Genomic DNA, 230686 nt, shown 5'->3' with positions numbered 1-230686 from the left:
CGTGCAGCACCCGCGTCGTCGAGGGGTCCGGCTGGTACGCCGGAAGGGTGGAGGCCGCGTCGTAGAGCTTGGTGACGTTGGTGACCAGGCGGGCCAGCTCCTTCTGGTAGACGTCGAACTCGGTGGCGATGCTGCGGGCGTTGCCGACCACCGAGGGCGCGCTCGCCAGCAGTCCGGAGAACTTCGGTTCCAGCACCGACTTCGGGTTCCAGGTCGCCGCCGCGGTCGCGCCGCAGGCCACCAGCAGCGAGAGGGACAGCCCGCCCGCGGCGAGCGCCTGGCGCGGGCGGCGGTAGACGGCGAGGGCGAGCGCGCAGGAGCCGGTCAGTACCGCGACGGCCGAGCGCAGCCCGAGGTCGAGCGCGCCCGAACGGACGTCACCCGAGATCTCGCCCTCCAGGCCCTCGATGCGCTCCGGGTGGTCCACGAGTGCTGCGGCGCGCTCCTGGACGAGCTGGTCGACGTCGACGTCCAGCCGCAGCGGCGCGGTGTGGCTGTGCAGCTCCAGCGCGCCCAGCGGCGAGACATTGATCTTGGTGCCCCCGGTGAGGGAGGGGCGCAGCGTCATCGTGGTGTCGACGGGTCCGACGGGCGTACGGACGTTGCCCACCACCAGCAGTCCCAGCCAGGCGCCGAGCAGCGTGACGACGACCAGCCCGGCGGCCCGCCGGTAGGGGCGGAGCCGTGGGCGGGGGCGGGGCCGGGGACGGGGACGGGAGCGGCGGAGGCGGGCGACGGACCGGTCGGCGAACTGTCTGAACCAGCCCCACGCGGCACGCGACGGCTTGGAGACAACGCTGGCCATGTGGGCCCCTATGCCCCTTGTGCGCCGTCTGTATGCCCGGACGCACCCGCGCCGAGGCGGGGAGACGCGGGGGAGACGTGGGGGAGACGCGGGGGAGACGCACCCGCGCCGAGGCGGTGAGGGGTGATGCCCCGGCCCTGATACTGGTCGACAATGGGCGCGTGCTGGAGATGACGCGTGAGGAGTTCGAGGAGCTGGTCGCCGAAGCCCTCGACCGGATACCGCCCGAACTGACCAGGCTCATGGACAACGTCGCGGTGTTCGTGGAGGACGAGCCTCCGGCGAGCGACCCCGAGCTGCTCGGGCTCTATGAGGGCACTCCGCTGACCGAGCGCGGCGAGTGGTACGCGGGCGTCCTGCCGGACCGCATCACGATCTACCGCGGGCCGACCCTGCGCATGGTCGAACGGGAGAGCGACCAGGACGGCGAGGCCAGGGAAGGGGTCGTGGAAGAGGTCGAGATCACCGTCGTCCACGAGATCGCACACCACTTCGGCATCGACGACGAGCGGCTGCACGCGCTCGGCTACGGGTGAGCCGGTCGGCTCCCCCTGCGCGGACGGCTCCCTCTGCGCACACGGCTCCCGTGCGCGCTTGGGAGGTCTGCGCCCTCGGGGCGGCGGCCCCTCTGGGGGTACGCGACGAGTGTGAGCGCCGTATCGCGCGCCGTGCGCGCCGCGCGGCGTGACCTGTTGGGGTGACGGGGAGTTGGGCATGGCACTCGCCTGATGTCCCGCGCAGGAGGTCCCGCCGTGCGCCGATCCCGTACCGCCGCACCCGCCGCCACCGTTGTCACGCGGACGACCGCCGGTGCTCTGATACTCGCGGCTGTCTCCACCCTCAGCGGCTGTATGACGGTGCAGGGCACCGGCGACGCCGGGGAGGGCGCGGCCCCGGTCGGCAGCAGGGCCGACGACGACGCCGGGGCGGCCGACCCCGAGGGCGGTCTCGACGGCACCGCGTACCGCAAGGGCCGCGCCGGGAGCGAGAGCGGAGGCCGCGCCGACGGGCGCAAGGACCGCGACCGGGAGCGTGACGGCAAGGACGAGGACGGCGAGCGCGGCGACGGCGAGAGCTCGGGTGAACGGGACCGTACGGACGGCGACGACCCGGGCGGCGAGACCGCGTCCTCCACGACCGGCTCGTCCGGCTCCTCGCCCGGCAGCGACCGGAACCGGCCCAGGCCCCAGCCGACCGGTGACGGCGGCGGCTCGGGCGGCTCCGGCGGCGGGGACGACGGCGGCTCGGGCTCGCCCACCAGTTCGCCCAGCCCGACCCCGACCAAGCCCGCGCCGGACCCCTCACCCACCCGGACCACGGCCTCGCCCAGCGGGACCGACACCTTCGTCCGCCGCAGCGAGCCCAGCCCGGCCTGAGCGGGCGGGGTCCTCAAGGGGCTGGGGCGGGCCCGCCGGGGAGGCGGCGCCCGCGGGTGGCCACCGGCGGGAAGCGGCACCCGGGCGTGGCCACCGGCTCGGTGGCACACTGGCCTGGAGGCCAGCGGTCCTCTGGAGCCCTGCCGCTCTCAGGGCCCCTGCCGCCCTCAGGGGCCCTGCCCCTCACAGGGCCCGACCGCGATCTCCCGGCCCCGTTTGCGCGTAGCTCCCAGGGCCGCGTATGCTGGTAGATCGTTTGATCCCATTTGCCCGGCGCCGTCATCACAGCGCGCCGTGTGGCGCGTTCTCTCTGACCGTGGCTGACCGCATCGAGGCGGTTCTTTGCGAATTTCACGGAGTTATGGGCGCGTGCCGAATGACTCCGGAAGGTTGTCGCAACTCGCATGACTGTCACCACCCCTGCCGCCGTACGGCCTGAGGACTTCCCTGAGCCGACCGCTGAGACGGCCCCCGAAACCACCGAAACGGTCTCCGAAATCACCGAAACAGCACCCCAGATGACGGAAGCGGCCGCGATGACGGCCGACCAGATCAGCGTCGCCGTGACCACCGCGGAGCCGGTCGTCGAAGCGGTCGACGAGACCTCCGAGCCGGCCGCCGTCGACACGACCGAAGAGACGACCGAGGAGACAAAGGTCACGTTCGGCGACCTCGGTCTCCCCGACTCCGTCGTACGCAAGCTCGCCCAGAACGGCGTCACAGCCCCGTTCCCCATCCAGGCCGCCACCATCCCGGACGCGCTGGCCGGCAAGGACGTGCTCGGCCGTGGCCGCACCGGCTCCGGCAAGACCCTCTCCTTCGGTCTGCCGCTGCTGGCCCGCCTCAGCGGTGGCCGCACCCAGCGCAAGCGCCCGCGCGGCGTGATCCTCACCCCGACCCGTGAGTTGGCGATGCAGGTCTCCGACGCGCTGCAGCCGTACGGGGACACGCTCGGCCTCAAGCTGAAGGTCGTGTGCGGCGGTACGTCGATGGCCAACCAGATCTCCGCGCTGGAGCGCGGTGTCGACATCCTCGTCGCCACCCCGGGCCGGCTGCGCGACCTGATCAACCGCGGCTCCTGCTCCCTCGAGGACGTCGAGACGGCGATCCTGGACGAGGCCGACCAGATGTCCGACCTGGGCTTCCTGCCCGAGGTCACCGAGATCCTCGACCTGGTGCCCGAGGGCGGCCAGCGGATGCTCTTCTCCGCCACCATGGAGAAGGAGATCGACTCGCTGGTGCGCCGCTACCTCGTCGACCCGGTATCGCACGAGGTGGACGCGGCGCAGGGCGCGGTGACGACCATGACGCACCACGTGCTGGTCGTGAAGCCGCGCGACAAGGCGCCGGTCACCACCGCCATCGCAGCCCGCAAGGGCCGCACCATCATCTTCGTCCGCACCCAGCTGGGCGCCGACCGGGTCGCCGAGCAGCTGCGTGAGGCGGGCGTACGCGCCGACGCGCTGCACGGCGGTATGACCCAGGGCGCCCGCACCCGCACGCTGGCCGACTTCAAGGACGGCAAGGTCAACGTCCTGGTCGCCACCGACGTCGCTGCCCGTGGCATCCACGTCGACGGCATCGACCTGGTGCTCAACGTCGACCCGGCCGGCGACCACAAGGACTACCTGCACCGCTCGGGCCGTACGGCACGCGCGGGCGAGTCCGGCACGGTCGTCTCGCTGGCGCTGCCCCACCAGCGGCGGCAGATCTTCCGGCTGATGGAGGACGCGGGCGTCGACGCCTCGCGGCACATCATCGGCCGCGGTGACGTCTTCGACGAGGACGTGGCACGTATCACAGGCGCCCGTTCGCTGACCGAGGTCCAGGCGGAGTCCGCCGCCAACTCGGCCCGCCAGGCCGAGCGCGAGGCCAAGAAGCTCAGCCGCCAGCTGGAGAAGCTCCAGCAGCGCGCGGCCGAACTGCGCGAGGAAGCCACCCTGCTGACCGCGCGTGCGGCCCGTGAGCGCGGCGAGGACCCCGAGGCGGCCGTCGCTGCCGCAGCCGAGGCGGAGGCCGCCCAGGCCGCCGAGGAGGCGCGTGCCGAGGCCCGCCGCGAGGCCAAGGCCGAGGCGGAGCGCCGCGAGCGCGCGGAGCGCGAGCGCTCCGACCGTGACCGCGGCGACCGCGGTGGACGCTCGTCGTACGACCGGCGTGACCGCGACCGCGGCGACCGCCGCCCGTACGGCGGCGGCAACGACCGCGGCGACCGTGGCGGCTTCCGCCGCGACCGCGACCGGGACGAGCGCCCCTACGGCCGCGACCGCGACGACCGCCCGTACGGCCGGGACCGGGACCGGGACCGGGACCGGGACCGTCGTGACGGTGGCCGGGACGGCGGCAGGGACGGTGGCCGTGGCGGCTCCGGCGCGGCGGGCTACCGCCGCGACGACGTCCGCCGTGACGACCGCCGCGAGGGTGGCGACCGCGGCTTTCGCCGCGAGGGCTTCCGCGGCGGCGACCGCCCCCACCACCGCGACCGCCGTGACGACCGCCGCCCGTACGGCCGCGCCGGCGAGCACCGCTCCGGCTCCCACGCCCCCGGCCGCAACGGTGCCCGCACCCCGGACCGCCGCGCGGACAAGCCCCGCTGGAAGCGCAACGGCTGACACTCGGTGAGGGCCCCGGCCCTCCCGAACACGTGCCCGACCGCAGCCTCGAAGGCGTTCAACCCGGAATGCCTTCGAGGCTCGCGCGAGCCCCGGGCTATGCTGCTCGGTGCGGGCCGTTAGCTCAATTGGCAGAGCAGTGGACTTTTAATCCATTGGTTGTGGGTTCGAGTCCCACACGGCCTACCGAGAGGGAGGAGGGCCCAGCCCTCTGACCTGCAAGGGAGCGCCCGGACCGAGGTGATCGGTCCGGGCGCTTCGTCGTTTCGGGGTGGTGGGCGTGAGCGATGCGTGAGCGGACGGTCCCTGAATGGGTGGCACGAACGCGCATGCGCAGGGGGCTGGAGAGCCAGCGGCTATGCCGCGAGGTCGAACTGGCGAAGCCAGTCAGGGTCTCCGCCTCCGACGGTGGCAACCAAGCCGCCGCTCAGCAGCAGCATGTAGAGAACGAAGGTTAGCCCGTCGTTGTCGCCGTAGTGCTCCACGGCCTCGTTGAGGGTCACGTCAGGCGAAGCATCCGGGTGTCCGATGAGACCTGCTGCGTACATGAGATCGTCGTGCGCGATCCCGAGGGAGTCATGGACCCAGTCGACGGCCTCGCATGCCTGCTCTTCGGTGATCGCCTCGCGGGCTGCGACTAGCCAGCCCATCAGGACGGCGAAGACGGCTGTCGGGTCAGACGGATGGTCTCCCTCGATGAAGGAGCCTCCGGGGCCCTTTGAGGGGTTCTCCAGCCAGGTGGCGATGTCGGCCCGTAAGCGCTTGGCTGTGCGGGCACGGGAAATCTCGGACACATCCGGCTGGGGAACGTTCTTACGTCCTGTGCGGGTGCTTCGTCGGCGTTGGCTGTTTCGTCCCATGGAGCGAGCGTGGCACTCCGAGTGCCTGCGCGGAGGGAATTCGACAAGACAGGCCACAGTGCACGTTGATTGCAATCTCTGTACGGCTGGGACCAGGTTGTGGGTCTTTGAGATCACGGCTCCCCTCGTTCGTTGCTGCCGCTCTTGCCACGACGGGATCGGGGGATCAATCGCACGCCCGCCTCGGCGGCGCTGCGATCGACCTCCGGGAGAAGGCTGGTGTACGTATCCGAGGCCAGCACGATGGTGGAATGGCGCAGGGTCTCCTTGATCGTGTGGAGGTCGCCGCCGCCCGCATGGACGAGCGCACTTCCGCGGTTCTGCTCAGCGTGCGCAGGGCACAGTCAAACCCCGGCTGGGCGGGCCCGCGATACCTTCCGGAAGGCGTGCATGAACAAGTTCCGGCCCACAACCCGTCTTGCCCCCAGCACGCCGCCTGCACGCCCTGGCCGGAGGCATTTGCGGCGCCTACGTGACCGCCGCTCACGCCGATGCCCTCTTTGAGCAGGTCTGGTCCCTGCTGGGCCTACATGCGCTGCCCCTACTTCGCCTTCCCGGCGGCCCGCAGCAGGGGCGGGCTGAGTAGCCAGGCGCTTCCTCGACGGTAGAGAGCGGCCGGGCGCCCGGTCGCGGGGAGCCGCTGGTCTCCCGTCGGCTGGACGAATCCCGCCGTGTTGAGCACTTTGCGGCGGAAGTTGCTCGGATCGAGGTGCTCCCCCCAGACGACCTCGTACACCGTGCGGAGTTCGCTCAATGTGAAGGATTCGCCGCAGAAAGCCGTGGCAACGGCGGTGTACTCCAGCTTTCTGCGGATTTGCTCCAGCGCGTCCGTGAGGATGTCCATATGGTCGAACGCCAGGGCGTGTGGGTCGTCGGCCAGTTCTGACACCGGGAACCAGTAGGCACGCCTGGCATCGGTGCCGCCCACGGGAGCGGGGAGGTCCGGCCCCAGCGCGAGGTAGGCGATCGTGACGACGCGGCCCCTGGGGTCGCGCCGGGGATCGCCGTAGGCGCCCAGCTGTTCCAGATGCAGGCGGCTCCCGTCGATGCCCGCCTCCTCCCAGAGCTCACGCAGCGCCCCCTCGCGCAGGGTCTCGGTCTTCTGCACATATCCGCCCGGTAGCGCGGGGTGGCCCCGGTAGGGCTTCACGCCGCGCTCGATCAGGAGGACCATCAGTCGGCCGCCCCTGACGGTGAAGATCGCCAGATCCGCCGTCACCCAAGACGCTTCCACCTCCGTGGAGTCGATGAGCCAGTCATCCACAGGGGAACTCCTTAAAGGTCACATTGACTAAAACATGGTGGAGCGCTTAAGGTCATTGCAACCATAACCTGACCGGGGGGACGGGCTTGATCTCTTCCCACGCGTCGCCAGCCAAGGAAACGCCCGGCGAACCCACCACGGCCACCCGTCACTTATGCGCTGGCGTCTACGTGGACGAGCGGTTCCGTGACCTCGTGGTCGACGAGGTGTGCACTGCTCCTCATCGCCGCGTCGCTCCCTCGTACGGGTTCGACATTGTTCCGGTCATGCACCACGCCTGGCGTGCCGCGGCGCTGAGCGCACTGCTCCGCGTGACCGTCGTGGGGGCGGTGGTCGGCCCGGCTCTCGCGGGCGCCGCACCCGCTGCCACCGTGGTCACCTGCGGTGTCGCCCTCTTGTGGCTGGTGCGTCTCGCGAGATTGCTCTGCGGCACGGATCCGGATCGACGATTCGGGCGGAGGACCAGGCGCCGTGTTCCAGGGCAGCAACGAGGGCAGCGGGGACGGAGACAGAGGGGGTGGCGGGGCCTACTCGCGCTGATCTTCACCGAGAGCGATCCCGAGAGGAGGCGCAAGCTCAAGCGCATCGGCTGGGCCGCGCTTGCGGTGGCTTCCACCGCCCTGGTCGTCGCGGCGCTGCACCCGGCCGATGGCGCCGTGGGCCTGTTGTTGCTCGGGGTGATCGTGGTCGTGTGTCTTCTCGTCGGGGCTCTCCGTCAGGTGATGCTGAACCGCATCCTGCGGGCGGGCAGCCTCAGGCCGCGGAAGCTGTCCCGTCGGCAACGGGCTGCGGACGCACAGCAGCAGCACGTCTGTGTCGTGTACCGCCGCCCCCGCCATACCGAGGACGAGGACGACGAGGACGACCTCACCATGTTCACGCTCTTCGGCGACCAGTCACCGTTCGTCGGGGCCGGGGAGTTGGTCTATCAGTGGAACCCTCCGATGAGCATCCAACTGCTGCGCCCTGGCGACGACGAGGCGCCCTTGCACGAGCGAGAGCACCCGGCACCTCCCTTCCAGGCGCATGAGCTGGTCGATCATCTGCGGGAGGCGGTCGGACAGTTGGCATCGGACAACCTGGACGTCCGACTTCCCGCGCAGGTGCGCGACCGTGTCTACGTGGCGGAAACCGATGTCGCGGCTCAACGTGCTCTTCTGCCCCGGTGGATCGGCGAGCGCGACATGCGGGAAATCATCGACACGCCTGGAGCCAGACAGCACCACTTCCTTGAGGTCACCACGCCCACTGGCGGCGGGGAGTTCGTCGCCACTGTGCTTCTGCACGTCAACGTGCAGGGACGCACCCTGAGCATCTCAACGGCAGCGTGCGTGCTTGCCCACACACCCAGGTCCTTCCAGCGCATCACCGAGTTCGGGCAGCACGGAGCGCCAGCCGTCGTATGGGCCGCATTCCGGGAACTCGCCACGCTGCCGACGGAGATTCCGCGACTGTGGCGGATCATCCGCTACGTCTACACCCTGGGAAAAGCCGCGCTGCTCCCTCGTGATCTGACGAGGACGCGGATTCGCAACGTGCTGATCGGAACCCGGGTCAGCATCCGGGAGGAGATGTCGCAGGCATGGCCCAAGATCCAGCTGGAGAAGAGCTACATCCTTGGTCAAATGAAGACGATCGAGTGGCGCCTGCTCCGGGCGGCCAGCGACTTCCTGCGCTCCAGAGACGTGGAAATCTCAGAGTTCAACGACCGAGCACTCAAGATCATCAACAGTGGCATCGTCAACATCGGTGACAACAACACCTTCACGAACAACGCGGTAGGTAGCGGAGCTCAAGCCGGGAGCCCGGCGGGCGCGCCGTCCGGTGCGAACGCCCAGAGCAGCGGAGGGGATTCATGAGCGTCAATCGCGGCATCGTCAGCCGTGGCAACAACAATGTCTTCACCAACAATGCCATCGGGGAGCACGCCCAAGTTGCCGCGGGCGCCCCTTCGCACGGGCCCGGCACCCGTCCGGCCGAGAGCGGCGGGGGAGCCGCCCCCTGGGACATCGGAGTGGTCGCGATCCTCAGCGAGGAACTCCGGGCTGTGGTGGACGAGCTGAAGCTGGAACGCCACAGGGTTCCCGGTGGCCTTTTCTTCTACCAGGGGCGCTGTGCTACGCCGGACGCCGACATCCGAGTCGTGGCCACCCAGAGCCAGAGCCAGGGACAGCGGTCGGCGATGGCCGCCTTCGAGAATCTGCGCCGCCATTACAGCCCGCGACTGTGGGCCTTGGTCGGTGTCGGCGGAGGAATCCACAAAGGGCATGCCCGTATCGGCAACGTCATCGTCGCGACCGACATCGTCTACTACGAGAATCGCAAGCTCAATCCCGGTGGAGGTATCCGGCGTCGCGGAGAGCATCGCCAGGCTCCAGCGTCAGTCGTCCATGGCGTGAACGCCTATTTCGCCGACCACGGAACCCCAGCGCGGATCAACGGTCAGGCGCTTTCGCATGCGTCGGAAGAGTACGAGGTCTATCCCGGAGTCATCGGATCGGGCGAGGCCGTGATCGCCGACCGGGAGAGCGACATCCGCAGCTATCTCAGCACCTACCACGAGAAGGTGCTGGCGGTGGACATGGAGGCCGGCGGGCTGAGTCAGTACTGGCAGGAGAACTCCGTCCACGGCGAGCACAACCCGGGGTGGGTGGTCGTCCGTGGTGTGTCCGACAACGCCGACGAGCACAAGGGCCACGGATACCACGAACTCGCGGCGCGTAACGCGGCGCACGTTCTGGGCCAGCTCCTGCAATACCTGTGCTGAATCCGTGCCGATCGAATCTGCGGGGCCAGGAAACTACGCAAGCAGGGAAGATTTCGGATGACTGCTTTTCTGTTCGGGGTTCTCAGCTCTTTAGCTGCCAGTGTGATCGTTCTCGTTCTCGGCCTGCTGCGCGGCTCGCGGCCACTGTGGTGGCTTGTCGCCCTCGGCTCCCGGTGCACGGGCACCGGCCTCGGCCGTGTGTACCGTCTCCAGTCCGCCGCCGAGCCGGACTTGGCGCGGGACTTGAGCCGGGCCCGCTGGATCAAGGTGCTGGCAGGGCGTGGGAATGTGCTCACACGTGAGGCGTTCTCCCCGGTGTGGTCGGGTGTGCTGCCAATGGATTCCGTGCAGGTCCTCCTCCCCGACCCGCACACCGGGACCGGCTCATGGCTGGAGCGGCGCTCGCGCGACGTGGGAAGGTTCGACGCGGGTTTCACTCCCGCTCTCCTCAGAAGCCAGATCGAGTCGAACATCAGCTATCTCTCCCGGGCTGCACGAACCCAGCGCAACTTCGAGCTTCGTGGTTTCGATCTGCCACACACCTGCCGAGTGATCGCAACGGACCGGGTCGCCTACCTCACCTTCTACAGCAGCTCCGAGCACGGCAGGAACTCTCCCTGCCTGTACGTACGAGCACCGGGACTTCTGTACGCCGTCGCGCTGCAGCTATTCGAAGCGGCCTGGACGGGCAGTTCGCCGGTCGCCTCCGCGGCGTAAGTCCTCGCTCACCGGGCTGGGCCCGGTTTGCGAGTGTCCGCGCCGGGGCGGCCGCTGTCAGCAGTGCGGCGAGCACGAGCGGGGCGGCTGACTGATGGCCGGATTCATACCTCACCTTCGAGGGCGCTGCCCCACCACGCCACCAGCACGCTCCAATCACCGTATTGCTGGGCCGCAGTTCAGAGAGCCTCGATGCGTGGGCGAACGTGCCCGAACCTTCCGGATGACGCGGCAGTGATCACCTTCCGCACCACTCCTGACCTGGTGTGGAAGGATCTCGCAGATGAGCCCGGCACCGCGCGGCATGCTCTGACCGAGACGTGCGGCTGCCCGCGGCGGGCGATCTCCGGAGTGATGTTCCGTTCGCGCAGCCGTCGCCGGTAGATGTCGTGGTCTACTCGCGGTCGGCGTACAGCGCGCGAGGTCTGCGGCGGGGCCGGCCCCGCTTGCCCCGAACCAGTGGCAGGCCATCGACCAGCGGCATCAGTTGGGTGACATCGTTGCGGTGGGCGCCGGTCAACGACACCCGCAGCGGGATACCGTTCCCCTCGGTCAGCACGTGGTGTTTCGAGCCCGGCCGTGCGCGGTCAACCGGGCTCGGACCGACTATTGGGCGGCTTCGCCCCCGCTTGGCCTGCACATGAGACGTATCGATGGTGGCACGGGAGAAGTCCAGGCGCTCCGCCGCCCGCAGCCGGTCCAGCAACAACGGCACCCTTGCCATGCCGTTTGTGATCGCGGCTTTGGCCGATCACTGCAGCGTTCTCGCATGCCCGCAGCGCGCGCGGCACGGCCACGGGGAGGACGCTCGCTCGTGTCTGGCTCACTCACCCACCGCATGGCCGATCCGCTGCCGCCTGGTCAGACCAGATGAAAGTATGAGCGGGTTGGGGTGGGGGAAACGGGGGTCAGATGGAAGATCGCGGACGCATAGCCTTGCTCATCGGCGTGGGTGAGAACCCGGGAGCCGATCACATCCTTCCCTCCCTGGCAGCTACGGTCGACGCCGATCTGCGGGTCCTGGGCGACGCCCTGCAAGGCAGCGACTACGCGGTGGAGACCCTGCTGAATCCCACCCGCAACGAGATCACCGAGCGCCTCTCCGACCTCTCCGCGAGCGCGCCGCCTGGCAGCACACTGCTTCTCTACTTCACCGGGCACGGTGTCCGGATCGGTACGACCGACTACTTGGTGCCTTCTGACGCCCGAGCCCCTGCCAACAACGGCAACAAAGCTGCCGGGTGGGAGCAACCCCACGTACAGGAGTCGCTCCTGCCAGCCGACATCAGTCCGTATCTGGCCAATTGTTCGGCTGGCACCGTGCTGTGGCTGATCGACGCATGCCGCTGGGCAGAGGGCGAGCACACTCCTGCCTTCGGCAGCAACGTCGTCAAGGGACCGCCGCACAGTGGCTTCGCCATGATCACCAGCTGCGGCCCCGGTGAGCTCAGTGGCTTCGCGGAGACCGGTAGCTTCTTCACTTCGTCGCTCGCCCTGGCCTTCGACCCGCTGACCGAGGCCACGACGGTGGAGCAGGTGTATGAGAAGACCAGACGCGACACCCATGCGCTCGCGGTACGGGCGCAGGCCGGGTCCCAGGGAGTACTGATTCGCTACGGGAACGACCTGGCCGAAAAGACCAGATCCTTGGAAATCGCCACGGGCAGACGGCTGCTACAGGCATGGCAGGACGCGGTGCGCACACCGGCCCTTTGGGAAAGGGCCTCGGCCTCCGACTCAGAAACCGTGGCTCATCTGCAGGACTGCCTGTCCACCTTGGCCACGCAGTCCGCCCGCCACGTCCACCAGGCTCAGAAACGTCTGCCCGATCCGTGGGCCGACGACGAGTATCCAGTACGGCTGCTGGCCGACCGCCTCCCGCTGCTCCTGCCCAAGGACACAGAACTGTCCGCCCTGGAGGTCACCGCGCTGATCGCCGGCGTCCTGCTGCACGAGACTGCCTGGGCCGAGCGGCTGAGCCAGGCCGCCGAGTTCCATCCGCAACTCGTGAGGCGCAGGAACAAGGCCGACGACCAACGGCGGCACTACGAGCAGATCACCGAGCACTACCCCCAGATCACCGAGAAGCTCTCAGACGCATACCTGTGGCTGCTGGATCCCGAGGACGACCGGCACGCCGTCGCGCTGTGGCTGGTCCACCGCTGGATCGAGGAACGCTTCGCGACCGACGAGGAGGCCGTGCCCGCGGTTCTGGCCGACGGCTTCGTTGCCCGGCTCCTCGACGTGCCACTGCCGGCGTCGGGCGAGCGGCTCGGCGGCCGGGCGGGGGCACTGTCCACCGCGCTGTGTGCGATCGCCGCGGGCCTCGTCCTCGGTGCACCGCCGGACGACCAGCGGCTGCCGCCGAACCGTCATGTCGTGCACAGAACACCGTCGCGCCTGCGCGTACGGCCGCTTGCGGCGCTGCTGCGGCTCGCGGGGCTGCTCGCCTTCGACGCCCGGTGTCTGCCGGAGGTTCTCGCGGAGCATCTCGCCGTCTCCGATCCGGTGGTGCCCCGCGAGGTGATCACGGTGCTCCGGGACGCCCTCTGGGACCTCGACCAGGAGGGTAGCGCTCCCTCGTATCTGCGTCTGGACGCAGTCTGCCCGCATCCCTCGATCCACGCGGCACTCGCCTCCGTGGTCGAGGGCGCCGACGACCTCGGGTACCAGCTCAGGGAGACGGCCCGTCGCCTCCCGCAGGATGAGGCCGCGCTGCTCCGGGGACTCCCCGCACGGCTGTCCGACCACCAGCTCCGGCCGGACCGTGAGCACGGCACGGACGCGTACGACGTACCACTCGCACGTTTCTCGCTGGCACAGACGGAGATCCGCCGCCTGCTGATGGGCGAGAAGCTGTACGACGGTGAGCCGGAACTCGCACTGCGGGAGCTGTACCAGAACGCCATGGATGCCTGCCGCTACCGGGAGATGCGCGTCCGGTATCTGCGGGGTCTCGGCCGAGAGCCGGCTGGGTGGGCGGGCCGGATCCGCATCGAGGCTGGCGAGGACAGCCGCGGACCGTACCTTGAGTGTGTGGACAACGGGGTCGGTATGACCGCTGACCAGCTGAAGAGCACCTTCACCCGGGCCGGCCGCCGCTTCGACCAGTCGCACTCCTTCCGCAGGGAGCAGGCGGCGTGGCTGCGCCACGACAGTTCGCTGCGGCTCTATCCCAACAGCCGTTTCGGCATCGGCGTCTTCAGCTACTTCATGCTCGCCGACGAGATGACGATCGTGACCCGGCCGGTCGGCCCGGACGGCCGCCCGGCCGAGAAGGCGTTGCGCGTCGAGATCCCGGTCAGCGGCAGTCTATTCCGGGTCCGGGAAGACGACGAGCGCGGCGGCACTGCGTTGCCGGGCGGTGGCACGCGCGTCCGACTGCACCTGCGTCGCGCGGGGGCGCTGCCCGGGAACTCCGCCGTGTCGGTGCTGCACTCTCTCGTCCTGTTCAGCGAGTTCCGGCTCGAGGTGCGCGACCAGGACGGCACGGAAGAGACCTGGCTGCCCGGGCGGCTCAAGTTTGGTGAGGAGCCGGGATCGTTCTCCACCCGTTTCGCCGTCGAAGCGGTGCCCGGCACACTGTGGTGGGTCTCGGGCGACGGGGCGATCGTGTGCGATGGAATCGGCACAGACAAAAGGACGTTCGGGTACGTGCTCAATCTGTCGGGCGCGCACGCCGGTGAACTCAGTGTCAACCGCAAGAAGCTCGAGCGATACGACGTCCGCTGGGCCGAGGAGCAGTTCCAGCAGGGCGCCCAAGTGCTCGCCGCCGACTCGGGGTTGAGTCTGAAGTGGTTGTGGAGGCTGGAGGAACGCGAGCCCTCGATCGCCCGTACTCTGTGGGAGAAGCTGCGTGGCCGCGGGGTGCTCGCGTCGGATGGCCTCGGCCGGCAGGTGAACCTCGATGAGGTCGGCTACTTCAGCCTGGATGCCTCCTTGGACAGCCGACCCCGGCGGAGCGAGGAGGAGAAGCTCTCCGAGGCGATCCGGCCTTGGCGACTGGCCGCCCTCCGGCCCGGCTTCCGGAGCCGGAAGGAAACGATGCCCTTGTCCCTCTCGGGCCACCCCGTGCCGCAGGCGGGATGGTCGGCCATCGCGGCGAAGGCCGAAAGCGACTGGCGTACGGCAGTCCTGCTGGCCTACGAGCAGGAGACGACGGTGGCGGAGGTACTCCGCGCGATGCGGGGCATGCGCATCGCGCATCCGCGGCTGGCGGGGCCGGCCGTAGTCGGTGACGGCGACCTGGACTGGCAACCGGACTTCACCGACTGGTCCGTCGTGAGAGGGCTCCTGGGCAGCGAACCCGATCGACTGGGCAACAGCTCCAACATCAGCGTCTGGGGACGCCGCCTGCCGCGCAAGAAGCGGGCCGCCAACGAGATCTACTTCCGGCACTCGCCCGAGGATCTCTCGGGTATCGCCCGCGCCTCCGCCACATTCCACGAGCCGCTGGGCAAGCTGGCAGAGGCATGCTCCCGGTACGCGCCGTTCGTAGGCGAGCCGCTGCGCGCCGTCCCGGACCACCATCGCGACCATGTCTGCACGGACGCCGAATTGAAACTTCTCTACCTGCAGGAGGACAAGTATCACTGGCGGCCCGCCGTCCACCCCTGGGACGTACCGGTGGTGGCCGTCGCGACCGGCGTCGACGCGGGCGAAGTGAACCGGCGCCTGGCTGAGTTCGCCTGGCTGGGCCGCCCCGTGCCTGACGCGGTTCTTGCCGCCCGGTGGGACAAGGTGTCGGCCGAGGTACTTCCCGTTCTGCGCCGCTTCATCGGGCACGGTGCCGACGGCCGACCCGTACTGCCATGGGCCGCCACGATCGAGCTGGCCGCGGAGTACGAGATCTCCGTATGGGAGGCCGAACGCATCCTCGCCCGCGAGACGGAAGTCCTCGGCGTGCTCCACCGCCGGCGCTACACCAGGCGCTCGCCCGGAAGAGATGTGGTCCCCTCCCTCGACACGGGCAACCTTGTCGGCTGGCTGCACGAGACGGATATTCGCCTGGAGGACGGCATTTCGATCGGGGATCTCGCGTTCGTCCGTTCCCACGACACGTCGTGGGAAGAACTGTCCTGGTGTGTGGATGAGCTGAGAGAGGCCGGAGTGGCTCTCCCGGACGCGGCGAGGCTGCTGTGGGCCTGGGACGAACTGCCCATGCCCAGCAGGTACGCGTTCTCCGGGGAGGACCCCAGCTGGGAGGGTGCCGACTATCCCGTCCCGGCGACCTCGGCAGTTCTGTTCACCGGCAGTCAGCGGCTCCAGCAGCAGTTGTCGGTCCTGTGGGACACCGCGCACCAGGAAGCCCAGCGCCTGGGGCTGAGCGCCGGCCTCGTGGCCCCGCCCCTGCCCAGGGAGCTAAGGACGTTTGCCCCGACATGGCATGAGACATCGGCGTTGATCGCCGACGGGATGCACGAGGATGTGGACTACGTGTGGTTCGAGACCCCTCGCTGGGTCCCGCTCACCGCGCAGCAACTCGTCACCTACGCCCGTAACCGCGACGTCAGTTCGCGTGAGGCGTACCAGGCCCTGGCTCCTCTGCGGGCCATCGGTGCGCTCGTACCGGAGCTGTCCGCCGACGCGGAGTCCGCTCTGCCTGACGAAGTGCCCACTGCTCACGACGCCGTGGCGGTCGATCCGGCGTACCGCCTCTCCGCGCCAGGCTCCCCGCTGCAGCCTCTCGATCTGGTCAGTGTCGCCGGCCGCCTCGGCGAGTCGGTGCAGCAGACCTGGCAGAGGCGCATCACGCCGTACCTCGTTCTGGAGGGAACACCGCCGTCGATCACCGACGTGCCCGACGTCGTGCCCGGTTGGCAGGATCTGGCGATCCTCTCCGAGGGACTGGACGGGGAACTTCCCGCTCTGACCGGCCCGGTCCGACAGGGCCGGATAGAGCACTGCGCCCGGGCGGTGGGTGAGACGCCTGCGTGGGTGCAGCAGCGCCTGGAGACATACGCGGGCCTGTTCGGACTCCGGTTGGACCACGCCGCCGAGCTGGGCGAGAAACCCGACGAGTTGGAGGAGAAACCATGACAGGGACCGACCGGCACGATCACTCCATGCCGTACGCCGATGAGGATGCCGGCGAGATCAGTGCCTCCCTGTTCACCCAACAACTCGCGCCGGACGGACGGGGAATGATCGTCGCGGGGGCATGTCCACGCTGCCACGGCGAGACCAGCACCCTGTTCCCGTGGGCCCGGCCGGGCACAGGGACGAAGGGCGGCCTCAGCCTACTCTTCGGGAGGGGGGAGACGCGGAGAGCGGATGGAGGGCCGGAGCCGCTGCTGGCGGAGGTGCACCTGTGCGAGTGCGGTCACGCCCATCCGCAGTGTCCGCCGGACACGTCGTTCGTCGGGTGCGGCGCGAGCTGGCGGATTCGGCGATGAGTACCCGTTCCGACCGTCGCTGGGCCGAGCTGGCCCGGGAAATGGAGTTCACCAGGCTTCCCGAACTGCGCAGGCAAGCAGAGGGCTGGCGCACCGGCCTCACCGGGCTGACCGCTCTGCTCGCGGTCCTCGTACTACTCAAGGGCCGGGACAACCTCGCCGACCTGCCTGACATCGCACGCGCGATAGCCACTGGGCTGCTGGTCACCGCCTTTGTACTCATGACCGCGGGCTCGCTCCTGGCCGTACGAGCGGCGCACGGGGCCCCGGAACGCGAGATCCTCCTGGGCGGGCAGGCTCTGCGGCGCTGGACAGAGCAGGAAGCGGCACGAGTGACTCGGGCACTCGCCTGGGCCTCCCTGTGCTGTGTCTTGGGGGTGATCCTGGTGGCCGGTGCACTTGTCGTCGCATGGGTGATGACGCAGGCTTCCGGCACCCATGAGGTCATGGTGAGGACCGACACGGGTGTGGTATGCGGAAAGTTGATCCTCGCTGACCGGAAACACGTGGAAATCAGCTCGCAGACGAGTGGCAAGGTCTCGTTGCCTTGGCCGTCCATCGTGAACATGACTCGGGCCAAGATGTGCAGCTGAGGGATGTATTCGAATCGCATCGCGTCCCTGAGCTGATGCCAAGCGCGAACAACGGCACCCAAGTCCAGCAGCAGGAGTTCTTTTACCTAGCGCAGAAGCACACGCGCTTCAGCCACCCCTACGACGGTCATGTGCGACCGCAACGGCTACATTCCCCGATGCCTTGCGCGTTGCCGAGATCCAAATGCCGAGGAAGCTGCTCAACGCGACAAGCGTTCCTCTTTCATTCCGAGCCCGTAGCGTGTACTTCAGAGCGGATAACCAGAGTCAGCAGCGGTGCCACCAGGTCTAGGAACCTTCCGCAGTAAATGAAATCCTCGCTGGTCAGAAACCGTGAGTCTGTGAAAGCGCCGTCGCTTCCCAGGCTCAGCTTCTGACCGCTGTAAGACGCGACCTCTACTGCCGACTACCTTGTCTTGAACTCAACCTTGCCAGTGCTCATTCGGAAGTTCCCATTCGAGTACAGCGTGGGACGAGATTCGACGTGGTTGCCGCTGTACTTCTCGACATGCCGAATCTGGACACCGTCAGGAACGGTGAAGTCGATCAATGCGATGGCGACCCAGTAGGACAAATTCCGATTGTTGAACAGTGGCACCGTTACGGTAGAGCCGCGCCCATCAGTGACGACCGCTCGGGCACCGTAGGACTTGAACGAACCGGTCCCGTTCTCCACCGCGCTGTAGGCACACAGCAGCAGGACGTAGCCCTGGAGGTCTGGACGACGGATGGTGATCGTCTCGCTTCCTGGCGTCTTGGAGTCGCCATCCAAAGCGATGTAGGGCGGTGCAACGGAGGATCCTAGTTCTCGGTAGTAGACGACTTGATCTGTTTTGGTCGGGGGCTTGCCAGGCGGGGTGACAAGACTTCCAGGCATATAGAGCGCGTACAGGTCGAGGTCGGCCCCGGCCTGCCTTCTGGCCGCACTTCCGCCGTCCCATTCGAGTGTGGCCGTCACGACCAGACTCAGGTCGTCCTTACGCATGTCGATCGTTGCTCGACCGGCCTTGGAGAGGGCGACTTTGCCCAGTGGGACGGGCTGGCGAGCTGGTGCCGTCGATGGGGCCGCCGACAGCACTGCGGAGACGTGTGATGCGGGATTGGGGGGGCGGCACAGGGGGAGTGTGTCGGCCCTGCGTGGGCGTCCTCGGCGAAGCCTGTGTACCGGTCGGCCCTGGATCATCCACATCAATGCCGAAGCCCGAGGCAAGGCCCGCCAGCCCTGTGTCCCATCCTTGGCCTACTGCTCTTGCCTTCCAAGCGCCTGCGTGTCGATACAACTCGATGAGGATGGCCACCGTCTCCCGATGCATGAGCGGTGGCGGCACAAAGGTGATCCGCGCGTTTCCGCATTCGATAATCGCATGGGGTGTGTTGATCGCATCGAAGTGCGTGACTTGCAGTTCGGGATCGATGCTGGCTACAACCGCAATGCGGTCGACTGTCGAGGGGACCGCAGCCAATTCCGCCACGACGGTCTGCCCATTCAATTCAACCCCGTCTTGCGATGTGTGGTTGTAGAAGACTAGATCGTCATCGCTCCGTACCTTGCTGTCCTCTCCGAGCAGCACAGAAGCCACATCGATGCCCGTGGTCGCGGAGCTGAGGGTGACGCGGCAAATCGCCGCAGACAATGCGACATTGCCACCCTTGGTGAGAACAGTAGTCATGTGCGACCTTTCGCGATGACTCACGTAGCGATTCCGCTGGCTGAATCGCACCCAAGTCTCTCCGCTCCACCAGGACAGTCGGAGAGCGTGTTGGCAGTTGCTCTTCTGTCACGACACGGAGAGTGCCGTCCAGACCGGAAGCCCTGCGGGACGAAGGGATTGTTGGTCCAACGGTCGCATCGACCACCGACCATGGCAGTCGAAACCGCAGGTTGTGGTGCTCGGGTGCCTGATCGATGCGTGATCGGATGTGCTGCGAAGCGTCCGGACTGCGTAGCAGCGGTCACCTTCCGCACCTGTTCTGACCTGGTGCGGAAGGATTTCTTGGACGCGGTCGACACCATCCAGCATGGTCTGGCCAGGACTTTTAATCCATTGGTTGTGGGTTCGAGTCCCACACGGCCTACCGCTGGACCCCAGGTCAGACCCGTCTGACCTGGGGTTTTTCTTTGTGCTGGGGCGGCGGCGCTGCCCGGAGCCCGGTGACGAGGGGGAGGGGAGCGCCAGAGGGGCGCATCCGCGCAGAGAGGCTGGCCGGCCTCGCGGCAACGTCAGATCGCCCCTCCCGTGGGCATGAGCCGCCCCGCACCGGTGACGACCGGGAGCCCCGCTCCCTCAGCCGATGCCGTGCTGAGGAGCCGCACCGTCTGTGGTGCGTCGGGCCGGAAGTCCGTGGCAATCCCCCGTCGGGGTGACCCGGCACCGTTCGAATGACGCCGGGGTCCGGTCGCGGCCTCGCGGCGGGCCGAGGCCTCGTATCAGAACTCCTGTTCACCAAATACCCGTTACGGCGCCCTGCTTGGAGCTGTTTCTAGAGCACGTGTACCCCTCGTCCATCCGTATGGAGGATGCCGTGGCGCCTGCCTCTGCTCATGTGTCCGCGCAACCCGGAATCGAACGACCCCCTGGCGAGGTCCTGAGGGACATGCTGGGGCGGCGTCGCGTTGACGTTGCCGGAAGCCCCGTACGTGTCGGGGTGTGGTGGGTATGACGAAGAAGCCGCAGGAGCCCGGCGCGGGCAGCAGCAGTGGTGAGTCCGTCGGCGATTCGAGTCCGCCCGTCCAGGGGCCCGGGCACCACCGCGCAACGAGCACAAAGACCTTCCCCCCGGAGGGTTCGGCGCAGGCATCGGTGGTGCCCCGGCAGGCCGAAGGCGGTGCTGCGGGGGAACAGGAGGCCGCCGAGCCGGAGATGCGGTACGTGGACCTGACCGGGAGCCGGGAGGCGGCCGGACGGTCGATCCGGTTGATCGACATGGCGCGGCGTCTGCCCCGGCTGGTGCGCCGGTCGCTGGTGCTGGCCTGGCAGGTGGACCGGCCGGCGACCGCGGGGCTTCTGGCCTGCCAGACCGTCTCGGGCATCATGCAGGCGACGGGCCTGATCGCGATCAGCGGCACGCTGACCGCGCTGCTGGCCAGCGGGGACGTCTTCCACCGGCTGCTGCAGGCATGGCCGTCGGTCGCGTTGCTGGCGGGCGCCGCCGCGGCGCGTGCGGTGATGGGCATCACGGTCAACTGGCTCTCCTCGCGCCTCGGGCCGCTGATGACACGCGAGGCCGAGCAGATGTTGCTCGACGGCTGCACAGAGGTGGAGCTGGCCGCCTACGACGAGCCGGACTTCAACCGCGACCGGGAGGCGGCCGACCGCGGCGCACAGGTCACCGGCGACCTGATCAACGAGGGCCAGGACCTGATCGCCTCGGCCGCCAGCTTCCTTGCCGGCGCCGTCGTGCTGGCGGGCGTTCACCCGATCCTGCTGCCGCTGCTGGTGATCGCGAGTCTCCCGCAGGCCGTCTCCCAGGTCAGCGCCGCCCGCGTGCGCTATCTGGCGAACCTGCGCAGCAACGGCGACAACCGGATGCTCGCGGTGCTGCGCTGGCACATCTACACCCGCGACGCGGCCGACCAGATCCGCGCCGGCACCATGGCCGCCTTCCTCTCCGGCCGGTACCGGCGCACCGCCGCCCGGATCAACCGCGAAGACCGGGCCGCCGCCGACCAGGGAGCCCGCTTCTCGCTGATCGGCGCTGTCTGCGGAGGGGTGGGCTCGACGATCGTGTGGGCGGCCGTGATCTGGCTGCTGGCGACCGGTCAGATCAGCGTCGGCCGGGCGGGCGCGGCAGTCTTCGCACTCCAGATGGCCGGACAGTCCGTACGCGGCCTGGTGTCCGTCGGCTCCCGGGCCGTGCGCACCGGGCTGTACATGGACGACTGGACTCGCTTCCTGGAGCGGGCGGGCGGTTTCCGTATGCGCCGCGGCACCCACCGCCCCGGGCCGCCGAAGACGATCGAGATCGCATCCCTCTCCCACCGCTACGCGGGCAAAGAGGTGGACGCGCTGTCCGAGGTCTCCCTCACGCTCAAGCGCGGCGAAGTGACCGCACTGGTGGGCTTCAACGGCTCCGGCAAGACGACGCTCTCGAAGCTCGTCGGAGGCCTGTATCTCCCGACCCGGGGTCGGGTGTTGTGGGACGGGGTCGCCACGCGGGACGCCGATCCGCAAGCGCTGTGGAAGCAGGTGGCGCTGGTTCCGCAGGACTATGCGCGCTGGCCGCTGACGGTGCGGGAGAATGTCACCCTCGGGCAGCCTTCGCCGCGTGGAGACGCCGCCGTGCATGAGGCCTGCGAGGCGGCCGGCGCCGACGAGGTCCTCGCCGAGCTCGGCTCCGGCCTGGACACCCTTCTCGCCCGGGAATGGCTCAATGGGGAGGAGCTCAGCGGCGGCCAGTGGCAACGCATCGCTCTGGCCCGGGCGTTCATGCGCGAGGCGGGTCTGCTGGTCCTCGACGAGCCGACCGCCAACCTCGACCCGCGAGCCGAGTACCGGATCTTCCAGCGGCTGCGCGGTCTCGCCCGGGACCGGGTGGTGCTGCTGGTGACCCACCGGATCACCAACCTGGCTGTCGCCGACCGGATCGTCGTGCTCGACCAAGGACGAGTCGTCCAGGACGGCACCTACCAGGAGCTCGCCGAACAGCCGGGCCTCTTCCAGGAACTGCTGTCCTACCAGGTCACCACCGAGACAGCCCGCAACGACCGCGAGCAACCCGGAGCACGTCCATGACCCGTTCCGGGAGCCCGACAAGTGCACCGGCTGGCGCGTCTGGGATCCCGGCGAGCTCCCCGAGCAGGTTGTTCCGTACGCCCGGGTCGCCATCGACGGCATCCGTGCCGGGCGCCTGTACACAGAAATGGGCTGGGCATGACCACCGGGGCTACCGGGCCAAGGGGACGAGGGCGACCCGGCGTGTGAGGTGAGGGCTGCCCGAAAGGCCATGGTCGCCGGGCTGGAGGCAGACGGCGACCTCGGCCCGGACAGTCACCACCAGCGGCCCGCGCTACACCTCGCTACCATCCGCCGACCTGCTGCGACTCCACCCTCATCAACCAGCGCGCCGGTGAGTCCGGCTTCGACAACGAGACGACCCAGGAGACGACATGAGCGGTACCTGGCTCCCGCCCGAGCAGTACATCGCCACCCTGCCCAAAGCCACCATCTACGGCTGCTTCTTCGTCACTGACCGGGACGAGCGCCCGATCCAACTACGCTCCGCCCACGACCCGGCGGTCTGGCAGTGGCCCGGCGGCAACCTGGACGACCCGGACGAGACACCGTGGGGTTGCGCGGTACGCGAGTGCCTGGAGGAGACCGGCCTGCGCGTCGCGGAGACACCGCGGCTGCTGGCCGTGCACTTCCTGCCTCCGCTCGGCGACTGGACCACCCACAAGATCGGCTTCGTGTTCGACGGCGGGCAGCTCGACCACGGCCAGATCGACCGCATCGTCCTGGACCCGGATGAGCACACCGAAGTCGCCGTCCGGACGGTGGAGGAGTGGCGCACGGAGATGAGCGCCTTCTCCTTCCGCCTGCTCGCCGCGGTCGCCGAGGCCCGCCGCAGCGGATCGGCCTGCTACCTGGAGCAGACCCCCGCCTGACCCTCCACAGGTCCCGGAGCGGCCGAGGGTGAGTCAGGAGGGGTACGGAAGAGGCGCCGACGTGTCCTCTCCGCGGCGTCGAGGTGGACGGCGGCGAGACCGGGTTCCTCGCGGGCCAGGTCGTGGTAGACGGCGAGGGCTTCTGTGATGTCCTCCCGTGCCGCCTGTTCCGGCTCGGCGTTGGCCAGGAGCCGTATGGTGGCGGACGCGTAAAGGGCGAAACCCAGCTGTGGCTGGTGCGCCGCGCGGCGGGCGACGGTGACGGCCTCCACGGCGGCTCGCATCGCCTCGTCGTGCCGGCTGGCCTCGGCGAGGCGCAGGCCGTGCAGGGCCAGCGCCCACGCCAGTAGAGGCTCATGCAGGGCCGGATCGGCCGGCGCGAGGCGGCGGGCGAGGGTGACCGCCTCCTCGGTGGTATCCAGAGCGTCCGGAAGCGGGGCCTCGTCGTCCGCCGGGTAGTGGCCGAGAGACGCCAGCGTCCAGGCCAGAACGAAGTCGTACGCGGTGTCCACCGCGACCAGTCGGCGGGCGAGGTCCGTGGCGCGGACGAGGAGGGCCCGCCCCTCCTCGTATCGCCGGCGCTCGACGAGGTACGTGCCCAGGCCGTGCACCGCCCTCTGGAGCACCACTTCGTACGTCGGCTCGGTACGGGGCAGATCCTCGGCCACCTCCACACCCCGCCGCAGGGTGTGATCCGCCTCCTCCTCCGACCCGGCGCCGTGCTGGAGAACGCCGAGAACGGGCAGCAACTGCCCGAGCATCCCCTGCCGGGCGGGCGCGTCCCGCAGCGGCCCGTCCAGCAGGCCGACGGCCTCGTCCGCGAGCGGCAGAGCCTGACTGCGGCGCCCGACCGCCACCAGGAACTCAACGGTCGCAGCCAGGAGGGCGACGAGCTCGGTGAGTTGGCTCGTGGGCTCGTTCCGCGCCGTCCTGCGACGGAGCGGCACAGCTTCCAGGAACGCATCGGCTGCCTCTTCGTAGCGGCGCGCCGCGGACAGCAGCTTTCCGAGCTCCGTGAGGGCGGCGCACAACTGCGGGGTGTGGAGCGCCGTGTCCTCCTGACTGTCCTCGACCAGACGGCGGAAGAGGCCGGCGCTCTCGGCCAACGCCTCAAGGGCCTCATCCTGCAGGCCCACTTGCGGGAGGACGACGCCCAGCAGCAACAGCGCCTTCCCCAACTGCGGTACGTGCGGCGCCGCGTCCTCTTCCTGTACGAGCCCCCGGAACAGGGCCTCCGCCTCCCGCGCGTCCTGTACGGCCTCGGCCGGCCGGCCCGCCGCATACAGCCGGGTCGCCCTGGTCGCGAGCATGATCGCGGCGGTGGACAGCGCTGGTGGCGTCTCGTCCACCGCGCAGAGGCGGCGGGCGAAGACGACACCCTCCTCAGCCGTCGCGAGGGCTTCCTCGTCCCCGCCCGCACTGCTCAGCCGTTGGGTGAGGGTGTTGAGCCCCATGACGAGTCCTTGGAGGAAGGCCTCCGGCCGCTCCTCGGCCGCGCGCCGGTAGAGGGCGACGGTCTCACGGGCGGCGTCCAGCGCTTCCTGAACCTGTCCTGCGCCCTCCAGTTGGCTGGCGTACGTGTTCAAGCTGAGCGCGAGATCCCCTGTGAACATCCCGGGGCTCGCCTGCTCCAGGAAACGGTGCAGGTCGACAGACTCGCGGGCGGCGTTCACCGCCTCCTCCTGGGCGCCGACGTCGTGCAGTTGGTTGGCGTACGTGTTCAGGCTCATGGCCAGCTCTTCCGCGAACGCGGCCGGTTCCCGTTCGTACAGCCTCCGGTAGAGGGACACGGACTCGGCGCTCGCCTCGACGGCTTCGCGCCTCCGTCCCGTCTCGCCCGCGTCGATGGCGAAGGAGTTCAGGTCGGACGCCAGGTCGGAAAGGTATGCGTCGGGCCGCGCTTTGGCCAGGTGGCGACGGATGTCGAGCGCCTCCTCGGCCGCGTGCACGGCTTCCGCGTACCGGCCCGTGTTCCGCAGGCAGTGGGAGTACGTGTGCAGACTCCTGGCGAAGCCCTCCCGGAAGGCGTCGGGGTGCTCCTCGGCCAGGGACCGGTAGTGCTCCACGGATTGGCGGCTCGAAGCCAGAGCTTTCGTGTGCCGGCCGCACTCCTTCTGCCAGATGGCCAGGTTGTTCAGGCCGTCGGCCAGTTCCGCCCGTTCGCGCCGCTCCCCGACCCGCTCGCGCCGGATGCCCACGGTCTCCTCGATGGCGGTGAGGGCCTTGCCGGGGCGGCCGAGTTCCCCCTCGCAGTTGGCGACGGCGTTGAGGGCGTGTGCCAGTTCCGAGCGGTATGCCCGCCGGTCGGAGGGTGAGGTGGACTCGGCGAGGAGTTCGCGGTAGAGCCCGACGGCCTCGTAGGCGGGTCCTACGGCGTCGGCTCGCCGCCCCACGCCGTCGAGGCTGATCGACAGATTGTGCAGGGACGCGGCGAGATGGGGCCGGAACGTCGGGGGGTCCGTCTCCGCCAGTGGTCTCAGCCAGCTGACGGCTTCCTCCGCCACCTCGTAGGCGCGCTGCCGGTGGCGCATGTCGAGGTGTCGTCCGCAGAGCTTGCGCAGGAGCCTGGCCAGGGCCGGTGCATACGAGGAGTCCGTCTCGGCGCGCTCGCGGTGGATGTCGGTCAGCCGCTCGGTGAGGTGCAACGCCCAGTCGGCCAGGTTGTGGGAGGAGGAGGGCAGGCGGTCCAGCAGCCGCATGAGATGCGCGAGGTCCGTGCCGGGGTCGTCGGTGAGCCGGTACAGGGCCTTCACCAGCGGCTCCGGTCGCTCCACCCGGGTGGCGACGTCGACGGCGAGGGCGCCGAGCACCTCGGGGTTCCGGCAGCACAGATCGGTGAGCTGTGCGTCGAGTCGCTCGCGGTGCGCAGGATGCGCTGCCGCCCTGGTGTGGAGGGTCAGCAGTTGGGTGGCCTGGGCCTCTGACGCCCCGGTGAGGAGACGATCGGCCAGCCGCGGATCGGCACACAGGTGGTCGCCCAAGAAGTATTCGACGAGGCGGTCCGGGCGCAGGATCCCCCATAACTGTGCGGGGGCGGTCGGGGGGTAGAGGTCGCTGATCCAGTCGCAGACAGCCCAGCGGACGTCCGCGGTCTGGCCCTGGAGCACGGGTACACGGTCCAGGAGCGCGTCGGCCTCCTCGCGGTCGGCGGCACCGCACAGGAACGCTGCGGCGACGACGGCGTCGATGCCCCTGCGCTTCTTCAGGCCCAGGTCGGCCTCGACGGCGATCCAGTAGTGACGCTCGTAGGCAAGCAGCCGTTTCTCCATGGGCCAGGAGCGGCTCGCGCCTCTCCCGGGCTTGTGGGCCGCGTCCAACGGGTCGGCTCTCCGGGGCTTGTGCGCCGCGTCCAGCAGGTCGACGAGCGCGGTCATGTGCAGCGTGAGTGCCACGCCCATGTCCGGCGTCCGGGTACGGTACGCGGCGGAGCCCGTGAGGCGCTGGGCATGGCGCCCCCAGTGGATGAGCCGCTGATCGGGAACCTGGGGCAGGGCGCGGGCCAAGCCCTCCACGGCGTCACGGTACGCCTCGGCGTGCCGGTCCGGGTCGCGCTCCAGCGGGTCCAGGGGCGTGACAGGAGCGTCGTACAGCTCTTCCAGTTCGGTGGCCGCGGGCAGGTCGTACCACCAGTCGCCGTCGCTGCGTGCCAGCAGCAGGACTTTGACGCGCACGGTTCTGGGCGCGGCGGCTGCCGCCCTGAGCAGCGTGGGCAACTGGCCCGTGCGGGACTCGGCGTTGTCGACCACCACCAGCAGCGGCGACTGCGTGTACTGGAGGACCGGCAGCTCACCTGCCGGGGCCTTGTCGCTCAGCCACAGGACGCTCCAGGGCTCGTCGCCCTGCGTCTCACCGAGCCGGTCGACGAGGCGGCGCGCGAGGCGGGTCTTGCCCTGCCCGCCCGGCCCGTACAGCAGTTGGATCCCCAGCCCCGGCGCCTCGCACCACGCCCGCAGCTCCGCCAGTTCCTCGGCACGCCCCCTGAAGGGCACCACCGCGTGGTGTGCGTCCAGCAGAGCGGCCGGGCTTGTCGGTGCCGACTGGGCCCTTGTGGCGAGGTCGTCCCACTCCCGCAGCTTCCGCCGCAACACCGCCGTGCGGTGCTCCGGAGGCAGGTTGTTGACGATGGTGTTGTCGTTCCCGATCTGCACGGAGACCGGGACAACGCCCTCGGTCATGAAGGCGACCCGAAGTTGTTCACCATGTAGTTGTGGTCACCGTTCTGGACCTGGGCGTCGCCTGACACGTTCACGGTCGTGTCACCGTGCTGGGCCGACGGCCGCTGACCGACCAGCGCTCGCAGCTCGGCCACCGCCTTTTCGCGCTCCTCCGGAGGCAGCAGCCCCAGAAGCGTCTCGAAGCGGCCGGTCCAATACCCCGCTCGGTTCGCCGCTTCAGGTTCAGAGGCGGCGGGCAAGGTCGTTCCGTCGGCGTCGAGGCGCTCCAGCTCCTCGCGTTGCAGTTCCTCGCGATGCAGCATTTCGCCCACACGCCCCCACCACCGGCTCCACCATGCGTGTATCCCGGCCCAGGCATCGGTCCCCGCCGCCTGCACCACAGCCGCCCCCGCCGCCGCGGTGAGCGCCCCCAACTCCTCCGGCCCCATCAGCGTCCCCCTTCGCGCCGTACCGACGGGGGGACTTTAACCCGCACCGGCGGCCAACGTGCCCGAATAGACGGAAATACGCTGGAAATCAAACACCTACCGCGATCAGGGCGGGCTCACCCGGCTGACCTGCGAGGGAGCGCCCGGACCGAGATCACCGGTCCGGGCGCTCGGGCGTTTCGGGGGGCTCTGCGCGGGTGGGCCGTCTTTGGGGGGAGGTGGGGTGTAAGGGGTGCGTCAGGGAGGTGCTCGTTGCCGTATGGAAGGTGCTAACGGGGGGCCGGGAGGGCTGGGAGGGGTGGTGTGCTCGCAGGGTCCTGACCCTGAGGTGATTCCGAGGAGCATTTGATGGCCGATGTGGCCTTCGTCGTCGTCACGGTCGCGGTGTTCGCGCTGTTGGCGCTCGCCGCCAAGGCGGTGCAGAAGCTGTGACGGGCGAGAACGTTGCCGGGCTGGTCGTGGCCGTGGCCCTGCTGGGCTATCTGATCGCGGCGCTCCTCTTCCCGGAGAGGTTCTGACGCTGCGATGAGTGATGTCCTTGCCGATGTGGCGCAGGTGTCGGCGCTGATCGTGGCGCTGGCGCTGGTCCACCGGCCGCTCGGTGACTACATGGCCAGGGTCTACAGCTCGAAGCGGCATCTGCGCGTCGAGCGGTGGATGTACCGGGCTGTGGGTGCCGATCCGGACGCGGAGATGCGCTGGCCCGCCTATCTGCGCGGAGTGCTGGCCTTCTCACTGGTCAGCGTGTTGCTGCTGTATCTGCTTCAGCGGGTGCAGGACAAGCTGCCGCTGTCGTTGGGTTTCGCGCCCATCGATCCGGACCAGGCGTTCAACACGGCCGCTTCGTTCGTGTCGAACACGAACTGGCAGTCGTACTCGGGTGAGACGGCGATGAGCCATGTCACCCAGACCGCCGGTCTGGCCGTGCAGAACTTCGTTTCGGCGGCTGTGGGGATGGCGGTGGCCATCGCCCTGGTGCGCGGTTTCGCCCGGTCACGTACCGGGGAGCTGGGCAACTTCTGGGCCGACCTGGTGCGTGGAGTGGTGCGCATCCTGCTGCCCATCTCGGTCGTGGCGGCTGTGGTGCTGGTGTCGCTGGGGGCGATCCAGAACTTCGCGGACATCCACACCGTCACCACTCCGACCGGTGACCATCAGCAGCTGACCGGGGGAGCCGTCGCCTCCCAGGAGGCAGTCAAGGACCTGGGCACCAACGGCGGCGGCTTCTACAACGCCAACTCCGCCCACCCCTTCGAGAACCCGAACGGGATCTCCAATCTGCTGGAGATCTTCCTGCTGCTGGTCATCCCGTTCTCGCTGCCGCGCACCTTCGGGACGCTGGTGGGCAGCGTGCGGCAGGGGTACGCGATCGTGGCGGCCATGGCCGGGATCTGGCTGGCCGGCGTCATCGCGGTGACGTGGCTGGAGTTCGCCCACCCGGGGACGGCCTCGCAGCTGGCCGGCGGCTCGATGGAGGGCAAGGAGCAGCGGTTCGGTGAGGGCGGCTCCTCGCTGTTCGCGGTGTCCACGACGATGACCTCGACCGGGTCCGTGGACTCCTTCCACGACTCGTTCCAGGGGCTCTCGGGCGGGGTGCTGCTGTTCGGGATGATGATCGGTGAGATCGCGCCCGGCGGTGTCGGCTCCGGCCTGTACGGGATGCTGGTCATGGCGGTCGTGGCGGTGTTCCTCGCCGGGCTGATGGTGGGGCGCACCCCCGAGTACCTGGGCAAGAAGCTCGGCAGCCGTCAGATCAAGCTCGCCGCCTGCTTCATCCTGATCACTCCCGCGCTGGTGCTGATCGGTACGGCCGCGGCGATGGCCACGGGCGAGGGCGAGTCGTCGATGACGAACACCGGCGCACACGGCTTCTCCGAGGTGCTCTACGCCTACACCTCGGCCTCCAACAACAACGGCAGCGCGTTCGCCGGTTTCGGCGCCGACACCGTCTACCACAACACCGCGCTGGGGCTCTGCATGCTGCTGGGCCGCTTCCTGCCGATGGTGTTCGTGCTGGCGCTGGCCGGCTCTCTGGCCGGGCAGACACCGGTTCCCGCCACCGCGGGAACGCTGCGCAGCGACAAACCCCTGTTCACCGGCGTGCTGATGGCGACCATCGTCATCGTGGCCGGACTGACGTTCTTCCCGGCTCTGGCACTTGGGCCGCTCGCTGAAGGGCTGGCCGTATGACCTCCGATCTGAAGCGCACGATGGACAACACGTCGACCGCCACCTCCTCGTCCGACTCCACCTCCACCTCCACGTCGGACTCGACGTCTCCGACGGCCACCCCCACGGCCACGGGGAGCGGCGCGCTCGTCCCGCACCAGGACTCCCCTGCCGGGCACGGTTCCGAGCCCGCGGCCGGCCGGGTCGGCGGAGGGCTGTTCGACCCGAAGCAGCTGCTCACCTCGCTGCCGGAAGCGTTCCGGAAACTGGACCCACGGGTGATGGTGAAGTCGCCGGTGATGTTCGTGGTGGAGATCGGCTCCGTCCTCACCACGGCACTGGCCGTCACCGATCCCGGTGACTGGTTCGGCTGGGCGATCACCGTATGGCTGTGGCTGACGGTGCTCTTCGCCAACCTCGCCGAGGCCGTCGCCGAGGGGCGCGGCAAGGCGCAGGCCGACTCGCTGCGCAGGACCAAGACCGGCACGGTGGCCCGGCGGCTGGTCGGCAGGGACACCCGGGGCGCGGAGGAGCGGGTGCCCGGCACCGAGCTGCGGACGGGTGACCTGGTGGTGTGCGAGGCGGGCGAGGTGATCCCAGGCGACGGCGATGTGATCGAGGGTGTCGCGTCGGTGGACGAGTCGGCCATCACCGGTGAGTCCGCTCCGGTCATCCGCGAGTCGGGCGGCGACCGTTCGGCGGTGACCGGCGGTACGAAGGTGCTCTCGGACCGGATCGTCGTCAAGATCACCGCGAAGCCCGGTGAGACGTTCATCGACCGGATGATCGGCCTGGTGGAGGGCGCCGCGCGGCAGAAGACGCCGAACGAGACAGCGCTGAACATCCTGCTGGCCTCGCTGTCGGTGATCTTCCTGCTGGCGGTGGTCACCCTGCAGCCGTTCGCGGTCTACGCGGGCGCCGAGCAGTCGCTGATCGTGCTGACGGCGCTGCTGGTGTGCCTGATCCCGACCACCATCGGCGCCCTGCTGTCCGCGATCGGTATTGCGGGCATGGACCGGCTGGTGCAGCGCAATGTGCTGGCGATGTCCGGGCGGGCCGTCGAGGCGGCGGGGGATGTGTCCACGCTGCTGCTGGACAAGACCGGCACCATCACCTACGGCAACCGTCAGGCGGCGGAGTTCCTCCCCGTCCAGGGCGCGTCCGAGGAGGAGTTGGCCGACGCCGCGCAGCTCTCCTCGCTGGCCGACGAGACGCCCGAGGGCCGCTCGGCCGTCGTCCTGGCCAAGGAGCGGTACGGGCTGCGGGAGCGGCACGAGGGCGAACTCGCCCACGCGGAATGGGTTCCCTTCACCGCACAGACCCGGATGTCTGGTGTGGACGTGGACGGGACGAAGGTACGCAAGGGCGCCGCGCAGGCCGTGCTCGCCTGGGTGACCGAACGGGGCGGGCACGCGCCCGAGGGCGCCCGGCGGCTCGCGGAGGAGGTGTCCGAGGCCGGTGGTACGCCGCTGCTGGTGGCCGTCGAGGCGGACGGCGGTGCCGCCCGGGTGCTGGGCGTGATCCACCTCAAGGACGTGGTCAAGTCGGGCATGCGGGAGCGCTTCGGCCAGCTGCGCGAGATGGGCATCAGAACAGTCATGATCACCGGGGACAATCCGCTGACGGCCAAGGCCATCGCCGACGAAGCCGGAGTGGACGACTTCCTCGCCGAGGCCACACCCGAGGACAAGATGGCCCTCATCCGGCACGAGCAGGCCGACGGCAAGCTCGTCGCCATGACCGGCGACGGCACCAACGACGCCCCCGCGCTCGCCCAGGCCGACGTCGGCGTCGCCATGAACACCGGTACCTCCGCAGCCAAGGAGGCCGGGAACATGGTGGACCTGGACTCCGACCCGACGAAGCTGATCGAGGTCGTGGAGATCGGCAAGCAGTTGCTGATCACCCGCGGTGCGCTGACCACGTTCTCCATCGCCAACGACGTGGCGAAGTACTTCGCGATCATCCCGGCGATGTTCGCCGTCGCGTACCCGAGCCTGGACGACCTCAACTTCATGCGGCTGGCCAGTCCCGAGTCCGCGATCCTGGCCGCGGTGATCTTCAACGCGCTGATCATCGTGGCGCTGGTGCCGCTCGCCCTGCGCGGCGTGCGGTACCGGCCGCTCAGCGCCGACCGGATGCTCCGCCGCAACCTCGGCCTCTACGGCGTGGGCGGGCTGATCGCGCCGTTCATCGGCATCAAACTCATCGACCTGCTCATCTCCCTGATCCCCGGAGTCGGCTGACCGTCATGAACACCTCCGTACGCAACACCATCCGGCTGCTGTGGGGCGCCCTGCGGGCCCTGCTGGTGCTCACGGTGGTCACCGGCATCCTCTATCCGCTGGGGGTCACCGGCATCGCGCAGGCCGCCTTCCACGACAAGGCCAACGGCTCCAAGGTGCGGGCCGACGGGCGCGAGGTCGGGTCCAGGCTCATCGGCCAGAAGTGGAACGTCCCCGGCACCGACCGGCCCGACCCCAAGTGGTTCCAGCCGCGCCCCTCCCACGGCGGCTACGACCCGCTCTCCACCGGCTCCAGCCAACTCGGGGCCTCCGACGAGAGGTTGCTGAGGGCCGTGCGGAAAGCGAGGGAGCAGGTCGCCGCGTTCAACGACGTACCTGCCGCCAAGGTGCCCGCGGACGCCGTCACCGGCTCGGCCTCCGCCATCGACCCGGACATCTCACCGGCGTACGCCGACATCCAGATCACCCGGGTCGCCCGCGCGAACCACCTCGTTCCGGCTCAGGTGAAGAAGCTGGTGCACCAGCACACCGAAGGGCGCGACGCGGGCTTCCTCGGCGAGCCCCGCGTCAATGTGCTGGAACTCAACGTGGCCCTGCGCCGGCTCGCCGAGCACTGAACCCCCCCGCCGGGCCCGGCCACGCAGAGGCAGGCCGCTCCATCGGTTTGTCACGGGGCCGTCCCGGAGGTGGGGTCCCGAGGGCCTGGGGGATGGGGGTGGGAGGGGGCGTGTGTAACAGGCAGGTAAGAGCGGCCGGTGGGCGTGAACATTCCTCGGGCGGGGTGGATCGAAGGGGTCAGTAACGCTCACCGTGCCGGGCAGCCGGCACCGACCGCTGAGGAAGAAAACGATGCGCGCTCGCAAGCTGACTCTCACCGCCCTGGCCCTGGCCGCCGGTCTCTCGCTCACCGCCTGCCAGGGGAACGGGGACGCCGACGCCAACGCCAACACACATGCCTCCGGCGGCTCCTCCTCGTCCTCGAACGGCTCCTCGGGCGGCTCCTCGAAGGGCTCCTCGGACAGCTCCTCGGGCGGCGGCTCCTCCTCGTCCTCCTCGTCGTCCTCCTCGGGCGGGAGCTCCGGTGGCAGCGCGTCCAAGGAGAACGCGGCCGACTCCGCCCCCGGCAGCGGCGGCGGGCAGATCACCACCGGCCCCTGCAAGACGTCGGACCTTACCTTCGGCACGTCGCACGGTATGGGCGAGGGCGATCTCATCGTCAGGATGAAGAACACCGGCAGCGACGCCTGCTCGCTCAAGGGATTCCCCGGTGTGGACCTCATGTCCCAGGACGCCGGCAGGCCGCTCAGCGCCAAGCGCAGCGAGACCCCCACCCGGGCCGTCGCCCTCACACCCGGCGAGACGACCCGCTTCACCCTGCACTACCCGCCGAACAACACCGGCGGCACCGGCGCGTACGTCAGCGCCATCCGCGTCACCCCGCCCGGCGAGACCCACTACAAGAGCCTGTCGGTCAGCTTCAGCCTTCCGGTCCGGGCCGGGGCCGACCAGGAGGTCACGGTGGACCCCGTCGGCACCGGCAAGCAGTAGCCGTGCAGCAGCCGAGTAGAGCCTCACGGGGATCGGTCGGTGTTGAGCCGGGCGGCCTGGCGGGTCAGGTGATCGCGCTCGGCGAGGTTGGTCGCCTTGTGGGCCGCCTCGGCGTACAGCCGTGCCGCCGTCGACAGGTCGCCGTCGCGCTCGTGGAGATGGGCGGCCGCCGCGGTGTAGCGGGGCAGCGAGGGGTCGAGTTCGGCGAGCGCCGTCAGACCGGCGCGCGGTCCGTCGGCCTCACCGACGGCCACCGCGCGGTTGAGCCTGACGACGGGGTTGTCGGTCAGTCGGGCGAGTTCGTCGTACCACTCGACGATCTGCACCCAGTCGGTCTCCTCGGCGGTGGGCGCGTCCGCGTGGAGCGCTGCGATGGCGGCCTGGGCCTGGAACTCGCCCAGCCGGTCGCGGGCGAGGGCCGCCTGCAGGATCCCGATGCCCTCGGCGATCAGGCGCGTGTCCCACCGGGCGCGGTCCTGCTCGGCGAGCGGCACCAGGCTGCCGTCGGGCGCGGTACGCGCGTCGCGCCTGGCGTGGTGGAGCAGCATGAGGGCCAGCAGCCCGGCCACCTCGGGGTGGTCGATGGCGGCGGCGAGCTGCCGGGTGAGCCGGATGGCCTCGGCGGCGAGGTCGACGTCGCCGGAGTAGCCCTCGTTGAAGACCAGGTACAGAACGCGCAGCACGGTGGCGACGTCGCCTGGCTGGTCGAACCTTCCCCGATCTCTCGGCTTCTCCCCCGGCCTTCGGCCGGGAGGGGCCCCCGGAGCAGGGGATGCCCCGACGCCGGAGACGGTGCGCTTCGCCCGGCTGATCCGCTGTGCCATGGTGGCCTCGGGCACCAGATAGGCCTGGGCGATCTGGCGGGTGGTCAGCCCGCCGACGGCGCGCAGTGTGAGCGCCACGGCGGACGACGGTGTCAGCGACGGGTGCGCGCACAGGAAGTAGAGCTGGAGCGTGTCGTCCGCGGACGGCGCCGGACCTGGCGGCGGCTCCTCGTCGACGAGGTCCTCCCGCCGGCGGCGGGCCGCCTCCGCCCTGGTGTGGTCGAGGTACCGGCGCCAGGCGACGGTGATCAGCCAGCCCTTGGCGTCCTGTGGGGGATTGTCCGGCCAGACGCGTACCGCCTCGATCAGCGCCTCCTGGACGGCGTCCTCGGCCGCCGCGAAGTCGGCTCCGCGGCGGACGAGGATTGCCAGCACGCTCGGCATCAGGCTGCGAAGCAGTGCCTCGTCGATCGGCGCTGTCACTGGGTGATGGTGGGCGGCTCGGTCAGGAACGGGCGCAGCTCCAGCCACTCGTGGATCGGCTTGCCGTCCTTGCCCGGTGCGGCCGACAGCTCCCCGGCCAGCTGGACGGCCCGCTCGTGGCTGTCGACGTCGATCACCATCCAGCCGGCGATGAGGTCCTTGGTCTCGGCGAACGGGCCGTCGGTGACCGGCGGGCGCCCCTCACCGTCGTAGCGGACCCACTCACCCTCGGGGGCGAGCGCCTGGCCGTCGACGAACTCGCCGGTCTCCTGGAGCCGGGCCGCGAAGTCGTTCATGTACTGCACGTGCGCCGTGATCTCCTCCGGCTCCCACTGGTCCATCGGCACGCAGTTGACCGCGTCCGGAGCGCCTCGGTAGTGCTTGAGCAGCAGGTACTTGGCCATGGTGGTTCTCTCCTCGGGGCTGGTGCGACCCATCTTGGCCGCGTTCACACCCAGGACGGAGCAGGTCGGCGGTTCTCGACATGCTCGCCGGGATTTTTTTCCGGGAATTCTCCGCCGCATCCAGGAGGCCGGGACAGGGCCCGGTCCGTATTACCCATATGGATATATGGTTGCGCAAAGTGGCTGGCGTGCCGTGGGGTGCGTGACCGGATCGAGACCAAGGCTCTCAAGAGAAGAGGGACGGTAGGCGCCCTCGGCACGTTGACCCTTTGACGATCGGCATGTTGCCCCCCTCTAGCAAGAAGGACGACCCACGCATGATCACGCTGACGAAGGACGACGGTCCCGCGGACCTGGACGGAGTGACGCACCTGTCCATCGGTGTGTCCTGGGACCCCACTGCCGGTACCAGCGGCGGGGTGGTCGGCAAACTCCTCCGGAAGAAGGGCACCGACCTCGATCTGATCGCCATAGCCATGAACGGTGGCGACCCGGTGCGGCTGGCCGGTCTCGACTCCCTCGACCCCCTGGGCAACGGCTCCCTGGTGCACAGCGGCGACAACCAGACCGGGCACGGGGACGGTGACGACGAGACGGTGACGGTCGACTTCGCCCAGGTCCCGAGCGTCATCACCTCGATCGTCTTCGTGGCCGCCGCCTTCAAGAAGGGCAGTTCCCTCCAGAAGGCGCGCAACGTCAGCTTCAAGGTGTACGACGCGACCGGGGGCACCTCGCAGCAGGTGGCCGACATCTGGCCCAGCCTGCTCACCCAGGACAACGGCTGCGCCGTGGCCAAGGCCATACGGTCGGGCGGCGGTTGGAAGCTCCAAGTGATCAATGAGACGGGGAAGATCAAACAGGGCGACGAGCACGCCCTGATGCGTTTCGCGGCCAGCAAGTAGCACGTGGACCGAGCAGAAGAGGCGAAGTCTTCGAGGGCCCGGGGCCGGCCTCCGTCCGTAGGGGAGTCGGCCTCCGGGCAACCGGAGCCGCCTGCCCGGCGTCCTTTCCAGCGCCAGTACACGAACAGTTGAGCAACTGAGCACTGAGCAACTGGGCAACGGCACAACTTGGCAACTGTGCACGTACCGTCCGTACCGCCGGGTCCTCCCGCGCAGGACTTGGCCCGGCACGAGGAGAGCACGCCATGGGCATCGTCAGCTGGATCGTTCTGGGTCTCCTTGCCGGGGCCATCGCGAAGATGATCCTTCCCGGGCGGGACCCGGGCGGTCTGATCGGGACCACCCTCATCGGGGTCGCCGGGGCCTTCATCGGCGGCTGGATATCCGCCACGTTCCTCGACCGCCCGATCGCGAAGGAGTTCTTCGACCTCGCCACCTGGGCCGCGGCCATCGGCGGCTCCCTGGTGCTGCTGGTCGGCTACCGGCTCCTGCTGGGCAACTCGCGGGACTGAACCGCGCCCGCTCCGCTCCTGGCTCGGTGGGCCCGCACGGCTTCCTTGACCTGGCGGGCCGGGACGAGCGGTCCGGGCGTATGCGGGAGCGAGGTGACCGGCCTCGCCGAACGAGTGGGCGGAGCACTTCGGCGGCGGGGCTGCCCCGCGGCTGGGCGGGGATTCCGGTCGGGCCGGTTGAGCCGGGAAGGCGAGGGAAACCCGCTCAGGGCAAGTGGACCGAGCTTTTCTCGATCTTCCCGTGGAGGTTTCAGTGAGTAGTGCCGAGCAGGAGCGTGCCGAGGCCGCGAGCATGCCCGCCGAGGACGTGGTGGGCGTGCTGCTCGAGCAGCACGCCAGGATTCGCGACCTGTTCCAGGCCGTGCGCAGCGGTCCCGCCGAGGAGCGGGAGGACCGCTTCCACGAGCTGCGGGCTCTGCTGGCCGTGCACGAGACCGCCGAGGAGATGATCGTGCGTCCCGCGGCGAAGAAGACCGCCGGCGAGCAGGAGGTCGAGGCGCGCAACTCGGAGGAGAAGGAAGCCAACGAGGTGCTGGCCGAACTCGACAAGCTGGAGTTCGGCAGCGAGAGGTTCACCAGCATGCTGGCCGACTTCGAGCAGTCCGTCAGCGAGCACGCGGAGCACGAGGAGCGGGACGAGTTCCCCGCGCTGCGCACCCGGCTCAGCGAGGAGGACCGCACCAAGATGGGCAAGCGCATCCTGGCCGTGGAGAAGGCCGCGCCCACCCGTCCCCACCCGGCGGCGGCCGGCTCCCCGGCGCTTCAGTGGACGATGGGCCCGTTCGCCGCTGTCCTCGACCGGGCCCGCGACGCGGTGAGCTCCACCGGAAAGTGACGGCCCGTCGGGGACGAGGTCGCGTACAACGGTTCGGTATCCGAGAGGTCACATTCGGCTGCGGCCCGTTTGCCGCCCGGAGTGTGTGGCAACGCACCGGAAGACGCGAATGTGACGTCCTTCGCGCAGGCACCGGCAGGTTGGTCCGACAGCCGCCGGTGCCGCCCCCTCTCTGCGGCCTTTGGGGCCTGTGGGGCCTCTACGGCCTTTGGGGCCTCTACGGCCTCTACGCCCTTCGCGGCCCCCGAAAAGAGGGCTTCGTTCCCCGGCACCGGCTCTTGCAGGCCACCAGCCGCGCGTGTCTCCGCCCGATATACGACGAAAACCGCCGATGTGAACCGTAGGCTCTTGTTCGGGCGAGCGAGAGTGTGACGATGATGAGACCTGTCCTTGCACGGGGTGGCTGGCGCCTGGCAGGGCAGCTGCTGCTGTTCCAGGTCGGGGTGCTGGTGCTCGTCGTCGGTATCGGCGCCGCGGTGAGTATCGGGTTCTCGCTGCGGGCGGCCAACGCGGAGAGCCGCAACAAGATGCTGGCGATCAGCCGGACGCTCGCGCAGGCCCCCGGCGTGATCAGCGCCGTGCAGTCCTCCGATCCCACGCGCAGGCTGCAACCCGTGGCCAAGGCTGTGCAGCGGGACACCGGCGCCAGCTTCGTGGTCTTCATGAGCCCGGCCGGAATCCGCTTCACGCACCCCAACCCCGACCGGATCGGGGAACACTTCGTCGGCACCATCGCACCGGCGCAGCGCGGGAAGGCGCTCACCGAGACCTACCGCGGCACCCTCGGCCAGTCCGTACGCGCCGTGGTGCCCATCAAGGACGACGGCCGGGTGGTGGGCCTGGTCTCGGTCGGGGTCCTGCTCCGGCAGATCAGCACGGAGGCCTCGCGGCAGATCCCGGTGCTGGTGGGGCTGGCGGTACTGGCGCTGGCGGTGGGCACCATCGGCTCGGTGCTGCTGGCGCGCCGGGTACGGCGTCAGACGCTGGGCCTGGACCCGGCCGAGATCGCACGCCAGTACCAGCACCACGACGCGGTGTTGCACGCGGTACGCGAGGGCATCCTGCTGGTGGACGACGACCGGCGGCTGACGCTGGCCAACGACGAGGCCCGCCGGCTGCTGGAGCTGCCGCCGGACGCCGAGGGCCGGGGCGTGGACGAACTCGGCCTGCCCCCGCGCAGCTCCGCGCTGCTGGCCTCGGGGCGCGAGGCCACCGACGAGATGCTCACCGTCGGCGACCGGCTGCTCGCCGCCAACCTACGCCGCACCGACGGATACGGCGTACCGGGCGGCATCGTGGCGACCCTGCGCGACTCCACCGAGCTGCGCGCACTGACCGGCAAGGCGGAGACGGCCCGCAGACAGCTGAAGCTGCTCTACGACGCGGCTTCCGAGATCGCGACCACCTTGGATGTGACCCGGACGGCGGAGGAGGTGGTGCGGGTCGTGGTGCCGCGGCTCGCCGACTTCGCCAGCGTCGACCTGGCGGAGCCCGTGCTGCGCGGCGAGGAGCCGGCGCCGGCTCACGGCCTGGTGCCGGTGCGCCGTATCGCGGTGCACGGCATCCGCGACGACCATCCCCTCATCCCCGTGGGCACCGAGCTGACGCTGCCGCCCACCACCCCGCAGGCCGCCGTGCTGGGCGGGGCGCCGGGCGTCCTGATGGCGGATCTGCGTACGGCCTCCAGGTCGTGGATGGCGGTGGACCAGGAACATGCGCAGCGAGTCGTCGATTACGGCATCCACTCCCTGATCCTCGTCCCGCTGCGCGCCCGCGGGGTGCTGCTGGGCATGGTCAACTTCTGGCGCGGCAGCGGCTCGGAACCGTTCGGGGAAGAGGACCTCTTCCTCGCCCAGGAAGTCGTCGCCCGGGCGGCCCTGGGGGTGGACAACGCCCGCCGCTACGCCCGTGAGCACGCCACGGCGATGACGCTCCAGGAGAACCTGCTCCCCGCAGCGCACGTGACCCACAGCGCCCTGGAGGTGGCGCACCGGTATCTCCCCGCCAAGGCCCTGGTCGGCGGCGACTGGTTCGACGTGCTGCCGCTGACCGGTTTCCGCGTCGCGCTGGTGGTGGGGGACGTCGTGGGCCACGGGCTGCAGGCCGCGGCCACCATGGGGCGCTTGCGCGCGGCCATCCACACCCTCTCCGATCTTGACCTGCCCCCCGACGAACTGCTCGCCCGGGTGGATGAATTGGTCACCCGTATCGACCAGGAGGAGACGGCACCCGCGAGGACCCCCGTCGCCGGGGCCACCTGTCTGTACGCGGTCTACGACCCGGTCGGCGGCTGCTGCACGGTGGCCCGCGCCGGACATCTGCCGCCCGCGCTGGTCACCCCGGACGGCGAGGTGGAATTCCTGGAGCTGCCTCCCGGCCCGCCGCTGGGGGTGGGCGGCATGCGCTTCGAGGCCGTCGAGCGGCGGCTCCCCGAGGGCAGCCGACTGGTCCTGTACACCAACGGTCTGGTCGAGGACCGCAGCCGGGACGTCGACGTCGGCATCGAGCTGCTGGGCCAGGCGCTGGCCGGCAGCAGCCCGGGCCCCGAACAGACCTGCACCGAGGTGCTCAGAACGGTCCTCCCCGAGCACCCCGCCGACGACGTGGCCCTGCTGGTCGCCCGTACCCGGCTCTTCGGCGCCGACCAGATCGCCCAGTGGGACGTGGAGCCCGATCCGACCTCGGTCGGACGGGTGCGCACCGCGGCCACCCGCCAACTCGCTCAGTGGGGCCTGGAGGAGACGGCGTTCACCACCGAACTGCTGCTGAGCGAACTCCTCACCAACGCCATCCGCTACGGCACCCCGCCCATCCGCGTCCGCCTGATCCGCAACGAGAGCCTCTTCTGCGAGGTCTGGGACCACAGCAGCACCTCACCCCACCTGCGGTACGCGGCCGAGACGGACGAGGGCGGCCGCGGCCTCTTCCTCGTCGCCCAACTCGCCGAACGCTGGGGCACCCGCTACACCCCCACCGGCAAAATCATCTGGGCGGAGCAGTCCTTCACTTGACCGGGGGCCGAGGAGCCAGGAATTACACGCACAACAGATGCCCGTACTCGGCCAGCACCTCGCGCGCCTCCGGTACGTCCTCGAACTCCTTCAGTCGGTGCAGGACCGTCCTGGCTCGCCCCGCCGTACGCTCCGAGGAGAGATCCCCGGACGTGTCGATGACGCGCCGGGCCTCTTCGGCGGCCTGCTCGGGTTCGTTCGCGTCGGCCAGCGCCACGGCCAGCCACGACCGGTACAGGGCGACCTCCCGGGCGTGTGTGGCGTCGTAGCGCCCCAGCACGTCCTGGAGCAGCGGCACCGCGCGTAGTGGGCGGCGCAGCTCGGTGAACACGCGGGCGTCCATGACCTCCAGTTCCTCGCGGTTCACCCAGTACGCCCACGTCGGCGCCGGAGGGCCGTCCGTGGCGTCCAGGGCCGTGTGCGCCTCCCCGAGCGCACGCAGGGCTGGTTGCGTCTCCCCGGCGCGAGTGTGGGCCCACGCCAGGCGGTCCAGGAACAGGGCGCGCGTCGCGGCCGGGGCGTTCGGTCCGGCCTCGGCCACAGCAGCCTTCGCCCACTCCAGGCCCTCCCGCTCCCGGCCGCTGTTCGTCAGGTGATAGCCGAGGCTGCCCGCGAGCTGTGCCACCAGCGGCGCGTCCCCGGCCTGCCGTGCGGCCGAGAGGCCGAGCCGGTAGGCGTGCTCCGCGTCCTCACCGCGACCGGCGTCCGAGGCGATCCACCCGGCGATCTGACCCAACTCCCCGATCTGCACCAGCAGGCCGCGCCCCGTCTCCTCGGAGTGTTCGGATTCGCGGTAAAGCCTGACGGCGGCGCGCAGTTCACGGAAGGCGGGGGCGATCAGGTCCCCGCCGGACAGTACGTCGTCCGCGAGCCGGAGGCCGTGCACGCGAGCCGCCAGACCGTCCACGGTGGTGGTGCCGACCCGACGGCCGCACGGGGCCGCCGAGGGCCCCAGCCCTTCCCCGTCCGGCAGCAGGTCCGCGAGGGTGGCCGCGACCCCGGGGAGGGAGGCTTGTGCGTCCCCCCGGGCATACGCGGCAGCCTGCTCCAGCTCACGCAGCGGCACTCCGAGCACCTGGGCGAAGGTGGGCAGCCACACGTCCGGGACGCGCTCCCCGCGCTCCCACCGGGAGACCTCGTTCCGGGTGATCGAGTGGGCGCCGGCCGCAGCGCACAGCGCGGCGGCGAACTGCCGCTGGGAGCGGCCGGAGTGCCGCCGCAGACCGGCGAGGTAGACGCCGAACTCGCGGCGCCGCTCGGTGGTGTCGCTCATACCGGCCCCCTTCCATGACCAGTGTGGCCCCTCCCTGGCCCCCTGGGTGGCTCCTCCGCGCGATCACGCGGCCCGGTTACCTGAACGTACAGCGCCCCGGCGACCGTGCGACCGGCCCCGGGGCTCGGCCGATCTGAGGAAGCAGACCGACATGCCGCAACCTACAACGCGGGCCCGCCGGACCGGGCACCTCGGCTACAGCGAGACCCTGCCCCGCGAGCCCCAGAGTGCCGCCACCGCACGCGAACTGGTGCGTGACGCACTCACCGCATGGGGCCTGAACGACTTGGCCGAGGACGGCGCCCTGGCCGTATCCGAGCTGGTGTCCAACGCCGTCCAGCACGCCTGCCGGGAGTCCATCCGCGTGGTGGTGGAGCGCACCGCCGCTCGGGCGGTACGCGTGGCCGTCGCGGACTTCTCACGGGCGAAGCCCGCAGTGCGCGAGGCGGGCGACGGTGACGAGGACGGGCGCGGTCTGTTCCTCGTGGCGGCGCTGGCGGCCGACTGGGGCACCGACGAGCGACGCTGGGGGAAGGTCGTGTGGGCGGACCTGGAGGCATGCGGATGACCAGGGGAGAACCTCCCACGCACAGCCTTGCCCGAGCCCACCTGTCGCAGCTGATCGAGATGTTCGGCGCAGACGGGTGCCTGCGGATCAGCACCATTTACGAGCCCGATGCCACCAACGACGGCGAGGCAGAGGACGGCGAGCCGGCCTGAGCGCCCGAGGGGTGGCCGAAGTGCTGGTCGGTGGTCACTACGGAGCCGGGATTACGTCGTCCCACGTTGCTCAAGTGGCGTACGAGGTCATCCGGAGCGCAGGTAGCGTCTTCGTATGCGATGGCTGCGGTTCGGGATCTTTGCTGATGGCGACGGAGTGGCGTTCGTCGAGGACGTCGTTCGGCGGGAGGTGGCGGGCCGGTGTGCGACGGTGGTCGGTTGGCGGGTGGTCGGTGGGGACCTCGGTGGTGGGGTCACGGCTGAGGAGATGTACGGCGATCTGCGTGAGCAGTGGGTGGTCGAACACCCGGGCGAGGACCCGGGGGACCGGCGGCCGGTCGAGGTGGCGGTGGGGGTGAAGTGCTCGCTGCGGGTCTGGCGCGCGCTGCGCAAGGGGATTCTCCGCGAACTGTGCCCGGAGGGCGACGCCCCGCATGTCTGCCGGGTGCCGTGGATGGCGCGCTAGGGACACCGCGCTGCCGACCCTCCCGCCGTGGGACATCAACCGACGGGCTGACGACGGGCCCCGTCGGCGGTCCGGCTGGCAGTCCGCTCGGCTGACAGCCCGTCGGCCCGTCAGCTCTCGGGCAGCGCCGAGCCGCTCAGCCAGGCCGGGAGGGGCCGGTAGACCGTCAGTGTGGTGGCGGGTTTGTCGATGAGCAGGGCCGGTGGCGAGGGTGCCGTCTCGCCGTCGTAGGAGCACAGGGTGCCCTCGGGGATGCCCGCCAGGTGCAGTCGGCGGCCGCGCGCGGCGGCGTGCACGGGGGAGCGGTGCAGTACGCCGGCGAGGGCCGAGGCGATCAGCCGGGTGCGGGCCCAGCGCCCGGCCCGGATGAGGTGGATGTCGAGCATGCCGTCGGAGAGGTTGAAGCGCCGCGCTCCGCCGGGCCCGCCGCCGACGGTGTGGTACGAGCAGTTGCCGACGAACAGCAGCCACAGCGACCGCGGCCGCCCGTTGACCCGCACCTCGAACGGGCGCGAATGGCGCAGCACATGGACCGCCGCGATCAGTCCGGCCGCCCACGGTCCGATCCGGTTGCGCCAGCGGTCCCGCACCTCCACCAGGTCGCCGTACGCGCCCAGGCTGAAGGTGTTGACGAAGTAGCCCGGCTCCGGGGCGGCGGCGACCGCCTGCCCCGCCTGCCCCGCCTGCGGCGTCGGCGGGAGTCCCGTGCCGTGGCGCGGCGCGAAGCGGGCCATGTCCACCGCGATGGCGTGCCCGGAGGCGATCGCGTCGGCCAGGTCGGCGGAGCGGCCGATGCCCAGGTCGAGGGCGAGGTGGTTGTGGGTGCCCCCGGGCAGCACGGCGAGCGGCACGCCGTGGCGCAGTGCGGCCCGGGCCGCCGCGTTGACCGTGCCGTCACCGCCGTACACACCCAGCGCGCCGCCCTCCTCGGCCGCACGCCGCGCCTCCTGATCGAGCAGCTGCTCCAGTTGTCCCGCGTCCGGCTCCCAGTGCACCACCCGGGCCGCGGGCAGCGCCTCGCCGATCTCGCGTACGGAGGCCGCCGAGCCCGCGCCAGGGTTGGCCACCACGGACAGCCCCCGCCCCTCAGCCAGCGCAGGGGCCTCGACCAGGGGTTGCGCGGGCGGAACGGCGCGCCGTGCGTCCAGCGCTGCGCGCACCCCGAAGGCGGCCGCCGTGCCGAGCGCGGCACCGACCAGCACGTCACTCGGGTAGTGGACCCCGGTGTAGATACGGGAGAACGCCACCGAAGCGGCCACCGGCACCACGGCGGCGCCCAGGCCGCGCGACTCCAGCGTCACCCCGGTGGCGAACGCAGCGGCCGACGCCGCGTGTCCGGAGGGGAAGGAGGTGCTGGTCGGCAGCCGTTTGAGGCGGCGTATCACCGGTACGTCGTCCAGCAGCGGACGGGCGCGGCCGAAGGCACCCTTGCCGACGGTGTTGACGACGGCGGAGGTCACCGCGACCGAGGCCAGTCCGCGCAGCACACCCCGCCGGGCGCGCGGGCCGCCCACCCCGGAAAGCGCGACGGCCGCCGCCGTGCCCATCCACAGTTTGCTGTGGTCGGCGGTACGGCTCAGGCGTGGCAGCACGCCCTCGGCGCGTGGCCAGTGGCGCAGGGCGACGGCGCGGAAGAGGGCGCGGTCCCAGGAGCCGAGGGTCCTGCTGACGGTGGCGCGTACGCCCTCCGCGCCGGCGCGCGTACTCCCGCTCCCTCCGCGGTGGCTCTCCATCGGTGCCCCCTCGCTTCCGTCGGGTCCGTCGTACGTCACAGGCGGAGTGCCCAATGCCGTACGGGACACACCGGACTCAGCGCGCGAGGTGGCGGCGGCGTGGGGTGCACAACACGTGCACCACGACGACCAGCAGCATGACGGCAGTGCCCAGGGTCAGCCCCGCGAGCACGTCGGTGGGCCAGTGCACCCCGAGATAGACGCGGCCGGCCCCGGCCAGCAGGCTGAGCACGGCGGCACCCGTCCACAGCGCTGTCCGCGCCGCGCGGGACGCGAACCGGACGGCGAGGACGTAGGCCAGTCCGAGCAGCACGGCGGTGGCGATCACCGTATGCCGGGAGGGGTAGCCGAAGCCGGCCTCGTGGATCTCCCACAGCTCGGCGGGCGGCCGGGCCCGGTCGGACAGCTCCTTGGCGACGGTCGCCACCGCGATGGCCAGTGCACCGGCGCCGCCGACCAGCAGCAGGGGCCGCCACGACGCGTCCCGCCACGACAGCCACAGGGCCAGCAGCACAGCGCAGACGAGCAGCGGCCCCGACGAGGCGTACGAGGCGTAGGTCACCGGCCCGTCCAGCGCTGCCTGCCGGTGCTGGACCGCCGCGTTCAGCACCGGCCGGTCGACGAAGCCCGCGCCGGTCACGCACACCGTGTAGGAGATGGCGGCGAACAGCAGCAGACTGGCCAGCAGAGCCGCTCCCCACGGCAGCGGCCCCGTCCGCGCGGACCGCTCCAGTGGCCCGTCCGGTGCGCGCCGCGGCCGCGTCTCGCTCCCCGGGGGTACCGGCACCGGGACCGGCGCCAGGCGCTTCAGCAGCCCCCTGGCGTCGACGGTTTCGGCTGCCGCGGGGGACCCACCGGCTGCTTCGGTGCGGACTGCTTCGGCGGCTTCGGCGGGTTCGCCGACCACGGCTTCGGCCGGCTCCAGGGGCGACTGCCCGCTCATCGATGAGCTCCTTACGGCTGCACGGGACTCGTGCCCTCAGTAGAGCCGCGACCGGTGGGGTGCGCGAGCCGGGCGCCGCCGGGCGGGTGGCGGTGAGTCGGCTGTGGGCCGCCGTCAGCAGGCTGGGGAGGCGCCCGCCGTCAGCAGGCCGTGGGGAACGCCGCCGTCAGCAGGAAGCCGTCGTCCTCGGTCGGCCCCGCGTGGCAGGCGCCGCCGAGCAGCAGCGCCCGTTCGCGCAGCCCCAGCAGGCCATGGCCGCCCTCCGGATACTCCCGCGGCTCGGGCGGCGCCGCGGGCGGGCCGTTGCGCACCTCGACGGCCAGCCGCTCGTCGGCCGTACCCGTGTCGCGCACGCCTACCGTCACCAGGACGCGGGCGCCGGGCGCGTGCTTGCGTACGTTCGTCAGCGCCTCTTGGACCGTGCGGTACGCGGCGCGTTCGACGGCCTCCGGCAGCGCGGAGGGGAGCCCCGGGCCGCGGGCTGCGTCCGGGCCCGCGTCCGGGCCCGCGTCCGGCGCCGCGTCCGGGGCCGGTTCGGGGGCCAGGTCGAGCGTGACGTCCAGCCCGCTCTGCTGGACGAGCGCGGGCAGATCGGCCAGCCGGGGCTGCGGGGCCGGCCCTACGCCGGGGCCGCTGCCGGAGCGCAGGGTGCCGACCATGTGCCGCAGCTCCGTCAGCGTCTTGACGGCGAGTTCGCGCACGGTCCGCGCCAGGTCCCGGGTGCTGTCCTGGCGGCACGTCATCTGCAGGGCGCCGGCCTGCACGCTTATCAGACTGACCTGGTGCGCCACCACGTCGTGCATCTCGCGGGCCAGCCGCGCCCGTTCGGTGCTCAACGCCCGCTCGGCCAGCAGCTCCGCCTCCCGGTGGCGGCTCTCGGTGAGTTCCCGTACGCGCTCGGCCAGTTGTCGCCTGGTGCGGGTCCAGCGTCCGAACACCACAGGTGTCACGCTCTGGACGCAGGAGTCCAGCAGGTCGAGAAGGTCCGAGCGGTCGGCGGACGGTGCGAAGCCGTCGAGGGGGTAGGGGACGTAGTGCGCCACGGCCAGGGCTACCGCGCCCGCCACCGCGAGCGCCTTGCTGGGGCGGCGGGAGGCGAGCGAGTAGAGGGCGATCATCGGCGCGAACCATATGTAGCCGATGTACATCCCCAGCAGCGTCACCACGAGTGCGACGACCGGCAGGCGCCGCCGTACCAGCAGCGCGAGCGCCGCGGCGACCGAGACGGCCAGCTCCAGACCGGGGCTGACGCCGTTGACGAGGAACGCGTCGGTGAGACCGAGCGCCACCGGAAGGACGAGCATGAGCGCCTGCCGACGACCCGCGGCGGTTCCCGGCAGCTTGCGCAGCGCTTCCGCGCCCGGCACCCCGCGCAACCTCGCGGTGCCCGGCATTCCGCGGAGCTTTGCGGTGCCCCGCGCCCCGCGCAGCCTCGCGGCGCCCGGCAGCTGTCGGTGCGCCGTGGCCGGGTCGGTCGTGGGGTTCACGGCGCGGTGTCGGGGGAGTGGCGGCGCCGCACCAGCCCGGCCCGGTCGGCGACGACGGCCGCCTGTACCCGGTTGAGGCCGCCCAGCTTCGCCAGCAGCGCGCTGACGTGGTCCTTGACCGTGCCGTGTGCCAGGCGCAGCCGGCCCGCGATGTCCACGTTGGACAGTCCCTCGCCCACCAGGGCGAGCACCTGCCGCTCGCGCTCTGTCAGCGAGGCCACCCGGCGCTCGGCGTCCCCGTCCGGCCTGCCGCCCAGATAGCCGCCGATCACGGTGGGCGTCACGCCGGGCGCCAGCACCCGGCCGCCGTCCGCCAGTACCCGTACGGCGTGCACCAGTTGTTCGGGAGCGGTGTCCTTGAGGAGGAAGCCCGCGGCGCCCGCGTGCAGCGCGGCGCCCAGATACTCCTCCGCGTCGAACGTCGTCAGCATCGCCGTGCGCGGCGCGTCCGGCACCGAGCCCAGCTCGCGCAGCACGGTCAGCCCGTCCACGTCCGGCATCCGGATGTCCAGGAGCAGCACGTCCGGCCGGTGCGCCCGTACGGTGTCGACGGCCGCGCCGCCGCCGCAGTCGGCGACCACCTCGATGTCCGGTGCCGTCCCCAGGATCAGCCGCAGCCCTGAGCGCACCAGCTCCTCGTCGTCCACGACCACGACTCGGATCACCGTCGCGCTCCTTGCCTGCTGTGCCTGCTGCTCCCTCCCGGACCAACTCCTCCCCGCCCCTCCGGAGAGGCTACGGCAGTGTGGGGGGCGAGCCGCTGCGACCTGGAGAGGAGATCGCGTCCGGGGCCACCCCGCCGGTCGGCGGGGGCGTCACTCCTTGGTCGCGAGACCGATCACATGGGCGAGGGGCGGCATGAGGGCGACGGGTGCGAAGCCGAAGCGGTCGGACCGGTCCACCGTGAATCCGGCCGACCGGATCGTCGCCACGGTGTCCCGGTTGGGGTGACAGCCGCCGCCCGCCAGCGCCCACAGCGGCGTGACGGCGTCCTGCAGCAGTCCGCCGAGCCGACGCTGCGACCGTACGTGCTCGTAGAAGCGCAGTTGCCCGCCGGGGCGCAGCACCCGGGCCGCTTCCGCGAGCGCGGCATCCGGCTTCGAGACGCTGCACAGCACGAGCGAGAAGACGACGGCGTCCAGCGTCCCGTCCCCGGCGGGCAGCTCGCCGGCCTGTCCCGCGACGACCGTGACCTGCACCGGCGCTTCGGCGGCCGCACGCCGCGCCGCGGCCCGCAGGGTGTCCTCGGGTTCGAGGGCGACGAGGTCGGTGACCGTCCTCGGGTAGTGCCCGAAGTTGCGCCCCTGACCGGCCCCCACTTCCAGGACGCGCCCGCTCACCCCTTCGAGCAGCCGCCGCCGGTGCGCGGCGCCACCGCGGCGGTCCATCTCGGCCGCGATGCCGAGGTACTGGCGGGCGAAGCGCGGGTGCTGCAGTTCCCGCGGGCCGGGCGGTGCGGTCTCGGGGTCCATGGGGCCGCCTCCTGGTGCGTCGGTGTACGCCTGCGTACGTCGGTGCGTCCGCGTACGTCGGTCATTGGCGTACGCGGGCGGAGCGCGGGGCGCCGTCCGGCGGTCCCGCGGCTACGTAGTCGAGCACCGGCGCGCGCCCCGGGCAAGGACGGCGTTCCATCTCCCGTGTCCCGTGTCTCCCGTGTCCTGGCTGGGGGCCGGGGCCGGGGCCGGGGCTGGGACGGCGGGTCGGTCCGCGGTCAGGTGACTGCCGGGCTGCGGCGTTCGATCAGGACGACGTCGCGCCAGCGGTCGTGGTGGCGGCCGATACGCTCGCGGACGCCGATGGTCCTGAATCCGGCGCGCCGATGGACGGCGAGGCTGGCGGTGTTCTCGGGGAAGACGCCGGACTGGATGGTCCAGATCCCGGCCGCCTCCGTGGAATCGATGAGTGCTGCCAGCAGGGCGGAGGCGAGGCCGCGCCCTCGGGCGCGTGGGTGGACGTAGACGGAGTGCTCGACCACTCCCGCGTAGGCGCACCGGTCGGAGACCCGGGACGCCGCGATCCAGCCGGTCACCGTCCGGTCGTCGTCCAGCGCGACGAAGCGGTGCTCGGGCAGCTTGGCGGCGTCGAAGGCTTCCCAGCTCGGTGCCTCGGTCTCGAAGGTGGCGTTCCCCTCGTCGATGCCTGCCTGGTAGATCGCCAGGACCTGCCCGGCGTGCTCGGGCCGCAGCGGAACGACCACCGTGTCGGTCGTTCTTGTCGCACTGGTCACGGTGCCCCCTGGCCGTCGCGTGGTAGGTGGTCGACGTGTGGTCGTGTCAGCTCGTGTGCGGTGGGGCGAGCAAGCGGCCCATGGCGGCGAGCACGGAGGGCTCCACGCGGTAGTAGACCCAGGTGCCGCGCCGCTCGGAGGTCAGCAGTCCCGCTTCCCTGAGCTTCTTGAGGTGGTGCGAGACGGTGGGCTGGGAGACGCCGACGTCGGCGATGTCGCATACGCAAGCCTCCCCGCCCTCGTGGGAGGCGACGGCGGAGAACAGCCGCAGGCGCACCGGATCGCCCAGCGCCTTGAACATCGGCGCCGCGGTCTCCGCCTCCTCGGCGGTGAAGGGCCGCTCGGTCAGGGGCGGGCAGCACGGCGCCACGTCCGGATCGTCGGGCCCGGCCATCGGCAGCAGCTCGATGTTCGACATACATCTATGTTGACATACGTCGAACCAGTGCGGCCAGCGCTGCGGCGCGCGCGGTCGGGCCGCCGGGCCACGGACGACGAGGGCCCCACCGCCGAGGCGGTGGGGCCCTCATGGACGGAGCTCGCGCTCAGGCGAGGTCGAACTCAGGCGAGGTCGAACTCAGGCGACGTCGAACCGGTCGAGGTTCATCACCTTGTCCCACGCCGCGACGAAGTCGCTGACGAACTTCCCCTTCGCGTCGTCGGAGGCGTAGACCTCGGCCAGCGCGCGCAGCTCGGAGTTCGAGCCGAAGACCAGGTCCGCGCGGGTGCCGGTCCACTTGATCTCACCGGTGGCTGCGTCGCGGCCCTCGAACGCGCTGGCGTCCTCGGCGGTCGCCTTCCACGTCGTGCCCAGGTCGAGCAGGTTGACGAAGAAGTCGTTGGTCAGCCGGCCCGGCGTCTCGGTGAGGACACCGTGCTTCGACTTGTCGTGGTTGGCGCCCAGGACGCGCAGCCCGCCGACGAGGACCGTCATCTCCGGGGCGCTCAGCGTGAGCAGGTTCGCCTTGTCGAGCAGCAGGTACTCGCCCGGCAGCCGGTTGCCCTTGCCGATGTAGTTGCGGAACCCGTCGGCGGTCGGCTCCAGCGCGGCGAACGACTCCGCGTCGGTGTGCTCGTCACCCGCGTCGACCCGGCCCGGCGTGAACGGCACCTCGATGTCGTGGCCGGCGTCCTTGGCCGCCTTCTCGACGGCCGCGCAGCCGCCGAGCACGATCAGGTCGGCCAGCGAGACCTTCTTGCCGGAGGCGCCGGAGTTGAACTCCTGCTGGACGCCCTCCAGCGTGCGCAGCACCGTCGCCAGCTCGTCCGGGTTGTTGACCTCCCAGCCCCACTGCGGCTCCAGGCGGATGCGGGCACCGTTGGCGCCGCCGCGCTTGTCGCTGCCGCGGAAGGTGGAGGCGGAGGCCCACGCGGTGGTGACCAGCTGCGAGACGGACAGCTCCGTCTCCAGGAGCTTGGCCTTGAGGGCCGCGATGTCCGCGGCGTCGATGACCTCGCCCTCGGCCTCGGGCAGCGGGTCCTGCCACAGCAGGGTCTCCTCGGGGACCTCCGGGCCGAGGTAGAGCGACTTGGGGCCCATGTCGCGGTGGGTGAGCTTGTACCAGGCCCGGGCGAACGCGTCGGCGAATTCCTCCGGGTTCTCGTAGAAGCGGCGCGAGATCGGCTCGTACACCGGGTCGAAGCGCAGCGCGAGGTCGGTGGTGAGCATCGTCGGGCGGTGCTTCTTTTCCGGGTCGAAGGCGTCCGGGACGGTCTCCGGCGCGTCCTTGGCGACCCACTGGTGGGCACCGGCCGGGCTCTTGGTGAGCTCGTACTCGTACTCGAACAGGTTCTTGAAGAACCCGTTGCTCCACCGGGTCGGGGTGTTGGTCCAGGTGACCTCGAGACCCGAGGTGATGGCGTCCTTGCCGACGCCCGTGCCGTGCGTGCTCTTCCAGCCGAGGCCCAGCTGCTCCATCGGGGCCGCCTCGGGGTCCGGGCCGACGTTGTCCGCCGGGCCGGCGCCGTGGGTCTTGCCGAAGGTGTGGCCGCCGGCGATGAGGGCGACTGTCTCCTCGTCGTTCATCGCCATACGGCGGAACGTCTCCCGGATGTCGCGCGCGGCGGCGATCGGGTCAGGGTTGCCGTTGGGGCCCTCGGGGTTGACGTAGATGAGACCCATCTGGACCGCGCCGAGCGGGTTCTCCAGCTCGCGGTCGCCGCTGTAGCGCTCGTCGCCCAGCCACTCGGTCTCGGGGCCCCAGTACACGTCCTCCTCGGGCTCCCACACGTCCTCACGGCCGCCCGCGAAGCCGAAGGGCTCGAAGCCCATCGTCTCCAGCGCGACGTTGCCGGTGAGGACCATCAGGTCGGCCCAGGAGATGTTCTGGCCGTACTTCTTCTTGACCGGCCACAGCAGACGGCGCGCCTTGTCCAGGCTCGCGTTGTCCGGCCAGCTGTTGAGCGGCGCGAACCGCTGCTGACCGGCGCCCGCGCCACCGCGGCCGTCGCTGATGCGGTACGTACCGGCGCTGTGCCAGGCCATCCGGATCATGAGCGGGCCGTAGTGGCCGAAGTCGGCCGGCCACCAGTCCTGCGAGGTGGTCAGCACCTCGGCGATGTCCCGCTTCACGGCCGCCAGGTCGAGGGACTTGAACGCCTCGGCGTAGTCGAAGTCCTCGCCGAGCGGGTTGGCCACGGCCGGGTTCTTGGCGAGGATCTTCAGATTGAGCCGCTCCGGCCACCACTGGCGGTTTCCGCCACCCTGGGTCGGGTGCAGGGCACGTCCGTGCGCGACCGGGCAGCCGCCCTCGGTGTCCTCCGTCTTTGCGTCTACGACGATCGCCTCATGGTTCTCAGTCATGGGAATCCTTCCGGACTGGGCGGATCACGGTGGTCAGGAATATGCCAGCGGTGGAAACAGCCGGGGCGCAGGCTCCGGCGAAGGCGACCGCCTTGCCGACCGGATTGGGGATTCGTCGTGAACAGGCCCGCCTGCTGAACCGCCACATGCTTTTCCTGCCGTGTCCTGCCCCTTGGCTGCCGCTGGAACCGATCCTACGATGGACTAAGTCCAAGTCAATAAGGGAACCAGACTCGTAAGATTTTTCTCCCGCAGACGATGGTTAGGCTGGTGGTCATGAGTGACCTGCTGGAACGGCTTCGCGGACGCGGCTGGCGGATGACCGCCCAGCGGCGCGTCGTCGCCGAGGTGCTCGACGGCGAACACGTCCACCTCACCGCCGACGAGGTGTTCACCCGCGCCAGCGCCAAGCTGCCCGAGATCTCCCGCGCGACCGTCTACAACGCCCTCGGCGAACTCGTCTCGCTCGGCGAGGTGCTGGAGGTGGCCACCGACGACCGCGCCAAGCGCTACGACCCCAACGCGCACCGGCCCCACCACCACCTGCTCTGCTCGCGCTGCGGCACCATCCGTGACGTCCACCCTCTCGGCGACCCGCTGGCCGATCTGCCCGCCACCGAGCGGTTCGGCTTCACCGTCTCCGACGTCGAGGTCACCTACCGGGGCCTGTGCCCCGACTGCGCCTCCGCCTGAACCGGCCTCACCCGGGAGCGGGCCACCATCGTTCATGAGGCCACCGCTTTCGGGAAGAGCGCCTCTTGCGGAGAGGGGCGCCTCTTCCGGGAGGGGGGCCGAGGGCACCATGGCGCCTGGGGGCTCTCGGCGGGGTTCCATCTATCTGCGGCGAGCGCACATGCGCGGGGCGGGCAGCGCCAGGGCCAGGGCTGCGACACCCGCGCACGCGGCCGCGATGGCTGCGAACGCCGTCCGGTACGAGGCGGCCGTACTGCCCGCAGAGGCGGACAGGCCGACCAGGACGGCGAGGCCGAGGACGCCGCCGGTCTGCCGGGTGGTGTTCATCAGCCCCGAGGCCGCTCCGGCGTCCCGCTCGGGGACGCCGGAGGTGACGGTTGTGGTGAGGGGCGTGATCAGCAGGCCCATCCCGGCCGACATCACGACCGCGGGACCGAGCAGCCCGTCCAGGTAGCCGCTCTCCGCGCCGATCCGGCTCTGCCACAGAAAGCCGAGTGCCGACAGCAGCGCGCTGCCCACGATGAGGTTCCGTGAGCCGGTACGGCGCATGACGGCGGGCGCCAGGCGCGCTGCCGCGATGCCGACCAGGGTGTGGGGCAGAAACCCCACTCCGGTGGCCAGCGCGCCGTAGTCCAGAAGGTCCTGCATACAGAGCGACAGGAAGTACCACATGGGGATGAAGCAGGCCCCGGCCAGCAGCATCACCGCGTTCCCCGCCCACACCGGCCGCATCCGTACCAGCCGTGGCGGCAGCAACGGGTCGGCGGCGTACCGGGCTTCGGTCACGGCGAAGGCCGACAGCGCCACAAGTCCGAGCACCAGTCCCGAAGCGGCGGCCGGCCCGCTCCAGCCGTGCTTCTCCACCTGGGTGACGCCGTGGACGAGCGCGCTCACACCCACCGTCGCCAGCACCGCGCCCGGCAGATCGAGCCGCGTCCTCGGCGCCGCCTCGGGGGAGCAGTCGGCGGGCAGCAGCCGGACGGCGAAGAGTACGGCCGCCGCGCCGACGGGGACGTTGAGCAGCAGAATCCACCGCCAGGACAGCGACTCGGTGAGCACTCCGCCGATCACATTGCCCGCGGCGCCCCCTGCGGAGCTCACAGCGGTCCAGACCGCCAACGCCCGGGTGCGCGCGTGCCCTTCGGCGAACGTGGTGGTCAGCACCGTGAGTGTGGCCGGAGCCAGCACGGCGGCACCCAGCCCCTGCACGGCCCGCATCGCGACCAACAGCCCCGGAACGGTGGCGAGTCCGCCCACGAGGCTGGAGGCGCTGAACAGCACCAGCCCCCATATGAATACCTTGCGGCGCCCGTACAGATCGGCGAGCCGGCCGCCCAGCAGCAGAAACCCGGCGAAGACCAGCGCGTATCCGCCGACCACCCACTGCAGCCCCGCCGCGTCGAAGCCCAGCGCCGCCTTGATGGAGGGCAGCGCGACGTTCACCACGGAGACGTCGAGTACGACCATGAACTGCGCCGCGCAGGCCAGCCACAAGACGGCGGGTGCCGCCCGGCGCTGTCCCGGTGTGCCGTCCGCCGGCTGAGCGCTTGGCCGGGTGTCGTCGGCTGCATCGCTGTGTTCCATGCCTCACCTGCTGTCCTGCGGCTAGTAGCTGCGGTTTTTATCGTACAGCGGTACCATGAAAATCCATCGCCGAAGATGAGAGAGGCAGAGAGGAAGGAGGGGCCGTGCCGAAGCGGGTCGATCACGGACAGCGGCGGGTGCACATCATCGAGGCGCTGGTCCGGGTGGCCGCGGCCGAGGGGCTGCACGCGGTGACGATGCGCGCTGTCGCCGCCGAGGCGGGCATGTCCCTCAACCTGGTGCAGTACTACTTCGACACCAAGGCGCAGCTGATGCACGCCGCGCTGGAACGGCTGGAGCAGCAGAGCCACGCCCGCTGGTCGGCGCGCCTGGCCCAGCTGCCGCAACCGGTGACCCCGCAGGCCTTCGTCGAGACCTTCCTCGCCGAGGCCCTCCCCACCGACGAGGAGAGCCGGGCCTTCCATCTGGTGTGGACCTCGTACGCCGTCCTCGCCATGACCGACCCCGAACTCGCCGCCCAGCCCTTCGTGGAGGGACCCGACCGCCTGGAGCGGCAACTGACCGCCGTACTCCAGCAGGCCAAGGAAGAGAGCGCCGTCGACCGGTCATGGGACGCCGCGACGGAAGCCGCACACCTGCTGACCCTCGCCCATGGCCTGGGGACCAGCGTCCTGGTCGGCCAGCGCGGTGCGGAGGCCGCCACCCGCGTTCTGCGCGCACACCTCGACCGCCTCTTCGACGCCGGTGAGTGAACGGGTCCGGGCCGCCCCGAGCCGATCCGCCTCAGGCGCCGGCAGGCCCCCGCAGGCTCAGACGGCAGCGTCGCGCGGAAGGCGCTCCCGCAGCGTGGCCGCGAACTCCTCGGCGCGCGCCAGCTGGGTCCGCAGATCCGCCACCCGCTGCTGCGCGGCCGTCTCGAAACCCCGGATGCGCTCCAGCAGTTCCGCGCGCTCGGACGCGGACAGCTCGTCGACGGAGTCGAGGCGGTCTGTTGCGGTGAGCAGCTCCCGCATCTCGTCCAGGCTGAAACCGAGGGGCTTCATACGGCGGATGACCATCAGCCGGGCGACATCGGCCTCGGTGTAGAGGCGGAAGCCGCCCTGGGAGCGGGCGGACGGGGTGACCAGGCCGGTCTCCTCGTAGTGCCGGATCGTGCGCAGCGACAGCTCGGTCCGCGCCGCGACCTCGCCGATCTGCATGTGCTCGCCGCCCACGCGCCCGCCTTCCTCTCCTCTACGGCCGCCGATCTCTACCGTAACGTTAGGGTAGAGTTGCTGAGTGCCGGGGTACGGCCTGTGTGCCGTGGCCTCCATTGTGCGGGACATCTCCCGTGCTTCTCTGCCGTACCGGGGCCGACGACGCCCCCGGCGAATGACGAACCCGCAGGAGAGAGAGCGTGCGCATGCCCCTGGCGTCCGGCGCCGCCGCCTGCCCACCGTGACCGTCCGCCCCTGAGCGGTTCGCGGGCTCCGCCCGTGGCCTCCGCTGCCACCCCGCCGAAGGCCGCCCGGCTGCCTGGCCGCCCGGCCCTCAGCCCTCTCGCCTGCCCCTCGTCCATCCCCATCCGCACCCCTGTAAACCCCCGCACGCCCGAGGCCCGAGGCCCGAGCCCCCGCCCCGAATGTGCCGGGCGTGCACGAACGCGACAGGTACGTCACCCTCTTGTCCCTCACTCCCTCTTCTTCCGCCCCGTCCTCCGCCACCGCCCGGCTGCGCGGCCTCAAGCCCGACTGGCTGTCCGCTCCCCGGGTCTGGCGCACCGAGATCCTCGGCGGACTCGTCGTGGCGCTGGCCCTGATACCCGAGGCCATCTCCTTCTCGATCATCGCCGGTGTCGACCCGGCCATCGGCCTGTTCGCCTCCTTCACGATGGCCGTGACCATCGCGTTCGTCGGCGGCCGTCCGGCGATGATCTCGGCGGCGACCGGCGCCGTCGCCCTGGTGATCGCCCCGCTCAACCGCGAGCACGGGCTGGGCTATCTGATCGCCGCTGTCATCCTCGCCGGGGCGTTCCAGATCGTGCTCGGCGCCCTGGGCGTGGCCAAGCTGATGCGGTTCGTGCCGCGTTCGGTGATGGTCGGCTTCGTCAACGCGCTCGCCATTCTGATCTTCCTGGCCCAGGTGCCGGAGATGCACGACGTGCCCTGGCCCGTCTATCCGCTGATCGCGGGGGGCCTCGCCCTCATGGTGCTCTTTCCGAGGGTCACCAAGGTGATCCCGGCGCCGCTGGTCTCCATCGTCGTCCTCACGGTGATCACGGTCGCCGCCGGGATCGCGGTGCCGACCGTCGGCGACAAGGGCGAGCTGCCCTCGTCCCTCCCCGTCCCCGGCCTCCCCGACGTGCCGTTCACCCTGGACACGCTGACCACCGTCGCGCCGTACGCGTTCGCCATGGCGCTCGTCGGCCTGATGGAGTCCCTGATGACCGCGAAGCTCGTCGACGACATCACCGACACCCGCTCGTCCAAGACCCGTGAGTCCATCGGCCAGGGCGTCGCCAACATCGTCACCGGGTTCTTCGGCGGCATGGGCGGCTGCGCCATGATCGGTCAGACGATGATCAACGTACGGGTGTCCGGCGCCCGCACCCGGCTGTCCACCTTCCTGGCCGGTGCGTTCCTGATGGCGCTGTGCATCGTCTTCGGCCCGGTCGTCTCCGACATCCCGATGGCGGCGCTGGTCGCCGTCATGGTCATGGTGTCGTTCGCGACGTTCGACTGGCACTCCGTCGCACCCAAGACACTGCGGCGGATGCCCGCCGGGGAGATCACGGTCATGGTCGTCACCGTCGCGGTCGTGGTCGCCACCCACAACCTCGCCATCGGCGTGGTCGTCGGCACCCTCACCGCCGTGGTCGTCTTCGCCAAGCGCGTCGCCCACCTCGCGGAGGTCACCTCGGTGACCGATCCCGACGGCAGCAGTGTGGTCTACTCCGTCACCGGGGAACTCTTCTTCGCGTCCTCCAACGACCTTGTGACCCGGTTCGATTACGCGGGCGACCCGGACAAGGTCGTCATCGACCTGACCGCGGCCCACATCTGGGACGCCTCCTCCGTCGCTGCCCTCGACGCGATCGAGACCAAGTACGCCCAGCGCGGCAAGACCGTCGAGATCACCGGCCTCAACCAGCCCAGCGCCCAGATCCACCGGAAGCTCAGCGGTGAGCTGACCGCTGGCAACTGACCGCTGGCAACTGGCCACCACCGTCCGCCAGTTGGTCGAAGTGCGGTCGGCGGTGGCCGCCGTCGATTCGGGGTGACGGAGGCGAAACCTTCCGGCACGAGGTGGCGTCCTGGCCACTGTGGGCGTGATCAACTGACCCGGCGCTCAGCGCGCGAGCCCGGACGCGAGGACACGCCAAGGCACACCCTGAAGGGCTGCTCTGCGCCCTTGCAGGCACATCCAGGGATCTCCCGAACGGCCAGGAGGCTCACCGTGACGCACGCGCCCCGCCAAGACCCCGACCAGGACCGGGACCAAGTGCACGACCCACTCCATGACTCGCTCCCTGACGGGGTCCATGACCAGACCCCTGACCCACTCCATGCCCAAGCCCATGCCCAGGCCCAAGCCCAAGCCCATGACCAGGCCCAGGTCCACGACCTGGCCCACGGCCACGACCGGCGGGTGGCCGCTGTCTCCAGGCGTGGGCTGGGGCGGATCGCCGCCCTCGCCCTCGCCGCCGGCGCCGGCTCGCTGCCTCTCGTCTCGTCGAGCGCGGCGGCGGCCACCACAGGACGGCCGATCGGACGAGGCGCGGCCCGAGAGGGCGGGCAGGTGCACTACGACCGTGCCCGCCGGCTGGCCGGGGACGACAAGGTGCTGCGCACCCTCGTCAAGGCGCTGACGCCCGGCGCCACCGTGCCCCGCCCACCCGCGCCGGAGCCGCTGAAGCTCTTCGACAACCTGGCCATGTTCAGCGTGGGCTGGGTCTCCGCCATGGCGGTGCTGACCGACGACGGCATCGTCCTGCTCGACGCGCTCACCTCCGCGAAGGAGGCCGAGACCGTGCTCGTCCCCGGTCTGCGCTCGCTGGGAGCCGATCCCGCGGCGATCAAGTACGTCGTCGTCACCCATGGCCACGACGACCACTACGGCGGCGCGCGGTACCTCGCCGAGCAGTACGGGACGCGCGTACTGATGGCACCGGCCGACTGGGACCTCGTCGCCCGCAAGGATCCGGAGCATGCCCCTGCGCGGGACCTGGAGATCAGGGACGGACAGCGGCTCACGCTCGGCGGCACGACGATCCGGCTGCACCACACCCCGGGGCACACTCCGGGCACCGTCTCCCCGATCTTCCCGGTGTGGTCGGGCCGCGAACGCCGTACGGCCATGCTGTGGGGCGGCCTCAATCCCCCGTCCGCACCCTCCGACCTGCGCACCTATCTGGCCTCGATCCGCTCCTTCCGGGCCCGGATGTGGCAGGCCGATGTGGAGGTCGAGCTGTCCAACCACCCCAACGACAACGGCCTCGAACGTGCCGAGCAGCTACGGAACAACCCGGACGGACCGAACCCGTTCGTGCTGGGCCGCCCGCGAACCCAGCGGTTCATGACGGTGATGCACCACATGCTGCGCGGAAGGCTCGCCGACGCGGAAGCGTCGAGTGAGGCCGCGCGAGCACACGGAACCGGCCTCCGGGCGGAGTGACGTACCCCGCCCGGCGAACAAGGACCGTGGGGTCCCACCGCCTCGGAGCCGGTGGGACCCCCGCCCGCTCAGGAGACCTGTATCGAGCGGTTGACGGCAGCCACCAGCGCGCGAACCGATGCCGTCGGAACAGCTCTCCGAAACGTCGTCCTGCCGTTTCTCGACGGTTTCCCACTGCCTCGTGCGGCTGAGCACTACAGTCCTCTTGTGTCGTGCATCACACCAAGGTGTGCGGTTGGTGGCCGAATGGGTGAGGGCCACCTGTTCCCATCATGGGGAGATTTGGGGGGCGCCGTGTACGAGATGGTCAAGGGGTCGAATGTCGCACTGACGGCTCTGAGTGCGAACGCCGATGCGGTGATCGTCGGCTTGAGCTGGGTCAGCCCGACCGGAGCGGGCGACGCCGACGTGTCAGTCCTGCTGCTGGACGCGAACGGCAAGGTACGGAGCGACGCTGACTTCTACTTCTACAACAACCCGGTCGCCGCCGACGGGAGCGTACGGCTGCTGGGCAAGACTCCGACGGAGAACGGTGACGAGGACCGCATCAGCGTCGATCTGACCGCGGTCCCGCCTGCTGTCGACCGGATCGTCGTGGGGGCGAGCCGGTACGACGGGAGCGGCTGCGGGGACCTCGAGGATCTGAGGCTCACGTTGGCCGACAGGGGAGGCGAGAACCTCCTCACGTTCGCCGTCGACAACGCCGACACGATGAGCGCCGTCATCTTCGGCGAGCTCTACCGGCGCGGGGACGAGTGGAAGTTCCGTGCCGTCGGGCAGGGGTACGACACCGGGCTGGCCGGACTGGCGGCGGACTTCGGTGTCGACATCGAGGACGACGCGAGCGCGGAGGAAGAAGCGCTGGAGGAGACGGACGGCGAGGCGGTCATCGGAGCAGAGGCGAGCTCGCGTGAACAGGCAGCCAGGACCGGGGAGACAGGCAGCAGCGAAGAGAACGGCCATACGGTCCCGGCTCTGGTGGGCGGGCCGACATCGCAAGGTCCGTCGGTTCCCGCCCCGGCTTCCCCGGCTTCCCCGGCTCCCCCCGCCCCCGGCCTCTCCGGCCACACCGCTGTCGGCGCCCCCAGGACTCAGCCAGCACGGCCCCGCACTGCGAAGAAGAAGGTCACCCTGCCCCGGGTGGCCAAGAAGACGCTCGCGGAGAACGAATCATGGAGCCCCGCCAGGCTCGTTCCGGTCCCAGCTCTCAAGAGCGACCGTGACCGAGAGGTACGTGCCACCTCGGTGCTGCTGACCGTGATGGCACAGGTGCCGGAGTTCGGCAGGAGACTCACCGCGGCGTTCGGCGCACCGGCGGGCCGCATGGAGACGTTCACCGAAGTCACCCTTCCGCACGGGGACACGCCTCGGCGCCCGGACGGCGTGATCCGTGTCGAGCGGGCAGGCAAGCTGTGGACCGCACTGGTCGAGACCAAGACCAACGGAAGTGCCCTCAGGCCCGAACAGGTGCAGGCGTATATGGACATCGCCGCGCGCCGCGGCTACGAAGCCGTGATCACGTTGTCCAACGATGTCGCGCTGGAGGGCAGCCCACTCGTCGACGTCAAGATCGACGGACGGCGGAGGCACAAGGTGGCTCTGTGGCACCTTTCGTGGGCCGAAGTCACCTACCAGGCCCAGATGCTGATACGGCACGAGGGCGTCGCCGACAGAGCGCACGCATGGCTGCTCCAGGAACTGCTCCACTACCTGCAACACGAGAACTCGGGCTGCCACGGCTTCCAGAACATGGGATCGGGTTGGGTTCCCGTGCGCAACGGAATCAACGACGAAACCCTGTGCAAGGGAGACGCACGCGCTCTGGATGTGGTCGAGAGCTGGGAACGACTCGTGCGCCAGATCTGCCTCAGCCTCGGCGGAGAACTGGGACAGAAAGTTCTGCCCGTCCAACGCGCCAAGCGCGGAGCCGATCCGAAGGAACGCCGGAGCCGTCTGGCCGATCAACTCTGCCTGGACGGAAGGCTCCAAGCGGAGTTCCGGATCGAGGGCGCGCCGGGCATTCTGGCGATCAACGCCGACCTGCGGACCAGCAAGCTGCGCACCTCCATCGAAATACCGGCGCCCGAGAAGGGTTACCCACTGACCTGGGCCAAACGCCTCATCCGCCGCCTGGCCGAAGCACCGGCCGACCTCCACATCGAAACCCTCGTCGAAGGAGAGGCGGGAGGCCCGCGCGGCACACTGGAACGGCTCCGCCCGGAACCGGCGGACCTGCTCCCCAAGAGCAGCGCTGCCCAGATCACCGGATTCCGCCTGTCCCTCTTCAAAGGGATGGGAAGCGGCCGCGGCAACACCGAGTCCGGCTTCATCCGCAGCGTCGACGATGCCGTCCACCGCTTCTACACCACAGTGGTGGTCCACCTGGACCGCCCGGCCGGCCGACGAGCAGTGCCGAAGGAACCCGTCGGCACCCGATGAAAGCTCCCGGCTGTCGAAACCACCGGCGCTTGCGGGGAGTAAGGGCCTGTCCGGCGGATCTGGCGAGCCGGACAGGCCCCAGGGACCCCCTGACCCCGAGGAGGGTTCAGCGTTTGAGCGTGAAGGTGAAGTCGGCGGAGAGCTTGGTGTGCAGCCGGACGGCTGAGACGAGTCTGCCCTCCTTGAGGAGTCTCTCGACCTCGGCCCGTGAAAGGGCGCAGCCTTCAGCGATCAGCCGTACCGGTCGGACGGGTATTCGCGCCGTGAAGCGGACCGAGATGTCGAGCACCTCGCGGTCCAGGTGATCCGATCCGCCGGTGTCGAGGCGCCAGGCGTTGTCCCAGTCGAGGGCGATGCGATTGCGGCGCCGTACGGCCGGGTCCTGGAGCAACTCGGCCGCCAGGCCGAGGTCGTTGCTGTGCAGCCGGTCCAGCAGCTCGGGCCGTATGGAGCGCACATTCCTCCGCTCCAGAACCGTGAGCTTTGTGGTTTCCCCGCAAGTGGTACAGAGCGCGAGGAGCCAGGCGTCGAGGAGCTTGTGGTTCGCGTTGACGCGAAACTTTCCGTTTGTCCGGAAGCGCTCGGACCCGCATATATGGCAGCGACGGAGAACGAGCGGCAGGCAGGTGGGCATGACGACCCAGGTGTTGAGCACAGAAGTACACCGGTTTCAGTGAGAAATCCGCAGCAAGAAGCAGCGCGGCGCACTTGTGCGACGCGCGACCAATCAGCGCTCGGGAAAACTCACAGGGTGTACAACGGCACGTCCTCGAGTAGACGACTCGGTCCGGCAGCACGGTAATGGCGCTCAGCGGCGCTGTGCCACTGGTTTCCGAGCGCACCTCACCGCCGCACCGCCGCACTGCCGGGCTCGGTCCTGCGGACGCTCGGGAGTGGTGGACGGTGTCCTTGGCGTGGCGTCCGGCGTCACCGGCCAGGCGGCCGGATGGTTGCGCCGTCAGCCCGTCGACGCGGCAGGGGTGCGGAATCCACATCACCGTGGACCGGTCGATGCGGTCTGCCGCGTCGGCGTGGCCTGGTCCCTGGCCGCTGCCGGCTGCTAGCCGCCAGTTGCCTCGGGGCGCCCCGCACGCGCGTCCGAAACGGACCCCTGCTCATCCGCGTGCGGGAAGTTCTCGTTCTCCCCGAAGTCGGGTGCCTGGAAGGGGTTTGTCGTCGGAGGCGCCAATGCCGCAGCGGAGTAGCGGGAGTGCTCTTCCCGGGCGGAGAACAGCGAGGTCGTGTCGATGAGTGGGGCTTCCTTCCGGTACAGGCCCCCGAAGGGGCCCGGCGTGCCGTGACCGGGCACGTTCGGTCCTACAGCTTGGTCATCTTGGTGTAGGGGCTCGAGATCCGCATTTGCGCGGGGCCGAAATCCACGAGTGCCGCGACGCCGTCCTCGACGCCGATCACCCGGCCGAGGCCGTGGGTGTCGTGTGTGACCTGGTCGCCAACGGCGAAGTGCTTGGGAGCCGGCGTGACCGGAGCCTTGAAGGGGCTGCTGGGCAGATGACGCTTCGGTGCAAAGGGCTTTGTCATTGCGCCCAGTATGCGCCCGCACCGGCTCGTCCGCTGCGCTGTCCATGTCACCCGCTGACGGACTGGCGTGCCGGCCATGCCGATGGCCCGGTCCGAGTCAGGTGCCGGGGCTGCTGTGCGGGTGCTCGTGGTGCTCATGCTGCCCGTGGTGCTCGCGGTGCTCATGGTGCTCGTGGGGATGCGGCACGTAGGGGACGCTGGTGACCATGACGCCGGGGGTGAACAGCAGCCGGGCCTTGAGCCGGAGGGCGCTCTGGTTGTGGAGGAGCTGGCCCCACCAGTGGTCGGGTACGTACTCGGGGATGAAGACGGTGATCACGTCGCGGGGGCTCTCCTTGCGGAGACCGCGGACATAGCTCAGTGCCGGGCGGCTGATCTCGCGATACGGCGATTCCAGCTCGACCAGCGGCACACCCATTTCGTGGCGCTCCCACGCGTCCCGCAGGGCGGCGGTCTCCTGCGGCTCCTCGGCGACGGTCAGAGCCACCACACTCTGCGGGTGGATGGACTGGGCGTAGCCGATGGCTCGCATCGTGGGCGCGTCGATCTTGGAGACCAGGACGATCGCGTGGTTGCGGGAAGGGCGCTCGGGCCGGGCGTCGGGCGGCACGGCAAGCTCGGCCGCCACGGTGTCGTAGTGCCTGCGTACGCCCTTCATGGCGAGGAAGAGCAGCGGCATGGCGAGGATGACGATGTAGGCGCCGTGGGTGAATTTGGTGATCAGCACGATCACCAGCACGATGCCGGTGAAGGTCGCCCCGGTGGCGTTGATGAGGCGTGAACGGTGCATACGTACGCGCTCCGCCCTGTCCGAGGTCTGCGGCAGCAGCTTGTTCCAGTGCTTGACCATGCCGGCCTGGGAGAGGGTGAAGGAGACGAAGACGCCGATGATGTAGAGCTGGATGAGCGCGGTGACGCTGGCGTTGAAGGCGACGATGAGTCCGACGGCGGCCAGCGACAGCAGGATGATGCCGTTGGAGAACACCAGCCGGTCGCCGCGGTGGTGCAACTGCCGGGGCAGATAGCGGTCCTGGGCGAGGATCGAGGCGAGGGTGGGGAAGCCGCTGAAGGCGGTGTTGGCGGCCAGGATGAGGATGCCCGCGGTCGCCGCCTGCAGGTAGTAGAAGAGGAAGTGGACGTCGCCGAAGGTGGCCCTCGCGATCTGGGCCAGGGCCGTGGGCGGGGAGGCGTCGGCCGGCAGCCCGAGCGCGGTGGGGTCGTCGGCGACATGCACCTGGTAGACCAGCGCCAGGACCGTGATGCCGACGAACATGCTCACGGAGATCAGTCCCATGATCGCCAGCGTGGCTGCCGCGTTGTGGGATTTCGGCTTGGCGAAGGCCGGCACGCCGTTGCTGATCGCTTCCACCCCGGTCAGCGCCGTACAGCCGGAGGCGAACGCCCGCATGACCAGGAACACCAGCGCCACTCCGGCGAAACTGCTGGTGGCGTGGATGGGCAGATCAGCGGACTCGGCGCGAATGGTGGCACCCTTCGCCATCCGTACAGCGGCGAACGCGAACATCACGAAGACGCCGAGCACGAACCCGTAGGTGGGCATCGCGAAAGCCCGCCCGGTTTCTCTGACTCCCCGCAGGTTCACCAGCGCCAGCAGCACCACGAAGCCGACCGACATTCCGACCGCGTGGCCCGCCAGAGCAGGGGCGGCCGAGGTGACGGCGGCGACGCCCGCCACCACGGAGACGGCCACGGTCAGCACATAGTCGACCAGCAGCGCGCTGGCCGCGGTCAGCGCTGCGGTGGCGCCGAGGTTGTCGGCGCTGACGGCGTACGCGCCACCGCCGTGCGGATAGGCGTGGCACGTCTGCCGGTACGAGGCGATCACCACGGTCAGCAGCAGCACGATGACGAGGCCGATGTACCAGGCCAGATCCAGAAACGCGGTACCGCCGAGCGCCAGGATCAGCAGCGTCTCCTCGGTGGCGTACGCGACCGAGGAGAGCGGGTCGCTGCAGAACACCGGCAGGGCCAGCCGCTTGGGCAGCAGCGTTTCCCGCAGTTGCTCCGTACGCAGCGGTCGGCCGAGAAGCACCGTTTTTGGGAGCCATGTCACACGACCGGATGGTAGAGACGGGCAGCCGGAAGACGCCCTCTGCCACACGGTGATGTCGCGCCGAAATGCACGATGTCCCGGTGCGCGCTATTCGAGCGCGGGCTTTCCGGGGTCACTGGCGCTGCCACGCACCGCGGCTTGTGTTGTCAGCCGTTGGTATGCGCCTGCTGCGTCTGCGGCGCGCGCAACGCTGGTACCCAGCAAAGAAAGGCCGAGGAAAAGGCCCAGCCGGGCGACCTCCATGGAACCGTTCCAGCTCAGTTCCCCCTGCGGCGCCACCGCGAAACTGTTGTGGAACAGCCAGCACAGCCCGGCCGTACCCGGCGCCGCCCCTGCCCGACCGCTCAGCCCCAGAACGGTTGTGAGCACACCGAACGTCGTCAGGGCGACCAGCGGACTTCCCAGCCCGACAGTGGCTCGCAGCACGGCCACGACCACCAGAGAGCCGGCGAACGCTCCTGCCCACACCACAGGCGTGGGCAGGGGTTCGGGAACCGGACGCAAGCTGCCGTGCCGCTGCCAGAGAGAAACGATCACGTTCCCGCCTCAAAAGAATCCGGGCCGCCCGGACCTCGGGACGTTCTTTATACGCGTGCGTCCGGCCACGCGGAGACAAAGAGGCCGCGACACTCCACTGATTCACCCACGAGCCCTGGGAGCTCCCGCCTCAGGAATACGCAGGAATACGCAGGAATGCGCTGGAACGCGCAGGAATACGCTGGAATGCGCTGGTGGGTACGGGACTTTGGAAGACCGAATGCTTCCACGGGAATGGGCGCGCCGGCCATCAGCGGCACCCCGCCGGTGGCGGGAAGCGGCATCAGGGCCGGCGCGATGCCGAATTCGGCAGGCAGGAACGGATCGGACCCATTGCGGTCAGGCGGGTCCAGGAAGGGAACGGGTTCAGCGCACGGTGAGCGGGGTCTCGGATGTGACGTGGGACAGCTTCTCCGGGTTTCGGACGTAGTAGAGGCCGGTGATGAGGGCGTCCTCGACGCGGAGGGCCATGACACCGTCGATCTCGCCGTCCAGGCGGACCAGGAGCGCGGGGCTGCCGTTGACCACGGTCGGTTCGGCGGTGATCTTGCCGGCGAACTTGCCTATGCCACCGGCGAACATCCGGGCCACCTGCTCGGCGCCGGTGACCGGCCGCAGCGCGGCGTGCTTGATGCCGCCGCCGTCGCTCATCAGGACGACTTCGGGGGCGAGCACCTCGAGGAGCGCCTGCGGGTCCCCGGTGTCGACCGCGCGCCGGAACGACTCCAGGACCGCCTGGCCCTCCCGGGAGGAGACCACCCGGCGCGGGCGGCGGGAATCGACGTGCCGACGGGCGCGGTGGGCGATCTGGCGGACAGCCGCGGGGCTCTTGTCGACGGCGGCCGCGATCTCGTCGTAGCCGATGTCGAAGACCTCGCGCAGCACGAAGACGGCGCGCTCGGTCGGCGAGAGCGTCTCCAGGACGAGCATGAGCGCCATCGACACGCTCTCGGCGAGCTCGATGTCCTGCGCCACGTCCGGCGTGGTGAGCAGCGGCTCGGGCAGCCAGGGGCCGACGTACGCCTCCCGGCGGCGCTTCACGGTGCGCAGCCGGTTGAGCGCCTGGCGGGTGGTGATCCGTACCAGGTAGGCGCGCTGGTCGTGCACCTGCCGCCGGTCGGCCTTGACCCAGCGCAGCCAGGTCTCCTGGAGGACGTCTTCGGCGTCGGCGGCCGATCCGAGTATCTCGTAGGCGACGGTGAAGAGCAGGTTGCGGTGGGCGAGGAACGTCTCGGTCGCCGGGCCGGTGGCCTCGTCGCTCATCTCTCGTCCCTTCTCCTCGTCCTCCGTGGCCGGCCCCGGCGGCCGACCACGTTCGTGTGCGTCCACGGCAAGAGCCTCGCAGCAGGCACCGGTCAGGCAGCCCGGTCGGCCGCGGCCGGCGCCTCGACGCCGTGGGTGCGCAGCAGTTGCCGGCGCTTGGCGACACCTCCCGGCGACCGGTGCAGACGGAACGAGCCGGGCTTCTTCGCCTCCGTGGCCAGGTGTTCGAGGGTGGCCGTGCAGACCTTTTCCTTGATCTTGGCGCCCAGGCCGCCGTCGATGTGCACCCCGATCGCGACATCGGACCTGTTGGCGAACTGGTAGATGCCCGCGCTCCGGCCCAGGCTGATGCACTGGGCGTAGAACGACAGGTGGAGGCTGTCCGGCTGCTCACCCGCGAGTCGGCTGAACACGGTCTCGACGGCCCGGGCGGCCAGCGGCGACGCGTTCAGGCAGCTCATCCGCAGCGGAAGCCCGGAAGGTGACGCCGAGTCCCCGGCCGCGAGGATGCGTGCGTCATCCACGCTGGTCAGCGTCTCGTCCGTGAGCAGGCGGCCCTCGGTGTCGGTGCTCAGCCCGCTGCGCGCTGCCAGGTCGGGGACGCCGAAGCCGGCGGCCCAGACGGTGATCTCGCTCGTCACGTCACGGCCGTTCGCGAGCCGTACGGCCTCGCGGGTCACTGCCGTCACCTTCGTGTCGGAGCCGTCGACGACCGTCACACCGAGCTTGGCGAGCCGCTTCGCGACCGAGCGCCGGCCCCGGGTGTGCAGATACGGGCCGAGCACGCCACCGCAGACCAGGGTCACCCTGCGGCCCTGCTCCGCCAGCTCGGCGGCGGTCTCGATGCCGGCGGGACCGGCGCCGACCACCGTCACCTCGGCCGTGGCGGGCACGGCGTCGAGGACCGAGCGCAACCGCTGTGCCTCCTCCAGGGTGGCGACCGGGTAGGCGAACTCGGCCACCCCTGGCACGTTCGCTTCGGAGCTGCCACTGCCCACGGCGTAGACCAGGTAGTCGTAGTCGAGGGTGCCACCGCCCGCCTGCGTCACGACGTGGCGCTCGGCCGCGTTGATACGGGTCACCGTGTCGACCACCAGCCGCACGCGCTCGGCCAGTACGTCCCGGTAGGCGACGACCGCGTCGTCGGTCCCGCCCACCAGCTGGTGCAGGCGGAGCCGGTGGACGAAGTCCGGGCGCGGGTTGATCAGCGTCACGCTCACATCGTCGCGCAGCGTCAGCCGGTTCGCGGCCATCACGCCCGCGTATCCGCCACCGATCACGACCACATGCGTGTTCCCAGCCATGGTGCCTCCTCCGATTTCAGGTGCTCGGCCTCAAGACACCGCGCCCTAGGTCGCTGTGACAGCTTGTGGCTCAGATCACTTCATGGGGGGCTCGGCCGGCGAGGCGATGGGCCAGCGACTCGATGGTGGCCAGTCGGGGGCTTGCATCGCGTTCTGCTCCACCTGCCGGAAGCGGTCCAGCAGTTGCGGCGTCCGAGACCCCTCCGGAGGTATACAGGTGGCCGGCTCGCTCGCCCGTCCGACAGCCGGCCTGCGCCCCGCGACGTGGCATACCGCGGCCCCGTTCCGGCTGACGGCACGTCGCCGGTGGGGGAGGGCTACCCGCAGCGCCGCAGTCGGCCTTTCCACTCCCTCTACACTGGCGTAGAAAATTCTGCTCCGGCACGCAGAACGGGGAAGTGCGCCGCCTGGAACCGAGCGTGGCCGGGCGAGTCGGCGAGGAGATCAGAACAGAGCCATGGCGAGTCCGAGCGCCGTCCGCTGTAGTTGGCGAGCCCGTTGCGCAGCTCGTTGCAGGGAGATCACGGAGGACCGCCGGTTCTCCGTGGTGGTCTTCGGGATGATCGCTGCGAACGCGGCGGTGCTCGGTGCCGAGACGTATGCCGGAGTGGTGCAGCACTGGGAGGGTGCGTTACGGGCAGTCGAGCACATCTTCCTCGGCCTCTTCACCGTCGAGATCCTGCTGCGTGCGGGTGCACACGCGGACCGGCCGAAGGATTTCTTGCGCGATCCGTGGAACCTCTTCGACTTCGCGGTGGTGCTGTGCGGTTACCTCCCCGTCGTCCGGGAGAACGCAACCATCCTCCGGTTGCTCCGGCTCTCCCGGGTGCTGCGGGCCGCTCGTTTTCTGCCGCAGTTGCGCATCGTGCTGGTGGCGGTTGGGCGGAGCTTGCCGGGAACGGTGAGCTTTTTGCTGGTCGGCACCTTGCTGCTGTACCTCTACGCGATGCTGGGCTGGGTCTTCTTCGCTGACGAGGACCCCGAGCACTTCGGCTCACTCGGACGAGCTGTCCTCACACTCTTCTTGCTGATGACGCTGGACGGGCTGGGAGACGCCGTTCGCGGCGGTCTGGAAGTATCGCGCTGGGCGCTCGGCTATTACGCCTCGTTCGTTCTGCTGGGCTCCTTCGTCTTGGTCAATGTGCTGGTCGGAGTGGTGATCAAGTCCCTCGACGAGGCGAGCGAGATGGAGGGCGGGGAAGGTGAAGCCTCCTCCTCGGTGTCACCAACAGGGGGCCACCACGTGGACGTGTCGCAGGCCGACGAGGTGGCCACGGGGGAGGTGGTGCGGCTGCGGGCGGAGATCGCGGAGATGCGACGTTCGCTGGATTCGTTGGAGAGCGGCTTGGCACGGCTTTCGTCAGCCGGGGACAGCCAGGAGCGGGTATAGAGGTGCAGTCGTTTCCAGGACGGTGGCCACCAACCCGCACGTCAGAGCGGTGTGGCTGCCTGGAGGATCAGCGCCAGGGTGATGGCGGCGTTTGCGGATGACAGGGCGGAGGCCGCGGCGCCGGCCGCTGCCAGCCAGGTGGCGAACGCGGAAGCGGTGACGGGAGGTCGCCACAAGCGAGTGGTGGGTGCGGGCGCGAGCAGGGCCTGAACGCGGCGGGGCACCTGGCCGGCGGCCGCGAAGGCGAGGACACCACTCGGTGAGCCTGATGTGGCGATGAGCGCGGCCTTGCCCACGGCGCGGGCTGTCAGGCGCCGGTCGCCCACGTGCTGTGCCGCCGCTTCGTCGGCCCAGCGTTCGACGCCGAATTCGACGGCCGTTCGCAGCGGCCGCAGGAACGGGTGGGCGTTGGCGGACAGCCGCGCGAGCAGCAGAAGGCGATGGTGGCGGGCGGCCAGATGTGCCCGCTCGTGAGCGAAGAGCGCGCGCCGTTCGGCGGGTTCCAGGGCGTCGAGCATGCCGGTGGAGACGACGATCCGTTTCCGGCTGCGTCGCGTGCCAGGCAGGGCGAAGGCGTACGGAGCCTTGTCGGGAAGGACCGCGACAGAGGAGTTCCGCACCCCCTCAAGCGCCAGTAAAGCCCTTCGATGGACGCGCCTGTGGCGGACGATGGTGCTGCCGCAGGTGGCGAGGAGGGCGGCGAGCGCCGGAATGGAGGCTTGGCCCAGGACCTCGTCGTAGGGGACGGCCTGCCGCACTTCCGGGTCCGACCAGCCGTCGGGCAGCGGGTTGCCGGGCAGCTGCGCGGTGCCGACGACGACCAGGAGCACGAGGCACAGGGTGCTGCACGCCGCGAGAACCGCGCCGACCGCCGCCAGCAGGAGCGTCGCCGTACGGGGGTGCAGACGGCGCTCCGCGAGCCGGGCGACCGGCCAGGACGTCAGGGGCAGCACGAGGGGGAGGAGGACGAACAAGCCCACGGCTCAGTCGCGCTTCCTTCGGGTGCCGCCTGCTTGCGGGCCGGTGCCGCTTTCCTGGGCGCCTTCTGCCGCAGACCTGTCGTGGCTCTTCGCCAGCAGGTCCCGCAGCAGTTGCTCGTCCTCGCCGGTCAGTCCGGAGACGAAGCGGGTCAGCACGGTTCCCCGGTCGCTCTCTTTGTCGAGCATCTGACGCATGCGGTTCGCTGCGAGACCGGCCGCATCAGCGGCGGGTGTCCATACGAAGGAGCGTCCGGCCTTCTTCCGCGTCACCGCACCCTTGGCGAGCAGGCGGGAGAGGATGGTGATCACGGTGGTGTAGGCGAGGCCGCCGCCCATCCGATCCCGTACCCATGCAGCGGTCACCGGTTCCTCTGCTTCGTGCAGCGCTGTGAGCACCATGGCTTCGAGCTGCCCCTGCCCGCGCCGCCGCCCCGGTTCCTGCCCTGCTTTGTCCATGGCTCCTCCCTTGCTGCCCGGTGACCTACGTTAGCCAATCTGCTGCGTGAGCCGATCTCCTTGCATCTCCATGCAGTTGTGGTTGGCACGAAGCGCCTCCAGTATCTTCTACATGTTTGTAGAAAACTGCTGTTGGCGTGCGCCCGGAAGGGAAGAGTCGTGGGAGCTTTGCCGGTCGGGGACGAGAACGAGCCGTCCTCCCGATCCATTTCTCCGCAAGACCTACGGGAGGTCGAGGAGCTGGCCGAGGAGGCCCTCCGCAGCGAGCCGTTCCGTGAAGCTCTCCGGAACTCGCCAGCGGGGACGGCGGAACGTCTGCGGAAGGCAGCGCGTGACTCTGCCGCCGACCTGGTTCACGTGGTGGCTGAGGAGTACCGGGCACTGGAGCGGGCCCGGGAGGTGGCTCACTCCGGCAGAGAACCGACCCAGTCGGCGTCGGGGGCGGCTCACGAGCATGGCGGAGGACTGCTTGCTGCCCTTGCGGTCCTCGTTCCGTTGATCTCCGGGGCGGCATCTGTGATCTTCCTGCTGCTCGGCTACCTGCTGATCCTCATCGATTCCCAGCAGGATGTCGGTACCTCCCTGGTGCTGACTGGCTGGTCGGGCGCCGGCATCGCAGCGGTTACGGGGGCTCTCGGCCTCGGCAGACTCTTCGTCGCCGCGCGCAGCCATTCGCGGCCCAGCTCACGCTTCCGGGGCGGTTCGCGGCCGGAGCCGATGGGGGAGCGCAGCGTGGAGGAGGCGCACGCCGCCTGGCGGACGGCGCTTCTGGAGCGCGCCGTGCTGCCCTATCTGCGTACTCGGCTGCTTGAGGCCGGCGGTGAACGGCCGGACCGGTCGAATGCGCGGACGGCAGAGCCGAACTCGTCATCGGGTTTCAGCCCGGGATACCAGGCGCCCGGCTTCGGAAGCGCTGAGCTCGGGGATTCGGCGGAACCAAGTTCGGAGTGAACCTGTGGAGCCGTCTGGGAGACGTATCTGCGGGACTTGCTAAAGCGCACGGCGCTCATCCATAGGAGAGGTCGTCGCAGGGATTGTCCGCTGCTGAGCGTCCCTTGTGGTTGTGCTCCTTGCCACCTGCTCCATCGTTGTCCTGGGCACGGTGAGGCTCGTAGTCAGTTCCCAGGGTCACCCTCAGGCCCTGCGCTGTGCCCGGCTCGGTTGTCGCGCCTGGGAAGAGCTTGGCAAGTTTGGTCGCCTCGGAGTGCTCGCCCGGCCCATATGAGATGACGGTTGCCGTGTGGTCCTGTGTGGCGGCATTCCCACTGTCGGCCACTGAGAAGTGGTGCTCCCGCAGCGCATCGGCTGCGGCTGCGGCGAGACCGGATGTAGTGGTGCCGTTGTAGACAGAGACGCTGATGCCGTCGCCTTGCACCGAGTCGGAGTTCGGCGAGGGGCGCGCGGAGTCCTTCTGTCCTTCGGACGGTCCGCCACTGGCGTCGGCTCCGCTCAGCGTGCGATCCGCTTTGATGTCCGCCCACAGTTCATTCGCGTCCGGCTGCACGATGGCGACTCTGTTGCCCTGGTAGCGCCATGGCACGGTGACGAATCGGGTGTTGTCCAGATCGATCCCCTTGAGCGACATGGCGAAGTCGACCATCTTCTTCGGCGTACCCAGGGCTTCATCGACCGTCATGGACTTCGTGGCGGCGTTTGCGAGGGGCAGCAGAGTTGTCGGGCTGAAGCCCTGCTGCTTGATCTTCTTTATCAGGGAGCCGACGAAAGCCTGCTGGCGCTTGATGCGGCCTATATCGGAACCGTCCCCTATGCCGTGCCGGATACGTACGTAGTCCAGCGCCCGCTGGCCGGAGACTGTCTGCTCTCCGGCGTGGAAGAGGAGCTTGCCGCGGGAGCGCCGGTTGGGGTTCAGGTCGTTCTGATAGATGTCCTTGGGCACGCAGACCGGCACGCCGCCGACGGCTTCGGTCACCGCGGAGAAGCCTTTGAAGTCGACGACGACGGTGTGGTCCACCCGCAGCCCGGTCAGCTTCTCGACCGTGTTCTGAGTGCAAGCGGGGTTGCCCTCCTCGGTCTGTCCGACCGAGAAGGCCGCGTTGAACATCGCGTTGTGCCGGGTGCGGCTCCAGGTGCCGTCGGGCAGCTTGCAGGGCGGAATATCCACCAGCGCGTCCCGGGGAAAGGAGACGGCGACAGCGTGCTCGCTGTCGCCGTATACGTGGAGCAGGAAGGCTGTGTCGGAGCGCCCTATGTCGTCTTTGCGGCCACCGCCCAGCCGGTCGTTGCCGTCGGTGCGCGCGTCAGAACCGATGACCAGGACGTTCTGTCCGCCTGCACCCGCATCCGGGCGGTTCTTGCTCAGCCCATCGGACCCGAAGGTGCTGATGTTGCCGTTCAGTCGCACGTAGAGCCACGCAGCACCCGATGTCACAAGCACCAGGAGGGAAAGCACTATGACGCCTGCTATTCGCGTCTCTTTGCGCACGGCGTGCTGTCGGCCAGCCGTTCTCCCCTTCCCTTCGGGGGCGTCCTCGCCCCTCATGCTGTGTTTCGGCATGCGGGCTCCTGGTCTTGCGCGACGGGGTGAGGGAGGAGACGGAAAGGAAGGCAGAAGGCGGTACGCGGCTTGGCGCGCACCGCCCATCGGTCTCCTGCCGACTGCCGCGATCACCTCGACTTTTCCGAGAGATGGCGAGCGGTGGGGGCAGCCGGGACCGCCGTGTGCGTGCTTGCGGTCAGGTGTGCGTGCGCGCGGTCAGAGGTCGAACTCGTGGGGCGGCAACCCGAGTGCGTAGCATGCCTCGCGGACGATGGCCTGTTCGTCCTTGTCGAAGTGGCCGTCGGCGCCGCCGATGACGATGCCGATCTGGATGACGGCGCGCGCCTCGGCAGGCTTCTTCTTGGCCTTGCCGACCTCCTGCATCACGCTGACCTTGCCGAAGTCGAAGTCGGCGGTCAGCTTGTCGCAGTTGGCCTCGAACCGGGCCTGCAGGTCTTCGGCGGGGAAGTTCTGCAGTACCTCGTTGGTCGCGATGAGCTGGGCGACCTTGCGCCTCTCGTCCGGGTCGATGCTGCCGTCGGCTGCGGCGACCAGGGCGCACATCGCCATGCTCGCGTCCCGGAAGGCTCCGCTCTTGAGGTCGTTCTTCTTCGCCTCCAGCTGGCTCTGCATCGTCTGCGCCGATTCCTTGATGCGGTCCCAGAGGGCCATGCGAACTCCGTTCTCCCTTGTCGGCCCGGTCGTCCACACATACCGGGACAGAGAACTCTACAGGCTGTAGAAGTTACCAGACGGAGTTCGCCTCCTTCTTCCGAGGTATTGGGGGCAGGGGCTGCTGAGCCTTGTACATGTAGCTGAACGCAAGAGGGACGGCAGGGCGGACGCTTTGCGGCGATGGTCGGCAAGGCGGAGCGCCTTGCCGACCACCGTTCATCTGCTGACCGCCTCCTGCTTGCGGGGGCGGCCTCCGGTACGGGGGCGCACCGAGTCCCCGCTGGTGCTCAGTCCTCCTCTTCCTCCTCGTCATCGTCGTCGAAGACCTCGTCGATGACCTCGGCGGCCACGAACCCCCCGGCCACGCCGACAGCGACACCGGCCGCCGCGCCGGCGACGACGGCACCGGTGCTCGGACCGGAGCGGTGATGACTGTGAGGGGAGTCGTCGTGGTGGAACCCGTGGCCCTGATGGGGCGGGTACGGGCCGGCGTGGTCTGCGGCGTAGCCGCCGTGGTGCTCGGCCATCCGCCGTACCCAGGAGTCGACTTCGGTGTTCCAGTCGACGTGCTCGACGCCCTCGTGGCTGGCGGTGAAGCGGTTGACGGCGTCGTGCCCGCCGGAGAAGAGTCCGCCGCGCTTGTCCGCCTCCAGGACGACCTCCATGCCTCCCGGGGTGGCGAGGAAGGTCACCTCCACCTCGTTGACGGCGTGTGCGTACTGCGGGGCCGGAGAGAGCTCGATCTCCTGGTAGAAGGGCAGTGTCTGCCCCGTGCCGTGAATGTGGCCCAGCTCCAGGTCCGCGGATTTGAAGCCGAATCCGAGCTGTCCCAGAGCCTCCAGTACGGCTTCCTGCGCGGGAAGCGGCGCCACCCGCAGGGGGTCGAGGTCGCCTTTGTCCTTGGCTCCCGCCACGGCCAGCTCCGTGCGGACGCCGAGGATCACGCCGAGGGACTGGCCGTGCAGCTCCGTGATCGGCGTCTCCCACGGAAGAGTGACCGTGAACGGAACGTCGCGCCGCTCACCTTCGGCGAGACGAAATCCGCCGCCGACCGTGAGCCGGTCGAAGGCGATCACGCCCTCGTGCTCCTCGTCACCGTGCTCCGCCTCCACCCGGGCGACGAGTTCGAGAGTGATCTGTTCGATCTCGCAGTCGGCGGAGCCTCCTTCGAGATGCACCTGGCCGGAGAGCGGGCCGCCCGGCCGCACCGGTCCGTCGTCGAGGACCGTGTCCACCGAGGGGCCGCCCACCCCGAGAGCCCCGAGAAGCCGTTTGAACACCATCGTGGGCGTTCTCCTTCACTTGTCTTCCAGCGCTTGAGTGCGTGCAGTCCCGCCCCGGTCACGAGGCGTACTTGCCGCAGGATCTACGCTACGCCAGGCTTCTACAGCACTGTAGTTTTCAAGTCGCCACCGCTGTCGGCGTTTTCGCCGCCCGGCCCAGGGAGTGGACCACATGTTCGGGTTGAGTGAACTGGCCCTGCTGCTCATCGTCGTCCTCGTAGTTGTGGGGGCCAAGAAGCTGCCGGAGCTCGCCCGCTCGGCAGGTAAGGCGGCGCGCATCTTCAAAAGCGAGAGGAAGGCGCTGAAGGACGACGACAAACGGCAGGGCGGAGAGGAGCCCGGAGCCTCACTGGTGGTCCCCGGCGAGGTCGTTGAGCGCGGTGCGACCCCGCACGAGCGCTCCTGACCCCTGCCGTTCCTGTCCTGATGCGCTCGGCCGCTCAGGAGGCCGCAGGGTGCAGAAGGCGGGCGAGCAGGTCGTCAAGGCTGACCATCCCCGTGAGGCGGCCGGACTCGTCCCGCACGAGGGCCAACGAGGCACGCTTCTGCCGTAGGCGTTCGACGGCGTCGGCTACCGTGTCGCCTTCGTTGAGCTCAGGAGTGGGCCTGGCCAGGTCGCGTGCCAGGGCCGGACGGTCGCCCGCCCGAGCGACCAGGGCATCCCGGGCGTGGAGGGAGCCCAGAACGGTTTCGCCGTCGCGGACGAGCAGACGTGTGCGGTCGCTGTCGGTTGCGGCTCGCAGGATGTCATTCAGCCCCGCGTCGGCTGGTACGGAAGCGATGCGCTCGGCTGGAACCTGCAGTCCCGCGACCGGGCTCTGCGGCTCGGTCAGTGACCGGGTGATCAGCCCGGAATCCGTCTTGTCGATGAGCCCCAGTCGCTCGGACTCGGCCACAAGGTGTGTGAGCTGTTCCCGGTTGTGTACGGAGGCCAGCTCGTCCCGCGGTGTCACCCGGCACATCCGAACCAAGCCGTTGCTCATCTTGTTGAACAGCCAGATGAGGGGACGCACGAGCTTGACCAGGTTGCGGAAGGAGGGAGCGAGAAGCATCGCTGAGCGCTCGGGGTGCGCGATGGCCCAGGACTTGGGCGCCATCTCGCCCGCCACCATGTGCAGAAAGACCACCACGGCCATGGCGATGGCGAAGGAGACGCCGTAGCTGATGCCGCTGGGCAGCCCCAGTTGGTGCAGCACCGGGTCGAGCTCGTGGGAGATGGCCGGTTTGGAGACCGAGCCCAGACCCAGGGTGCATACGGTGATGCCGAGCTGCGCACCGGCGAGCATCAGCGAGAGCTCGCGCATGCCTGCGAGGGCGGCTTTGGCGCCACGTCGGCCTTCAGCTATGGCCTTCTCGACGCGGTGCCGCTTGGCGGCGACGAGGGCGAACTCGGCGGCTACGAAAAAGCCGCTGCCGGTCAGCAGCAAAAGCGTGACGAGCACGGCCACAGGGAAGCTCATGCGGACTTCTCCTTGCTGAGGTGCCCGTCTGCGGGCGGCCGACTCACGGTGCGTTCCAGCCGGACACGTTCCGGGACGTGCCGGTCGAGGGCCTTGACGTCGATGACCACGTGGCTCTTGTCCGGCAGCTCCAGGGTGAGACGGTCACCAATGGTGGGGAACCGGCCGAGGCGGTCGATGACCAGCCCGGCGATGGTGGAGTAGTCGCTGTCCTCCGGAAGCTCGACCCCTGTGGCATCAGCAACCTCGTCGAGACGCAGGCCCCCGTCGACCAGCCACCCGTTTCCGTCCGCGAGCACGGAGGCTGCAACGGTGTCGCTCTCGTCGGCGATATCGCCGACCAACTCCTCCGCGATGTCCTCGTAGGTGACCAGCCCTGCCACGCCACCGTGTTCATCCAGTACAACAGCGAACTCGTCTTCGCGGTCGCGCATCTGACTGACGGCCGCAGGCAGGGGCAGGGAGTCCGGCAGAAGCTGCGGGGAACGTGCCAGAGCACCAGCGGTTGTGTGCTCCAGTTGGTCGGCGGACAGCCGCATCAGCTCGCGTACTCCCACCACGCCGACGATGTCGTCGGGGTGGTCGCCCAGGACCGGGTAGTTGGAATGGCCGTGCTCGGCGATCAGTGCCACCACCTCGGCAGCGTCGGCATCCCGGCGTACGAACACGGCATCCGCCCGCGGTACGAGAACCTCGCCCAGGGACCGGTCGGAGAATTCCAGCGCATGGTCCAGCAGCTCCGCCGTCTGTGCGGGCAGCTCTCCGTGCTGGTGCGCTTCGCCGATGAGGTGCCCGAGCTCCTCCAGAGTGGCGCCGTGGTGCAGTTCTTCGACCGGCTGAATGCCGACTCTGCGCAGCAGCGCGTTCGCCGCGCTGTCGAAGACGCGTACGAGGGGTCCGACAATCCTGAGGTAACTCAGCGTGGATGCCGCCAGCGACTTGGCGAGCCGCTCGGGCACAGCGATGGCGAGGTTCTTCGGCGCCAGCTCGCCCAGCACCATCTGCAACACGGTGGCCAGAACGAAGGCGAGTACCAGCGAGATACCCGTCACCACTTCACCGGACAGGCCCATGCCCTGCAGCACAGGCTTGAGAAGCGCTGAAACCGAAGGCTCGGCAAGGAAGCCGACGACGAGACCGGTCACGGTGATCCCGAGCTGTGCCCCGGAGAGCATGAACGACAGGCGCTCCAGCACCTTCAGCGCTCTGGCAGCTCGCTTGTCGCCTGCCTGGGCCTCACGGGAAAGAGCGAGCCGGTCAGCCGAGACGTAGGCGAACTCCTGGGCGACGAAGTAGCCGGTGCCGGCCGTCAGCACGACGACGGCCAACAGGCCCAGCGCGGCGTTCACCGACCACCGCCCGGCCGAGCGAGATCGTCACATGCGGGAAGGCGTTGAGACCGGGATCTGTGTCCCGGACGGTCCGTCGGTGTGCCGGACAACGGGCTGGCTCCTCTGCGGAAAGGGATGTCCGGGGAACGACCGTGTCGGACACCGGGTTCCCGGGCGGCTCAAACGCGGTAGGCCGCGGCTGACTACCGCTCCGGACGTCACAGGTGACGGGCGATGGCGGGCATCAGGTCCTGGAAGGTACGTCCTTGTGCCGGCTCGCCGATGGCGGCCATCTGCCATCCTCCACCCGACCGATAGACCTTGGCCATGATCTGCGCCGTGTGCGGCCCGCCTCCTGTGAGGGTGTAGCGCGCGAGCTCCTGGCCGGAGCTCTCGTCGATGAGGCGGCAGTAGGCGTTCTGTACTTCCTCGAAGGTCTGACCGGTGAAGGAGTTCACCGTGAAGATGATCTGGTCCACGCGGGACGGAACACGTTCAAGTGCCACGCCGATGGACTCGTCGTCGCCCAGCCCGGTGCCGCCGACCAGGTTGTCACCGCTGTGCTGGACCGAGCCGTCGTCGCTGACCAGATGCTGGAAGAACACGACGTCCACTGGCTCACCGGCCGCGAACAGTACGGCGGACGCGTCGAGATCGATTTCGCGGGCTCCGGCGAGCTTGGCAAGGAATCCCTTGCGCGGTGCGGCCTGCCAGCCCAGCCCCATCCGCACGTTGGTGAGCGAGCCACCGCCGGACTTGGTCAGACTGATCTGCTGGCCTTTGGACAGGTTCACGGACATCTCAGGGTCCTCGGTTCTAGTGGCAGTGGGTCGAACGGATCAGGGATGCGCCCCGACACACGGATGCGGAGCAGCGATCCTGGGCGCCGGTCTCAGACGTTGACGCCGAAGTCGGCCGCGATCCCGGCCAGCCCAGAGGCGTATCCCTGGCCGACGGCACGGAACTTCCACTCGGCGCCGTGCCGGTACAGCTCACCGAAGACCATCGCCGTCTCCGTTGCGGCGTCCTCGGTCAGGTCGTAGCGGGCGATCTCCTGGTTGTCCGCCTGGTTGACGACCCTGATGAAGGCGCCCCGTACCTGCCCGAAGTTCTGTGAGCGGGCCTCGGCATCGTGGATGGAGACCGGAAAGACAATCTTGGAGACCTCGGCGGGAACAGCGGCCAGGTTCACCTTGATGACTTCGTCGTCACCCTCTCCCTCGCCGGTGAGGTTGTCGCCGGTGTGCTCGACGGAACCGTCCGGGCTCTTGAGGTTGTTGTAGAAGACGAAGTGCTGGTCGGAGACGACCTTGCCCGCCTCGTCGCACAGCAGGGCCGAGGCGTCGAGGTCGTAGTCGGTGCCGGTGGTGGTCCGCACGTCCCAGCCCAGGCCGACCAGAACCGCGCTCAGCCCCGGTGCCTCCTTGCTGAGCGAGACGTTGCCACCCTTGGCCAGGGAAACTCCCACGTTCTTCTCCTTCCGTGCCGTTGGCGGACCCGAGGACCTCGGTGTGAAGCCCTGACGAAAAAACTACAGCACTGTAGAAAGAGATGTCCGGGTGATCGGGCAACCACGTTCTGACGAGCGGGTGGCAGTTCAGTCGTCGGCATGCCGTGGGCGGCAAAGCGAGCCGATCAGCGCTCCGAGAGGTTCCGCTTCGGCCGCTTCCCGTGAGCCGCGCCTCCTGCCTGCTGGCCGTCCCGGAAGAACCAGGGCATGGCCGGTTCCATCAGGGGCCGGAACAGCTTGCGTACGGGAGACGTGCACAGGAGCGTCATCATCGCTGCGACGAGCACTGTCAGGGCGACGCGGCTCGCCGGGTGGTCCACCCAGTCCAGGCTGTACCAGTCCAGCTCGCGGGAGAGCTTGATCGGATACACATGCAGCAGGTAGGCGTACAGGGTGCCCGCGCCCAGGGTGGTGAACCACATGTGCCGGCGGGGAACCCAGGCCAGGAAGCACGCGGTCAGCACCAGGCCGCAGCCGAAGACGGCCAGCACCATCGTCGCGTCGACCCAGGCAGGGACCCCCATCTCCGCCGCGGACTTCTCCCGCAGGAACCAGTCGGAAGACATCCGGGGCACCGCCCAATAGGCCAGCAGCAGCGCACAGGCCACCACCGGCACCGCGAGCCAGCGAGCCGCACGACGCTGCACGAGTTCGAAGTGCTCCGGTCGCAGTTGCAGCCCCAGCACGAAGAAGGGCAGGAACTGCGCGATGCGCATCAGGTCCAGGTCGTTGCTGATGCTCGGCGTGACACTCGCACCGACGGCGATTGCCAGAGCTACAGGCATCGGCCAGCGCAGGTTCTTCCACACCGGCGTGGTCAGTCGCCACACGAACAGAGCGACGAGGAACCAGAGCGCGAACCCCGGCTCCTGATAGTGGAACTCCCGGTGCGGGTCGTCGAGCCACCGCATGAACAGCGTGTAGACCGTCTGGAACGCCAGATACGGCACAAGGACGCCCGTGACGAGCCGCTTGATCTGGCGCGGGGTGCCCTCGTAACTCCGGGAGAGATAGCCGGAGATGATGATGAAGGCGGGCATGTGGAAGGCGTAGAGCGTGGCGTACAGGGCGCTGACGGTGCGGCTGTCGCCCTGCATGGGTGCCCACAGGTGCCCGACCCCGACCAGCACGATGGTGAGGTACTTCGCGTTGTCGAGGAACGGATCGCGTCGGCCGGGCGGCCGGGCGGCCTTCTCGGGTGCAGGTGGCGCTGACGGCCTCTCCGCCAGCGGTGCGGGGGATACCGGGCGGGCGGAGGGCAGCGGCGCTCGCGTATAACCAGCCTGCAACATTAAGAGCACGATAGCGGTCAACCCTGTGTAAGAACATACGCGAGCGGGCACCAGGCGGGATTCGGCGGATAGGCCTGTGCCTTCGCGCTTCCGCTCGGCTGCGACTGCGGTTGCTCCACCGGGACCTGTCCGGGCCCTGTGCCGCTGCCTCCGCCCATCGCGGAGCATCTGGCGACGCCTGCTCCGCCGAGGTGGATCTTGTGGGCGCAACTGAGACCAGAACTGAGACCAGCCAACGACAAGGGCCCCGGCCGCTGAGCGGTCGGGGCCCTTGTTCAGCCCGGTGAGGCTGGGCGGAGGATACGAGATTCGAACTCGTGAGGGGTTGCCCCCAACACGCTTTCCAAGCGTGCGCCCTAGGCCACTAGGCGAATCCTCCGCCGCAAACTGTACAAGACCTTGGGGAGTGCTCGCGAACTCGTATCCGGGGGCGGATGGGGGGCCGGGGTGGAGGTCGAACGGGGGGCGGGGGATCGGGTAGGCTGGCGACAGCCCCTCACGTGGCGCTAACTGACTGAACTCCCCCAGGGCCGGAAGGCAGCAAGGGTAGGTCGGCTCTGGCGGGTGCGTGGGGGGCGTTTGCGTGGGCCCCCGGGAGTGGGCCGCTTCGGGGGTGGGCCGCTTGTCGGTGGCGGCCTATATCGTCGGGGGTGTGTCGTCCCTCGCCCTGTATCGCCGCTATCGCCCCGAGACCTTCGCCGAGGTCATCGGGCAACAGCATGTGACCGACCCGCTCCAGCAGGCGCTGCGCAACAACCGGGTCAACCACGCGTACCTCTTCAGTGGCCCGCGCGGCTGTGGGAAGACGACCAGCGCGCGCATTCTGGCCCGGTGCCTCAACTGCGAGCAGGGGCCCACCCCCGCGCCCTGCGGGGAGTGCCAGTCGTGCCGTGATCTCGCGCGGAACGGGCCCGGTTCGATCGACGTGATCGAGATCGACGCCGCCTCGCACGGCGGTGTGGACGACGCCCGGGAGCTGCGGGAGAAGGCGTTCTTCGGGCCCGCCTCGAGCCGGTACAAGATCTATATCGTCGACGAGGCGCACATGGTGACCCCGGCCGGGTTCAACGCGCTGCTGAAGGTCGTCGAGGAGCCGCCCGAGCACCTGAAGTTCATCTTCGCGACGACGGAGCCCGAGAAGGTCATCGGGACCATCCGGTCGCGTACGCACCACTACCCGTTCCGCCTCGTACCGCCGGGTACGTTGCGTGACTACCTGGCCGAGGTGTGCGAGCGGGAGCAGATCCCGGTCGAGGACACGGTCCTGCCGCTGGCCGTACGGGCCGGCGCCGGCTCGGTACGGGACTCGATGTCGGTGATGGACCAGTTGCTCGCCGGGGCCGGTGAGGACGGTGTGACTTATGCCATGGCGACCTCGCTGCTCGGCTACACCGACAGCGCTCTGCTGGACGACATCGTCGACGCGTTCGCCGCGGGGGACGGGGCGCGGGCCTTCGAGATCGTCGACCGCGTCATCGAGGGCGGACACGATCCCCGCCGGTTCGTCACCGACCTGCTGGAACGGCTGCGGGATCTGGTGATCCTCGCCGCCGTGCCGGACGCCGTAGAGAAGACGCTGATCGACGCGCCGGGAGATGTGGTCGAGCGGATGCGGGCCCAGGCTTCGGTCTTCGGAGCCGCCGAGCTGAGCCGCGCCGCCGACATCGTCAATACCGGGTTGACGGAGATGCGGGGGGCCACCGCCCCCAGATTGCAGCTCGAGCTGATCTGCGCCCGCGTACTGCTGCCCGCCACGTACGGGGACGAGCGCTCCGTGCAGGCCCGGCTGGACCGCTTGGAGCGGGGCGTCGCGGGGGCCGCGTTGGGCGGGGGCGGGGCGGTTCCCGCCGCTGCACCTGGGCCCGCTCCTGGGGCCGGGCCTGGGCTTGGGGCTGCCCCCGCCCCTGGGGCCGGTGACGGTGCGCTTGGTGGCCCGGGCGGTGGCGGTCCCGGGGGTGGCGTCGGTGCCGTGCCTGCGGGGGTGCCGTCCGAGGGCGGTGCCGAGCCCATCGCCGAGCCCTCAGCCGGGCCGGCGCGAGGCAACGCGCAGGCGCCCGTACCGCCTGCTTCGGCTCCGTCCGCCGTTCCCGACGCTGAGTCCGGGCGACGGCCCGGCGCCTGGCCGGGTGGCACTGGGCCCGGCGGTGCAGGTTCGGGGGACTCCGGGCGGCGGCCCGGGGCCTGGCCTGCCACGGCCGGTCCGGCGAGCGGTGGCGGCCCCGCCACGCCCGCGTCCGCTCCTGCGGCGTCCACCGGCCCCTCGCCGACCGGCCCCGCACCCGCCGCCTCGGCACCGTCCGCTCCGGCACCGTCCGCTCCGGGCGCCCCTCCCGCGAACGGGGCACCCCCGGCCGGTGCTCCCGCCGGCGGCGGCGATCCCGCGCAGGTGCGGCAGATGTGGCCGCAGATTCTGGAGGCCGTCAAGAACAGGCGGCGCTTCACCTGGATTCTGCTCAGCCAGAACGCGCAGATCGTCGGCTTCGACGGCAAGACGCTCCAGATCGCCTTCCCCAACGCGGGCGCGCGCGACAGCTTCGCCAACGGCGGCAGCGACGAGGTGCTGCGGCAGGCGCTCGGAGACGCGCTGGGAGTGCAGTGGCAGGTCGAGGCCATCGTCGATCCGTCCGGTGGCGGCGGGGGCGGGGGCGGTGGCGGCGGCCAGGGCGGTGGTGCCGGGGGCCCTAGCGGGCCGGGCTCCGGGTACGGCGCGGGGTCCGGGGCAGGGTCCGGTGCCGGTGCCGCGGGAGGCGGCGTAGGAGGCGGTGCGGCAGGCGCGCGGAGCGCGATGACGGCGCCCGCTCCCGCACAGACGCCGCCGCAGCAGTGGTCGGCGCCCGCAGCCGCGCCGGAGGCGCCCGCCTCCGGACCCGGTTCGTCGGGTGCGCCCGGTGCACCCGGTGGGACGGGGCGCGCCGCCGATCCCTCGGCGGCTCCCTCCCGGTCGTCGGTGCCCGCGCAGCCCCCGGGACCAGAAGCCTCCCGCCCGTCCTCTCAGCCGTCGAGCTTCGGCGGGCCGGAGGACGACATGCCCGCCGAGGACGACCCCGACCTCGACGAATCGGCTCTCTCCGGCCACGACCTCATCGTCCGGGAGCTCGGTGCGACCGTGATCGAGGAGTTCCAGCACGACTGATGGTCGCCCGCCGTCTCCCGCCCGCTGGAGCGGAAGTGCCGGACGGAGGGTGAGGAGGGGCAGCCCGCCAAGGGCTGAGCACGTAGGCTCGGGGCGGTGAAGAGGCGTCTAGTGAGCCAGGAGCAATCGTGATTCCCGGTGGTGGGCAGCCTGACATGCAGCAGTTGCTGCAGCAGGCGCAGAAGATGCAGCAGGATCTGGCGACGGCGCAGCAGGAGCTGGCCGAGGCTTCCGTCGAGGGCACGGCGGGCGGCGGCCTGGTGAAGGCGACCGTCAATGGTTCCGGTGAGCTCCAGGGGCTGGTCATCGACCCGAAGGCGGTGGACCCGGAGGACACCGAGACCCTCGCCGACATGGTGCTCGCGGCGGTCCGCGACGCGAACAGCGCGGCCGCCTCGCTCCAGCAGGAGAAGCTGGGCCCGCTCGCGCAGGGCATGGGCGGCATGCCCGGCCTGTCGCTCTGACAGGGCGGTCGCTCCGACGCGGCGGCCGCTCTCCAGGGCGGCCGCCCGGGCAGCGGGCGGCCCCGGCCGCCCGCGCTTCCGGCCCCACGGCCCGGCGCACAACCGGGCGCCGTAACCGGGTGCCGTAACCGGGCGTACGACGGGCCCACGCCCGGCGCACGCCGCCCAGCGGCCGGCGCATGGCGTACGGCGCCCGCCCCCTGGGCGCGGCTGCGCCACCACGCCCCTCGCCCCTCGGTACCGGGGCAGGCCCGCGACCCGCAGGCCCCGAGCCCGCAGGCCCCAGGCCGCAGCAGCCCGCGAGCGCCGCAGCCCGGGGGAGACCGTCCGGCCTCCCGGTGCGGTGGGCAAGGGCTGGTCGGCGGCTAGTGGTGGCCCCAACGGGCCACTAACGTACTCAGAGGACGAACAGAGAAGCAGGCGGGAGCCATCCGTGTACGAAGGCGTGGTCCAGGACCTCATCGACGAGTTGGGCAGGCTGCCCGGCGTCGGTCCCAAGAGCGCGCAGCGGATCGCTTTCCACATCCTGCAGGCCGAGCCCGCCGACGTACGCCGGCTCGCCAGCGCGCTGACCGAGGTCAAGGAGAAGGTCAGATTCTGTGCGGTGTGCGGCAACGTCGCCCAGGAGGAGCAGTGCCGGGTCTGTCTCGATCCGCGCCGTGACCCTTCGATCATCTGTGTGGTCGAGGAGCCCAAGGATGTCGTGGCGATCGAACGGACCCGCGAGTTCCGGGGCCGGTACCACGTGCTGGGCGGGGCGATCAGCCCCATCGAGGGCGTCGGCCCCGACGATCTGCGGATAAGGGAGCTGCTCTCCCGTCTCGCCGACGGGACGGTCACCGAGCTGATCCTCGCCACGGACCCCAACCTCGAGGGTGAGGCAACGGCCACGTATCTCGCGCGGATGGTCTCCGCGATGGGGCTGAAGGTGACGCGGCTGGCGAGCGGACTTCCCGTCGGGGGAGACCTGGAGTACGCGGACGAGGTCACTCTGGGGCGGGCCTTCGAGGGAAGGCGGCTTCTCGATGTGTGAGCCCGTATCCGTGACGCACGAGCCCGTGCGAGCCTGTGCGAGCCGAGGGCCGCAGGAGCCCACAGGGGAGCAGGAGCCCACAGGGCCGCAGGAGCCCACAGGGGAGAGGTTGGCCGATGTCTGACGCGACGCTGAACTCCATCAAGAACAACCCCGACGACTTCGCCGTCCAGATCAGCGACCAGATCGAGAGCTTCATCGTCTCGGTCACCGAGGTCGCCAAGGGCGACGACCCGGACAGCGCCGTTCCCTACCTCCTGCTGGAGGTCTCGCAGCTCCTCCTCGCGGGCGGCCGGCTGGGCGCCCACGAGGACATCGTCCCGGACGAGCGGTACGAACCTGATGTCGGTCCCGAGCCCGACGTGGACGAGCTGCGCGAGCGGCTCGCCGCGCTGCTGGACCCGGTCGACGTCTACTCGGAGGTCTTCGACCCGTACGTGCCGCGCTCGGCGCCCGTCGCGTGCCGGATCTCCGACGATCTCTCGGACGTGCTGACCGACCTGCGGCACGGTATGGCCCACTACCGCGCGGGCCGGGTGAGCGAAGCGCTGTGGTGGTGGCAGTTCTCCTACCTCTCCAACTGGGGCCCGACCGCCTCGGCCGCGCTGCGTGCACTCCAGTCGCTGGTGGCGCACGTCCGGCTGGACAAGCCGCTCGACGAGCTCGACGGCCTGGACACCGACAGCAACGCGGCCGAGGAGGACGGCTCCCTGGAGGCGGAGGCGGGCGCCGTGATGGCCGCCGAGATCGCCGAACCACTGGGGCTCAAGAACGCCTGAGGCCGCCCTCAGTCGCGCAGGATGCCCGCTCGGCGCGCGTCGGACAGCCAGGAGGGGAACTCGCTCATCAGGTTCCGGTAGAGGGCGTCGTCGGAGAGGCTGCGGGGCGAGGGGCCCGCGGGGAAGAAGCCGGCGTTGTCCACCGGGCGCCGGTCCGGGGCGGGGAGTTCGTCGAGCCTGCGCAGGAAGTCGAACTGTTTGCTGTCCGGGTCGCCGAAGCCGACGAACTGCCAGAACAGCGGCAGCCGCGCGGCTGTGCACAGTACGTGTTCGGCCGCGGTACGGGACGAGGGGCCGCCGTCCGTCTGGAAGATCACCAGGCCGGGGTCGGTGGCGCCGGAGGCGGTGTAGTGGTCGATGACTGCCTGCATGGCCAGGTGGTAGTTGGTCCTGCCCATGTGTCCGAGGCTCTCGTGCAGCGCGCCGATGCGGTTCTCGTAGGCGTCCAGGCCGACCTCGGCTATGCCGTCCACCTCGGTGGAGAAGAAGACGACGGGGACGGTGCCGTCGTCGTCGAGGTTGGCGGAGAGCCCGAGTGTCTGCTCGGCGAGGTGCTGGACCGTGCCGTCCTTGTAGTAGCGGCGCATGCTTCCCGAGCGGTCCAGGACCAGATAGACGGCGGCGCGCTGGTCACCCAGCCCGGCGTTCTCCAGGGAGTGGCGGGCGGTCTTGTAGAGGTCGACCAGTCCGGGTGCCCGGGAGGCGACCTTCTGCAGATCGACGGCGGGACCCCGTCCAGCCGTCCGTTTCACGTAGTCGATGGCCATTCCGGCAGAGTACGGAATCCCGCGCCGTGGAGTGACGCCGATCACAGCTTTGCTCGCATCGTGAACAGAGTCACGTTTCCGTGTCATTTCGGCCCTGGTGGGCAGGGGCTTCCGCGGACGGGACCGGGTTCCGTCCGGTCGTTAGACTGAGCCGACCAGTGGATCCCATCCTTCCGGGCAGCGTCGCACGGAGCGCCGGGGTCCCGGGAAATGATTCGAGGAGCGAGCACACGTGGGCCTTGTCGTGCAGAAGTACGGCGGCTCCTCCGTTGCCGATGCCGAGGGCATCAAGCGCGTTGCCAAGCGGATCGTCGAAGCCAAGAAGAACGGCAACCAGGTTGTCGTCGTGGTTTCGGCGATGGGTGACACGACGGACGAGCTGATCGATCTTGCCTCAGAGGTGTCTCCGGTCGCCTCCGGCCGCGAGTTCGACATGCTGCTGACCGCCGGAGAGCGGATCTCCATGGCCCTGCTGGCGATGGCGATCAAATCCCTCGGCCATGAGGCGCAGTCGTTCACCGGCAGCCAGGCGGGTCTGATCACCGACTCCGCGCACAACAAGGCGCGGATCATCGATGTGACCCCGGGGCGGATCCAGGACTCGGTCGACGAGGGCAATATCGCGATCGTCGCCGGCTTCCAGGGCGTCTCCCAGGACAGCAAGGACATCACCACCCTGGGCCGGGGCGGTTCGGACACCACGGCGGTGGCGCTGGCCGCGGCGCTGGGCGCCGAGGTCTGCGAGATCTACACCGACGTCGACGGTGTCTTCACCGCGGACCCGCGGGTGGTGAAGAAGGCGCGGAAGATCGACCGGATCTCCTTCGAGGACATGCTGGAGCTGGCATCGTCCGGCTCCAAGGTGCTGCTGCACCGCTGCGTCGAATACGCGCGCCGCTACAACATCCCGATCCACGTGCGGTCTTCCTTCTCCGGCCTGAAGGGTACGTGGGTCACGAACGAGCAGCCGGACGGGCAAGGGGAAGAGTCGATGGAGCAGGCGATCATCTCGGGTGTGGCACACGACACGTCCGAGGCCAAGGTCACGGTCGTCGGGGTGCCGGACAAGCCGGGCGAGGCCGCGGCCCTCTTCCGCGCCGTCGCGGAGGCCGAGATCAACCTCGACATGGTGGTCCAGAACGTCTCCGCCGCCTCCACGGGCCTGACCGACATCTCCTTCACGCTGCCCAAGACCGAGGGCAAGAAGGCCATCTCGGCGCTGGAGAAGGTGCAGGGCACCGTCGGCTTCGACTCGCTGCGCTACGACGACCAGATCGCGAAGATCTCTCTCGTCGGCGCGGGGATGAAGACCAACCCGGGCGTGACCGCCACCTTCTTCGAGGCGCTGTCGAACGCCGGGGTCAACATCGAGCTGATCTCCACCTCGGAGATCCGGATCTCGGTCGTCACCCGCGAGGAGGCCGTGGGCGACGCGGTGCGCGCGGTCCACTCGGCTTTCGGCCTGGACAGCGAGTCGGACGAAGCTGTCGTCTACGGCGGCACGGGGCGCTGATCGCCGGGTCGGCCGCGTCGGCCGGGTCGGCCGGGTAGGGCCTGCCTCTTTCCGTGACCCTTCGGGGCGCCGACCCCCTCTGGCCACCGTGGCACTCGCTGACGGACAATGGCGCTCCCCGCCCCTGCAACCGGCAGGCAGGCGGGGAGCGTCTTTGTGCCTCCAGGGCCTGACGCGCAGGGGGAGCGCGGCCGACGGTCTGGGCGACACGGGGACGTTCACGAAGACTGAGAGATGTGTGTATGACGGCATGTGGTGTGTTTTCGCGCACAGTGCCTGTCGCGTACAACCCTGACGGGGGGAAACGTGTCAAACAGGCGTGGCAGAGGTACTCGGAATCGCAACGGCCCCTGGTCGCCCTGGCCCCGGTGTGGGAGGGCTGCCTGCGGCCGGAGGCATGCCTGTGATCGCGCCGTGGCCGGCCCCGCGCCCCTCGCGTCCGCTCACCCAGCATGGGGACGCTGACGAGGCGATGGCACATGGCACCACAGTCGACCATCTGACCGAGACCTACCGCGCCCACTACAAGTCCCTGCTCGGGCTCGCGGCGCTCCTGCTCGACGACACCGCCTCGTGCGAGGACGTCGTCCAGGAGGCGTTCATCCGCGTCCACTCGGCGCGCAAGCGCGTCCGCGATCCCGAGAAGACCCTCGCCTACCTCAGGCAGACGGTCGTGAATCTGTCCCGCTCCGCACTGCGCCGCCGCATTCTCGGGCTCAAGCTGCTCTCCAAGCCGATGCCCGACATGGCGAGCGCGGAGGAGGGGGCCTACGAGCAGCTCGAACGGGATCAGTTGATACAGGCGATGCGCGGCTTGCAGCGGCGCCAGCGCGAAGTGCTGGTGCTGCGGTACTTCGCGGACATGACCGAGGCTCAGGTGGCCGAGGTGCTCGGGCTCTCCCTCGGCTCCGTGAAGGCGTACGGGTCGCGCGGTATTGCAGCGCTGCGCACCGCCATGGAGACGGCGTCATGAGTGAGGGACTGGGTCTCCCCGGCGGCGAGGAGCCGCGTGAGCAGCACACGCCGCGTGCTGGGACGGACGGGACGGACGGGCACGACGGGAAGGACGGGCACGACGGGAAGGGCGGGAAGGACCGGCCGGAGGAGGGCGCCGAGGCCGCCGAGGCCGCCGAGGCCCAGGAGCGCCCCGCGGTGGACGACGAGGCGGCAGCCGCCTCCGGGGAGAAGGACGCCGCCCGGGAAGCGGCGCCCGGTGAGATGTCGCTGGACCTCTTCGACGAGTCCGAGCTCAGCTCCGAGGAGGAGGTCCTGCGCGGACTGCTGCACAACAGCGTCCGCGGCATCGAGCCGCCCGCCGACAGCCTCGACCGCACGCTCGACCATCTGCGCCGCGCGGTGCCGGCCCGGCGCGCGCACCGCCGTCAGGCCCTGGTCGGCGGGGTGGCAGCGGCGCTCGTCGCGGTCGTCGGAGTGCCCGCGCTCTTCTACGGCGGCGTGCCCGGCGTCGGCGGCGACGACCACCCGTTGAGCGCGGCCAGCACCCACGGCCAGACGCGCGGGCCCGACGCGGGCTCGGGCGGGAACGGCGGCAAGGACGAGGGCGAGCACAACGGCGGCAAGGAGAAGGGCAAGGACAAGGGCGGCAAGGGCGGCTCGGACGCCCGGCCCTCGCCGTCCGGCGGCCCGGGGGACAGCGTCGATCCCAACCAGAGCCTCAGCGCCAGCGCACCCACCTGCGGCAGCGAGCAGCTCGGTGGCGGCTCGGCGCAGTCGGGAGTGCCCGACAGCAACGGCACCGTCTACGGCAGCTTCCGGGTGGCGAACGTCTCCGGTGACGCCTGCACGGTCCAGGGCGAGGGCGTCGTCGGCGCCTCCGTGGAGGGCGGCGGCTCCGGCCAGGTGGTGGTCGTCGACCACACGCCGGGCGACCCGGCACCCGGCCTCGGTGACCCGGCGGCGGCGCGGGACGAGCTGGTGCTGCGGCCGGGCCAGTCGTATGTGGTGAAGTTCGCCTTCGTGCCCAGCGGAAGCTGCAGCTCGCCCACGCCGCAGGGCGGCAGGTACGAGGGCGACACCTCGGGTTCCACGGGAGCCGGTCCCGATGACGGGTCCGGGGACGCCGGTGGCAGCGACGGCTCGGGCGGCGGCACCGGGACGCCCGGCGAGAGCGACGGCGGCAGCGGTGACCCCGGTGGCGGCGACCCCCAGGTCGTGGTCTCGCACACCCCGGAGGGCGGCGCTCCGGCAGCCGACACCCGCGTCCCGGTCGCCTGCGGGAGCGGCACCGTCTACCGCACGGGAGTCATCCCGCAGGGCTGACGAAGGGGCGCCCGTCGGCGGCGAGGGGGTGCCCCTTGGCGGGGCCGGCACCGCGTGGTCGTACTGTGGTGGCGTGTACCGGTTTCTGCTGACCCCGCGATGGTGGGGGATCAACATCTTCGCCGTGTTGGCGATTCCGGTCTGCGTGCTGATGGGCAGCTGGCAGCTCAGCCGGTTCGACGACCGGGTGGACCGGCACCAGGAGCAGCAGGAGCAGTCGGGCACCGGCGCGCACGGCGCGGCGCGGCCGCTGGAGAAGCTGCTGCCGGTCACCCAGGACACGGTGGGCCGCACGGCCGAGGTGACGGGCCGGTTCGATACGGCGCACCCGCTCCTCGTCCCGGACCGCACGGTCAAGGGGAAGCGCGGGTTCTATGTGCTGTCCCTGTTGCGCACCGGCCAGACGAACGGCGGCCAGACGAACGGCGGCAAGGCCCTTCCCGTCGTACGCGGTTGGCTGCCGGGCGAGCCGGACCCGGAGCGGGTACCGGCGGCGCCGAAGGGGAAGGTCACGGTGCGGGGCGTGCTCCAGGCGCCGGAGTCGCACAGCGACGCCGGCGAGGGCGCCTCGGGCGGCCTGCCCGACGGGCAGCTCGGCTACGTCAGTGCGGCCACGCTCGTCAACGTCGTCCCGTACGACGTCGAGGAGGCCTGGATCACCGAGCAGCGGACCGAGCGGCCGCTGAGGCCGGTGCCGCCGGTCGCGCCCGACAACACCGGCCTCGATATGAAGGCGTTCCAGAACCTGGGCTACACGGCACAGTGGTTCGTGTTCGCCGGGTTCGTGGTCTTCATGTGGTTCCGCTTCTTCCGCCGGGAGGCGGAGCTGGCCAAGGACGCGGCGCTGGGCCTCATCCCCGGGGACCGGCCGGACGGTCCGGAAGCGGATGCCCGCCCTCCCGGTCCGTCGTCGGAAGATGCCGCAGCGCGAAATCGATCTCCAGCCTGACCTGCTTGATCCGCTCCTCCACGACGAGCGAGCCGTGGCCCGCGTCGTAGCGGTACACCTCGTGCGGGTGGCCGCGCTCCGCCAGCTTGTCGACGTAGTTCTCCACCTGCCGGATCGGGCAGCGCGGGTCGTTGACGCCGGCTGAGATGTAGACGGGGGCGCGTACCTTGTCGACGTACGTCAACGGCGAGGACGCCGCGAAGCGCTCGGGCACCTCTTCGGGGGTGCCGCCCAGCAGCGTGCGGTCCATCGACTTCAGCGCCTCCATCTCGTCGTGGTAGGCGGTGACGTAGTCCGCGACCGGGACGGCGGCCAGCCCGAGCGCCCACGCCTCCGGCTGGGTGCCCAGGCCGAGGAGGGTGAGGTAGCCGCCCCAGGAGCCGCCGGCCAGCACCAGTCGGTCGGGGTCGGCCAGGCCGGAGTCGACGGCCCAGGCGCGGACGGCGTCGATGTCCTCCAGTTCGATCAGGCCGACGCGGTGCTTGAGCGCGTCGGTCCAGGCGCGGCCGTATCCGGTGGAGCCCCGGTAGTTGACCCGTACGACGGCGAAGCCGTGGTCGACCCAGGCGGCGGGCTGCGCGGCGAAGGAGTCGCTGTCGTGGTGGGTGGGGCCGCCGTGCACCTCGAAGACGGTCGGGAAGGGCCCGTCCCCGGCCGGCTTCTGCACCAGCGCGTGCACGGCGCCGCCGGGCCCCTCGACCCAGGTGTCCTCGACCGGCACGGAGCGCGGGGCCTTCATCCCGGGAGGGTCGAGCACGGCCGAGCCGGAGGTGGATCGGACCTGCGGCGGTTCGGCGGCCGACGACCACAGGTACTCGACCGTGCCGTCGGGCCGGGCCGTGGCGCCCATGACGGACCCGGGGGGCGTCTCGATACGGGTCCGCTTGCCGTCGGCCAGGTCGTAGCGGAACAGCTCGTCGCGGGCCTGGTGGCTGTGCGCGATCAGCAGCGCTGAGGCGTCCGGATACCACTCGGCGGCGACGTCACCCGGCAGGTCCAGGTCCAGCTCGGTTGTGGTGCCGGCGACCGGGTCCCAGACCATCGGCTCCCACCGGCCGCGCCGCTGGTGGCCGACGAGCAGCCGAGGGTCGCCGTCGACGGGTGCGAAGCCCAGCACGGTCAGGCCCAGCTCCTTGGTGCCGCCCTCGCTGTCGTCCAGCTCGGCGACGGTGGAGCCGTCGGGACGCACCACGCGCAGCGCCGAGTGCATGGCGTCACCGTGCTCGGTGTGTTCGATCACCAGCAGCGTGCCGTCGTGTGAGAGATCGCCCACACCGGCCGACTCGCTGTGCCGGTAGATCTCCACGGGCGGTTTGGGCGCTCCGGAGACGGGGCGCAGTACATGGATGGTGGAGCCGTCCTCGTCGGTGGAGCGGCCGACGACGACGGTGCCGTCCCGGCCGATCGCCAGCCCCGCCGGGTAGGCGGGGTCCAGGCCCTCGACGGCGACCGTGTCGGGGCCGCCCCCGAAGGGCTGGCGCATCCAGGTGCCGAACTCGTCGCCGTCGGTGTCGGAGAACCACCAGATCCACTCGCCGTCGGGCGAGAGGGTGCCGTCCGTCGTCCCATTGGGACGGTCGGTCACCTGTCGCTGTTCGCCGGTCGTACGGTCCCAGGCGTACAGCTCGAACGTGCCCGTCGCGTTCGATACGAACAGCGACCGGGCGGGTGCGTCCTCGGCCCACTCGGGCAGTGAGACGCGCGGCGCCCGGAACCGCTTCTCCCAGTCGGGCATGGCGTGGTCGGGCAGTGCGTTCTGATCCATGCGCCCCATTGTGGACCGGGACCGGTGGTCGGGGCGCGGGGTCGTGAACAGTACAGTTCGAGCGTCCGTGTTCGAGAGCCAGCGCGTGCCGTGAGGTGTCCGTGATGTCCCCCTCCGCCGCCGACCCGTCCCAGGCGGCGGCGCCGGTGACCGTCGTCGGCGTCGGGGCCGACGGCTGGCCCGGCCTCACCGAGCCGGCGCGTGAGGCGCTGCGCGCGGCCGAGGTGCTCATCGGGGGCCGCCGCCAGCTCGACCTGCTGCCGCCCCTGGAGTGCGCGGGGGAGCGGGTGGCCTGGCCGTCCCCGCTGCGGCCCGCCGTCCCCGGGCTGTTCGCCGAGCACGCCGGGCGCCGGATCGCGGTCCTGGCCAGCGGCGACCCGTACTTCTACGGCATCGGCCGCACACTGACCGAAGCGCTCCCGCACCTCTCCCTCCGGGTGCTGCCGCACCCCTCGTCGGTCAGCCACGCGTGCGCCCGGCTGGGCTGGGCGCTGGAGGAGTGCGAGGTCGTCAGCGCCGTCGGCCGGCCGCTCGCCCGGCTCGCTGCCACGCTGCACCCCGGGCGGCGGCTGCTGATCCTCAGCGCCGGGCCCGGCACCGCAGGCGAGGTCGCGGCGCTGCTGCGGGAACACGGTTTCGGGCCGAGCCGGATGCGGGTGCTGGAACAGCTCGGTGGCGCGGCCGAGCGCTCCTTCGAGGGGACGGCCGGCGACTGGGCGCATCCGGCGGGCGACCCGCTCAACATCGTCGCGGTGGAATGCGCGGCGGCACCTGACCGGTTGCGGCTCGGCGCCGTGCCGGGCCTGCCGGACGCCGCCTACGAACACGACGGGCAGCTCACCAAGCGGTACGTACGCGCCGCGACGCTCGCCGCGCTGGCGCCAGCGCCCGGTGAACTGCTGTGGGACGTGGGCGGCGGCGCCGGTTCGATCGCGGTGGAGTGGCTGCGTACGCACCCTGCCTGCCGGGCGCTCACCGTGGAGCGCGACCCCGGGCGGGCCGCGCGCATCGCCCGCAACGCGGACCGGCTGGGGGTGCCCTCGCTCCGCGTCGTCACGGGCAGGGCGCCGGATGCGCTCGCGGGACTGCCCACGCCCGACGCCGTGTTCATCGGCGGCGGCCTGACCGCGCCCGGACTGCTGGACGTCTGCTGGGCGGCGCTGCCGGTGGGCGGCCGGCTGGTGGCCAACACCGTCACCCTGGAGTCGGAGGCGCTGTTGGTCGAGTGGTACCGGCGGTACGGAGGCGAGTTGGTGCGGCTCTCGGTGGCGCACGGGGTGCCGGTGGGCGGCTTCACGGGCTGGCGTCAGGCGATGCCGGTGACGCAATGGGCGGTGCGCAAGGGCGCCGGCCCGGAAGTGGGAGGGGACGTATGACGGTCTATTTCATCGGTGCCGGGCCCGGTGCCGCCGACCTGATCACGGTGCGGGGCGCCCGTACGCTCGCCGCCTGCCAGGTGTGCCTGTACGCGGGCAGCCTGGTGCCCCGCGAACTGCTCGCCGAGTGCCCGCCCGGGGCGCGCCTGGTCGATACGGCCCAGCTCGATCTGGACGCCATCACGGACGAGCTGGTGCGCGCGGACGGCGAGGGGCTGGACGTGGCGCGGCTGCACTCCGGAGACCCGTCCGTCTTCAGCGCCGTCGCCGAGCAGATGCGGCGGCTGGACGCGGCGGGGGTGCCGTACGAGGTGGTACCGGGCGTGCCGGCCTTCGCGGCTGCCGCCGCCGCGCTGAAGCGGGAGTTGACGGTGCCGACCGTGGGGCAGACCGTCGTGCTGACGCGCATCGCCCGGCAGGCGACGCCGATGCCGGAGGGCGAGGACCTCGCCACGCTGGGGCGCAGCGGCGCGCTGCTGGTGCTGCACCTGGCGGTGCGGTACGTCGATGAGTTGGTGGCCGAACTCGTCCCGCACTATGGCGCCGACTGCCCTGCGGCGGTTGTCGCCTTCGCCAGCCGACCGGAGGAGGTTGTTCTTCGGGGGACGTTGGCCGACATCGCGGAGCAGGTGCGGGCCGCCGGCATCAGCAAGACCGCCGTCATCCTGGTGGGCCGCACGCTTGCGGCTTCGCACTTCCCGGACAGCCATTTGTACTCGGCGGAGCGCGACCGGTGCCCTGCGAAGCTTGGGCAGTCTGCGCCAGGGGCGCAGGGTGGGCAAGCGCAGCCCCATGGTGCCTAGCGCACCCTGCTGCGGCCCACAACGGCGCCCGCGCGGTCGATGCAGAGGACATCAACGGCGACGGGCGCCCCCCGCAGCACCGTGAGGGCTTCATCGCGCGCGGCAGCGGCAACGAGATCGCCGAGCGGCACACCTGCGGCGGCACACAATTGCAGGGCCGCAAGGCCCGTGTTGGCCTCAGCAACGCGCGCCGCCAGCACTTGGTCCGCCCCTCCCGCAACGGCCAGCTCGGCGAGGAACCCCTTGTCGACCTGCGAGCGCTTCGAGTGCAGATCCATGTGCCCGGCCGCCAGCTTCGACAGCTTGGCGAACCCCCCGCACAGGGTGAGCCGCTCAACAGGGTGTCGGCGTACATACTTGAGCACGGCGCCCGCGAAGTCCCCCATGTCCAGCAGCGCGTCCTCCGGCAGCCCGTACTCGGCGACGACCGTCCGCTCCGAGGTCGACCCGGTGCACCCGGCCACATGGGTGCGCCCCGCCGCGCGGGCCACGTCCACTCCGCGTCGGATCGAGTCGATCCACGCGGAGCACGAGTAGGGGACGACGATCCCGGTCGTCCCGAGGATGGACAGCCCTCCGAGGATGCCGAGCCGGGGGTTCCACGTGGAGCGGGCGATCTCCTCGCCGTTGTCGACCGACAGGGTGATCTCCACATCGCCGCTGCCGCCGTGCTCCTCCGCGACGCGCGCGATGTGCTCGCGCATCATCTGGCGCGGTACGGGGTTGACGGCGGGCTCGCCCACGTCGAGAGGGAGTCCGGGGCGGGTGACGGTGCCCACGCCGGGCCCGGCGCGGAAGACGACGCCCGCGCCCGGCGCGAGGGCGCGCACGGTGGCGCGTACGAGGGCGCCGTGCGTGACATCGGGGTCGTCACCGGCGTCCTTGACCACGGCGGCGGTGGCGTACCCGGGCCGCGACTCCTCGTAGGCGAGCGCGAAGGCGGGGGTCTGCCCCTTGGGCAGGGTGATCGTCACCGGGTCGGGGAAGTCGCCGGTCAGCAGCGCGGTGTAGGCGGCGGTCGTCGCCGCCGTCGCACAGGCGCCGGTCGTCCAGCCGGGCCGCAGCCCGGTGTGCTTGAGTTGGGCGTCCCGCCCGCCCTGGGCCTCGCGCCCGCCCTGGGCCTCGCCGCCTCCCGCCGCGTCACTCATGCGCGTCACTCATGAAGGGAACCGAACGCTGTGCACGTGCTGATTCTCGGCGGTACGACGGAGGGCCGCCGCCTGGCGGAGCTGCTGTACGCCGACCCCGCCGTGCGGGTCACCAGCTCGCTGGCCGGGCGGGTCGCCAGCCCCCGGCTGCCCGCGGGCGAGGTGCGGATCGGCGGCTTCGGAGGCGTCCAGGGGCTGACGGAATGGCTCCGTGCACACCGTGTGGACGTACTCATCGACGCCACCCATCCCTTCGCCGAGACGATCAGTTTCCACGCCGCGGAGGCCGCGGCCAGTGCCCATGTTCCCCTGCTCGCTCTCCGCCGTCCCGGGTGGGTGCCGAGTGCGGGCGACAATTGGCACATCGCGGATTCGCTGGGCGAGGCCGCGCGGCTGCTGCCCCGGCTGGGGCGGCGCGTCTTCCTGACGACAGGGCGGCTGGGGCTGAGCACCTTCGCGGGCCCGGGGAGCGACGACCTGTGGTTCCTGGCCCGCTCCGTCGACCCGCCGGAGCCCGGCACACCGACCCCAGCGCGTATGGAACTCCTCCTGGACCGGGGGCCGTTCACGCTGGAGGGTGAACGCGCGCTGCTGCGCGGCCACCGTATCGACGTCCTGGTCACGAAGGACAGCGGCGGCGAGGCCACCGCGCCCAAGCTGGCGGCGGCGCGGGAGGCGGGGTTGCCCGTCGTGGTCGTACGCCGTCCACCGGTCCCGGCCGGGGTCCGGGTGGTGACGAGCCCGGAGGAGGCGGCGGAGGCGGTCCGTCGCCGCTAGGCCGGATTGTTATACGTCATCAAAGGTGCGTTGCGGTAGGAAATCGGACTGCTGGTCCCATATCCGGCTTGACCGGGAACGGTGACCGGACGACGCTGAGCGACCCACCCCCCGCTCGGCTCTCTCAAGAAGTTGGTATGCCCATGCGCACCTTCTCTTCGGCTTGCACGGTGGTGGCGGGAGTGGCGGTTTCGCTGCTCGTTGCTCCGGTGGCGCAGGCCACCCCGCCCGGTGACAACGGCACCGTGAAGATCCACGACGCCAAGACCGGCGAGATGCTCCGCAAGAACCAGCCCCACGTCTGCACCTTCTACCTCGACGCGTTCGGCTTCGACGGCCGGCAGCAGGTGGACTGGCGGATCGTCGAGATGCCGCCCACCGGAACGAAGGGCACCGTGGCCAAGAGCGACTCCTTGGACCTCGACGGCGAAGGCCACGGCCGCAGCGCGGACCTGACCCTGCCGAACGGTCACTACAAGCTGATCTGGAACTTCGACGGCGAACACGGCCGCGCCAAGCACAAGGTTTTCTGGACCGATTGTGAGGGCGACAAGGAGCCGGGCGGCGACCCGAGTGGTACGCCGAGCGGTTCGCCGAGCGACAAGCCCAGTGAGAAGCCCTCCGCGGAGCCTTCGAAGCCAGCGGCGTCGACTTCGGCCTCGCCCTCGGCTTCCACCCCTGCCGGCTCGGACCAGGACCCGTCCCCGGCCCCGTCGCCGAACGGTGGCGAGGGTGATCTCGCCGAGACGGGCACCTCGGTGGCCGTCGTCTCCGCGGCCGCGGCGCTGCTGCTGGGTGCCGGCGGCACGCTGCTGGTGCGGCGCCGCCGCCGGAGCTGACCGCCTTCCGATGAGGGGCCCTGTCCGTTCGTTGCGGGCTGCGGCTGAATTGTGGTTCCTCGCGCAGTTCCCCGCGCCCCTGACGGGGCGCACCCGTGAGAGGGCAACCCCTCAGCGGACCGGCAGGTGGCGCGGGCCGCGGACCAGGAGACCCGGGCGGTAAGGGAGGGAGTCCGCGGGGGCTGCGAGGCCCACCGCATCGGGCAGCGCGGCGAACAGGCGGGGGAGGGCGACGGCCGCCTCGAGCCGGGCCAGCCGCGCCCCGGGGCAGATGTGCGGCCCGTGGCCGAAGCCCAGATGCGGGGCAGGGCGCCGGCCCTCCGCCAGATAGCGGTCGGGCCGGAAGCTGTCGGGCTCGGCAAAGTGCTCCGGGTCCCGGTTGGCGGCGGCCAGCACGACCAGTACCGCCGCCTGGTCCGGCAGCACTGTCCCGGCCAGCTCCACCTGCTGCGTGGTGCGCCGCCATGTCGCCCCCTCCAGCGGGCTGTCGAAGCGGAGCGTCTCCTCCGTCACAGCCGCCCAGTACCGCGGGCCGCCGTCGCGAGCGGCGGCCCGCTGGCCGGGGTGGGTGAGCAGCAGCAGCGTGGCGGAGGCGAGCAGGTTCATCGTCGTCTCGTATCCGGCGAACAGCAGCAGGAACGCCATGGCGACCAGTTCGCCCTCGTCGAGACCGGGCACCAGAGCGCTGAACAGATCGTCGCCGGGGCGGCGCCGCTTGGCGGCGATCAGCTCCGTGAAGTACGCGTACAGCTCCCGCCACGCCTCCTCGACGGCGCCGGGCGGCAGCGCGTCGGCGGGGGAGCCCACCCGGTAGGTCCACTCGCGCAGCTGGGTGCGGTCGGCCTCCGGGACGCCCAGCAGGTCGGCGATCACCAGCACCGGCAGCGGGAACGCGAACGCGTCCACCAGGTCGGCGGTCTTGCCGTCCGCCAGCTGCCGGGTGACCCGGGCCACCAGCCCGTCCGCCAGCTCCTCGATACGCGGGCGCAGCGCGTCGACGCGGCGTGGCGCGAAAGCCCCGGTGACCAGGCGGCGCAGCCGTCGGTGGTCGGGCGCGTCCTGGTTGAGCATGTGCCGGGCCAGACACGCCTGCGCGCGCCGGGCCGGGGAGTCGGGGCGCGGCCGTCCGGAGGCGGGGAGCGGCACGTTGGAGAAGCGGGGATCGGCCAGCGCGGCGCGGGCGGCCTCGTAGCCGGTGACGAGCCAGGCGTGCGTCCCGTTGGCGAGAGCCACCCGCGTGACGGCCCCTTTTGTGCGGAGTCGAGCGTAGTAGGGGTAGGGGTCACGGGCGAAAGCCGGATCGGCCGGGTCCAGGACAGCGGGCATACGCTCCATCTTTGCCGGGCGGCCGACATCTGAGGACGGCTGCCCTGGACCATCTGTGCCCTGCGTGGTTTGTAGGGTTCTGACAATGCCGATATGGAGCGCGGCTCCAACTCGCGTCCCTGCCAGGGCAGTTCGGATATCATCGCTCCGCTCAGCAGCCGGAGGGGGTGGCGGGTGCGACCGTTGGAGACCTCCGACCCGCGCAGGGTCGGGCCGTACAGGATGCTCGCCGAACTCGGCAGCGGCGGCATGGGGCGGGTGCTGCTGGGCGATACGCCCGGCGGCCGGCTGGTCGCGCTCAAGCGCGTACGCGCGCAGTTCGTGGAGGACGACGGTTTCCGCGCCCGGTTCACCCGCGAGGTGGCGGCCTCCCGCAGGGTGTCCGGCGACTACACGGCGGCCGTGGTCGACGACGGCGCGGACGAGCCGGTGCCATGGCTGGCCTCGGACTTCGTGGCGGGACCTTCGCTGCACACGGCGGTGGAGGCCGTCGGCGGGCTGCCCGAGGAGGCGGTGCTGTGGCTGGCCGCCGACCTCGCCTCTGCACTGCTCGACGTCCACAGGGCCGGACTGGTGCACCGCGATCTGAAGCCCTCCAACGTGCTGCTCGCGGAGCGGCACGCCAAGGTCATCGACTTCGGCATCGCGCGGGCCACCGACAGCGACGACGGCACCTGGGTCACGCACACCGGCTGGGTGGTCGGCGCCCCCGGCTTCATGTCGCCGGAGCAGGTCGAGCCCAACGGCCGCACCCTGACGTCGGCCAGCGATGTGTTCTCGCTGGGCGCCACACTGGTCATGGCGTGCACGGGTGAGGGCCCGTTCAGCGGGACCTCGGCCCCGCAGATGATGTACAACGTCGTGCACACCGAACCCGACCTCGGCCGGGTCCCGGACCGGTTGCGCGGATTCATCCAGCCGTGCCTCGCCAAGGAGCCGGCCGACCGGCCGAAACCGGCCCAGCTCCGCGAGCGGGCCCACAATCTGCTCTCACAGGCCGCGCGGCCCGAGCAGGTCTGGCCGCGCGAGGTGCATCAGCTGATCGCGGCCCAGCGGGACGATGTGCTCCGGTTCCGTATGGCGGCGGACGAACGGCACGTCCCTCCCGACTCCGAGGAGCCCACCGTCGTCGTACCGCCCCGTACGGAGGGTGGCGCGGCGTGGGCCCGGCGGGTGTTCGGCTGGGTACGTGACTTCAGCCGCGAGGCCGCCCGGACGGTACGGAGCGCATCGCCGGGAGGTGCGGGGGCGGGCGCGGGGGCGGCGCGCGGACGCGGGGCCTCCCGCGGGACGGACGACCCTTCGGCCACCACCGTGGACCCGAATCCGCCCGACCGCCCTTCCCTGCGGGGCCGCCCTCCCCTGCGGGCCCGCCTGACGGCTGCCGTCTCAGGACCGAGGGCCCGCCGCGCGCTCGGACGGTCGCGGGACACCGCCTTCGTCGTACTCGGCGTACTCGCGGGCCTGATCGCCGCCACCAAGGCCAACAGCGGCGATCTCGCCACCATGTCCCAGGAGTCCTTCCACGCCGGCCTGCTGGAGATGGACGCCCCCGACATCCCCGCCGGGCTGCTTCACCCCAGTTATCTGGGCGCGGTGGCCGGTGCCTGGCTCGGTGGGCTGGCCGGTGTCGTGGCGTGGATCGTCGCCGGTCTGCGGTCCGCGCGCACCGGCTTTCTCGTCCTCGTGGCGCTGAGTGTGAGCGGCTTTCTCCTCGGCTGGCTCGGGGACGACGGCGGACTGGACGTCGGTGTGATCTCCCTGGGCCAGCTCGAAGAGGGCGGCGCCTGGGTCGGCGCGCTGGTGGGTCTCGCGCCGCTGGCCGTCGCCAGTGCCATGTCCAAGAGGGGCGGCGTGGCCCACTCCAGCGAACAGGGCTGCGGCGTCGTGGCCGCCCTCGTGGTCGCCACCGCGTTCACCGCGGGCCTGGGCGCCGTCTGCGGTTACCACGGGTGGATGGGTCTCACCATCGGCGACTCCACCACGGTCGGACTCTTCACAGCCGTCGGCGCGGCCTTCGGCGGTAGCGTCGCCTTCCGGATCGTCGCCGCTGCGCGCGCACGACGGTCCGGGTAGGAGGAGTTCACCGGTCCGTCGGCCCTGGGTCGTGGTTCTCTCGGCCGCGGGACTTCGGGACGCAGGTGATCTCGGCCTCGCCGGAGTTGTCCGGCAGCCGGGCGCCCCTGCTGTCGGCGACGCGGAGTACGTTGCTGAGGGCGACGGCGGTCTCCTCGGCGGCCCGCGTCGCCTCGTCGTCGGCGCGCCTCTTCTCCTCGTCGCCGTAGACGAAGAGGAAGCGCTTCAACGCCCGGTCGCCGTCCGCCAGCTGGGCCTCTTCCAGTTCGTCGGCGTAGCAGGAGACGGTGGAGTCCAGGTCGCCGCTGAGGTAGCAGGGTTTGCCGGACTCCGTTGTCCACGGCAGCAGTCGAAGCCCCGGCGCCGGCATCGGCGTCTGCTCCCGGTCGTAGATCCACATACGGATTGCCTCCAGCCCTCGGTGGCAGACACAACCGCACGCCTCATACGTCACCGGGACACCCGGGGGCGCCTGCCTCGGCGTGGCATGACGGCACTCCGCGTGCCTGCCGAGGCCGCATGCCGCAGATCGGTAACTCGTCACGGAACCCTTTTCCTTTCCGTTCGCGTCCGCTCGGCGCTCCTCTGTGAGCGCTCTGTGAGAAAGCGCCTACAGAATGGCACCGTCCCGGCTACCGTTGGAACGGAGTTGAGGAGTTTGCGCGGACAACTTTCCGTGCCAATTCCTGCTGCTCGGAGGCGGTGTTCACGCTTCACCGCAATGTTCTGCAAATTCGCAGAACGTTTCACGCGCTGGCGGAGGAAGGAAGCGCGCGGATGATCACAGACATCGAGTCGGCAACGCCCGCCCTGTGCCGCTTGCAGCTCGGCAGCGAGCTGCGGCAGTTGCGGCAAGCCGCGGGGTTGAACGGGCGCCAAGTCGTCCGGAAGCTCCTGTGGAGCTCGTCCAAGCTGACCCGTCTGGAGACGGGCGACAACGCGTCGGTGGAGCCGTCGGACGTGATAGCTCTCTGCGAGATTTATGGGGCCTCGAAGGAGAAGCGGGCCCTCTTGCAGGGGTATGCGGCGGTGACCAAGACGCGGCGGGACTGGTGGCAGTCGCCGGAGTATCGGCCGGTGATCCGGCCAGGTTTCAAGGCGTACCTGGGACTGGAGGCAACAGCTCACACCTTTCAGAACTACGCATCGGAGTTCGTGCCGGGCCTGTTGCAGACTGAGGCGTACGTCCGTGCGATCTACGAGTACGGACAGCCGGGGCTGGGAGCCGAAGAACTCGACAGCCTGGTGACGGTGCGAATGACTCGTCAGGAAGCGGTGCTGCGCGAGGAGTCGCCGCTCAAACTGACAGCCATCATCAACGAGGCCGTGCTGCGGCGTGCCGTAGGCGGGACACGAGTGATGCGCGACCAGCTCAGCCACATCGTCGATGTGGTCACAGCTCGGCCAAACGTGCGCGTGCAGGTGGTGCCCTTCAGGCTCGGGCTTCATCCTGCAATGAGCGGTCCCTTCGTCGTCCTGCAGTTCTCCGACCGCGCCGCACCGCAGCGCATCGTCTACCTGGAGAACCTCGCCGGGGCGTGGGTCTATCGCCGGGAAGGAGATGTTGAACGGTACGCCGAAGCGTTCACCGATCTTCAAGCGTTGTCCCCGGGCCCGCACGAGTCTCTGAATCTCATCAAGGAAGCAATCAAGGAGCATTGATACCCATGAAGAGCATGGCCAACGTCCCGCGTGACGCTGCCTGGTTCAAGTCGAGTTACAGCGACAACCAGGGCGGAGAGTGCGTTGAGGGGGCCCGTCTCGGCGGTGGTGTGATGGCCGTGCGCGACTCCAAACAACCCGACGGCCCCGCGTTCGTCTTCGGGGCCGAGGCGTGGTCTGCCTTCGTGGAGTCGGTGAGGGGCGGGGCCCTCGATGGCTGACGCCGACTGGTTCAAGTCGAGCTACAGCAATGACCAGGGCGGCGCCTGCGTTGAGGGTGCCCGCCTCGGCAACGGCCTCATGGCGATCCGCGACTCCAAGCGGCAGCCCGACGGCCCCGTGTTCGTCGTCCGGGCGGCAGCCTGGTCCGCGTTTGTCGGAGGGCTGAAGCGCAGGACTCTCGGATAGGAGAAGGCGGCTGATTGGATGGGGGCCATGGAAATACTCGCCTGGGTCCTCGTGGTCCCCCTTCTGTACGGAGCCGTCCGCAGTATCGAGGTCCGGATCGCGCGTTCCGACCGGCAGGTGGCGCGGGTCGAACGCAAGCTGGACCTCGTGCTGGAGCACCTGGGGCTCCAGGAGCACGATCCGCGCCTGGGCGACGTGGTCGAACTGCTGCGCAGCGGTAAGAAGCTGCACGCGATCAAGCGGTATCGGGAGCTGACGGGTGACGGGCTGAAGGAGGCCAAGGAGGCCGTGGAGCGCCTTGGTTAGGCTGGCCCCGTGACCAATGGGGACCTGCGCCGCGGGCGCTGTGGCGTATGCGGCGGCGGTGAGGTGTACCGGGGCGAGTACGTGGCCCAGGGCGGGCTCCGCCCGACGGGTGCGGGCACGTTCGGGGCGAAGCAGGCGGTGTTCGACGCCTTCGTCTGCGCGGTCTGCGGCCATACCCAGCTGCACGTGCGGCTCGATGCGAGGATGTCGTCGCACATCCGGCGCAAGCTCACCTGGGTACCGCCGCATCAGGGCAACACCTGAACCGTGCGGTGGCGTGCGGCAACAGCTGTGCTGCCGCACGCCACTTGGCAGGGCTACGGCCGTCGCGCAGTCAGCCCGCAGCGGGGCGTACTCACCGTTCCGGATACCGCCGCGGCGTCCACACCCACTCTGTACCGTCCGGTCGGTAAGCCGCCTGGGTCTGCGAGGAGCCGACGATCAGCAGCGTCCGCATGTCCACCTGGGCCGGGTCCAACTCCGCCAGGGGGACGGTCCGTACGCGTTCGCCGTCCCCGCCCACATCGCGGGCCAGCACCACCGGGGTGTCCGGCGCGCGGTGCTCCAGCAGGACCTCGCGGGCCTTGCCGACCTGCCAGGTGCGGCTGCGTGAGCCGGGGTTGTAGAGGGCGAGCACCAGGTCGGCAGCTGCGGCGGCGCGCAGCCGCTCGGCGATGACCTCCCACGGCTTGAGGCGGTCGGAGAGGGAGAGCACCGCGTAGTCGTGGCCCAGCGGAGCACCCGCACGGGCGGCTGCCGCGTTGGCGGCCGTCACACCGGGCAGTACCCGTACGGGAACGTCCGCGTACGTGTCCTGCGCGGCGGCTTCCAGCACGGCGGTCGCCATGGCGAACACGCCCGGGTCGCCGCCGGAGACGACGGCCACCCGCCGCCCGCGCCGCGCCAGCTCCAGGGCGAACTCGGCGCGTTCGGCCTCGACCCGGTTGTCGGAGCCGTGCCGCCGCTGCCCGTCCCGTGCGGGCACCCGGTCCAGATAGGTGGTGTAGCCGACCAGATCGTCCGCGGCGGCCAGCGCGCCCCGTGTCTCGGGGGTGAGCCACAGCGGCCCGGCGGGACCGGTGCCGACGACCACGACTTCGCCGGGGGAGCTGCCTTCCTTCCCGGGGGCCGCCGCCTCCGCCTTGCCCACCTTGCTCGGCAGCACGGCCACCGAGAAGTACGGCACCGAGTCCGGCTCGATGTCCGCGACCCGGCCGGTGCGCTCGCCCTCCATGGTGGCTCGCTCGACGTAGCGGGCCTCGGCCAGCCGTCCGGACCGCTCCAGCGCGCGGCGCACCTTGGGGAACGTCCGTCCCAGCTTCATCACGGCCACCGCGTCGCTGGAGGCGAGGCGGGCGGTCAGCTCCTCCTCGGGGAGCGTGCCGGGCAGTACGGTCAGCGCCTCCTCGGCCTCGGACAGCGGGGTGCCCAGCCGGGCGGCGGCGGCGCTCACCGACGTCACACCGGGGATGACCTCGGTCGGATACCGGTGCGCGAGCCGCTTGTGCATATGCATGTAGGAGCCGTAGAAGAGCGGGTCGCCCTCGGCGAGTACGGCCACCGTCCGCCCCGCGTCCAGATGCGCGGCCAGTCGTGCCGCCGCGTCGGCGTAGAACTCCTCCAGCGCGCCCCGGTAGCCGCCGGGGTGGTCGGTGGACTCCGTGGTGACGGGGTAGACCAGCGCCTCCTCGATGTGGTCGGCGCGCAGGTGGCGGGCCGCGATGGAGCGCGCGATCGAACGGCCGTGTCGCGCACTGTGATACGCCACGACGTCCGCCTCCCCGATCGCCTCCACGGCCCGCACCGTCATCAGCGACGGATCGCCCGGCCCCAGTCCCACGCCGAGCAGCCGGCCCGCCCCTGCTCGGTCGGCGTTCTTGCCTGCTCCCTCGCTGCCGGTCACCTGGCTCACTCCTCCTCACTCGCGATGGCGTTGAGCGCGGAGACGGCCAGTGCGCTGCCGCCCCGACGCCCGTGCACGACCAGGTGCTCGAGACCCGACGGGTGCTCGGCCAGCGCCTGCTTGGACTCCACAGCGCCGACGAACCCGACCGGCACCCCGATGACGGCAGCCGGCCTCGGCGCACCCTCCTCCACCATCTCCAGCAGCCGGAAGAGCGCGGTGGGCGCGTTGCCGATCGCGACGACCGCCCCCTCCATGCGGTCGCGCCACAGTTCGAGTGCGGCTGCGGTACGGGTCGTCCCCAGCTCGGCGGCGAGCCGGGGCACGGCCGGGTCGGCGAGGGTGCAGATCACCTCGTTGTCGGCCGGGAGCCGCTTGCGGGTGACACCGCTGGCGATCATGGCGACGTCGCAGAGGATGGGAGCGCCCGCGCGCAGTGCAGCCCGGGCCTTCTCGACGACTCGCGGCGTGTGGGCGAGGTCGCGTACGAGATCGACCATGCCGCAGGCGTGGATCATCCGCACCGCGACCTGGCCGACATCGGCGGGCAGCCCCGCCAGGTCCGCCTCGGCGCGGATGGTGGCAAAGGACTGCCGGTAGATGGCAGCGCCGTCCTTCTCGTACTCGAACACTGTGCTCTCGCTCATCGTCATGGGGTCGTCGGCAGGGGACGCGTGGGGTCGGGGGAGCGTGGGTCGCGGGCTGCCGCCACGGTGGCGGCCAGATCGCCTGAGTGCTGGGCGCTGTGTACGGCACTGTGTACGGCGCTGTGTACGGGGAGCGTTTCGCCGGTGGCCCGTACGACGGAGATCCGGTAGCCGTCCGCGCCCGCGACGACCTCGACCCGCTCCCCGCGCGGATGCCCGCACCGGCGCTCACAGCCGGACCAGTACACGGGCAGCGCCCTCCCGGCGTTCGTTTCGGGTACGCGCAGCCCGCCACCGGAGGTCAACGCCGCTGCGGCGTCCGCGCGTACGTCCGTCAGCGACTTGGCGCAGCCCGGCCGCCCGGCGCAGGCGCCCACTCCGCGCCAGGGCGAGGAGGGGTCCGTCACGAGCCCGGCGTCACCGAGCGCGGCGAGCGCTCCCGGCGCGCTTCCGGGCGCGAGTCCGGGCACGACGACGCCGCGCCACGGGGTCAGCCGCAGCTCACTGCCGCCCTCCTGCTCGGCGGTACGGGTGAGCAACTGCCACTGTCCGCCGGTCAACCGCCCCAGCGGAGCCAGTACGGAGAGTGCGACCGGCCCGGAAGGCCGGGGGTCGCGGACCAGTCCGGGTTCGGGTCCGTCGTCCGCCGTCGGCGGGAGTGATGGAAAGGGCACGATCGGGACATCGCCGACACCGCAGACATCGCTGCCGTCGCCCCGCAGCCGCTCCGCGATTCTGCGGGCCAAGTCGCCGCTCGTCACCGGCAGCTCGGCCACCCGCCACGCGCGTACGTCGCACTCCCGCGCCGTCTCCAGGAACACCTCGGCGGCGGTCACCGCGGCGGCAGCCGCGCGCCCGCTCTCCACCCGGAGCGCCGGAGCGGTACCGTCCGCCCCCACTCGCAACAGTGCGCGCCCCTCCCGCTCGGCGAGCAAGGTCACATCCGCACCGAGCGAGGCGACATCGCCCCGGCCGTCGTCCACCGCGAACAGGAACCGCCCCGAAAGGTCGCGCAACTCTTCGCTCGCGCACACCAATCGGTCCAACTCGGTGAGCCAGGCCCCGATGGCCCGCCTTCCGCGCCCGTCCAGACCGGACAGCGGCGAGGCCACGATGTTGCGTACCCGCTCGTGCGCGGCGGAGGGCAGCAGCCCCGCGTCGTCCAGTATCCGGGCCAGTTCGGCGCCCGAATCGTCGCGCAGTCCGCGTAGTTGGACGTTTCCGCGCGAGGTCAGATGCAGGTCGCCGTCCCCGAGGCGGGCGGCGGCCAGCTGCAGTGCGGCGGCCTGCGCGGTGTCGAGCACCCCGCCGGGTACCCGTACCCGGGCCAGCCCTCCATCGTCCGCCTGGTGCAGCCGCAGCGCACCCGGGCAGGCGTCGTCCCGCGCGCGGGAAACCGCGCAACTGGTTGCGGAAGCAACCGGCGCGGCGCTGTGCGCGGACGAACGAGCGGAGGGCATGACCATGTCGGCGAGCATACCGACCCCCCGTCGGCCCCTCGCCGGAGCGGGAGGCAGGGATGAGTGGGCGCCCTCCCGCCGCCGAGGGGACCCCCGTACGATGCTGTGGGCGGACCACCCGGTCCGCCTTATCGCCGGCGACGGCGACAGGGGGAGGAAGCCGGTGCGAATCCGGCGCGGTCCCGCCACTGTGAGCCCGGCCACCAACGGCCGGGTGAGCCAGGAACTCCCTCACCCCCGCCCTTGGCTGCTGCCTGGGCAGGGGACCTCACTACGACACCGCCCGGGGCGCGGACACCCCGAGGAAGGGCCGACCGCACCATGCCGCTTTCGTCACGCGACAACGCCGACGTCGACGCCGTCACCCCCGACGACACCGCCAGGGTGATCCTCCTCCTGTCGACGTCCGACACGGACCTCCTCAGCGCCCGCGCGGCGAATACGGCAAATGCGGCGAACACAGAGGGCGCAGCCAACGCAGCACCCCTCACCTACCGCTACGCCAACCCCAGCCGCCTCCCCGAGGACAGCCTCGAGGCCGAGCTCGGCACCCTCCTGGAGGGCGTCGACCTCGTCGTCGTACGGCTGCTCGGCGGGGTACGGGCCTGGCAGCAGGGCATCGATCTGCTCCGCGACACCGGCCTCCCGCTCGTCGTGCTGACCGGCGAACAGGCGCCGGACGCCCAGCTCATGGCGGCTTCCACGGTCCCGATCGGGGTGGCTGCCGAAGCGCACGCCTACCTCGCGCACGGCGGCCCGGCCAACCTCGTCCAGCTGGCCCGCTTCCTCTCCGACACGGTGCTGCTCACCGGGCACGGCTTCGACCCCCCGGCCACGGCACCCTCCTGGGGCCCGCTGGACCGCGAGCCCTCGTCCAAGGCTCCAGCGCCGACGGACACGGCGGCCCCCACCGTCGCCGTCCTCTACTACCGCGCGCACCACATGAGCGGCAACACCGCGTTCGCCGCCGCGCTCTGCGACGCGATCGAGGCGGCGGGCGGCAAGGCGCTGCCCCTCTATGTGGCCTCCCTGCGCGCGCCCGAGCCCGAGCTCATCGAGGAACTCCGCGCCGCCGATGTCATCGTGACGACGGTGCTGGCGGCGGGCGGCGCAGGCGGCGCGAAGCCGGCCGAAGCGGGCGCGGGCGGCGACGACGAGGCGTGGGACGCGGGCGCGCTCACCACGCTGGACGTCCCCATCATTCAGGCGCTGTGCCTGACCGCGCCCCGCTCCGACTGGGAGCAGAACGACGAGGGCGTCTCGCCCCTGGACGCGGCGAGCCAGATCGCCGTACCGGAGTTCGACGGCCGTCTGATCACCGTCCCGTTCTCCTTCAAGGAGATCGACGCGGACGGACTGCCGTCCTACGTGGCCGACCCGGAGCGCGCGTCGCGCGTCGCGGGCATCGCCGTACGCCACGCCCGGCTGCGCCGTATCCCCGCATCGGAGAAGCGGCTGGCGCTCGTGCTGTCGGCGTACCCGACGAAGCACTCGCGTATCGGCAACGCGGTCGGCCTCGACACCCCGGCCAGCGCGGTGGCGCTGCTGCACCGCCTCCGGGAAGAGGGCTACGACTTCGGCGACACCCCCATTCCCGGCGTCACCTCCCAAGGCAGTGACGATTCGGAAGGGCGTGACGACTCCGAAGAGGGTGACGACTCCGAAAGGTCCGACGAGGACGTCCACACCGGTGACCCCCTCATCCGGGCCCTCATCGACGCCGGCGGCCACGACCAGGACTGGCTCACCGAGGAGCAGCTCGCCAAGAACCCGGTCCGCATCCCGGCCGCCGACTACCGCCGCTGGTACGCCACCCTTCCCACCGAACTCCGCGAGGCGGTCGAGGAGCACTGGGGGCCGCCGCCCGGCGAGATGTTCGTGGACCGTACGCACAACCCGGAAGGCGACATCGTCCTGGCGGCCCTGCGCCACGGCAACCTGCTCATCCTCATCCAGCCGCCCCGCGGCTTCGGCGAGAACCCCATCGCCATCTACCACGACCCGGACCTGCCGCCCTCGCACCACTACCTGGCGGCGTACCGCTGGATCGCCGCCCGGCGCCAGGACGGTGGCTTCGGCGCGGACGCGATGATCCACCTGGGCAAGCACGGCAACCTGGAGTGGCTGCCCGGCAAGAACGCCGGCCTGTCGGCCGCCTGCGCCCCGGACGCCGCGCTGGGCGACCTCCCGCTCGTCTACCCGTTCCTGGTCAACGACCCGGGCGAGGGCACCCAGGCCAAGCGCCGGGTGCACGCCACGCTCGTCGACCACCTGGTGCCGCCGATGGCCCGCGCCGACTCCTACGGCGACATCGCCCGCCTGGAACAACTCCTGGACGAGTACGCGCAGATCAGCTCCATGGACCCGGCCAAGCTGCCCGCCATCCGCGCGCAGATCTGGACGCTGATCCAGGCGGCCAGGCTCGACCACGACCTGGGCCTGGAGGAGCGCCCGGACGACGACGGCTTCGACGACTTCCTGCTCCATGTCGACGGCTGGCTGTGCGAGGTCAAGGACGCGCAGATCCGCGACGGCCTCCACGTCCTCGGCACGGCACCGGCCGGCGCCGACCGCGTCAACCTGGTGCTGGCCATCCTCCGCGCCCGGCAGATCTGGGGCGGCACCAACACCCTGCCCGGCCTGCGCGAAGCCCTCGGTCTGGACGAGTCGGCCGCCACCCGCACCGCCTCCGACGAGGCGGAGGCCGAGGCCCGCGCGCTCGTCGAGGCGATGGAGGCGGCCGACTGGGACCCCCAGGCGGTATCCCGTATCGCCGCCGGTCACCCGCGACAGGTCGCCGACATCCTCGACTTCGCGGCCCGCGAGGTCGTGCCCCGGCTCGCCGCCACCACCGCCGAGCTGGACCACACGGTCCACGCGCTGAACGGCGGCTTCGTACCGGCAGGCCCCTCCGGATCGCCGCTCCGCGGCCTGGTCAACGTCCTGCCGACGGGGCGCAACTTCTACTCCGTCGACCCCAAGGCCGTCCCCTCCCGCCTGGCGTGGGAGACGGGCCAGGCCCTCGCCGACTCCCTCCTGGAGCGCTACCGCACCGACAACGGGAGTTGGCCCACCTCCGTCGGCCTCTCCCTGTGGGGCACCAGCGCCATGCGCACCGCGGGCGACGACATCGCCGAGGCCCTCGCGCTGCTGGGCGTCCGCCCGGTGTGGGACGACGCCTCACGCCGCGTCACCGGTCTCGAACCGATCCCGGCCGATGAGCTGGGCCGTCCGCGTATCGACGTCACCCTGCGCATCTCCGGGTTCTTCCGCGACGCGTTCCCGCACGCCGTCGCGCTGCTGGACGACGCGGTACGCCTGGCCGCCTCGCTCGACGAGCCGGACGAGATCAACCACATCCGCGCCCACGCCCAGCAGGACCTGCGCGAACACGGTGACGAACGCCGCGCCACCACCCGTATCTTCGGCTCCCGCCCCGGCACCTACGGCGCGGGCCTGCTCCAGCTGATCGACTCCCGCGACTGGCGCACCGACGCCGATCTCGCCGAGGTCTACACCGTCTGGGGCGGCTACGCCTACGGCCGCGACCTGGACGGCCGTCCGGCGCGGGACGAGATGGAGACGGCGTACAAGCGCATCGCGGTGGCCGCCAAGAACACCGACACCCGTGAACACGACATCGCCGACTCCGACGACTACTTCCAGTACCACGGCGGAATGGTCGCCACCGTACGCGCGCTGCGCGGCACGGCCCCCGAGGCGTACATCGGCGACTCCACCCGCCCCGAGACGGTACGCACCCGCACCCTGGTGGAGGAGACCTCCCGCGTCTTCCGTGCCCGCGTGGTCAACCCCAAGTGGATCGAGGCGATGCGCCGCCACGGCTACAAGGGCGCCTTCGAGCTGGCCGCCACCGTCGACTACCTCTTCGGCTACGACGCCACCACCGGCGTGGTGGCCGACTGGATGTACGACAAACTCACCGAGACCTACGTCCTGGACGAGACCAACCGCTCCTTCCTCCAAGAGGCCAACCCCTGGGCCCTGCACGGCATCGCCGAGCGCCTGCTGGAGGCCGAGTCCCGCGGCATGTGGGCCAAGCCCGACCCGGCCACGCTGGACGCGCTGCGCCAGATCTACCTGGAGACGGAAGGCGAACTGGAACAGGACGAGTGACTTCTCCGTCCCTCAACTCCTCCCTCAACTCTCTCCCCAACTCCCTTCCCTGGCAGGCGAGTTACTTGTGTGAAAGGAGTGCGTCAGGCGGGCGTCGGCGGCATACTCTCCGCCCATGAGACGGAAACTCGGGTACAAGGCCGTCACCGCGGTGGCGGCCGCCCTCGCCTGCGTATGGATGGCGGCCGGATCGGCACCGGCCGACGAGACGCCCTCGGAAGACGCATGCCGGGTGACGGACAACACCATGCCGACCGGGGACTGCGGAGACTTCCGTCAGGTGTTCGCGGAGAACTTCAACGGCGACACCGTGCCGGTCGGCTCGTTCTCCGACTGCGACCACAACGTCGACACGTCCGACGCCTACTGCGGCGGCCTCAGCGGTGCATACCGCGCTGACTGGTGGGCGTACCCGGCCGGGTGGTACGACACGGCCCACCCGAACAACCACAGCAACGGCAACGACCGCGAGAGGGGCGGCGAGTACCGCGCCGACAAGACCGTCTCCGTCTCCCCCTCCGGCTACGACGGCACCGGCACCATGAAGGTCGACATGTACCGGCCGCAGACCGGCGACGACAACTACGTCGCCACCGTCGTCCCCCGCAAGTGCATGGACCGCGCGTACGGCAAGTACACCGAGCGCTTCAAGGTCACCCGGATGGACCCCGGCTTCAAGGCGGCGCACCTCTTCTACGAGGACCCCCACGAGATGGACTTCCCGGAGGCGGGCGGCAACTTCAACGACGACACCATCTCCGCCTTCACCCATCCCAGCGAGGAGAACGTCGACACCGGCGCCTCCTGGACCACCCCGCACACCACCTCCATCGAGTGGACCCCGGGCAAGGTCAAGTACTTCCTCGACGGCAAGCTGGTCAAAACCGCCACCCGCGAGATCTCCTCCTCCCCCATGGACTGGGCCCTCCAGAACGAGTCAGCCCTCTCCGGCCCTTACGCGGCCCCAGGCGCCCACGCCACGATCGAGACGACGTGGGTGACCTGCTACACGTACAACCCGTAGCAGCGGCCCGGCTACCTATCCGCCGATCAGCTCGCGCACCCGCGCGGCCGACCAACTCCCGGCCGCCCCCGGCGCCCCGGCGAGGTACGCGGCCACCGTGCCGGTGCTCCATGCGCCGGTCTCGCACAGCCCGGTGGCCAGGTACCGGAGATACCTGGCCACCGGCGCCACATGGTTCACCCCCGCCACCGCCCACGGCGCGGTGAACGTCACCACCGGACACCCCTCCAGCTCCCCGGGGCTCACCAGCGTCTCGTACCGGCCCTCTCCCAGCACCGCCCGCCCGTGGCCGAGTGCCTCGGCGAGGTCCAGGTCGGCACCCGGCTCGCGGCCCATCTCCTGGGCCGCGACATCGGAGAACTGGGCGGGCGTCAGCAGATGGGCGACCGCGAGTGTCGTTCCCTGCGCCTCGGGATCGTGGAAAGCCCGCCCACCACCCCACACAGGAGAGGTGGTCGCGAAATACAGCACCCCCGGCAGCTCGACAGGCACCGACCGCGCCGGCATCCGCCCGTCCCGGCACCCCGGATAACTCCGCGCAGCCCCCTCCGGCCGCCCCCCACAGATATACGCCCGCAACCGCTCCCGATGCGTATTGGACCCGTAGGCGGCATACCAGATCTTCTCCGGCGCCTCCGCCGCCCGAGTCTCCGCGGGCCGCCCGACCCGCATCACCCGCACCGCGCTCACTTCGGAGCCGTCACCTCCTCCGCGCTCTTGTAGTAGTCGCGGCAGAACTCCACCAGGTCATCGGCGTGAATGGCGCCGTACTCCAGCGGCGACGAACTCTCGACGGCCTCGATGATCTGATGCGCCGAGGCCGACCGGTACCCCATCGCGCTGGTGCCCTCGGTGACGGTCACTCCCCAGTACTTCACCAGAACCGGCGACCGCTGAAAGGAACGATAGGTCTTCGTATCCCGCAGATCCCGATCGGTGATCTCCACATTCAGCCCCTCGGCGAGGGCTTTTCTGGCATAGGCCACAGCCGCGTCGAGATCCAGCGAGTAGAAGGTCAACGGCCGCCCGTTGGACTGGCGAGGGATCGACATGCGGGCACCCTACGAACGCCGGCCCGCCTCGAGACCTCTTCGAGTCAACCCCGACCCGACTCCGGGCCCCCACCCTCCCCCGCAACCAGGCCACTCTGCCCACAACCCTCACCGAAATACCCGCCCGACCCGGTGTCTCAATGACGCCGCCGCTTGGGGAGCGGGTGATAAAGCCTCTCCTCCTACGGCCGGGCCCAGGGGCGCGTGGCCTGCCTGCCAACTGAGGGCAGGCAGGCCACAGGTCATACTCCGAACGCACCAGAAACAATCGGCAGACGGACAGAACTCCGTCTCACCGGGTACCGCTCAACGAGCGCCCCCCGGCACGCAATCTGCTGCCGACTCCTAGTGGTCGTTGAAGTAGATGTAGTACCCCGGGTTCGGGTTGTTCGATGGCTCGTACGAGACCGTGAAGCCGATGTCGTGGTGCTCCGGGAGGTTGTACTTGCCGCCGTCCGACGCGTGCCGGTAGCTGCACTTCCCGTCGTTCTTGGTGTCGGTGAGGCTGTACAGGAACTCGTCGGTCATCTCGTCGTAGACGTTGACCCACGCCTTCTTGCCGTCAGTGTCGATGTCGCAGACCTTCACATGGTCGCCGTGCTCCTCGAAGTACGCCGACGCGGCCTTGTCGCCCTTGTCCCCCGAGTACATCGGCCCGTGGTCCCAGTTGATCGCCTGGGCAGAGCCCGGCGACAAGGCCACAACGAACGCCCCCATGGCCAGTGCGGATACCCCGCCCTGAACGATTCGCTTGATGCGCAACCCAATCTCCTAGCTTCGCGGTTACAGCCGCCTGAGGCTAACCGCGGGAACCGCACCGGAACCCCTCGCCGGACGAGCGCACCGAGAAGTCGTGACACTGCGGTGACACTCGCCCCCTCCGTCGACAGCAGCCCTCAATGGCAGCCGTACCGAGCGAGGGACCCCACACGGCTCACGGCCGGTCCCCCCTCGGAAAGCGGGCCTCTCCGTCGGGATGGCGGGATTCGAACGCACGCCCCGCGTATGCCCCGCGCGTCGGCCCCCGGCTGGGGAGACACTCCGAACAGAGACGCTGGTGTACGCCTCGGTCCAGTGTTGTTGATGTCAGCCGCGGATCGGATGTCAGAAACCTCTGCTCCATAGCTGTAGAGGGACTGGGGCGGTTGCGGTCGTTGCTCGTCGCCCCCCCCCGTGCCCCTTCGTACGCTACGGCCATTTGTTGCCGTTCTCATCGGCGACCTTCACCAGGATGTCTTTCTTGCCCGTCGGCCATTTGACGGCAAGGCGTGTGGCTTCGATACCAGTGCCGGTGGCCTTTGTGTAGTTCTTGTCGCCGTCCGAACATGTGAAGTCGAAGGTCGTCCGGCCGCCCTTGGCGATGCGGTACGTGCCGGAGCAGTCGGCCTTGCCGGCGAGTACGGCTTTGTTGCCGTTCTTGGCGACAGCCAGGAATATCGCGTCTTTGCCCTTCTTCGTGGCTCCTGCGTCCTTGACGACTTCCTCGGGGCTGTCGGAATCGTCGCTCTTCAATTTCCCTTTGTCGAAGTGTGCTTTATCCGCCTCCAGGGATTTTCCGTCCACGGGTGCGAATGCCCCGCGAAGGAAGCTCTTCATGTTTTCCTGTTCGTCGGCGCCCCGCAGCTTCGGTTTCGATGAGACCTTCTTTTCGGGCTTGTTTGATTTGCTCGCTGCCTTGTCGTGGTGCATGTCCCCGCTGCAGCCGCTCACAAGCAGCGTTGCCGCTGCCACTGTGACCGTCCCGGCCAGTCGTATCGATCGGCGCATGTGATGAACTCCCTATTGCCGTACATGAGTTGACCGCTCGCAGCGGTCAGCCTGCGAACGGGCGGTCAACCTAGCATCCAGCTACGGGCCTTGGGGCGGCCTTGCCTTCACTCCGCCGGGAGGGGATCCCTGAGGTCCTCGATAAAGCGTGCATGACTGTCTGACAAGGGGCCCCGGCGCATGGCTTACGGAGGCTCTGGAGATTCCAGAAGGTCGGACCTCTACGAGCAATTTGCTCCGCACTTGAACGAGCGGCGCTGGTAACTCAGGCGCCCCGCGAAAGTCCCGGTCGGCCACCTTGCGACGGTGGCACCGGCTCGCAGACCGCGACGAGACCGGGCGCCGTGCCACAGGTCGCCTTGAAGTCGTAGAAAGTTGTCACGCAGGATTCGCTGTGATGCACCAGAGCGGGGCATCGTATTGCTCCGACCGTTGTTGGAGCAGCAGTTCGCGGAGTTGGAGGCGTTGGGAGCCGTCGTAGCCCATGGCTTCAGTGATGCGGCGGAATGTGGTGTGGGTGGCGCCCCGTGCGCCGGCTTCGAACCGGGCGAGCTGTGCCAGTAGGGCGGGCGTGCTCTCGATGGGTTTGGCCTTCCGGCTGTCGAGCCGAGCGGCCTTGTTGCGTTCGTAGTCGATCTCCGAGTATCCGCAGATCTCCCGGCTGTGCTGCTCAGCTTCCTCAAGTGAGGTGCTGGAGAGGACGGCTCGGGCGAGTTCGTTGCGGTGCAGGGCGTCGTCCAGGTCGCACTGGTGGAGCGTGGGGCCCTCGTCTGTGAGGGGAACCGACAGGCCGGCGTCCCGTACTTCGCAGTGCCCGCGGATACCTCGTGCGGTGGCGGCGAGCATGGCTGTGGCTTCGGAGGGGTGCCATTCCAGAACAGTGCTGACGGGCTCGGTGTGCTCAGCGGTGAGGCTGAGGAGTTGGCGGCCGAGTCGTTCGCGGAGTTGGTCAGCCGGCAGTTCGCCGTCGAGTCCGGGGCCCGCAATGAGAAGGCGCACCGGGATGGACAGTTGGGAGCACGCCGCGAGGGTGAGTGCATCACCGAGCGGGCTGCGGAGGGTGGGTTCGTCGCCCCTGGCGAGGATGTCTCCGCCGACGTCCAGGAGATCGATCGAGCTGAGGCCGAGGTGCTCGGTGAGCTCCTGCAACTGCTGCGTCATTCCCTGTACGCCTGCATGCGGGTCGATCAGTGCGAAGGTGTGGGGAAGCTCCGCCGCGAGCCTGGGCAGTGTCGAGCCTGCGGGAGCCACCGGCCGCGCGTCTCCCGGCACGGCGTAGACGTTGGGCGTGATCGCCTTGAGGCCGGTGAAATTGGCGGGACCTCGGGGGCCGGGCACGGGGTCTATCAGCAGGCGGTCCCATGCGTAGGTGAGGACGACCGCCGGTTCGCCGTCTCGGTTCAGGGCGGTGTCGACCATGGCGGCGGTCACGGCGTCGCCCCCTCCTCCTGCTGCCACGATCAAGCGCGTCACCGCGCCAGGGTACGGGCCCCCGGGCGGGGCCCGCCTCTTTCATAGTGGCTAGCCGGTCTCGTGCGCCGAACGAGCTTCTGCGCGCTCACTAGGTACGCCATCAGCCGGTGGCAGCGCCGTCGCGCACGACCCCAGGGCACACGCGTCCAATTGTGGACGGCGCTTCGGCGGTACGGGCCCGGGCGTGACGGCAAGGCCGATGTGCGCTTTGAACGGCTGTACGAGATTGGCCCCGCCGAGCACCTCCGGGCGGCTGTCCGACCTCGCCACTGACCGCGCGGCCTCCCTGGCTTTCCCCAGACCTGCATGACCGCCGAAGCGGAACCCTCGCAGTGTTCCGTACCCGTCCGAGGGCGTCAGCAAGTAGCTGGGTGACTGCGCATGGGCATCGGCGGCCCTGGACCGATCCTGGAATCCGACTTCGAGCTCGGCTGCCAGCCAGGCCGAAAACCACTCAGGGGCCCGACCCGCAATCGCGGATCAGGCCCCTGACCTGGTGTTTCCTCTGTCGGGGTGGCGGGATTTGAACCCACGACCTCTTCGTCCCGAACGAAGCGCGCTGCCAAGCTGCGCTACACCCCGAAGCAACGACGACTACTTTAGCCCAGGGGAGCGCTGAGGCGAAATCGGGTTTCGGAGGGGGGTCAGTCCGCGCGGGGGGTGAGGGTGAGGAGGGTGGCCTCAGGGGGGCAGGCGAAGCGGACGGGGGTGTAGCGGTTGGTGCCGCAGCCCGCGCTGACGTGCAGGTACGACTCGCGGCCGCCCGCGCGGTGGGTGGAGAGGCCCTTCACGCGGTCGGTGTCGATGTCGCAGTTGGTGACCAGGGCGCCGTAGAAGGGGAGGCACAGTTGGCCGCCGTGCGTGTGGCCGGCCAGGATCAGCGGGTAGCGGTCGGCGGTGAACGCGTCGAGTACGCGCAGGTACGGAGCGTGTACGACGGCGAGGGAGAGGTCCGCGTCGGTCTCAGCGCCGCCCGCCACCTCGCCGTAGCGGTCGCGCTTGATGTGGGGGTCGTCCAGCCCGGTCAGGGCGATCTCCTGGCCGCCGTCCAGCTTGAGGCGGCCCCTTGTGTTGGAGAGGCCGACCCAGCCCGCGGCGTCGAAGGCGTCCCGCAGCTCTTCCCACGGGTTGTGGACGACGCCGACAGCGGGAGGGTTGCCGTTGAGGCCGTGCCGTCCCGTGGCCTTCTCCATCAGGTACTTGGCCGGGTTGCGGAGCTTGGGCCCGTAGTAGTCGTTCGAGCCGAAGACGTAGGCGCCGGGGTACTCCATCAACGGGCCGAGCGCGTCGAGGACTTCGGGGACACCCTCGGTGTCGGAGAGGTTGTCACCGGTGTTGATCACGAAGTCCGGCCGCAGTCCGGCCAGCTCGCGCAGCCACCGCTGCTTCTTTCGCTGGCCGCGGACCATATGGATGTCGGAGACCTGCAGGACGCGCAGCGGGTGCATGCCGCGTGGCAGTACGGGCACGGAGACCCGCCGCAGACGGAACGAGCGGGCTTCGATGCCTGCCGCATACCCGACGCAGGCCGCGCCGAGCGCCGTGATGCCGACAGCTGTTTTCAGGGGGATCCGGTATCGCGCGCGCATCACCCTATGGTCGCAGACCCGCAAGGCCCGTCGCAGGCCATGTGGAGGAGCCGGTTCCTCCTGTGGAGCCCGCGGCCGTGGGAGGCGTGGTCGCCGTGGGAGGCGTGGTCGCCGTGGGAGCCCGCGGTCGCCGTGGGAGCCCGCGGTTGCGGGGAGCCCACGGCCGTGGAAGCCCGCAGCACGGGATATTGCGGGGCGGGTCTTCGCCCGGCCCTGGCACACTGGGCCCCATGACCACGCTCAAGTCCCGGCTGCAGGACGACCTGACCGCAGCGATCAAGGAGCGCGACGAGCTCCGCTCCGCCACTCTCCGGATGACCCTTGCCGCGATCACGAAGGAGGAGGTCGCGGGCGCCAGCGCACGCGAGCTCTCCGACGACGAGGTGCAGAAAGTGATCACCCGCGAGGCCAAGAAGCGGCGTGAGGCGGCAGAGGCGTTCGCGAGCGGAGGCCGGGCCGAGCAGGCGGAGCGCGAGCGGGCCGAGGGCGAGGTGCTCGCGGACTATCTGCCCAAGCAGCTCACCGACGAGGAGCTGGACACGCTGGTCGCCGAGGCCGTCGAGGAGGCCCGCGCCGCAGGCGCCGAGGGGCCGAAGGCGATGGGCGCCGTGATGAAGCTCGTGAACCCGAAGGTCGCGGGCCGTGCTGAGGGCGGCCGGGTCGCAGCCGCGGTCAAGAAGCGACTGGCCGGGTAGCCCCCAGGCCATACGGCCCCAGGTAGAGCGGCTCAGCTCTTGGCGGCGAGACCTGTATGTGTCGAGACCTGTATGTGTAAGGGGCGCCCTCCCAAGGAGGGCGCCCCTTACACATAGCCCGTCTTACACATAGCCCGTCTTACACATAGCCCGTCAGCCCGGTGCGCTCACACCGCTACCCGAGCGCCAAGAGCCGAGCGCCGAGAACCAGGCTCCGGGACGCGAGCTACGGGAAGCCCCCGGCTCCCGCGTCCCAGCCGCCTCCGCCGTCCGCCGTGCCGCCGCCGCCATCTGCGCCGCCGCCTCCGTTGCCGTTGCCGCCGGGCCAGCCGCCGCCTCCCGTGCCGCCGGTGTCACCGGTGCCGCCCGGGCTGCCGCCGTTGCCGCCTCCGATGGCGTCACCGCCGCCGATGATGTCCGGCGGTACGGTCACGTCCGGCCACGGGTCGCGGGGGCGGTCGTTGTTGGCGTTGTCGTCCGGCTTCGGCGGGGCTGATGGCTTGCGCGAGGGCGAGCGAGGCTTCTTGCCGCCGTCCCGGATCGGTACGTGATGGAAGTCGGGTGCCGGTTCCCCGGCCAGCGCGCCCGCCATCGCGTCCCGCCAGATCGGGCCGGGCACCTCGCCACCGAAGACCTTGTCGTAGGGGACGCCGCCGATGCTTATGTCGACCATCCGCGTACGGTGCGCCGGGTCGCCGACCCAGACGGCGCCGGACATGTTCGGGGTGTAGCCCACGAACCAGGCGGCGTACCGCTGGTCGGTGGTGCCCGTCTTGCCCGCGCTGTCGCGGCCGCTGAGGCCCGCCTTCTTGCCGGTGCCGTCCTCGACCACGCCGCGCAGCAGTGCGTTGACCGTGTCGGCGGTCTTGGTCTTCATCGCGCGCTTGCACGTGCTCTTGGGCACGTCCAGCTTCTTGCCCTGCGCGTCAGTGATCGACTCGATGGCGACGGGGGTGCAGTGCACGCCGCGGTTGGCGAAGGTGGCGTAGCCCTCGGCCATCGTCAGCGGCGACACCTCCTGGGTGCCGAGCGAGATCGACGGCACCTGGTCGATCTTCTTGCCGTCGGCACGCTCGATGCCCATCTTCTTCGCCATCTTCGTCACCGGGCAGATGCCGATGTCGCTTATCAGCTGGACGAAGTAGGTGTTGACCGACTTCGCGGTCGCCTCCTTCATCCGGTAAGGCCCGACCTCGGTGCTGTTCTCGTTCTCGACCGGGGCCTTGCCGCGCCACTGGCCCTTGCACCTGTCGACGGGCGAGGGGTACTGCATGCGGTACGGCGAGGAGTACGACTTGTAGGGGCTCATCCCCTTGTCCAGCGCGGCGGCGGCGATCACGGGCTTGAACGTCGAGCCCGGCTGGTAGCCGGCGCCGCCGCGCATGGACTTGTCCACGGAGAGATTTATCTGCGTCTCATGCTCTTTCGGGCGGAATCCGTACGGGCGCGACTGGCCCATCCCCAGGATCTTGCCCGTGCCCGGCTGCACTATCGTCGCGGCGGTCGCCACCTTGTCCGACTTGTTCACATGGGAGCGGATCGACTTCTGCACCGACCGCTGCGCCTTCGGGTCGAGCGTGGTCTTGATGGTGAGACCACCGCGGTTCCACCGCTTGGCACGCTCCTTGCGGGTCTTGCCGAACGTCTCGTCGTTCAGGAAGACCTCGCGTACGTAGTCGCAGAAGAAGCCCGCACCCATGGTGGCGGTGATACAGCCGTTCTTGGGGCGGCTGACGTCCAGCCCGAGGGGCTTCTTCTTGGCGGCCTCGGCCTGCTCGCGGGTGATGTCGTGGTGCGAGGCCATCTTGGTGAGGACGACGTTGCGCCGCTTGAGCGCCGTCTCCTTGTGGATGACGGGGTCGTACCGGCTCGGCGACTGGACGATGCCCGCGAGCAGCGCGGACTGCTCCAGGTTCAGCTCCTTGGCCGACTTGGAGAAGTAGCGCTGCGCCGCCGCCTCGACGCCGTAGGCCTGCTGGCCGAAGAAGGTGATGTTGAGGTAGTTCTCCAGGATCTTCTTCTTGCCCAGCTCCTCCTCGACCTGGATCGCGTATTTCAACTCCTTGATCTTGCGACCGATGGTCTGCTGGGTGGCCTGCGCGACCTTCTCCGCGTCGTTGCCGGCCTCCTCCACGAAGACGTTCTTGACGTACTGCTGGGTGAGCGTGGAGGCGCCCTGGGAGACCTGGCCCGACTGCGCGTTGCGGTTCAGCGCCCGCAGCACGCCCTTGAGGTCGACGGCGCCGTGCTTGTAGAAGCGCGCGTCCTCGATGGCGACGATGGCCTTGCGCATGTACGGGGAGATGTCCTTGAGGTCGACGACCGTGCGGTCGCGGGAGTAGACCTTGGCGATCTCGCCGCCCTCGTTGTCCAGTATCGTCGTGCGCTGGCTGAGCGGCGGGCGCTTGAGGTTGACCGGCAGCTCGTCGAAGCCCTCGACGGTGCCCTTGGTGGCCAGCCCGAGCGTCCCGACGGCGGGCAGCGCGAGCCCGGCCATCACCGTCCCCGCCAGCACACTGACGCCGACGAACTTGGCGATCTGCTGGGGCTTGCTGACTCCGCTGCCCGCGCGCTTCTTGGCCATGGGTAAGAGCGTACGACGCGTCGGTGTCAGCGCGGCGGCGGGTAAGCGTGGCAAACGCCGGACAGCGCTGTGAGGGTCGCCTAAGCTGGGGCCGTTGTCACTCTGACACCTCGCTTCACCCTCTCCCTGCTCCTCATGGCCCCCTCCTCCCTGCTGCCCCGTCTTCTGCTCTCCTCGTAGCCTCCTCTTTCTCTTCACAGCCCCCTCACCTCGGAATCTCCGCAGCGCTTCCGGGTCACTCCGTTGGGTGATGTCCTGCGCACGCATAGTCCGTTCGGGCCATTCAAGATTGGGCCCGAAGGGGGTGTTGCGTGCTGTCTGCTCTTCCGTAACGTCCTCAACTGGCAACGGTGAATATGCCGTTCGCCGCCGTGGGGGAGCCTCGATTCGGGAGAGGACGGCACCGGCAATGAGCTGGGTAACAGACTGGAGCGCGCAGGCTGCCTGCCGCTCTACGGATCCGGACGAACTGTTCGTGCAGGGCGCCGCGCAGAACCGCGCGAAGGCCGTGTGCACAGGCTGCCCGGTCCGCACGGAATGTCTCGCCGACGCTCTGGACAACCGCGTGGAGTTCGGAGTCTGGGGAGGAATGACCGAGCGGGAGCGGAGAGCCTTGCTGCGCCGCCGGCCGACGGTCACCTCGTGGCGGCGCCTGCTGGAGACGGCGCGCACGGAGTACGAGCGCAGCACCGGAGTGGTGCTGCCGGTCGATGTGGAGCTCGAAACGGAAGAGAACGAACGGTACGCAGCGGTGGGCTGACCGCCCGGCGGAACGGTACTGCGGAGCATGTGAGGGCGCCGCCCCGGTCTGTGGCCGGCCCTCTGGTCAGCCCTGTGGTCAGTGGGGTCCGGGCCGGTGTCAGCGGGACCCGGCGCTTCGAGGCTGGTCGGCGAGCCGCTCGCCGATGGCGCGCAGGCCGTCGAGGTCGTGTACGTCACCGGGCAGCGCGGCCACCTCGGCCAGCGGGACGTCCGGGTGCAGCGCCATGAAGCGGTCACGTGTGCGCCGCTCACGGGCCAGCAGCCGCATACGGTCGGCATGCAGCCGCAGCAGCCCGGCCGCCAGCACGGAGACCTCCGCCGAGCCCTCACGGCTGTCACGGCTCTCAAGCAGGCTGTCCCGGCTCTCATCGCCGTCACGGCCGCCGTCGCTGCCCTGCGTGTCGCCGTCGCCGTCCGGTGTGCCGCCGTGCGTGGACGCGCGGTCGGTGGCCGACCGCGCGTCAGGGACCGTTCGCTCCGCGATCGTTCGCTCTGCGGTCTCGGTCGTCGTCTCGGTCTTCTCGTTCCCCCCAAGCGTGGTGACGGACCGGGTGTGGCCGGGGTTCTCGACGGCGGGGGAGCCGTCCTCGGGATCCGCTGGACCGGCCGATGGAGCGTCGCGATCCAGAACCTTCCCGCCCTCGCGATCCACAATGCCGCCGTCCTCAAGATTTTCGGCCGCAGCGAGGGCCCGCTCGGCGCTCAGCCCGGCCGCCTCACTGCCGTGCACCCGGTTGAGCACCAGCCCGGCCAACGGCATCCGGTCGGCGGCCAGCCGTTCCACGAAGTACGCGGCCTCGCGCAGCGCGTCCCGTTCCGGAGCCGCGACGACGAGGAAGGCGGTTCCCGGCGCCTGGAGCAGCCGGTAGGTGGCGTCCGCGCGGGTGCGGAAGCCGCCGAACATGGTGTCCATGGCCGCGATGAACGTCTGCACATCGCGCAGCAGACCCGCACCCAGCAGCTTGTTGAGGGCGCCGGTGAAGAGGGAGAGCCCGGCCATGCCGAGGTTCACGACCTTCATCCCGGCCCGGCCGCCGACCCGGGCCGGCGCCATCATCAGCTTGATGAACTTCCCGTCCAGGAAGGAGCCGAGGCGCCCCGGCGCGTCCAGGAAGTCCAGCGCGGAGCGGGAGGGCGGGGTGTCGACGACGATCAGGTCCCACTCGTCGCCCGCGCGCAGCTGGCCGAGCTTCTCCATCGCCATGTACTCCTGCGTGCCGGCGAAGCCGGTGGAGAGCGACTGGTAGAAGGGGTTCTCCAGGATCGCTTTGGCGCGGTCGGTGTCGGCGTGCGTTTCGACGATCTCGTCGAACGTGCGCTTCATGTCGAGCATCATGGCGTGCAGTTCGCCACCGGCCGCCTTGTCGATCCCCGGGACTTCGCGCGGAGTGTTGTCCAGCTCGGACAGGCCCATGGACTGGGCAAGACGCCGTGCGGGGTCGATGGTCAGTACGACGGTCCTGCGGCCGCGCTCGGCGGCGCGTACGCCCAGCGCTGCGGCCGTGGTGGTCTTGCCGACGCCTCCGGAGCCGCAGCAGACGACGATCCGGGTGGCCGGATCGTCCAGCAGGGGGTCGATGTCCAGCGCGTCGGCGTCCAGCGGCGTGGCCATGGATGCCTCTCCTTCCCCGGATATCGCGTTCGGCCCGGCGGTCTGTGGTGTCCCGGGAGCGGTCTCTCGTGCCCCGGGAGCGGCCTCTGGCAGTGTCCCGGGAACGGTCTCTGGCGGTGTCCCGGGCGCGGTCTGTGGTGCCTCGGGAGCAAGCGGCGGTGACGGCGAGGCCGGCCGGGCCGCTGAAAGGGGCGGCTCCGGTGCCTCGGTGTGCCCTGGGCTCACGGGTGCTTGCCGTCCGTCCCGGCGGCGTCCGCGCCACTGTTCTGCCACTGGCCGCGCAGCTCACGGGCGAGCCCGTACAGGCCGGCCAGTTCGACGCCCTCGCTGAGCAGACCGAGCTCCCGTACCGGCAGGTCCTGCGCGGACAGCTCGGCGCGCAGTGCGCGCTCCAGCTGCACCCGCTGCGCGTGCTCTCTGCCCTGTTCCAGCAGGGGTGCGACGAGCCGTTCCGCGTGACCTCCACGGCGCGCGCCTCCGAGCCCGGCGCGTGCGAAGGCGTGCGCGATCTCGTCCGTGCGCCCCGGAGCCGTCAGCAGCTGCTCCTCACCGGGCAGCTCAGGGCGCACCATGTTCACCACCACGGAGGTGGCGGGCAGTCCGGCGGCCCGTAGCTCGGCGATGCCGTCGATCGTCTCCTGCACCGGCATCTCCTCCAGGAGCGTCACCAGATGCACCGCTGTCTCCGGCGACTTGAGGACGCGCATGACGGCCTGCGCCTGGTTGTGCACGGGGCCGACCTTGGCGAGCCCCGCCACCTCCTCGTTGACGCCGAGGAAGCGCGCGATGCGGCCGGTGGGCGGCGCGTCCATCACCACGGCGTCGTAGACCGGGCGCTGGCGCTTGTCGCGGCGGCGTACCGCCTCGCACGCCTTTCCGGTCAGCAGGACGTCGCGCAGGCCGGGCGCGATGGTCGTCGCGAAGTCGATGGCGCCCAGTCGCTTGAGAGCGCGGCCGGCGCTGCCCAGCTTGTAGAACGTCTGGAGGTAGTCCAGCAGTGCCCGCTCGGCGTCGATGGCCAGCGCGTACACCTCGCCGTTGCCGTGCGAGACGGCGATCTTGCGCTCCTCGTACGGCAGCGGTTCCGTCTCGAATAGCTGTGCGATGCCCTGGCGGCCCTCCACCTCGACGAGCAGCGTGCGCCGGCCGCCGTGTGCCAGGGCCAGCGCGAGTGCGGCGGCGACCGTCGTCTTGCCGGTCCCGCCCTTGCCGGTCACTACGTGAAGCCTGCTCACGGCTGGGAGCCTAATTCGTCGCTCCGGGCTCCGGCGAGACCGGCCACCGTCGGCCGCTCGGCAGACGCTCGGCAGCCGCCCGGCAGGCGCTCTCGGCGACTGGGAACGCGGCTGTGTTGGTTAGGGTCTTCCCCATGACGAAGTGGGAATACGCAACCGTGCCGCTGCTCGTGCACGCGACCAAGCAGATCCTCGACACCTGGGGCGAGGACGGCTGGGAACTGGTCCAGGTCGTGCCGGGCCCCAACAACCCCGAACAGCTCGTCGCCTACCTGAAGCGGGAGAAGCAGGCGTGAGCGCGGTCGAGGACAAGCTCGCAGAGCTCGGGCTGGAGCTGCCCGAGACGGCCACCCCGGCCGGTGCGTACGTACCGGCGGTGCAGACCGGCCGGTACATCTACACCGCGGGCCAGGTGCCGCTGGTGAAGGGCACCCTGCCGATGACCGGGAAGGTCGGGGCCGAGGTCACGCCCGAGGAGGCGAAGGACCTGGCGCGTACGGCGGCGCTGAACGCGCTCGCCGCGGTCAAGTCCGTTGCCGGGGACCTCGACCGGATCGCCCGTGTCGTCAAGGTCACCGGTTTCGTCGCCTCCGCGCCGGACTTCACCGGACAGCCCGGCGTCATCAACGGCGCCAGCGAGCTGCTGGGTCAGGTGCTGGGCGCCGCGGGCACGCACGCCCGCAGCGCGGTCGGCGTCGCGGTGCTGCCCCTGGACGCGCCGGTGGAGGTCGAGATGCAGGTCGAGCTGGCCGACTGAGACCGGGCGAGGCGAAGGGGCTCTCGAACATCGGGGCTGTGGGTCGTAGCATCCGGCCATGTCGTCCTCGTCGTCCTCGTCCGGCACCTCCGCCTCATCCGGCACCTCCGCCTCGTCCGGCTCAGCCACCCACACCCCGCCCGCCGGAAACGCCGGGGGCGGTCAGTGGTATCCGCCGGAGTGGCCGGAGCGCATCCGCGCGCTGGCCGCCGGCGAGCTGACCCCGGTCGCGCCCCGGCACGCGGCCACCGTGATGCTCCTGCGGGACACGGCTGACGGGCCCGCCGTCCACATGCTGCGCCGCCGGGCCTCCATGGCGTTCGCCGGCGGCGCGTACGCGTATCCGGGCGGCTCCGTCGATCCCCGGGACGCGCGGGTCGTCGACGCGGCGGGCCCGACGGCCGCGTGGTGGGGTGAGCGGCTGGGCACCGACGAGGCCACCGCGCGCTCGACGGTGTGCGCGGCCGTACGGGAGACCTTCGAGGAGTCGGGCGTCCTGCTGGCCGGACCCGACCCGGACACCGTCGTCGCCGACACCACCGGCGCGGACTGGGAGACGGACCGCGCCGCGCTGGTCGACCGGGAGCTGTCCTTCGCCGACTTCCTCGACCGCAGAGGGCTCGTACTCCGTGACGACCTGCTGGGGGCCTGGGCCCGCTGGATCACGCCGGAGTTCGAGGCCCGGCGCTACGACACGTACTTCTTCGTCGCCGCGCTCCCGGAGGGCCAGCGCACCCGCAACGCCTCGACCGAGGCCGACCGCACCGTGTGGGTCCGCCCGGAGGAGGCGGCGGCAGGCTACGACCGGGGCGAGCTGCTGATGATGCCGCCCACCATCGCCACGCTGCGCCAGCTCGCTCCGTACGGAACGGCGGCGGAGGCCCTCGCGGCTGCCGGACAGCGCGACCTGTCGCCTGTTGTCGCGCGCGCTCGCCTGGAGGACGGCGAGATCGTGCTGAGCTGGCCAGGCCACGACGAGTTCACCAAGAGGATCGATCCCGCATGACCGACGCCGCAGCACTCCCCGGCCAGCCGCGCGGCGGCACCCTCGACGGCCAGGCCACCCCGCGCGCCCACTGCGTGCTGGCCCCCAATCCGTCGCCCATGACACTGGACGGCACCAACACCTGGATCGTCGCGGAACCGGGCTCCCGCCTGGCCGTCGTCATCGACCCGGGTCCGTTGGACGACGCGCACCTGCGCAACGTCATCGCCACCGCGGAGCAGCAGGGCAGGCGGGTCGCGCTCACTCTGCTCACCCACGGTCACCCTGATCACGCCGAGGGTGCGGCCCGGTTCGCCGAGCTGACCGGCTCACCGGTCCGCGCTCTCGACCCGGCGCTGCGCCTGGGCGACGAGGGCCTGGCCGCCGGGGACGTGGTGACCACGGGCGGCCTGGAACTGCGCGTCGTGCCCACCCCCGGGCACACTGCGGACTCGCTCTCCTTCCACATCCCCGCGGACGCCGCCGTGCTCACGGGGGACACGGTGCTGGGGCGCGGCACCACGGTTGTCGCGCACCCGGACGGCAGGCTCGGCGACTACCTCGACTCCCTGCGCGCACTGCGCTCCCTGACGGTGGACGACGGCGTCAGCCGCGTACTGCCGGGCCACGGGCCGGTGCTCGACGACGCACAGGGCGCCATCGACTACTACCTGGCCCACCGCGCCAAACGGCTCGCCCAGGTCGAGACGGCGGTCGAGCAGGGGCACCGGACGGCCGCCGAGGTGGTGGCGCACGTCTACGCGGACGTGGACCGGACCCTGTGGCCCGCGGCGGAGCTGTCGGTACGGGCCCAGCTCGACTATCTGGTCGAGCACGGGCTGGTGTGACGGGCGTACGTACGTGTAAGGGGCGCCCTCCCTCAGAGGGCGCCCCTTACACGTACGTATTGCCAGGTCAGCGCGAGCGCTTCGCCAGTCGCTCGATGTCCAGCAGGATGACCGCGCGGGCCTCCAGCCGCAGCCAGCCGCGCCCGGCGAAGTCGGCCAGCGCCTTGTTCACCGTCTCGCGGGAGGCGCCCACCAGCTGGGCCAGCTCCTCCTGGGTCAGGTCGTGGACGACGTGGATGCCCTCCTCGGACTGCACGCCGAAGCGGCGGGAGAGGTCCAGCAGCTGCTTGGCCACCCGCCCGGGCACATCGGAGAAGACCAGGTCGGACATGGAGTCGTTGGTGCGGCGCAGCCGTCGCGCGATGGCGCGCAGCAGCGCCGAGGCCACCTCGGGCCGGGCGTTCAGCCACGGCTGGAGGTCGCCGTGGCCCAGCCCCAGCAGCCTGACCTCGGTCAGCGCGGAGGCCGTGGCCGTACGCGGGCCCGGGTCGAACAGGGAGAGCTCGCCGATCAGCTCGCCGGGGCCCAGCACCGCCAGCATGTTCTCCCGGCCGTCCGGCGAAGTGCGGTGCAGCTTCACCTTGCCTTCGGTCACCACATAGAGGCGGTCACCCGGGTCACCCTCGTGGAAGAGGGCCTCGCCGCGAGCGAGCGTCGTCTCCGTCATGGAGGCGCGCAGCTCAGCGGCCTGCTCCTCATCGAGCGCCGCGAAGAGCGGGGCGCGCCGCAGAACGTCGTCCACGAGTTCTCTCCTTGTCGACCTGCCCATGGGGTCCGTGGAACCCATGATGCCGGACGGTGAAACCATGCGATCAGTCACAGCAATCAGTCACAAGTTTGACGCACGCATGCTGTCGCTCCCAACGCGGGGCGCGCTAGGGCCCCGGATCCGCCGCGTGTGCCACGAATGTCGGTGGCCCCCCTTACGCTGGCCGAGTGTCCAATACCCCGGGCAGCGCACGGAGAGAGAGGGGGCTGGGCGGGTGACGGCAACAGAGGATTCCGCTGTGAGCGAACACGAGGCGGCCGACGCGGCCGCGTCGGCCGCGGCGCCGAGGAAGCGGGCCGCCGCGAAGAAGGTGACTGCCACGGCGAAGAAGGCCGCCACGGGAAAGAAGGCCGCCGCCAAGAAGGCCCCCGCGAAGAAGGCCCCGGCAAAGAAGACGGCCGCCCCCGCGAAGAAGGCCGCCCCTGCGAAGAAGGCCGCCGCCACGAAGGCCGCGGCCTCGGCAGCGAAGAAGGCCCCCGCCAAGAAGGCCCCCGCCAAGAAGGCGCCCGGGGGCAAGCCGGAGTCGCGGGAGTCGAAGGCGAAGCGGGCCGCGCAGCTCAACGAGGCGCTGGCGGAGGTCTACTACTACGCACACCCCGAGCTCGATTTCGAGAACCCGTTCGAGCTGCTGGTGGCCACCGTCCTCTCCGCGCAGACCACCGACCTGCGCGTCAACCAGACGACGCCCGCCCTCTTCGCCGCGTACCCCACCCCGGAGGACATGGCGGCCGCCAACCCCGAGGAGCTGGAGGAGCTGATCCGCCCCACCGGCTTCTTCCGCTCCAAGGCCAAATCGCTGCTCGGCCTCTCGGCGGCTCTGCGGGACGACCACGGCGGCAAGGTCCCCGGGACGATAGACGAGCTGGTGAAGCTGCCGGGCGTGGGCCGGAAGACGGCGTTCGTCGTGCTCGGCAACGCCTTCGGAGTCCCCGGGCTGACCGTCGACACGCACTTCGGCCGACTGGTGCGCCGCTGGAAGCTCACCGAGCAGACGGACGCCGTCAAGGTCGAGCAGGAGATCGACGACCTGCTGCCGGAGAGCGAGTGGACGATGTTCTCGCACCGCACGATCTTCCACGGCCGTCGCATCTGCCACTCCCGCAAGCCCGCCTGCGGCGCCTGCCCGATCGCCGAGCTGTGCCCCTCCTACGGCGAGGGCGAGACGGACCCGGAGAAGGCGAAGAAGCTCCTCAAGTACGAGATGGGCGGTCAGCCGGGGCAGCGCCTCAAGCCCCCGGCCGACTACCCGGGCCGCCCCGCTCCGCCCCTGCCCTCCCGTGACCCGGCCACCGAGCCACCGGCCGGGCAGTCAGCAGACGCCGCCGGAGCCCAGCTGTGACGGGAGCCGGACAGTCCTCCGACCAGGCGGCTGAGCACGGGGCGGCAGGCCGCCGCGCGGTCGCGATGCCGATCGAGGTCGACGGACGCGGGCTCCCTCGGTGGCTCGTTCCCGTACGGGACGCGGCGGAGAGCGTCGAGGCGAGGCAGCTCAGCCGCTTCCTGCCGCCGGCGGACGGCCGGGGCCGCCCCTCCGCCGTGCTGGTGCTCTTCGGTGAGGGCGCACAGGGCCCGGAGCTGTTGCTGATGGAGCGGGCCTCCAGCCTGCGCTCGCACGCCGGGCAGCCCTCTTTCCCGGGTGGGGCGCTCGATCCGGAGGACGGCGATCCGCAAGGGGACGGACGGCTGCGGGCCGCGCTGCGCGAAGCCGAGGAGGAGACGGGGCTGGACCCCACGGGCGTACAGGTGTTCGGCGTGCTGCCCAGCCTCTACATCCCCGTCAGCGGCTTCGTCGTCACACCGGTGCTCGGCTGGTGGCGCCGTCCCACTCCGGTGGCGCCGGTCGACCCGGCGGAGACGGCGCGGGTCTTCACCGTTCCCGTCTCGGACCTCACCGACCCCGCGAACCGGGCCATGGCCGTGCACCCTGCGGGTCACGTCGGGCCCGCCTTCATGGTCGGCTCCGCGCTGGTGTGGGGGTTCACGGCCGGCCTCATCGACCGGATCCTGCACTACGCGGGCTGGGAGCGCCCCTGGGACCGCGACCGCAGGGTTCCGCTCGACTGGCATGCGTGACCCTTACCGGCTGGTACGGGTGGCCGTCGCACCCGCGCGCACATGAGACGGTGTCTCTTCCGCTCTCCTGGGCCCCGGCCGCCCGGCGCGGCCGAGAGCGGGGGTAGGACTGCCGAGATGGACCCGAGGCGAGGCTGATTCGGTGAATGTGCTGGACGTACTGCTGGTCGTGGCTGCCGTTTGGTTCGCGATCGTCGGCTATCGCCAGGGCTTCGTCGTCGGCATCCTGTCGGTCCTCGGGTTTCTCGGGGGTGGCCTGGCCGCGCTGTTCGTGCTTCCGCTGCTGTGGGACGAGCTGACGGCGGGCGACCGGCCGGGTACGGGACCGGCGCTCGCCGCCGTGATCATCGTGATCATCTGTGCCTCCGTCGGCCAGGCCCTCACCACGCACCTGGGCAACAAGCTGCGGCAGTACATCACCTGGTCGCCGGCGCGGGCCCTGGACGCGACCGGGGGTGCGCTCGTCAATGTGCTCGCGATGCTGGTCGTCGCCTGGCTGATCGGCTCAGCGCTGGCCGGTACGGCGCTGCCGACCGTGGGCAGGGAGGTGCGCGACTCCAATGTGCTGCTCGGTGTCTCCCGGGTGATGCCCCAGCAGGTCAACACGTGGTTCACCGACTTTTCCTCCGTTCTGGCCAAGAACGGGTACCCGCAGGTCTTCTCCCCCTTCTCCCGGGAGCCGATCCGTGAGGTCCGGCCGCCCGACCCGAAGCTGGCGGGCAGCCCCGTCGCCGAGCGCGCCAAGCGCAGCATCGTCAAGGTCGTCGGTACGGCACCCAGCTGTCGGAAGGAGCTGGAGGGCAGCGGCTTCGTCTTCTCGCCGGGCAAGGTGATGACGAACGCGCACGTCGTCGGCGGGGTCCGGCATCCGACCGTGCAGGTCGGCGGCGAAGGGAAGCGCTACAGCGCCCGGGTGGTGCTCTACGACTGGAAGCGCGACATCGCCGTGCTGGACGTTCCCGAACTGAAGGCGCCCGCGCTGCGCTTCGCCAAGCAGGACGCGGAGAGCGGTGACGGCGCGATCGTGGCGGGCTTCCCGGAGAACGGCGGCTACGACGTCCGCTCGGCCCGGGTGCGCGGCCGCGTCCAGGCCGACGGCCCCGACATCTACCACCGGGGCACCGTCAGGCGGGACGTGTACTCGCTCTACACCATGATCCGGGAGGGCAACTCCGGTGGCCCGCTGCTCACCACGGACGGCCGGGTCTACGGCGTGATCTTCGCCAAGTCCCTGGACGACGACCGCACCGGATACGCCCTCAGCGTCGACGAGATCCGTAAGGACATCACGCGGGGACGCACCGCCGTGCGGCCGGTCAACAGCCAGGGCTGCGCGATCTGAGGAACTCCGTCGGCGGCCCGCCGTCCGGCACTCGGGAGGGAGCGGCCGGGCGGGTGCTCAGGAGCTGCCCGCCGGTGCTCAGGAGCTGCGGCCGGGCTCAGGAGCGGGTGTGCCGGAGTCTCGCGCCCACCCAGCGTGCACGGCGACGCAGAATGCGGGGAATTCCCAGCTCGGCGCCGGTGGGATGCAGCCGACCCGTCGCGCGCGGGGAAGCCTCGCCGCGCAGGTCCCTGGAATGGCTGCGGTTACGTGCCACGTCACGGAAGTCGTGCGTCAACCCCATACCGAGGTCCCTGCCCCTGCCTCATGGTCAGTAATCGCCCGCCGGGCGCTCAATCGGCCTATGCGCCGGGCACATGTACGAGCCTGCGCGCCGCCCGTGCCGACCTCTGCGCTCGCCGGGCCTGTGACGTCGGGCTCAGCGGTCCGGTTCCGGGTCGCTGAGCCAGTGCACCAGCTCGGAGGTGAAGGTCTCCGGGTCCTCCTCGTGCGGCCAGTGCCCCAGCCCGTCGAAGAGCCGCCAGCGGTACGGGGCCTCCACGTACTCTCCCGAACCGGCCGCGCTCCGGGTCCGCATCACCGGATCGAGTGAACCGTGCAGATGCAACGTCGGCACCCGTACCGGCCGCTTCATCCGGCGGTAGAACTGCATCCCGTCCGGCCGTGCCAGCGACCGCACCAGCCACCGGTACGGCTCCACCGAGCAGTGCGCCGTGGAGGGCACGCACATCGCGCGCCGATAGTCGTCCACCGCCAGCACGCCCGCGTGCCCCGCGGGACCGGTCGGGCTGCCGACGGGACCGGGCGGGGAGTCGCTGGGGACGGGTGGCTTGGGGCCTGCCCACTCCCGGACCAGCCGCTCCACCAGCGCGCCGCCGTCCGCGACGAGCTGACGCTCCGGCAGCCATGGACGCTGGAACCCCCAGATGTAGGAGCTGGCCGCCGTCTGCCGTGCGTCACCCAGCATGGCGGCCCGCCAGCGGCGGGGGTGCGGCATCGAGGCGACGACGAGGCGGCGGATCAGCTTGGGCCGCATCACCGCGGCCGTCCACGCCAGGTAGCCGCCCAGGTCGTGTCCGACCAGTGCCGCGTCGGGCTCGCCCAGTGAGCGGATGACACCGGTCACATCGAGCGCGAGGTTGGCCGGGTCGTAGCCGCGCGGCGTACGGTCACTGCCGCCCACTCCGCGCAGATCCATCGCCACCGCCCGGTAGCCGGCGTCCGCGAGCGCCGGCAACTGGTGGCGCCACGCCCACCAGAACTGCGGAAAGCCGTGCAGCAGCAGCACCAACGGGCCTTCGCCCATCTCGGCGATGTGGAACCGTGCGCCGTTGGCCGCCACATCCCGGTGTGTCCAGGGGCCTTCGGGACGGATCACGGCCGCGGGACTGTCTGCGAACGTCATACGGACGAGCGTGTCACACCCTGCAGCTGCGGGCGTTCCTTCCCGCCGTTCTCCGCCGCACGGGGGTGCGGCCTGGCGTGCGAGAGGACGGCCGCGCTCTGCTTGGCGGAGGCCACCGACTTCTGCGGGCTCTTGCTCTTGGAGACCTTCTTGAACTTGGCCAGCGCCAGCAGCAGCAACAGCAGCGCGAGCGCGATGAAGGCGCCGCCCACGATCAGGAACGACCAGGCCAGACCGAGCCCCAGATTGTGGATGCCGAAGGCGGCGGCGAAGCTCAGCACGGGGAGCGCGAAGAGCACCAGGACTCCGGCGGCCAGGGCCGCGCCGCTGCCCAGCACACCGCGCTTGACGTCCTGCCGCAACTCGGCCTTGGCCAGCGCGATCTCGTCGTGCACCAGTGCGGACATCTCCGCAGTGGCCGCTGCGACCAACTGGCCCAGGCTGCGGCCGTCGTCGGCTGCGCTCATCGCTGTCTCTCCCTTGTCGTCGTGCGGGCCCGGCGCGGTGCGGGCCCGGTACTTCCCTGGCTGTGGCGGCGGGCTCGGTGCGGGCTTTCCCTGCCGGTAGCCGGTCAGGCTCAGATCATGCCGGACCATCGTCCGTCACGTCGTGGCGAGTGGCCACCTCGGCGAGCCTGCGGTGCTCGGCAGCCTTCGCCTCGTAGAGCGCCGCCATGCGCAGATGGAAGTCGGGGTTGTCCTCCTCGTAGATGTCGGGGACGCCGTCGCCGTCCTCGTCCCGGTTCTCGGCGTCCACCAGCGAACGGTACTCACGGGCCCGCAGTTTGAGCACGATTCCGGCGAACACGGCGGCCAGCAGCGAGCCTATGAGTACGGCTGCCTTGGCCTCGTCGGCGAGCACCGGGTTGTCGGTGAAGGCCAGTTCGCCGATCAGCAGCGAGACGGTGAAGCCGATACCGGACAGCGCCGCGATGGCCAGCACATCCGCCCAGCCCAGCTCCCGGTTGAGCTCCGCCTTGGTGAAGCGCACCGCCGCCCAGGCGCCGCCGAAGACGCCGAGTGTCTTGCCCGCCAGCAGGCCGAACACCACGCCGAGGGTCTCCGGCTTGGTGAACACATCGGCCAGCGCCCCGCCCGAGATCGTCACACCCGCCGCGAACAGCGCGAAGAGGGGCACCGCGAGCCCCGCCGAGAGCGGCCTGACCAGGTGCTCGATGTGTGCGGCCGGTGAGGTCTCCTCTCCGGGCCGGAGCGTGCAGCGCAGTATCAGCCCCATCGCCACCCCGGCGACCGTCGCGTGCACCCCGCTGGCGTGCATCAGCCCCCACACGACCAGGCCGAGTGGTACGTACACGTACCAGCCGCGCACGCCCTTGTGGTGCAGGAACCAGAACAGCGCCAGCCCGGCTATCGCGCCCGCCAGCGCGCCGAGGCTGATGCCCGCCGAGTAGAAGACGGCGATGATGACGATGGCGCCCAGGTCGTCGACGACGGCCAGCGTCAGCAGGAAGGCGCGCAGCGCGGAGGGCAGCCCCGTGCCGAGCACGGCCAGCACCCCCAGCGCGAACGCGATGTCCGTCGCCATCGGAATCGCCCAGCCGCGCAGGTCACCGCCGCCGCCCGCCGCGAAGGCCACATAGACCAGCGCCGGGACGGCCATCCCGCACACCGCCGAGATGATCGGCAGCGCGGCCGCCCGCGGATCGCGCAGCTCGCCGGCGACCAGCTCCCGCTTGAGCTCGATCCCCGCGACGAAGAAGAACAGGGTGAGCAGGCCGTCCTTGGCCCAGTCGGCGACCGAAAGGTTCAGATGGAGCGCCCCGGGACCGAAGTGGAAGTCCTTGATGTCGTCGTAGAAGCCGCTCGCGCCGGTGTTGGCGAGCAGCAGGGCGACGACCGCCGCGGCCAGCAGCAGGGTGCCGCCGACGGTCTCGGTGCGCAGTGCGTCCGCGAGGAACCTGCGCTCGCCGAGCGGGAGCCTGCCGAGGAACACGGAACGGCGGTTGTTGTCGTCGTTGCTGTGGTTGTCGTCGCTGGGGTCGTCGGGGCGGTGCGGCGGGGCGTGCGGGGTAGCCAAGGGTGGGCCTCCGGAAGGTCGCATGGACACACCTGTGGTGTGTGCCGACCAGACTTCCCGGCTCGCCCTCGGTTCTTGGTATTTTCTTTACTCGACTCCCCAAGGGTAACCAACCCCACTGACACGACCGAGGGGGCACCCGGCGCGCTGCCGGATGCCCCCTCGCCGGGTGCCGGGCTCGGCCCTCGCTGAGGTGCGGGGCCCAGTCCTCGCTCGGTGCCGTGTTCAGTCCTCGCTGGGTGCGCTCGGCAGCTTGGACTGGATGAGTTCCATCACCGAGGAGTCGGTGAGGGTCTGGGTGTCACCCAGCGTCCGGTTCTCCGCCACGTCCCGCAGCAGCCGGCGCATGATCTTGCCCGAGCGGGTCTTGGGCAGCTCCGCGACCGGCAGGATGCGCCTCGGCTTGGCGATCGGGCCGAGGTGCTTGGCGACGTGCGCGCGCAGTTCCTCGACCAGCGCCTCGTCCTCGTCGGCACCGCCGCGCAGGATGACGAAAGCGCAGATGGCCTGCGTCGTCTGCGGGTCGGTCGCACCCACCACGGCCGCCTCGGCGACCTTCGGGTGGGAGACCAGCGCCGACTCGACCTCGGTGGTGGAGATGTTGTGCCCGGAGACGAGCATCACATCGTCCACCCGGCCGAGCAGCCACACATCACCGTCGTCGTCCTTCTTGGCGCCGTCGCCCGCGAAGTACTTGCCCTCGAACCGCGACCAGTAGGTGTCCAGGAACCGCTGGTCGTCGCCCCAGATGGTGCGCAGCATCGACGGCCACGGTTCGGTCAGCACCAGGTAGCCGCCGGCTCCGTCGGGCACCTCGTTGGCCTCGTCGTCCACGACCGTCGCCGAGATTCCCGGCAGCGGAACCTGCGCCGAGCCCGGCTTGGCCTCGGTGACGCCGGGCAGCGGGCTGATCATGATGCCGCCCGTCTCCGTCTGCCACCAGGTGTCGACCACCGGGGTGCGGTCACCGCCGATGTGGTGCCGATACCACACCCACGCCTCCGGGTTGATGGGCTCGCCCACCGAGCCGAGGATGCGCAGCGAGGACAGGTCGAACTTCGCGGGGATGTCGTCGCCCCACTTCATGCTCGCGCGGATCGCGGTCGGCGCGGTGTAGAGGATGGTGACGCCGTACTTCTGCACGATCTCCCACCAGCGGCCCTTGTGCGGCGAGTCGGGGGTCCCCTCGTACAGCACCTCCGTCGCGCCGTTGGCGAGCGGACCGTAGACGATGTACGAGTGCCCGGTCACCCAGCCGACGTCGGCGGTGCACCAGAACACATCGGTCTCCGGCTTGAGGTCGAAGACCGCGTGGTGGGTGTAGGCGACCTGCGTGAGGTAGCCGCCGGTGGTGTGCAGGATGCCCTTCGGCTTACCCGTGGTGCCGGAGGTGTACAGGATGAACAGCGGGTGCTCGGCGTCGAAGTCCTGCGGCGTGTGCTGCTCGGACTGGCGGCCGACCACCTCGTGCCACCACAGGTCGCGCTCCTCGTTCCAGGAGATGTCCTCCTGGCCTGTGCGCTTGACCACCAGGACGTTGCGGACCTTCTCGGTGCCCGGCCGGGTGAGCGCCTCGTCGACGGCGGGCTTGAGCGCGGACGGCGCGCCCTTGCGGTAGCCGCCGTCGGCCGTGATGACGACACGGGCGTCGGCGTCCTCGATCCGGGTCGCCAGCGCGTCGGCCGAGAAGCCGCCGAAGACCACCGAGTGCGGTGCGCCGATACGCGCGCAGGCCAGCATGGCGACGACCGTCTCCGGGATCATCGGCATGTAGACGGCGACCCGGTCGCCTGCCTGTACGCCCAGCTCGGTCAGCGCGTTGGCGGCCTGGGAGACCTCGCGCTGGAGGTCGGCGTAGGTGAGCGTGCGGGTGTCGCCGGGCTCGCCCTCGAAGTTGATGGCGACGCGGTCGCCACGGCCGGCCTCCACATGCCGGTCGACGCAGTTGTAGGCGACGTTGAGCTTGCCGTCCTTGAACCACTTGGCGAACGGCGGATTCGACCAGTCGAGCGTCTCCGTCGGCTCGGTTCCCCAGCTCAGCCTTCGCGCCTGCTCGGCCCAGAAACCCAGCCGGTCGGCCTTGGCCTGCGCGTACGCCGCGGCGGTGACATTGGCGTTCGCGGCCAGCTCGGCGGGCGGCGCGAACCTCCGCTCCTCCTTGAGCAGGTTGGAGAGGGAAGGACTCTCGTTCATGTCGGCTCCCGTCGGCAAGTGGTGTAGACCAATCTTTGATAACTGGCATGCTTAGTGATCGCGGGAGCCCGGTCAACCCCCAGCCGATCCTGGCACCTCGGACCCTGCCGGGTACAGCGGCAATCAGGGAGTCGTTGCGTGTCGTCCCGCGCCACACCGGAGTGTTGCGCTTCGCCCTGCTCCACGGTTCGCCTCCGCAGGTGAATTCCCACGGAGACGAACTCGGTTGTCCCCCTCGTCGGCGGGCGCCGGCGGCTTGCGCACAGCCACAGGAAGGTCTTGACGTCCTTGCCGGTCCGGCTCCTGACGGCGCCGGTCAGGAGGCGACGGGGTCGGGTCTGACGGCGGCGAACACCGGCTCGGACCCCCGGACGCCGGCGGCCGTGTTGTCGAGGGCTGCGGTGCCGGTGGCCGTGGCGTCGAGGACGTAGGTCTGTGCCTCACCGACGTGGAAGTACATGCCGTGCAGTTCCAGCGTCCCCTCGCGCAGCCGCCGGGCCACGCACGCGTGTGCCGCGAGGTGTTCCAGCTGCTGGACGACGTTGGTCAGACACAGCGCCTCCAGCTCGTCGGCCGTCTCCCGGTCGGCCAGCCGCGGCTCGGACCAAGGCGAGGTACGGGCCACGCTACGGAACCGCTCCAGGCTGGGCCGCCCGTGCCGCAGCCAGCGGCCGAGCGGGGTGTCGTCGGAGCCCTGAGCCGAGGTCGCTCCGCTGTGCAGCGCCTGCATCGCGCCGCAGCCCGAGTGGCCGCAGACGGTCACCGATTCGACGCGCAGCACGTCCACCGCGTACTCGATCGCGGCCGCGACCGACTGGTCACCGCGCTCCTCGCCAGGTGGCGGGACAAGGTTGCCCACGTTGCGCACGGTGAACAGATCCCCCGGTCCGCTAGAGGTGATCATGCTGGTGACCAGGCGGGAGTCGGCGCAGGCGAGGAACAGCTGAGAGGGCTGCTGCCCCTCACGGGCCAGCCTCGCCAGCTCGTCCCGCACCAGGGGTGCCGTGGTGCGCTGGAAGTTGCGTACGCCGCCGAGGAGTTGCCCTCGCCGCGAAGGGGCGTGGGATTCCGTGCGGTTTGAACCGGCTGAGAGGGCTGAGCGGTCGGCATGGCCCGAGGGGTCGGCACCGGCGGGGCCGGCTGAGCGGCCTGACCTGCCCGAACTATCCGACCCGGCAGAGCTGTTCGAGCTTTCCGTGATTTCCGAGCTCCTCGAGCCGCCCGGGCTGTCGGTTCCGTCGGCCCGGGGGCGCGTGCACTGATGGTTGCGCCAGGGCGTCCACGGGGTGCAGGCGTGCATCGTCGTCGGCTCTCCGATCTTTTGCCCCGCGCGGCCCCTGACCTCGGTCTCACCGCCCGTCGCCGTATGGGCGGCCTTCCAGTCCTCCAGCGCCTCGAACGCCGCGTGGTCCATGAACGACCCCTCCAGTTCCACCACTGCCTTGGCCCCGTCCGGCACCTGGGCCAGCGCCCGGCTCAGCCGGGGCACCGCCAGAAACGTCAACTGCCCCCGTACGACGACCCGGTAGCTGTCGGGTGGACAGGAAGCCGAGTCGCCGTCCGCCTCGCGCTCCACGCAGATCCGGGCCCAGGCCAGCCGGTGCAGGGCCACCACCACCGCCACCGCGATGCCCAGACCGACCCCCTCCAGCACCCCCAGCAGCACCACGGCGACTGCCGCTGTGCCGAACACCAGGGCCTCGCCGTGGTGTGCCACCGTTCTGATGTGGCCGGGGTTGATCATCCGCACGCCCACCACCATCACCAGAGCGCCCAGCGCCGAGAGCGGGATGAGCTCCAGCACGCCGACCAGCAATGCGGCGGCCAACACCACCCAGATTCCCTGCAGCAGTGCCGAGTTCCGGCTGACGGCCCCGGCGGCGATGTTGGCCGAGCTGCGCACCGCTACCCCGGTCACCGGCAGCCCGCCCAGGGAGCCCGACACCGCGTTGGCCACGCCGTGTGCGCGCAGCTCCCGGTCCAGGTCGCTGCGCGGCACCCGGTTCGCGGCTCCGCGCGCGGCCGTGAGCTTGTCGGCGGCCACCGCGGACAGGAGGGCCTGCACGCCGGCCACCAGAGTGAGCGTCAGCACCGCCGCGCCCAGCCCCAGCACCGGCCCATCCGGCAGCTGGGGCAGCGCGTGCGAGCGCCAGGAGGGGAGGTCGACGCGGGGCAGCCTCGCATCGGCCAGCACCGTGGCGAGCGTCGCCAGGCCGACCGCGGCGAGCGCGGCCGGCACTCTTCCGGTGACGGCGCCGAGCCATCCGCCCTGCTCCTTGAGCCGGGGCCAGGCCAGCAGCACCGCGACGGTCAGCACGCTGACGGAGAGGGCGGCGGGCTGTACCGAGGTGATCCGCCCCGGCAGCTCCAGTGCGTTGGTGAGCGGTGAGCTGTCGGGGTCGCCGCCGAGCATCACATGGAGCTGGGCGAGCGCGATGGTGGCTCCGATTCCCGCGAGCATCCCGTGCACGACCGCGGGGCTCACGGCGAGGGCGGAGCGCGCCACCCGCAGAAAGCCGAGCCCGATCTGGGCGAGCCCGGCCAGAACGGTGATCGCGCAGGTGGTCTGCCAGCCGTATGTCTGGATCAGCTCCGCTGTGATCACCGTCAGGCCCGCGGCGGGCCCGGTGATCTGGAGCGGAGCTCCGCCGAGCCGGCCGCAGACCAGCCCGCCGACCGCTGCGGCCACCAGCCCCGACTGGAGCGGGGCGCCCGCGGCCAGCGCGATACCGAGGGAGAGCGGGAGGGCGATCAGGAAGACCGTGACGGAGGCGCTGAGGTCCGCTGACCAGTGCTGTTGGCCGGGGGAACGGTTCGGGCGGGCGGTCGGACCGCTGCACACAGGGGTGCGGTGGGACATCGCGGCTCCTCCCCAGGTCGACACCTTGCGTGATCGTCTGATTACTCCCGGCTGGAAGTAAAAGAACAGTAATGCCAAGTAAAGCCTTGGTGAAGCACGGAGTGGTGTCTGGCTGCCCGTGTTCCACCCATCGAGTGAACGGCGCCTGAAAAGCCGCTTGTCCTATTTGTCTTATTAACGTCTCATGCCACTTTTATCCGCGTGGCAACGCGGTCCCGGCCGGTGACCGACGAGACAAGGCGTAAGGACGAGGTGAGCCGATGGCAGCCACGCGAAGAAGACCCGCTCTGACCACCGTGCTCCCGGCGGCACTGGCGCTTGCGCTGGCCGCCGGCGGCTGCTCCGGCGGCGACGGTGCGCACGAGCCGGAGGAGTCGCCCGGCGGGGCGCCGCAGGCCAGACCCGGGGTCAAGGAGCAGCTGCTGGGCGACGGTTCCACCTCGCTGACGGGACGCCAGCCCTTCCAGCCCACCCCGCGCAAGCTCGCGCCCGGCAAGAAGCCGCCGCAGTTCGTGGTCTTCTCCTGGGACGGCGCCGGCGAGGACGGCAAGAGGCTCTTCTCCCGCTTCCGCAAGGCGGGCAAGAAGTACGGCGCGGCGCAGACCTACTTCCTCAGCGGTGTCTACACGCTGCCGGAGGACGAGGCGAAACGTTACTCCCCGCCGGGGCACGAGCCCGGCGCCTCGGACATCGGCTACCTCAAGGACGAGAACGTGCGTGCCACCCTCCGGCAGGTCCGCAAGGCGTGGCTGGACGGCAGCGAGATCGGGACCCACTTCAACGGCCACTTCTGCGGCCCCGACGGCGTGGACACCTGGTCCGTCGAGCAGTGGAAGAGCGAGATCGAGCAGGCCCGTTGGTTCGTCCAGCACTGGAAGACGACCACCGGCTGGGAGAAGGCCAAGGCGCTCCCGTTCGACTACGAGCGGGAGCTGGTCGGCGGTCGTACACCCTGTCTGGAGGGCCAGGAGAACCTGCTGAAGGCTGCAAAGCAGATGGGCTTCCGCTACGACTCCAGCGGAAACGGCACCCAGGTGTGGCCGGGCAAGCGGCAGGGTCTGTGGGACCTGCCGTTGCAACAGGTTCCCGTACCCGGACGGGGGTTCGAGACCCTGTCGATGGACTACAACTTCCTCGTCAACCAGTCAGGCACCGTCGACGGCGACGTCGAGAAGCGGCCGTACTGGCAGCGCCAGATGCGCGACGGCCTGCTGCAGGGCTTCGAGCGTGCCTACAAGGGCAACCGGGCACCGATGATCATCGGTAACCACTTCGAGGACTGGAACGGCGGCATCTACATGGACGCCGTCGAGGACGTCATGAAGACGGTCTGTCGCAAGGACGGTGTCCGCTGCGTCTCGTTCCGTCAACTGGTCGACTGGCTCGACGCGCAGGACCCGCGCATGCTCGCCAAGCTGCGCACCCTCGAGGTGGGGGAGAAGCCGTCCGGCGGCTGGCGCTCCTTCCTCAGGGGGACGGGCAAGCCCGAGAACCTTCCGGGAGAGGCCAAGGCGGCGAAGGCCGGCTGAGCCGGGCCCCGGTTCCGGGCCGGACGGCCCGGAACCGGGAGCTCCGCGTGATCCCCGGCAGGCGGGGTCGGCCGGGGATCAAGCGGAGGGCGGCGGGGATCGGACGGGGACCGGACCGGGGTCGGACGGAAGGCGGACGGGGGCAGGCGAGGTCAGGCCGGCTGAGGAGCGGCGGCAGTGGCCTCCTGCCGGTCCTCGCTCAGGGTGAACGAGGGGTCCACCTGGGCCGCGAGGTCCGCGCCGGTCTTCGCGTTGCCCCAGCTCTCCGCGTTGCGCAGATGGAAGTGGACCATCTGCCGGGTGTAGCGCTCCCAGTCGCGCAGCTCGTAGGAGGCATCAGCCGTCTCGTACAGCGCGGCGAGTGAGCGGGAGTTGTCCTCTTCCAGTTCGGCGAAGGGAAGCGGCCGGCCCTTCTCCATGGCGCGCACCCAGTCCGAGTGGCCGAAGGTCACCAGCAGGTCGTCGCCCACTTCCTGACGCAGGAAGTCGACGTCGTCGGCGCTCTGCACCTTGTTGCCGACGACACGCAGCGGAACCCCGAAGTCGCGGGCATAGTCCTTGTACTGGCGGTACACGGAGACACCCTTGCGGGTCGGCTCGGCCACCAGGAACGTCATATCGAAGCGGGTGAACATTCCGGAGGCGAAGGAGTCGCTGCCCGCCGTCATATCGACGACCATGTACTCCTCGCGGCCGTCCACGAGGTGGTTCAGCAGCAGCTCCACCGCGCCTGTCTTGGAGTGGTAGCAGGCAACGCCCAGGTCCGACTCGGTGAACGGCCCCGTGGCCAGTAGCCGGATATCCCCGCCGTCCAGTGCGACCGGGCGCGCACAGGCGTCGTAAACCGGGTTGTCCTCCTGCAGGCGCAACAGCCGGGACCCCTCGCCGGGCGGTGTCGTCTTGATCATCTTCTCTGCGGAGGCGATCCGGGGGTTGCTGCCCCGCAGGTACTCCTTGATGAGCGGCAGGTGGGCGCCCATAGCCGGCAGTGCGGCGGCCTCGGCATCGTCCAGCCCGAGTGCCGCGCCCAGGTGCTGATTGATGTCCGCGTCGACAGCGACCACGGGAGTGCCGCGGGCGGTGAGGTGGCGAATGAACAGCGAGGACAGCGTGGTCTTCCCGCTGCCGCCCTTCCCTACGAAAGCGATCTTCATGTTCAACAGCGTAAGCCGCCGCGAGTACCGGGTCGGCCGAGGTGAGTGAAGAAGACCACTCGATCGAGGGGTTGGGCCGCCCGGCCGGGTGCGTAGGGTCGTACGCATGAGTAGCACCGCTCGCCCCGACCACGGCGGCCCTTCGAAGCGCACGGCTCCCGGCGTCTCCGCGGCGGACCCGCTGGCGCCACTCGCCGCGCTGCCGGGTGTGCCGGAGGCAGTCGAATCCGTGCGCAAGTCGGTCGACCGGGTCTACGGGCACCGCGTCATGCGCCGCCGCAGCAGTGAGGTCAGCGCGGAGGCGGCGCTGCGTGGGGCCCGTGCCACCGCGGCTGTGGAGGGCGTCGACTGGGTGCTCGAAGAGGTGCGCCGCCGTAGCGACTTCAGCGTCGACGAAGAGGCACGCACGGTGGGTGCCGCGCTGCGGGTGACGGCCGAGGCCGGCCAGCTGCTCGACATCTGGCCGCAGTCACCGTTGCGCGTGCTGGCCAGGCTGCACCTGGTGGCCGCCGGCGGCGTGTCCGTGGAGGACACCGTCGGTCGCCCGCGGCGCCCTGGGGAGCCGGTCCAGGGTCCGGACATCGGCTTGGACCTGCCGGGAGCCGATGAGGTCGCGGCCAGGCTGGACGGCCTGGCGCAGCTCATCAGCGGCAGCACCTCGGCCCCCGCACTGGTTGCCTCCTCGGTGGTACACGGCGAACTGCAGGTGCTGCGCCCGTTCGGCTCGTTCAACGGGCAGGTGGCGCGCGCCGCCGAGCGTGTCGTACTGATCGGCAGCGGCCTCGACCCGAAGGCCATCTGTCCGGCCGAGGTGGGCCACGCGGAGCTCGGGCGCGAGGCGTACACGGCTGCCCTGGCGGGCTATGCCTCGGGAACCCCCGAAGGGATGAGCGAGTGGATCGCGCACTGCGGCCGTGCGGTTGAGCTCGGCGTGCGGGAGAGCACCGCGGTCTGTGAGGCGATGCAGCGGGGAGCGGCCTGAGCGAGCCCTCGGACGAGTCCTGAGCGAGCCCTGAGGCGGGCTCTGCGGCGGGCCTGGTGCCGGCAACCGTCGGGAAGCGTCGCGGCGGGGGCGTCATGGCGGAGGGCGTCATGGGAATGCGACGGCCTCGCCACCAAGGGCGAGGCCGTCACTGGCATGTCCACCGGGTTACCAGTGCGTGCTTCACATTCCGTCCGGACATCAGGGTGGGATCGTTGCCCTTCCCTGAAGGGACCTACCCGATCGCGGGCTGTGCGTCGCGTGGGTACCCGGTATTCATGCTTCCGGTCCGTGGGGCCATCTGCGTGATACGGAATCCTTTCGGATGCCGTTGGTCTCGCGGGCCGTGATTCCTTTGTACTCCGCGCGGGAGCCGAGCGGAAGTCCTCTCCCCGGCACGAACCCAGATCTTTACTATTGCCTGCAACTACCGCCGTACGCCCAGAAACCGCATGATACCCCCAAAAGGGACATGTCGCGCCCCGCCCGGGGTGCGGGCGGAGGCGTCAGCTCGGGCGGCGCCGGTTGTTGAACCAGACGAACCCCGCCGTCGCCGCCGCGGCTCCCACCGCCACGGCGGTCAGCGCCAGCGTCGGCCGGGACGGCATGGACAGCGAGGGGATGCGCTGCTTGAGCCGCACCGGCCGGGAGAACGTCAGTACGGGCCAGTCGCGCGCCAGCGCCTCCTTGCGCAGCGCACGGTCCGGGTTGACGGCATGCGGCTGGCCGACCGCCTCCAGCATCGGCAGGTCCGTGACCGAGTCGCTGTAGGCGAAGCAGCGCGCCAGGTCGTAGCCCTCGGACCGGGCCAGCTCCCGGATGGCCTCCGCCTTGGTGGGACCGTAGGCGTAGTACTCGATCTCGCCGGTGAAGCGGCCGTTCTCGACGACCATCCGCGTGGCCACCACCCGGTCGGCGCCGATCATCCGTCCGATCGGCTCGACCACCTCGGCGCCCGACGACGAGACGATCACCACGTCCCGGCCCGCCAGGTGGTGCTTCTCGATGAGCGAGGCGGCCTCGTCGTAGATGATCGGGTCGATCAGGTCGTGAATGGTCTCCGCGACGATCTCCCTGACCTGTTCGACATCCCAGCCGCGCGCCAGTCCGGAGAGGTACTCGCGCATCCGCTCCATCTGATCGTGATCGGCGCCACCGAGGAGATATACGAACTGCGCGTAGGCGGTCCGCAGCACTGCACGGCGATTGATCAGGCCACCCTGGTAGAAGGACTTGCCGAAGGTGAGCGTGCTCGACTTCGCAATGACCGTCTTGTCCAGATCGAAGAAGGCGGCTGTCCGAGGCATCGCGAGATTTTCCACGTCCATGAGCATAGGCGCCCACCATTCGGCGTAAGCTGGGGCGCGTGGGTTTGCCTGAGAAGGCTCTCGGGTACACCATGGAAGTCACGGATCGTTCGCGACCGTGCTAACCCGGCCCGACTCCTCCCCCCCCGAGTCGGCCGTGGGGACGACCCCCGCTCTCCCCCCCGGCGGGGGTCGTCGCATGTCCGGGGGGCTTTTCCCGCCTCGGCCCGCAGTGGTCGGGGCTTTTTCGATCTCTCAGGACCGGACTCCCGGATTCCTCCGAACTGTAACTGAGAGTAATCGAAGCGCTGCTCTCCGATAGTCACTGGTTTGGGTGAGCGAGTTATTCACAGTCTCGGGGTTGTCCACAGTTTTCGACCATGATCCACAAGTTTTTCCGGTTCGCTGCACCGTGAATCCCGTCGGCGTCCGCAGCCGTTTGCGGACGCGAGTGCCCAACTGACGGGGAGCGCCCAGAGCATGGCCGAAAACATTCTGATTGTCACCGAGGACGAGGAACTCCTTGATGACCTACTGCGACTGTGCGCAGCCGCCGGAACCGAGCCGCAGGTCGCGCACGGCGGCCCGACGAGCGGGACCGGGTGGGCGTCCTGGAGTGGTGCCACCGCATGGGAACGGGCGCCCCTGGTGCTCGTCGGCGACGACTGCGCAAGCGCCTCCGGCTTCGGCGGTGGCCCGGAGCCCGACGTGGGGCTCGACCGCCAGGGCCCACCGGGCGCGGGCGGGACGGCGACACGGCGGCCCGGAGTGCTGCTGGTCGGGCGGGACTGGGACGACCCCGGCGTGTGGGAGCGCGGAGTCCGGATCGGGGCCGAGAGCGTTGTCCTGCTGCCCGACGCGGAGGGCTGGCTGACCGGCCGTATCGCCGACGCGCTGGAAGGAGTCGGCCAGGCCGCACTGACCGTCGGCGTCATCGGCGGACGCGGCGGAGCCGGAGCCTCCACACTGGCCTGCGCGCTCGCGGTCACCGCGGCACGTGCCGGGGAACGGACCATGCTCATCGACGCCGACCCGCTCGGCGGCGGTCTGGACATCCTGCTCGGCGCGGAACGGACACCGGGACTGCGCTGGCCGGACTTCGCAGAGTCCCGCGGCCGGGTCGGCGGCGCGGCCCTCGCCGAGTCCCTGCCGCGTACGGACGAGCTGTCCGTGCTCAGCTGGGACCGGGGCGAGCGCGTGTTGCTCCCCGCCGACGCCATGAAATCGGTGCTCTGCGCCGCGCGGCGGCGTGGCGGCGTGGTCGTCGTCGACCTGCCCCGGCAGGCGGACGAAGCCGTCGCGGAGGCGCTGGTCCAGCTGGATCTCGGGCTTGCGGTCGTACCGGCGGAGCTGCGTGCCGTGGCCGCGGCGCACCGGGTGGCCGCCCGGACACAACTGGTCGTCCGCGATCTGCGGGCAGTGGTGCGCCCACCAGGCGGGCCGCAGGATGCCCGTGGATACGGCTCTGGCCTGGACGACGCGGAAGTCGCCCGGCTGCTCGGGCTGCCACTCGCCGGGGAGTTGCCCTGGGAACGCGGCCTGCTGGAGGACATCGACCGTGGCAGGCCGCCCGGCTCCGCGCGGGACGGTGCGCTGGCCCGTTTCTGCGACCGGCTCTGGGAGCGCGTGCTCAGCCAGGGAGCGGTGGCGGCATGACGGGAGTGGCAAGGAGTCGGCGTGCCGCCACCGCAGCACCGGAGGGGCCTCGTGCCCGAGCGGGCGAGGCTGCTGCAAGCATCCCGGGAGCGGGTGTGGGAGTCGGCTCAGGACCGGCCGGGGAAGGTCCGGGAGCGAGGGACGCGGGCCCGGCGGGGCCGGGGGCCGGTGCCCGGTTGCTGGACTCGGTCCGGCGCAGCCTCGCCGAGACCGGAGCGGAACCGACCCCGGCCCGGGTGGCGGCCGCACTGCGGGCTCAGGGACGGCTGATGGGGGACAGCGCGGTGTTGCGTGTGGTGGAAGCCCTGCGCTCCGAACTGGTCGGCGCCGGTCCGCTGGAGCCGCTGCTGGCGGATTCCGAGGTCACCGACGTCCTGGTGACCGCCCCCGACCAGGTATGGGTCGACCGGGGACACGGGCTGGAGCTGACCGGGGTGCGCTTCCCCGACGCGGGCGCCGTCCGCAGGCTCGCGCAGCGGCTGGCGACCTCGGCAGGACGCCGCCTCGACGACGCCCGCCCCTGGGTCGACGCCCGCCTCCCGGACGGCACCCGGCTGCACGCTGTGCTGCCCCCGGTGGCCGTGGGCTCGACCTGCTTGTCCCTGCGGGTGGTGCGCCCCAGGGCCTTCGGCCTCGACGAACTCGTCGCCGCTGGAACAGTGCCGCCCGGAGGGGAGCGGCTGTTGCGGGCCGTGCTGGACGCGCGCCTCTCCTTCGTCGTCAGCGGCGGCACCGGCTGCGGCAAGACCACGCTGCTCTCCACCCTGCTGGGACTGGTGGGCCCCGACGAACGCATCGTCCTCGCCGAGGACTCGGCGGAGCTGCGGCCCGACCACCCGCACGTCGTCAGGCTGGAGGCCCGCCCGGCCAACCAGGAGGGCGTGGGCCGCGTGGAACTGCGCGACCTGGTACGGCAAGCGCTGCGCATGCGGCCCGACCGGCTGGTCGTGGGCGAGGTGCGAGGGCCCGAAGTCACCGACCTGCTGGCCGCCTTGAACACCGGCCATGAAGGCGGTTGCGGCACGGTTCACGCGAACGCCGCCGCCGATGTCCCGGCCCGGCTCGAAGCCCTGGGGACCACGGCCGGGCTCGACAGGGCCGCGCTGCACAGCCAGTTGGCGGCGGCACTGGATGTGATCGTGCACCTGGTGCGAGGGCGGGACGGCAGGAGGCGGGTCGCCCAGATCCATGTGCTGGAGCGCGATGCCGACGGGCTGGTGACAACCGTGCCGGCTGCCGTGTGGAACGGCGCGGACGGCCGCCGGAGGGGAACCGCCGGCACGACCGCGACCGGATTCGCACGCGAGCGCGGCTGGCGGCGGCTGGAGGAGCTGTGCATGCGGCGCCACGCCGACGAGCGCGGGGACGGCGCCGGAGGCCGCCTGTCGGCAGGCGCTGAGTGGGCCGAGGAGGCGGCGCCCGGGGCGTGGCCCTCGTGGTCGGTGCCTGCCGAGAGGGGTGCTCGGTGACGATGGCGACAGGTTCTGGAACGGCGGGGACGGAGCCCGCGGTGGCCTATGCCGCGTACGCAGCGGTGGTGTGCGCCGGAGCGGCGGCCTGGCTGATGACCGGGCGGCAGGACGGGGCACGGCGCGCCAGGCTGCTGCTCGCGGGCGGAGGAGAGGCGGCGGCGCGGTGGCCGGCCTTCGAACCCCCTGGCTGGTGGCTGGACGCCATCGAGGCGGTGCGGCGACGCCTGGGCCGGTGGGCAGGACGCGAGTGGTGGTGCCTGCCGGTGGGGCTCGTGGTGGCGCTGCTGGGGCAGTCCGTGCTGCCGCTGGTGGCCGGACTCGCGGCGGTCCCTCTCGTCCGGCGACGGCTGCGGCGCCGCGCTGCCGATCGGGCAGCCCGCGAACGCGAGACAGCCGTGGTGGGGCTGTGCGCGGCCGTGGCGGGTGAACTACGGGCGGGCCGCCAGCCGGACGGGGCACTGCTCGCGGTCGACCGCTCCGTGGTGCGGCGCTTCGGGGAGCCGGGAGCCGCCGTGCTGGCAGCGGCCCGCTTCGGCGGAGACGTCCCCGCTGCGCTGCGGGAAGCGGCACTGCTGCCCGGTGGCGAAGGGCTGGCCGGAGCCGCCGCCTGCTGGCAGGTGGCGGTCGAGGGCGGAGCGGGACTGGCCGAGGGCCTGGAGAGAGTGGCCGGTTCGGTGCGTGCCCGTATCGAGCAGCGGGAGGAGCTGCGGACCCAGCTTGCCGGTCCCCGCTCCACCGCCCTGGTGCTCGCGCTGCTGCCGGTTTTCGGGCTGGCCATGGGCGCGGCCATGGACGCCGATCCGCTGTGGATCCTGCTGCACACTCCAGCCGGTTTCCTCTGCCTGGCGGCAGGGGTGCTGCTGGAGTGGGCCGGGCTGGCCTGGGTCGCCCACATCGTGCGCGCGGCCGAGGGCGCCGACGAGCCCCGGAAGGCGAGGGAGGCGGCGCCGGCGGAGTGCCGTACGCAACCGAGTGAACGGGTGGCGGGGCCGGTGCGGAGTCGGTCGAGCGGGAGTTGGTCGAGGTGAGCGGTGGAGGTGCGGAGCTGGTCCCCGCCCGGTGGGCGGAGGCGGCAGAGGTTGTCCCCAGGCTGTGGATGTGGGCTCCGGCGGCCGTGGCGGTGCTGGCCGCGGCGTGGTGCGTGACGACAGCTGTGGACGCGGCCCGTCGGGAGGGGGCTGTGCGGCGGCGCGTGAACCTTCTGTGCGGGGCTGCGGGCCGGGGAGGGGCGATGGATCAGCCGCCCGGCCGTTGGGCGGTGGCCAGGCGGAAGTGGGAGGGGGTCCTGCGGACAAGACGGGCGCGGGAGTGCATGGGAGTGGCCGGTGCCGGGGTGCTGGGCGTGGTGCTGGTCGGCGGGCCGGTGGGGTGGCTGGTGGGCGGCGCGGCTGCGTGGGGCACCTGGCGGTGGCTACGCCGGCAGTCCGCAGCGGAGGACCCACAGAGCGTGGGGGAGCGGGCTGCCGAGGAGCAACTTCCGCTGGCTGCCGAACTGATGGCCGCGTGCCTCGCGGCAGGTGCGGGACCGGAGCGTGCGGCGGAGGCGGTCGGGGGCTCGGTGGGCGGACCGCTGGGCGAGCGGCTGGCGGGGGCGGCGACGGAGCTGCGGTTGGGAGCTGAACCGGGCCTGGTGTGGGGACGGTTCGCGAAGCGGCCGTGGGGCATGGAGTTCGCCCGGTGCATGGAGCGCGCCGGGGTGGCCGGAGTGCCGGCGGCGGAGTCCGTGACCCGACTGGCGGCCGAACTGCGTGGCAGCCGTGCGCGCGCCGCGAGCAGCCGGGCGCGGCGGGCGGCCGTACTGGTCACAGGACCCTTGGGGCTGTGCTTCCTGCCGGCGTTCCTGGCAGTGGGCGTGGTGCCCGTACTCCTGGGGCTGGCGCGGTCGCTGTGGTGAGGGAGGAAGGGCCGGGGGAGGAAGCGCTGAGGGAGGAAGTGCTGAAGGACGAGTGAGTGGCCAGGCCAGGTCAGGTGGAAGCAGGAAGAGGGAGCGAAGTGGGCGTGGGTACTGCGGTGTTGGTGAGGGTTCGGATGTTGACGCGGCTGTTGTGGAAGCACTCGCGGGCTCGGCGGGAGCTCTGCGGGGACAGGGGGATGAGTACCAAGCAAATCGTGGCACTAGCCGTGTCCCACGCAGGTGTGTCGCATTAGCTGGGGATGCGCATCCCGGCTGGCATTGCGCATAGCTGAGTCATCGTGTCGCATTTCCCGTCTACTTGAGTGATGTAGATCATACCGGGCCGTGAGTCTGTGGCCAGCAAAAGCGTGCACGGTTTCGGAGTCGGCATCAACAAATCGTGGGCTGACCGGCTCGACACCACGTATTCGTGCGTCCTCGCCATCTCGCAGGGCGTCACTGAGCGTCTGCTGACCGAGCACACCAGGTGCCGAGATTCGGCACGGTTACGAACTGGCTGGGCTGAGCCTGGATGCATATGGGGTGACCGCCGAACTGGTCGACAGTACGAGGCTGTACCTGGGGCTCCCCAGACGCCTTGGGCCGCGCCGTTCGGACTACAGCCTTGGGCCGGACCTCTGATAGTCAACCGTCTCCTGTTTGCTGTGCGGCAGCGCTCCACGCCAGGCCGCCAAGATCGAGTTGGTGGCGGGCGCGAGTGACCGCGACGTAGGCGAGACGGGCGTCCGCGTCGCTCACCCGCGTCGGGGCCCGGGCGGTTGCGCTTGTTGTGGCGCCGTTCTCCATGGGCTGGGGAAAGTCGTTGCCGATTTTGACCGTCGACCATTCGCGGCCTTTGGCTTTGTGCGCTGTGGACACGGTGACGTCGGCGCATGTCTCGTCGGTGAGTTCCGCCACCGCGGCGAGGATCGCGTCGGGGCCGTGGGTGTCGACGAGGTCGACGAAGGGCTGCAGGTCGCGGCCGGCCGGATCGTAGGCGGCGTAGTCCTGCAGATCGCCCCAGGAAGGGAAGAGCACAAGTTCGGGGTGGTGAGTGCGGCGGCCTTCCTTGAGGTCATGGGCGGCGAGGGCGAGTGCGGCCAACTGCTGTCCTCCTCGGGCCAGGGCGACGCGGAGTCCGTTGCTGAGCAGCCGCATGACCTCGGTCATCGCGCCGATATTGGTCCGGCACAACACCGCGTCGGGCTGATCGACGTTGCCGACCTCTGCAGGAATGCTGGTTGTTCCCGTCAGGCGGATTGGGGCGTCGGCGAGCGCGAGCCAACGGTTGGCTTCCTCGGCGATCTGCGGGCCAAACCGGAATGACCGGGTAAGAGTCAGGTGCTCGGCGTCGAAGTCGGTCATGACGTCCTGGGCGCCCCGCCATCCGTAGATGGCCTGTGCCGAGTCGCCGACCATGACCAACTGTGCGTGGTCCCGCTGAGCGGTGAACACCTGCTCCAAAACCGGGTTGGTGTCCTGGGCCTCGTCGAGAAAGAGAAAGTCAGCCTCGATTTTTGGTCTGGTCAGCGCCCACATCTTGAGATAGTGGTCGTGCTCGAAGCGGACGACGCCGTGATCGGGGCACTGCAGGTCTGCCCAGGCTTTGGCCGCGAAGGGGAGCACGAGGTCGGCGAACTGCCGGTGATGGTCGGGCAGGTCGAGACCGCGTAGGCGCGGCACATGGTGGCGGGCCGGAGCACTGTCGGCGGAGTAGCAGAAGCGGGTGACCGTGCGCAGCACGTTGTGGGACAGGGCCCTTTGGCTGAGCTCTCGGTCTCCGATCCGCATGGGGTGGAGGATCCCGAGGGCCTGGCCAGTTTTCCAGGCCGGCTGGCGAGGGCTGTTGAGACGGTTGGCGTAGCGGTGGCCGAGCGCGGCGAAGGCCGTGGCGTGGGCGGTGCGGCACTGCACCGTGGGCGGGAAACGTCTTGCGGCGTCGTGTGCGATGTCCTTGTTGAAGGCCAGATAGCGGCCGCGTCGCGACGTGCTGGCGGCGAGCAGACACAGCGTGCTGGTCTTCCCGGTCCCGGCTCCGGCTTGCAGAGCGAGGTGTCGACCGGAGCGGAACGTGTCTGTCGCGTGCATTTGTTCGTGGGTGGAAGTGTGCAACAGGGGCTCCGTAGGAGGTGGACGGTAGAAGGAGGAACAGCGCCGCCAGTAGTCGTCGGGGGAAAAAGACCCAACTGAACCGGTGGCCCAGGCCAGAACCTCCTTCGGTCAGTGGTGGGCGAGCAGACTCTGCAATCGCGACTCAAGGCGGTGACGTCCGGCGCATGGCTCTTGCGCAATGCCCATCGTGATCCGCTCGTCCAGGAAGTCGCTCGGGCGCCGGAAACCAGCAGCCGCCGCCTGGTGGTCGGGGCAGTGCGTGGTCAGCACGTCGATCGGTAGGAGCGAGCCCAGTTGGCCGGGATAGCCGGTGCCAAGCATTCCTCGAGCTTGTGCCGCACGCTCTGTACTGTCATCGGCCACGTGCGGTCGGCGCTCGCGGCGTGTCACGCGGCGTTGGACCAGATGCAGTTCCCGGGGAATGGCAGGCCTTGACAAGGACACCTCTACGGCGCAGTGATGCGTCACGGCCGTGCCCGTCGTAGTGCGGGTCCGCTGCGGCCGGGGCGGCGCCCGTGCGTGGGCAGCCGGGTGTGGATGTGTTCGTGGTGGCGGCGCGGGTCGAAGGGTTCCCAGTCGGCGACAGCCATGTCACCGGCCGTGAGAGCAGCGGCGTGCTGCCTGCACCGCTGAGCGCGCCAGCGCAACTGCTCCTGATACTGCAGAGCCGACAGACTGTAGACGGTCATGGCATCGAATGGCAGCGCCAGTTGGCCGCTCGTCGCGTTGACCGGCGTCAAGGCCCAGGTGCCGCCTGGAGCGTCTGGGCTGAGCACCAGGGCAGGGCAGCGGCGACGGCGCCGGGTTTGGGCAACGCACTGCATCTCGTCGACGGGATGGGACGCCAGGTAGCGGGCGTAGAGCAGTTCCACGATGGGTCTCGCCGGGCGGCAGGTCGTTTCTCCTGCCGGCGGGGAGTCGAGCGGCACGGCAGGAGGGACAAGAGTCCGGGCATTCAGCAGTCTGCGCGTGCGGGTGGCCAGGGAACGGCGTAGTCCTGACAACTGGGATACGGTCGGTGGAACTGCTCGGGCCGGGCACAGTAGGGCGTGTGGCAGACGGCACCAGCCGCTGCCGTCGCCTGCCGGATCGGCGACGCCGGAATCGATGTGCCAGCGGCAGGCTTCAGGGACCTGCGACACGGGCAGCTCTTGCGGATGAAGCCGGACCAGGCATCCGTTGCTGCGCACGTACCACTCGGTGGGATTGCCGCACTTACGGCAGGAGCCGCATAGAGCGGAGCGCAGCAGCCGACTGCCATTGTCTCGGTCGACCCGTAGGGAGCGTCGCCGCCAATGGGCCCTGAGGTGGCTGCGGCCCCAGCGTCGGTCGGAAGGACGAGGTGAGGGGTGCATGCGCGCGAAGCTGCCAGGCAACATGCCGTTCGGGCGGCAGCCTGTCCGCAGGTTCCCCCAGTCGGCCCTGGTTGAGGTACAGCAGTACGAATGATTGATCAGATGTTCGATACGACGTTGCCGATTCGGGTGATTCGCGGAAGCTGCCGCAGGCCCGGATCAGTCTTCGGAGTCTCCGGGCTGGTCGTGTCCGCGGCAGAGCGTGCTGAACAGGACATCGAACTGCGCATCCAAGGCATGTGCGAGGGCATGCCAAGTACGGAGGGTGCCGATAGTGCGCCCCTGTTCGATCTCGATGACCGTGCGTCTCCCCAGGCCGCTGCGGGCTGCGAGCTCGTCGTAGCTCCACCCGCGGGCGGCCCGCAGACGCGCTAGCTCCAGCCGCAGCGCGTTGAGGTCCGGGTCGGGCGGCAAGATCGTCACCCAGCCATCCGACGGTGCAGATCCCTGCCCTGTCAGTGCAGACCTCTGCCCTACTTTTCGGGATGGTCGCGACAGTAGGAGGGCAGAGGTCTGCACTACCGTGTCGGTCGCCTCCCCGTTTGGCGAGGTGAGGGATGGCGCGGTATTAGGAGGGAGGGACACGCGCCCATGAGGTTGCGCACAGTGTGTCCTCCGGCGGCGCGGGCCTGGACGGTGGAATTGAGATGCCAGACCGGCGAGCTTGTCCTCGTCTGTCGGCAGTGTCCCTACAGCGGCCGACAGGTCCCGGCAGAGTCGGCGCGCTCGGCCGCTCTTGCCCACCTCGCCCGCCACGCCCGTGCCGATCTCCGGGCACCTCACCTGCGAACATGCCAGTGCCACGAGCGTGGCTGCCGCTGGCACCGCCGTCACCGCGGGTGCGCCGGGCCCGTCCGCCTGCTCCTCGCCTGTGAACGCGGGGGCCGGGTATGGCGCCTCGCTGACGCTTGCAGTGCCTGCGCAGTGGCTACTACTCAGGCCTCCGTCGTCCCCGACACCGTACTGGTCGAACTACCGTGCCCGCCTTCCGCCCGACCGCGCCGTTCCCGGTGTCCCAGAGGGCCCGGCGAGCGCGTGCGTGTGAGCGAGATGCTCAGTTACCTGGCTGTGGTCCTGCCCGCGGATGCGTCTGCCGAAGCGAGGTTCCTGGCCCTCCAGTGCGCGCTGCGCATGAACGCATCCATGAGGGTCCAACTCCCCGCAGGCCTGTTGCGCAGTCTTCGCCTCGACGCAGCGCACGTTTCCCGCGAACTGGAGCAGACGGGGTGGCTAAGTGTCATGGACAGTCCTCGAGCGGCAGGGATTGGCGCGGAACTCCTTGATGCCACGCTGCTGGCCCAGGCGCCCGCCCGTCCCGACCGACGGCGCGCTGCCGACTGGGCGCTGCGCCATGGGTGCCCCGCGCGGACGGGAGCGGCCGACCCGGGGCTGCAACTGCTGGGCGTCTATCTCACGGCCCACAGCGATCCCTCCTCGGGAAACGGATCACGCGAATGCGACTGGATCATGCGGGCCTGCGGCGTGCCAGATCAAGCTCTCCCCGGTGCTCTCGACCAACTGACGGGCAGTGGTGTTCTGAAGGGGTGGCGGATCTGCCCGGACTCAGGGGACATGCACTGGATTCTTGCGTCGGAGCAAGGTTGAGCGTCCCGACCTGTACGAACCTACGTCGCCGAAGGCTGTCGTATCCGGGTACGTAGGAGCGGCTAGATGTGCTGTTGTCGGCGAGGCTTGCTGGGACGGCGCAACCGGCCCCGGCTATCCAAGGACGAGGGCTGCGCTGAGCCAACGGACCGCGGCGGCACCACCTCCCCAGATGGAGCGTTTCGTGGCACTCCCCACTGCAGGAATGACGATTGACCGGCCGACGGGCTAGGTCATGCTGCTGATCCGAGCCACGGTGATCGAGGTTAAGCGCGACGGCCGGTCCCGCGGCGAGTCACCCGAGGTTGAGGTCCTGCCGACTGCTACCAGCAGATTGTTGGCGAGGAGGTTGGACCATGGACGCGCGTGCGTGCAGGAGATCGTTGAGCACGCGCACCGGAGACGTTGGACACAGGGCCAGTCGGGCGTCGAGGGCTGCCTCCCATTGCTCGGTCAGACCGAGCTTGAGGCGTTTGCGCATGCCAGGGGTGACGTGGGCGTAGCGAGCGGAGACCGAACAGTCGATGTGGCCCATGCGGTCGTCCATGAGGACCCTCTCGGTGCCGAGGGCCTCCATCACGGTTCGGTGGGTGTGGCGGAGGCCATGGGGCGTGAGGCCCTTGGCGATCGGGAGCCAGCAGGCGTCAGCTCGGTTCCTGGCCCCACGCCCTCGGGCCGGGACGCCGGGCCACGGCTCGCCGAGCAGGGGTACGGGGCGAGCCTCTTGCGGTGCCCTCTTCGGGTACCAGCCGGAGACCGCCGGGGTGAAAAGCCAGGTCGCGAAGCCGCTTCGGCGCCAGTGAGCAGCGTGCTCCGGCACCGTGCCGCCCCGCACGAAGCCCAGGTCCGCGATGGCCTGCTCCACTCTCACTCGCTTGGCCTCGGTGACGCGGTCGAGGTGGTTGAGGACGTTGGACACCGTGCCTGTGGAGACCTCGGCACGGCGCGCGACGTCGACTAGCTTCGCGCCTTGGTGGCCGCCGGTGCGAGCCGTGCCCTGGCCTCGGAAGACGTAGGTCTTGCCGTGACACGGGCAGGGTGTCGGCTTCGTGCGGGCGACGTGGTTGGCGACCAGGGCCGACAGCCAGTCCATCGCGTCGATGGCGCGATAGCTATCGTCCTTGGGCGGGCAGCGCACTAGCTCGCCGGTGTCGAGTTCGTACAACTGCCACTCGACACGGATGGAACTGGGGCGGGCGAACTCCGCCTCGAGGCCGACGACTTCGCCCCAGCGCATGCCGGTGTACCCCTTAAGGACGACGGCGACGAACTCGTCGTCGCGGCCGGAGAGCAGGGCGACCCGTTCGGCGGTTAGCAGGATACCGAGCGGGTCGGTGACGACCTTCTCCGGGCCACGGTTTCGGGAGCGGCCGGCGCGCTTGCCGCGTCCGCGTCGCCTGGCCGCGGGGTTGGACGTGAGCAGGCCCTCGTCGATTGCGTCTTCGAAGATCAGGTGGAGGGTCGAGCGCCAGGTCTTGACGCTGGAGGCTGCGTACACGGCCTTCTCCTTCTTCTCCCACAGGTCGACGTCCGTACGCAGGATGCTGGCGAGTGCTTTGTCCTCGAAGTCGGTGAGCAGGTGCTCCTCGATGTGGCGTTTGTAGTTCTGCATGGTCGAGGCGGCCAGGTCCTGGGCCTCGTACCAGCGGTTGGCGTACTCGCCGAAGGTCTCCTGACCGACTGCTGGGTTGCGCCAGTCGCCGCGCCGGTACTTGTGCTCGGCCTCGCTGGCGGCGCGTTGAGCCTCGCCGTTGGCAGCGAACCGGATCGCCTTGCCGTTCTCGCCGGCGACCGTGAGGTGTTTGCCGGGCGCGGTCTTGTATCGGCCGCGCCAGCAATTTTTGCGCTTCTCCGCGAAACCCAATTTCCCTCTTCCTCCCCTGTTCTCGAGGCTTGTGGCTGGATACGGCGCTACGCGACGGTCTTGTACCGGGTACGACGTGGCGGCCGGGCCCGCAGTCGTCCCTTCGTCGGGGTCGTAGTTGGCCGAGGAGGCTGGACGGCATGAGTTCGCGCAGCGGGAGGCGTGAAAGCTGCTGCAACGGTCGCTGCGTTGCCGGCGGATCGCGTCGGGCATTCTTCGTGGAACCGGATGATCTCGTCGAGGTGCCCGGCGGTGAAGCGGTAGGCGCGACCGATACGGGCGTGCGGAATGAGGCCACGTTTGGCGCGGTCCTTCACCCACCAGGCGGAACAGCCGAGGGCTTCGGCGATCTCCTCGGGGCGGTAGAGGCGGGGCAATGAGGCTTGGCTCTCGGTGCTGGGGCGGTGGTGTACGAAGGCAGGGGGCATCGACGCGCGGTGCAAGGAGAGGGGATCCTTACTCGATTGGGAGCTCTTGGCCAGCGACGCTGGACGGGGGCCTCGTTACGAGGCGCTCATTCTCTGCAGCAGCACGAGGGGCGAGAGGAGTAGGGCTTGGCCAGATTGGCGGCCCCAGGCATTGCCTATCGGCGTCCACCGCCCGGTTCGTGGGCGGTCTGGGCTGGAGGCCGCTGGGAGTCTTCCGCTTGCCGTCTGCTGGGTAGGGGCACCCCATGCCAGGCCGCCGAGATCGAGTCGATGGCGAGCACGGGGCACGGCGATGTCGACGCCTTGCGGCTGAGGAAAGTCATTGCCGACTTTCACGGTCGGAGAAGGATGCAAAGAGCACATGCGGGCGAAGCTGTCAGCCAACACGCCGTATGGGCAGCATCAGGGTCAGCTGGTCCCCCAGGCAGGTCAAAGTGGGGCGACAGTAGTGCGAATGCTCGATCGTGTATTCGATGTAGCGATGTCAATTCGGGTGATTTGCTGCCGGTGTCGGTGCCCCGGGTCACTCCACGGCGGCTCCGAGTAGGGCCTGTTCGTGGCAGAGGTCGGCGAAGAGTTCGTCGAATCGCGTGTCTAGGGCGTGTGCGAGTGCATGCCAAGTCTTGAGCGGGCCGATGGTGAGTTCTACCTTGATTTCAATCACAGCGCGTCTCGCCCGGGCCCCGGGGGCCGCCAACTCGCCCTGTCAGTGCAGACCTCTGCCCTAATTCCCGGCGTCGTCGCGACAGCGGGAGGGCAGGGGTTGCACTACCGTGGCGGCTCCACAGTCGGAGAGGAGGAGTGCGCAGCACGGAGTGATATGGGCTTATGCGACTTCTGAGCGGCCGACCGGTGGCTGTGACACCAGCCCGATCGGCGCCGCTGCTGAGCGCGGCTGCCGTTGACACCGCCGCCACCGCGGGTGCGTCGGGCCCATCCGCCTGCTGCTGGGCCGTGAGTGCGGTGGGCAGGTGTGGCCGGCCCGCCGACGCCTGCGGTGCTTGTGTCGCGACAACGGCACAAGCCGCCGTTGTGCCCGACACTGTTTTGGCTGGGCCGCCTGGACTGGCTTCTGCCGCAGGTTCGCCGTCCCCGGCGGCCCATGGGGCCAGATGAGCGTGTCCGTGTCCCTCAGCGATCTGGCTGCTGTCCGCGAATCTCCGCGAAAGTAGAAGTTTCTCTCGCGAGGGACGCCCCGCGCAGGATCCGGAGGTCGTAGCCGACAGACTCGGACTCCTCCACTTCTTCATCAGCCATGATGCTCACATGACCACCAGCCAGTCGCCCGCAGAGATCATGACCCTGCTAGAGCGTCTCACGGGACAGAAGATTGCCGCGCTCCAGGTGCTCGGCATCAACTCGCTCAAGACCTTCTCGCCGCCTCCGGAAGCGCTGGTAGGGGAGGCAGTGACAGCAGTGGGTACCCTCGACCGCAGTATCAGCATCGACACCGTCAGCCATGTCGTTACGTTCGATCTGCAGCGCACCGGTCGAGTCGTCCCGCTTGAGAACGCACAGGCGTACACACCCGTTGCGGGGGTCAGCCGACCCACCGTGCGCCTGCTGATGGCCGACGGATCAGGGGTGGACCTGAGTGAACCGGCCCGGACCAAGCGGATCACGGTCTCAATCGCGGCCAGGTCCGCATGACCCTTGTCGCGCCGAAATGATCTACTTCCCAGGCCGCCTCGATGCAGCTACTCTCGACGCAGGCATCTGAGCAAGTCAGGGAGCGGAGATGGGCCAACAGACGCACCGTAAGGACGACCTCCTGGTCGCCTCCAACTTCATCCGAGCAGTCCGTGAGTCGGGCTACGTCAGCCTCTCGACCGCACTCGCAGAACTCGTCGACAACTCAATCCAAGCGGCAGCGAACCAAGTCGCGATCACGATCACGCGGGCCAAGGCCGGCGATGATCCGGAGATTCAAGTTGAGGACAACGGCGAAGGGATGACCCGCTCCGGAATCGAGGCCTGCCTCCGTTTCGGTGGCTCCTCCCGCTTCGATGGGCGGCGATCGTTCGGTCGCTTCGGTATGGGGCTGCCTGCTGCGTCACTCAGCCAGGCCCGGCACATCGAGGTGACCTCTTGGCAGAACGGTCGGAGTGCAAACCGGGTCACTTTGGACGTCGATGCGGTTTCCGCCGGAATTCCAGTTGATCTGCGCGCTCGCCGTCAACCCGGCAGCACAGTGGGCTCGGGGTGCCTAGTGGTGTGGCGGAACTGCGACCGTATCGAGTACCGGCGCCTTGCCTGGCTCGAGCGGGCCCTACGTCGGGATCTCGGACGTCTGTACCGCCGCTTCCTGGGCGATGACAGACTCAGTCTGACCATCAATGGAAAGCGGGTCGATCCAATCGATCCCATGTTCCTCACAACGCAAGTCGAGGGGCACAGCGCGCGACTGGCCTTCGAGCCGCTCCGCTATGAACTTGCCGCTTCGTCGGGTGAGACCGCTTTCGTCACGGTGCGCTTCGCGATGCTGCCGGTTCACCACTGGCATCATCTGGACAACGCAACTAAGCGGCGCACAGGCATCGTAGGTGGGGCCGGCGTCTCCATCCTTCGTGCTGGCCGGGAGATCGCGAGTGGTTGGCATCTCATGGGCGCGAAGCGCAAGGAGAACTATGATGACTGGTGGCGCTGCGAGATTGACTTTGACCCTGTCCTGGATGAGCACTTCGGCATCACCGTGAACAAGCAGGGCATCCGGCCATCACAGGAACTTCAAGAGGCCCTTGGGCCGGAGCTGGAGTCGATCGCCCGGCTGCTTGGCTCACGCGTGCGCCAAGCCTTCGAGGAGGTCAAGTTCCAAGCCGCAACAGAGGCATCATGCCGGATAGCGGAGGCCGCGGACGTTGACCTGCCCGTCATACGGTCAGCTGGAAAGGGCTCAGGTGCCCTCAGCTACCGGATCGAATCCAAGCAGCTTCCGGTTGAGACGATGTTCACCTCGGCCCTGAAGCGGCGCACGCTCGACGTCACGCTCAACGTTGACCATCCAGCCTTCGCTGCGCTGTACCGCCCCCTCCAGACGCTGAGCGACGAAGCAGGAAGAGATCTGCGTACTGCACTCGAACTGTTCGTCCTGTCCTTCGCCCGTACCACGACTCTCCTGCTCCGCGACGGCCAAAACTGCGATGACCTACTGCGAGTATGGAGCAAAACCTACGGACGGATGCTCCAGAAGTCATGAATGAAGAGGCCAAGCCTGTTGTCCTCAGCCTACCCGCCGACGCCTCTCGCCAGGAACGGCAAGCGTTCAACCGTCTCTGCGCCCTGCTTGCTGAGGGCCCTGTCGGCTCCGCGGACGTCAACGGTCACGATCAGTGGATCAACGCAGCCAAGATCAAGAAGCTGTACGAGCAGCCGCTTCTCGCAGCAGCTGCTCACACAGCCATCGACCTGGTAGATCAAGGCTGGACGATCCAGACCCAGAAGTCCGAGCACATCTTCACCCCACCATTGGCGAGTCGTGACCGTGAGGAGGAGAAGGCTCGGATCCGACGTCAAGAGCATTTGCGTCGCGATGAGCAGCTCAGGCAGAGTAGCGTCCGACGTTTCGTCGAAAGCATGGAGCGCACGCACCAGCATGGCGACCAGTTGGTCTCCATCTTCAATTTGATGCGCGATGGCCGAGAGCTGGCGGACGCGCTACAGCGCACAGGGGCGTGCACAGATGTCATCAACCCGTACGTTCAGGTCGTCGACTCCTCGACTTGCGAGCTGACCGGCTTCAAGCTTCACGATATCTGGCGTTACTTTCGCCACACTTGGTCTAACGCGTACGCGACTGTACCCGGTCGCTCGATGCCGATCTTGATCCGGGATGCAGCCACCGACTTCCATACCGTGATCGGACTGGCGGCCATCTCCAGCCCAGTGGTCCAGATTGCCGAGCGTGACCACTGGATGGGCTGGGATACCGATCAGTTCCTTGAGCAGGTACGAGCGGATCCCACCGCTGACATCGCCTCTTGGCTGGCCCAGCGGATCAACACTCAGCAGGAAGAGATCTATGTCGATGATCTTCTGCGGGATGGAATCCTTCAACCGACTGACCTGACATCACCCACACCAGAGGCCGTCTCCCGGCTACGGGCTGATGCTGAACGGCATCGTCAGCGCCACCACCAGGCCAGCACCATCGGCGAAGTGCGCAACATTGACCGCGATGCATGGGTGAATCGGGCTACGACAGATCTATTTAGAAGCAAGCGCTCCTCGGCGCTCTCCGAGACCTTGGAGATCGCCACTTTGCTGGGCGCCTATCTCTCCCCGCCCACGGCAGAGGGGCTCGCCAAAGCCTTCTCGGACTCGAAGGCGCGAACGCAGATGCGTCGCGTGGTACGCCGCGCACGAGGGGAGAGGGTCGGCACCGTCATCGCTGACCTCACCGTCTGCGGCGCCGTGGCGCCCTACAACACACTCACGGCAGGGAAGCTCGTGGGGGCGCTTGCCGTCTCGCCACGGGTGCTGACCGCTTACCGCCAGAAGTACGCACGTCCTAGTGAGATCGCCTCCGCGATGGCCGGCCGCCCAATCCTCCGGGAACCCCGCCTCTCATTCATCGGAACCACGTCGCTCTACGGTACTGGCTCAAGCCAATACAACCGACTGTTCTGGCCTGCTGAGGTCATGGGGGGCAAGAGCGATACCCGGATGGGGTTCCATGAACTTGGACGGTCGCGCTCCTTCGGAACCTCTCACTTCTCCAGCGAAACCGTCGACGCTCTCGTCCGCCTTTCCACGCTGCGTGGGTCGCTCGTTCGGGTCAACAACCTGTTCGGTGAGGGAGTAAGCCCTCGTCTACGCAAAGTAAGACTAGGAATTGCCGCACTCGGATGGCCCGCCAACGAACTCCTCAGGCATGGGCGTGAACGCATCCTCTACGGTGTTCCGCTGGTCGAGAATCTCCGAGACTATTCCCTCGGTATCGACGAGGAACCGGATTACTTGCTCGACCCCGATCTGCCCGAGTCAGACGCCAGGGTCGCCAACTGGTGGCTCGGGCGCTGGTGTCGACCGAGGGCGGCACGCCAAGATGTCCTTGATTCCATGCGTGTCCATCGGCTCGTCCGACCAGTTCAGCACGGAGCCCGGGTACCGCTACCCGTTGGAGACGGAATGCCACCCATCGGCGAGGAAGTGCTGCCCATCAATACGTAATTGAACTTACCCACCGAGCCCCAGCTGTTGTAGCAGGGCTGGGGCCCAAACCGCCCACGCCACGTTCGACATTGCAATCTGGGCCCAGATACGGTCACGTGTGGGAAGAGGACGAGGAACTGCTTTCTAACGGGTCGTTCCGAATGCACGTCTCGACCCGTTAGAGTTGGTCCGACTCAGGTGTTCCGAGGCCCATACGGTGGCGCAGGAAGCTTGAGTCGACTTCGATGCGACCAGATAGGCGCCAAGCGCGACGCTCGTAAGCCAGATCTCCCGTGACAGTAAAAGGAAGTCGCTGCTCGTAAGCCATAATCGCCCAACCATGATCCTCTCCTGCCAGCGGAACATGGACGCGCAGAGTCTTCCCGTTAATCTCCGCTACGACGATTGCGGTGCCCGCCTCCTCTTCACTGGGTGTCGATTCATCTCGTACGAGCGACTTCACAGACCCAATCAGGGTCTCACGCCGCACGGGCTCTTCGCCTCTCACGAGCTGCTCTCGAACACTCGGGAGCTCAGCAATCAAATCTTGGTCCAGCACAATGGTTGCCAAACCCACATCTGGCTTACGTTCAGCTGCTGCCCATTCGAAAGACAAGTCCAGCGAACGAAGATGCTCGGGCCGCGACATTTCTTCGAGTGACTCCACTAGCCCAGCACTGAGCCCCAAACTGCTCGGGGATGCGAAGGCCTCTTGACTCCATGTCTGCGTCAGACGTTTCGTGGTCTCAAGCCCTCTAGCCAGGGTTTCCATGACATGACGAGAGAACGAAATTGTGGGTTGCTCCCGACCGCCCATGGGTTGAGGCTCAGCTTCCCCTAGACGGGACACAATCGTGAACACGAAGCTGCCGCGCTTAGTATGACCTAGCCTCACATCTTCATTGAGGAAATCATTCACCGCAGCCGGCCGACGCCCTCTATGTGAGTGGTGGGGGTCAGCCGCAGTAGTTGCAGCAGCCTTCATCATCTTGAGGAGCGCCTGCAGCGTCTTTTCAGCCTGCTGGAACGGAATCGTGCCGTCCATCATCTCTTGATCGAGGCGCACGAAAAAGAGATCTGCGCGTGCCGCGATCACGCGCTCCAAAAGCTTCCCAGCATCCCAATCATGGATGTGTCCGAGTGACTCCAGCGCATCCACGAAGCGTGGTGCGAAATCTGCGAAGTCAGTGGCGAGTGGGATCATGACACGAGGTGCGGTGGCCAAGGGACTCGCGGCGTAGCGCCAGACCTCACGGACCTTCGGCTGTTGCAGCTCGAGCTCCCAATCATGCGAAGCCAAGAATTGGGAGACAGCCGAAGGCGTTAGTGCGGACGCAACCTCACGGTAACTATCAAGCGTGGATCGAGTCACCTCAGACCTCCCTCAGCATCGCCGATTGACTTCATGATGCCCAAAAGCTGCTCGCCTGTGAATAGATTTCGACGAGGCAAGTGCACAGTGTGGTGATCTTTAATCGGGCCATCATGTCTCAGATTTTCCGCCGACTCCCAGAACATACGGCTACCTGTGAATAGACCGTACTCATTAGCGCGAACCCATGGCTCTGGCTCGCGTGGGATGAGAAGTACGCCGAGGTAGGCAGGTATATACCGTTTCTTACGAGTCAGCTTCTGAAACGGATTAGCCTTCATTTTCCAAGTCATGCTGTCATCTTTGAGCAAACTCTCCTGATAGGTACACTTCAGTTGAAGTTCGAACTGTGGGCCGTAGTAGCCACGGTACTCAGTCGAGGAGACGATCGTAATATCGACACCCTCGTAATCAGTCTCGTGCGGCTTTATCGAGCAGCCCGCTGCATAGGCAACCATTCGCGTAAAAGAAACACTAAAGTGTTCCTGGAGTGCCGTGATCGGCACCTGGCCTTCTGCGAGATCTTCTTCATCCATCTCCTTTTTGATGCCAGCTTCGGGCATATTCCCCCTCCTGATGTCCCTTCGTCGGCGGCCAGAGTAACTTGTGAGAGCCAGAAGGAACGCTGCGTTCGGCAAGCTCTGCGCGTCCTGAAACCGCCACCTTTGAGCCCGACACCATTGCCGACAGCCACCTGATGATGGCCCGATCATCATGATGCAGGCCATCACCTTCTTGCCTAATAGGCGGTCAGCAGAGGTAGCAGCAAATTCTTCTGAGCATCGCCCAATCGGGTCGGCTTTGAGCTCACTGCAACGTTTGAAGGACGAGCTGTGTCGCGAATGGCAGATTACGAGAAATGACCAGATCGTCGATTAGGCGAACTGCTCCGCCACCATCTTTGGCATCCTGCAGCCTCTCGGTGGACGCGACGTCAGGAGTGAGAGGACTATGCACGGCGAAGAGCCACTGCTGGTCGCCTCGCGTCGCAAGGATGGGGGCAGTAACCACACCGACACCTGCAACGTCAACCTCGGTGTTCGGCTCGAATGAGACACCGTCGATGTCTCGGCTGGCGAGGTCTTCATAGAGTTTGTCGGCCGATCGTGCGAGCCGCTCCGAGTCCAGGGTTGGCGGCGTTTCATTGATCAGGTAACGCAGCAGGCCAGCACCGACACGACGGTCTAGTAGGTTGTGCTCGAAACGATTGCGGAAGCTGCGCAGGCAGCGGTAGCAGGACTCGTCGCAGTCCTCCGGGCAGTTCTCGAGCAGTTCCAGCGTTTGCTCAAAGATCTCCATCCCGTGGTCATGGACCCGGCGGGTGAAGCCGGCGCCGCCAGCGAGTGTGTCGTACAGGTAGATCTCGGCCTCAAGACCTTCGCCGCCGCGTGTGTTGAGCGCCGGACGATACTCCGCCTGTAGCTCTGCTGCCTCGATGCCGAGCTTCCTAGTTGCGGCAATAGTCAGCGCCTCAGCGATTGTGCGCAGTGCGATATGCGTAGATAGGTATGCGGGCTTGAGCGTGACGGGTGATTCCACCTTCAGGCGGACCAAGAGAACGTCGGAGATGAAGTCGGTTCCCAGAACTAGGCCGCGGGTCGAACGACCACCGGGACAATCCGGCTCCTTCTCATCGGGGTAGGGCTTCTTATGTGTTCCCCCCACCACACCTGAGGGAGTCGCTGTCGGCTCAATGAGACCGCAACTTACACAATACGTGTATCCTTCGCTACGGGGGCCAGTGTTGGTTACAAGCAGCGTCTCACGGCGGTAGTGCTGTGCCAGCCGCTCCGTGACTTGCTGCCAGGCGCTCTCCTCAGTCGGCCCAGGTGCCATGAGTTTGGCTCGTGTGGCGTAACTGCGTGCTGGTGGCTTGTCAGGACTGGTGCCGGGATCTTTCCTGGCCGGATGCGCAAACCCTGGAGGGCGCATCCAGTTCTTTGCCTCGCCAAAAGAATTCTCGGTGCGACAGGCCGGACAATCACGCGTTTCGCCTCGTTTGGCTTCTTGGTAAGAGAAGTAATTGGCGTAACGACAGACCTTGCACTCGAAGTAGAGAACCCTGTCCCGCCAAGCTTGGTGGCGTGTTTCCTGGACCGGCGCGTAAATTGCTCCGGAAGTCCATTCTTTGCTGTCTATCCATACCACCTTCCCGGGCGCGTACTGGCTGAGCGCGGCAGCAAGCCCCTGGCTGGGCGCATAGTCAAACGCTGGTCTGAACGGCGTCGATCGGTGCAGGTCGAATACGTAGAATGCGACGACATCCGTGGGAAAGGCGTAGCGAGGCAGCACTCCCTTGTAAAGTAGCCGATCAAGAAGATTCTTCTGACCTCGTCGGACGTTTGGCTCCTCCGCGGCATCAGAAATCTCCTCGACATCATCCTCTCCGGTCTCAGTCGAGGCGTCCCCTTCGGAGGACGTCGCGGTTTCCTCGTCGAGATCGATGTCGAGAGCCTCGTCGATCTCAGCGAGGGTCCTGGTGACGATTCCTTGAAGGAGAGCCCCCCGGCTCTCCTGGCTCAGCTCTTCCGGGAGCCACCCTGAAACTTCGTCCCGGAGAGAATCTTCGTTGGCCTTCAGCCACTCTTCCAGGTCAGTTCGGTTTAGCGGAGAGGTTGTTCCCGTGAAATCACTAACGCGTCCTAGGACCGCGAAAAGTTGCGGTTGATCCTCGGGCTTGATTTGCGGCAGGCGGTCTTGATGGTAGCGCTGCAGCAAGTACGCGATGACATGACGCCGCGTGATTTCGTCATTGTTCATCGTCAGTACTGGATCATCAACATCCCCCCGGATCATCAGATCGGGTTGACGGAAGTAGTGGTCATCGTGAGTGTCGGCGCTTCCAAAAGCCAGCACTGTAGCGACAGCGTTACCCCGACGTCCCGCCCGGCCGGCACGCTGTTGGTAGTTCGCGCGCGAAGGTGGCATATTACGTAGCGCTACACCAGAAAGGTTGCCAATGTCGATGCCCACTTCCATAGTGGTCGTGCAGGACAGAACATCGATGGCAGCGCGTTTCTGCTGATCCCCTGATCCAGGCAAGCCAAGGTTGACATCCTGGAACAACAGCTCGTGCTCTTCCGCTTTGGAGAAGACCGCATCTGACTGTGCGGCATTGAGCTGTGCCGTGTGCTCTGCGGCGATGATGCTCATCGGCAACTCGGCCGGGTCACCCAGTGCTCTGGCGGCGCTGGCACGGTAGTAGCCCATACGCGCTTGAAAGACCGAGTCCGTTTTGGGGTCGAGTACGCGGACCTGCGGAGCTCGGCAGCTGACACACCGAGTGGTGCCGGGAATGGGCCGCTGAGTGAAGCGACAGCGTTCGCAGTACCCCCACTCTTCACTAAGATCCAGATAGATCTTCGAAGCTGACAGTCGAAACTTTCCGCCAACTCTCTCGCAGAAGTGCCGAAGCAAGGTGGGCAGCCAGCTATCGTTGAACTTCTTCTTTGCTTCTCTCGACTGAAGCCATCGATCGAATGGTTGGAATTTTCCTGAATGCGGGTGGATGCCGCCCTCTGTCTGCAGCCACTCTCCGTCGGTCATCGACGAGAACCAGATCCCGGGGTTCATCCATTGCATAAGCCACAGTCGCACGAGGGCCAGTTTGGACAATTCGCCGGTCGCAATGCCTTCGATGTCGGGAAGCGCTGCGAGCAACTCTGCTGATTTGGCCGGAGGCTCGCGTAGGGAGGCCAACCCTAGGGGTGTCAATCCGCGATATTTATCTGTCAGCGTTGCGTACATCGTCCGCATGAGCGAGTGTGGTGGCGGATCCGTGATGCCGAATAGGTCCATCAACTCGCCGTAATTTCCGTCGAGGGCACCATTGTCGATGGCTTTTGTGACGTTGTCCAAAGCTTCGAGCGACTCCGTCGGCCGCAGCTCCGGGCGAAGTCTGACCGACAGCAGGCGTGCGCCAACCATTGCTGCCAGATAAAGTCGGCCCAAATTAAGCTGGCGATTAAGGGGCGGTTTATCGAGCTCCTGCCACCCGCGCAAGATCAGAGGTCGCATTACGTCGCGCATTGAATAATTTTGCAGATTGGGTGCAATCCGGGCGGCAACCTGCCGAGAGTCGGAGAACACGAGCACTTTGCGTCCACGCAACGGTGCGAAGTCGGTATTCGGCTTACTGCTGGGCGGCTGGACCTCGATCTGACGCGTCACCAAAGCCTGGAACGGCTGGTCTCCCTTGGTTTGGTGATCCTGTACAGACGACCGTCCGAAGTTCGCGGTCTTTCCACAGACGCCACAGGGCTTGAACTCCCCGTTCGCCTCGGCCTCGTGGTCATCATCACCCTTTACTGCCTCTCCGCTTCGAAAGCGCGGGATGAAGACGCTGCGGATGCGAGGACCGATTTTTTCCGGATTGAGTCTGCCGGTGACCAGGTCGAGGTCAGCGATTTCGACGTTGTCCTCGTAGCGATCCTCTAGTAGCAGGTCGAGTGCGTGAAGTTCCGGAATGGAACCGTAGGCTGACTGGAAGGCCCCCCCAGGTTCGTGCCACAGATGGGACGGGGAAGCGAGGTCGTCGGTGTAAGCCCGCGCGTAGGAGGAGCCGCAGTGTCGACAGGTGTACAGTTCGAAGACTCTGGCGCCACAGGAACATGCTGCTCTGGGCTGTGCATACAGCTGACCAACTGGACCTGACTGCGGATAGGCTTCTCGATCGACTTGAGAACATTCCGGATCAAGGCAAGCCCAGAGACCGGGAAGGCCGCGGAAGAACGCATGAACACGGCAAGGCAAGAGTCCCGCACTGTCTGCCGATCGCCGTGCTGCGCTGCCCAAGGCGACGAGGGCTGAAACGGCTCTATCAGCGAGTTCCGTTGGTGCTGTTGGGAAAATGAGCGCGCCCAGCTCATTGACTGGCTGTGCTTGCTTCATGGTCTCGTTGATGAGGAGATTCATCGGACCGAAGGCATTGAGGGCATCGTGCAACAGCTCGCCAGCCGTTGTGCTCCCAGCTCCGTCCACGGCGCAGTAGTTCAGGAGGCCTTGTACGGCAGCGATGCGGGCTCCATCGCTTTCGCCCTCATAGAACTCATGCAAGGGCACTGCGGCTAGAGCGTGAGCATCATGCAGGCTCCCCGCGCTGGCCGACTCCCGTAGCTGGAGCTTGCCCTGGACACTCTTGAAGTCAGCTTCGGACTTGCCGCTCAACTGCGCGGCGAACTGACGGGCATACTCGGGGCTCTTGAAGCTGGCACTCGTGCAGATCACCTGGAGTCGCTCGGCAGGGATCCCAAGCCTCGCGCGAAGACGGCGCAGTAGGAGTGCGACCTCGGCGCCAGCGGCACCGCGGTACATGTGAGCCTCATCAATGATCAGAAGGAACTTCTCATCGGGGTTGTCTGCCAACCAGGCTCGCGTCGCATCGAACACGGGCCGCTCGAGCGGACGCATGAGCATGTACTCGAGCATCGAGTAGTTGGTGATCAGAGCGTCCGGGGGTTCCTCCAGTACTTCGTGGCGTGTCAGGAGTTCAGGATCTTCGGGGCGGAGGACGGCACGCACAAACTCATCGGCGTTGTTCTTCCACCGAGCGCCACTCTTGCCGTACCACGCCTTGAGATCTGGCTTTGCTGGCCACTTGCCTCGCGCTTCCAACTCCTTGATGAGAGCTGACGCTTCGTCATGGCCAGGGGAAGAGGATTCGTTCTTGAGGTCGATCAGATTGATGTAAAAGTCCTCGATCGAGCGCAGGCGGGTTTGGTCCTTCTTGACCTGGCGCACGCCTGGATACAGCGTTCGGCTGGTGTACCGGGCGAAGCGTGCCGGGCGGCCGGCCCACTCGCAGAACTTGGCGGTAACGCGTGGATCGCTGAGTAGGAGTCGAAGCCGGCCCAACTGGTCGTTCACCAGCGCGTTCATCGGATAGAGGATCAAAGATCGCACAGCCGGAACTGTGAACGAGGCGGGTCTGTGCGCGGCCTCTGTCGCAAGCTTCGCCAGCATCGGCAGGAGAAACGACTCGGTCTTGCCTGAGCCCGTCCCGGTTGTGATCGCCAAACTGCGGCCGTCCCGAGCAGTCCACTCCAGAGCCTCAGCCTGATGGGTGTAGGGCGGGTCATACAGCAGTGGCTTCAGGTCGCTGGTTTGAGTTGACAGGCTCCCGAAGAGGTCTTGGACGGCGTCGTCGAGCTCAAGGTCACCGAAGCGCCGGCCCGGCTGGTAGCGAGGAGTGCTTTCGATGAAGGGGGCCTGAAACAGCACACCCTCCTGCTCCAGCACCGCGCGACGCTGATCGACCACAGTGGGATGCCCGACGTGATAGGTCGCCTCGATGTAGTCCCGTAGGGCTGTCTGAATCTTGCTGATCGTTCCCGCGATCGTCGGCGCTTCCAATGTCACGCCACCCCTCCCTCTTCGCTGACGTGCATCCATAGCATGTCAGTGAAGAACGCCGACAACTGACCGATCGCTGACATCGGTACCCGGTACGACACCAAGGCCCCCTGTGCCCGTGAGACGGGGGTCCCTACGAGCTCGAGGTAGCGCTGCGCCCACCCAGGGACAGGGCTGAACAGGTCTAGACGTAGATCGTCGGCTCTTCCCGGAGTGACGTGTATGTGCATGGACTGCGGCCTGCCCCTCAAGGCATCTATGGCTGCCTGCGTGCGCCACGCCTCGTCGCAGCCAGCTGCAGCGAGGTCATCAATAGGCAGGTCCACCAATGCGCGAGAGACGCCATGTTCAACGCGGACAAAGCACCACAAGTCAGCACCGTAGGCCTGCGGGCGGCGGGCAACGAAGTCTCCGGAGTCCCCGCTTACGATCGGCCGCCAGCGACCTCGGTAGTAGAGAACAGACGCCTCAGGATCGATGATCTTCAGGCCGTCGACCTGGCCAGACTCTCCCGCTCCATCCAAGCGCTGACGCATTCGAGCGACGACTGCGGTCGCATGCTGCTCCCTAGGTCGCTGGAGCCAGTGGTCGCGAGGAATCTCATGCAGGTGGGCGGCCTGTAGGCGGGTGGGGGCGTCCTCGACATCGAGTTCGAGGAACCGTGTATGGCCCTCGTGATGCACCTCCGCTCCTAGTGCCTCGTCTACGAGCGGTGCGCCGTTGGGCCGCACACCGAGCAACAGGTACCGCCCGGGCGCCTTTTCTACATACGAGGGTGGGGCCAAGTAGATCTGTCGACCCTTGCCATCACCATGGATAGGAAGTTCGATCAGGTCACCGACCGACAGCAGAAGGTCCAACTGTGCTGACATGTGGTGACGATCTATCAGGGACAGCTCATCTAGAGGAGAGAGGGCCTCAAGCACTGCGTCCACTAGTCGGCGCGGACTTGCCGGACACAGGAAAGAGGCGGAGCGGCGGAGCGAAGCGGAGAGCGCCTCTGCAGAGAACAAATTGGTGGTTGTCTCGTCCAAGCAGAGCGAGTGAACAGCGCGTTCTGTGACCTCCTGGATGCTGAGTGCTGTCACTTTCACTGGTCACCCCTGATGCTTGGCTGCTCTGGTTCCTCTCGAATTTCCTCAGTGCCCAGTACTGCGAATCGAGCCGCCCGAATAAGTACAGGTGAGCTCATCACGCACCTCAGCATCATGTCTCGTTCGGCCTCATCCCAAGCGGCCAGAGAACCGGGCCTACTAGCAAGAAGCAAGAGAAATTCTGCAGCGGTGCGAGAATCGTCGAAACCACTATTTACTGAGATGGCATCAATCGCATCCTTGAACCCTTCCCGCAGAGCGAGTGGCGAGTCCACCCACTGCCAGAGGCGGCTGGCGATGTGTCGGGCCACAGCACGCTGTGTTGTGGCCGCACCTACAAGTTTCTCCATCTCGTCCAGCATGCCGGTTGGCGCATGGGGGAGGCGTGCACGTTTTTGTTCCAAGTTAGCCCACCTCGTCCCGGCTATAAGGGACACAAGTGCTGTTGTGATGGTATCGAGAACCAACTGCTGCTGTCGGTGGGAGAATGGATCGGCCGACAGATCGGCATCGCTCCAGAGGCGGTGGCCAAAGATAAGTCGCTGCACTTCGGGCAGTGAATTGTCCGCATAGTGAACGATCGGGCGGTTGCTCGGATTTTGGCGCAGCCGGTTGGGATCAGGTGGGAGAATGATGGCGGCAGTCACGTTGCCTGATGTGGCCCGTAGCATTCCACCATTTGCTGGAGCGACAACCGGCCTTCCTGCGTCCCGTTGCTCACCACTCAAGGGGTTCTCTACAGGAAATAGGAGCACTTCAGTATTAGCGCCGTCTGTGCGGTCAATAAGGTACGCTTCGTACTCACCGTTGCGCTGCTTAGTGAGAACCCAACGGAGTGGATGGAAGCCGCGTTCACAGGTCAGGAATGCGAATCCTACTCCGCTTCGGGAAACGGAAACCTCGCAGGATTCGGCCTTGTTGTATGCCCTGGACCATTTTCCGCTGCGGAACTCTTGAACTACCAGCCTTTTCCATGCGTCGTCGCTGAAGGGGAGAGAGATTCCGTTTTGATGCCGTACTAGTTCCCTGCCGTTGTCGTCCCGTAGAACGATTGTTAGCTGAGCTTTCACGGCCGTGGGGCCGTTTACTGAGATGCTTGCACGGCCATCCCAGATCTCGGTTAGCTTCGGGCGGGCTGGAGTTGCGAACAGGCGGATACCTGTTCCCGCTGTTGCTGCCTCAAGGTTTGGATGGGGGTCGCGAATGGTGACGGAAAGTGAACCGCTTGTAAAAGGCGTACCTGTGCCTGCGGTCAGCAGTGCGACGTGCACCTCGTGGGCGCCTACGGCGAGGTCTTCCAGGATAAATGTCAATTGCTGACTTCCCGTAGGCCATTCGAGTAAAAATGGAATCCCGCCGTTTACCCTCACGGAGCATTTCTCCGTAGCCTGAGCAGACCTAACTTCGAGCATCACTGGTTCTCCAGCGAGGCACTCGACAGAGCCTTCCCCGTCCCAGTACGCCGGAGTGAGGCCGACAGGCTGAATCGATACGTCCGACACCACCGACAGGCCCGCTGTAGCAAGCTGAATGATTTCGGCCTCACTGATGACAGGTGGTGTTGTAACATCAAAAGCATGGACCCCATCGGTAAGCACTGATGTTTCCGTCACCCAGGGAAGTGCTGAGGGCTTACTTCCCGCACGTCCGACCAAGATATATTCTCGGCCTGGTCGGATAAACCTTCCCTTGACCTCAGTGGCTAGCCCTCCGGGCTGCTTGCGGAAAACCCACCATGGACCTTGGGCTATGGTGCAGCGCCTTGCGATCAGCTCGTTGACCTCTGTTAATCCCTGTTCCAGTTGAATGATGGGTATTTCTGGACGGGGCCACGCGGGCAGTGCTGTTCTGCCCGGATACAGAAGTGCTCCTCGTGGTAGAGGTTGGCGACGACCTTCGATCTTCGGTCGTCGTTTTCGCAGTTCCTCGACGACCTGATTGTTTTCGGTTTGAAGAGCCGAGAGATCAGGTAGTTCCAGATGTAGATGCCATCCGCCGTTCTCCTGTCGCAGGAGAAGCTTCGGGTTCGTGACGGTGGGGAGGGGCTGGTCGCGTTGAGTTGTCCTTTGGGTCGTACTTTTGGGTAGGAAGCCTCGTGAGCGGACTGAATGGGCAGAGCGTCGAGCCTGCGCCAGCCAGGTTCGTGACTCATTTTCTTTCGTCAAATCGGCGACCAAGCGAACTAGTGTCGACTGCACTAGATATGGGGATCCTTCATCGTCGCCTGAAAGTAGGGCTGCGGCGATATGGCCGAGCAAGCTCTGGTTGTAGCAAAGTTTTTGAAAACGGTCACTGTATCTACCGGTGCGGGTTGCCAGACAGGCGCCCAGTAGGTTGGGGTCATCAAGCATTTCAGACGTCATTACCGCACGGGCCTCAGACAGTAGCTGAGCCATCTGGCGTTGCAGATCGACTGGCATGATGGCATGTGTAATCGGCCAAGCGATGATATTGAAGTTCGCGGCAAAGGCCCCCTCGGGTTCGATCCCTCCATATTTGGCCGCGAACTGCTTGAACCATCTTTTGACAAGCGCGCGATTGCTGTTGATCTTCCACTGAGGACCGCAATCCCAGCCAGGAGTCTTCTGGGCGAACAGCGGCCAGTACTCGTCTCCGGTGTATAGGTAGCCGATCTCTGCGGCATGCACAACGAAGGGCAACCATTGGGCGCGGTGGCGAATGTCGAAACCCTCCGCGAGAGCTCCACCGACTGCACTCGAGAGCAATTCGAGGTCATCACCGTTGAGATCGTGTTCCAACGCAAAGACGGGCGCCGCTGGCTGCAGTGCTTGGCGATGTTCATGAAGCGTCCGAAAGTGGTGATCTAGGTACTCGTGTAGGTGTTTGAGAACCGCTATCGAACCGCCGGGTGTCGTACCTGCCACGCTCGGTGTCTCCTCCCCCTGGTCATCCTTGAGCTAGACACAGTCTGGGGCAAGTTGGCGAAACTTGGGGCATCGGCGGTTGAGATCGACTTCCGTGTCAGGCGGGGCCGCTGGTCCTTCGTTAGCGCTGCCCGCTTGGTCGGCCCCCCCCGTCTCGGCCTCGACCAACCAGGCAGTGACCTGGCGGATGCCTAGCTGTGTCCAAGCGGGCGGCGCACCGATCTCGACTCACGGGACTGTCTTCTATAACGGATTGATAACTCTATGATGCGCTCCTGAGGCAGTACGAGCAGGGCGGCGGGATCGGCGAGCGTTCGAATCCGCCGAGACACCAAGTGCCTTGAGACAGCCGAACGGTTCAATAGTCCTCCTCGTCGAAGCCGTACTGGATGTTCTCCTGCGAGCAGGACGGGCAGACGATGTAGGCGTGTGAGTTGCCGCCTTCTTCATGGGGGAGGCAACTCGTTCCAGCAGAGAGCGCCGACTGACACCATCGGCATGTGCCACCGCCGCTGCTCTTGCCACGGTTCGGCGGGTCAACGAGCGTGCCGCCTTCATTGAAGTAGAAACGCCACCCATTGCAACTGTCGTTGTGGCATTCGTACCGGCCCGAAAGCTCGCCTGATTCGGCCCACAAGTCTTCCTGGCAGTCGGGACACGACCGTCGCGAGCCGCCTCCGATACTGCTCAGCAACTTGCCGAATAAGCCCATGGTTGCCCCCAGACACCGCTTGTGCGGCGGTTGTCGTCCTTGCGTAGGATCTTGCCAGTTGGAGACCTTGATGGACTCGTAGTTGTCGTAATGGGGTAGTCCTTCGGGTTGCCTCAACTGCACGAGCCGTTAGGGGGCCGTCCCGCTGCTGGCGGCGGGCAGGCGACGAACATTGCCGGCCGCGGCTTCCTGTTCACGCAGACGCTCGATCTCCTCGTGCTGGGCCGTGAGCCGGGAGACGGCAAGGGTCTTGAACGCGGTGAGCTCGGCCAGCGCTTCGTCCCGTTTCGCGACCCGTTCCTTGAGCTCGGCGACCTGGGCCTTGAGCCGTTCGATCTGAGCGGCCCGGGGGTCAGGGGCCTCGCCCGCGTCGCGCTGGGCCTTCAGACGACGCTCGAATTCCTCGCCCAGGTGCTGGTAAGGGCCGGGGCGGGTGGTGCCGTCGCGGCTCTTCTTCGGGTAGAAGCTGGTACGGGTCACTCCCGCTTCGGCGGCCAGGGCCTTCAGATCGCATTTGCCGCCGACCGGGAGTTCGCCCCGCAGCAGCCGGCCCATCGCGGCGCGGATCGCTTCCTCATTGCGGGCACGGTCCGCGTCACTGATCCGTGGCATGTCACTCGCCTCCGTCCGATGTACCGGCGGCCGTCATGATCTCGTCCACCACCCGTTGCGCCCGCTCCACCTCTGGCTCAAGCCGCCTCTTCTCGCCTTTGGGGAAGCGTGGGTTGGCCAGGAAGACCTTGCCGGTGCCGACCTGGCTCTGCCAAACAGGCAGGTGACAGGGGTGATGGGTGGCCTGCGGGCAGCGAGCGGAGTCGCACATCCCGCCCAGCGGCTTCGTCGCGTCCGGGGTGCCCGCCAGCTTCAGGCACAGGGCCTTGTGCGGGTCGCGGAACCAGCAGTAGTTCGCGGTCTGCAGATGCAGGTGCTTGGACTGTTGCCGCAGCAGGTTCTCCAGCCGCCGCTCTGCCTCCAGCACTGTCGCGGTGCCTGGCTCGTGGTCCTTGATCTGGGCATCGATGTGCTCGAATGCTTTGATCAGCTCGCGGGCCCCGGGGCCCGCCGGCATGCGGCCCGCGCGGTAGTCCGCGAAGGCCTCCTTCGTGAGCTTCAAGTGGCTTTTTTCCTGTTCCCGTTCCACCTCGGCCAGCAGATTGCCCTGGGAGCCCCCAGGCCGGTTCGCATAGCCCTCGGTGGTGACCACGGAGACGTGCTTGAGGTGGATCTTCGCGGCCAGCAGCCCGCCGGGGCGGTGGGCCAGTGATAGAGCCAGCGTCCGCCGCAGCATTCGTCCGTTCACCGGCCCGGCCGGGATCGGTGCCAGGCCGAGCCGCTGGCCGGCGGGGCTGTTGACCCACTCCCGCAGCTTCTTGTGCAGGAAGCCCGTGGGCGAGCGGGCGAAGGCCCGCTGACCGTCCCGATCCTGGTTCAGGCGGGCGGCGAGCTTCACCGCCCGCCAGGCCGGTTTAAGCACCACCCATTCCTCGGCGACGCCGCCAAACTCCTGCCCCTTGATCAGTTTGCTGCCCAGCTTGAAGCGCTGAGTGCCGCCAGAGACGGTGACTGGCGGCTGAGGGGAGTCGGCCGTCAACTCGTCCAGTTCCCCGGCCCGCATGCCGCTCAGGGCCGCGACCAGGACCCGGCAGGCCGCCAGCAGAACGAACTGCAGGTTCCGCACCTCGTCCCCAGTCAACGGAAGCGTCCACGGCACCAAACGCTGCGAGTCGTCAGCGCTGGGCACCCGTGAGGCCTCCCGGCCGAACGCGCCTGCGACCCCCGCTTTGGCCACCGCAGGCTCCAGGAGCGGGCGAAGATCCTCGACCAGGTGGTCAGCAATCCTCACGTATCGGGAGCGGGTCGCCTTGCTGAAGAAATCGCCGACGTCGACGTGCAGCAGCGGATCGTCGGGCCTCCAGCCTCGCTTGATGCGCCGGGTGACCTGGCGGGCATCGACCGCCAGCAGCGGCACCTGCTCCAGGCCAAGCTGGTCAAGGGCGGCCGTGACGGCGGCCCGGTGTTTCGCCGTGACTTCCCGCAGGCTCTGCCCGCCCTTGCTCGCCCGAGCCTTCAACAGACGCTCGAGCTCCTCGGCCGCCAGCGGCCCGAGGGTCTCTACCAGATACAGGGCGGCGGCCATGGTGGGTTGGAAGACCTCCTCCGTCACCGGCGGTGTCGAAGACAGGGCATAGGTCTCCCAGCCCGCGACCTCGCTGACGGTGTGCCCCTCCCACGGCGTGAAACCGGGTCGGTAGGCATCCACCGTGAACAGCTCACGGTAGGCGGCCAGATCCACCACCGGCCGCAGTATCGTCAGCATGGTGCCCGGAGTGATAGGTCCGCTTCCCTGCCGGCGCTTGCGGCTTCGGTGCGAGCGGAACTCCCGGTACACTTCACAGTGTTCCTGCATCACCTCACACAGCGATGACATGCCCTGGTCGGTGACGAAGTTCATCCACCGCACCAACTGCACGCAGAAGTTGAACGCCGACTCCGGCTTGTACGGGTCCCGCCGGGCTCCCGGCAGAGCCAGGACACGTTCATGGTCCGGGACGACCAACGCGAACACGTACTCCTTGGCGGTCAGCCGCAGCGCCGGGCTGGTGATGCCGGTGAAGTCCAGGCGCTTGACGTTGCTCCGCACCCCCTTGGGGAACTTCACCCCCGACAGGTCCCAGAAGTCCTCGTCGAACACGGGGCGGGGACCGTCAGGCCACATGTCCCAACCGGCCTCGCAGCACACGTCCAGACCCGCGAACGGGGACTTCAGGGCCCACTCACGAGGGATGGGACCGGCAGGGCTCTCGACGATCAGGGCGGAAGCGCGGGTCACTGGGTTCCCTCCTCGGGCCGCAGGGGCAGCTCGGAGTCGATATCGGCCACCTCACCAGCCGATTTCTCGAGCACGCGGGCGTCGAAGCGGGGCAGGATGTCGTGGTCCAGGCGGTCGGCGTACGGGCCGAACACCTCGAGGAACTGCTGCACAGTCATCTGCCGTGACTGACGGGCGAAGTAGGCCTTCAGCCGCAGCAGATTGGGCGCGTGCCGGGGCGTAAAGACTGCCAGCGGGCACAGCAGGCATACCCACGGCCGGGCCGGACACGGCTTTCCCTTCGGGCCGTGAAGTCCGGCTAGCTGGTTGGCGCAGGCCGCGGTGAATACGTCCATCTCGCCGCCCAGCAGATCGGTCATTTCCTTCACATCCAGGCCCAGGCGGGCTGTCTGTTCGTGCTGCTCGGTGACGAACTCGGCGGCCTCCTCGTCGTTCAGAACGATCGGTGGGCGACTGCGCCGCAGGATGTCGGCCTGGGCGTCCTCGATGATGGCTTCCACCGACTCGGCCTGGGCGGGCGTCGTGGACGAGACGTAGTGGCTGCCCTCCACCGAGGCGGTGTGATTCGGGTCGATCTTCGTACGGCCGGTCCAGCCCCGCCGCCCCAGCACATTGTGGTACGTCGTGCGGATCCGCGCCGAGTGCAACAGCAGCGGCTCTCCTGTGTCCGTACGCAGGTTCAGGTCCTTGGCCAGCTGACGCCGGGCCTTGTTGCCGCTCTTGGGGGCGGCCCGGGTGGACAGTGCCGACAGTTGAGACTTCGCGCCGTCCGTGCTGCGGAATTCGGTGCCCAGGAAGACGAACAAGTCGCCGGCTATGGCCTCCGGAGCGATTCGCCGCACCGGCTCCGACAACTCCAGCCACCGCTCCAACAGCCGCACGGCCCGAGCAGGAAGGTTCACCGATTCCGGGCCGCGACGTCCCTTGACGTAGTCCATCAGCGCCGTGCGGTCCCCGGTCCAGGTGAAATCTTCCACCCCCAGATCCCGGATCCCGTCCGGGACGACACCGCTGTAGACGCCGAACAGCAGACGCATGGCCGTCGCCACCTGTACCGGCGGGTACATCGCATTGCGCACAGCGCGGTACTGGCCGCCGACCCCGTCGCGGAAGTAATCCACGGTCAGACCCAGAACCCTGGTGGCATCGCTAGCCTTCAGCGGCCCGTGCTCCCGCACTAACCACGCGAAATTCTGCCGGTTCCGGCCGAGGTCGGAGCTGTCAGGACCCAGTGCGGCCATGTCAAGGACCTCGCGCTGACGAGCCATGATCTGCTGCAGATAGCCCCGCAGCCCGGCCTCGATCTGCCGCCACTCACCGTCCGTGTACGGCTTCAGAGGCTTGCTCCGAGGTGGGCTCTTGACGGGCTTCCCCTCCAGGTAGACCCGGATACCCTCGTCCACGCGGTCCCCGCAGCCGACCAGCAGGCGGCGGGTGTGGAAGACGCGCCTGCCGCCGACGGACATCCAGTACGACAGGACGTGGCTCGTGCGCAGATCCGCCAGGCACCCGTGAAAGCCCATCGCGGCCAACTCCGCGACCATACGGCGGATCGTCGACGTGTACATCACCGCGCTCTGAAGTGCGGTGATGCGGCCTAGCGGGTGCACCATCTGAACGAGGCCGTGAGCGAGATCCTCCGCCAGTTTCTCGTTCGCCGTGGCGCTCAAGCTTCCAGTCCAAGCAGTGCCGTTGGGGAACGTGAACTCGATGCGCAGCGGGGCGTGCTCGACACGGGTCACCATGTGACACCCTCCTCGTCGTTGAACTCGGCGTCCGCTTCGGTGACGGCTTGGCCGCTGTACTTGCCCGCCTCGTCGTAGAGCTCGCGGTAGATCCGCTGCACGTCCAAGCGCTGGATATAGATCTCCGTGGTCGTCACGCTGGAATGCCCGAGCAAATCGCGCAGCACCATCAGTGGGTCCGCCTTCGTCAAGTACAGTGACAGTGCGGCGTCTTCACCTGTGTCCGCGACCATGGCAGCCGCCTGCTGGTAGTGGCCCTTGACCAGTTTCTCGAGAGTCGCCATAGCAAACGTGTGGCGCAGAACGTGGGGGCCGACCGTCGGGAACCGCTTCTCGAAGTTCCGCCGGATGCGCTGCGAAGTTCGGCGGAAGACGGTCGCCCAGTCGGTGAACGGGGTCCCGTCCGACTGCACCGCGATGATCGCGGGCGAGCCCTCCGGTGTTACCAGCCGCAGCCGCTCTTTCAGGGTCAGCTTGCGCCAGGACACCCGGCGGCCGTTGACTTTCCCGCCCTCCCAGTCCGGCTCGGTGATCACCAACGGCTCTCCCAGGCGCGGGTCGGGGCGGTACCGACGGCCCTCCGTCAGCATCGCGCGGTCCAGCTCGATGTACTGGTGTACGTCAGCCAGGGGGGCGTAACTGGCCCACGTTTCCCGGGGTTTCTTGCCCTTGGTGATCTGCGCGGACAGCGGAAACCGGACCGGAACCGTGCTGCTGCGGGCCGGGAGGGCTGGCAACTCGTACGTCAGCAAATGAGTGAACTCCTGGACCCGTAGACCGCTTGAGGGCACCAGCGCGCCCATCGCGGCGTTGCGGCCCAGGTGGCGGCCGCGGAACGAGTCCGGCTCACCGTCCGGGCGCAGGCCGGCCAGCGCCCGGAGAAACAACTGAAGGAAGTCGCTCTCCAGATACTTCACCGTGACGTGCGGCTTCGCTCGCCGCACCGTAGCCGTGTTCCGTCGCGCGAGTTGTATGCCGGCCTCGGTGTACCGCCGGACCATCTGGTACGTGAACGGCACAGCGGTACAGAGTCCCTCGTCATCAGCCCACGCGTAGAAGCGGGCCACAGTGTTGATGTTCTGGTCCCACGTGCCCTCGTCCCAGCGGGCCTCCAGGGGTCCCGCGAAGCGGTACTCCGAGAATGCGCTCAGGGCGTCGCGCAAGGGCTGTCGCTCCCCGAATGGATCCACACCGATCCTGGCCAGGAACTCCAGCCAGCAGCGCAGAGCCTGCGCGTAATTCTTCCAAGTTCTCTGAGACCGAGCCCCATTGAGGGGGAGCTCGCGCAGCCAGCGGTTGGCCGCCACTGTGGGCCGGGGTATGCCGTCGTCCTCGAAGGCCAGATCCTCGTCGATCAAGACCGGCATGCCTTCCGGGATCAGCGGCTGACGCCCAAGGCCCCAGTTCTCCCAGCCCGTTCGGCTGTAGAAGATCAGATGCATGCTGTGCACGGTATGAATGAGACTCAAGAGAGTGCAAGAGACTTCTGCGCCTCTTCTGGTCTCGGGCCACCTCAAAGAGACACGAGAACTAAGCAAGGATTACGGCCGAGTACGCCATGGGCACGCTGGCGGCGGTCGCACTGGCGGCGGTGCTCTACAAGGTCGTCAACAGCGGCCCGGTGGGAGCCGAGTTGCAGGGACTGGTCGAACGGGCGCTCCGTGCACCGTTCTGAGCGGGCCGCGGCGGGCGCGGGCGCGGGCGCGGGCCCGGAATCGCGCTCGCCCTCGCCATCGCGCCTGAGCCGGCGTCCGCGGCTGTGGGGCGGCAGGTGGAGGGACGGCGATCCGTGCGCGGGCTATGTGACGGCCGAGGCCGCCGTGGTGATTCCGGCGCTGGTGCTGCTGGTCGCGGGGCTGCTGTGGGGGCTGATGGCCGCGGTGGCGCGGATCCAGTGCGTCGACGCCGCCCGGGCCGGGGCACGGGCGGCGGCGCGCGGTGAACCCGAGGCAGGGGTGTCCCGGGCCGCGCGGTCGGCGGCGCCGCACGGCGCCCGGGTTGAGATGACGAGGGAGGGCGAGCTGGTGAGAGTCGCGGTGCGGGTGAGGACGGTCGGTCCGGGGCCGCTGAGTGTGGAGCTGCGGTCGGAGGCGGTAGCGGCGGACGAGAGGCGGGCGGGTGACGGAAAGGCTCCGTAGCGACCGCGGGTCGGCCTCGGTGTGGGCGGCGCTGAGTGTGGTGGTGCTGTGCGGGGTGTTCGCGGCGGTGCTTGCGTTCGGTCAGGCGGTGTATGTACGGCACCGGGCGGGCGCCGTCGCCGATCTGGCGGCGCTCGCAGCGGCCGACCGGGCACTGGAGGGCCCAGGCCGGGCGTGCGCGGCAGCGCGCCGGGTGGCGCGCGCACAGGATGCGCGGGTGGTCCGGTGCGCGGTCCGGGGAGAGATCGCCGACCTGGACGCGGGGGTGCGCTGGGGCGCGTACACCGCACGCGTACGGTCCCGCGCGGGCCCGACCGACCACCCGGCGGCTCGTCCGGCCGCCCACTCGGCGACTCCTGCGGTGGCTCGCCGGGCGATCTCCGTTGCGGCTCGTCCGGTGGAGGGGCCGTCGGGGGAGGTGAGGCCGCTCGGAGGGCAGGCCTGATGCCGGGCGGTGGTCGGGGTGGGAGGGGTTGGCCGTGGCCGTGGGGCCCGTGCCGGCAGGTGTCAGGTGGCGGAGCGGAGGAGTTCGGTGAGGAGGCGGATGGCGCCGCGCTTGTGAAGCGGGTCGTTGGCGTTGCCGCACTTGGGGGACTGGATGCAGGAGGGGCAGCCCGCCTCGCACTCGCAGGCGGCGATGGCGTCGCGGGTGGCGCTCAGCCAGGCCCGGGCGGTGTGGAAGGCGCGCTCGGCGAAGCCGGCCCCGCCGGGCTGGCCGTCGTACACGAAGACGGTGGGAAGGAGGGTGTCGGGATGCAGGGCGATGGAGACGCCGCCGATGTCCCAGCGGTCGCAGGTGGCGAACAGCGGCAGCATGCCGATCGCGGCGTGCTCGGCGGCGTGCAGCGCGCCCTCGAGGATCTCCGGGTTGATCCGGGCGGCGTCGAGCTGGTCCTCGGTGACGGTCCACCAGACGGCCCGGGTGCGCAGAGTGCGGGGCGGAAGGTCCAGCTTGGTCTCGCCGAGGACCTCGCCGGTGATCAGACGGCGGCGCAGATAGGAGACGACCTGATTGGTGACCTCCACGGAGCCGAAGCACAGCCGGGCCTCGCCCCAGGGGACCTCGGCCTCGGTCTCCAGTACGGCCAGTGAGGTGGTGTCGCGGGCCATCGTCGTCCAGGGCGGGGAGGCTTCGTCCACCAGCGCGGCGGAATCCTCCAGGTCGAGCCGTCGCACCACATAGGTGCGGCCCTGGTGCAGATGGACGGCGCCCTCGTGGACGGTGGTGTGTGCGGCTCCGGCGTCGACGGTGCCCAGCAGGCGACCGGTGTCCGCTTCGACGACCTGTACCGGTTTTCCGCCGCTGCCCCGGATGTCGGTCAGATCGGCGGCCCGCTCCTTGCGGGTCCAGTGCCAGCCGGAGCTGCGGCGGCGGAGCAGCTTGCGCTTTTCGAGTTTGCTCAGCAGCTGCGGGGTCTGCGGCCCGAAGAGGTCGAAGTCGGCCTCGGTGAGGGGGATCTCGGCTGCGGCTGCGCACAGGTGCGGAGCGAGGACGTAGGGGTTGTGCGGGTCCAGGACGGTGGACTCGACAGGGGTGTGGAAGACGGATTCGGGGTGGTGGACGAGATAGGTGTCCAGCGGCTCGTCACGGGCGATCATGATGGCCAGCGCGCCCTGACCGGCCCGGCCCGCGCGGCCGGCCTGCTGCCAGAGGGAGGCGCGGGTGCCGGGATAGCCCGTGATGAGGACGGCGTCCAGCCCGGAGATGTCGATGCCGAGTTCCAGCGCGTTCGTCGCGGCCAGGCCCAGCAGCTCGCCGGTGTGCAGGGCGCGTTCGAGGGCGCGCCGCTCTTCGGGCAGGTAGCCGCCGCGGTAGGCGGCGATCCGTGAGGAGAGACCGCCTTGCCGGCCGACGCCGGGCACGGCGCCGTGCCCGGCGTCGGCCGAGCCTCCGACCACGCCTGCGCCCGTGCCCACGCCCGTGCCCACGCGTGCGCCCGTGTCCGTGCCCGTCTCCGCGGCGTCCTGTCCCGCCGCCCCGGGGAGGTCCTCAGGAGTCTCCTCGGCCGCGTCCTGGCGCCGGCCCTCGGCTGCCTCCGGGCTTCGGGGGGCCGGGATGGCGGCGAGCCGGTCCTGGGCGATGAGGGAGATCAGCTCGGCGCCGCGCCGGGAGCGGACGAAGGCGACGGTGCGTACGCCCTCGGCCGCGAGGTCGGTCAGAAGCTCGGCGGCCTCCGCCGTGGCGGTGCGGCGGACGGGGGCGCCGCGTTCGCCCTCCAGTTCGGTCAGCGGCGGCTCCCACAGGGCGAAGACCGTCTCGCCGCGCGGGGAGGTGTCCTCGGTGATCTCGACGGGTCGTACGCCGGTCAGCCGGGCGGCGCCCTCGCCCGGCGCGGCGGCGGTGGCGGAGGCGAGCAGGAAGACGGGCTCGGAGCCGTAGCGGGCACACACCCGGCGCAGGCGGCGCAGGACCTGGGCGACATGGGAGCCGAAGACGCCGCGGTAGGTGTGGCACTCGTCGATGACGACATAGCGCAGTGCGCGCAGGAAGGAGGACCACCGGGTGTGGCCGGGCAGCAGGCCCCGGTGGAGCATGTCCGGGTTGGTGAGCACGTAGTTGGCGTACAGCCGCACCCATTCGCGCTCTTCCATCGGCGTGTCCCCGTCGAAGACCGCGGCCCGTACGGCCGAGCCCAGCGGGGCGGCCAGATCGGTGACGGCACGCCGCTGGTCGGCGGCGAGCGCCTTGGTGGGCGCCAGGTACAGCGCGGTGGTGCCGCGCCCGTTCGGGGCCTCGGAGCCGTCCAGCAGGGTACTGAGAACGGGAGCGAGGTAGGAGAGGGATTTCCCGGAGGCGGTGCCTGTGGCGATGATCACCGAATCGCCGTCGAGGGCGTGTGCGGCGGCGCGGGCCTGGTGTTCCCAGGGGCGGTCGATACCGGCCCGCTGTACGGCCTCGATCACTTCTGGCCGGATCCGGTCGGGCCAATGCGCATGGCGACCGTTTCGCGGGGGCAAGTGCTCCGTATGGGTGACACGCCCGGCGCGGTCCGGCCCCTTGGTGAGACGAGCGAGCACGTCGCGAGGGTCGCCGCGGGAGGCCGAGCGGTGGGGCTCGACTCGCGGGCGTACGCTCGCGGACCGGGTGTGCTGTTCGTTGGCCATCGGTACCGAGTGTGTCACTGGCGAGGCGGACAATGACCGCAAGGCGTCGTCCTCGCCTGCTGGTAAGTGATTGAATGCCTCTGCGGCTGCCGATCCGTCCCCTGCCTTTGGGGGTACCTCCCTCCGTCAGGGCAGGGGGAGGGAGAACCGAGGGGGCTGACCGCTCGATAGCAAGGTGCTGGAGGATCCGTGGACCTGTCCCTGTCGACCCGTACCGTCGGCGATCGCACGATCGTCGAGGTCGGTGGCGAGATTGATGTATACACCGCGCCCAAGCTGCGCGAGCAACTGGTCGAGCTCGTAAACGACGGCAGCTACCACCTCGTCGTGGACATGGAGGGCGTCGACTTCCTCGACTCCACCGGGCTCGGCGTGCTCGTCGGCGGGCTCAAGCGGGTGCGCGCCCACGAGGGCTCGCTGCGCCTGGTCTGCAACCAGGAGCGCATTCTCAAGATCTTCCGGATCACCGGACTGACGAAGGTGTTCCCGATCCACTCCTCGGTCGACGAGGCCGTAGCGGCCACTGACTGATGTTCCGGGCCGTCGGTCCGCCCCGCGTGGGGTGGCCCGACGGCTTACCGGTTGACTGTCAGGCGGCCGCCGGGGCCCGGATCGTCCGAGCCCCCGGACGGGCGCCACAGACACTCAGGGAAACCGAGGGGGATGGCATGGCCACCGTTGAGCTGCTCTTCAGTGCGCTGCCGGAGCACGTCCGTACGGCGCGGCTGGTGGCCGCCGCCGTGGCGCGGCGGGCCGGGGTCGACGAAGCCGTGCTCGACGAGGTGCGGCTGGCTGTCGGCGAGGCGTGCACGCGTGCCGTCGGCCTGCACATGAGCCACGGCCTCAGCAGCCCGGTGCGGGTGTCGCTCATCGAGGACGAGAAGAAGTTCTCCATCGAGGTGGGGGACGACGCGCCGCACCGGCGTTTCTCGCTGCCCGGCGGCACTCTCGGTGCCGGCGCGGGTTCCGGTGCCCGGAGTGAAGCCGAGGCCAACGGCAACGGCCCCTCGGGCGGCGGTGGCGGCGGCCTGGTCGAGGCCGAGGGGAAGCTGCTGCCCGGAGCGCGGGACGAGATCCCCGAGCCGGTCCCGGAGGAGGAAGAGGGCGACGGCGAGATGGGCCTCGCGGTGATCAGCGGGCTGGTGGACGACGTCGAGGTGACGACCGACGAGAACGGCGGCGTGATCCGCATGAGCTGGCCCACGACGGAGCCGGTCCTCCCCTGAGCCGCCCCTGGCCCGGGGCACCCATGCGAGAGCGCGCCGGACGCGTTCCCGCCCCACCACAGGCACGCCTCGCCCCGCGCCGAGCGCATGTTGCCCCGCGACGGGCACGGCCTGCCCCTTGTCGGACCTCTCTCGCTCCCGCCGGGCACGCCCTCACCCCGCGACCGGCGCGACTCGCCTCGCCTCCCCCGAACTCCCCCTGAACCTCCACACCCTCACACGTGCCGGCCCGCCACATCTGGTCGGGGTTTTCGATCTTTCGGGGAGCCCTGGGCGGGGTTTTTCGTGATCTTCTTTTCCGATCTTGTGATGAGCGCGGTCGACATTTGTGACCAGCGCCTAAACCAACCGCTCGGGGTTTCTTCGTTCACTCGATAGATCGTTTTCCCGGTGTCAGTTGAATTTGCACATTCCCTCATGCGAGCGAATTATCCGCTTCCGGTGCGGCCGATCTTCGCCGTTCCCGGCGAATTCTCGCTGCTGCGCTCTGTTTTGATCTAGTGGCGCTCCCTACAATCCGTCCACATCTTTGCAGCAGGACGCCTGAGCGTGCTTGCGCGCGCCCATGTGCCAAACGTCAAGGAGGACGAATGGCGGGGCATCTCAGCCCACTTCACCACCCCCAGCACCTCGCGGACGCCGCAGAACTGACCAGTGGCAACCGGGGACTCGCGATCGTGATCGCGGTTGTCGCGCTCGCAGCGCTCGGCGTCGCCGTGGTGTTGGTACGACAAGTGCTCGCCGCGGGCGAGGGCACCGACAGCATGAAGAAGATCGCCGCGGCCGTGCAGGAGGGCGCCAACGCCTACCTGGCGCGGCAGCTACGTACCCTCGGCGTATTCGCGGTGGTTGTCTTCTTCCTGCTCATGCTCTTGCCGGCCGACGATATGAAACAGCGGATCGGCCGTTCGTTGTTCTTCCTGGTCGGCGCCGCTTTCTCGGCGGCGACCGGCTATATCGGTATGTGGCTCGCGGTGCGCAGCAATGTGCGCGTGGCTGCCGCGGCGCGTGAGGCGACCCCGGCGCCGGCCCCCGCGGGGTCGGAGAAGGGTGAACCGGGGGAGATCCCCGCGGATCTCACCGCTGTTTCGCACAAGGCGATGAAGATCGCTTTTCGTACCGGCGGGGTCGTCGGAATGTTCACCGTCGGTCTCGGCCTGCTGGGCGCCGCCTGCGTGGTGCTCGTCTACGCGGCCGACGCGCCGAAGGTGCTGGAGGGCTTCGGTCTCGGTGCCGCGCTGATCGCGATGTTCATGCGAGTCGGCGGCGGCATCTTCACCAAGGCGGCCGACGTGGGCGCCGACCTCGTCGGCAAGGTCGAACAGGGCATCCCCGAGGACGACCCGCGCAACGCCGCCACCATTGCGGACAACGTCGGCGACAACGTCGGTGACTGCGCCGGTATGGCGGCCGACCTGTTCGAGTCGTACGCGGTGACGCTGGTGGCGGCGCTCATCCTGGGCACCGCCGTCTTCGGCAACGACGGGTTGGTCTTCCCGCTGCTCGTGCCCGCCATCGGGGTGCTCACCGCCATGATCGGCGTGTTCGCCGTGGCCCCGCGCCGCGCCGACCGCAGCGGGATGACGGCGATCAACCGCGGCTTCTTCATCTCGGCGATCATCTCGCTGGCCCTGGTCGCCATCGCCGCCTTCACCTACCTGCCGTCCAGCTACGCGGACCTCAAGGGCGTCTCGGGTGACGACGCGCAGGAGATCCTCGGGCACAGCGGTGACCCGCGGGTGCTGGCCGTCGTCGCCGTGGCGATCGGCATCGTGCTGGCCGCCGTGATCCAGCAGCTGACCGGCTACTTCACCGAGACCACCCGCAAGCCCGTACGCGACATCGGCAGGACGTCGCTGACGGGGCCGGCGACCGTCGTGCTCTCCGGTATCTCCATCGGTCTGGAGTCGGCCGTCTACACGGCGCTGCTGATCGGTCTGAGCGTCTACGGCGCCTTCCTGCTGGGCGGCGGCACGGTGATGCTGGCGCTGTTCGCCGTCGCGCTGGCCGGCACCGGTCTGCTGACGACCGTCGGGGTGATCGTCGCCATGGACACCTTCGGGCCGGTCTCCGACAACGCGCAGGGCATCGCGGAGATGTCCGGCGACGTCGAGGGCGCGGGCGCGCAGGTCCTCACCGACCTGGACGCGGTGGGCAACACCACCAAGGCGATCACCAAGGGCATCGCCATCGCCACGGCCGTGCTGGCCGCCGCCGCGCTCTTCGGGTCGTACCGCACCGAGCTGGCCGAAGCGCTGGCCGACGCGGACCAGAGCGCGGGCAAGATGCTGGAGCTGGTGGACATCGCGCAGCCCAGCACGCTGGTCGGGCTGATGTTCGGGGCCGCGGTGGTCTTCCTCTTCTCGGGGCTGGCCATCAACGCCGTCTCGCGTTCGGCCGGTTCGGTCGTCTTCGAGGTGCGGCGGCAGTTCCGCGAGAAGCCGGGGATCATGGACTACTCCGAGAAGCCGGAGTACGGCCGGGTCGTGGACATCTGCACCAAGGACGCGCTGCGCGAGCTGACGACGCCCGGTCTGCTGGCCGTGATGGCGCCGATCCTGGTGGGCTTCACCTTCGGGGTGGGAGCGCTGGCGGCGTTCCTGGCGGGCGCGATCGGTGCCGGCACCCTGATGGCCGTCTTCCTCGCGAACTCGGGAGGCGCCTGGGACAACGCCAAGAAGCTGGTGGAGGACGGCCACCACGGCGGCAAGGGCAGCGAGGCGCACGAGGCCACCATCATCGGCGACACGGTCGGCGACCCGTTCAAGGACACCGCGGGCCCGGCCATCAACCCGCTGCTGAAGGTGATGAACCTGGTGGCGCTGCTCATCGCGCCGGCCGTGGTGCAGTTCAGCTACGGCCAGGACAAGAGCGTCGGTGTGCGGGTGGTGGTCTCGATGGTGGCTGTCGCGGTCGTCGTCGGCGCCGTCTACGTCTCCAAGCGCCGAGGTGTCGCCGTGACGGAGGAGAACACCGCCGAACGGACCGTCAAGCCCTCGGGGCCCCCGGCAGATCCGGCCGATCCGGTGGACCCGGTGGCGGCCTCGTAACCGTCGGGGCGACGGGAGCCGTGCGGCACCTGTAGCCGTGCGGCACCTGTAGCCGTCGGGCAGTCAATCAGTGGACGGGCGGGACGCGTTGGCGTCCCGCCCGTCGGCGTGCGGTCACCGGCGACCGGAAAGGGGGCTCTCGGTGCCCCCAGTGGGTACCGGGGGATGTCTGTGATGTCGCACTGCACTGTTGGTGCAAATGGCTGCAATAGTAGGCATAGGGTTCTTCCGGCTCGCCGCCACTCCCTCCCTGGCGTGTATGTTCCGGGCCGAACAGCCATGGAAGGGACCGATCCGGTGAACAAGAAGCTCGCGGCGACGCTGTCCGGCGGTGCGGTGCTCGTGCTCGCGCTGACTGGTTGCAGCGACGACAGTGGCAAGACGGACGACTGGGCCAAGCAGGTCTGCGACGACCTCCAGCCTCAGCTCAAGAAGATCGACCAGGCCAACACCTCGATCGCCGAGGCGTCGAAGGGCGGCAAGCCCCAGGAGGAGGTCAAGAAGGCCGACGCCGCCGGCTTCCAGAAGGTCTCCGACGCGTACAAGGCGATGGCCCAGTCCGTCAAGAAGGCGGGTGCTCCGCCCGTGGACGACGGGGAGAAGCTGCAGCAGGACGCCGTCAAGGAGCTGAACCGGATCTCCCGCGAGTACCAGGAGCTCAAGACCACCGCTGAGAACATCCCCACCGGCGACAAGTTCGGCGAGGGTCTCGACAGCCTGGCGGCCAAGCTCAAGGCCTTGGGGCAGAGCGGCGACAAGGCCCTGCAGCAGCTCCAGAAGGGCGAGGTCGGCAAGGCCATGGCCAAGCAGGACAGCTGCAAGAAGACGGGCGTCACCGACGGCGGGTCCTGATACCCGACAGGAAGCCCCGGGCCTGAGGGGACGTCTCGGGCCGAACGGTGGCCTCAGGCCGAACGGTGGCCTCAGATCGAGCGGTGGCCTCAGGCCGAACGGAGGTCTCAGGGCGGCACGGGGTCCGGGGCCGCGGCCACCCGTACGCCCGAACCGGGGCGGCCCCCCGGCACGGAGGCGGCCCGGGAGCGAAGGAGAATGGCGCGGGTGAGCACTGACGCACTTCCCGAGCCCACGACCGAGAGCACCCGCAGGCTGCGGGAGGCGCTGACCGCGGCCGGTTTCACCGCGGACGGCCTCCTCGAACTGCTGGGCGCCCCCGCCTACGCGGCGCTCGCCCGCGGTGAGACCGTCCCGGCCCTGCGCGCCACGCGCGGCGAGGGCCCGCTGCGGACGCTGACGCGACTCTTCCTGCTGCGGCAGACGGTGCCCTACGACAGAGCGCGGTCCGCGCTGCCGATCGACGAGGCGCTGGCCGACCGCTGGCTGGAGCGCGTGCCGGGCCGGGACGGAGCCGCGCCGGATGGTGACGCTTCGGCCGACGACGTGCCCACCGGTGACGCGCCGACCGGTGACGTGCCGACCGGTGACGCGCCGACCGGTGACGCGCCGACCGGTGACGCCGTTCGGGCCACCGTCGACGTACGCCCCTACAGCGGTCCCGAGGGCCAGGACTGGTGGATCGTCAGCGACCTGGGGTGCGCCGTCGGCGGCGCCGGCGGAGTGGGCGGCCCCCGCGAGGCGGCCCCGCAAGAGTCCGCCCCGCAAGAGTCCGCCCCGCACCCGGCGAGCCCCGGGGAGGATGTGGTGCTCGGTGTCGGCGGTGCCTCGACCACCCTGGCCGGGATCATGGTGCCCACCCCTGCCGCCCGCGCGCTCGACCTCGGTACCGGCTCAGGCGTTCAGGCGCTGCACGCGAGCCGGTTCGCGACGCACGTCACCGCCACGGATGTCAACCCGCGCGCGCTGCGCTTCGCGCGCCTGACCCTCGCGCTGTCGGGCGCCCCGGAGCCGGAGCTGCGCGAGGGCTCGCTGTTCGAGCCGGTCGCGGACGAGGAGCCGTACGACCTGATCGTCTCCAACCCGCCCTTCGTGATCTCACCGGGCGCCCGGCTCACCTACCGCGACGGCGGCATGGCGGGCGACGACATCTGCCGCACCCTCGTCCAGCAGGCGGCCCGCCATCTGGCCCCGGGCGGCTACTGCCAGCTGCTGGCCAACTGGGAGCACCGGCACGACGAGGACTGGCGCGAGCGCGTCAGTGCGTGGGTGCCGTCCGGGTGCGACGCGTGGATCGTCCAGCGGGAGGTCCAGGACGTCACCCAGTACGCGGAACTGTGGCTGCGCGACGCGGGGGACCACCAGGGCGATCCGGCCGCGTACGAGGAGCGCTACGACGCCTGGCTGGAGGAGTTCGCGGCACGCGGCACCAAGGCCGTCGGCTTCGGCTGGGTCACCCTGCGGCGTACGGACGCCGAGCGGCCCTCGGTGCTCGCGGAGGAGTGGCCGCACCCCGTCGAGCAGCCGCTGGGTGAGGTGATCAGGGCGCACTTCGAGCGGCAGGACTATCTGCGTCGTACGCACGACGCCGCGCTGCTGGAGCACCGGTTCGTCCTCGCTGACGAGGTGGTGCAGGAGCAGGTCGGTCCGCCTGGTGCGGAAGACCCGGAGTACGTGGTGCTGCGGCAGAACCGCGGGATGCGGCGGGCGACGACGGTGGACACGGTCGGCGCCGGGTTCGCCGGGGTGTGCGACGGGACGCTGAGTGCGGGGCGCATCCTGGACGCCATCGGGCAGCTGCTTGGGGAGAGCCCGGCCGAGCTGCGGGCGCGGACCCCGGAGGCGATCAGGCTCCTGGTCGAGCAGGGGTTCCTGATGCCGGTGCTGGACTGACGCCGCGGCAGCTCACATGCGGCAGCTCACATGCGGCAGCTCGCGCAAGACAGCACGGGGCAGCTCACACGTGGCCCGTCACAGCAGGTTGCGGGCCACCGTCCAGGCGACGGCCGCGCTCAGTACGACCACTTTGCCGCGGGTGCTCATCCGGGGCGCGTAGCGGCGTCCGCGCAGTCCCTCGTAGAGCCAGCGCCCCGACAGATAGCAGGCGACGGGCAGGCCGACCGTGAGCAGTGCGGCGTTGTCGTGCAGGGCCGCGGTCAGGTCGCCGTGCATCAGGTCGTAGGCCATGCGCGTGCCCCCGCAAGCCGGGCACAGCAGCCCGGTGGCCCAGTTGAAAGGGCAGCGGGGGAGCCAGGCGCCCGACTCATGGGGGTTGGTGCCCCACAGATAGCTGGCGCCTGCCAGCCCGGCCGCCGCTGTCGCCAGTGGCGGCGCTGCCGGGTGGGAGAAGGCGGCGCGGAGTCGGCCCACGGCAGCAGGGACGTTGGACATCGCCATGTGGCCAGTGCCTCCCCTCGTGTCGCGCCGCCCTCTCCCGGGGCTCCGCGCGGCATCGGCCGCGCGGAATCGCGAAGCCTCAGCCACGCAGAATACGGCCTTGGGCGTCGGTGCGGCTGTCGCTGGTCAGGAACATGATGCCGTCGACGAGCGACCAGATGCCCAGACCACCGCAGGTGAACAGCTGGGCTATGCCCATGCCGATGTGGCCGGTGTAGAAGCGGCCGATGCCCAGGCCGCCGATGAACAGCTGGAGCACCCCCGCGACGATCTTGGACTTGTCGGAGAGTGGACGCCCGTACGGGTCGTAACCGTACGGCGCGTTCGGGTCCCCGGTGTACTGACCGGGGGCAGCGGCCATCGGCTGCTGCTGCGGGTAGCCGTAGCCGGGCTGGCCGGGCTGCTGCTGGTACGGGTTCTGTCCCGGCTGCTGCGGGTAGCCGTAACCGGGCTGGTTCGGGTCGGACACAAGACCTCCGAGGTCGAGCGGTACCTGGTGATGTGCCCCGGACATGTTGCCAGAGCCTTCGGGCGGCGGGACGGCTGGTTGTCGGGTTACCGTTCGAGTGGCGTTGCCGACTTTTCCCGTTTGACATGGGGGCGGGAGGTACCGTCACACTCCGCAGCGATAGCAATGCAGCGATATTGATACCGACTGATACCGAACCTGATACCCAACCGGACCTGATACCGACCGGAGAGAAGAGCAGAAGTTGTCCCCGACCCACGAGACAGCAAATGGTGGGCGCCGACTTGTGATCGTCGAGTCGCCTGCCAAGGCCAAGACGATCAAGGGCTATCTCGGCCCTGGCTACGTTGTCGAGGCCAGCGTCGGGCACATCCGTGACCTCCCGGGCGGTGCGGCCGAGGTTCCCGCGAAGTACAAGGGCGAGCCCTGGGCCCGCCTCGGCGTCAATGTCGATCACGACTTCGAGCCGCTGTACGTCGTCAACAGCGACAAGAAGGACCAGGTCAAGAAGCTCAAGGAGCTGCTGGCCGAGTCGGACGAACTGCTGCTGGCCACTGACGAGGACCGCGAGGGCGAGGCCATCGCCTGGCATCTGCAAGAGGTGCTCAAGCCCAAGGTCCCGGTCAAAAGGATGGTCTTCCACGAGATCACCAAGGACGCCATCCAGAACGCCGTCCGCAACCCGCGCGGCCTCAACCAGCGCCTCGTCGACGCGCAGGAGACCCGCCGCATCCTCGACCGGCTGTACGGCTACGAGGTCTCGCCGGTGCTGTGGAAGAAGGTCATGCCGCGGCTGTCGGCGGGCCGGGTGCAGTCGGTGGCGACCAGGCTGGTCGTGGAGCGGGAACGGGAGCGCATGGCGTTCCGTTCCGCCGAGTACTGGGATCTGACCGGCACGTTCGCGGCGGGGCAGGCGGGGGATGCCTCGGCGGGAGCGGGCGCCGGCTCGGGTGCCACGGGCGATCCGGCCACCTTCGGGGCCCGGCTGACCACGGTGGACGGCCGCCGTGTCGCCCAGGGCCGCGACTTCGGCTCCGACGGTCAGCTCAAGGACCCGTCTGCGGTGCTCCACCTGGACGAGGAGGGCGCCCGCGCGCTGGCGGCGGCGCTGGAGAACACCGACTTCGCCGTCCGCTCCGTCGAGTCCAAGCCCTACCGCCGCTCCCCGTACGCGCCTTTCCGTACGACCACCCTCCAGCAGGAGGCGAGCCGCAAGCTCGGATTCGGCGCCAAGTCCACCATGCAGGTGGCGCAGAAGCTGTACGAGAACGGCTTCATCACCTATATGCGTACGGACTCCACGACGCTCTCCGACACCGCCGTCGCCGCGGCCCGCGCACAGGTCACCCAGCTCTACGGCGCCGACTACCTGCCGGACAGGCCGCGTACCTACGCCGGAAAGGTGAAGAACGCGCAGGAGGCGCACGAGGCGATCCGCCCCTCCGGCGACCGCTTCCGTACGCCTGCCGAGACGGGTCTGACGGGCGACCAGTTCAAGCTGTACGAGCTGATCTGGAAGCGGACCGTCGCCTCTCAGATGAAGGACGCCGTCGGACAGTCGGTGACGGTGAAGGTCGGCGGCCGCTCCGCCGACGGCCGGGACGCCGAGTTCAGCGCCACCGGCAAGATCATCACCTTCCACGGTTTCCTCAAGGCCTATGTGGAGGGCGCCGACGACCCCAACGCGGAGCTGGACGACCGCGAGCGGCGGCTGCCGCAGGTCGCCGAGGGCGACCCGCTGCGTGCCGAGGAGATGTCCGTCGACGGCCACGCCACCAAGCCGCCGGCCCGCTACACCGAGGCCACGCTGGTCAAGGAGCTGGAAGAGCGCGAGATCGGGCGCCCGTCCACCTACGCCTCGATCATCAGCACGATCCTGGACCGGCGCTACGTCTTCAAGAAGGGCACCGCGCTGGTGCCGTCCTTCCTGAGCTTCGCCGTTGTCGGGTTGCTGGAGAAGCACTTCGGCCGGCTCGTCGACTACGACTTCACGGCCAAGATGGAGGACGACCTCGACCGCATCGCCGCGGGCAGCGCCGAGGCCGTGCCGTGGCTGCGCCGCTTCTACTTCGGCGAGGGCGCCGAGGGCGGCGAGGCCCAGGCCGGTGAGGCCGCGGCCGCGGGCAACGGCGACGGTGACCACCTCGGCGGGCTCAAGGAACTGGTCTCCGACCTGGGCGCGATCGACGCCAAGGGCGTCTCCTCCTTCCCCGTGGGCGAGGGCATCACGCTGCGCGTCGGCCGCTACGGCCCGTACGTGGAGGGGCCCAGCGAGAAGGAGGGCGAGCCCGGCCAGCGTGCGGACGTCCCCGACGACCTGCCGCCGGACGAGCTGACCGTCGACTACGCCAAGGAACTGCTGGCCAAGCCCAGCGGCGACTTCGAGCTGGGCACCGACCCGGAGAGCGGGCGCCCGATCGTGGCGCGGGACGGCCGGTACGGCCCGTACGTCACCGAGGTGCTGCCCGAGGGCACGCCGAAGACGGGCAAGAACGCGGTCAAGCCGCGCACCGCCTCGCTTTTCCGCTCGATGTCGCTGGACACCGTCACGCTGCAGGACGCGCTCAAGCTGCTGTCGCTGCCGCGGGTCGTCGGCGTCGACCCGGAGTCCGGGAACGAGATCACGGCCCAGAACGGGCGGTACGGCCCCTACCTGAAGAAGGGCACGGACTCGCGCTCGCTGGAGAGCGAGGAGCAGATCTTCAACATCACGCTGGACGAGGCGCTGGAGATCTACTCCAAGCCCAAGCAGCGGGGTCGCGCCGCGGCCAAGCCGCCGCTCAAGGAGCTGGGGAACGATCCGGAGACGGACCGTCCCGTGGTGGTCAAGGACGGCCGGTTCGGTCCGTATGTGACGGACGGCGAGACGAACGCGACGCTGCGGCGGGACGACGACGTCGAAACGATCACTCCGGAGCGGGGTTTCGAGCTGCTGGCAGAGAAGCGGGCGAAGGGACCGGCGAAGAAGAAGACGGCGGCGAAGAAGACCACGGCCAAGAAGACGACCGCCAAGAAGACGACCGCCAAGAAGACGACCGCCAAGAAGACCGCAGCCAAGAAGACCGCGGCGAAGAAGACGGCAGCCACGAAGACGGCTGCGACGAAGACAACGGCGAAGAAGACCACGGCGAAGAAGACCACCGCGAAGAAGTCGGCCACCAAGAAGACAGCAGCCGCGAAGAAGTCGGCTGCCGAGGAGTCCGCTTCTTCGGACATCTCTTCGCAGGAGTAGCCCGAAGACGCCTCTGAACAGCGGCGCGCACACAGATGTTCGGGTACGGAACCGGGTTGTCGGTCACTCCCTATACGCTGGCGGGATGAAGTCTTCGCCCCCAACTGCCCCGGACGACGCCCTCGCCGCGGAATCCCGCGAGGGTGCCGTGACCGCGTTGCTGCGTTTCCCCCCGCTGCGGCGGCTGTGGACCGCGCAGTTCACCAGTGGGATCGGCGACATGCTCGGCCTCCTGGTGCTGCTGTTGCTGGCGATGCAGGCGGCGGCCGTGCGCGGCGTGGCGGGGGACCCGGTCTTCGGCGGCGGGTACCGCGGGATGGCCCTCGTGGTCGCCGCCGTCTTCGGGCTGCGGCTGCTGACCACGCTCCTGTTCGGCGCTGTTCTGCTGGGCCCGGTCTCCGCGCTGGTCAGCGGCGGCCCGCAGAAGACGAAGGGCCGCCAGGACAGTGACGCGAGTGACGCGAAGGCCCACCAGGGCCGTGCGGACGGCAAGGACCCCGAGGACGCGGGGGACGGGAAGAACGCCGAGGGCGGGAAGAGCGCCGAGGACGGGCAGAGCGCCGGGGACGGGAAGAGCGGGCCCGGCACCAAGCCCCACGGAGGTCGCGCCGGCGCCGGCGGCGGCGCCGGGAAGGTGCTCGACCGGCGGTGGACGCTGTTCGGCGCCGACGCGCTGCGCGCCCTCGCGCTGATCGTCGCCCCGCTGTGGATCGACTGGACACCCGGCAGCGCGTTCTTCGTCCTGCTCGCCACCGTCTTCGTGACCGGAACCGCCGAGCGGATCTCCACCGTGACGAGGGACAGCGCGGCTCCCGCACTGCTGCCGGCCGCGCCGCCCGAGGGCGCCGCCGTGCGGCCGCTGCCGGACCACCACGAGGCGCTGCGCCGACTGTGGCTGCGCTCCGGCTTCGTGGCGCTGCCCATCGCGGCCGCCGGGCTCGTGCTCGTCACCCTGATCAGCAACCTGTTCGGCGTCGGTATCGACTGGTTCGGCTCCCACCAGGCAGCGCTCGCCTCGTACGTGGCCGCCGGCCTCTTCGCGGGGGCCGCCGCCATCGTCTACTTCCTCGAACTGCCGGACGGGCAGACCCCGCGGCCGCGCTCCCCGCTGGAGGGGCTGCGCAGGCCCAGGACCCCCGAGGGCGGACCGGACAAGGGCCGTACGGGCGCCGTGCCGCTCCTCGTCGTCGCGGGCGGGGCTGTCGGCGGAGCCATCGCGGCCGCTGTCGCACTCGCCCCGCTGCACGCCGCCGACCTGGGCGGCGGGCCCGTCGCGTTCGGACTGCTGGCGCTGATGCTGACCGGCGGCACCGTCGCGGGCATCCGGCTCGCGCCGCACACGATGCCGTCGCTCTCCAGGCGGCGGCTGCTGGCGCTCGTCCTCGGACTGACCGGTGTGCTGCTGCTGGCGGCCGGGCTCGTGCCGGACACCGCGACGGTCATCGGTTTGTCCCTGCTGGCCGGGACCGGCGCCGGTGTCGCGGCGAACACCCTGCACACCCTGCTCGACCAGGAGACGGAGGACTTCCGGCGCGCCCGAACAACCGAGCACCTGCAGGCGGTCGTACGGCTGTCGCTCGCCGTGGGCGCGATCGTCGCCCCCGTGCTGGCCGCGCTCATCGGCCCGCACCGGGTGGAGAACGGCTCGTTCGTCTTCGACCACGGCGGCGCCTCCTTCACGCTGATGCTGGTGGGCGCGCTGCTGCTGCCCGTCGCCGCGATCCTGCTGGGCCGTACGGACGACCGGGAGGGCGTACCGCTGCGGCGCGACCTGCTGGAGGCGTTCGGCGGCGGCCACCCCCGGCAGGCACCGGCCGACACCGGCTTCTTCCTCGTACTGGAGGGCGGCGACGGCGCCGGCAAGACCACACAGGTGGAAGCGCTGGCCGAGTGGATCAGGGCCAAGGGGCACGAGGTCGTCGTCACCAAGGAGCCCGGTTCCACACCGGTGGGCAAGCGGCTGCGGTCGATCCTTCTGGACGTCTCCTCCGCGGGGCTCTCGCACCGCGCGGAGGCGCTGCTGTACGCCGCCGACCGCGCGGAGCACGTCGACACGGTCGTCCGTCCGGCGCTGGAGCGCGGAGCCGTGGTGATCTCCGACCGCTACATCGACTCCTCGGTCGCCTACCAGGGCGCCGGACGCGATCTGTCGCCCACGGAGATCGCCCGCATCAACCGCTGGGCCACCGAGGGGCTGGTGCCGCATCTGACGGTACTGCTCGACGTCTCGCCCGAGACGGCACGCGAGCGGTTCACGGAGGCGCCGGACCGCCTGGAGTCCGAGCCGGCCGAGTTCCACCAGCGGGTGCGCGCCGGTTTCCTGGCCCTCGCCGCCGCCGACCCGGCCCGCTATCTGGTCGTCGACGCCGGGCAGGAGCCCGAGAGCGTCACCACGGCCGTCCGGCACCGTCTCGACCAGGTGCTGCCGCTCTCCGAGGCCGAGAAGAAGGCCCAGGAGGAGGCCCGCAAGCGGGCCGAGGAGGAAGCGCGCAGGCGGGCGGAGGAAGAGGCCCGCCGCAAGGCCGAGGAAGAGCGCAAGGAGCGCGAGCGCAAGGAACAGCTGGAGAAGCTCCGCCGCGAGGAGGAGGAGCGCCAGCGGCGCGAGGCCGAACTGGCGCGCCAGCTCGAAGAAGCCAGGCGCGCCGAGGAGGCCCGTCGGCGGGCCGAGGAAGCCCGCCGTATCGAGGAGGAGCAGCGCAAGCGGCGCGAGGCCGAGCAGCGCGCCTACGAGGAGGAGCAGGAGCGGCTGCGCAAGCGTGCCGAGGAGGAGAAGCGGCTGCGCGCCGAGGCCGAGGAGCGTCGCCGCGAGCGGCAGCGCAAGGCCGAGGAGGCGCTGCTGAAGGCCGAGCAGGCGCGCGCTGCGGCAGCCGCTGAGGCGGCGGCCGCCGAGGAGGCCGCTGCTGCTGAGCGGGCTGCCGCTGCCGAGAGGGCTGCCGCTGAGCGGGCTGCTGCCGGGGAGGCGGCCGCTGAAGAGGCGGCTGCTGCCGAGGAGGCGGCAGATGGTGCTGCGGAGGCCGGTGGGGTCGCTGAGTCCTCCGAGTCCTCCGAGGCCGGGTCCGATGTCTCGCCCGACGGTGCCGAGGCCGACACGGCGCAGATCCCCCAGGTGCGGCCCGGCGAGGCGGCCGAGGGTCCGGACGCCGAGGACACCACGCAGTTGCCGCGTCCCGGGGCTGCGGCGTCGGAGGCGTCGCCGGAGGACGAGACGACGGTGCTGCCGAGGGTCACCGAATCCGGGCCGGAGGACGAGACGACGGCTCTCCCGCGGGTCTCCGATGCCGAGGACACCCAGGAGACGGCCGTCCTCCCACAGGTCCCGGAGTCGGCTGCCGAGCCCGAGGACCGTACGCGGGAGCTCCCGCAGGTGGAGGAGGGCGCCCCCCGCCCCCGCCCCTCCTGGGCGGAGGAGACACCGATGGACGACGCACCCACCCTGGCCGACAAGCTGCTGGGGCCGCGTGAGGACGAGGGCGAGGGTGACGAGGGCGGTCGCCGCGGTCGCCGCTAGGCGCGTCCGGCGATCTTGCTGGGCAGGGGCTGCCCCTGACTGTCCGCCCGCCCATGACGGGGGCCCGCCCCCATGCGGGGCAAGGGGTGTCAGTGGCGTCCGCGACAATGGTTCCCATGGCGGTGTGGGACGACCTGGTGGGCCAGGACAGGGCAGCGCGGCAGCTCACCGCTGCCGCGCGCGATGCCGACGCGTATGTGACGGCCGAGGCGGAGGCGCCCGGCTCCGCCGACCTGTCCGGCTCCGCGATGACCCACGCCTGGCTCTTCACAGGCCCGCCCGGCGCCGGCCGTGAGCAGGCGGCCCGTGCCTTCGCCGCGGCCCTCCAGTGCGTGAGCCCGGACCGGGCGCTGGGCGGCAGCCCCGGCTGCGGTTTCTGCGAGGGCTGCCATACGACGATGGTCGGCACCCACGCGGACGTGGAGGTGGTCCGTACGGACCTGCTGACCATCGGCGTCAAGGAGACGCGCGCGCTGGTGCGCGGGGCGCAGATGTCACCGTCGGGCGGGCGCTGGCAGGTGATCGTCCTGGAGGACGCCGACCGCCTGACGGAGGGCGCGGGGAACGTGCTGCTGAAGGCCGTCGAGGAACCGGCGCCGCGCACGGTGTGGCTGCTGTGCGCGCCGTCGACGGAGGACGTCCTGCCGACGATCCGGTCGCGCTGCCGGCACCTGGCCCTGCGTACACCCCCCGTGGACGCCGTGGCGGACCTGCTGACGCGGCGGGACGGAATCGAGCCGCAGATGGCCGCGTTCGCCGCACGGGCCACCCAGGGGCACATCGGCCGGGCGCTGCGGCTGGCCACGGACGAGCGGGCCCGTGCCAGACGGCAGGCGGTGCTCGAGCTGCCGACGCGGGTGGACGACGTGGGCAGCGCGCTGCGGGCCGCGCAGGAGCTGATCGACGCCGCGACCGAGGACGCCAAGCAGGTCGCCGAGGAGCTGGACGCCAAGGAGACCGAGGAGCTGCGGGCCGCGCTGGGCGCGGCGGAGGGCAAGCGGCTGCCGCGCGGCACGGCGGGCGCGATGAAGGAGCTGGAGGACAAGCAGAAGCGCCGCTCGACCCGCGCCCAACGCGACTCCCTCGACCTGGCCCTCACCGATCTGACGGCCTTCTATCGGGACGTGCTGGCCCGCCAGTTGGGCTCCTCCGTCGCCCTGTCGCACGACGAGGCGGCCGGTTCGGTCGGACAACTGGCCGCCACCTCGCGCCCGGAGCAGACGCTGCGCCGGATCGAGGCGGTGCTGGAGTGCCGCCGGGCGCTGGACCGCAACGTCGCACCGCTGCTGGCGGTGGAGGCGATGACGATGGCGCTGCGCGCGGGCTGACGGGCTGACGGGCTGACGGGCTGACGGGCTGCGCGGCTGACCCGCCAAAAGGCCCCCTGCGGGCGACGGCCCGGCGCCCGGCTGGGTACGCTCCCAGCAGGTGCCGTCGGCGGAGGGATGCCCCATGAGCCAGTCACACGCCTCCCGTGTCCGACGCGGAGGCGCGTCCCGTAACCGATACGGGTTCCGTATCCGGTACGGGGGCGCGGCGGCGCTCACGGCCGTCGCCCTGCTGCTCGCGGGCTGCTCCTCCGACGGGAACTCGTCCGGGCAGCCGGATGCCGACCCCTCGGCGAAGAGCACCCGCGCGGGTGCCGACGCGCCCCCGCTCGAGCCGCTGCCCGCCAAGGTCCCCGAGGACCTGCGCCCGTACTACGACCAGAAGTTGTCCTGGCGTAGCTGCGGCCTGGCCGAGTTCGAATGCGCGACGCTGCGGGTGCCGCTGGACTACGACAAGCCGGCCGACGACCTCAAGGACGCCGCCGGGACCGTGGGCCTGGCCGTCACCCGTACCAAGCCGCAGGGCGGCGGCGAGCCGAAGGGCGGCTCGCTGCAGATCAACCCGGGAGGGCCGGGCGGTTCGGCGATCGAGTACGTGCAGCAGTCGGCGGCCCTGGCGTACCCGCCCGAGGTACGTGAGCACTACTCGCTGGTGGGCATGGACCCGCGCGGTGTCGGCCGCAGCGAGCCCATCGAATGCCTGAGCGACAAGCAGATGGACGCCTACACGCGCGTCGACCAGACACCGGACGACGCGAAGGAGACGGACGCGCTCACCGCCGCGTACGACAAGTTCGCCACGGGCTGCGAGAAGCGCACCGGGAAGCTCCTCGGCCATGTCTCGACGGTCGAGGCGGCCCGCGACATGGACGTGCTGCGCGCCGTGCTCGGCGACAAGAAGCTCAACTACGTCGGCGCCTCCTACGGCACCTACCTGGGCGCCACCTACGCGGGCCTGTTCCCGGAGCGCTCCGGTCGGCTCGTCCTGGACGGCGCCATGGACCCCTCGCTCTCGGCGCGCCGCGTCAACCGCGAGCAGACGGCAGGCTTCGAGACGGCGTTCAAGGCGTTCGCGCGCGACTGCGTCACCATGTCCGACTGCCCGCTGGGCAAGGACGGCGTCCGGCAGGCTGGCAAGAACCTCAGCGCCCTGTTCACCAAGATCGACAGCAAGCCCCTCAAGACCGACGACCCCTCCCGCTCCCTGACCGAGTCGCTGGCCACCACGGGTGTGATCCGGGCCATGTACGACGAGGGCTCCTGGCCCGCGCTGCGCGAGGCGCTGACGGCGGCCAAGAAGGGCGACGGCGCCCAGCTGCTGGCCCTGTCCGACGACTACTACGAGCGCGGCCCGGACGGCTCCTACAGCAACATCATGTTCGCCAACCCGGCCGTGAACTGCCTCGACCTGCCCCCGGCCTTCGCCGACGCCGCCGCGGCCCGCAAGGCCGTGCCCTCCTTCGAGAAGGCCAGCCCCGTCTTCGGCCGCGGCTTCGCCTGGGCCGCCCTGAACTGCGGCGAGTGGCCCGTCGACGCGACGGGCGGCCCCCACCGGATCGCCGCCAAGGGCGCCGACCCGATCGTGGTCGTCGGCACCACCCGCGACCCGGCGACCCCCTACCGCTGGGCCCAGGGCCTGGCGGGCCAGCTGTCCCCGGCCCGCCTGGTCACCTACAAGGGCGACGGTCACACGGCCTACCTGCGTGGCAGCGACTGCGTGGACAGCGCCGTCAACGCCTACCTCGTCCAGGGCAAGCCCCCCAAGAACGGCACCACCTGCGGCTGACCCCCGTCCGGACCACCCCCACAAACCCTGTAGACTTATCGCCGCAGCGGCCCCCACACTGGCCGCACGCACCATGCCGCCTTAGCTCAGTCGGCCAGAGCGACGCACTCGTAATGCGTAGGTCAAGGGTTCGATTCCCTTAGGCGGCTCCACTGGAACCCCAGGTCAGAATGACTCTGACCTGGGGTTTTGTGGTTCAGCGGATGCGACGACGACGCTTTGCCGGCCCCTTGGCGTACCACCGCGTCTGGCTGATCTGAGTGCGCCGCAAGATCTCCATCGGCACCCGAGGGCAGCCCGGCCGGCAACCAGCGCGTCGCTCAGCCAGTGCGGCGACTCGACCGGCTCGTGCACCTCGCGGAGGTACCTGAACAGGAACCGGCGCCAGGTGACACACGGCCATGGGCCTTGCGATGTTGGGCCACTGGGGTGAGACAACCCGGCACGAGTGCCGTACTCGGCAGGAATCGCATGCGTATCAGGACACTCGGCGCAAGCACCTGTGCGCAGGTGACCGGGAGTGAGAAGGGGTTGTGCGCATGCCCACGATGCCGCCGAGGGGCGCCACACAGGCCCACCGCCCGGTCGTACGCCGGGGGTTCCGCGCGCCGGCCGTGCGCGCGGCCGGCGTGGCTCCGCGCCGTGCGGAGGAGGTCGCGTGAAGAGGGTGCCGGGGCCGACCGACCATGTCGTCGTGGTGGGTGCCGGGCTGTCCGGACTGGCCTGCGCCCTGCACCTGCTGGGTGCGGGCCGCCGGGTCACCGTCGTCGAACGGGACGCCGGCCCTGGCGGCCGGGCCGGACGGGTGCGCCTGGGCGGATACGAGATCGACACCGGCCCCACGGTGCTGACCATGCCGCACCTGGCCGACGAGGCGTTCGCCGCCGTCGGCGACAGCCTCCACCGCCGCGTCGAGCTGACGGCTCTGCATCCGGCCTACCGGGCCTGCTTCGCGGACGGGTCCGCGCTCGACGTACACACCGACGGTGCGGCGATGGAGGCGGAGGTGCGGCGCTTCGCCGGACCGGCACAGGCGGCCGGCTACCGCGAGCTGCGGCAGTGGCTGGAGCGGCTGTACCGGGCGCAGATGCGCCGCTTCATCGACACGAACTTCGACTCACCCTTCCAACTCCTGCACCCGGATCTGGCGCGGCTGGCGGCGCTGGGCGGGTTCGGACGGCTGGACGGCCGTATCCGCCGCTTCCTCTCCGACGACCGCCTGCGCCGCGTCTTCTCCTTCCAGGCGCTGTATGTCGGCGTGTCCCCCGCCCGAGCACTCGCGGCCTACGCGGTGATCGCGTACATGGACACCGTGGCCGGCGTCTGGTTTCCGAAGGGCGGCATGCACGCGCTCCCGCGCGCCATGGCCGACGCTGCCGCACAGGCCGGCGCCGATCTGCGCTGGACCGCCGAAGTGCGCGCGCTGGAGCGTTCGGGAGGCCGCGTACGTGCTGTCCTCCTGACCTCCGGCGAGCGAATCCCCTGCGACGCGGTGGTGCTGACGTGTGAGCTGCCCGCTGCCTACGGACTGCTGGGACGCCGGCCACGGCGTCCGGCACGCCTGCGTCACTCACCGTCCGCTGTGATCCTGCACGCGGGCACGGACCGTACCTGGCCCCACCTCGCCCACCACACGATCTCCTTCGGCGCCGCGTGGGAGCGCACGTTCGACGAGCTGACCCGTGCGGGCGAGCTGATGAGCGACCCCTCGTTGTTGATCACCCGCCCCACCACGCACGATCCCGCCCTGGCACCGCCGGGACGCCACCTCCACTACGTCCTCGCCCCCTGCCCCAACACCACTGTCGGTCCCGGGGCCGCCACATGGCGGGAGCTCGGCCCCCGGTACCGCGACCGCCTGGTCGAGGAACTGGAGCGCCGGGGCCTGGACGGGTTCGCGGACAGCGTCCAGGAAGAGCTCCTGGTGACCCCGCTCGACTGGGCAGGGCAGGGCCACGCGGTCGGCAGTCCCTTCTCGGTCTCCCACACGTTCGCCCAGACCGGACCGTTCCGCCCGCGCAACCTCCCACGAGGGGTGGAGAACGCGGTACTCGCCGGATGCGGGACGACTCCGGGCGTCGGCGTACCGACCGTGCTCATCAGCGGCAGACTCGCGGCCGCGCGCGTCACCGGGGTCACCGGCGTCACCGGCGGCGCAGGCGTCACCGGCCGCCGGTCCGCACGAGCGCGCCCGTCCCTGGCCACGGCGGACACAGCTGCGGCTCCGGCTCCGGCGGGTACTGATGTCCCGTCGTGAACTGGACGCGGCCCGGATCACCGATCCCGCGCTCCGTGCCGCCTACACGCAGTGCCGTCGGCTCAACGCCCGCCACGGCAGGACCTACTTCCTGGCCACCCGTCTGCTGCCGCTCGAACGACGCTCGGCCGTGCACGCCCTGTACGGCTTCGCCCGCTGGGCCGACGACATCGTGGACGACCTCGACCGGCACCGTACGGCCGAGGAGCGCGACCGGCTGCTGCGTCGTCTGGAGGACGACCTCGCTGACGGACTGCGTACCGGCGCCGACGGCGGCGAACCGGTGGTCCGGGCCGTCGTCGACACCGCCGACCGGTTCGACATCGGTCATGCGCTCTTCGCCGACTTCCTGTCCTCGATGCGTGCCGACCTGACCGTCACGGACTACCCCACCTACGCGGATCTGCAGAGGTACGTGCACGGTTCGGCGGCGGTGATCGGTCTGCAGATGCTGCCGGTCCTCGGCACGGTCACGGCCCGGGAGGAGGCGGAACCGCACGCGGCGGCGCTCGGTGTGGCCTTCCAGCTCACCAATTTCCTGCGCGACGTGGGTGAGGATCTCGACCGGGGCCGCGTCTACCTGCCCGGCGATCTGCTGGCGGCAAACGGTGTGGACAGGCCCCTGCTGGAGTGGAGCCGACGCACTGGACGCCGTGACCCCCGGATCCGGGCCGCTCTCGTCGCGGCGGAGGCCATGACGCGAAAGATGTACCGGGCGGCGGAGCCGGGCATCGCCATGCTCGATCCGCGGGTGCGTCCCTGCATCCGTGCCGCGTTCACCCTCTACGGCGGGATTCTCGACGCGATCGCTGAGCAGGACTACACCGTGCTGCACCGTCGTGCGGTGGTGTCCCGTCGGCGTCGGGCGACCGTCGCCGCGGCCGGTGTGCTGCGCGTGGCCGGTGCCCGGTGGCAGGCTCGCGCACGCGCCGGGCGGTTGTGGCAGGCCGCCGAGCAGCCGAGGAGAAGGGTGTGGCGCGGTGAGTGAGCGAAGGGGCGGCAAGCGCTGGTCCCCGCCGTTGCGACGTCGGCCCTCCGGCCCGGACTGGGCGGCGCAGGCACCGACCTGGCGTCAGGCGCGGCCGGCACTCGTCGCCGACGCGCTCAAACGGGCGTCCGCCCGGCCGTCCGGCAACTGGTTCGTGGTCGGCGCCTCCCGGGAGGTGCGCGCGGGCGACCGCCCGTACGGCAGGACGGTTGGTGGCCTGGAGGTCGTGCTGTGGCGCTCGGACGACGGTGGGCTGCGCGCGGGGCCGGGCGTCTGCCCGCACCTCGGCGCTCCTCTGCGCGACAGCCGGGTGGTGTGCGGCACTTTGGTGTGCCACTGGCACGGCCTTGCCCTGGACGGTTCCGCGTCCGGTGGCTGGCAGCCGTTCCCGGTGCACGACGACGGCGTACTCGTCTGGGTACGGCTGGACGAGGTGGGCGGGGAGGAGCCCACTGAGCTCCCCGTGGTGCCTGAGCGCCCCGCGGCAGGGAGCGGCGTGGACGCGGTGTTCACTGCGGTGGGGCGGTGCGAGCCGCAGGACGTGGTGGCCAACCGGCTCGATCCGTGGCACGGCTCGTGGTTCCACCCGTACTCGTTCGCCGATCTGTCGGTGGTGCGGGAACCCCATGGCGAGGAGGACGACGCCTTCGTCGTCGACGTCTCCTTCCGGGTGGCCGGGCGTCTGGTGGTCCCGGTGCGGGCCGAGTTCACCGCGCCGGAGCCGCGCACGGTCGTCATGCGCATCACCGGCGGCGAGGGCAGCACGTCCGTGGTGGAGACGCACGCGACACCGCTGACGGGGCCGAACCACCAGCATCCGCGCACTGCCGTGGTGGAGGCGATGGTCGCCACTTCCCAGCGGCCGGGCTTCGCCCTCGCCCGAGCCGTGGCCCCCGTGCTGCGACCACTCATGCGCCGTACGGCCGGGCGCCTGTGGCGCGACGATCTGGCCTACGCCCAACGTCGCTGGACGCTGCGCAGCACCGGGCGGTTCCCTGGATGAGCCCGCACCGGTGGCATCCCACACCGGCGTGCGGGATGCCACGGGTCAGGCGGAGGGTCAGGAGGAAGGGCGGCGTCCCGCGACCGCCCCGAGCGCCCGGAGCAGGGCGGAACGGCCCGACCGCGGGACCGTCCACAGCACTTGCCCCCGTACACCCCGGTCGGCGAGCAGTGCGTTGGCCGCCAGGAAGCCGGTGGTGGCTGCCCGCTCCATGAGGGCGACGGGCAGGTCGCAGCGGATCGTGTCACCGGCCAGGGTCAGCCATGGGTGGGGAGTGCGCACGGTGGGGCGCTGTTGGTGGGAGCCGACTTCGAAGAGCGGGCAGTCCGAGCGCCACTCGTGCCGGGAGTCGACGATGCGCGCCTCGCGGGTCTCCGGGTACACCTGGTGGAGTCGGTCGATGAGCATGTCCTGCACGTCCTTCTGCTCGGCCGCGGGATCGACGGCGTAGGCGTGCAGTTCCACGACTGATCCCCCGGACCGCGCGGCCCAGCGGGCGGCCTCGCCCTCGTACCGCTCCAGAGTGCTGATGTTGTCCAACCCGCCGTAGCCGCTGGTGCCGAGGAATCCGGGCCTCTCGGAGCGGACCGGCCGGTCGAGCCAGAGCCGGGAGACGAGGAAGGGCGGTGCGGTGCGCAGTGCGGCGATGCCGTCACGCCAGACAGAGGTGCCGAGGCGGGGTGACGCGGCGACGATCTGCCGCAGCCCCCCGGTGTCGAGAGCGAGCACCACCGCCTGGTGGAGGTCGGTACCGGTGTCGGTACGCACCTTCGCACCACCGCTGTCGTGGGGAACGATCTCGTGCACGGAAGCGCCGGTGCGCACGTCCGCGCCGAGGCGCTGGAGGTAGTCGCCGAGCGGGTCCCAGAGCGCCTGGGGGAAGGGCTCGCTCGGCACGTCGAAGAGCAGGCCCTCGGCCGATCCGAGAAAGTAGATGTGGAACATCAACAGCAGTTCGGCGGCGGACAGTTCACTCGGGTTGGCGAAGAAGCTGCGCGAGAACACCTCGAAGGCCAGGTGGTGCGCGGCTTCCGGGAAGCGCACCGTTTCCAGGATTGCGGTGGCGGTGACACCGTCGAAGCGTTCATAGACCTCGGGTACGCGCACGTCGAAGAGCGGGAGTGCGGCCCGGGCGTCCATGGTGGCCAGGTCCCGCAGACGGAAGGTAGGGCTGAGGGCGGCGAAGCCGAACGCGCTGAAGGGCGGGGTCCTCGGGACGTGGGCGAAGCTGTCGGTCAGGCCGCCGCTGTGCCGCAGGGGGTAGTCGGGCAGCGGGGTGAGCCGTGCGAGGCCGGGGTCGGTGCGGCGGAGCAGGCCGCGGAGGTTGTAGTACTGCCGGAAGAAGGCGTGGAACCCGCGGGTCATGGTCACCTCGGAGCCGTCCACCAGCGTGGTGCGCCGACCGGAGAGCCGGCCGCCGAGCGAGTCCTCCTTCTCGTACAGGGTCACGTGGGCGCCGCGTTCGGCCAGCAGGGTGGCCGCGGCCAGACCGGCGATTCCGCCACCGATCACCGCGACGGACGGCTCGTCCCCACGTCGGAAGCGCTCCGCGCCGGGTGCGGGGAACAGGATCTCCGCCTTGCGGTCCCGGCCCCGCCGGGCGGCAGGAGTGCGGCGGGCGGCAGGAGTGCGCCGGGCGGTCATTGCTCGTCCTTTCTCGCGGTGGGCGTGCCGCCGTTGCGGGCGAGGAAGGTGTGCACGATGCCCGTCTGCCATCCGGCGACGGGGGCGACGCGCACCGAGGTCAGGCCGGTACGGTTCAGCCGGGCGGCGAAGGCGGGGGCGGTGTCGAAGGCGAGGACGCTGTGCCACAGATGGCGGTACAGGGCACGGTCGCCGAGGAGCGTGCCCGCGGGGATGACGAGCCCGCGGCACACCGCCGTCCACAGCGCTCGGTGCACCCGCGAGCCGCTGAGGCTGTACTCGTGGGCGGTGAGACGCCCGCCCGGCCGCAGCAGACTCCGAACGCTCCGCAGGACCGCGTCCGGATCGGTGACGTTGCGGAACAAGTAGGCGGCGAAGACGGCGTCGAAGGGGCCTTCGCCGGCCGTCGCGAGTTCCTCGGCGGTCAGGTGGAGAAAGCGCACACGCGCGGGCCACGGCTTGGCCAGCGCGCGACGCAGCATGCCGGCGGACGCGTCCACGGCGGTGATCCGGGCCCGCGGCGCGGCCCTGAGCAGAGCCCGGGTGGAGGCGCCGGTGCCGCAGCCGATGTCGAGGAGGTGCAGTCCGGCTCCGCCGTCGGGGAGCCCGAGACGGCGGGCCGAGCGCAGGAGGTCGGTGTGGTAGCCGGGGTTGAGGGAGGTGAGGCTGTCGTAGGTGCGGGAGGCGTGGTCGAAGGCGCGGGCCAGGTCGTGGTCGCGCAGCAGGCTCATCGGTGGCTTACTCCGATTCGTACGGCAGGCCGGGAACGGCAGGCCAGGAACGGCGGGGCAGGAAAGGCAGTTCGGCCGCGGTGCGGAGCATCGGCCGAACAGGAGTGCGCAGTCCGATGCGCCACTTCTCCCGGGACGAGGTCGTGCCGTCGAGAAAGCGCAGGAGGCGCTCGGCCGGGACGCGCCGGAACAGGTTGGTGAAGAAGTCAGGGCCGTTGATCCGCCCGGTGTCCAGGGCGCGCAGCAGGATCGCGTCCATGGCCAGCGCGCGGCGCCCGTAGGGCGCGGGCACGGTCTCGTGCCCGTCGCCCAGGGTGGCGGCGATCGCTCTGCTCTGTCGCTGCACCGCGGCGAAGGTGTAGCCCGTGGCCGGCCGAGTGGCGCCGCCCGCGGTCCCGATGCGGAACACGGCGGCTCCGGCCCGCCGCGGAAAGCGTGCGTCGGTCATGGGGATGGCCCCCTGCTCCGGCCGCTCCACCGTGAGCGCGCCGAGTCCCAGGATGTCGCGGCAGTAATGACCGAGTGCCGACTCGTACGCCTCGGTGCTCACGACGGCACCGGAGAACTCGGTGTACTCCACGAGCGCCCGGTCCGGCGCCAGCGGCAGCACGTAGCCGAAGGCGAGCCCGTGCGCCGGCTGCGGGACCCGGAAGTCCATCAGGTCCGCGACCGCGGGATCGAACCGGTCGGTTTCGGTGCGCACGAACCAGCCGCGGAAGTGCTGGAGCAACCGCGTACGCGCCGGCGGCAGGGCGGGCAGCGGCCGGGAGTCGAACACCCGTCGGGCGCGCAGCGTCAGGGAGGAACCCCCCGGCAGCGTGCACCGGACCTCCGCTCCTTTGCGCACGGCGCACACCGCTTCCACCGTCGCACGCAACAGACGCCCGCCGTCCGACCGGGCCAGTCGGCCGTGGACCATGCGTTCCAAGTCGGTCGACCGCACCATGCGGTAAGTGAACGGGGCCGGCTCGACGGTGACAGGGCGGCCGTCGGCGCCGTGTACCCGCAGCTTCGACCATGACGCGCTGACGACCTCTTCGAGGCCGTCGACGCCCGCGTCCCAGTAGCACCAGGTCCGCTCCGCAGGGCGCAGCGGACCGTCCGGCGGCTCGACCACGGTCACGGTGGAGGCGCCGGTCTCCGTCAGCCGGTGCGCGAGGCTGAGACCTGCCGCACCCCCTCCGACGACGACAGTGTCGTGCGCTTCGGCATCGCGGGGGGTCACCGTGCTCGCCGTCCTCGTGCTCGCCGTTCGACGACGGGTGTTCCGCCCGGGGCCGTGCGCTGCGGCTCGGCGTCCGCAGCCGGCGCGCGGAGGTCTCCAGGCGCTTCTCCGGGAACACCCCGGCCAGGAACGGCCGCAGGGCCTCGGCGATCACGGCGTCCGACACTCCCGCCCGGGTCAGGGCCGCCGTTCGGTCCAGCCGGAGTCCGTCTCGCCGGTCGGTGCGCATCCGGCCGCCTGCGCCGCCGGAGGTCTTCAGCAGGGCCACCCGCCCTCCGGCACGGCACAAGTCCGGTGCGCACGCGAGGCCGGCCAGGCCCGCGCCGACGACGACAGAGCTCGGTGTCAGGCGGTGTTCGTCGGTCCATGGTGCTCCTCGGTCGACGCGATACCTGTGGCGCACGGAGGCCGGGGACGGCTTGCTCGCTCTGCGGTCCCGGCCGGACCCTGTCCGAACGTGGCAGCCGCGGGCGGTCGACGAGTGGCGCAGCCGCGACCGCCGGTCCAGCGGACCACGTTCCCTTGGCCGATGCCAGGCGCCACGGCCAAGTACCCCCGACGACAGGAGGTCGGCTCTTCCCGGTCGTTCGATCACACCTCTCGGCCAGGTGTCACCGGTGCGGAGCAAGCCGAACGGCGACGCCGACGCGCACGCCGTGTACCAGCCCCGCGCTCAGGCACCCTGGCCCGGTGATCGATCGGAGGAAACAATGGCCGAGCTGACGGGCGACGACGGCCGCGAGCCGACCGGCCAACCGCGCGCGGGCTGGCCGACGCTGCTCCTGCTGCTCGCGGTGTGCTATGCGGTGGCCGCGGCAGGTGGTTTCGCCGCCGCCGACTCCGCAGAGACCTACCAGGCGCTCACCAAACCGTCCTGGGCTCCACCGGGATGGATCTTCGGCCCTGTGTGGACCGTGCTCTACGGCACGATCGCCGTCGCCGCCTGGCTCGTACTGCGCTCTCGGACAACTGGCCACGTCGTGGCGATGACCTGGTGGTCCGTGCAGCTCGCTCTCAACCTCGCCTGGACTCCCCTGTTCTTCGCAGCCGACGCCTACGGACTGGCCTTTGTCGACATCTGTCTCCTGCTCGTCGCCCTGGCGGGCACCGTCACCGCCTTCGGCCGGCGGCGCCGGGCCGCCGCTGTGCTGCTCCTGCCCTACATGGCATGGGTCGCGTTCGCCGCCGCTCTCAACCTCTCCATCTGGCTGCTCAACACGTGATCCGGTTTCCGCCGTCCAGTTGGGGCAGCCGTGAAACGAGGACTGCGCCGCCGCCTCCATGATGACGGCGTCCACCACGGCTTCACGTCGTGATCACCCGCCACGATCGCCAGGCCGGACCGTGGAATCCAACTCTGTCTACTGGCGGGTGTGCGTGGTGAAGCGCACTGGTGCGGCAAGGACCGCACGGGCCCCCTCCTCGTCCGCGGTGCGCGCGGCGAGTGTCGCCTCGGCCAGACGGGGAGGAAGCGCTTCCCCGAACTTGAGCCCGCGCACCGCACGCGCGTCGACCTCCGGAAGACACATCCCGGCGGCGGCATCCGCGACGGCGGTTTTCCAGCGGGCCGGGGTCAGATCGTCCCGGAGCCGGATCCAGTGGTCGGCGAATCGTCGCTGCGGGGCGACGACGGAGGGCAGTGAGGCCGCCAGCGTGGCGTTGGCGCGGTGTCCGGCCCACGTCCACCAGCGGATGTCGCCGTCCGGGAGACGGGTGATGACGGTCCCTTCCGGGTGCACCGAGTCCGCGTGTGCGTCGCGCGCCTTGGCGAGTCTGACGGCGGCCCGTTTCGTCAGGCGTACGGGAGGGTCCGCACCGAGCAGGACATCGCGGGCGGCTCGGGTCAGGGCGAAGGAGCAGACACGGTCTCCGCCGAAGCCGCTCCAGCGGGCGCGTCCGCCTTCGTCGGTCGGTTCCACGAAGCAGCGCCTGCGGCTCCAGTCGATGTACGTCACCAGCCAGCTCCGTCCCGCGAGCAGCAGCTTGCGCGGGCCGGCGACTTCCTCGGTCAGCAGGTCGGGGTCCGTGCGGCCGATCTCGGAACGACCGTTGTACACGGCGAACTCGGGCGGCGCGGTGAAGACCGCCGTAAGGTTCATGAAGTGCCGGTGCCCGTAGCGGCGTTCGGCCTCGGGCCCGATGAACAGGACTTCACCGTCCTGTTCCAGATATCCCTGCTCGACCAGGTGGCGCACGACGGGTGCCGCTCCGGGCCCGAAGGGGCCGATTCCGCCCCACCACTCCCGCCACAGGTTCTCTCCGACACGGTGTTCCTGCAGGCACAGGGCGAGCAGCTGCTGGGCCACCAGGTGACGGGGCTCTGGTGGGGCCACGACGGGTTCGACCCAGCCCCGCGACCACTGCAGCAGAAGGGCCGCCGCGGAGAGCAGCCCGGCTTCGTCGAGCGCGAGGAACAGACAGTTGCGCGAGGCTCCGGGGCGGCGTCCCGTGCGGCCGAGGCGCTGGAGGAACGAAGCCACGGTGGACGGCGCGTCGAGCTGGATGATGCGGTCCAGGTCGCCGACGTCGATGCCGAGTTCCAGAGTGCTGGTGGAGACGATGACGCAGTCGCGGGCTTCAGCGAAGGCCTCCTCGGCGCGGCGACGTTCGGCCACGGACAGTGAGGCGTGGGAGAGGAAGGTGGTCACGCCTTTGCGGCGCAGTTGCTCGCCCAGCTCTTCCACCGTGCGGCGGCTTTCGCAGAAGACCAGGCGCTTCTCCCCCCGGTGCAGGGCGGCGATCACCGTCGCCGCGTTGGCGACGGAACCGACGTAGTCCAGTTCGATGTCGCCGGAGGGGGAAGGTGCGGCTGCTGTGGACGGCGCTGTGGGCGCGGCTGTTGTGCCGGGTTCGGTTTCGCCGAGGTGGGGGGCGATGACCCGGGCGGGTCGGCGTCCCTGTCCCGAACCCTGGAGCCAGGTCAGCAGCTCGTCGGGGTTGCCGACGGTGGCCGACAGTCCGACCCGTTGGAGTGGGCGCCCGACGACATGGCTCAGGCGTTCCAGGACGGCCAGCAGGTGCCAGCCCCGGTCGTCGCCCGCGAAGGCGTGCACTTCGTCGACGACGACGGCGTGCAGCCCCGAGAAGAAGACCCGGTGGTCGACATGGGTGCTCACCAGCATGGACTCCAGGGACTCCGGCGTGGTGAGGAGGATGTCGGGCCGGTGGGAGAGGATGCGGCGACGCCGGGGCGTCGTGACGTCGCCGTGCCACAGCTCGACCGTGCGGCCCAGCCACTCCGCATACGTCCGCAGCCTGGGGTGGAGGTTGTTGAGCAGCGCCTTGAGCGGGCACACGTACAGCACGCTGGTGCCTTTCCAGCCGTGCCGGTTCATGCGCGTCAGCAGCGGGAAGACCGCTGCCTCGGTCTTGCCCCCGGCCGTGGGGGCGAGCAGGACGGCGTCCTCCCCACCCACAAGCGGTTCGACGGCCGCTTCCTGGAGCGGACGCAGGGAGCGCCAGCCCAGCGCGTTGACGATGTGGTGTCCGAGGACGGGGTCCAGGAGGTCCAGGACCTCGACCGGTTGCCTCATGACGGGTCCCGGGGCGGGTCCGGGTCCAGGTCCAGTTCGACGTCGCCGGCGCCGACGGCCGCGCTCCGTTCCGTCTCGGTGAGTTCGGCGCTGTTCAGGGTGAGGGCGTAGTGGGTGCGGGGGTCGAAGTCCGCGAACTCGTCGACCCGGTCCAGGACATCGGCGACGAGCTTGCGCAGGTACAGGCGCGGGGCGATACCGACCTTGCCGCCGAGCGAGCCGGTGAGCGCGCGGGCCAACTCGTCGAGATAGGCGTCGTCGACGCGGGCCGCGAGCCGCTCGGGGTGACGGGCGGCTCCCGCGTACAGGTCGCGGACCTTGCGTCCCAGCTCACCGAGGGCCGGCAGGTCGAACCCGGGAAGGCGGAGCTGTACGGCGCGGGGGGAGTCGAAGCGCGGGTCGGTGGTGAAGTCGGTGGCCAGCCGCTGGGCGAGGGGAGCGAGGCGCTGCACGCCCTGCTGTCCGTCGTAGAACGCGGGGGTGCCGGTGATGACGAGGAAGAGCCCCGGGAAACGGCCCGCGTCGATCTCGTCGAGGAGCTGGCGCAAGGCGTTGAGGGACTTCTCCCGTACGTCCGAGCGCACCCGTTGCAGGGTCTCGACCTCGTCGAGGACGAGCAGCAGACCAGGGTGCCCGCAGTCCCGCAGCACGGTGAGCAGGCCCTGGAGGAAGCCCAGCGCGCCGAAGTGGTCCAGGTCGCCCCGCACGCCCGCCGCGCGTTTGGCGGAGGCCGCCACGGAGCGCTGCCCGCCGAGCCAGGCGATGAGGGACTCGGCGTGTGCCCCGTCCCCTGCCGCCACCGCTTGCCGGTAGCCGCGCAGCGCCGCGGAGAAGGCGGGCGTGGTGCGGGCGACGTCGGCCAGTCGCCGCTCCAGAAGTTCGTCCACCGCCTGTGCCAGTGCTGCCTCGTCGTCGTCGGCGATGGCGCCGTCGGCCAGGGCCTCCTCCTCCAGCGCGAAGAACCAGGAGTCGATGACCGCCCGGAGGGCGGAGGGCCGGTGTGTGGCCGTGGTGAGACGTTCGACGAGTCGCCGGTAGACGGTCTCCAGCCGGTGCAGGGGCGTCTCGGTTTCGGAGATCTGCACTTCGCTGACGGCGAGCCCGCGACGTTTGGCGCGTTCGGCGAGCCAGCGTGCGAAGAAGGTCTTGCCGGAGCCGTACTCGCCGCGCAGGGCGTGGAAGGCCGAACCGTCCCGGGCCACAGTGGCGAGGTCGTCGTCAAGGGCGGTCTCGAAGCGTTCGAGACCGACGGCGAACAGGCCGAGACCGGCTTGCGGAACGGTGCCGCGCCGCAGTGCGTCGACGACCTCGCGCCGCCGCGCGGCACTCACCTCGGACACGGGGGTGCTCATTCGACGTCTCCCAGGAACTGCTCTTCGAGAAGCGCCTTGTTGAGTTGGACGGTGCGCCCGGACTCGACGAGCTGGAGCACGGGGTAGCCGTCGACGTTGAGCAGGCGCTCCAGGACGGTGGCGAACCGCTCGGGGTTGCGCTGCGACCGGCCCGTGGCGGACTGGGCCGCGGCGGCCACCGCACCGGGGGACAGCTTCCCGCCCGCCGCCACCAGCGCGTCGAGCGCGGCGGCGACGGCTGCGTCACCCTTGTCGCCCTGGATGCCCCGGACGAACCTGCGCTGCGCCTCGTACGGGTCGGAGCGGACGACGCGCTCCCCGAGGCCGCTTCGGCCGGTTGCACCGGCGGCGGGCCTGGTGCCGGGCTCCGGGTCGGCGCCGGGCTCCGACCGCAGCTCGTGCGTGCCCTCGTGCGTTCCCTCGTCCGTGGCCTCGCCGTCCACCGCGGCGACCGGCGCCTCGGCGTGGGGAGGCACTCGTGCCGCGGTGTTCCCGGCATCCGTGGCCGAGTTGGCCGTGCCGGTGGCGGGAAGCTCCGTGCCGGGCACGGGGTCCTGCTCGCCGCGCCACCAGCCCGGCGCGGTGCGCTCGGCCGGCAGCAGCGTCCACCCCTCGGGGATCAGTGCTGCGGACGGGACGAGAGTGATCACGGGGACGGTGACTTCGGCGAGTGAGGCGCCGCCGTGGTAGCCGGCCTGCCGGGCCGTGTAGCGCAGGTCCTCGCGCCAGGGGAGGACGGCCCGGCCGCCGGGGGCTCCGACTCGGGGACCCGCCAGCAGGATCTCGCCGTCCTCGGGGGTGCCGGTGCGCCACCGTGCCCCCTGCACACCGTCGGCCGCGGTCTGCTGATGCGTGCGCGGAGTGCGGTCCAGGACGTGGCCGTGGTCGGAGACGAGCAGGACCGGCCTGCCGTAGTCGCGGGCGGCGTTGAGCAGGTTGGGCAGTTTGGCGATGTCGCCGATCCTCCACCGGCCGGCGATGCCTTCGCGGCCGTCGGCCAGCGCGTCGTCGATGGTGTTGAGGACGACACCGACGATGTCGTCGGAGGCGAGAGTCTGGAGCAGTTCAGGCGCCAGCCCGTGACCGGGGGGCCCTTCGTAGCCGCCCTTGTGGAAGAGCTGTGCCTCACGGCGTCGCCGCTTCCAGAAGGTGGCGAATCCGGTCCGCTCCTTGTTCTGCCCGCCTTCCTCCGCACGCGCGCACAGCAGCGACGTCCGGCTGATTCTCGTCACGGAAGGCACCATCGACACGGCGGCCTGGCGCGCGGGCTGCCGGCCGGGCCCGGGTTTGGGTACCACCTCGGTCCACACCCGCCGGTCCAGCTCTCCGGCGAGCTGGACGGCCACGTCGGCGCTCATCCCGTCCAGGACCAGGATCAGCGGTCTGCCGCCGTTGCGGGCCAGTGGCGCGGCCGCCTCCGTGAGAACGTCCTCGATGAGCAGGGCGCCACCCGGTGCCTGCTGCGAGGCGCCTTCGGTCCACACGGCGAGCCGCTGGGCGAATGCCTCGTCAAGGCGCGCACGCCGCGCTCGCACGGCTGTTATCAGCTTCTCGTAGGCGCCCGCCACGGCGGCGTCCCGCGAGCTGTCCCCCTCGGCGAGGATGCTCACCGCCAGATCGGCCCACCCGGACGAGGCCATGTGCGCCCGCACCGCTCGCCCCACCGACTCGACCGGCGGCAGCGGGTGGTGGAGCCACCGCACCAGCCGCACGGCGGCACGGGCCGTTCCGGTGGAGTCGGCGTACACGGTGCTGAGCTGATGCTCCGTGAGGTGGCGCAGGGCGGTCTCCGCCGGCCCTGCTGGTCCGCCGAGCAGAGCGGCCAGGTCGCGCAGGCGCTGCCGGTAGCCGGACGGCAGGAGCCGGTCGGTGCCGATCAACGGGCTGAGCTTGGCCTCCGTCGACAGCCGGTCGGCGTGCTCGAGGACGTCGAGGACACGACCGCGGGCCTCCTCGCGCTGCGGTCCGCTGCTCTCGGCCTGTGCGATCCAGCGGGTGAGGACGCCGGTCGCGGCGTCCGCGAAGGGCCGCAGCGCCTCGAAGGAGGAGAGCGCCGGGCCGAAGAGGGTGCCGAGCGCGAACCCGGCTGCCTCGGCCGCCTCCGAGGAGAGTGCCGCGGAGGCGAGCGCCCCCAGCGGCAGCGCCTGCTCACCCCGCCCGTCGGCCGCCAGCGCCATCAGGGTGGCGGCGGCCGGTCCCGCGGCCTGTGCGAGCCACTCGGCGATCCCCTCGCGTTCGGCGAGGGGGAGCGCCGCGTACGTGGCGGGGCCGGTCGGCGTACGGGACCAGGCGAACAGCGTGTCCGCGTCGAGGTCGAGAGTGTCGGAGGTGGTGTCGCCCAGTCCGAGCCGCTGGGCCAGCAGTGCCCGCACCGCGCGGTCCCGGGTGAGGACGGCGCCGGCACGTGGCCAGCCGCCGTCCACCGGCTCCGCCTCCAGCAGCGCGTCGAGAAGCCAGCGCTCCCCGGACATACGGGGGTCCAGGTCGGTGGCTCCGAAGAGCTGTTTGACGATTTCAGCCCGGTCCACGGGCAGGGGACGGTGCCGTACGGCGTGGGCACGCAGATCCCAGCCGAGCTGCTCGGCTGGGACCCGCCCGGTCACGACGAGCACCCTGTCCTCGTCCTTGTCCCCGTTCTCGTCCCCGTCCGCCTCGGCCCGGTGCCGTTGCCAGGCGTCGACGACTCCCAGCAGCGAGTCGTGGTCGCTGATCCGGACGTGCCGGCTTGTGCCGTTGATCTGGACGGTGAACTCGGCTTCCCGGCCGCGGTCCTCATAGGCCGCGTCGACCAGGACGAGCCGTTCTCCCTCGGACTGCGGCAGCTCGACCTGGAGCAGCATCTCGATGGCGCGGCGGCCTACGACAGGGTGGGCGGCCATCAGCGACCGCCTTCGCCTTCGTCGCCCGCGGACTCCCGGGCCGTGCCGCGAGCGTCATCGTCACGGCTCCCGTCCCAGGGCGCGGCAGCGGTGCCGTCTCCGGTCCTGTCCCCGGTCCCGTCCGTGGTCGGCTGCCGTTCCTCTACGGCCCGCCAGATGATCTCCACCGCCGTGTGCGGGTGCCCCGCGCGGAACGTATGGATCTCCTGCCTTATGGCGGCCAGTTCGGTGGCGAGCAGCGCCTCCAGTCCACTCGGTGCGTCACCGATGATCCTGCGGGCGGCGCGCGCCGCCGGGCCGGTCCCTGCCGTGGCCGCGTCGTCCGTCCCACCGGTCCTGTCCTGGCCGGTTTCCGGCTTGGGTGCCGCCGATTCACCCGGCTCGTCCGGCTGCGAGGGAACGGGCGGGGCGCCGTGCTCCGTCAGGGGGATCTGTTCGGGGCCCGGGGCCGGCGGCTGGGGCGGCATCGGGGTCGTCCGCTCCAGTTGGAGCGCCGCGTCCACGATGGCCATGCCGGTCTCCCGCACGGACGTGAGCACCGGTACGAGAGAGCGCTCGAACTCCGACGCACGGGCCGCCTCGGCGATCCGGTCCAGGAGCCGCCCCGCGCGGTCTCCCACGCTGTCGTCGCGGTCGCGAAGGCCCTGGACGCTCCGCAGCAGGTGCCAGTCCGTACCGTCCAGAGCCCGGAGCACCGCTCCGGCACTCTCCATGGTGTGGGCCAGCTCCCGGGCAGGCGTCTGGTGCGAGACGGCGGCAAGTTCCTCGACCAGCGCTGTCGCGTCGTTGCCGTGCCGGCTCAGCCGGGCCAGCAGCCCCAGCGCCTCGCGCAGCATCGCCGTACGGGGGGCGGGCTCGGACCCGTCCAGGCCGAGCAGCGCGGCGTGCCGCTCCAGCGTGGTGCGCACGCCCGAGACGTTCGTCTCGCACTCCTCCACCTTGCCGCGGACGGCCTCGGCCAGGCTGCTCACGTTCCGCGCGTACGGCTGCGGCTTGGCGGCCACGCCGAAGAGCCGGGCGGCGTGGTCGCGCGCGGCCTCGTACACCTCCGCGTCCGGCAGCGGCTGGGAGCGCAGTGCCCAGCCGGGGCCGATCGACGGCAGATCGGGTGCCGTGGTCTCCGGCCCGGAGTGGTACGTCCAGGCGCGGTCGTCGAGCAGCGCGTAGGCGGCGATGAGCAGATTGACGATGTTCGCGTCCAGGCCCGCGTATCCGAGGGGCTCCTGGGTGATCCAGCGGCGGATGTCCTCGACCCGCAGCAGCTCCCGCTCGCCGTGCTGGGCGGCGGCCTGGTTGATGCGGGTGCGCCAGTCGGCCCGCAGCACGAGCGGGCCGTCGTGCACGGTGCCCAGCTCCAGCGGTTCCACGATCCGCTTGACCGTGCCCAGTTGGTTGTTGTCGACCTCCACCCGGCCGCCCTCGTCCATCGCCCGGGTGATCCACTCCAGCGTGGTCCGCAGCTCCCTCACCGAGACGGCCTCGGGCTGGCCCGCGCGGATGGCGCTGAAGTCGGGGTGCTTGCGGTACAGCGCGGCGAACATGCCGTCGGCGAGGCGGCCGAGGTTGTCGGCGAACGTCTTGCCGCCCTCGACCTCGGGGCGGGGGAACTCCGGCTGGAGCGAGAGCACATGGCGGCCCTCGGCCACGGGGACGGACGTGGTGCCTTCGGTGGGCGCGGAGAGCCCGTAGACCTCGCCGAGCGCCTCGACGAGCGTGCCGGTGAGGGCGTCGCGGCCCAGCTCGAGCGCCCGCCGGGCCTTGGCGCGGTCGTCGGGGGCGTAGTTGCGGGTGTACTCGTCCAGCCGGTTCCGCTCCAGCAGGAAGGTGATCCGCATCAGCCGTCCGAGCTGGGCGTTGCGCTCCTCGGAGAAGAAGTGGGGCAGCCACACCAGGGTCGGAGCCACTACCCCTTCGCTTTGCAGCTTCATGACGCGCTGGAAGTCGTACGAGGGGTAGCGGTCGTCCTCGTCGAAGGGGTAGTCGACGATGAAGCGGATGTTGCCCTCGGTGCCCGGGGTGAACTGCTCGTCCGGGAGCTTGGGGGCGTCGGCCACGTTGCCGAAGACGAACTCCGCGGTGCGCTTCGTGCCCCGCCAGACGAGCTCCTTCTCGTCGAGCAACTGCCCCTTCTTGACGCCGAGCAGCTCCCACAGGCGGTCGTGCACCCATACCCTGCGCGCCCCGGCCTTGTCCTCTCCGGCCACCGCATCCAGCAGCGGCTCGATGTCCAGGTCGGACAGGTGGAGGGAGAAGACCGGGTCGTTCTCGCCCTCGGTGCGCAGCTCGGTGGGGAACTCGCCCTGGAGCGCCTTCAGCCGCTCGGTGACCTTGGCGCCGACGGGCACCGTCCGGGAGTGCACCGAGCCGTGGTTGAGGGCGGCCAGCCGTGCCCCGGTGAGCCTGCGCAGCGCCGGCACCTCGGGGGCGAGCGCGGCGAGCAGCAGCGTCTTGACGAAGCGGTCGTCGGCGATGAAGTCGGAGTGGTCCTCCCCGCCGTACTTGCGCAGCAGGTACTGCCGGGCCTTGGCGTAGAACTTCTCGGCCGCCTTCGCCTCGTGCTTGAGCTCGTCGGTGAAGGCGGCGCCGGTGCCGTCCACGAGGACGTCCCACAGGTCGCCGAGCGGCACGAGCCGGCCCAGCGGCGCTTTCGCGTTCTTCTCCAGCAACTGCTGGACGAGTTTGAGGCCGCTGCGCTCCCGCTGGAGCGCCCCGGACAGCGCCACCAGCACGTTCAGCAGGGCGGGCGAGAGCGGGTAGACGGCGCGGAAGTCCTCCCAGTCGGCGCCGGTGGCGCCGCCGCCGTCCAGCAGGATGTCCTTGACCTGCTGGTTCGATGCGTCGATGCCCTTGAAGGCGGACCGGAGCAACTCCTCCTTGCCCTCCCTGGGCTTGAGCACCCGCTCCCTGATGATCTCCGGGAGGTTGCGGTCCTCCAGGTTGATGATGGTCAGGCGCTCCTTCAGATACTCCAGCGCCTGCTCCATGTTCTGCACGTCGGAGCCGAGGATGTCCTTCCCGACGAGCTGGGAGAGGTCGCGCTGGCGGGAGATGAAGGAGACGATCGGCACCGGCCGGTCGGCGTTGCCGGATTCGATCAGCTTGACCAGCTTCTGGATCTCCTCGTTGACCCAGGTACGTTCCCGCATCCGGGCCTGGAGCCAGAGGATCAGCTCGTCGAGGAAGAGCACCACGCCGTCGTAGCCGAGCGTCCGCGCGTGCTTGCTGATCTCGCTGAGCCCGTCGTCCAGCGATACGTATGCGTCCGGGCCCCCGGCGGCGCTCGCCGCGTACGACTTCATGGGCCCGCTGATGAGCGCCGTCACCAGGCTCTCGCGCCCCGTGTCCCCGGCCGGTGCGGCGAAGGCCGCGTCGAGTTCCTCACCGGTCCACGCGGCGGGGGCCGCCGTACCGATCGGCGCGAGCCCGTCGCCCCCTGCGGGTGCCGAGCCGATAGGGGCCAGCCCGTCACCCGTGCCCGGCGCGTCCGGGCCCGCGGTGGGCAGCAGCCGGATGAACGCCTCGTCGCCCACCGACTCCCGCAGGGCACGGGCGTCGGCCAGCAGCGCGTCCGCCTTGAAGACCGACGGCGTGGGCGCGTCCGGGTGCAGTTCGCGTACGACCTTCACATAGCCGCCGAGCAGCGCCGACTCCAGGTTGGCAGCGCCCACCAGGTGGTAGGGCACCATCAGGAACTTCCGGTCGGACAGCCAGTCGTCGTGGTCGGCGACCACCTCTCGCAGCCGGCGCTTGTCACGGACGGCCGCGTCGCCGTTGAGCACGGCGTGCAGCACGGTCAGGAAGTGGCTCTTACCGGCACCGAACGAGCCGTGCAGATAGGCGGCGTACGACGTGTTCTTCCGCACAGCACCACGGACCAGCCGCAGCGCCTTGTCGAACTCCTTGGCCAACTGCTCGGTGACCACATAGTCCGCCACCGAACCGGCCGCGTCGTCCCCGAACCCCTGTGACAGCGCGATCTTGTAATCGCCGGCGTGGGCGTCCTCCCTGATCTCGAGGACGTCCCTCAGCACGACCTTGCTGTCCCTGGCCATCAGCCGCTTCAGCTCCCCACACCCCGACGGAACCCCGCCCGGCCACGCGCCGGGCACTTCACCCGGCCGTTCGGCCGGTACTGCCCGGCTCTGCGGCCCGGCACTTCACGCAGCGCGGCCCGACGGTCACCCGCAGCGCGCACGCAACCCCTCCATCCTGCCATTTCGGCCAGGACAGAGGGGCGGGGTGCGCGAGGTCGGAGACCGCCTATGTGGTGCGGGGCGTCACTGGGTGTCCCGCGCCGAGAGGCGCAGGCCGCGGGATTCGGCGACCCGCAGGGCGTCGGTCAGGCACTCGGCGAGCCGGATACCGGCGTAGCGCACCTCGGTGTACGGGGAAGCCGGGTCCTCCAGCACCTCGCGGGCGAGCCCGAGCACGTCGGTGCCCGTGGTCAGCAGCTCCTCCTCCATCTGGTCGGCCAGGCGCGAGAGGTGCCCGCCCTCCTCGTCCGGGACGAGGTAGCACGGCTTCCCCTCCGGGGACGGCCAGGGCAGCAGCCGGAGCGTGGTCGTGTCGTCCGTCGGGTGCCACTTCGGGTGTCCGTGCCCGTGCTCCATCAGGCGGCCCTCCCTTCCAGGCCACCGGCGCCGATCAGGTGCTGGTCCAGATCGATCCCGAAGTCGGCGGCGAGGACGAGCGTGCGGCGCCGGTGCCGTTGCTGCTGGGCCTGCTGTCGCTGTCGCTGGGCTCGCTGCTGTGCTTCCTCGTGCGCCACGAGGTAGGGGCGCACCAGAGGGATGGCCTCGCCATCGAGTACGGGTACGGGGCTCGCTTCGCCGAGCCCGGCGGGCCTGTGCAGTGCGTACGGGGTGCGGTGAGAGGGGAGACGGGCGGAGGTGGGGCGAGTGGTGAGGGCGGGCCGCGCCTTGCGGGGGCCCGCGCGGTGGGTTCCGGTGCCGGGGGCGAGCAGCAGGCTCAGCCGGTGGACGGTGCGGCGGATAAGGTTGTGCATGTCGGACGCTCCTTGACAGCGTTCGGCCGTGCCCCCGGACGGTTGCAGCCGTCGCGGGGGTCTGTGTCGTATGTACCACGGTACGCCATGGACGCAATTGGTGCACCATGGGCTGCCAATGCGGGGTCTGGCGCACCAGGCCAAGCTTCAGGTATGGCCCAGTACGAATGGCAGCGGATCGCGCGCGTCATCGAGGAAGAGATCAGGTCGGGACACGTGCCGCCCGGGGGAGCGCTGTCCAGCATCACGCGGTTGGCTGAGACTTACGGTGTCGCCGACCGAACCATCCGGCGCGCACTGCGGGACCTGCGTGAGCGAGGACTCATCGAGACCTTGCCGCACAAAGGCTCGTACGTGGTTGATGCGCTGCCGCCCTCCGAGGCGCCCGAGGAAGACGAAGGCACGGACTGACGGTCCCGACGCGGGACCGTCGTACCGCTATTCGGCAGCCGTGCGCCCGCGCCGCTTCTTCTCGGGGCGCCAGTCGCGGAGGTCGGAGTCCGAGAGACTCCGTTCAGTACAGGCGTGGTTGAGCGCGGCCTGGAACTCCTGGGCCGGGTTGTCGCCCCACTCCGGGTCGTACTCGTCGTACCACTGATGGACCCACGGCATGATCTCCCAGAGCCCGGCCAGCAGCGGAATGAAACGCGGGTCCTCGTGGCTCCAGCCGTCCACCGAGGAACGGTCGTTGATGAGATTGACCAGCGCCTCGGCCTGGTCGCGGTGGTTCCAGCCGGCCCAGCCGAGCAGGAGGGACGGATCGCCGTCCGAGGAAGCCCCCGGGTAGGAGATGAACCGCTCCTTCGGCACGTCGAGCTTGCCACGGTTGGACCAGTACGAGTGCTTGAGGAAATCGGCGCTCGTGTACTTGGGCGGGACTTTGATGTCCTGGCGCTCCCCGGTGCGGTCTTCCTCGCGCTGCTGTTTCCACACCTCTTCCCACTGGGCGCGCTTGCGCAGGCCGGGCTCCTTGTAGCGGAGTGCGGCGAGGTAGGGGACGTGCTCGGGTTCGATGACCGCTGCGAGGACGGTGGCGAGTGAGGCGTCGCTCTTGCCGAGATGGTCGGCGGCGTAGAGCGCGGCGACGGCCTGGAAGTCCTCGTCGTGGCGCAGCGCGTCGGCGAGTTGGAAGACGGTGAGCGTGCGGGGTGCGGTGTACTCTCCGCGCTCTTCGAACCACAGATCCTCTCGCTCGGCCGCGTCCAGCAGCCAGTTGCGGAGGGCGGCGGCCTCGCGCTTCTCCCAGGGCTCGGTGGACCAGCGGCGCTTGTACTCGGGGCGCTCGATCAGCCGGATGTCCCGGTGGGAACCGATGACGTCGAGCCGAGCCTTGACGACCTCCTTGTACGGGTCGGGCCAGCCCTCCGGGACCTTGGCGACGGCGGTCTCGGTGGAGCCGTGCCGGTCGAACCAGGCGGTGTCCAGCTCACCGGCATCGACCTTTTGTTTCATCACGATCTCGAAGGCCCGCTGCCCGAGCTGGAGTTCCGGTACGTCGGCGTCGTTCAGTTGGCCGGGGTCGCCGGGAAGCGTGGTCCGGGCGACTTCCTTGGGCGTGAGCAGCCCGTACGCCCCGTACACGGTCCAGTCCAGCTCCTCCTGGAGCAGGACCATGCGAGAGCGGATGCGCTCCTGGGCGGCCTTCGCTTCGTCGAGGGCGGTGCGGGTGGGGGTGCTGGCGGTGGCGACGGCGGAGGGCTCGTGCTGGGCCAGCTCTTGGGCTAGTCGGTCGAGTTCGCGGGCGTGGGCGAGGGGGAGGGCTTCGGGGAGGGGGAATTCCTGGAGCCGGGTTCCGTTGAAGGCATACCGGTCCTCCCACGCTTCGTCCTGCACGCCACGCCCAATTCCACTGCCGCCTTTGACGTGGCTGACCTGCTTCATCCAGAAACACGCAGTTGATGAATTCAAGACTCCGAGTAGGAGGAGATGATCTTCGTCGCTCGCTGAGTCTGGAAGTCTGATCACAGGAGCAGTTTGCTTGAATACATTACCACCTCGGTCCAGGACGAAGTGGTTGTGGGTAGCCACTTCCCCGTAGGTAATGCACCATGAGTGTGATCCCTTATCCTTGGGCAATTGATGCCACTCGTACCAAGGGCGTCCCTCGGAGAAGTATGTTCCACCTGCGAACGTTGCACGGTTGCCCAACTCGGTCCGATTAGGCCACATCCAGCGGAGCGCGGCGTGCAGTCGTGAGTCCGCTACCAGTTCGTGTTCAGGTGTATAAGGGAAGAACGCGAAAACTCCATCGCGCTGCCGCCAGTCCCGTACTTCGTCGCCGACAATGATGCGGAATCGCTGATACTCCGGGATTCCATGCGATTGAAATAGGCGCTCTGGAAAGATCATGGCGTCATCTGCACCGGGGATTCCGAATACCCCGATCCGGTAGCTGCGTTCACGCAGGCGCGAGGACATTGCATGCTCGACACGGTCGGTTACGTGGCTTGCCCCACCCCCGCTCAGCGACCAGGGGTGCTCCGCGAAACCCGCCCGCTCCACATCCTCAACGCTCACCCACTCCGACTCGCTCCCCGGCTTCCGCACCTGCTCGACGATCGCCCGCCACACCGGGCCGAGCGCGCCCTCCTCCGGAATGCTGGCCTCGCCCCGAATCCCCAGCACAGCCCGAATCGGCATCGCCTGCCGTGCCATCTGGTGCCGTCCGATGAGAATGACCGTCGGCGTTCCGTGGCCCGGGATATACGCACCCGAGGTGTCGATGATGTGAGTCAATTCCACGCCGGAGTAGTTGTCCTTACGCTTCGTGCTCGGGTCCTTGTACGGACCGCCATGGAAGAACGACTCGATGAGGACCTTGCCGAACTCCCGCTTCATGAAGGAGTTCGCCGTGATCTGCCCCGTGAAGCCGCCATCTCGGTGGCTGCCACCGGCCCGCACCGCAAGCTCGAAAATCCGCTGGGCGAACGGTACCGACAGTGCGTACTTACCCGAGCAGGCCCAGTACGCCTTCCGATAGTTCTCGTTCTCCTGCTTGTCCTTCACCGTGATGTATGGCGGGTTGCCCACCACCACGTGGTACGACCCTCGCCCCAGCAGGTCCACCTCGTCCACGTACTGCTTCACGTCCTCCGTCCGGTACGTGAAGACCTCTCCGCCCGCCGGGTCATCCAGCGTCTGGCCCGCGCCTCGGCCCGCTTCCCGGCCGTGCAGCAGTGAGTCCGCGACCGCCACCCGGACCGGCATTCCGGGGGCGCGGCGCAACTCCCGTACGCCGCCTTCCTTCAGGGCCGCCACCAGGAGCCGGAACCGGGCGATGGAGACGGCGTAGGGGTTCTTGTCGGCGCCGTGGACGGACTCCAGGGCGCGGCGGATGAGCAGCCACGCGTCGGTGCCGGGTTCCAGTTCGCGCCACTTGGCCAGCAACCGCTCGAACAGACCCAGTAGGAAGTGGCCCGAGCCGCACGCGGGGTCGATGCAGCGGAGGCCGCGTACGTCTCCGTCCTGGTCCGTCTCGCCGCGCCAGCGGGGCGGGCGGTGCTTCCAGACCGGGTCGAGGCCGAACTCCTCGACGGCCGGTTCCAGCGTCAGGTCGAGGATGAACTTCTCGACGAAGACGGGTGTCTGGAGCAGCGCGTAGGTCTTGCGTGCGTGCTCGGAGAGATCCTGGTAGAGGTCGCCGAGGAAGCGGGTGTTCAGCTCGGGGTCGGTGAAGTCGTAGCGGATCTCGCCGTCCGGGCCGCGCTCCCGCCAGAAGGCCAGCAGTCGGGCGGCGGCTCCGTAGGAGGGGGTGACTTCCCGCATCGGGTTGTGGCGCTCGTCGAAGAGGGCCGCTGCGGTGGAGTGGGCGTCGGCGAGGGCCTGGAAGGAGGCGAACAGCCAGTCGCGGTCGTTGTGCTCCGGGTGCTGGCGGAAGTGGTCGTCGTGCCGGTCCTGGGCCTCGGCCAGCCGTGCGCCGGGGCCGGAGAGCCAGGCGTCGGGGAGCAGTCCGTTGTCCTCGCTGAACCTCACGAAGACGCAGCCCAGCACCCATGCGGCGGCGACCTGGACGAGACGTTCCTCGAGCCAGGACTCGTAGTGCTGCGGTGCGGTGCGCTCCTGTTCCACGGCGTGGTCGTACTCGGCCCGCAGCGGCCCGTCGAACTCCTCCAGTGCCGCCCGCTCCCTCAGGTCCGTCACCAGCAGGGCGACCTGCTTCTGCAGGTCCTTGAGTAGCGCTTCGTGCTTCTCGCGGTCCATCGACGCACCCGCCTCAGCGCGGGCTTCCTCGAACGTCACCGGTGGAACCTCTCCATCCCCTACTGGCTCGCCGTACCACCACGGCGTATCCGCCCATCCTGCCAGCCCGGCGCTGTGCGCAGGCAATGACCGTCAGCCTGGTCCGGGCCGTGCGGGGCCGGGCGCCGGGGCTCCCGGCTCCGGGAGGCCGGTCGCCGTTACGACTTCGGGCGCGGGACTCCTCCCTTGCGGCCCAGGCCGAACGCGATCCGGTACACATCGGGCAGGTCCAGGCGGCCGTCGCTGCGCGGCTTGGTCATCACGCCCAGCTCGATCAGCTCGGTGATCACCCGGGGCAGGTCTTCCGGCTGGCGCGGTCCCATGCGGACGCGTTCGGGGGTGTCGGCCTGTACGTACCCGGAGGTCTCCTCGGCCAGCGACGCCGACAGGTTCGCCTCCTTCCACAGGCGGAGCACCGTCTTCTCGGCGACCGGTACCTGGTAGCCGGCGAGCGGCTCTATCGCCAGGCGTACCCAGTGGGTGTCCTCCTTGACCTCGTCCACCCGCCGCTTCGACGCCTTCTGCACGCCTGCGCGGATTCCCTCATGGTGCAGTGCCCGGTCGTGTGCGGGGTGGCGGGCCCGGGTCGTCTCGGCGGCGGTGGACAGGGCCTCCAGGAAGCTGCGGGGGCTGACCTGCCCGCACCCGTCCATGAGGTGGTTCGGCAGCCAGGTGTAGGTCTTCCCCCTCCGGACGTTGCTTCCCATGAAGGGGTCGGCGATCTCCTCGAAGTGGCGTCGCTGGGTGTCCTCGTCGACGGAAAGCAGCCGGGGCGGGGCCTGGCGAGCACCGGCGTTCTCCGGTTTCCAGCCACCCGTGAGCTCCCGGAACCGCCGGGAGGCTTCGCCCTGCTCGTTGCCGAGATACTGGAAGAGCAGGCCGTACAGATCGGTCTGGGTCCACTCCAGGCGGGCCGAGTAGGCCGACAGTTTCGAGGCGTCGGCGAAGTGGTTGCCGGCCGCCTCGAACATGTCGGGGCGTACGAACACCTTCAGCCGGATGTTGCGGGTGGCGAGGCGCATCTGGAGGGCCAGCCGCAGAATGCCGCCGACCAGCCGGTCCGCCTGCCCGCGGTCGCTGACCAGGTGCTCCAGCGCGTCGAAGAGCAGCAGGTGCACGATCTTCTCCTCGTACGCCTGACTGTCCGCCTGCTCGATGGTGCGCTCCGCCGGGCCGGGGTGGGCACGGACCCAGGCCATCTTGTCGGCCCACTCGGTCAGGCCGGACAGATCGGGCTGGCCGAGGGCGTTGAGGAGGACCGTGTACCAGATGTCGTACGGATCCTCGCCCGCCGCCAGCAGGCTGCCCAGCACCAGCGGGCCCGGGTACTGCCCGGACCGCATCGCCAGGCCGTATCCGGGGTGGACCCGGAGCCTGTTGAGGCGGTTGATGCGGTACTCCTGGGCAGCGAGGTCGCGCAACTCGTCGTCGAGGAGCGACCAGTACCAGAACGTCTTGCCGACGCCCCGGCCGCCCTGCACCACCACGTTGTCGACGTACAGCGCTTGCCGGTGCGAGTCAGGGGTGAACAGGGTGCGGGCCGTCGGGGGGCGGGCGTCGGCGGCTGTGGCGTCCTCCAACGCCGCC

Annotated in this window: 177 protein-coding genes, 4 tRNA genes, 1 other RNA gene, 5 pseudogenes and 1 riboswitch (2 of these 188 running past the window's edge); of the genes and pseudogenes, 89 read left to right on the top strand and 98 right to left on the bottom strand. The window is 69.7% G+C overall.

From position 1 onward, the window contains the following. Positions 1 to 805, bottom strand: the 5' portion of a protein-coding gene (locus HC362_RS15040; RefSeq protein ID WP_243084469.1) for a metallophosphoesterase. The gene continues 800 nt to the left of window position 1, outside the view; the window shows 805 of its 1605 coding nt (coding positions 1–805); it begins with the start codon at positions 803 to 805; the stop codon falls past the left edge of the window. 170 nt (positions 806 to 975) lie between these two features. Between HC362_RS15040 and HC362_RS15035 the strand changes: the two genes are divergently transcribed. The 4 genes from HC362_RS15035 to HC362_RS15020 all read left to right on the top strand — a co-directional run bounded on the left by HC362_RS15035 (position 976) and on the right by HC362_RS15020 (position 4976). Beyond that, positions 976 to 1341, top strand: coding sequence for a metallopeptidase family protein (locus HC362_RS15035; protein WP_243088608.1), 366 nt, complete (start codon positions 976 to 978; stop codon positions 1339 to 1341). Positions 1342 to 1557: 216 nt separating this feature from the next. Further along, complete coding sequence (locus HC362_RS15030) at positions 1558 to 2181, top strand: hypothetical protein (RefSeq protein ID WP_243084468.1); 624 nt, start codon at positions 1558 to 1560, stop codon at positions 2179 to 2181. A 404-nt stretch (positions 2182 to 2585) separates the two neighbouring features. After that, complete coding sequence (locus tag HC362_RS15025; RefSeq protein ID WP_243084466.1) at positions 2586 to 4790, top strand: DEAD/DEAH box helicase; 2205 nt, start codon at positions 2586 to 2588, stop codon at positions 4788 to 4790. A 113-nt stretch (positions 4791 to 4903) separates the two neighbouring features. After that, positions 4904 to 4976 (top strand) — tRNA-Lys (locus HC362_RS15020). A 170-nt stretch (positions 4977 to 5146) separates the two neighbouring features. Here HC362_RS15020 and HC362_RS15015 read toward each other — a convergent pair. The 3 genes and pseudogenes from HC362_RS15015 to HC362_RS15005 form a co-directional block, all read right to left on the bottom strand. Further along, complete coding sequence (locus HC362_RS15015; RefSeq protein WP_243084465.1) at positions 5147 to 5650, bottom strand: hypothetical protein; 504 nt, start codon at positions 5648 to 5650, stop codon at positions 5147 to 5149. 113 nt (positions 5651 to 5763) lie between these two features. Next, positions 5764 to 5961: pseudogene (locus HC362_RS15010) on the bottom strand (site-specific integrase); the annotation flags it as partial. Positions 5962 to 6191: 230 nt separating this feature from the next. Then, positions 6192 to 6914 carry an NUDIX domain-containing protein gene (locus tag HC362_RS15005; protein ID WP_243084463.1) on the bottom strand — a complete coding sequence of 241 codons (723 nt, stop codon included), beginning with the start codon at positions 6912 to 6914 and terminating at the stop codon, positions 6192 to 6194. Positions 6915 to 7000: 86 nt separating this feature from the next. Between HC362_RS15005 and HC362_RS15000 the strand changes: the two genes are divergently transcribed. Genes HC362_RS15000 through HC362_RS14990 form a run of 3 tightly spaced genes read left to right on the top strand, consistent with a single transcriptional unit; the run spans position 7001 to position 10398 of the window. Then, the gene (locus tag HC362_RS15000; RefSeq protein WP_243084461.1) at positions 7001 to 8773 is read left to right on the top strand and encodes a hypothetical protein; all 1773 of its coding nucleotides are present in this window, start codon (positions 7001 to 7003) and stop codon (positions 8771 to 8773) included. After that, entirely contained in the window at positions 8770 to 9681 is a 912-nt protein-coding gene (locus HC362_RS14995; RefSeq protein WP_243084460.1) for a hypothetical protein, read from the top strand. Before HC362_RS15000 ends, HC362_RS14995 begins: the two co-directional genes overlap by 4 nt. 57 nt (positions 9682 to 9738) lie before the next feature. Then, a complete protein-coding gene (locus HC362_RS14990; RefSeq protein WP_243084458.1) occupies positions 9739 to 10398 on the top strand; it encodes a hypothetical protein in 660 nt (219 codons plus the stop codon). Positions 10399 to 10727: 329 nt separating this feature from the next. Here HC362_RS14990 and HC362_RS14985 read toward each other — a convergent pair. Beyond that, positions 10728 to 11107, bottom strand: a pseudogene (locus HC362_RS14985) (transposase); the annotation flags it as partial. Between the two features lie 203 nt (positions 11108 to 11310). Here HC362_RS14985 and HC362_RS14980 point away from each other — a divergent pair. After that, on the top strand, positions 11311 to 16437 hold the full coding sequence (locus HC362_RS14980; RefSeq protein WP_279240101.1) for a caspase family protein: 5127 nt from the start codon (positions 11311 to 11313) through the stop codon (positions 16435 to 16437). A gap of 352 nt (positions 16438 to 16789) precedes the next feature. Beyond that, positions 16790 to 17386 carry a hypothetical protein gene (locus HC362_RS14975; RefSeq protein ID WP_243084455.1) on the top strand — a complete coding sequence of 199 codons (597 nt, stop codon included), beginning with the start codon at positions 16790 to 16792 and terminating at the stop codon, positions 17384 to 17386. A 406-nt stretch (positions 17387 to 17792) separates the two neighbouring features. Here HC362_RS14975 and HC362_RS14970 read toward each other — a convergent pair whose 3' ends face one another. After that, the gene (locus HC362_RS14970) at positions 17793 to 18371 is read right to left on the bottom strand and encodes a hypothetical protein (protein WP_243084453.1); all 579 of its coding nucleotides are present in this window, start codon (positions 18369 to 18371) and stop codon (positions 17793 to 17795) included. Then, positions 18364 to 19056: a TerD family protein gene (locus HC362_RS14965; protein WP_243084451.1), complete on the bottom strand. Its 693-nt coding sequence runs from the start codon at positions 19054 to 19056 to the stop codon at positions 18364 to 18366. The genes HC362_RS14970 and HC362_RS14965 overlap by 8 nt, the downstream gene beginning before the upstream one ends. Before the next feature lie 1191 nt (positions 19057 to 20247). Here HC362_RS14965 and HC362_RS14960 point away from each other — a divergent pair. Together HC362_RS14960 and HC362_RS14955 are read left to right on the top strand one after the other, a co-directional pair. Further along, a complete protein-coding gene (locus HC362_RS14960) occupies positions 20248 to 22119 on the top strand; it encodes an ABC transporter ATP-binding protein (protein WP_243088607.1) in 1872 nt (623 codons plus the stop codon). A gap of 374 nt (positions 22120 to 22493) precedes the next feature. Continuing rightward, complete coding sequence (locus HC362_RS14955) at positions 22494 to 22991, top strand: NUDIX hydrolase (RefSeq protein ID WP_243084449.1); 498 nt, start codon at positions 22494 to 22496, stop codon at positions 22989 to 22991. On the opposite strand, the gene HC362_RS14950 is transcribed toward HC362_RS14955, so the two are convergent. Both HC362_RS14950 and HC362_RS14945 read right to left on the bottom strand, forming a co-directional pair. Continuing rightward, positions 22967 to 27166, bottom strand: coding sequence for a tetratricopeptide repeat protein (locus tag HC362_RS14950; protein WP_243084447.1), 4200 nt, complete (start codon positions 27164 to 27166; stop codon positions 22967 to 22969). The two genes, HC362_RS14955 and HC362_RS14950, sit on opposite strands and share 25 nt — an antisense overlap. Beyond that, on the bottom strand, positions 27163 to 27594 hold the full coding sequence (locus tag HC362_RS14945; protein ID WP_243084446.1) for a hypothetical protein: 432 nt from the start codon (positions 27592 to 27594) through the stop codon (positions 27163 to 27165). The genes HC362_RS14950 and HC362_RS14945 overlap by 4 nt, the downstream gene beginning before the upstream one ends. Before the next feature lie 428 nt (positions 27595 to 28022). On the opposite strand from HC362_RS14945, the gene kdpF reads away from it, so the two are divergent. The 5 genes from kdpF (at position 28023) to HC362_RS14920 (ending at position 33557) form a co-directional block, all read left to right on the top strand. Continuing rightward, the gene (gene kdpF, locus HC362_RS14940; protein WP_243084444.1) at positions 28023 to 28112 is read left to right on the top strand and encodes a K(+)-transporting ATPase subunit F; all 90 of its coding nucleotides are present in this window, start codon (positions 28023 to 28025) and stop codon (positions 28110 to 28112) included. 7 nt (positions 28113 to 28119) lie between these two features. Then, positions 28120 to 29784, top strand: coding sequence for a potassium-transporting ATPase subunit KdpA (gene kdpA, locus HC362_RS14935; RefSeq protein ID WP_243084442.1), 1665 nt, complete (start codon positions 28120 to 28122; stop codon positions 29782 to 29784). Next, positions 29781 to 32009 (top strand): potassium-transporting ATPase subunit KdpB, encoded by a 2229-nt coding sequence (gene kdpB / locus HC362_RS14930; protein WP_243084441.1) that lies wholly within the window; start codon positions 29781 to 29783, stop codon positions 32007 to 32009. Before kdpA ends, kdpB begins: the two co-directional genes overlap by 4 nt. 5 nt (positions 32010 to 32014) lie before the next feature. Then, complete coding sequence (kdpC, locus tag HC362_RS14925) at positions 32015 to 32626, top strand: potassium-transporting ATPase subunit KdpC (protein WP_243084438.1); 612 nt, start codon at positions 32015 to 32017, stop codon at positions 32624 to 32626. Between the two features lie 232 nt (positions 32627 to 32858). Next, a complete protein-coding gene (locus tag HC362_RS14920) occupies positions 32859 to 33557 on the top strand; it encodes a DUF4232 domain-containing protein (protein WP_243084436.1) in 699 nt (232 codons plus the stop codon). Between the two features lie 23 nt (positions 33558 to 33580). Here HC362_RS14920 and HC362_RS14915 read toward each other — a convergent pair whose 3' ends face one another. Continuing rightward, the gene (locus tag HC362_RS14915) at positions 33581 to 34792 is read right to left on the bottom strand and encodes a DUF6596 domain-containing protein (RefSeq protein WP_243088606.1); all 1212 of its coding nucleotides are present in this window, start codon (positions 34790 to 34792) and stop codon (positions 33581 to 33583) included. Between the two features lie 8 nt (positions 34793 to 34800). After that, positions 34801 to 35208 carry a YciI family protein gene (locus tag HC362_RS14910; protein ID WP_243084435.1) on the bottom strand — a complete coding sequence of 136 codons (408 nt, stop codon included), beginning with the start codon at positions 35206 to 35208 and terminating at the stop codon, positions 34801 to 34803. A gap of 317 nt (positions 35209 to 35525) precedes the next feature. Between HC362_RS14910 and HC362_RS14905 the strand changes: the two genes are divergently transcribed. From HC362_RS14905 to HC362_RS14890, 4 genes are all read left to right on the top strand, one after another. Continuing rightward, positions 35526 to 36110 carry a TerD family protein gene (locus tag HC362_RS14905; RefSeq protein WP_243084433.1) on the top strand — a complete coding sequence of 195 codons (585 nt, stop codon included), beginning with the start codon at positions 35526 to 35528 and terminating at the stop codon, positions 36108 to 36110. A gap of 245 nt (positions 36111 to 36355) precedes the next feature. Continuing rightward, a complete protein-coding gene (locus tag HC362_RS14900) occupies positions 36356 to 36622 on the top strand; it encodes a GlsB/YeaQ/YmgE family stress response membrane protein (protein ID WP_243084432.1) in 267 nt (88 codons plus the stop codon). 253 nt (positions 36623 to 36875) lie between these two features. Beyond that, positions 36876 to 37457 carry a hemerythrin domain-containing protein gene (locus tag HC362_RS14895; protein WP_243084430.1) on the top strand — a complete coding sequence of 194 codons (582 nt, stop codon included), beginning with the start codon at positions 36876 to 36878 and terminating at the stop codon, positions 37455 to 37457. Positions 37458 to 37834: 377 nt separating this feature from the next. Beyond that, positions 37835 to 40468 carry a SpoIIE family protein phosphatase gene (locus HC362_RS14890; protein WP_243084428.1) on the top strand — a complete coding sequence of 878 codons (2634 nt, stop codon included), beginning with the start codon at positions 37835 to 37837 and terminating at the stop codon, positions 40466 to 40468. Positions 40469 to 40490: 22 nt separating this feature from the next. Here HC362_RS14890 and HC362_RS14885 read toward each other — a convergent pair whose 3' ends face one another. After that, positions 40491 to 41741: a helix-turn-helix transcriptional regulator gene (locus HC362_RS14885; protein WP_243084426.1), complete on the bottom strand. Its 1251-nt coding sequence runs from the start codon at positions 41739 to 41741 to the stop codon at positions 40491 to 40493. Positions 41742 to 41892: 151 nt separating this feature from the next. Between HC362_RS14885 and HC362_RS14880 the strand changes: the two genes are divergently transcribed. From HC362_RS14880 to HC362_RS14870, 3 genes are all read left to right on the top strand, one after another. Continuing rightward, complete coding sequence (locus tag HC362_RS14880) at positions 41893 to 42309, top strand: ATP-binding protein (protein WP_243084425.1); 417 nt, start codon at positions 41893 to 41895, stop codon at positions 42307 to 42309. Then, positions 42306 to 42461: a hypothetical protein gene (locus HC362_RS14875; protein WP_243084423.1), complete on the top strand. Its 156-nt coding sequence runs from the start codon at positions 42306 to 42308 to the stop codon at positions 42459 to 42461. The genes HC362_RS14880 and HC362_RS14875 overlap by 4 nt, the downstream gene beginning before the upstream one ends. A gap of 115 nt (positions 42462 to 42576) precedes the next feature. After that, on the top strand, positions 42577 to 42927 hold the full coding sequence (locus HC362_RS14870; protein ID WP_243084422.1) for a hypothetical protein: 351 nt from the start codon (positions 42577 to 42579) through the stop codon (positions 42925 to 42927). A gap of 110 nt (positions 42928 to 43037) precedes the next feature. Here the strand turns inward: HC362_RS14870 and HC362_RS14865 are convergent, their stop codons facing one another. The 8 genes from HC362_RS14865 to katG all read right to left on the bottom strand — a co-directional run bounded on the left by HC362_RS14865 (position 43038) and on the right by katG (position 52120). Then, positions 43038 to 44660, bottom strand: a complete 1623-nt coding sequence (locus HC362_RS14865; protein WP_243084420.1) for a phosphatase PAP2 family protein — start codon at positions 44658 to 44660, stop codon at positions 43038 to 43040. A 76-nt stretch (positions 44661 to 44736) separates the two neighbouring features. After that, the gene (locus HC362_RS14860; RefSeq protein WP_243084419.1) at positions 44737 to 45603 is read right to left on the bottom strand and encodes a phosphatase PAP2 family protein; all 867 of its coding nucleotides are present in this window, start codon (positions 45601 to 45603) and stop codon (positions 44737 to 44739) included. 140 nt (positions 45604 to 45743) lie between these two features. Continuing rightward, positions 45744 to 47090 (bottom strand): histidine kinase, encoded by a 1347-nt coding sequence (locus HC362_RS14855; RefSeq protein ID WP_243084418.1) that lies wholly within the window; start codon positions 47088 to 47090, stop codon positions 45744 to 45746. After that, positions 47087 to 47755 carry a response regulator transcription factor gene (locus tag HC362_RS14850; protein ID WP_243084416.1) on the bottom strand — a complete coding sequence of 223 codons (669 nt, stop codon included), beginning with the start codon at positions 47753 to 47755 and terminating at the stop codon, positions 47087 to 47089. Before HC362_RS14850 ends, HC362_RS14855 begins: the two co-directional genes overlap by 4 nt. A 150-nt stretch (positions 47756 to 47905) precedes the next feature. Then, positions 47906 to 48562 (bottom strand): methyltransferase domain-containing protein, encoded by a 657-nt coding sequence (locus tag HC362_RS14845; protein WP_243084415.1) that lies wholly within the window; start codon positions 48560 to 48562, stop codon positions 47906 to 47908. Between the two features lie 239 nt (positions 48563 to 48801). After that, positions 48802 to 49317 carry a GNAT family N-acetyltransferase gene (locus HC362_RS14840; RefSeq protein WP_243084414.1) on the bottom strand — a complete coding sequence of 172 codons (516 nt, stop codon included), beginning with the start codon at positions 49315 to 49317 and terminating at the stop codon, positions 48802 to 48804. A 46-nt stretch (positions 49318 to 49363) separates the two neighbouring features. After that, entirely contained in the window at positions 49364 to 49735 is a 372-nt protein-coding gene (locus HC362_RS14835) for a metalloregulator ArsR/SmtB family transcription factor (RefSeq protein WP_243084412.1), read from the bottom strand. 159 nt (positions 49736 to 49894) lie between these two features. Continuing rightward, positions 49895 to 52120: a catalase/peroxidase HPI gene (gene katG, locus HC362_RS14830; RefSeq protein WP_243084410.1), complete on the bottom strand. Its 2226-nt coding sequence runs from the start codon at positions 52118 to 52120 to the stop codon at positions 49895 to 49897. Positions 52121 to 52396: 276 nt separating this feature from the next. Between katG and HC362_RS14825 the strand changes: the two genes are divergently transcribed. After that, the gene (locus HC362_RS14825; protein WP_209268251.1) at positions 52397 to 52813 is read left to right on the top strand and encodes a Fur family transcriptional regulator; all 417 of its coding nucleotides are present in this window, start codon (positions 52397 to 52399) and stop codon (positions 52811 to 52813) included. A gap of 141 nt (positions 52814 to 52954) precedes the next feature. On the opposite strand, the gene HC362_RS14820 is transcribed toward HC362_RS14825, so the two are convergent. Then, the gene (locus HC362_RS14820) at positions 52955 to 54397 is read right to left on the bottom strand and encodes an MFS transporter (protein WP_243084409.1); all 1443 of its coding nucleotides are present in this window, start codon (positions 54395 to 54397) and stop codon (positions 52955 to 52957) included. Between the two features lie 104 nt (positions 54398 to 54501). On the opposite strand from HC362_RS14820, the gene HC362_RS14815 reads away from it, so the two are divergent. Then, positions 54502 to 55110: a TetR/AcrR family transcriptional regulator gene (locus HC362_RS14815; protein WP_243084407.1), complete on the top strand. Its 609-nt coding sequence runs from the start codon at positions 54502 to 54504 to the stop codon at positions 55108 to 55110. 57 nt (positions 55111 to 55167) lie between these two features. Here HC362_RS14815 and HC362_RS14810 read toward each other — a convergent pair whose 3' ends face one another. After that, on the bottom strand, positions 55168 to 55572 hold the full coding sequence (locus tag HC362_RS14810; RefSeq protein WP_243084406.1) for a MerR family transcriptional regulator: 405 nt from the start codon (positions 55570 to 55572) through the stop codon (positions 55168 to 55170). A 448-nt stretch (positions 55573 to 56020) separates the two neighbouring features. Between HC362_RS14810 and HC362_RS14805 the strand changes: the two genes are divergently transcribed. The 3 genes from HC362_RS14805 (at position 56021) to HC362_RS14795 (ending at position 61450) form a co-directional block, all read left to right on the top strand. After that, positions 56021 to 57541, top strand: coding sequence for a SulP family inorganic anion transporter (locus HC362_RS14805; RefSeq protein ID WP_243088605.1), 1521 nt, complete (start codon positions 56021 to 56023; stop codon positions 57539 to 57541). Between the two features lie 444 nt (positions 57542 to 57985). Next, positions 57986 to 59011 (top strand): MBL fold metallo-hydrolase, encoded by a 1026-nt coding sequence (locus HC362_RS14800; RefSeq protein ID WP_243084404.1) that lies wholly within the window; start codon positions 57986 to 57988, stop codon positions 59009 to 59011. Positions 59012 to 59314: 303 nt separating this feature from the next. After that, complete coding sequence (locus tag HC362_RS14795) at positions 59315 to 61450, top strand: TerD family protein (RefSeq protein WP_243088604.1); 2136 nt, start codon at positions 59315 to 59317, stop codon at positions 61448 to 61450. 106 nt (positions 61451 to 61556) lie between these two features. On the opposite strand, the gene HC362_RS14790 is transcribed toward HC362_RS14795, so the two are convergent. The 6 genes from HC362_RS14790 to HC362_RS14765 form a co-directional block, all read right to left on the bottom strand. Further along, positions 61557 to 62105, bottom strand: a complete 549-nt coding sequence (locus HC362_RS14790) for a DUF1062 domain-containing protein (RefSeq protein ID WP_243084402.1) — start codon at positions 62103 to 62105, stop codon at positions 61557 to 61559. A 662-nt stretch (positions 62106 to 62767) separates the two neighbouring features. Continuing rightward, positions 62768 to 62989, bottom strand: coding sequence for a CarD family transcriptional regulator (locus HC362_RS14785; protein ID WP_243084401.1), 222 nt, complete (start codon positions 62987 to 62989; stop codon positions 62768 to 62770). Positions 62990 to 63086: 97 nt separating this feature from the next. Continuing rightward, positions 63087 to 65063: an APC family permease gene (locus HC362_RS14780; protein ID WP_243084400.1), complete on the bottom strand. Its 1977-nt coding sequence runs from the start codon at positions 65061 to 65063 to the stop codon at positions 63087 to 63089. Between the two features lie 87 nt (positions 65064 to 65150). Then, the gene (locus tag HC362_RS14775; RefSeq protein WP_243084398.1) at positions 65151 to 65600 is read right to left on the bottom strand and encodes a hypothetical protein; all 450 of its coding nucleotides are present in this window, start codon (positions 65598 to 65600) and stop codon (positions 65151 to 65153) included. A gap of 366 nt (positions 65601 to 65966) precedes the next feature. Further along, the gene (locus HC362_RS14770; RefSeq protein WP_243088603.1) at positions 65967 to 66863 is read right to left on the bottom strand and encodes an RNA polymerase sigma-70 factor; all 897 of its coding nucleotides are present in this window, start codon (positions 66861 to 66863) and stop codon (positions 65967 to 65969) included. A 92-nt stretch (positions 66864 to 66955) separates the two neighbouring features. Next, positions 66956 to 68167, bottom strand: a complete 1212-nt coding sequence (locus tag HC362_RS14765; protein WP_243084397.1) for an FAD-dependent oxidoreductase — start codon at positions 68165 to 68167, stop codon at positions 66956 to 66958. A 457-nt stretch (positions 68168 to 68624) separates the two neighbouring features. Between HC362_RS14765 and HC362_RS14760 the strand changes: the two genes are divergently transcribed. Further along, entirely contained in the window at positions 68625 to 69557 is a 933-nt protein-coding gene (locus HC362_RS14760) for an ion transporter (protein ID WP_243084395.1), read from the top strand. Between the two features lie 41 nt (positions 69558 to 69598). Here HC362_RS14760 and HC362_RS14755 read toward each other — a convergent pair whose 3' ends face one another. Further along, a complete protein-coding gene (locus tag HC362_RS14755; RefSeq protein WP_243084394.1) occupies positions 69599 to 70537 on the bottom strand; it encodes a M56 family metallopeptidase in 939 nt (312 codons plus the stop codon). Between the two features lie 3 nt (positions 70538 to 70540). Further along, positions 70541 to 70993 (bottom strand): BlaI/MecI/CopY family transcriptional regulator, encoded by a 453-nt coding sequence (locus tag HC362_RS14750; protein WP_243084392.1) that lies wholly within the window; start codon positions 70991 to 70993, stop codon positions 70541 to 70543. Between the two features lie 516 nt (positions 70994 to 71509). On the opposite strand from HC362_RS14750, the gene HC362_RS14745 reads away from it, so the two are divergent. Beyond that, the gene (locus HC362_RS14745) at positions 71510 to 71944 is read left to right on the top strand and encodes a hypothetical protein (protein WP_243084391.1); all 435 of its coding nucleotides are present in this window, start codon (positions 71510 to 71512) and stop codon (positions 71942 to 71944) included. Positions 71945 to 71999: 55 nt separating this feature from the next. Here the strand turns inward: HC362_RS14745 and HC362_RS14740 are convergent, their stop codons facing one another. The 3 genes from HC362_RS14740 to HC362_RS14730 form a co-directional block, all read right to left on the bottom strand. Further along, positions 72000 to 73508 (bottom strand): LCP family protein, encoded by a 1509-nt coding sequence (locus HC362_RS14740; RefSeq protein WP_243084389.1) that lies wholly within the window; start codon positions 73506 to 73508, stop codon positions 72000 to 72002. A 198-nt stretch (positions 73509 to 73706) separates the two neighbouring features. Then, entirely contained in the window at positions 73707 to 74162 is a 456-nt protein-coding gene (locus HC362_RS14735) for a TerB family tellurite resistance protein (RefSeq protein ID WP_243084387.1), read from the bottom strand. A gap of 290 nt (positions 74163 to 74452) precedes the next feature. Next, positions 74453 to 75448, bottom strand: a complete 996-nt coding sequence (locus HC362_RS14730; protein ID WP_243084385.1) for a sporulation protein — start codon at positions 75446 to 75448, stop codon at positions 74453 to 74455. Between the two features lie 172 nt (positions 75449 to 75620). Between HC362_RS14730 and HC362_RS14725 the strand changes: the two genes are divergently transcribed. Beyond that, entirely contained in the window at positions 75621 to 75854 is a 234-nt protein-coding gene (locus HC362_RS14725; protein ID WP_243084384.1) for a twin-arginine translocase TatA/TatE family subunit, read from the top strand. Between the two features lie 34 nt (positions 75855 to 75888). On the opposite strand, the gene HC362_RS14720 is transcribed toward HC362_RS14725, so the two are convergent. The 6 genes from HC362_RS14720 to HC362_RS14695 form a co-directional block, all read right to left on the bottom strand. Continuing rightward, positions 75889 to 76908, bottom strand: coding sequence for a hemolysin family protein (locus HC362_RS14720; RefSeq protein ID WP_243084383.1), 1020 nt, complete (start codon positions 76906 to 76908; stop codon positions 75889 to 75891). Then, complete coding sequence (locus tag HC362_RS14715) at positions 76905 to 78257, bottom strand: hemolysin family protein (protein ID WP_243084381.1); 1353 nt, start codon at positions 78255 to 78257, stop codon at positions 76905 to 76907. The genes HC362_RS14720 and HC362_RS14715 overlap by 4 nt, the downstream gene beginning before the upstream one ends. Positions 78258 to 78457: 200 nt before the next feature. Continuing rightward, positions 78458 to 79039, bottom strand: a complete 582-nt coding sequence (locus tag HC362_RS14710; protein WP_243084380.1) for a TerD family protein — start codon at positions 79037 to 79039, stop codon at positions 78458 to 78460. Between the two features lie 92 nt (positions 79040 to 79131). After that, entirely contained in the window at positions 79132 to 79707 is a 576-nt protein-coding gene (locus HC362_RS14705; protein ID WP_243084379.1) for a TerD family protein, read from the bottom strand. A 167-nt stretch (positions 79708 to 79874) separates the two neighbouring features. Next, on the bottom strand, positions 79875 to 81041 hold the full coding sequence (locus tag HC362_RS14700; RefSeq protein ID WP_243084378.1) for an acyltransferase family protein: 1167 nt from the start codon (positions 81039 to 81041) through the stop codon (positions 79875 to 79877). Between the two features lie 294 nt (positions 81042 to 81335). Beyond that, a tRNA-Ser gene (locus tag HC362_RS14695) sits at positions 81336 to 81420 on the bottom strand. Between the two features lie 108 nt (positions 81421 to 81528). On the opposite strand from HC362_RS14695, the gene ffs reads away from it, so the two are divergent. From ffs to HC362_RS14670, 5 genes are all read left to right on the top strand, one after another. Beyond that, positions 81529 to 81625: signal recognition particle sRNA small type (gene ffs, locus HC362_RS14690), an RNA gene on the top strand. A 68-nt stretch (positions 81626 to 81693) separates the two neighbouring features. After that, the gene (locus tag HC362_RS14685; RefSeq protein WP_243084376.1) at positions 81694 to 84174 is read left to right on the top strand and encodes a DNA polymerase III subunit gamma and tau; all 2481 of its coding nucleotides are present in this window, start codon (positions 81694 to 81696) and stop codon (positions 84172 to 84174) included. Positions 84175 to 84302: 128 nt separating this feature from the next. After that, the gene (locus HC362_RS14680) at positions 84303 to 84638 is read left to right on the top strand and encodes a YbaB/EbfC family nucleoid-associated protein (RefSeq protein ID WP_243084374.1); all 336 of its coding nucleotides are present in this window, start codon (positions 84303 to 84305) and stop codon (positions 84636 to 84638) included. 433 nt (positions 84639 to 85071) lie between these two features. After that, positions 85072 to 85671: a recombination mediator RecR gene (gene recR / locus HC362_RS14675; protein WP_209266261.1), complete on the top strand. Its 600-nt coding sequence runs from the start codon at positions 85072 to 85074 to the stop codon at positions 85669 to 85671. A 116-nt stretch (positions 85672 to 85787) separates the two neighbouring features. After that, complete coding sequence (locus tag HC362_RS14670; RefSeq protein ID WP_209266260.1) at positions 85788 to 86450, top strand: DUF5063 domain-containing protein; 663 nt, start codon at positions 85788 to 85790, stop codon at positions 86448 to 86450. 8 nt (positions 86451 to 86458) lie between these two features. Here the strand turns inward: HC362_RS14670 and HC362_RS14665 are convergent, their stop codons facing one another. Next, on the bottom strand, positions 86459 to 87217 hold the full coding sequence (locus HC362_RS14665) for a VWA domain-containing protein (RefSeq protein WP_243084372.1): 759 nt from the start codon (positions 87215 to 87217) through the stop codon (positions 86459 to 86461). A gap of 232 nt (positions 87218 to 87449) precedes the next feature. On the opposite strand from HC362_RS14665, the gene HC362_RS14660 reads away from it, so the two are divergent. The 4 genes from HC362_RS14660 (at position 87450) to HC362_RS14645 (ending at position 91959) form a co-directional block, all read left to right on the top strand. After that, complete coding sequence (locus tag HC362_RS14660) at positions 87450 to 88730, top strand: aspartate kinase (RefSeq protein WP_243084371.1); 1281 nt, start codon at positions 87450 to 87452, stop codon at positions 88728 to 88730. A 397-nt stretch (positions 88731 to 89127) separates the two neighbouring features. Then, positions 89128 to 89703: a SigE family RNA polymerase sigma factor gene (locus HC362_RS14655; RefSeq protein WP_243084369.1), complete on the top strand. Its 576-nt coding sequence runs from the start codon at positions 89128 to 89130 to the stop codon at positions 89701 to 89703. Then, positions 89700 to 91010 carry a hypothetical protein gene (locus HC362_RS14650; protein ID WP_243084368.1) on the top strand — a complete coding sequence of 437 codons (1311 nt, stop codon included), beginning with the start codon at positions 89700 to 89702 and terminating at the stop codon, positions 91008 to 91010. The genes HC362_RS14655 and HC362_RS14650 overlap by 4 nt, the downstream gene beginning before the upstream one ends. A gap of 73 nt (positions 91011 to 91083) precedes the next feature. Then, the gene (locus HC362_RS14645; protein WP_243084367.1) at positions 91084 to 91959 is read left to right on the top strand and encodes an SURF1 family protein; all 876 of its coding nucleotides are present in this window, start codon (positions 91084 to 91086) and stop codon (positions 91957 to 91959) included. Here HC362_RS14645 and HC362_RS14640 read toward each other — a convergent pair. Continuing rightward, positions 91862 to 93724: a prolyl oligopeptidase family serine peptidase gene (locus tag HC362_RS14640; RefSeq protein ID WP_243084366.1), complete on the bottom strand. Its 1863-nt coding sequence runs from the start codon at positions 93722 to 93724 to the stop codon at positions 91862 to 91864. The genes HC362_RS14645 and HC362_RS14640 overlap by 98 nt on opposite strands. Positions 93725 to 93828: 104 nt before the next feature. Here HC362_RS14640 and cbiE point away from each other — a divergent pair, with 104 nt between their 5' ends. Then, positions 93829 to 95100: a precorrin-6y C5,15-methyltransferase (decarboxylating) subunit CbiE gene (cbiE, locus tag HC362_RS14635; protein ID WP_243084364.1), complete on the top strand. Its 1272-nt coding sequence runs from the start codon at positions 93829 to 93831 to the stop codon at positions 95098 to 95100. Continuing rightward, a complete protein-coding gene (gene cobM / locus HC362_RS14630; RefSeq protein ID WP_243084362.1) occupies positions 95097 to 95903 on the top strand; it encodes a precorrin-4 C(11)-methyltransferase in 807 nt (268 codons plus the stop codon). The genes cbiE and cobM overlap by 4 nt, the downstream gene beginning before the upstream one ends. On the opposite strand, the gene HC362_RS14625 is transcribed toward cobM, so the two are convergent. Continuing rightward, positions 95900 to 97051 (bottom strand): cobalt-precorrin-5B (C(1))-methyltransferase, encoded by a 1152-nt coding sequence (locus HC362_RS14625; RefSeq protein ID WP_243084360.1) that lies wholly within the window; start codon positions 97049 to 97051, stop codon positions 95900 to 95902. The genes cobM and HC362_RS14625 overlap by 4 nt on opposite strands. A gap of 30 nt (positions 97052 to 97081) precedes the next feature. Between HC362_RS14625 and HC362_RS14620 the strand changes: the two genes are divergently transcribed. Both HC362_RS14620 and HC362_RS14615 read left to right on the top strand, forming a co-directional pair. Further along, entirely contained in the window at positions 97082 to 97828 is a 747-nt protein-coding gene (locus tag HC362_RS14620; protein ID WP_243084359.1) for a cobalt-precorrin-6A reductase, read from the top strand. A gap of 143 nt (positions 97829 to 97971) precedes the next feature. Continuing rightward, entirely contained in the window at positions 97972 to 98667 is a 696-nt protein-coding gene (locus HC362_RS14615; RefSeq protein ID WP_243084357.1) for an LPXTG cell wall anchor domain-containing protein, read from the top strand. Positions 98668 to 98778: 111 nt separating this feature from the next. Here HC362_RS14615 and HC362_RS14610 read toward each other — a convergent pair whose 3' ends face one another. Next, on the bottom strand, positions 98779 to 99993 hold the full coding sequence (locus HC362_RS14610) for a cytochrome P450 (RefSeq protein ID WP_243084355.1): 1215 nt from the start codon (positions 99991 to 99993) through the stop codon (positions 98779 to 98781). A 183-nt stretch (positions 99994 to 100176) separates the two neighbouring features. Here HC362_RS14610 and HC362_RS14605 point away from each other — a divergent pair, with 183 nt between their 5' ends. After that, the gene (locus HC362_RS14605) at positions 100177 to 102069 is read left to right on the top strand and encodes a serine/threonine-protein kinase (RefSeq protein ID WP_243084354.1); all 1893 of its coding nucleotides are present in this window, start codon (positions 100177 to 100179) and stop codon (positions 102067 to 102069) included. Positions 102070 to 102076: 7 nt separating this feature from the next. Here the strand turns inward: HC362_RS14605 and HC362_RS14600 are convergent, their stop codons facing one another. Beyond that, entirely contained in the window at positions 102077 to 102469 is a 393-nt protein-coding gene (locus HC362_RS14600) for a hypothetical protein (protein WP_243084353.1), read from the bottom strand. 377 nt (positions 102470 to 102846) lie between these two features. Here HC362_RS14600 and HC362_RS14595 point away from each other — a divergent pair, with 377 nt between their 5' ends. From HC362_RS14595 to HC362_RS14575, 5 genes are read left to right on the top strand one after another with little or no spacing between them, the layout of a single operon-like run. After that, positions 102847 to 103731, top strand: coding sequence for a helix-turn-helix transcriptional regulator (locus tag HC362_RS14595; protein WP_243084351.1), 885 nt, complete (start codon positions 102847 to 102849; stop codon positions 103729 to 103731). A gap of 5 nt (positions 103732 to 103736) precedes the next feature. Next, a complete protein-coding gene (locus tag HC362_RS14590; protein WP_243084350.1) occupies positions 103737 to 103952 on the top strand; it encodes a DUF397 domain-containing protein in 216 nt (71 codons plus the stop codon). Beyond that, on the top strand, positions 103945 to 104139 hold the full coding sequence (locus HC362_RS14585; RefSeq protein WP_243084349.1) for a DUF397 domain-containing protein: 195 nt from the start codon (positions 103945 to 103947) through the stop codon (positions 104137 to 104139). The genes HC362_RS14590 and HC362_RS14585 overlap by 8 nt, the downstream gene beginning before the upstream one ends. Before the next feature lie 27 nt (positions 104140 to 104166). Then, the gene (locus HC362_RS14580; protein WP_243088602.1) at positions 104167 to 104445 is read left to right on the top strand and encodes a ribosomal protein L7/L12; all 279 of its coding nucleotides are present in this window, start codon (positions 104167 to 104169) and stop codon (positions 104443 to 104445) included. Between the two features lie 9 nt (positions 104446 to 104454). Next, positions 104455 to 104709 (top strand): hypothetical protein, encoded by a 255-nt coding sequence (locus HC362_RS14575; RefSeq protein WP_243084348.1) that lies wholly within the window; start codon positions 104455 to 104457, stop codon positions 104707 to 104709. A 91-nt stretch (positions 104710 to 104800) separates the two neighbouring features. On the opposite strand, the gene HC362_RS14570 is transcribed toward HC362_RS14575, so the two are convergent. The 3 genes from HC362_RS14570 to cobG are packed head-to-tail and all read right to left on the bottom strand — an operon-like array spanning position 104801 to position 108473. Beyond that, positions 104801 to 106348, bottom strand: a complete 1548-nt coding sequence (locus HC362_RS14570; RefSeq protein ID WP_279240100.1) for a precorrin-2 C(20)-methyltransferase — start codon at positions 106346 to 106348, stop codon at positions 104801 to 104803. A 5-nt stretch (positions 106349 to 106353) separates the two neighbouring features. Beyond that, entirely contained in the window at positions 106354 to 106980 is a 627-nt protein-coding gene (locus HC362_RS14565) for a precorrin-8X methylmutase (RefSeq protein ID WP_243088600.1), read from the bottom strand. A 17-nt stretch (positions 106981 to 106997) separates the two neighbouring features. Next, positions 106998 to 108473: a precorrin-3B synthase gene (gene cobG, locus HC362_RS14560; RefSeq protein ID WP_243084346.1), complete on the bottom strand. Its 1476-nt coding sequence runs from the start codon at positions 108471 to 108473 to the stop codon at positions 106998 to 107000. A gap of 135 nt (positions 108474 to 108608) precedes the next feature. Continuing rightward, a riboswitch (cobalamin riboswitch) is annotated at positions 108609 to 108684 on the top strand. A gap of 155 nt (positions 108685 to 108839) precedes the next feature. On the opposite strand from cobG, the gene cobN reads away from it, so the two are divergent. Together cobN and HC362_RS14550 are read left to right on the top strand one after the other, a co-directional pair. Beyond that, positions 108840 to 112592, top strand: coding sequence for a cobaltochelatase subunit CobN (gene cobN, locus HC362_RS14555; protein WP_243088593.1), 3753 nt, complete (start codon positions 108840 to 108842; stop codon positions 112590 to 112592). Positions 112593 to 112707: 115 nt separating this feature from the next. Then, positions 112708 to 113616: a glycoside hydrolase family 16 protein gene (locus HC362_RS14550; RefSeq protein ID WP_243084345.1), complete on the top strand. Its 909-nt coding sequence runs from the start codon at positions 112708 to 112710 to the stop codon at positions 113614 to 113616. A gap of 15 nt (positions 113617 to 113631) precedes the next feature. Here HC362_RS14550 and HC362_RS14545 read toward each other — a convergent pair whose 3' ends face one another. From HC362_RS14545 to HC362_RS14515, 7 genes are all read right to left on the bottom strand, one after another. After that, entirely contained in the window at positions 113632 to 114123 is a 492-nt protein-coding gene (locus HC362_RS14545) for a histone deacetylase (RefSeq protein ID WP_347568443.1), read from the bottom strand. Positions 114124 to 114302: 179 nt separating this feature from the next. After that, positions 114303 to 114668, bottom strand: coding sequence for a hypothetical protein (locus HC362_RS14540; protein ID WP_243084343.1), 366 nt, complete (start codon positions 114666 to 114668; stop codon positions 114303 to 114305). 345 nt (positions 114669 to 115013) lie between these two features. Further along, entirely contained in the window at positions 115014 to 115430 is a 417-nt protein-coding gene (locus tag HC362_RS14535) for a hypothetical protein (RefSeq protein WP_243084342.1), read from the bottom strand. Positions 115431 to 115856: 426 nt separating this feature from the next. Beyond that, positions 115857 to 116435: a hypothetical protein gene (locus tag HC362_RS14530; protein WP_243084341.1), complete on the bottom strand. Its 579-nt coding sequence runs from the start codon at positions 116433 to 116435 to the stop codon at positions 115857 to 115859. A 378-nt stretch (positions 116436 to 116813) separates the two neighbouring features. Continuing rightward, positions 116814 to 117908 (bottom strand): DUF1152 domain-containing protein, encoded by a 1095-nt coding sequence (locus HC362_RS14525; protein ID WP_279240099.1) that lies wholly within the window; start codon positions 117906 to 117908, stop codon positions 116814 to 116816. Positions 117909 to 118416: 508 nt separating this feature from the next. Continuing rightward, positions 118417 to 118490: transfer RNA gene (locus HC362_RS14520), tRNA-Pro, on the bottom strand. A 62-nt stretch (positions 118491 to 118552) separates the two neighbouring features. Continuing rightward, positions 118553 to 119497 carry a metallophosphoesterase gene (locus HC362_RS14515; protein ID WP_243084340.1) on the bottom strand — a complete coding sequence of 315 codons (945 nt, stop codon included), beginning with the start codon at positions 119495 to 119497 and terminating at the stop codon, positions 118553 to 118555. A 230-nt stretch (positions 119498 to 119727) separates the two neighbouring features. On the opposite strand from HC362_RS14515, the gene HC362_RS14510 reads away from it, so the two are divergent. Continuing rightward, a complete protein-coding gene (locus HC362_RS14510; RefSeq protein ID WP_243084339.1) occupies positions 119728 to 120192 on the top strand; it encodes a GatB/YqeY domain-containing protein in 465 nt (154 codons plus the stop codon). A 226-nt stretch (positions 120193 to 120418) separates the two neighbouring features. Here HC362_RS14510 and HC362_RS14505 read toward each other — a convergent pair whose 3' ends face one another. Then, entirely contained in the window at positions 120419 to 122776 is a 2358-nt protein-coding gene (locus tag HC362_RS14505) for a transglycosylase domain-containing protein (RefSeq protein ID WP_243084337.1), read from the bottom strand. A 409-nt stretch (positions 122777 to 123185) separates the two neighbouring features. On the opposite strand from HC362_RS14505, the gene HC362_RS14500 reads away from it, so the two are divergent. Then, positions 123186 to 123536 (top strand): WhiB family transcriptional regulator, encoded by a 351-nt coding sequence (locus HC362_RS14500; RefSeq protein ID WP_243084335.1) that lies wholly within the window; start codon positions 123186 to 123188, stop codon positions 123534 to 123536. A gap of 99 nt (positions 123537 to 123635) precedes the next feature. Here the strand turns inward: HC362_RS14500 and HC362_RS14495 are convergent, their stop codons facing one another. Beyond that, on the bottom strand, positions 123636 to 125150 hold the full coding sequence (locus HC362_RS14495; RefSeq protein ID WP_243084333.1) for an ArsA family ATPase: 1515 nt from the start codon (positions 125148 to 125150) through the stop codon (positions 123636 to 123638). Between the two features lie 221 nt (positions 125151 to 125371). After that, a complete protein-coding gene (locus HC362_RS14490; RefSeq protein ID WP_243084331.1) occupies positions 125372 to 126385 on the bottom strand; it encodes an ArsA-related P-loop ATPase in 1014 nt (337 codons plus the stop codon). Positions 126386 to 126519: 134 nt separating this feature from the next. Between HC362_RS14490 and HC362_RS14485 the strand changes: the two genes are divergently transcribed. Genes HC362_RS14485 through HC362_RS14470 form a run of 4 tightly spaced genes read left to right on the top strand, consistent with a single transcriptional unit; the run spans position 126520 to position 128975 of the window. Beyond that, a complete protein-coding gene (locus tag HC362_RS14485; protein ID WP_003975360.1) occupies positions 126520 to 126681 on the top strand; it encodes a DUF4177 domain-containing protein in 162 nt (53 codons plus the stop codon). Further along, the gene (locus HC362_RS14480) at positions 126678 to 127142 is read left to right on the top strand and encodes a RidA family protein (protein WP_243084330.1); all 465 of its coding nucleotides are present in this window, start codon (positions 126678 to 126680) and stop codon (positions 127140 to 127142) included. The genes HC362_RS14485 and HC362_RS14480 overlap by 4 nt, the downstream gene beginning before the upstream one ends. A 58-nt stretch (positions 127143 to 127200) precedes the next feature. Further along, positions 127201 to 128148, top strand: coding sequence for an NUDIX hydrolase (locus tag HC362_RS14475; RefSeq protein ID WP_243084329.1), 948 nt, complete (start codon positions 127201 to 127203; stop codon positions 128146 to 128148). Continuing rightward, positions 128145 to 128975: an MBL fold metallo-hydrolase gene (locus HC362_RS14470; protein ID WP_243084328.1), complete on the top strand. Its 831-nt coding sequence runs from the start codon at positions 128145 to 128147 to the stop codon at positions 128973 to 128975. Before HC362_RS14475 ends, HC362_RS14470 begins: the two co-directional genes overlap by 4 nt. Positions 128976 to 129042: 67 nt before the next feature. Here HC362_RS14470 and HC362_RS14465 read toward each other — a convergent pair whose 3' ends face one another. Continuing rightward, positions 129043 to 129717: a Crp/Fnr family transcriptional regulator gene (locus HC362_RS14465; RefSeq protein WP_019355551.1), complete on the bottom strand. Its 675-nt coding sequence runs from the start codon at positions 129715 to 129717 to the stop codon at positions 129043 to 129045. 265 nt (positions 129718 to 129982) lie between these two features. Here HC362_RS14465 and nth point away from each other — a divergent pair, with 265 nt between their 5' ends. The 3 genes from nth (at position 129983) to HC362_RS14450 (ending at position 133159) form a co-directional block, all read left to right on the top strand. Beyond that, positions 129983 to 131083 (top strand): endonuclease III, encoded by a 1101-nt coding sequence (gene nth / locus HC362_RS14460; protein WP_243084326.1) that lies wholly within the window; start codon positions 129983 to 129985, stop codon positions 131081 to 131083. Between the two features lie 65 nt (positions 131084 to 131148). Beyond that, complete coding sequence (locus HC362_RS14455) at positions 131149 to 131817, top strand: CoA pyrophosphatase (RefSeq protein ID WP_243088589.1); 669 nt, start codon at positions 131149 to 131151, stop codon at positions 131815 to 131817. A 142-nt stretch (positions 131818 to 131959) separates the two neighbouring features. Then, the gene (locus HC362_RS14450; protein ID WP_243084325.1) at positions 131960 to 133159 is read left to right on the top strand and encodes a MarP family serine protease; all 1200 of its coding nucleotides are present in this window, start codon (positions 131960 to 131962) and stop codon (positions 133157 to 133159) included. Positions 133160 to 133256: 97 nt separating this feature from the next. Here HC362_RS14450 and HC362_RS14445 read toward each other — a convergent pair whose 3' ends face one another. From HC362_RS14445 to HC362_RS14420, 6 genes are all read right to left on the bottom strand, one after another. Continuing rightward, positions 133257 to 133442, bottom strand: coding sequence for a hypothetical protein (locus HC362_RS14445; RefSeq protein WP_243084324.1), 186 nt, complete (start codon positions 133440 to 133442; stop codon positions 133257 to 133259). Positions 133443 to 133577: 135 nt separating this feature from the next. Beyond that, a complete protein-coding gene (locus HC362_RS14440) occupies positions 133578 to 134564 on the bottom strand; it encodes an alpha/beta hydrolase (protein ID WP_243084323.1) in 987 nt (328 codons plus the stop codon). Then, complete coding sequence (locus HC362_RS14435) at positions 134561 to 135031, bottom strand: phage holin family protein (RefSeq protein WP_243084322.1); 471 nt, start codon at positions 135029 to 135031, stop codon at positions 134561 to 134563. The genes HC362_RS14440 and HC362_RS14435 overlap by 4 nt, the downstream gene beginning before the upstream one ends. 115 nt (positions 135032 to 135146) lie before the next feature. Further along, on the bottom strand, positions 135147 to 136517 hold the full coding sequence (nhaA, locus tag HC362_RS14430; RefSeq protein WP_243088587.1) for a Na+/H+ antiporter NhaA: 1371 nt from the start codon (positions 136515 to 136517) through the stop codon (positions 135147 to 135149). 309 nt (positions 136518 to 136826) lie between these two features. Continuing rightward, positions 136827 to 138794: an acetate--CoA ligase gene (acs, locus tag HC362_RS14425; protein WP_243084321.1), complete on the bottom strand. Its 1968-nt coding sequence runs from the start codon at positions 138792 to 138794 to the stop codon at positions 136827 to 136829. Between the two features lie 316 nt (positions 138795 to 139110). Then, positions 139111 to 141654 (bottom strand): bifunctional SulP family inorganic anion transporter/carbonic anhydrase, encoded by a 2544-nt coding sequence (locus HC362_RS14420; RefSeq protein WP_243084320.1) that lies wholly within the window; start codon positions 141652 to 141654, stop codon positions 139111 to 139113. Between the two features lie 260 nt (positions 141655 to 141914). On the opposite strand from HC362_RS14420, the gene HC362_RS14415 reads away from it, so the two are divergent. After that, positions 141915 to 143183, top strand: a complete 1269-nt coding sequence (locus tag HC362_RS14415) for a hypothetical protein (protein ID WP_243084318.1) — start codon at positions 141915 to 141917, stop codon at positions 143181 to 143183. A 152-nt stretch (positions 143184 to 143335) separates the two neighbouring features. On the opposite strand, the gene HC362_RS14410 is transcribed toward HC362_RS14415, so the two are convergent. Continuing rightward, positions 143336 to 144337, bottom strand: a complete 1002-nt coding sequence (locus tag HC362_RS14410; RefSeq protein WP_243084316.1) for an ATP-binding protein — start codon at positions 144335 to 144337, stop codon at positions 143336 to 143338. Positions 144338 to 144443: 106 nt separating this feature from the next. On the opposite strand from HC362_RS14410, the gene HC362_RS14405 reads away from it, so the two are divergent. Further along, positions 144444 to 145319 (top strand): oxidoreductase, encoded by an 876-nt coding sequence (locus HC362_RS14405; protein ID WP_243084315.1) that lies wholly within the window; start codon positions 144444 to 144446, stop codon positions 145317 to 145319. A gap of 506 nt (positions 145320 to 145825) precedes the next feature. Here HC362_RS14405 and HC362_RS14400 read toward each other — a convergent pair. Then, positions 145826 to 146653 carry an HAD family hydrolase gene (locus HC362_RS14400; protein WP_243084313.1) on the bottom strand — a complete coding sequence of 276 codons (828 nt, stop codon included), beginning with the start codon at positions 146651 to 146653 and terminating at the stop codon, positions 145826 to 145828. Between the two features lie 453 nt (positions 146654 to 147106). On the opposite strand from HC362_RS14400, the gene ssd reads away from it, so the two are divergent. From ssd to HC362_RS14380, 4 genes are all read left to right on the top strand, one after another. Beyond that, complete coding sequence (gene ssd, locus HC362_RS14395; RefSeq protein WP_243084312.1) at positions 147107 to 148282, top strand: septum site-determining protein Ssd; 1176 nt, start codon at positions 147107 to 147109, stop codon at positions 148280 to 148282. 95 nt (positions 148283 to 148377) lie between these two features. Continuing rightward, positions 148378 to 149751 carry a TadA family conjugal transfer-associated ATPase gene (locus HC362_RS14390; protein WP_347568442.1) on the top strand — a complete coding sequence of 458 codons (1374 nt, stop codon included), beginning with the start codon at positions 148378 to 148380 and terminating at the stop codon, positions 149749 to 149751. A gap of 2 nt (positions 149752 to 149753) precedes the next feature. After that, on the top strand, positions 149754 to 150782 hold the full coding sequence (locus tag HC362_RS14385) for a type II secretion system F family protein (protein ID WP_243088584.1): 1029 nt from the start codon (positions 149754 to 149756) through the stop codon (positions 150780 to 150782). 203 nt (positions 150783 to 150985) lie between these two features. Beyond that, entirely contained in the window at positions 150986 to 151648 is a 663-nt protein-coding gene (locus HC362_RS14380) for a type II secretion system F family protein (protein ID WP_347568441.1), read from the top strand. Positions 151649 to 152293: 645 nt separating this feature from the next. Here HC362_RS14380 and HC362_RS14375 read toward each other — a convergent pair. From HC362_RS14375 to HC362_RS14355, 5 genes and pseudogenes are all read right to left on the bottom strand, one after another. Further along, entirely contained in the window at positions 152294 to 153760 is a 1467-nt protein-coding gene (locus HC362_RS14375; RefSeq protein ID WP_243084310.1) for a UvrD-helicase domain-containing protein, read from the bottom strand. Positions 153761 to 153868: 108 nt separating this feature from the next. Then, the gene (locus HC362_RS14370; RefSeq protein ID WP_243084308.1) at positions 153869 to 154081 is read right to left on the bottom strand and encodes a hypothetical protein; all 213 of its coding nucleotides are present in this window, start codon (positions 154079 to 154081) and stop codon (positions 153869 to 153871) included. A gap of 143 nt (positions 154082 to 154224) precedes the next feature. Then, positions 154225 to 154632, bottom strand: coding sequence for a hypothetical protein (locus HC362_RS14365; RefSeq protein ID WP_243088948.1), 408 nt, complete (start codon positions 154630 to 154632; stop codon positions 154225 to 154227). A gap of 96 nt (positions 154633 to 154728) precedes the next feature. After that, a pseudogene (locus HC362_RS14360) lies at positions 154729 to 155115 on the bottom strand (DUF6083 domain-containing protein); the annotation flags it as partial. Between the two features lie 159 nt (positions 155116 to 155274). Continuing rightward, positions 155275 to 155538, bottom strand: a complete 264-nt coding sequence (locus HC362_RS14355; protein WP_243084306.1) for a helix-turn-helix transcriptional regulator — start codon at positions 155536 to 155538, stop codon at positions 155275 to 155277. A gap of 618 nt (positions 155539 to 156156) precedes the next feature. Between HC362_RS14355 and HC362_RS35050 the strand changes: the two genes are divergently transcribed. Then, the gene (locus HC362_RS35050; protein WP_347568439.1) at positions 156157 to 156720 is read left to right on the top strand and encodes a hypothetical protein; all 564 of its coding nucleotides are present in this window, start codon (positions 156157 to 156159) and stop codon (positions 156718 to 156720) included. Positions 156721 to 157015: 295 nt separating this feature from the next. On the opposite strand, the gene HC362_RS14345 is transcribed toward HC362_RS35050, so the two are convergent. From HC362_RS14345 to HC362_RS14335, 3 genes and pseudogenes are all read right to left on the bottom strand, one after another. After that, on the bottom strand, positions 157016 to 158584 hold the full coding sequence (locus tag HC362_RS14345) for a LacI family DNA-binding transcriptional regulator (RefSeq protein WP_243084303.1): 1569 nt from the start codon (positions 158582 to 158584) through the stop codon (positions 157016 to 157018). A gap of 47 nt (positions 158585 to 158631) precedes the next feature. Further along, positions 158632 to 159012, bottom strand: a complete 381-nt coding sequence (locus HC362_RS14340) for a helix-turn-helix domain-containing protein (protein WP_243084302.1) — start codon at positions 159010 to 159012, stop codon at positions 158632 to 158634. Between the two features lie 523 nt (positions 159013 to 159535). Continuing rightward, positions 159536 to 159712 (bottom strand): annotated as a pseudogene (locus tag HC362_RS14335) (XRE family transcriptional regulator); the annotation flags it as partial. Positions 159713 to 160278: 566 nt separating this feature from the next. Between HC362_RS14335 and HC362_RS14330 the strand changes: the two are divergent. The 3 genes from HC362_RS14330 to HC362_RS14320 all read left to right on the top strand — a co-directional run bounded on the left by HC362_RS14330 (position 160279) and on the right by HC362_RS14320 (position 164181). Then, positions 160279 to 160662 (top strand): hypothetical protein, encoded by a 384-nt coding sequence (locus HC362_RS14330; protein ID WP_243084301.1) that lies wholly within the window; start codon positions 160279 to 160281, stop codon positions 160660 to 160662. An 88-nt stretch (positions 160663 to 160750) separates the two neighbouring features. Then, a complete protein-coding gene (locus HC362_RS14325) occupies positions 160751 to 162208 on the top strand; it encodes an ATP-binding protein (RefSeq protein ID WP_243084300.1) in 1458 nt (485 codons plus the stop codon). Continuing rightward, entirely contained in the window at positions 162205 to 164181 is a 1977-nt protein-coding gene (locus HC362_RS14320) for a Druantia anti-phage system protein DruA (protein WP_243084299.1), read from the top strand. Before HC362_RS14325 ends, HC362_RS14320 begins: the two co-directional genes overlap by 4 nt. Before the next feature lie 160 nt (positions 164182 to 164341). Here HC362_RS14320 and HC362_RS14315 read toward each other — a convergent pair whose 3' ends face one another. From HC362_RS14315 to HC362_RS14275, 9 genes are all read right to left on the bottom strand, one after another. After that, positions 164342 to 165367, bottom strand: coding sequence for a hypothetical protein (locus tag HC362_RS14315; RefSeq protein WP_243084298.1), 1026 nt, complete (start codon positions 165365 to 165367; stop codon positions 164342 to 164344). A 164-nt stretch (positions 165368 to 165531) separates the two neighbouring features. Then, a complete protein-coding gene (locus tag HC362_RS14310) occupies positions 165532 to 166098 on the bottom strand; it encodes a DUF4365 domain-containing protein (protein WP_243084296.1) in 567 nt (188 codons plus the stop codon). Positions 166099 to 166342: 244 nt separating this feature from the next. Then, a complete protein-coding gene (locus HC362_RS14305; protein ID WP_243084295.1) occupies positions 166343 to 171892 on the bottom strand; it encodes a DEAD/DEAH box helicase in 5550 nt (1849 codons plus the stop codon). Beyond that, complete coding sequence (locus tag HC362_RS14300) at positions 171889 to 172974, bottom strand: hypothetical protein (RefSeq protein ID WP_243084293.1); 1086 nt, start codon at positions 172972 to 172974, stop codon at positions 171889 to 171891. Before HC362_RS14300 ends, HC362_RS14305 begins: the two co-directional genes overlap by 4 nt. A 2-nt stretch (positions 172975 to 172976) precedes the next feature. After that, positions 172977 to 175865 carry a hypothetical protein gene (locus tag HC362_RS14295; RefSeq protein ID WP_243084292.1) on the bottom strand — a complete coding sequence of 963 codons (2889 nt, stop codon included), beginning with the start codon at positions 175863 to 175865 and terminating at the stop codon, positions 172977 to 172979. Between the two features lie 841 nt (positions 175866 to 176706). Next, positions 176707 to 177189 (bottom strand): hypothetical protein, encoded by a 483-nt coding sequence (locus tag HC362_RS14290; RefSeq protein ID WP_243084290.1) that lies wholly within the window; start codon positions 177187 to 177189, stop codon positions 176707 to 176709. 1 nt (position 177190) lies between these two features. Continuing rightward, a complete protein-coding gene (locus HC362_RS14285) occupies positions 177191 to 179269 on the bottom strand; it encodes a hypothetical protein (protein ID WP_243084288.1) in 2079 nt (692 codons plus the stop codon). 134 nt (positions 179270 to 179403) lie between these two features. Beyond that, entirely contained in the window at positions 179404 to 181152 is a 1749-nt protein-coding gene (locus HC362_RS14280) for a hypothetical protein (protein WP_243084287.1), read from the bottom strand. After that, complete coding sequence (locus HC362_RS14275) at positions 181146 to 182594, bottom strand: site-specific integrase (RefSeq protein WP_243084286.1); 1449 nt, start codon at positions 182592 to 182594, stop codon at positions 181146 to 181148. The genes HC362_RS14280 and HC362_RS14275 overlap by 7 nt, the downstream gene beginning before the upstream one ends. A gap of 98 nt (positions 182595 to 182692) precedes the next feature. Here HC362_RS14275 and HC362_RS14270 point away from each other — a divergent pair, with 98 nt between their 5' ends. From HC362_RS14270 to HC362_RS14260, 3 genes are read left to right on the top strand one after another with little or no spacing between them, the layout of a single operon-like run. Continuing rightward, positions 182693 to 182827, top strand: coding sequence for a DUF4244 domain-containing protein (locus HC362_RS14270; RefSeq protein ID WP_243088581.1), 135 nt, complete (start codon positions 182693 to 182695; stop codon positions 182825 to 182827). After that, complete coding sequence (locus HC362_RS14265) at positions 182814 to 183290, top strand: TadE family type IV pilus minor pilin (RefSeq protein ID WP_347568437.1); 477 nt, start codon at positions 182814 to 182816, stop codon at positions 183288 to 183290. The genes HC362_RS14270 and HC362_RS14265 overlap by 14 nt, the downstream gene beginning before the upstream one ends. Next, positions 183271 to 183735, top strand: coding sequence for an Rv3654c family TadE-like protein (locus tag HC362_RS14260; RefSeq protein ID WP_243084285.1), 465 nt, complete (start codon positions 183271 to 183273; stop codon positions 183733 to 183735). Before HC362_RS14265 ends, HC362_RS14260 begins: the two co-directional genes overlap by 20 nt. A 62-nt stretch (positions 183736 to 183797) precedes the next feature. On the opposite strand, the gene HC362_RS14255 is transcribed toward HC362_RS14260, so the two are convergent. Continuing rightward, a complete protein-coding gene (locus tag HC362_RS14255; protein WP_243084284.1) occupies positions 183798 to 186194 on the bottom strand; it encodes a DEAD/DEAH box helicase in 2397 nt (798 codons plus the stop codon). A 390-nt stretch (positions 186195 to 186584) separates the two neighbouring features. Between HC362_RS14255 and bldG the strand changes: the two genes are divergently transcribed. From bldG to HC362_RS14230, 5 genes are all read left to right on the top strand, one after another. Further along, on the top strand, positions 186585 to 186926 hold the full coding sequence (bldG, locus tag HC362_RS14250) for an anti-sigma factor antagonist BldG (RefSeq protein ID WP_016473000.1): 342 nt from the start codon (positions 186585 to 186587) through the stop codon (positions 186924 to 186926). A 137-nt stretch (positions 186927 to 187063) separates the two neighbouring features. After that, on the top strand, positions 187064 to 187621 hold the full coding sequence (locus HC362_RS14245) for an ATP-binding protein (RefSeq protein WP_243084283.1): 558 nt from the start codon (positions 187064 to 187066) through the stop codon (positions 187619 to 187621). Between the two features lie 590 nt (positions 187622 to 188211). Beyond that, positions 188212 to 190671 carry a sodium-translocating pyrophosphatase gene (locus tag HC362_RS14240; RefSeq protein WP_243084282.1) on the top strand — a complete coding sequence of 820 codons (2460 nt, stop codon included), beginning with the start codon at positions 188212 to 188214 and terminating at the stop codon, positions 190669 to 190671. A gap of 279 nt (positions 190672 to 190950) precedes the next feature. Then, complete coding sequence (locus tag HC362_RS14235; protein WP_243084281.1) at positions 190951 to 191523, top strand: small secreted protein; 573 nt, start codon at positions 190951 to 190953, stop codon at positions 191521 to 191523. A 198-nt stretch (positions 191524 to 191721) separates the two neighbouring features. Continuing rightward, positions 191722 to 193416: a methyltransferase gene (locus HC362_RS14230; protein WP_243084280.1), complete on the top strand. Its 1695-nt coding sequence runs from the start codon at positions 191722 to 191724 to the stop codon at positions 193414 to 193416. Positions 193417 to 193494: 78 nt separating this feature from the next. Here HC362_RS14230 and HC362_RS14225 read toward each other — a convergent pair whose 3' ends face one another. Both HC362_RS14225 and HC362_RS14220 read right to left on the bottom strand, forming a co-directional pair. Further along, the gene (locus HC362_RS14225) at positions 193495 to 193920 is read right to left on the bottom strand and encodes a DUF2752 domain-containing protein (protein WP_243084279.1); all 426 of its coding nucleotides are present in this window, start codon (positions 193918 to 193920) and stop codon (positions 193495 to 193497) included. Between the two features lie 79 nt (positions 193921 to 193999). After that, positions 194000 to 194389 carry a TM2 domain-containing protein gene (locus tag HC362_RS14220; protein WP_243084278.1) on the bottom strand — a complete coding sequence of 130 codons (390 nt, stop codon included), beginning with the start codon at positions 194387 to 194389 and terminating at the stop codon, positions 194000 to 194002. A gap of 244 nt (positions 194390 to 194633) precedes the next feature. Here HC362_RS14220 and topA point away from each other — a divergent pair, with 244 nt between their 5' ends. The 8 genes from topA (at position 194634) to HC362_RS14180 (ending at position 208491) form a co-directional block, all read left to right on the top strand. Further along, the gene (topA, locus tag HC362_RS14215; protein ID WP_243084277.1) at positions 194634 to 197621 is read left to right on the top strand and encodes a type I DNA topoisomerase; all 2988 of its coding nucleotides are present in this window, start codon (positions 194634 to 194636) and stop codon (positions 197619 to 197621) included. A 148-nt stretch (positions 197622 to 197769) separates the two neighbouring features. Continuing rightward, positions 197770 to 201129: a dTMP kinase gene (gene tmk / locus HC362_RS14210; protein WP_243088579.1), complete on the top strand. Its 3360-nt coding sequence runs from the start codon at positions 197770 to 197772 to the stop codon at positions 201127 to 201129. 116 nt (positions 201130 to 201245) lie between these two features. Next, the gene (locus HC362_RS14205) at positions 201246 to 202457 is read left to right on the top strand and encodes a DNA polymerase III subunit delta' (RefSeq protein WP_243084276.1); all 1212 of its coding nucleotides are present in this window, start codon (positions 201246 to 201248) and stop codon (positions 202455 to 202457) included. A gap of 124 nt (positions 202458 to 202581) precedes the next feature. Then, positions 202582 to 204243, top strand: a complete 1662-nt coding sequence (locus HC362_RS14200; protein ID WP_243084275.1) for an alpha/beta hydrolase — start codon at positions 202582 to 202584, stop codon at positions 204241 to 204243. Between the two features lie 75 nt (positions 204244 to 204318). Next, a tRNA-Thr gene (locus HC362_RS14195) sits at positions 204319 to 204395 on the top strand. A 506-nt stretch (positions 204396 to 204901) separates the two neighbouring features. After that, complete coding sequence (locus tag HC362_RS14190; protein WP_243084274.1) at positions 204902 to 206500, top strand: phytoene desaturase; 1599 nt, start codon at positions 204902 to 204904, stop codon at positions 206498 to 206500. Then, positions 206487 to 207488, top strand: coding sequence for a phytoene/squalene synthase family protein (locus tag HC362_RS14185; RefSeq protein ID WP_243084273.1), 1002 nt, complete (start codon positions 206487 to 206489; stop codon positions 207486 to 207488). Before HC362_RS14190 ends, HC362_RS14185 begins: the two co-directional genes overlap by 14 nt. Next, positions 207481 to 208491: a DUF5914 domain-containing protein gene (locus tag HC362_RS14180; RefSeq protein ID WP_243084272.1), complete on the top strand. Its 1011-nt coding sequence runs from the start codon at positions 207481 to 207483 to the stop codon at positions 208489 to 208491. The genes HC362_RS14185 and HC362_RS14180 overlap by 8 nt, the downstream gene beginning before the upstream one ends. 57 nt (positions 208492 to 208548) lie before the next feature. Here the strand turns inward: HC362_RS14180 and HC362_RS14175 are convergent, their stop codons facing one another. The 4 genes and pseudogenes from HC362_RS14175 to HC362_RS14160 form a co-directional block, all read right to left on the bottom strand. Further along, positions 208549 to 210135 (bottom strand): FAD-dependent oxidoreductase, encoded by a 1587-nt coding sequence (locus HC362_RS14175; protein ID WP_243084271.1) that lies wholly within the window; start codon positions 210133 to 210135, stop codon positions 208549 to 208551. Next, positions 210132 to 210866, bottom strand: a complete 735-nt coding sequence (locus HC362_RS14170; RefSeq protein ID WP_243084270.1) for a methyltransferase domain-containing protein — start codon at positions 210864 to 210866, stop codon at positions 210132 to 210134. The genes HC362_RS14175 and HC362_RS14170 overlap by 4 nt, the downstream gene beginning before the upstream one ends. Positions 210867 to 210873: 7 nt before the next feature. Next, positions 210874 to 212091: a lycopene cyclase family protein gene (locus tag HC362_RS14165; RefSeq protein WP_243084269.1), complete on the bottom strand. Its 1218-nt coding sequence runs from the start codon at positions 212089 to 212091 to the stop codon at positions 210874 to 210876. A gap of 187 nt (positions 212092 to 212278) precedes the next feature. Then, positions 212279 to 212440, bottom strand: a pseudogene (locus HC362_RS14160) (NAD(P)-binding protein); the annotation flags it as partial. A 361-nt stretch (positions 212441 to 212801) separates the two neighbouring features. Between HC362_RS14160 and HC362_RS14155 the strand changes: the two are divergent. Continuing rightward, entirely contained in the window at positions 212802 to 213314 is a 513-nt protein-coding gene (locus tag HC362_RS14155) for a TspO/MBR family protein (protein WP_243084268.1), read from the top strand. Between the two features lie 138 nt (positions 213315 to 213452). Here HC362_RS14155 and HC362_RS14150 read toward each other — a convergent pair whose 3' ends face one another. The 6 genes from HC362_RS14150 to HC362_RS14125 all read right to left on the bottom strand — a co-directional run bounded on the left by HC362_RS14150 (position 213453) and on the right by HC362_RS14125 (position 224860). Next, the gene (locus tag HC362_RS14150) at positions 213453 to 215624 is read right to left on the bottom strand and encodes a DEAD/DEAH box helicase (RefSeq protein ID WP_243084267.1); all 2172 of its coding nucleotides are present in this window, start codon (positions 215622 to 215624) and stop codon (positions 213453 to 213455) included. Further along, the gene (gene brxD / locus HC362_RS14145) at positions 215621 to 216976 is read right to left on the bottom strand and encodes a BREX system ATP-binding protein BrxD (RefSeq protein ID WP_243084266.1); all 1356 of its coding nucleotides are present in this window, start codon (positions 216974 to 216976) and stop codon (positions 215621 to 215623) included. The genes HC362_RS14150 and brxD overlap by 4 nt, the downstream gene beginning before the upstream one ends. Next, positions 216973 to 219855, bottom strand: coding sequence for a BREX-2 system phosphatase PglZ (gene pglZ / locus HC362_RS14140; protein WP_243084265.1), 2883 nt, complete (start codon positions 219853 to 219855; stop codon positions 216973 to 216975). The genes brxD and pglZ overlap by 4 nt, the downstream gene beginning before the upstream one ends. Then, positions 219855 to 223907, bottom strand: coding sequence for a hypothetical protein (locus HC362_RS14135; RefSeq protein ID WP_243084264.1), 4053 nt, complete (start codon positions 223905 to 223907; stop codon positions 219855 to 219857). The genes pglZ and HC362_RS14135 overlap by 1 nt, the downstream gene beginning before the upstream one ends. A 225-nt stretch (positions 223908 to 224132) precedes the next feature. Continuing rightward, positions 224133 to 224465 (bottom strand): hypothetical protein, encoded by a 333-nt coding sequence (locus tag HC362_RS14130; protein WP_243084263.1) that lies wholly within the window; start codon positions 224463 to 224465, stop codon positions 224133 to 224135. Continuing rightward, complete coding sequence (locus HC362_RS14125) at positions 224465 to 224860, bottom strand: hypothetical protein (protein ID WP_243084262.1); 396 nt, start codon at positions 224858 to 224860, stop codon at positions 224465 to 224467. The genes HC362_RS14130 and HC362_RS14125 overlap by 1 nt, the downstream gene beginning before the upstream one ends. Before the next feature lie 153 nt (positions 224861 to 225013). Between HC362_RS14125 and HC362_RS14120 the strand changes: the two genes are divergently transcribed. Continuing rightward, positions 225014 to 225271: a winged helix-turn-helix domain-containing protein gene (locus HC362_RS14120; RefSeq protein ID WP_243084261.1), complete on the top strand. Its 258-nt coding sequence runs from the start codon at positions 225014 to 225016 to the stop codon at positions 225269 to 225271. Positions 225272 to 225298: 27 nt separating this feature from the next. On the opposite strand, the gene pglX is transcribed toward HC362_RS14120, so the two are convergent. Both pglX and HC362_RS14110 read right to left on the bottom strand, forming a co-directional pair. After that, positions 225299 to 229099 carry a BREX-2 system adenine-specific DNA-methyltransferase PglX gene (pglX, locus tag HC362_RS14115; RefSeq protein WP_347568436.1) on the bottom strand — a complete coding sequence of 1267 codons (3801 nt, stop codon included), beginning with the start codon at positions 229097 to 229099 and terminating at the stop codon, positions 225299 to 225301. Between the two features lie 158 nt (positions 229100 to 229257). After that, positions 229258 to 230686, bottom strand: partial view of a hypothetical protein gene (locus HC362_RS14110; protein ID WP_243084260.1) — the 3' portion only. The gene runs 47 nt beyond the window's last position; the window shows 1429 of its 1476 coding nt (coding positions 48–1476); its start codon lies off the right edge, out of view; its stop codon occupies positions 229258 to 229260.

This window comes from Streptomyces sp. 891-h, assembly GCF_022760275.1.
In the GTDB taxonomy this organism is placed as follows: domain Bacteria; phylum Actinomycetota; class Actinomycetes; order Streptomycetales; family Streptomycetaceae; genus Streptomyces; species Streptomyces spirodelae.
This window is presented reverse-complemented; position numbering and strand designations above follow the sequence as displayed.

What these genes read in the sequence shown, in the direction of transcription:
- HC362_RS15035 (WP_243088608.1), top strand. Translation starts at nt 976, where the DNA reads ATGACGCGTGAGGAGTTCGAGGAGCTGGTCGCCGAAGCCCTCGACCGG.
- HC362_RS15025 (WP_243084466.1), top strand. Translation starts at nt 2,586, where the DNA reads ATGACTGTCACCACCCCTGCCGCCGTACGGCCTGAGGACTTCCCTGAG.
- HC362_RS15015 (WP_243084465.1), bottom strand. Translation starts at nt 5,650, where the DNA reads ATGGGACGAAACAGCCAACGCCGACGAAGCACCCGCACAGGACGTAAG.
- HC362_RS14995 (WP_243084460.1), top strand. Translation starts at nt 8,770, where the DNA reads ATGAGCGTCAATCGCGGCATCGTCAGCCGTGGCAACAACAATGTCTTC.
- HC362_RS14990 (WP_243084458.1), top strand. Translation starts at nt 9,739, where the DNA reads ATGACTGCTTTTCTGTTCGGGGTTCTCAGCTCTTTAGCTGCCAGTGTG.
- HC362_RS14980 (WP_279240101.1), top strand. Translation starts at nt 11,311, where the DNA reads ATGGAAGATCGCGGACGCATAGCCTTGCTCATCGGCGTGGGTGAGAAC.
- HC362_RS14975 (WP_243084455.1), top strand. Translation starts at nt 16,790, where the DNA reads ATGAGTACCCGTTCCGACCGTCGCTGGGCCGAGCTGGCCCGGGAAATG.
- HC362_RS14970 (WP_243084453.1), bottom strand. Translation starts at nt 18,371, where the DNA reads ATGCGTAAGGACGACCTGAGTCTGGTCGTGACGGCCACACTCGAATGG.
- HC362_RS14965 (WP_243084451.1), bottom strand. Translation starts at nt 19,056, where the DNA reads ATGACTACTGTTCTCACCAAGGGTGGCAATGTCGCATTGTCTGCGGCG.
- HC362_RS14960 (WP_243088607.1), top strand. Translation starts at nt 20,248, where the DNA reads ATGCGGTACGTGGACCTGACCGGGAGCCGGGAGGCGGCCGGACGGTCG.
- HC362_RS14955 (WP_243084449.1), top strand. Translation starts at nt 22,494, where the DNA reads ATGAGCGGTACCTGGCTCCCGCCCGAGCAGTACATCGCCACCCTGCCC.
- HC362_RS14950 (WP_243084447.1), bottom strand. Translation starts at nt 27,166, where the DNA reads ATGACCGAGGGCGTTGTCCCGGTCTCCGTGCAGATCGGGAACGACAAC.
- HC362_RS14945 (WP_243084446.1), bottom strand. Translation starts at nt 27,594, where the DNA reads ATGGGGCCGGAGGAGTTGGGGGCGCTCACCGCGGCGGCGGGGGCGGCT.
- kdpA (WP_243084442.1), top strand. Translation starts at nt 28,120, where the DNA reads ATGAGTGATGTCCTTGCCGATGTGGCGCAGGTGTCGGCGCTGATCGTG.
- kdpB (WP_243084441.1), top strand. Translation starts at nt 29,781, where the DNA reads ATGACCTCCGATCTGAAGCGCACGATGGACAACACGTCGACCGCCACC.
- kdpC (WP_243084438.1), top strand. Translation starts at nt 32,015, where the DNA reads ATGAACACCTCCGTACGCAACACCATCCGGCTGCTGTGGGGCGCCCTG.
- HC362_RS14920 (WP_243084436.1), top strand. Translation starts at nt 32,859, where the DNA reads ATGCGCGCTCGCAAGCTGACTCTCACCGCCCTGGCCCTGGCCGCCGGT.
- HC362_RS14910 (WP_243084435.1), bottom strand. Translation starts at nt 35,208, where the DNA reads ATGGCCAAGTACCTGCTGCTCAAGCACTACCGAGGCGCTCCGGACGCG.
- HC362_RS14905 (WP_243084433.1), top strand. Translation starts at nt 35,526, where the DNA reads ATGATCACGCTGACGAAGGACGACGGTCCCGCGGACCTGGACGGAGTG.
- HC362_RS14900 (WP_243084432.1), top strand. Translation starts at nt 36,356, where the DNA reads ATGGGCATCGTCAGCTGGATCGTTCTGGGTCTCCTTGCCGGGGCCATC.
- HC362_RS14890 (WP_243084428.1), top strand. Translation starts at nt 37,835, where the DNA reads ATGAGACCTGTCCTTGCACGGGGTGGCTGGCGCCTGGCAGGGCAGCTG.
- HC362_RS14885 (WP_243084426.1), bottom strand. Translation starts at nt 41,741, where the DNA reads ATGAGCGACACCACCGAGCGGCGCCGCGAGTTCGGCGTCTACCTCGCC.
- HC362_RS14880 (WP_243084425.1), top strand. Translation starts at nt 41,893, where the DNA reads ATGCCGCAACCTACAACGCGGGCCCGCCGGACCGGGCACCTCGGCTAC.
- HC362_RS14875 (WP_243084423.1), top strand. Translation starts at nt 42,306, where the DNA reads ATGACCAGGGGAGAACCTCCCACGCACAGCCTTGCCCGAGCCCACCTG.
- HC362_RS14870 (WP_243084422.1), top strand. Translation starts at nt 42,577, where the DNA reads ATGCGATGGCTGCGGTTCGGGATCTTTGCTGATGGCGACGGAGTGGCG.
- HC362_RS14865 (WP_243084420.1), bottom strand. Translation starts at nt 44,660, where the DNA reads ATGGAGAGCCACCGCGGAGGGAGCGGGAGTACGCGCGCCGGCGCGGAG.
- HC362_RS14860 (WP_243084419.1), bottom strand. Translation starts at nt 45,603, where the DNA reads ATGAGCGGGCAGTCGCCCCTGGAGCCGGCCGAAGCCGTGGTCGGCGAA.
- HC362_RS14845 (WP_243084415.1), bottom strand. Translation starts at nt 48,562, where the DNA reads ATGGACCCCGAGACCGCACCGCCCGGCCCGCGGGAACTGCAGCACCCG.
- HC362_RS14835 (WP_243084412.1), bottom strand. Translation starts at nt 49,735, where the DNA reads ATGTCGAACATCGAGCTGCTGCCGATGGCCGGGCCCGACGATCCGGAC.
- katG (WP_243084410.1), bottom strand. Translation starts at nt 52,120, where the DNA reads ATGACTGAGAACCATGAGGCGATCGTCGTAGACGCAAAGACGGAGGAC.
- HC362_RS14825 (WP_209268251.1), top strand. Translation starts at nt 52,397, where the DNA reads ATGAGTGACCTGCTGGAACGGCTTCGCGGACGCGGCTGGCGGATGACC.
- HC362_RS14820 (WP_243084409.1), bottom strand. Translation starts at nt 54,397, where the DNA reads ATGGAACACAGCGATGCAGCCGACGACACCCGGCCAAGCGCTCAGCCG.
- HC362_RS14795 (WP_243088604.1), top strand. Translation starts at nt 59,315, where the DNA reads ATGGTCAAGGGGTCGAATGTCGCACTGACGGCTCTGAGTGCGAACGCC.
- HC362_RS14785 (WP_243084401.1), bottom strand. Translation starts at nt 62,989, where the DNA reads ATGACAAAGCCCTTTGCACCGAAGCGTCATCTGCCCAGCAGCCCCTTC.
- HC362_RS14770 (WP_243088603.1), bottom strand. Translation starts at nt 66,863, where the DNA reads ATGAGCGACGAGGCCACCGGCCCGGCGACCGAGACGTTCCTCGCCCAC.
- HC362_RS14765 (WP_243084397.1), bottom strand. Translation starts at nt 68,167, where the DNA reads ATGGCTGGGAACACGCATGTGGTCGTGATCGGTGGCGGATACGCGGGC.
- HC362_RS14760 (WP_243084395.1), top strand. Translation starts at nt 68,625, where the DNA reads ATGGCGAGTCCGAGCGCCGTCCGCTGTAGTTGGCGAGCCCGTTGCGCA.
- HC362_RS14750 (WP_243084392.1), bottom strand. Translation starts at nt 70,993, where the DNA reads ATGGACAAAGCAGGGCAGGAACCGGGGCGGCGGCGCGGGCAGGGGCAG.
- HC362_RS14740 (WP_243084389.1), bottom strand. Translation starts at nt 73,508, where the DNA reads ATGCCGAAACACAGCATGAGGGGCGAGGACGCCCCCGAAGGGAAGGGG.
- HC362_RS14735 (WP_243084387.1), bottom strand. Translation starts at nt 74,162, where the DNA reads ATGGCCCTCTGGGACCGCATCAAGGAATCGGCGCAGACGATGCAGAGC.
- HC362_RS14730 (WP_243084385.1), bottom strand. Translation starts at nt 75,448, where the DNA reads ATGGTGTTCAAACGGCTTCTCGGGGCTCTCGGGGTGGGCGGCCCCTCG.
- HC362_RS14725 (WP_243084384.1), top strand. Translation starts at nt 75,621, where the DNA reads ATGTTCGGGTTGAGTGAACTGGCCCTGCTGCTCATCGTCGTCCTCGTA.
- HC362_RS14720 (WP_243084383.1), bottom strand. Translation starts at nt 76,908, where the DNA reads ATGAGCTTCCCTGTGGCCGTGCTCGTCACGCTTTTGCTGCTGACCGGC.
- HC362_RS14710 (WP_243084380.1), bottom strand. Translation starts at nt 79,039, where the DNA reads ATGTCCGTGAACCTGTCCAAAGGCCAGCAGATCAGTCTGACCAAGTCC.
- HC362_RS14700 (WP_243084378.1), bottom strand. Translation starts at nt 81,041, where the DNA reads ATGTTGCAGGCTGGTTATACGCGAGCGCCGCTGCCCTCCGCCCGCCCG.
- HC362_RS14670 (WP_209266260.1), top strand. Translation starts at nt 85,788, where the DNA reads ATGTCTGACGCGACGCTGAACTCCATCAAGAACAACCCCGACGACTTC.
- HC362_RS14665 (WP_243084372.1), bottom strand. Translation starts at nt 87,217, where the DNA reads ATGGCCATCGACTACGTGAAACGGACGGCTGGACGGGGTCCCGCCGTC.
- HC362_RS14655 (WP_243084369.1), top strand. Translation starts at nt 89,128, where the DNA reads ATGCCTGTGATCGCGCCGTGGCCGGCCCCGCGCCCCTCGCGTCCGCTC.
- HC362_RS14650 (WP_243084368.1), top strand. Translation starts at nt 89,700, where the DNA reads ATGAGTGAGGGACTGGGTCTCCCCGGCGGCGAGGAGCCGCGTGAGCAG.
- HC362_RS14640 (WP_243084366.1), bottom strand. Translation starts at nt 93,724, where the DNA reads ATGGATCAGAACGCACTGCCCGACCACGCCATGCCCGACTGGGAGAAG.
- cbiE (WP_243084364.1), top strand. Translation starts at nt 93,829, where the DNA reads ATGTCCCCCTCCGCCGCCGACCCGTCCCAGGCGGCGGCGCCGGTGACC.
- cobM (WP_243084362.1), top strand. Translation starts at nt 95,097, where the DNA reads ATGACGGTCTATTTCATCGGTGCCGGGCCCGGTGCCGCCGACCTGATC.
- HC362_RS14625 (WP_243084360.1), bottom strand. Translation starts at nt 97,051, where the DNA reads ATGAGTGACGCGGCGGGAGGCGGCGAGGCCCAGGGCGGGCGCGAGGCC.
- HC362_RS14615 (WP_243084357.1), top strand. Translation starts at nt 97,972, where the DNA reads ATGCGCACCTTCTCTTCGGCTTGCACGGTGGTGGCGGGAGTGGCGGTT.
- HC362_RS14610 (WP_243084355.1), bottom strand. Translation starts at nt 99,993, where the DNA reads ATGCCCGCTGTCCTGGACCCGGCCGATCCGGCTTTCGCCCGTGACCCC.
- HC362_RS14600 (WP_243084353.1), bottom strand. Translation starts at nt 102,469, where the DNA reads ATGTGGATCTACGACCGGGAGCAGACGCCGATGCCGGCGCCGGGGCTT.
- HC362_RS14595 (WP_243084351.1), top strand. Translation starts at nt 102,847, where the DNA reads ATGATCACAGACATCGAGTCGGCAACGCCCGCCCTGTGCCGCTTGCAG.
- HC362_RS14590 (WP_243084350.1), top strand. Translation starts at nt 103,737, where the DNA reads ATGAAGAGCATGGCCAACGTCCCGCGTGACGCTGCCTGGTTCAAGTCG.
- HC362_RS14585 (WP_243084349.1), top strand. Translation starts at nt 103,945, where the DNA reads ATGGCTGACGCCGACTGGTTCAAGTCGAGCTACAGCAATGACCAGGGC.
- HC362_RS14580 (WP_243088602.1), top strand. Translation starts at nt 104,167, where the DNA reads ATGGAAATACTCGCCTGGGTCCTCGTGGTCCCCCTTCTGTACGGAGCC.
- cobG (WP_243084346.1), bottom strand. Translation starts at nt 108,473, where the DNA reads ATGCTCGCCGACATGGTCATGCCCTCCGCTCGTTCGTCCGCGCACAGC.
- HC362_RS14550 (WP_243084345.1), top strand. Translation starts at nt 112,708, where the DNA reads ATGAGACGGAAACTCGGGTACAAGGCCGTCACCGCGGTGGCGGCCGCC.
- HC362_RS14545 (WP_347568443.1), bottom strand. Translation starts at nt 114,123, where the DNA reads ATGCCGGCGCGGTCGGTGCCTGTCGAGCTGCCGGGGGTGCTGTATTTC.
- HC362_RS14540 (WP_243084343.1), bottom strand. Translation starts at nt 114,668, where the DNA reads ATGTCGATCCCTCGCCAGTCCAACGGGCGGCCGTTGACCTTCTACTCG.
- HC362_RS14530 (WP_243084341.1), bottom strand. Translation starts at nt 116,435, where the DNA reads ATGCGCCGATCGATACGACTGGCCGGGACGGTCACAGTGGCAGCGGCA.
- HC362_RS14515 (WP_243084340.1), bottom strand. Translation starts at nt 119,497, where the DNA reads ATGCGCGCGCGATACCGGATCCCCCTGAAAACAGCTGTCGGCATCACG.
- HC362_RS14510 (WP_243084339.1), top strand. Translation starts at nt 119,728, where the DNA reads ATGACCACGCTCAAGTCCCGGCTGCAGGACGACCTGACCGCAGCGATC.
- HC362_RS14505 (WP_243084337.1), bottom strand. Translation starts at nt 122,776, where the DNA reads ATGGCCAAGAAGCGCGCGGGCAGCGGAGTCAGCAAGCCCCAGCAGATC.
- HC362_RS14500 (WP_243084335.1), top strand. Translation starts at nt 123,186, where the DNA reads ATGAGCTGGGTAACAGACTGGAGCGCGCAGGCTGCCTGCCGCTCTACG.
- HC362_RS14495 (WP_243084333.1), bottom strand. Translation starts at nt 125,150, where the DNA reads ATGGCCACGCCGCTGGACGCCGACGCGCTGGACATCGACCCCCTGCTG.
- HC362_RS14485 (WP_003975360.1), top strand. Translation starts at nt 126,520, where the DNA reads ATGACGAAGTGGGAATACGCAACCGTGCCGCTGCTCGTGCACGCGACC.
- HC362_RS14475 (WP_243084329.1), top strand. Translation starts at nt 127,201, where the DNA reads ATGTCGTCCTCGTCGTCCTCGTCCGGCACCTCCGCCTCATCCGGCACC.
- HC362_RS14470 (WP_243084328.1), top strand. Translation starts at nt 128,145, where the DNA reads ATGACCGACGCCGCAGCACTCCCCGGCCAGCCGCGCGGCGGCACCCTC.
- HC362_RS14455 (WP_243088589.1), top strand. Translation starts at nt 131,149, where the DNA reads ATGCCGATCGAGGTCGACGGACGCGGGCTCCCTCGGTGGCTCGTTCCC.
- HC362_RS14445 (WP_243084324.1), bottom strand. Translation starts at nt 133,442, where the DNA reads ATGGGGTTGACGCACGACTTCCGTGACGTGGCACGTAACCGCAGCCAT.
- HC362_RS14440 (WP_243084323.1), bottom strand. Translation starts at nt 134,564, where the DNA reads ATGACGTTCGCAGACAGTCCCGCGGCCGTGATCCGTCCCGAAGGCCCC.
- HC362_RS14435 (WP_243084322.1), bottom strand. Translation starts at nt 135,031, where the DNA reads ATGAGCGCAGCCGACGACGGCCGCAGCCTGGGCCAGTTGGTCGCAGCG.
- acs (WP_243084321.1), bottom strand. Translation starts at nt 138,794, where the DNA reads ATGAACGAGAGTCCTTCCCTCTCCAACCTGCTCAAGGAGGAGCGGAGG.
- HC362_RS14420 (WP_243084320.1), bottom strand. Translation starts at nt 141,654, where the DNA reads ATGTCCCACCGCACCCCTGTGTGCAGCGGTCCGACCGCCCGCCCGAAC.
- HC362_RS14415 (WP_243084318.1), top strand. Translation starts at nt 141,915, where the DNA reads ATGGCAGCCACGCGAAGAAGACCCGCTCTGACCACCGTGCTCCCGGCG.
- HC362_RS14410 (WP_243084316.1), bottom strand. Translation starts at nt 144,337, where the DNA reads ATGAAGATCGCTTTCGTAGGGAAGGGCGGCAGCGGGAAGACCACGCTG.
- HC362_RS14405 (WP_243084315.1), top strand. Translation starts at nt 144,444, where the DNA reads ATGAGTAGCACCGCTCGCCCCGACCACGGCGGCCCTTCGAAGCGCACG.
- HC362_RS14400 (WP_243084313.1), bottom strand. Translation starts at nt 146,653, where the DNA reads ATGCTCATGGACGTGGAAAATCTCGCGATGCCTCGGACAGCCGCCTTC.
- ssd (WP_243084312.1), top strand. Translation starts at nt 147,107, where the DNA reads ATGGCCGAAAACATTCTGATTGTCACCGAGGACGAGGAACTCCTTGAT.
- HC362_RS14385 (WP_243088584.1), top strand. Translation starts at nt 149,754, where the DNA reads ATGGCGACAGGTTCTGGAACGGCGGGGACGGAGCCCGCGGTGGCCTAT.
- HC362_RS14380 (WP_347568441.1), top strand. Translation starts at nt 150,986, where the DNA reads ATGGATCAGCCGCCCGGCCGTTGGGCGGTGGCCAGGCGGAAGTGGGAG.
- HC362_RS14370 (WP_243084308.1), bottom strand. Translation starts at nt 154,081, where the DNA reads ATGCTTGGCACCGGCTATCCCGGCCAACTGGGCTCGCTCCTACCGATC.
- HC362_RS14340 (WP_243084302.1), bottom strand. Translation starts at nt 159,012, where the DNA reads ATGCCCCCTGCCTTCGTACACCACCGCCCCAGCACCGAGAGCCAAGCC.
- HC362_RS14330 (WP_243084301.1), top strand. Translation starts at nt 160,279, where the DNA reads ATGACCACCAGCCAGTCGCCCGCAGAGATCATGACCCTGCTAGAGCGT.
- HC362_RS14325 (WP_243084300.1), top strand. Translation starts at nt 160,751, where the DNA reads ATGGGCCAACAGACGCACCGTAAGGACGACCTCCTGGTCGCCTCCAAC.
- HC362_RS14320 (WP_243084299.1), top strand. Translation starts at nt 162,205, where the DNA reads ATGAATGAAGAGGCCAAGCCTGTTGTCCTCAGCCTACCCGCCGACGCC.
- HC362_RS14315 (WP_243084298.1), bottom strand. Translation starts at nt 165,367, where the DNA reads ATGATCCCACTCGCCACTGACTTCGCAGATTTCGCACCACGCTTCGTG.
- HC362_RS14310 (WP_243084296.1), bottom strand. Translation starts at nt 166,098, where the DNA reads ATGCCCGAAGCTGGCATCAAAAAGGAGATGGATGAAGAAGATCTCGCA.
- HC362_RS14290 (WP_243084290.1), bottom strand. Translation starts at nt 177,189, where the DNA reads ATGCCACGGATCAGTGACGCGGACCGTGCCCGCAATGAGGAAGCGATC.
- HC362_RS14280 (WP_243084287.1), bottom strand. Translation starts at nt 181,152, where the DNA reads ATGGTGACCCGTGTCGAGCACGCCCCGCTGCGCATCGAGTTCACGTTC.
- HC362_RS14275 (WP_243084286.1), bottom strand. Translation starts at nt 182,594, where the DNA reads ATGCATCTGATCTTCTACAGCCGAACGGGCTGGGAGAACTGGGGCCTT.
- HC362_RS14245 (WP_243084283.1), top strand. Translation starts at nt 187,064, where the DNA reads ATGGCCACCGTTGAGCTGCTCTTCAGTGCGCTGCCGGAGCACGTCCGT.
- HC362_RS14240 (WP_243084282.1), top strand. Translation starts at nt 188,212, where the DNA reads ATGGCGGGGCATCTCAGCCCACTTCACCACCCCCAGCACCTCGCGGAC.
- HC362_RS14235 (WP_243084281.1), top strand. Translation starts at nt 190,951, where the DNA reads ATGGAAGGGACCGATCCGGTGAACAAGAAGCTCGCGGCGACGCTGTCC.
- HC362_RS14230 (WP_243084280.1), top strand. Translation starts at nt 191,722, where the DNA reads ATGGCGCGGGTGAGCACTGACGCACTTCCCGAGCCCACGACCGAGAGC.
- HC362_RS14225 (WP_243084279.1), bottom strand. Translation starts at nt 193,920, where the DNA reads ATGGCGATGTCCAACGTCCCTGCTGCCGTGGGCCGACTCCGCGCCGCC.
- HC362_RS14205 (WP_243084276.1), top strand. Translation starts at nt 201,246, where the DNA reads ATGGCGGTGTGGGACGACCTGGTGGGCCAGGACAGGGCAGCGCGGCAG.
- HC362_RS14200 (WP_243084275.1), top strand. Translation starts at nt 202,582, where the DNA reads ATGAGCCAGTCACACGCCTCCCGTGTCCGACGCGGAGGCGCGTCCCGT.
- HC362_RS14185 (WP_243084273.1), top strand. Translation starts at nt 206,487, where the DNA reads ATGTCCCGTCGTGAACTGGACGCGGCCCGGATCACCGATCCCGCGCTC.
- HC362_RS14175 (WP_243084271.1), bottom strand. Translation starts at nt 210,135, where the DNA reads ATGACCGCCCGGCGCACTCCTGCCGCCCGCCGCACTCCTGCCGCCCGG.
- HC362_RS14170 (WP_243084270.1), bottom strand. Translation starts at nt 210,866, where the DNA reads ATGAGCCTGCTGCGCGACCACGACCTGGCCCGCGCCTTCGACCACGCC.
- HC362_RS14155 (WP_243084268.1), top strand. Translation starts at nt 212,802, where the DNA reads ATGGCCGAGCTGACGGGCGACGACGGCCGCGAGCCGACCGGCCAACCG.
- HC362_RS14150 (WP_243084267.1), bottom strand. Translation starts at nt 215,624, where the DNA reads ATGAGGCAACCGGTCGAGGTCCTGGACCTCCTGGACCCCGTCCTCGGA.
- brxD (WP_243084266.1), bottom strand. Translation starts at nt 216,976, where the DNA reads ATGAGCACCCCCGTGTCCGAGGTGAGTGCCGCGCGGCGGCGCGAGGTC.
- pglZ (WP_243084265.1), bottom strand. Translation starts at nt 219,855, where the DNA reads ATGGCCGCCCACCCTGTCGTAGGCCGCCGCGCCATCGAGATGCTGCTC.
- HC362_RS14135 (WP_243084264.1), bottom strand. Translation starts at nt 223,907, where the DNA reads ATGGCCAGGGACAGCAAGGTCGTGCTGAGGGACGTCCTCGAGATCAGG.
- HC362_RS14130 (WP_243084263.1), bottom strand. Translation starts at nt 224,465, where the DNA reads ATGGAGCACGGGCACGGACACCCGAAGTGGCACCCGACGGACGACACG.
- HC362_RS14125 (WP_243084262.1), bottom strand. Translation starts at nt 224,860, where the DNA reads ATGCACAACCTTATCCGCCGCACCGTCCACCGGCTGAGCCTGCTGCTC.
- HC362_RS14120 (WP_243084261.1), top strand. Translation starts at nt 225,014, where the DNA reads ATGGCCCAGTACGAATGGCAGCGGATCGCGCGCGTCATCGAGGAAGAG.